Source organism: Enterobacter cloacae complex sp. EB5, from assembly GCF_031432835.1.
In the GTDB taxonomy this organism is placed as follows: domain Bacteria; phylum Pseudomonadota; class Gammaproteobacteria; order Enterobacterales; family Enterobacteriaceae; genus Enterobacter; species Enterobacter hormaechei_C.
In genome coordinates, this window is the sequence record NZ_CP133860.1 from 4,349,795 (window position 1) to 4,580,480 (window position 230,686).

General features: G+C 56.8%; 196 protein-coding genes and 10 pseudogenes (2 of these 206 cut by a window edge). 89 read left to right on the top strand and 117 right to left on the bottom strand.

Annotated elements, in window-relative coordinates:
* Window positions 1-124, bottom strand: partial view of a GNAT family N-acetyltransferase gene (locus RHN82_RS20930; protein WP_047051054.1) — the 5' portion only. 395 nt of this gene lie to the left of the window's left edge; 124 of the gene's 519 nt are visible here — the first part of the coding sequence; its start codon is at window positions 122-124; the stop codon falls past the left edge of the window.
* A gap of 148 nt (window positions 125-272) precedes the next feature.
* On the opposite strand from RHN82_RS20930, the gene RHN82_RS20935 reads away from it, so the two are divergent.
* From RHN82_RS20935 to RHN82_RS20945, 3 genes are all read left to right on the top strand, one after another.
* Window positions 273-848, top strand: a complete 576-nt coding sequence (locus tag RHN82_RS20935) for a helix-turn-helix domain-containing protein (RefSeq protein ID WP_047051055.1) — start codon at window positions 273-275, stop codon at window positions 846-848.
* Window positions 849-914: 66 nt separating this feature from the next.
* Entirely contained in the window at window positions 915-1,949 is a 1,035-nt protein-coding gene (locus RHN82_RS20940; RefSeq protein ID WP_047051056.1) for an NADP-dependent oxidoreductase, read from the top strand.
* 259 nt (window positions 1,950-2,208) lie between these two features.
* Window positions 2,209-2,877 (top strand): GntR family transcriptional regulator, encoded by a 669-nt coding sequence (locus RHN82_RS20945; RefSeq protein ID WP_047051057.1) that lies wholly within the window; start codon window positions 2,209-2,211, stop codon window positions 2,875-2,877.
* A gap of 122 nt (window positions 2,878-2,999) precedes the next feature.
* On the opposite strand, the gene pqqU is transcribed toward RHN82_RS20945, so the two are convergent.
* The gene (pqqU, locus tag RHN82_RS20950) at window positions 3,000-5,117 is read right to left on the bottom strand and encodes a TonB-dependent receptor PqqU (RefSeq protein WP_047051058.1); all 2,118 of its coding nucleotides are present in this window, start codon (window positions 5,115-5,117) and stop codon (window positions 3,000-3,002) included.
* Between the two features lie 246 nt (window positions 5,118-5,363).
* Here pqqU and RHN82_RS20955 point away from each other — a divergent pair, with 246 nt between their 5' ends.
* Window positions 5,364-6,425, top strand: a complete 1,062-nt coding sequence (locus RHN82_RS20955; RefSeq protein ID WP_047051059.1) for a YncE family protein — start codon at window positions 5,364-5,366, stop codon at window positions 6,423-6,425.
* 92 nt (window positions 6,426-6,517) lie between these two features.
* Here RHN82_RS20955 and ansP read toward each other — a convergent pair whose 3' ends face one another.
* Window positions 6,518-8,014, bottom strand: coding sequence for an L-asparagine permease (ansP, locus tag RHN82_RS20960; protein ID WP_047051060.1), 1,497 nt, complete (start codon window positions 8,012-8,014; stop codon window positions 6,518-6,520).
* A 310-nt stretch (window positions 8,015-8,324) separates the two neighbouring features.
* Window positions 8,325-9,230: a LysR family transcriptional regulator gene (locus RHN82_RS20965; RefSeq protein ID WP_047051061.1), complete on the bottom strand. Its 906-nt coding sequence runs from the start codon at window positions 9,228-9,230 to the stop codon at window positions 8,325-8,327.
* A 112-nt stretch (window positions 9,231-9,342) separates the two neighbouring features.
* Here RHN82_RS20965 and RHN82_RS20970 point away from each other — a divergent pair, with 112 nt between their 5' ends.
* From RHN82_RS20970 to RHN82_RS21030, 13 genes and pseudogenes are all read left to right on the top strand, one after another.
* Window positions 9,343-9,741 carry a cupin domain-containing protein gene (locus RHN82_RS20970; protein ID WP_015570456.1) on the top strand — a complete coding sequence of 133 codons (399 nt, stop codon included), beginning with the start codon at window positions 9,343-9,345 and terminating at the stop codon, window positions 9,739-9,741.
* Between the two features lie 71 nt (window positions 9,742-9,812).
* Window positions 9,813-10,352 (top strand): shikimate kinase, encoded by a 540-nt coding sequence (locus RHN82_RS20975; protein WP_032669826.1) that lies wholly within the window; start codon window positions 9,813-9,815, stop codon window positions 10,350-10,352.
* Window positions 10,353-10,461: 109 nt separating this feature from the next.
* Window positions 10,462-11,463: an MsnO8 family LLM class oxidoreductase gene (locus RHN82_RS20980; protein WP_047051062.1), complete on the top strand. Its 1,002-nt coding sequence runs from the start codon at window positions 10,462-10,464 to the stop codon at window positions 11,461-11,463.
* Window positions 11,460-12,581 (top strand): amidohydrolase, encoded by a 1,122-nt coding sequence (locus RHN82_RS20985; RefSeq protein ID WP_047051063.1) that lies wholly within the window; start codon window positions 11,460-11,462, stop codon window positions 12,579-12,581. The genes RHN82_RS20980 and RHN82_RS20985 overlap by 4 nt, the downstream gene beginning before the upstream one ends.
* A gap of 16 nt (window positions 12,582-12,597) precedes the next feature.
* A pseudogene (locus tag RHN82_RS20990) lies at window positions 12,598-14,861 on the top strand (NtaA/DmoA family FMN-dependent monooxygenase).
* 9 nt (window positions 14,862-14,870) lie between these two features.
* Window positions 14,871-15,380: a GNAT family N-acetyltransferase gene (locus tag RHN82_RS20995; RefSeq protein WP_003857004.1), complete on the top strand. Its 510-nt coding sequence runs from the start codon at window positions 14,871-14,873 to the stop codon at window positions 15,378-15,380.
* A gap of 9 nt (window positions 15,381-15,389) precedes the next feature.
* Entirely contained in the window at window positions 15,390-16,316 is a 927-nt protein-coding gene (locus RHN82_RS21000) for an amino acid ABC transporter permease (RefSeq protein WP_047051065.1), read from the top strand.
* Window positions 16,300-17,073, top strand: coding sequence for an amino acid ABC transporter ATP-binding protein (locus RHN82_RS21005; protein ID WP_045334928.1), 774 nt, complete (start codon window positions 16,300-16,302; stop codon window positions 17,071-17,073). Before RHN82_RS21000 ends, RHN82_RS21005 begins: the two co-directional genes overlap by 17 nt.
* Window positions 17,074-17,082: 9 nt before the next feature.
* Window positions 17,083-17,970: a transporter substrate-binding domain-containing protein gene (locus RHN82_RS21010; protein WP_047051066.1), complete on the top strand. Its 888-nt coding sequence runs from the start codon at window positions 17,083-17,085 to the stop codon at window positions 17,968-17,970.
* 41 nt (window positions 17,971-18,011) lie between these two features.
* On the top strand, window positions 18,012-18,629 hold the full coding sequence (locus RHN82_RS21015; RefSeq protein WP_047051067.1) for a glutathione S-transferase family protein: 618 nt from the start codon (window positions 18,012-18,014) through the stop codon (window positions 18,627-18,629).
* A gap of 37 nt (window positions 18,630-18,666) precedes the next feature.
* Window positions 18,667-18,897, top strand: coding sequence for a tautomerase PptA (gene pptA, locus RHN82_RS21020; RefSeq protein WP_003857012.1), 231 nt, complete (start codon window positions 18,667-18,669; stop codon window positions 18,895-18,897).
* 186 nt (window positions 18,898-19,083) lie between these two features.
* On the top strand, window positions 19,084-20,085 hold the full coding sequence (locus RHN82_RS21025) for a Kdo(2)-lipid IV(A) acyltransferase (RefSeq protein ID WP_047051068.1): 1,002 nt from the start codon (window positions 19,084-19,086) through the stop codon (window positions 20,083-20,085).
* 90 nt (window positions 20,086-20,175) lie between these two features.
* Complete coding sequence (locus tag RHN82_RS21030) at window positions 20,176-20,817, top strand: DNA-binding protein (protein WP_047051069.1); 642 nt, start codon at window positions 20,176-20,178, stop codon at window positions 20,815-20,817.
* On the opposite strand, the gene RHN82_RS21035 is transcribed toward RHN82_RS21030, so the two are convergent.
* Window positions 20,810-21,109: a helix-turn-helix transcriptional regulator gene (locus RHN82_RS21035; protein WP_047051070.1), complete on the bottom strand. Its 300-nt coding sequence runs from the start codon at window positions 21,107-21,109 to the stop codon at window positions 20,810-20,812. The genes RHN82_RS21030 and RHN82_RS21035 overlap by 8 nt on opposite strands.
* A gap of 161 nt (window positions 21,110-21,270) precedes the next feature.
* Between RHN82_RS21035 and fusA the strand changes: the two genes are divergently transcribed.
* A complete protein-coding gene (fusA, locus tag RHN82_RS21040) occupies window positions 21,271-23,370 on the top strand; it encodes an elongation factor G (protein ID WP_032671178.1) in 2,100 nt (699 codons plus the stop codon).
* Between the two features lie 48 nt (window positions 23,371-23,418).
* Here fusA and RHN82_RS21045 read toward each other — a convergent pair whose 3' ends face one another.
* Window positions 23,419-23,991, bottom strand: coding sequence for a flavin reductase family protein (locus RHN82_RS21045; RefSeq protein WP_047051071.1), 573 nt, complete (start codon window positions 23,989-23,991; stop codon window positions 23,419-23,421).
* Window positions 23,992-24,096: 105 nt separating this feature from the next.
* Between RHN82_RS21045 and nhoA the strand changes: the two genes are divergently transcribed.
* Window positions 24,097-24,942 (top strand): N-hydroxyarylamine O-acetyltransferase, encoded by an 846-nt coding sequence (nhoA, locus tag RHN82_RS21050; protein ID WP_047051072.1) that lies wholly within the window; start codon window positions 24,097-24,099, stop codon window positions 24,940-24,942.
* 94 nt (window positions 24,943-25,036) lie between these two features.
* A complete protein-coding gene (locus RHN82_RS21055) occupies window positions 25,037-25,486 on the top strand; it encodes a hypothetical protein (protein ID WP_047051073.1) in 450 nt (149 codons plus the stop codon).
* Window positions 25,487-25,574: 88 nt separating this feature from the next.
* Here the strand turns inward: RHN82_RS21055 and narI are convergent, their stop codons facing one another.
* From narI to RHN82_RS21085, 6 genes are all read right to left on the bottom strand, one after another.
* Window positions 25,575-26,255: a respiratory nitrate reductase subunit gamma gene (gene narI / locus RHN82_RS21060; RefSeq protein ID WP_047051074.1), complete on the bottom strand. Its 681-nt coding sequence runs from the start codon at window positions 26,253-26,255 to the stop codon at window positions 25,575-25,577.
* On the bottom strand, window positions 26,252-26,947 hold the full coding sequence (gene narW / locus RHN82_RS21065; protein WP_047051075.1) for a nitrate reductase molybdenum cofactor assembly chaperone: 696 nt from the start codon (window positions 26,945-26,947) through the stop codon (window positions 26,252-26,254). Before narW ends, narI begins: the two co-directional genes overlap by 4 nt.
* Window positions 26,947-28,491 (bottom strand): nitrate reductase subunit beta, encoded by a 1,545-nt coding sequence (gene narH, locus RHN82_RS21070; protein WP_045349625.1) that lies wholly within the window; start codon window positions 28,489-28,491, stop codon window positions 26,947-26,949. Before narH ends, narW begins: the two co-directional genes overlap by 1 nt.
* The gene (locus RHN82_RS21075; RefSeq protein WP_047051076.1) at window positions 28,488-32,228 is read right to left on the bottom strand and encodes a nitrate reductase subunit alpha; all 3,741 of its coding nucleotides are present in this window, start codon (window positions 32,226-32,228) and stop codon (window positions 28,488-28,490) included. Before RHN82_RS21075 ends, narH begins: the two co-directional genes overlap by 4 nt.
* Window positions 32,229-32,295: 67 nt before the next feature.
* On the bottom strand, window positions 32,296-33,681 hold the full coding sequence (locus RHN82_RS21080) for a NarK family nitrate/nitrite MFS transporter (RefSeq protein WP_026094300.1): 1,386 nt from the start codon (window positions 33,679-33,681) through the stop codon (window positions 32,296-32,298).
* 210 nt (window positions 33,682-33,891) lie between these two features.
* On the bottom strand, window positions 33,892-34,467 hold the full coding sequence (locus tag RHN82_RS21085) for a TetR family transcriptional regulator (RefSeq protein WP_047051077.1): 576 nt from the start codon (window positions 34,465-34,467) through the stop codon (window positions 33,892-33,894).
* Between the two features lie 116 nt (window positions 34,468-34,583).
* On the opposite strand from RHN82_RS21085, the gene RHN82_RS21090 reads away from it, so the two are divergent.
* Entirely contained in the window at window positions 34,584-36,074 is a 1,491-nt protein-coding gene (locus RHN82_RS21090; RefSeq protein ID WP_047051078.1) for an MFS transporter, read from the top strand.
* Between the two features lie 45 nt (window positions 36,075-36,119).
* Here RHN82_RS21090 and ompC read toward each other — a convergent pair whose 3' ends face one another.
* The gene (gene ompC, locus RHN82_RS21095) at window positions 36,120-37,193 is read right to left on the bottom strand and encodes a porin OmpC (protein WP_017382300.1); all 1,074 of its coding nucleotides are present in this window, start codon (window positions 37,191-37,193) and stop codon (window positions 36,120-36,122) included.
* A gap of 626 nt (window positions 37,194-37,819) precedes the next feature.
* On the bottom strand, window positions 37,820-38,698 hold the full coding sequence (gene yddG / locus RHN82_RS21100) for an aromatic amino acid DMT transporter YddG (RefSeq protein WP_047051079.1): 879 nt from the start codon (window positions 38,696-38,698) through the stop codon (window positions 37,820-37,822).
* Window positions 38,699-38,918: 220 nt separating this feature from the next.
* On the opposite strand from yddG, the gene fdnG reads away from it, so the two are divergent.
* From fdnG to fdnI, 3 genes are read left to right on the top strand one after another with little or no spacing between them, the layout of a single operon-like run.
* A complete protein-coding gene (gene fdnG / locus RHN82_RS21105) occupies window positions 38,919-41,966 on the top strand; it encodes a formate dehydrogenase-N subunit alpha (protein ID WP_104999909.1) in 3,048 nt (1,015 codons plus the stop codon).
* A gap of 11 nt (window positions 41,967-41,977) precedes the next feature.
* The gene (fdxH, locus tag RHN82_RS21110) at window positions 41,978-42,862 is read left to right on the top strand and encodes a formate dehydrogenase subunit beta (protein WP_003857048.1); all 885 of its coding nucleotides are present in this window, start codon (window positions 41,978-41,980) and stop codon (window positions 42,860-42,862) included.
* Window positions 42,855-43,511: a formate dehydrogenase-N subunit gamma gene (fdnI, locus tag RHN82_RS21115; RefSeq protein ID WP_047051081.1), complete on the top strand. Its 657-nt coding sequence runs from the start codon at window positions 42,855-42,857 to the stop codon at window positions 43,509-43,511. Before fdxH ends, fdnI begins: the two co-directional genes overlap by 8 nt.
* A gap of 59 nt (window positions 43,512-43,570) precedes the next feature.
* Here the strand turns inward: fdnI and ppk2 are convergent, their stop codons facing one another.
* Complete coding sequence (gene ppk2 / locus RHN82_RS21120; protein WP_032671172.1) at window positions 43,571-44,389, bottom strand: polyphosphate kinase 2; 819 nt, start codon at window positions 44,387-44,389, stop codon at window positions 43,571-43,573.
* Between the two features lie 161 nt (window positions 44,390-44,550).
* On the opposite strand from ppk2, the gene araJ reads away from it, so the two are divergent.
* Window positions 44,551-45,726, top strand: a complete 1,176-nt coding sequence (gene araJ / locus RHN82_RS21125) for an MFS transporter AraJ (RefSeq protein WP_047051082.1) — start codon at window positions 44,551-44,553, stop codon at window positions 45,724-45,726.
* A gap of 39 nt (window positions 45,727-45,765) precedes the next feature.
* Here the strand turns inward: araJ and RHN82_RS21130 are convergent, their stop codons facing one another.
* Window positions 45,766-46,968 (bottom strand): NAD(P)/FAD-dependent oxidoreductase, encoded by a 1,203-nt coding sequence (locus tag RHN82_RS21130; RefSeq protein ID WP_047051083.1) that lies wholly within the window; start codon window positions 46,966-46,968, stop codon window positions 45,766-45,768.
* 130 nt (window positions 46,969-47,098) lie between these two features.
* On the opposite strand from RHN82_RS21130, the gene RHN82_RS21135 reads away from it, so the two are divergent.
* Window positions 47,099-47,608 carry an Rrf2 family transcriptional regulator gene (locus RHN82_RS21135; RefSeq protein ID WP_047051084.1) on the top strand — a complete coding sequence of 170 codons (510 nt, stop codon included), beginning with the start codon at window positions 47,099-47,101 and terminating at the stop codon, window positions 47,606-47,608.
* 39 nt (window positions 47,609-47,647) lie between these two features.
* On the opposite strand, the gene adhP is transcribed toward RHN82_RS21135, so the two are convergent.
* The 7 genes from adhP to RHN82_RS21170 form a co-directional block, all read right to left on the bottom strand.
* A complete protein-coding gene (gene adhP / locus RHN82_RS21140) occupies window positions 47,648-48,658 on the bottom strand; it encodes an alcohol dehydrogenase AdhP (RefSeq protein ID WP_006810706.1) in 1,011 nt (336 codons plus the stop codon).
* A 196-nt stretch (window positions 48,659-48,854) separates the two neighbouring features.
* Entirely contained in the window at window positions 48,855-50,564 is a 1,710-nt protein-coding gene (locus RHN82_RS21145) for an ABC-F family ATP-binding cassette domain-containing protein (protein ID WP_047051085.1), read from the bottom strand.
* A 376-nt stretch (window positions 50,565-50,940) separates the two neighbouring features.
* Complete coding sequence (locus RHN82_RS21150) at window positions 50,941-52,638, bottom strand: NAD-dependent malic enzyme (RefSeq protein ID WP_022648194.1); 1,698 nt, start codon at window positions 52,636-52,638, stop codon at window positions 50,941-50,943.
* Between the two features lie 176 nt (window positions 52,639-52,814).
* The gene (sra, locus tag RHN82_RS21155) at window positions 52,815-52,952 is read right to left on the bottom strand and encodes a stationary-phase-induced ribosome-associated protein (protein ID WP_000841561.1); all 138 of its coding nucleotides are present in this window, start codon (window positions 52,950-52,952) and stop codon (window positions 52,815-52,817) included.
* A gap of 95 nt (window positions 52,953-53,047) precedes the next feature.
* Window positions 53,048-53,263: a biofilm-dependent modulation protein gene (gene bdm / locus RHN82_RS21160; protein ID WP_047051086.1), complete on the bottom strand. Its 216-nt coding sequence runs from the start codon at window positions 53,261-53,263 to the stop codon at window positions 53,048-53,050.
* A 141-nt stretch (window positions 53,264-53,404) separates the two neighbouring features.
* Window positions 53,405-53,926 (bottom strand): VOC family protein, encoded by a 522-nt coding sequence (locus RHN82_RS21165; RefSeq protein WP_047051087.1) that lies wholly within the window; start codon window positions 53,924-53,926, stop codon window positions 53,405-53,407.
* Between the two features lie 51 nt (window positions 53,927-53,977).
* A complete protein-coding gene (locus RHN82_RS21170) occupies window positions 53,978-54,829 on the bottom strand; it encodes a Vmh family MBL fold metallo-hydrolase (protein WP_047051099.1) in 852 nt (283 codons plus the stop codon).
* Window positions 54,830-54,940: 111 nt separating this feature from the next.
* Between RHN82_RS21170 and RHN82_RS21175 the strand changes: the two genes are divergently transcribed.
* Together RHN82_RS21175 and RHN82_RS21180 are read left to right on the top strand one after the other, a co-directional pair.
* A complete protein-coding gene (locus tag RHN82_RS21175; protein ID WP_072189980.1) occupies window positions 54,941-55,828 on the top strand; it encodes a LysR family transcriptional regulator in 888 nt (295 codons plus the stop codon).
* A 69-nt stretch (window positions 55,829-55,897) separates the two neighbouring features.
* On the top strand, window positions 55,898-56,326 hold the full coding sequence (locus tag RHN82_RS21180; RefSeq protein ID WP_003857069.1) for an OsmC family protein: 429 nt from the start codon (window positions 55,898-55,900) through the stop codon (window positions 56,324-56,326).
* 45 nt (window positions 56,327-56,371) lie between these two features.
* On the opposite strand, the gene RHN82_RS21185 is transcribed toward RHN82_RS21180, so the two are convergent.
* Genes RHN82_RS21185 through RHN82_RS21215 form a run of 7 tightly spaced genes read right to left on the bottom strand, consistent with a single transcriptional unit; the run spans window position 56,372 to window position 63,200 of the window.
* Window positions 56,372-57,298: an ABC transporter ATP-binding protein gene (locus RHN82_RS21185; RefSeq protein WP_047051089.1), complete on the bottom strand. Its 927-nt coding sequence runs from the start codon at window positions 57,296-57,298 to the stop codon at window positions 56,372-56,374.
* Window positions 57,291-58,277, bottom strand: a complete 987-nt coding sequence (locus tag RHN82_RS21190; RefSeq protein ID WP_017693394.1) for an ABC transporter ATP-binding protein — start codon at window positions 58,275-58,277, stop codon at window positions 57,291-57,293. Before RHN82_RS21190 ends, RHN82_RS21185 begins: the two co-directional genes overlap by 8 nt.
* Window positions 58,274-59,170, bottom strand: coding sequence for a D,D-dipeptide ABC transporter permease (gene ddpC, locus RHN82_RS21195; RefSeq protein ID WP_045906673.1), 897 nt, complete (start codon window positions 59,168-59,170; stop codon window positions 58,274-58,276). Before ddpC ends, RHN82_RS21190 begins: the two co-directional genes overlap by 4 nt.
* Window positions 59,167-60,189, bottom strand: a complete 1,023-nt coding sequence (locus RHN82_RS21200) for an ABC transporter permease (protein WP_003857077.1) — start codon at window positions 60,187-60,189, stop codon at window positions 59,167-59,169. Before RHN82_RS21200 ends, ddpC begins: the two co-directional genes overlap by 4 nt.
* Window positions 60,190-60,212: 23 nt before the next feature.
* Window positions 60,213-61,745, bottom strand: coding sequence for an ABC transporter substrate-binding protein (locus RHN82_RS21205; protein ID WP_003857078.1), 1,533 nt, complete (start codon window positions 61,743-61,745; stop codon window positions 60,213-60,215).
* 15 nt (window positions 61,746-61,760) lie between these two features.
* The gene (ddpX, locus tag RHN82_RS21210) at window positions 61,761-62,333 is read right to left on the bottom strand and encodes a D-alanyl-D-alanine dipeptidase (protein ID WP_045345154.1); all 573 of its coding nucleotides are present in this window, start codon (window positions 62,331-62,333) and stop codon (window positions 61,761-61,763) included.
* A 12-nt stretch (window positions 62,334-62,345) separates the two neighbouring features.
* Complete coding sequence (locus RHN82_RS21215; protein WP_003857080.1) at window positions 62,346-63,200, bottom strand: MurR/RpiR family transcriptional regulator; 855 nt, start codon at window positions 63,198-63,200, stop codon at window positions 62,346-62,348.
* A 267-nt stretch (window positions 63,201-63,467) separates the two neighbouring features.
* Here RHN82_RS21215 and RHN82_RS21220 point away from each other — a divergent pair.
* The 8 genes and pseudogenes from RHN82_RS21220 to RHN82_RS21255 all read left to right on the top strand — a co-directional run.
* Window positions 63,468-64,955 (top strand): annotated as a pseudogene (locus RHN82_RS21220) (alpha/beta hydrolase).
* A gap of 71 nt (window positions 64,956-65,026) precedes the next feature.
* Window positions 65,027-66,238: a diguanylate phosphodiesterase gene (locus RHN82_RS21225; RefSeq protein WP_047051090.1), complete on the top strand. Its 1,212-nt coding sequence runs from the start codon at window positions 65,027-65,029 to the stop codon at window positions 66,236-66,238.
* An 88-nt stretch (window positions 66,239-66,326) separates the two neighbouring features.
* A complete protein-coding gene (locus RHN82_RS21230) occupies window positions 66,327-67,223 on the top strand; it encodes an aminoimidazole riboside kinase (protein ID WP_047051091.1) in 897 nt (298 codons plus the stop codon).
* 171 nt (window positions 67,224-67,394) lie between these two features.
* Window positions 67,395-68,912 carry a carbohydrate porin gene (locus RHN82_RS21235; RefSeq protein ID WP_047051092.1) on the top strand — a complete coding sequence of 506 codons (1,518 nt, stop codon included), beginning with the start codon at window positions 67,395-67,397 and terminating at the stop codon, window positions 68,910-68,912.
* Window positions 68,913-68,978: 66 nt separating this feature from the next.
* Window positions 68,979-70,349 (top strand): sucrose-specific PTS transporter subunit IIBC, encoded by a 1,371-nt coding sequence (locus RHN82_RS21240; RefSeq protein ID WP_003857085.1) that lies wholly within the window; start codon window positions 68,979-68,981, stop codon window positions 70,347-70,349.
* Entirely contained in the window at window positions 70,349-71,755 is a 1,407-nt protein-coding gene (locus tag RHN82_RS21245) for a sucrose-6-phosphate hydrolase (protein WP_047051093.1), read from the top strand. The genes RHN82_RS21240 and RHN82_RS21245 overlap by 1 nt, the downstream gene beginning before the upstream one ends.
* A 28-nt stretch (window positions 71,756-71,783) precedes the next feature.
* Window positions 71,784-72,800: a LacI family DNA-binding transcriptional regulator gene (locus RHN82_RS21250; protein ID WP_017693400.1), complete on the top strand. Its 1,017-nt coding sequence runs from the start codon at window positions 71,784-71,786 to the stop codon at window positions 72,798-72,800.
* 95 nt (window positions 72,801-72,895) lie between these two features.
* A pseudogene (locus RHN82_RS21255) lies at window positions 72,896-73,120 on the top strand (methyl-accepting chemotaxis protein); the annotation flags it as partial.
* A 125-nt stretch (window positions 73,121-73,245) separates the two neighbouring features.
* On the opposite strand, the pseudogene RHN82_RS21260 reads toward RHN82_RS21255, so the two are convergent.
* Window positions 73,246-73,745: pseudogene (locus RHN82_RS21260) on the bottom strand (replication protein B).
* Window positions 73,746-73,947: 202 nt separating this feature from the next.
* Between RHN82_RS21260 and RHN82_RS21265 the strand changes: the two are divergent.
* Window positions 73,948-74,550 (top strand): annotated as a pseudogene (locus RHN82_RS21265) (replication endonuclease); the annotation flags it as partial.
* Between the two features lie 9 nt (window positions 74,551-74,559).
* On the opposite strand, the gene RHN82_RS21270 reads toward RHN82_RS21265, so the two are convergent.
* A protein-coding gene (locus tag RHN82_RS21270) for an IS3-like element ISSen4 family transposase (protein WP_085950818.1) occupies window positions 74,560-75,680 on the bottom strand; the annotation gives its coding sequence in 2 pieces (ribosomal slippage) (window positions 74,560-75,422 and window positions 75,422-75,680; 1,122 coding nt in all).
* Window positions 75,681-75,803: 123 nt separating this feature from the next.
* Between RHN82_RS21270 and RHN82_RS24590 the strand changes: the two are divergent.
* Window positions 75,804-75,893, top strand: a pseudogene (locus tag RHN82_RS24590) (transcriptional regulator); the annotation flags it as partial.
* Between the two features lie 117 nt (window positions 75,894-76,010).
* Here the strand turns inward: RHN82_RS24590 and RHN82_RS21275 are convergent.
* The gene (locus RHN82_RS21275) at window positions 76,011-77,360 is read right to left on the bottom strand and encodes an AAA family ATPase (RefSeq protein WP_047050974.1); all 1,350 of its coding nucleotides are present in this window, start codon (window positions 77,358-77,360) and stop codon (window positions 76,011-76,013) included.
* Window positions 77,361-77,899: 539 nt separating this feature from the next.
* Here RHN82_RS21275 and RHN82_RS21280 point away from each other — a divergent pair.
* The 3 genes from RHN82_RS21280 to dsbG are packed head-to-tail and all read left to right on the top strand — an operon-like array spanning window position 77,900 to window position 79,694.
* Window positions 77,900-78,313, top strand: coding sequence for a hypothetical protein (locus tag RHN82_RS21280; RefSeq protein ID WP_015570500.1), 414 nt, complete (start codon window positions 77,900-77,902; stop codon window positions 78,311-78,313).
* 5 nt (window positions 78,314-78,318) lie between these two features.
* Window positions 78,319-78,876, top strand: coding sequence for a sigma-70 family RNA polymerase sigma factor (locus tag RHN82_RS21285; protein ID WP_310399376.1), 558 nt, complete (start codon window positions 78,319-78,321; stop codon window positions 78,874-78,876).
* Between the two features lie 41 nt (window positions 78,877-78,917).
* Window positions 78,918-79,694 carry a thiol:disulfide interchange protein DsbG gene (gene dsbG / locus RHN82_RS21290; RefSeq protein WP_022651212.1) on the top strand — a complete coding sequence of 259 codons (777 nt, stop codon included), beginning with the start codon at window positions 78,918-78,920 and terminating at the stop codon, window positions 79,692-79,694.
* Window positions 79,695-79,733: 39 nt separating this feature from the next.
* Here the strand turns inward: dsbG and RHN82_RS21295 are convergent, their stop codons facing one another.
* The 3 genes from RHN82_RS21295 to RHN82_RS21305 form a co-directional block, all read right to left on the bottom strand.
* A complete protein-coding gene (locus RHN82_RS21295) occupies window positions 79,734-81,023 on the bottom strand; it encodes a glycoside hydrolase family 10 protein (protein ID WP_047050969.1) in 1,290 nt (429 codons plus the stop codon).
* Between the two features lie 7 nt (window positions 81,024-81,030).
* A complete protein-coding gene (locus RHN82_RS21300; protein WP_000123965.1) occupies window positions 81,031-81,318 on the bottom strand; it encodes a VF530 family DNA-binding protein in 288 nt (95 codons plus the stop codon).
* 130 nt (window positions 81,319-81,448) lie between these two features.
* A complete protein-coding gene (locus tag RHN82_RS21305) occupies window positions 81,449-82,930 on the bottom strand; it encodes a UbiD family decarboxylase (protein ID WP_047050966.1) in 1,482 nt (493 codons plus the stop codon).
* Between the two features lie 111 nt (window positions 82,931-83,041).
* On the opposite strand from RHN82_RS21305, the gene RHN82_RS21310 reads away from it, so the two are divergent.
* Window positions 83,042-83,926, top strand: coding sequence for a LysR substrate-binding domain-containing protein (locus tag RHN82_RS21310; RefSeq protein ID WP_047050964.1), 885 nt, complete (start codon window positions 83,042-83,044; stop codon window positions 83,924-83,926).
* On the opposite strand, the gene RHN82_RS21315 is transcribed toward RHN82_RS21310, so the two are convergent.
* From RHN82_RS21315 to RHN82_RS21330, 4 genes are all read right to left on the bottom strand, one after another.
* The gene (locus RHN82_RS21315) at window positions 83,917-84,825 is read right to left on the bottom strand and encodes a LysR family transcriptional regulator (protein WP_047050963.1); all 909 of its coding nucleotides are present in this window, start codon (window positions 84,823-84,825) and stop codon (window positions 83,917-83,919) included. The two genes, RHN82_RS21310 and RHN82_RS21315, sit on opposite strands and share 10 nt — an antisense overlap.
* A 1-nt stretch (window position 84,826) precedes the next feature.
* Window positions 84,827-85,804 (bottom strand): MBL fold metallo-hydrolase, encoded by a 978-nt coding sequence (locus tag RHN82_RS21320; RefSeq protein ID WP_047050961.1) that lies wholly within the window; start codon window positions 85,802-85,804, stop codon window positions 84,827-84,829.
* A 107-nt stretch (window positions 85,805-85,911) separates the two neighbouring features.
* Window positions 85,912-86,796, bottom strand: a complete 885-nt coding sequence (locus RHN82_RS21325) for an SDR family oxidoreductase (protein ID WP_022651207.1) — start codon at window positions 86,794-86,796, stop codon at window positions 85,912-85,914.
* Between the two features lie 111 nt (window positions 86,797-86,907).
* Window positions 86,908-87,435: a GNAT family N-acetyltransferase gene (locus RHN82_RS21330; protein ID WP_032648345.1), complete on the bottom strand. Its 528-nt coding sequence runs from the start codon at window positions 87,433-87,435 to the stop codon at window positions 86,908-86,910.
* A 131-nt stretch (window positions 87,436-87,566) separates the two neighbouring features.
* Here RHN82_RS21330 and treZ point away from each other — a divergent pair, with 131 nt between their 5' ends.
* The 3 genes from treZ to glgX are packed head-to-tail and all read left to right on the top strand — an operon-like array spanning window position 87,567 to window position 93,910.
* Entirely contained in the window at window positions 87,567-89,354 is a 1,788-nt protein-coding gene (gene treZ / locus RHN82_RS21335) for a malto-oligosyltrehalose trehalohydrolase (RefSeq protein WP_047050959.1), read from the top strand.
* The gene (gene treY, locus RHN82_RS21340) at window positions 89,351-91,819 is read left to right on the top strand and encodes a malto-oligosyltrehalose synthase (protein ID WP_047050958.1); all 2,469 of its coding nucleotides are present in this window, start codon (window positions 89,351-89,353) and stop codon (window positions 91,817-91,819) included. The genes treZ and treY overlap by 4 nt, the downstream gene beginning before the upstream one ends.
* Window positions 91,820-91,834: 15 nt before the next feature.
* Window positions 91,835-93,910 (top strand): glycogen debranching protein GlgX, encoded by a 2,076-nt coding sequence (gene glgX, locus RHN82_RS21345; RefSeq protein WP_047050957.1) that lies wholly within the window; start codon window positions 91,835-91,837, stop codon window positions 93,908-93,910.
* Here the strand turns inward: glgX and RHN82_RS21350 are convergent.
* Window positions 93,907-94,455, bottom strand: coding sequence for a winged helix DNA-binding protein (locus tag RHN82_RS21350; RefSeq protein WP_047050956.1), 549 nt, complete (start codon window positions 94,453-94,455; stop codon window positions 93,907-93,909). The two genes, glgX and RHN82_RS21350, sit on opposite strands and share 4 nt — an antisense overlap.
* Before the next feature lie 224 nt (window positions 94,456-94,679).
* Here RHN82_RS21350 and RHN82_RS21355 point away from each other — a divergent pair, with 224 nt between their 5' ends.
* Genes RHN82_RS21355 through RHN82_RS21365 form a run of 3 tightly spaced genes read left to right on the top strand, consistent with a single transcriptional unit; the run spans window position 94,680 to window position 97,390 of the window.
* Window positions 94,680-95,402 carry a DUF969 domain-containing protein gene (locus tag RHN82_RS21355; protein ID WP_003857121.1) on the top strand — a complete coding sequence of 241 codons (723 nt, stop codon included), beginning with the start codon at window positions 94,680-94,682 and terminating at the stop codon, window positions 95,400-95,402.
* Window positions 95,399-96,385, top strand: coding sequence for a DUF979 domain-containing protein (locus RHN82_RS21360; RefSeq protein WP_047050955.1), 987 nt, complete (start codon window positions 95,399-95,401; stop codon window positions 96,383-96,385). The genes RHN82_RS21355 and RHN82_RS21360 overlap by 4 nt, the downstream gene beginning before the upstream one ends.
* A gap of 9 nt (window positions 96,386-96,394) precedes the next feature.
* The gene (locus RHN82_RS21365) at window positions 96,395-97,390 is read left to right on the top strand and encodes a DUF2891 domain-containing protein (protein WP_047050954.1); all 996 of its coding nucleotides are present in this window, start codon (window positions 96,395-96,397) and stop codon (window positions 97,388-97,390) included.
* 21 nt (window positions 97,391-97,411) lie between these two features.
* On the opposite strand, the gene RHN82_RS21370 is transcribed toward RHN82_RS21365, so the two are convergent.
* Window positions 97,412-98,800, bottom strand: a complete 1,389-nt coding sequence (locus RHN82_RS21370) for an MFS transporter (RefSeq protein WP_047050952.1) — start codon at window positions 98,798-98,800, stop codon at window positions 97,412-97,414.
* Between the two features lie 129 nt (window positions 98,801-98,929).
* On the opposite strand from RHN82_RS21370, the gene RHN82_RS21375 reads away from it, so the two are divergent.
* From RHN82_RS21375 to RHN82_RS21385, 3 genes are all read left to right on the top strand, one after another.
* A complete protein-coding gene (locus tag RHN82_RS21375) occupies window positions 98,930-99,859 on the top strand; it encodes a LysR family transcriptional regulator (protein ID WP_047050986.1) in 930 nt (309 codons plus the stop codon).
* Between the two features lie 63 nt (window positions 99,860-99,922).
* On the top strand, window positions 99,923-100,189 hold the full coding sequence (locus RHN82_RS21380) for a DUF1778 domain-containing protein (RefSeq protein WP_047050951.1): 267 nt from the start codon (window positions 99,923-99,925) through the stop codon (window positions 100,187-100,189).
* Window positions 100,177-100,662, top strand: a complete 486-nt coding sequence (locus RHN82_RS21385) for a GNAT family N-acetyltransferase (RefSeq protein WP_045329830.1) — start codon at window positions 100,177-100,179, stop codon at window positions 100,660-100,662. Before RHN82_RS21380 ends, RHN82_RS21385 begins: the two co-directional genes overlap by 13 nt.
* 177 nt (window positions 100,663-100,839) lie before the next feature.
* Here the strand turns inward: RHN82_RS21385 and RHN82_RS21390 are convergent, their stop codons facing one another.
* Entirely contained in the window at window positions 100,840-102,132 is a 1,293-nt protein-coding gene (locus tag RHN82_RS21390) for a glycoside hydrolase family 28 protein (protein WP_047050950.1), read from the bottom strand.
* 104 nt (window positions 102,133-102,236) lie between these two features.
* Window positions 102,237-102,995 carry a DeoR/GlpR family DNA-binding transcription regulator gene (locus RHN82_RS21395; protein ID WP_015570520.1) on the bottom strand — a complete coding sequence of 253 codons (759 nt, stop codon included), beginning with the start codon at window positions 102,993-102,995 and terminating at the stop codon, window positions 102,237-102,239.
* Between the two features lie 86 nt (window positions 102,996-103,081).
* Between RHN82_RS21395 and RHN82_RS21400 the strand changes: the two genes are divergently transcribed.
* Complete coding sequence (locus RHN82_RS21400) at window positions 103,082-103,666, top strand: NUDIX domain-containing protein (protein WP_047050949.1); 585 nt, start codon at window positions 103,082-103,084, stop codon at window positions 103,664-103,666.
* An 84-nt stretch (window positions 103,667-103,750) separates the two neighbouring features.
* Complete coding sequence (gene tam / locus RHN82_RS21405; RefSeq protein ID WP_047050948.1) at window positions 103,751-104,509, top strand: trans-aconitate 2-methyltransferase; 759 nt, start codon at window positions 103,751-103,753, stop codon at window positions 104,507-104,509.
* Window positions 104,510-104,515: 6 nt separating this feature from the next.
* On the opposite strand, the gene RHN82_RS21410 is transcribed toward tam, so the two are convergent.
* From RHN82_RS21410 to RHN82_RS21435, 6 genes are all read right to left on the bottom strand, one after another.
* Window positions 104,516-105,706, bottom strand: coding sequence for a cytochrome c biogenesis protein/redoxin (locus RHN82_RS21410; RefSeq protein WP_047050947.1), 1,191 nt, complete (start codon window positions 105,704-105,706; stop codon window positions 104,516-104,518).
* A gap of 135 nt (window positions 105,707-105,841) precedes the next feature.
* The gene (locus RHN82_RS21415; RefSeq protein ID WP_047050945.1) at window positions 105,842-107,137 is read right to left on the bottom strand and encodes an ATP-binding protein; all 1,296 of its coding nucleotides are present in this window, start codon (window positions 107,135-107,137) and stop codon (window positions 105,842-105,844) included.
* Window positions 107,134-107,874, bottom strand: coding sequence for a response regulator (locus tag RHN82_RS21420; RefSeq protein ID WP_047050944.1), 741 nt, complete (start codon window positions 107,872-107,874; stop codon window positions 107,134-107,136). The genes RHN82_RS21415 and RHN82_RS21420 overlap by 4 nt, the downstream gene beginning before the upstream one ends.
* Window positions 107,875-107,918: 44 nt before the next feature.
* On the bottom strand, window positions 107,919-108,914 hold the full coding sequence (locus RHN82_RS21425) for an alpha/beta fold hydrolase (protein WP_047050942.1): 996 nt from the start codon (window positions 108,912-108,914) through the stop codon (window positions 107,919-107,921).
* A 145-nt stretch (window positions 108,915-109,059) separates the two neighbouring features.
* Complete coding sequence (locus RHN82_RS21430) at window positions 109,060-109,500, bottom strand: GNAT family N-acetyltransferase (RefSeq protein ID WP_047050941.1); 441 nt, start codon at window positions 109,498-109,500, stop codon at window positions 109,060-109,062.
* A gap of 12 nt (window positions 109,501-109,512) precedes the next feature.
* Entirely contained in the window at window positions 109,513-109,983 is a 471-nt protein-coding gene (locus RHN82_RS21435) for a GNAT family N-acetyltransferase (RefSeq protein WP_047050939.1), read from the bottom strand.
* Between the two features lie 116 nt (window positions 109,984-110,099).
* Here RHN82_RS21435 and RHN82_RS21440 point away from each other — a divergent pair, with 116 nt between their 5' ends.
* Window positions 110,100-110,648, top strand: a complete 549-nt coding sequence (locus tag RHN82_RS21440) for a GNAT family N-acetyltransferase (RefSeq protein WP_047050937.1) — start codon at window positions 110,100-110,102, stop codon at window positions 110,646-110,648.
* On the opposite strand, the gene RHN82_RS21445 is transcribed toward RHN82_RS21440, so the two are convergent.
* From RHN82_RS21445 to sad, 8 genes are all read right to left on the bottom strand, one after another.
* Window positions 110,636-111,550, bottom strand: coding sequence for a bestrophin family protein (locus tag RHN82_RS21445; RefSeq protein WP_047050936.1), 915 nt, complete (start codon window positions 111,548-111,550; stop codon window positions 110,636-110,638). The genes RHN82_RS21440 and RHN82_RS21445 overlap by 13 nt on opposite strands.
* Before the next feature lie 201 nt (window positions 111,551-111,751).
* Entirely contained in the window at window positions 111,752-113,203 is a 1,452-nt protein-coding gene (locus tag RHN82_RS21450; protein ID WP_047050934.1) for a tagaturonate reductase, read from the bottom strand.
* Between the two features lie 117 nt (window positions 113,204-113,320).
* Entirely contained in the window at window positions 113,321-113,848 is a 528-nt protein-coding gene (locus RHN82_RS21455) for a GNAT family N-acetyltransferase (RefSeq protein WP_047050933.1), read from the bottom strand.
* 82 nt (window positions 113,849-113,930) lie between these two features.
* Window positions 113,931-114,896 carry a sensor domain-containing diguanylate cyclase gene (locus RHN82_RS21460; RefSeq protein WP_047050932.1) on the bottom strand — a complete coding sequence of 322 codons (966 nt, stop codon included), beginning with the start codon at window positions 114,894-114,896 and terminating at the stop codon, window positions 113,931-113,933.
* A gap of 58 nt (window positions 114,897-114,954) precedes the next feature.
* Window positions 114,955-115,317, bottom strand: a complete 363-nt coding sequence (locus RHN82_RS21465) for a DUF4186 domain-containing protein (RefSeq protein WP_047050931.1) — start codon at window positions 115,315-115,317, stop codon at window positions 114,955-114,957.
* Window positions 115,317-116,243, bottom strand: coding sequence for a glutaminase B (gene glsB / locus RHN82_RS21470; RefSeq protein ID WP_047050929.1), 927 nt, complete (start codon window positions 116,241-116,243; stop codon window positions 115,317-115,319). Before glsB ends, RHN82_RS21465 begins: the two co-directional genes overlap by 1 nt.
* A gap of 62 nt (window positions 116,244-116,305) precedes the next feature.
* Window positions 116,306-117,895 (bottom strand): methyl-accepting chemotaxis protein, encoded by a 1,590-nt coding sequence (locus RHN82_RS21475; protein WP_063160430.1) that lies wholly within the window; start codon window positions 117,893-117,895, stop codon window positions 116,306-116,308.
* Between the two features lie 127 nt (window positions 117,896-118,022).
* Window positions 118,023-119,405: a succinate-semialdehyde dehydrogenase gene (gene sad / locus RHN82_RS21480; protein WP_047050925.1), complete on the bottom strand. Its 1,383-nt coding sequence runs from the start codon at window positions 119,403-119,405 to the stop codon at window positions 118,023-118,025.
* Between the two features lie 99 nt (window positions 119,406-119,504).
* Here sad and ptrR point away from each other — a divergent pair, with 99 nt between their 5' ends.
* Window positions 119,505-120,383 carry a putrescine utilization regulator PtrR gene (ptrR, locus tag RHN82_RS21485; RefSeq protein WP_047050924.1) on the top strand — a complete coding sequence of 293 codons (879 nt, stop codon included), beginning with the start codon at window positions 119,505-119,507 and terminating at the stop codon, window positions 120,381-120,383.
* Here the strand turns inward: ptrR and RHN82_RS21490 are convergent.
* A pseudogene (locus RHN82_RS21490) lies at window positions 120,380-121,192 on the bottom strand (PhzF family phenazine biosynthesis protein). The gene ptrR and the pseudogene RHN82_RS21490 sit on opposite strands and share 4 nt — an antisense overlap.
* A gap of 22 nt (window positions 121,193-121,214) precedes the next feature.
* Window positions 121,215-122,003, bottom strand: coding sequence for a PhzF family phenazine biosynthesis protein (locus RHN82_RS21495; protein ID WP_047050923.1), 789 nt, complete (start codon window positions 122,001-122,003; stop codon window positions 121,215-121,217).
* A 176-nt stretch (window positions 122,004-122,179) separates the two neighbouring features.
* Here RHN82_RS21495 and RHN82_RS21500 point away from each other — a divergent pair, with 176 nt between their 5' ends.
* The gene (locus tag RHN82_RS21500) at window positions 122,180-123,376 is read left to right on the top strand and encodes a sugar transporter (RefSeq protein WP_003857178.1); all 1,197 of its coding nucleotides are present in this window, start codon (window positions 122,180-122,182) and stop codon (window positions 123,374-123,376) included.
* 93 nt (window positions 123,377-123,469) lie between these two features.
* Here RHN82_RS21500 and RHN82_RS21505 read toward each other — a convergent pair whose 3' ends face one another.
* Complete coding sequence (locus RHN82_RS21505) at window positions 123,470-124,135, bottom strand: MarC family NAAT transporter (protein ID WP_003857180.1); 666 nt, start codon at window positions 124,133-124,135, stop codon at window positions 123,470-123,472.
* Between the two features lie 256 nt (window positions 124,136-124,391).
* Here RHN82_RS21505 and marR point away from each other — a divergent pair, with 256 nt between their 5' ends.
* From marR to marB, 3 genes are read left to right on the top strand one after another with little or no spacing between them, the layout of a single operon-like run.
* Window positions 124,392-124,826, top strand: a complete 435-nt coding sequence (gene marR / locus RHN82_RS21510; protein ID WP_003857182.1) for a multiple antibiotic resistance transcriptional regulator MarR — start codon at window positions 124,392-124,394, stop codon at window positions 124,824-124,826.
* Between the two features lie 20 nt (window positions 124,827-124,846).
* On the top strand, window positions 124,847-125,227 hold the full coding sequence (marA, locus tag RHN82_RS21515; RefSeq protein ID WP_072252199.1) for an MDR efflux pump AcrAB transcriptional activator MarA: 381 nt from the start codon (window positions 124,847-124,849) through the stop codon (window positions 125,225-125,227).
* Between the two features lie 32 nt (window positions 125,228-125,259).
* On the top strand, window positions 125,260-125,475 hold the full coding sequence (gene marB, locus RHN82_RS21520; protein WP_003857184.1) for a multiple antibiotic resistance protein MarB: 216 nt from the start codon (window positions 125,260-125,262) through the stop codon (window positions 125,473-125,475).
* Between the two features lie 38 nt (window positions 125,476-125,513).
* Here marB and eamA read toward each other — a convergent pair whose 3' ends face one another.
* Window positions 125,514-126,413: an O-acetylserine/cysteine exporter gene (gene eamA / locus RHN82_RS21525; RefSeq protein WP_047050918.1), complete on the bottom strand. Its 900-nt coding sequence runs from the start codon at window positions 126,411-126,413 to the stop codon at window positions 125,514-125,516.
* 193 nt (window positions 126,414-126,606) lie between these two features.
* Between eamA and ydeE the strand changes: the two genes are divergently transcribed.
* Window positions 126,607-127,824, top strand: coding sequence for an efflux MFS transporter YdeE (gene ydeE, locus RHN82_RS21530; RefSeq protein ID WP_047050916.1), 1,218 nt, complete (start codon window positions 126,607-126,609; stop codon window positions 127,822-127,824).
* Window positions 127,825-127,870: 46 nt separating this feature from the next.
* Here the strand turns inward: ydeE and zinT are convergent, their stop codons facing one another.
* From zinT to RHN82_RS21570, 8 genes are all read right to left on the bottom strand, one after another.
* Window positions 127,871-128,509, bottom strand: a complete 639-nt coding sequence (zinT, locus tag RHN82_RS21535; RefSeq protein WP_047050915.1) for a metal-binding protein ZinT — start codon at window positions 128,507-128,509, stop codon at window positions 127,871-127,873.
* Between the two features lie 52 nt (window positions 128,510-128,561).
* Window positions 128,562-129,260, bottom strand: a complete 699-nt coding sequence (urtE, locus tag RHN82_RS21540; RefSeq protein ID WP_015570540.1) for an urea ABC transporter ATP-binding subunit UrtE — start codon at window positions 129,258-129,260, stop codon at window positions 128,562-128,564.
* A 9-nt stretch (window positions 129,261-129,269) separates the two neighbouring features.
* Complete coding sequence (gene urtD, locus RHN82_RS21545; RefSeq protein ID WP_015570541.1) at window positions 129,270-130,067, bottom strand: urea ABC transporter ATP-binding protein UrtD; 798 nt, start codon at window positions 130,065-130,067, stop codon at window positions 129,270-129,272.
* Entirely contained in the window at window positions 130,067-131,140 is a 1,074-nt protein-coding gene (urtC, locus tag RHN82_RS21550; RefSeq protein WP_047050913.1) for an urea ABC transporter permease subunit UrtC, read from the bottom strand. Before urtC ends, urtD begins: the two co-directional genes overlap by 1 nt.
* Window positions 131,140-132,714 (bottom strand): urea ABC transporter permease subunit UrtB, encoded by a 1,575-nt coding sequence (gene urtB, locus RHN82_RS21555; protein ID WP_049019451.1) that lies wholly within the window; start codon window positions 132,712-132,714, stop codon window positions 131,140-131,142. The genes urtC and urtB overlap by 1 nt, the downstream gene beginning before the upstream one ends.
* 22 nt (window positions 132,715-132,736) lie before the next feature.
* Complete coding sequence (gene urtA / locus RHN82_RS21560) at window positions 132,737-134,008, bottom strand: urea ABC transporter substrate-binding protein (protein ID WP_047050910.1); 1,272 nt, start codon at window positions 134,006-134,008, stop codon at window positions 132,737-132,739.
* A 201-nt stretch (window positions 134,009-134,209) separates the two neighbouring features.
* Window positions 134,210-135,313 carry a cobalamin-independent methionine synthase II family protein gene (locus tag RHN82_RS21565; RefSeq protein WP_047050909.1) on the bottom strand — a complete coding sequence of 368 codons (1,104 nt, stop codon included), beginning with the start codon at window positions 135,311-135,313 and terminating at the stop codon, window positions 134,210-134,212.
* A gap of 156 nt (window positions 135,314-135,469) precedes the next feature.
* Complete coding sequence (locus RHN82_RS21570) at window positions 135,470-135,880, bottom strand: rhodanese-like domain-containing protein (RefSeq protein WP_047050908.1); 411 nt, start codon at window positions 135,878-135,880, stop codon at window positions 135,470-135,472.
* Window positions 135,881-135,953: 73 nt separating this feature from the next.
* On the opposite strand from RHN82_RS21570, the gene ftrA reads away from it, so the two are divergent.
* Complete coding sequence (gene ftrA / locus RHN82_RS21575) at window positions 135,954-136,952, top strand: transcriptional regulator FtrA (RefSeq protein ID WP_047050907.1); 999 nt, start codon at window positions 135,954-135,956, stop codon at window positions 136,950-136,952.
* A gap of 148 nt (window positions 136,953-137,100) precedes the next feature.
* On the opposite strand, the gene RHN82_RS21580 is transcribed toward ftrA, so the two are convergent.
* Window positions 137,101-137,463 (bottom strand): hypothetical protein, encoded by a 363-nt coding sequence (locus tag RHN82_RS21580; RefSeq protein WP_015570547.1) that lies wholly within the window; start codon window positions 137,461-137,463, stop codon window positions 137,101-137,103.
* 243 nt (window positions 137,464-137,706) lie between these two features.
* Here RHN82_RS21580 and RHN82_RS21585 point away from each other — a divergent pair, with 243 nt between their 5' ends.
* Entirely contained in the window at window positions 137,707-137,940 is a 234-nt protein-coding gene (locus tag RHN82_RS21585) for a DUF2554 family protein (RefSeq protein ID WP_015570548.1), read from the top strand.
* Here RHN82_RS21585 and RHN82_RS21590 read toward each other — a convergent pair.
* Together RHN82_RS21590 and RHN82_RS21595 are read right to left on the bottom strand one after the other, a co-directional pair.
* Window positions 137,937-139,901, bottom strand: coding sequence for a U32 family peptidase (locus RHN82_RS21590; RefSeq protein ID WP_047050905.1), 1,965 nt, complete (start codon window positions 139,899-139,901; stop codon window positions 137,937-137,939). The genes RHN82_RS21585 and RHN82_RS21590 overlap by 4 nt on opposite strands.
* 80 nt (window positions 139,902-139,981) lie before the next feature.
* A complete protein-coding gene (locus RHN82_RS21595; protein WP_015570550.1) occupies window positions 139,982-140,509 on the bottom strand; it encodes a helix-turn-helix domain-containing protein in 528 nt (175 codons plus the stop codon).
* A 92-nt stretch (window positions 140,510-140,601) separates the two neighbouring features.
* Here RHN82_RS21595 and RHN82_RS21600 point away from each other — a divergent pair, with 92 nt between their 5' ends.
* The gene (locus tag RHN82_RS21600) at window positions 140,602-141,768 is read left to right on the top strand and encodes a benzoate/H(+) symporter BenE family transporter (RefSeq protein WP_047050903.1); all 1,167 of its coding nucleotides are present in this window, start codon (window positions 140,602-140,604) and stop codon (window positions 141,766-141,768) included.
* On the opposite strand, the gene RHN82_RS21605 is transcribed toward RHN82_RS21600, so the two are convergent.
* Window positions 141,748-142,620: a helix-turn-helix domain-containing protein gene (locus RHN82_RS21605; protein ID WP_006810606.1), complete on the bottom strand. Its 873-nt coding sequence runs from the start codon at window positions 142,618-142,620 to the stop codon at window positions 141,748-141,750. The genes RHN82_RS21600 and RHN82_RS21605 overlap by 21 nt on opposite strands.
* Before the next feature lie 174 nt (window positions 142,621-142,794).
* Between RHN82_RS21605 and RHN82_RS21610 the strand changes: the two genes are divergently transcribed.
* Window positions 142,795-143,691: a DMT family transporter gene (locus tag RHN82_RS21610; RefSeq protein ID WP_047050901.1), complete on the top strand. Its 897-nt coding sequence runs from the start codon at window positions 142,795-142,797 to the stop codon at window positions 143,689-143,691.
* Between the two features lie 34 nt (window positions 143,692-143,725).
* Here the strand turns inward: RHN82_RS21610 and RHN82_RS21615 are convergent, their stop codons facing one another.
* Together RHN82_RS21615 and RHN82_RS21620 are read right to left on the bottom strand one after the other, a co-directional pair.
* Window positions 143,726-144,400: a DUF3313 domain-containing protein gene (locus RHN82_RS21615; RefSeq protein ID WP_015570552.1), complete on the bottom strand. Its 675-nt coding sequence runs from the start codon at window positions 144,398-144,400 to the stop codon at window positions 143,726-143,728.
* A 134-nt stretch (window positions 144,401-144,534) separates the two neighbouring features.
* Window positions 144,535-146,130, bottom strand: coding sequence for an ABC transporter substrate-binding protein (locus RHN82_RS21620; RefSeq protein WP_047050900.1), 1,596 nt, complete (start codon window positions 146,128-146,130; stop codon window positions 144,535-144,537).
* Between the two features lie 111 nt (window positions 146,131-146,241).
* Between RHN82_RS21620 and pepT the strand changes: the two genes are divergently transcribed.
* Window positions 146,242-147,471: a peptidase T gene (gene pepT / locus RHN82_RS21625; RefSeq protein ID WP_047050898.1), complete on the top strand. Its 1,230-nt coding sequence runs from the start codon at window positions 146,242-146,244 to the stop codon at window positions 147,469-147,471.
* Here the strand turns inward: pepT and tehB are convergent.
* Together tehB and tehA are read right to left on the bottom strand one after the other, a co-directional pair.
* Window positions 147,468-148,061 carry a tellurite resistance methyltransferase TehB gene (tehB, locus tag RHN82_RS21630; protein WP_047050897.1) on the bottom strand — a complete coding sequence of 198 codons (594 nt, stop codon included), beginning with the start codon at window positions 148,059-148,061 and terminating at the stop codon, window positions 147,468-147,470. The genes pepT and tehB overlap by 4 nt on opposite strands.
* Window positions 148,061-149,056, bottom strand: a complete 996-nt coding sequence (gene tehA, locus RHN82_RS21635; protein WP_047050895.1) for a dicarboxylate transporter/tellurite-resistance protein TehA — start codon at window positions 149,054-149,056, stop codon at window positions 148,061-148,063. The genes tehB and tehA overlap by 1 nt, the downstream gene beginning before the upstream one ends.
* Before the next feature lie 121 nt (window positions 149,057-149,177).
* Between tehA and ydcK the strand changes: the two genes are divergently transcribed.
* Window positions 149,178-150,158, top strand: coding sequence for a YdcK family protein (ydcK, locus tag RHN82_RS21640; protein ID WP_047050894.1), 981 nt, complete (start codon window positions 149,178-149,180; stop codon window positions 150,156-150,158).
* Here the strand turns inward: ydcK and rimL are convergent.
* From rimL to RHN82_RS21660, 4 genes are all read right to left on the bottom strand, one after another.
* Complete coding sequence (gene rimL / locus RHN82_RS21645) at window positions 150,153-150,692, bottom strand: 50S ribosomal protein L7/L12-serine acetyltransferase (RefSeq protein ID WP_047050892.1); 540 nt, start codon at window positions 150,690-150,692, stop codon at window positions 150,153-150,155. The two genes, ydcK and rimL, sit on opposite strands and share 6 nt — an antisense overlap.
* Before the next feature lie 64 nt (window positions 150,693-150,756).
* Window positions 150,757-152,412: a glucan biosynthesis protein D gene (locus tag RHN82_RS21650; protein ID WP_047050891.1), complete on the bottom strand. Its 1,656-nt coding sequence runs from the start codon at window positions 152,410-152,412 to the stop codon at window positions 150,757-150,759.
* A gap of 230 nt (window positions 152,413-152,642) precedes the next feature.
* Window positions 152,643-153,416 (bottom strand): ABC transporter substrate-binding protein, encoded by a 774-nt coding sequence (locus RHN82_RS21655; RefSeq protein WP_003857237.1) that lies wholly within the window; start codon window positions 153,414-153,416, stop codon window positions 152,643-152,645.
* Window positions 153,417-153,426: 10 nt separating this feature from the next.
* Window positions 153,427-154,596 carry a pyridoxal phosphate-dependent aminotransferase gene (locus RHN82_RS21660; RefSeq protein ID WP_047050888.1) on the bottom strand — a complete coding sequence of 390 codons (1,170 nt, stop codon included), beginning with the start codon at window positions 154,594-154,596 and terminating at the stop codon, window positions 153,427-153,429.
* Between the two features lie 113 nt (window positions 154,597-154,709).
* Between RHN82_RS21660 and RHN82_RS21665 the strand changes: the two genes are divergently transcribed.
* The gene (locus RHN82_RS21665; RefSeq protein ID WP_047050886.1) at window positions 154,710-155,552 is read left to right on the top strand and encodes a LysR family transcriptional regulator; all 843 of its coding nucleotides are present in this window, start codon (window positions 154,710-154,712) and stop codon (window positions 155,550-155,552) included.
* Here the strand turns inward: RHN82_RS21665 and RHN82_RS21670 are convergent.
* Window positions 155,539-157,043 (bottom strand): annotated as a pseudogene (locus RHN82_RS21670) (carboxylesterase/lipase family protein). The gene RHN82_RS21665 and the pseudogene RHN82_RS21670 overlap by 14 nt on opposite strands.
* A 42-nt stretch (window positions 157,044-157,085) precedes the next feature.
* The gene (locus RHN82_RS21675; protein WP_003857245.1) at window positions 157,086-158,429 is read right to left on the bottom strand and encodes a VOC family protein; all 1,344 of its coding nucleotides are present in this window, start codon (window positions 158,427-158,429) and stop codon (window positions 157,086-157,088) included.
* A 227-nt stretch (window positions 158,430-158,656) separates the two neighbouring features.
* On the opposite strand from RHN82_RS21675, the gene RHN82_RS21680 reads away from it, so the two are divergent.
* Window positions 158,657-159,580 (top strand): LysR substrate-binding domain-containing protein, encoded by a 924-nt coding sequence (locus RHN82_RS21680; RefSeq protein WP_003857247.1) that lies wholly within the window; start codon window positions 158,657-158,659, stop codon window positions 159,578-159,580.
* Window positions 159,581-159,621: 41 nt separating this feature from the next.
* Here RHN82_RS21680 and RHN82_RS21685 read toward each other — a convergent pair whose 3' ends face one another.
* The 4 genes from RHN82_RS21685 to RHN82_RS21700 form a co-directional block, all read right to left on the bottom strand.
* On the bottom strand, window positions 159,622-161,313 hold the full coding sequence (locus RHN82_RS21685) for a methyl-accepting chemotaxis protein (RefSeq protein ID WP_047050885.1): 1,692 nt from the start codon (window positions 161,311-161,313) through the stop codon (window positions 159,622-159,624).
* Window positions 161,314-161,472: 159 nt separating this feature from the next.
* Window positions 161,473-162,591 (bottom strand): S-(hydroxymethyl)glutathione dehydrogenase/class III alcohol dehydrogenase, encoded by a 1,119-nt coding sequence (locus tag RHN82_RS21690; RefSeq protein WP_003857251.1) that lies wholly within the window; start codon window positions 162,589-162,591, stop codon window positions 161,473-161,475.
* Window positions 162,592-162,623: 32 nt separating this feature from the next.
* The gene (locus tag RHN82_RS21695; protein ID WP_003857256.1) at window positions 162,624-162,899 is read right to left on the bottom strand and encodes a metal/formaldehyde-sensitive transcriptional repressor; all 276 of its coding nucleotides are present in this window, start codon (window positions 162,897-162,899) and stop codon (window positions 162,624-162,626) included.
* Window positions 162,900-163,115: 216 nt separating this feature from the next.
* Complete coding sequence (locus RHN82_RS21700; RefSeq protein WP_047050882.1) at window positions 163,116-163,904, bottom strand: phosphotransferase family protein; 789 nt, start codon at window positions 163,902-163,904, stop codon at window positions 163,116-163,118.
* A 398-nt stretch (window positions 163,905-164,302) separates the two neighbouring features.
* Here RHN82_RS21700 and RHN82_RS21705 point away from each other — a divergent pair, with 398 nt between their 5' ends.
* The 6 genes from RHN82_RS21705 to RHN82_RS21730 all read left to right on the top strand — a co-directional run bounded on the left by RHN82_RS21705 (window position 164,303) and on the right by RHN82_RS21730 (window position 167,164).
* On the top strand, window positions 164,303-164,614 hold the full coding sequence (locus RHN82_RS21705; protein WP_047050881.1) for a hypothetical protein: 312 nt from the start codon (window positions 164,303-164,305) through the stop codon (window positions 164,612-164,614).
* A gap of 339 nt (window positions 164,615-164,953) precedes the next feature.
* Complete coding sequence (locus tag RHN82_RS21710) at window positions 164,954-165,559, top strand: hypothetical protein (RefSeq protein WP_032648260.1); 606 nt, start codon at window positions 164,954-164,956, stop codon at window positions 165,557-165,559.
* A gap of 186 nt (window positions 165,560-165,745) precedes the next feature.
* On the top strand, window positions 165,746-166,018 hold the full coding sequence (locus RHN82_RS21715; RefSeq protein ID WP_003857263.1) for a YqjD family protein: 273 nt from the start codon (window positions 165,746-165,748) through the stop codon (window positions 166,016-166,018).
* 186 nt (window positions 166,019-166,204) lie between these two features.
* Complete coding sequence (gene ycgZ, locus RHN82_RS21720; protein WP_003857265.1) at window positions 166,205-166,444, top strand: regulatory protein YcgZ; 240 nt, start codon at window positions 166,205-166,207, stop codon at window positions 166,442-166,444.
* A 118-nt stretch (window positions 166,445-166,562) separates the two neighbouring features.
* Window positions 166,563-166,862, top strand: a complete 300-nt coding sequence (locus tag RHN82_RS21725) for a hypothetical protein (protein ID WP_023296588.1) — start codon at window positions 166,563-166,565, stop codon at window positions 166,860-166,862.
* Between the two features lie 23 nt (window positions 166,863-166,885).
* Window positions 166,886-167,164 carry a biofilm development regulator YmgB/AriR family protein gene (locus RHN82_RS21730; protein WP_044596271.1) on the top strand — a complete coding sequence of 93 codons (279 nt, stop codon included), beginning with the start codon at window positions 166,886-166,888 and terminating at the stop codon, window positions 167,162-167,164.
* An 84-nt stretch (window positions 167,165-167,248) separates the two neighbouring features.
* On the opposite strand, the gene RHN82_RS21735 is transcribed toward RHN82_RS21730, so the two are convergent.
* Window positions 167,249-168,706, bottom strand: a complete 1,458-nt coding sequence (locus RHN82_RS21735) for an EAL domain-containing protein (RefSeq protein ID WP_047050878.1) — start codon at window positions 168,704-168,706, stop codon at window positions 167,249-167,251.
* 285 nt (window positions 168,707-168,991) lie between these two features.
* On the opposite strand from RHN82_RS21735, the gene RHN82_RS21740 reads away from it, so the two are divergent.
* Entirely contained in the window at window positions 168,992-169,876 is an 885-nt protein-coding gene (locus RHN82_RS21740; protein ID WP_047050984.1) for a hypothetical protein, read from the top strand.
* Between the two features lie 33 nt (window positions 169,877-169,909).
* On the opposite strand, the pseudogene RHN82_RS21745 reads toward RHN82_RS21740, so the two are convergent.
* The 5 genes and pseudogenes from RHN82_RS21745 to RHN82_RS21760 all read right to left on the bottom strand — a co-directional run bounded on the left by RHN82_RS21745 (window position 169,910) and on the right by RHN82_RS21760 (window position 192,788).
* Window positions 169,910-171,084 (bottom strand): annotated as a pseudogene (locus RHN82_RS21745) (HlyD family type I secretion periplasmic adaptor subunit).
* Window positions 171,081-173,246 carry a type I secretion system permease/ATPase gene (locus tag RHN82_RS21750; RefSeq protein ID WP_032648253.1) on the bottom strand — a complete coding sequence of 722 codons (2,166 nt, stop codon included), beginning with the start codon at window positions 173,244-173,246 and terminating at the stop codon, window positions 171,081-171,083. The pseudogene RHN82_RS21745 and the gene RHN82_RS21750 overlap by 4 nt, the downstream one beginning before the upstream one ends.
* A 71-nt stretch (window positions 173,247-173,317) precedes the next feature.
* Window positions 173,318-175,384 carry an FG-GAP-like repeat-containing protein gene (locus tag RHN82_RS24595; RefSeq protein WP_407098622.1) on the bottom strand — a complete coding sequence of 689 codons (2,067 nt, stop codon included), beginning with the start codon at window positions 175,382-175,384 and terminating at the stop codon, window positions 173,318-173,320.
* A gap of 183 nt (window positions 175,385-175,567) precedes the next feature.
* Window positions 175,568-191,329 (bottom strand): annotated as a pseudogene (locus RHN82_RS21755) (Ig-like domain-containing protein); the annotation flags it as partial.
* Between the two features lie 121 nt (window positions 191,330-191,450).
* Window positions 191,451-192,788 (bottom strand): TolC family outer membrane protein, encoded by a 1,338-nt coding sequence (locus RHN82_RS21760; RefSeq protein WP_047050875.1) that lies wholly within the window; start codon window positions 192,786-192,788, stop codon window positions 191,451-191,453.
* Window positions 192,789-193,521: 733 nt separating this feature from the next.
* Here RHN82_RS21760 and RHN82_RS21765 point away from each other — a divergent pair.
* On the top strand, window positions 193,522-194,265 hold the full coding sequence (locus tag RHN82_RS21765) for a DeoR/GlpR family DNA-binding transcription regulator (protein WP_047050874.1): 744 nt from the start codon (window positions 193,522-193,524) through the stop codon (window positions 194,263-194,265).
* A gap of 13 nt (window positions 194,266-194,278) precedes the next feature.
* Window positions 194,279-195,346: an oxidoreductase gene (locus RHN82_RS21770; RefSeq protein WP_047050873.1), complete on the top strand. Its 1,068-nt coding sequence runs from the start codon at window positions 194,279-194,281 to the stop codon at window positions 195,344-195,346.
* Window positions 195,347-195,388: 42 nt separating this feature from the next.
* Here the strand turns inward: RHN82_RS21770 and cybB are convergent, their stop codons facing one another.
* The 3 genes from cybB to RHN82_RS21785 form a co-directional block, all read right to left on the bottom strand.
* Entirely contained in the window at window positions 195,389-195,919 is a 531-nt protein-coding gene (cybB, locus tag RHN82_RS21775; protein WP_015570570.1) for a cytochrome b561, read from the bottom strand.
* Window positions 195,920-196,006: 87 nt separating this feature from the next.
* Window positions 196,007-197,446, bottom strand: a complete 1,440-nt coding sequence (gene aldA, locus RHN82_RS21780; RefSeq protein WP_047050872.1) for an aldehyde dehydrogenase — start codon at window positions 197,444-197,446, stop codon at window positions 196,007-196,009.
* A gap of 198 nt (window positions 197,447-197,644) precedes the next feature.
* Complete coding sequence (locus RHN82_RS21785; protein WP_072159608.1) at window positions 197,645-198,439, bottom strand: YdcF family protein; 795 nt, start codon at window positions 198,437-198,439, stop codon at window positions 197,645-197,647.
* 215 nt (window positions 198,440-198,654) lie between these two features.
* Between RHN82_RS21785 and RHN82_RS21790 the strand changes: the two genes are divergently transcribed.
* From RHN82_RS21790 to RHN82_RS21800, 3 genes are read left to right on the top strand one after another with little or no spacing between them, the layout of a single operon-like run.
* Entirely contained in the window at window positions 198,655-200,307 is a 1,653-nt protein-coding gene (locus RHN82_RS21790) for an MFS transporter (RefSeq protein WP_015570573.1), read from the top strand.
* Window positions 200,308-200,329: 22 nt separating this feature from the next.
* Window positions 200,330-201,412 carry an HlyD family secretion protein gene (locus RHN82_RS21795; protein WP_047050871.1) on the top strand — a complete coding sequence of 361 codons (1,083 nt, stop codon included), beginning with the start codon at window positions 200,330-200,332 and terminating at the stop codon, window positions 201,410-201,412.
* The gene (locus RHN82_RS21800) at window positions 201,409-202,788 is read left to right on the top strand and encodes an efflux transporter outer membrane subunit (protein ID WP_047050870.1); all 1,380 of its coding nucleotides are present in this window, start codon (window positions 201,409-201,411) and stop codon (window positions 202,786-202,788) included. Before RHN82_RS21795 ends, RHN82_RS21800 begins: the two co-directional genes overlap by 4 nt.
* A gap of 534 nt (window positions 202,789-203,322) precedes the next feature.
* Here RHN82_RS21800 and hrpA read toward each other — a convergent pair.
* Window positions 203,323-207,225, bottom strand: coding sequence for an ATP-dependent RNA helicase HrpA (hrpA, locus tag RHN82_RS21805; RefSeq protein ID WP_047050868.1), 3,903 nt, complete (start codon window positions 207,223-207,225; stop codon window positions 203,323-203,325).
* 203 nt (window positions 207,226-207,428) lie between these two features.
* Here hrpA and azoR point away from each other — a divergent pair, with 203 nt between their 5' ends.
* Both azoR and RHN82_RS21815 read left to right on the top strand, forming a co-directional pair.
* Window positions 207,429-208,034, top strand: coding sequence for an FMN-dependent NADH-azoreductase (gene azoR, locus RHN82_RS21810; protein ID WP_045622270.1), 606 nt, complete (start codon window positions 207,429-207,431; stop codon window positions 208,032-208,034).
* A 90-nt stretch (window positions 208,035-208,124) separates the two neighbouring features.
* The gene (locus tag RHN82_RS21815) at window positions 208,125-208,811 is read left to right on the top strand and encodes an RluA family pseudouridine synthase (protein ID WP_047050866.1); all 687 of its coding nucleotides are present in this window, start codon (window positions 208,125-208,127) and stop codon (window positions 208,809-208,811) included.
* Between the two features lie 7 nt (window positions 208,812-208,818).
* Here RHN82_RS21815 and RHN82_RS21820 read toward each other — a convergent pair whose 3' ends face one another.
* Window positions 208,819-209,358: a DUF2058 domain-containing protein gene (locus RHN82_RS21820; protein WP_003857300.1), complete on the bottom strand. Its 540-nt coding sequence runs from the start codon at window positions 209,356-209,358 to the stop codon at window positions 208,819-208,821.
* A 168-nt stretch (window positions 209,359-209,526) separates the two neighbouring features.
* Here RHN82_RS21820 and RHN82_RS21825 point away from each other — a divergent pair, with 168 nt between their 5' ends.
* Window positions 209,527-210,501, top strand: a complete 975-nt coding sequence (locus RHN82_RS21825; RefSeq protein ID WP_047050981.1) for a DUF1852 domain-containing protein — start codon at window positions 209,527-209,529, stop codon at window positions 210,499-210,501.
* A 25-nt stretch (window positions 210,502-210,526) separates the two neighbouring features.
* A complete protein-coding gene (locus RHN82_RS21830; protein WP_045906719.1) occupies window positions 210,527-211,555 on the top strand; it encodes a methionine synthase in 1,029 nt (342 codons plus the stop codon).
* A 3-nt stretch (window positions 211,556-211,558) separates the two neighbouring features.
* Here the strand turns inward: RHN82_RS21830 and RHN82_RS21835 are convergent, their stop codons facing one another.
* Window positions 211,559-212,491 (bottom strand): LysR family transcriptional regulator, encoded by a 933-nt coding sequence (locus RHN82_RS21835; protein WP_047050865.1) that lies wholly within the window; start codon window positions 212,489-212,491, stop codon window positions 211,559-211,561.
* Between the two features lie 98 nt (window positions 212,492-212,589).
* Here RHN82_RS21835 and RHN82_RS21840 point away from each other — a divergent pair, with 98 nt between their 5' ends.
* Both RHN82_RS21840 and RHN82_RS21845 read left to right on the top strand, forming a co-directional pair.
* Window positions 212,590-213,024, top strand: coding sequence for a DMT family transporter (locus tag RHN82_RS21840; RefSeq protein ID WP_003857304.1), 435 nt, complete (start codon window positions 212,590-212,592; stop codon window positions 213,022-213,024).
* A 4-nt stretch (window positions 213,025-213,028) separates the two neighbouring features.
* Window positions 213,029-213,487 carry a DMT family transporter gene (locus RHN82_RS21845; RefSeq protein WP_047050864.1) on the top strand — a complete coding sequence of 153 codons (459 nt, stop codon included), beginning with the start codon at window positions 213,029-213,031 and terminating at the stop codon, window positions 213,485-213,487.
* Here RHN82_RS21845 and RHN82_RS21850 read toward each other — a convergent pair.
* The 8 genes from RHN82_RS21850 to RHN82_RS21885 are packed head-to-tail and all read right to left on the bottom strand — an operon-like array spanning window position 213,484 to window position 219,364.
* The gene (locus RHN82_RS21850; RefSeq protein WP_047050863.1) at window positions 213,484-214,017 is read right to left on the bottom strand and encodes a DUF3833 domain-containing protein; all 534 of its coding nucleotides are present in this window, start codon (window positions 214,015-214,017) and stop codon (window positions 213,484-213,486) included. The two genes, RHN82_RS21845 and RHN82_RS21850, sit on opposite strands and share 4 nt — an antisense overlap.
* Window positions 214,014-214,538, bottom strand: coding sequence for a hypothetical protein (locus RHN82_RS21855; RefSeq protein WP_047050861.1), 525 nt, complete (start codon window positions 214,536-214,538; stop codon window positions 214,014-214,016). The genes RHN82_RS21850 and RHN82_RS21855 overlap by 4 nt, the downstream gene beginning before the upstream one ends.
* Complete coding sequence (locus RHN82_RS21860) at window positions 214,535-215,020, bottom strand: DUF2878 domain-containing protein (protein ID WP_047050860.1); 486 nt, start codon at window positions 215,018-215,020, stop codon at window positions 214,535-214,537. The genes RHN82_RS21855 and RHN82_RS21860 overlap by 4 nt, the downstream gene beginning before the upstream one ends.
* Window positions 215,017-216,237, bottom strand: a complete 1,221-nt coding sequence (locus tag RHN82_RS21865; RefSeq protein WP_047050858.1) for a cyclopropane-fatty-acyl-phospholipid synthase family protein — start codon at window positions 216,235-216,237, stop codon at window positions 215,017-215,019. Before RHN82_RS21865 ends, RHN82_RS21860 begins: the two co-directional genes overlap by 4 nt.
* Window positions 216,234-216,956: a DUF1365 domain-containing protein gene (locus tag RHN82_RS21870; protein ID WP_047050857.1), complete on the bottom strand. Its 723-nt coding sequence runs from the start codon at window positions 216,954-216,956 to the stop codon at window positions 216,234-216,236. The genes RHN82_RS21865 and RHN82_RS21870 overlap by 4 nt, the downstream gene beginning before the upstream one ends.
* Before the next feature lies 1 nt (window position 216,957).
* A complete protein-coding gene (locus RHN82_RS21875; RefSeq protein ID WP_047050855.1) occupies window positions 216,958-218,217 on the bottom strand; it encodes an NAD(P)/FAD-dependent oxidoreductase in 1,260 nt (419 codons plus the stop codon).
* The gene (locus tag RHN82_RS21880) at window positions 218,214-218,933 is read right to left on the bottom strand and encodes an SDR family NAD(P)-dependent oxidoreductase (RefSeq protein WP_047050854.1); all 720 of its coding nucleotides are present in this window, start codon (window positions 218,931-218,933) and stop codon (window positions 218,214-218,216) included. The genes RHN82_RS21875 and RHN82_RS21880 overlap by 4 nt, the downstream gene beginning before the upstream one ends.
* Window positions 218,930-219,364: a nuclear transport factor 2 family protein gene (locus RHN82_RS21885; RefSeq protein ID WP_047050853.1), complete on the bottom strand. Its 435-nt coding sequence runs from the start codon at window positions 219,362-219,364 to the stop codon at window positions 218,930-218,932. The genes RHN82_RS21880 and RHN82_RS21885 overlap by 4 nt, the downstream gene beginning before the upstream one ends.
* Window positions 219,365-219,623: 259 nt before the next feature.
* Here RHN82_RS21885 and RHN82_RS21890 point away from each other — a divergent pair, with 259 nt between their 5' ends.
* A complete protein-coding gene (locus tag RHN82_RS21890; protein WP_003857318.1) occupies window positions 219,624-219,821 on the top strand; it encodes a hypothetical protein in 198 nt (65 codons plus the stop codon).
* A gap of 1 nt (window position 219,822) precedes the next feature.
* Window positions 219,823-220,575, top strand: coding sequence for a hypothetical protein (locus RHN82_RS21895; protein ID WP_047050851.1), 753 nt, complete (start codon window positions 219,823-219,825; stop codon window positions 220,573-220,575).
* Window positions 220,576-220,631: 56 nt separating this feature from the next.
* On the opposite strand, the gene RHN82_RS21900 is transcribed toward RHN82_RS21895, so the two are convergent.
* Window positions 220,632-222,608, bottom strand: coding sequence for an alkyl/aryl-sulfatase (locus RHN82_RS21900; protein WP_047050850.1), 1,977 nt, complete (start codon window positions 222,606-222,608; stop codon window positions 220,632-220,634).
* A 202-nt stretch (window positions 222,609-222,810) separates the two neighbouring features.
* On the opposite strand from RHN82_RS21900, the gene RHN82_RS21905 reads away from it, so the two are divergent.
* The gene (locus tag RHN82_RS21905) at window positions 222,811-223,446 is read left to right on the top strand and encodes a helix-turn-helix domain-containing protein (protein WP_047050849.1); all 636 of its coding nucleotides are present in this window, start codon (window positions 222,811-222,813) and stop codon (window positions 223,444-223,446) included.
* Between the two features lie 42 nt (window positions 223,447-223,488).
* On the opposite strand, the gene paaY is transcribed toward RHN82_RS21905, so the two are convergent.
* The 8 genes from paaY to paaF form a co-directional block, all read right to left on the bottom strand.
* Entirely contained in the window at window positions 223,489-224,094 is a 606-nt protein-coding gene (paaY, locus tag RHN82_RS21910; RefSeq protein ID WP_006810541.1) for a phenylacetic acid degradation protein PaaY, read from the bottom strand.
* 9 nt (window positions 224,095-224,103) lie between these two features.
* A complete protein-coding gene (gene paaX, locus RHN82_RS21915; RefSeq protein ID WP_032103751.1) occupies window positions 224,104-225,039 on the bottom strand; it encodes a phenylacetic acid degradation operon negative regulatory protein PaaX in 936 nt (311 codons plus the stop codon).
* A gap of 133 nt (window positions 225,040-225,172) precedes the next feature.
* Entirely contained in the window at window positions 225,173-226,489 is a 1,317-nt protein-coding gene (gene paaK / locus RHN82_RS21920) for a phenylacetate--CoA ligase PaaK (protein WP_047050845.1), read from the bottom strand.
* Window positions 226,490-226,515: 26 nt separating this feature from the next.
* Complete coding sequence (gene pcaF / locus RHN82_RS21925; protein ID WP_047050844.1) at window positions 226,516-227,721, bottom strand: 3-oxoadipyl-CoA thiolase; 1,206 nt, start codon at window positions 227,719-227,721, stop codon at window positions 226,516-226,518.
* Window positions 227,721-228,080: a hydroxyphenylacetyl-CoA thioesterase PaaI gene (gene paaI / locus RHN82_RS21930; RefSeq protein WP_227788415.1), complete on the bottom strand. Its 360-nt coding sequence runs from the start codon at window positions 228,078-228,080 to the stop codon at window positions 227,721-227,723. The genes pcaF and paaI overlap by 1 nt, the downstream gene beginning before the upstream one ends.
* A gap of 52 nt (window positions 228,081-228,132) precedes the next feature.
* The gene (paaH, locus tag RHN82_RS21935) at window positions 228,133-229,557 is read right to left on the bottom strand and encodes a 3-hydroxyacyl-CoA dehydrogenase PaaH (protein WP_047050843.1); all 1,425 of its coding nucleotides are present in this window, start codon (window positions 229,555-229,557) and stop codon (window positions 228,133-228,135) included.
* 1 nt (window position 229,558) lies between these two features.
* Window positions 229,559-230,347 carry a 2-(1,2-epoxy-1,2-dihydrophenyl)acetyl-CoA isomerase PaaG gene (gene paaG / locus RHN82_RS21940; protein ID WP_026080707.1) on the bottom strand — a complete coding sequence of 263 codons (789 nt, stop codon included), beginning with the start codon at window positions 230,345-230,347 and terminating at the stop codon, window positions 229,559-229,561.
* A protein-coding gene (gene paaF / locus RHN82_RS21945) for a 2,3-dehydroadipyl-CoA hydratase PaaF (protein ID WP_047050842.1) crosses the window boundary here: on the bottom strand, window positions 230,347-230,686 show its 3' portion. 428 nt of this gene lie beyond the right edge of the window; 340 of the gene's 768 nt are visible here — the last part of the coding sequence; its start codon lies off the right edge, out of view; it ends in the stop codon at window positions 230,347-230,349. Before paaF ends, paaG begins: the two co-directional genes overlap by 1 nt.

Here is a 230,686-nt window from a genome sequence, read left to right on the forward strand (position 1 = left end):
ATGCAATACGGTTATCGGTGTCGACAGTTGTATCGTTCCAGATGGCGGCGGTGTGCAGCACCGCATGGTTATAAATTTCACCGATAGCGGCACAATCTTCTTTACAGGCATGACGAACAATCATGATTAACCTCTGGCTGTGTTGTTCACTATAGTAGTACGATTTACTCACAATATTACACAGTTCTTGTATTGCATCGCTACGACAAAATCCCTATTTTTTTGTCACAAAACTGCCCCGAAAAACCATCCGTACACTATAGTATGACGTCATGAACACAATGACAGACAATATGAATCAACGCATTAGCGCCCGTATACGCCTTGAACGCGAGTCGCGGGGCTGGTCATTAAGCGAACTGGCCGAACGGGCAGGTATCTCACGCGCCATGATCCATAAGATTGAGCGGGGTGACAGTAGCCCAACGGCGACGCTGCTTGCCCGGTTATCCGGTGCCTTCGGTATTAGCATGTCTACGCTCATTGCGCGCGCGGAAATGCAGGAGGGCAAACTGTTACGTCTGGCGAACCAGCCCGTCTGGCGCGATCCGCAAACCCACTATTTGCGTCGCCATGTCTCGCCGCGCAGCGATATGCCTATCGACCTCGTCCAGGTGGAGCTGCCCGCGGGCAGCGATGTGCCGATGCCCGCCTCCTCTTATGCGCTGGCGCGACAGCTGATTTGGTTGCAGGCAGGTGAACTGGTCTTTCTGGAGGGGGATACTCGCCATGAAATGAAGGCCGGAGATTGTCTGGAACTCGGTCCGCCGAACGACTGCCGGTTTATCAACGAAACGGATGAATCGTGCCTCTATCTGGTCGTGCGGCTTAATCAGTCCGCCTCATAATGCGAAGGCGATCCGCAGGATAACGTGCCAGACTTGAATGACATTTTCAGCACTAAGGAGCGATGAATGAGTCAATCAACTACGCAAAACCGACGCTGGGTACTGGCTTCCCGTCCACACGGCGCACCGGTTGCCGAAAATTTCCGCCTGGAAGAGCAGCCGATCCCCACGCCCGCAGAGGGGCAGGTGTTATTACGCACCGTATGGCTCTCGCTTGATCCGTACATGCGGGGCCGTATGAGCGATGCGCCATCCTATTCACCTCCTGTCGAGATTGGCGCGGTTATGGTGGGCGGCACGGTAAGCCGCGTCGAGACCTCCCGCCATCCGGATTATAAAGAGGGCGAGTGGGTTCTGGGCTACAGCGGCTGGCAGGAGTATGAACTTTCCGACGGGAAAGGGCTGGTCAGGCTGGGCGAAAACCCGTCGCACCCTTCATGGGCACTCGGCGTGCTGGGGATGCCGGGCTTTACCGCGTATATGGGGCTGCTTGATATCGGCCAGCCTCAGGCGGGGGAAACGCTTGTCGTGGCCGCAGCCACGGGGCCGGTCGGCGCAACGGTGGGGCAGATCGGTAAAATCAAAGGGTGCCGGGTCATCGGCGTGGCTGGCGGGGAGGAGAAATGCCGTCATGCGGTCGACGTGCTCGGTTTCGACGCCTGTCTGGATCACCATGCGGATGATTTTGCCGAACAGCTGGCGAAAGCCTGCCCGCAGGGCATTGACGTGTATTATGAAAACGTCGGCGGTAAAGTCTTTGACGCCGTGCTGCCGCTCCTGAATACCTCCGCGCGCGTACCGGTTTGCGGACTGGTCAGCGGCTACAACGCGACCAACCTGCCGGAGGGGCCGGATCGCTTGCCGCTACTGATGGGGACCATCCTGAAAAAACGCATCCGCATGCAGGGCTTTATCATCGCTCAGGACTATGGTCATCGTATCGACGAGTTCCAGCAGGAAATGGGACGCTGGGTGCAGGAAGGCAAAATTCACTATCGCGAGCAGGTCACCGAAGGGCTGGACGCGGCGCCAGAGGCGCTGATTGGGCTGCTGGAAGGGAAAAACTTCGGCAAGGTCGTGATCCGCGTGGCGGCGGACTAAACAGAGCATCGGTTATGGCGGGCAAAGTCCGCCATAATTATTTTTGAAGATACGATATATTGTCTTTAATTAATCCATAAGCATTGCGCGCCATCGGCCCAGCTGAGCCAGTAGTGGTAAACGTAATATTAACTGAACAATTTTTATTTTAACGCGCGCCCTTCATACCAGGCATGACGATACAGGATATATCAAACCGGCGATGTTTTTTTAAACAGTCGCTGAAAATGGCATTTTGTTTTGGCTACGGGAATTAAACATGCTTGATTTGGAAAATCTGGAAAAAGCACAAAGAATCAGTCTGACGATGCAAGTTGAGAACAGTTTAAAGGGAGCGTTAATTACGGGCTCATTAAAACCTGGGGCTCGACTCATCACGAAAGAGATTGCCGATAAATTAGGCACCAGCATCACACCGGTGCGCGAAGCCCTGCTGCGCCTGGTGTCGGCAGGCGCATTACAGGCCACGCCTGCTCAGGCGTTTTTGGTGCCAGAGGTTACGCTGGAGCGTTATAACGAAATTAACGCCATCCGAAAACAGCTTGAGCCAATGGCCGTTGCGGCGGCGTGTCAGAATATGACCGAAACCAAACTGGATACATTACGCGCGCTGTCAGATAACTTCAGCACCGCCATGCATCAGGGCGACGTGCAGAAGGCGATCCATGCCAACCGCGTGTTCCGGTTTACGCTCTATCAGTATGCCGAAATGCCGACCCTGAACTCGCTGATTGAGCAGCTCTGGGTACGGATTGGTCCGTGTATCAACTACCTGCACGAAGAGATGAAAGATATCCCTGCAACGACTTACCATTATGCCGATCTGCTTTCTGCGCTTGAGCAAAGGGACGTGACGGCCAGTCGGGAAGCGATCGACCGCGCCATTGATGAAGCCAATATCCTCCTGCAACGGCAATACTACAGTTAAGGATCGTACTGGCGCACTTATTTTTTTATTCGTTTTAAACTTCCCTGAGTATATTCCCGGCGCTTAAGGCTACCGGGAATGATGTTATTTTTTACCGGCAACGTGCGCTGCCGGAAAATGTTTTACTCAAAGCGATAAGAGACCGACAGGCCCACGCCATAGTTACGGCCAGGGGCGGGTTCGTAATAGCGATTGTAGCCAGCGTTAACAATCTCTGAACCGACGTACTCTTTATCGAACAGGTTATCGACGCGACCAAAGATGTCCATTCCCCATTTGCCGTAATTGAGTTTATACCCGGTATTCAGACCGACCACGGTATAAGAGGGCGCTTTGGCGGTATTGGTGTCGTTTGCCATCACGTCGCTCATGTAGCGGGCATCTGCCCCCGCGTACCAGCCTTCCTCTGGCTCCCAGCCAAACGACGCATATCCCATGTTACGGGCAATCCCCGGCATCCGGTTGCCGCTACAGTCTGCATTGCTACAGACGTTGGTACGGTAGGTCGCATCGAGATAGGTCCACGCCATTTTCAGCTTCCAGTTCTCGGCAAACTGCTGGTCGAGCGCAATTTCCACACCCTGACGGCGCGTTTTCCCCGCATTTTTATAGGTCGTGCGACCATCTTTGTTTTCGTCCACCACAATCTCGTTGTCGGTATCCGTGCGGAACAGCGCCGCCGTCAGGATGCCATTGCCGATACGGGTTTTGCTGCCAATCTCATAGGTGTTGTTGGTTGACGGTTGCAGGTTAATATTGAGGCCGCCTTTGCCATCAGGACGGTAGGAGAGTTCGTTGATGGTCGGGGTCTCGAATCCCCGTCCCGCTGCGGCATACAGGTTCCAGGCGTCGGTCACGGCGTATTTCACCGCACCTGCCGGGAGCCATTTATGGTAGCTGGCGTCACCGCTGTCATCGCCGTTTTGCGGGGTAATGTAATGATCGTTGGAGTCAAACCAGACGGAGCTGTAACGTACGCCTGCCTCAACGGACAGCTTTTGCGTGAGCTGCCACTGGGTTTGCAGGTAGGGATCAAGGTTCCACATCAGGTTTCGTTCGTCACGGCGTTTGTTACCCTTCACGCCATAATCCGGCACGCCGTTGTTCATCACGAAGTTTTCATACCCGCGACGATTTTCACTCATATTTTCGTAGTTCAGGCCGGTGGTAAACGTTACCGGCACCAGCAGCTCGCCGCGGTGGGTCCAGCGGGTATCAATACCCTGATAGTGGCGCTGCATATCAATTACGCCGCCCGAATGGGCAGGATTGTCACGCTGAGTGGACGCCGGAATGGACTGGTACTGGGTCATTTCACGCTCACCGGCATACATCATTACGCTGAGGTCGTCCTGTTCGCTCAGCTGACGGTCATAGCGGAGCCCGGCCTGGGTCTGCTTAATGGTTTTCCGCGTGTTGTACTGATCGCCACGGGGTGACTGACGCGGGTTGTTCTGCCATTCCTGATAGCTCAGTCCGCCCGGATCGTTGGCTTTCATGTCCACGCTGTTAAAAATCAGCGTTAGCTTGCTGACATCATCAATGCGCACGCCCAGCTTCGCGTTGGCGAGGTTTTTCCGTGCGCCGCTGTGATCGCGATAGCCATGGGTGGTGAAGCGGGTGGTGGATACCGCATAGTCCACATCCCCCGCCTGAGTCCCGTCGCCCACCGCACCGGTGGCCTTCATGCCGTAACGCCAGGTGCCGTAGCTGCCGTAATAGCTGCTGGCTTCAATTGTGGCTGGCTGTTGTCCGGTCTGGGTGTTGATGTTGATCACGCCGCCGGAGGCATTGCCGTACAGGGCAGAGAAGGGGCCGCGCAGCACGTCGACGCTCTCAATGCTGTTGAGGTCAATGTTTGACGTCTGCCCTTGGCCGTCGGGCATGGTTGCCGGAATGCCGTCCACGTACATGCGGATCCCGCGTACGCCGAAGGTTGAACGCGCGCCGAATCCGCGAACGGAAAGTTGCAGATCCTGCGCATAGTTCTGGCGGTTCTGGATTTGCAGGCCAGGTACGCTCCCAAGGGATTCAGAAAGGTTGATGCGCGGTGTGGCATGTCGCATATCCTCGCCGCTCACCACGCTGACTGCGGCGGGGGTGTCCAGTTCGGAGACGGTTTGCGGCGTGGCGCTGACGATCAGAGTCTGTTCATCCGCGGCCATCGCACTCAGCGGGCCAAAAATGACGGGAACGAACAGCAGTGGTAGTGATGCCTTGCGGGCAGTAATAATTTTCATGGAGTAAACCGGTTAAGAAAAATTCGAACCAAATCAACTGGAACCTGTGTATATATGTTAAATCCTTTGTAAATGTTATGAAAACTATAACCGCACATTTCGTGAATGTAAGGCTTTGAAGGAAAGAAATACTCCACATTCAACTCATTAATGATTACTATTCTCATTAAAATAACGGCAAAGCGATGACTTTGCCCACCGGAAGTGATGTCAGCGGTAAATCTCCTCATTTAAAAAGGAATTGTTATGTCTTTACGTCATCTGTGCTCGCCGCGCCTGCGTGGGTCTCTGCTGTTGGGCTCTTTACTGTTTGCCGGTACGTTCCAGGTTCATGCCGCTGAAGAGATGCTGCGCAAAGCGGTCGGCAAGGGCGCGTATGAAATGGCCGTCAGCCAGCAGGAAAACGCGCTGTGGGTTGCGACGTCACAAAGCCGCAAAACCGATAAGGGCGGCGTGGTCTATCGTCTGGATCCGGTCACGCTGGAAGTGACGCAGGCGATTCATAACGATCTCAAGCCGTTTGGCGCTACGATCGATAACGCCACCCAGACGCTGTGGTTCGGAAACACCGTCAACAGCGCCGTGACGGCGATTGACGCCAAAACGAGCGAGGTGAAAGGGCGCCTGGTGCTGGACGATCGCAAGCGTAGCGACACGGTGAAACCGCTTCAGCCGCGCCAGCTGGTGGCCGATGACACGACCAATACGGTATACATTACCGGCATCGGCAAGCAGAGCGTGATCTGGGTTGTTGATGGCGCAACGCTGAAGCTGAAGGACACCATCACAAACACCGGCACGTTCAGCACCGGTCTGGCGCTGGATGCGAAGGCAAAACGCCTGTATACCACCAATGCGGACGGTGAGCTGGTGACCATTGATACGGCAACCAACAAAATCCTCAGCCGTAAAAAAGTGCAGGATGACGGAAAAGAGCATTTCTACCTGAACCTGAGCCTGGACACTGCCGGCCAGCGTGCGTTTGTGACGGATTCAAAACAGCCAGAAGTGCTGGTGGTGAATCTGAAAGATGGCAGCGTGATGCAGAAAATCGCTGCGCCAGAATCGCTGGCCGTACTGTTTAACCCGGCGCGTAACGAAGCCTATGTGACGCACCGCGAGGCGGGTAAGGTGAGTGTGATTGACGCCAAAACCTACAAAGTGACCAAAACCTACGATACCCCGGTTTACCCGAACAGCCTGGCGCTGTCTGCGGACGGTAAAACGCTGTACGTGACGGTGAAACAGAAATCAACCCGTCAGCAGGAAGCGACCCAGCCTGACGATGTGATTCGTATCGCGCTGTGATGGTGGAATTGCCCGGTGGCGCTGCGCTTACCGGGCCTACAAAACCATGAGATGTAGGCCGGGTAAGACGAAGCCGCCACCCGGCTTTTTTATTAACGCGACGTCTCTTCCACCAGCGGACCGTCCTGTTTGTCATCTCCAGGATGAACCGGTGCGGTACTGTGGATTTCATTCACGCGTTTACGAACGCCAAACCAGCCAGCAATTAACAGCACCGCCAGCAGCGGGATTGTGGCGATGGTGTAAGTACCGTTCGGGTAGTCGAAGGCCATCAGCACCAGCACGCTCAGCAGGAACAGCAGGGTAAGCCAGGAGGTCACCGGTGCGCCCGGCAGCCTGAAGCTGACGTCAGCCGCTTTTCCTTCTTTGATCGCTTTGCGCAGACGCATCTGACACACCACGATAAAGGCCCAGGAAGCAATAATGCCCAGTGCCGCGACGTTCAGCACGATCTCAAACACCTGAGACGGCACCAGATAGTTCAGGAACACGCCAAAGACGTAAACCACCAGCGTGGCCAGAATACCCGCGTAAGGCACCTGCTGCTTGCTCATCTTCGACATAAACTTCGGCGCAGAGCCCCCCATCGACATAGAGCGCAGGATACGGCCCGTCGAATAGAGCCCGGAGTTCAGGCTGGAGAGCGCGGCGGTCAGTACCACGATGTTCATGATGCTGCCCACGTACGGCACGCCCAGCTTAGAGAAGAAGGTCACAAACGGGCTTTGCCCCGCCTGGTATGCATTCCACGGCAGCAGCAGCACCAGCAGCACCACGGACCCCACATAGAACAGACCGATACGCCAGATCACGCTGTTGATGGCTTTTGGCACCATCGTCTGCGGATCTTTACATTCGCCTGCCGCCGTACCGACCAGTTCGATGGAGGCAAAGGCGAACACTACCCCCTGCACCAGCACCAGCGCGGGCAGCAGGCCGTGCGGGAAGAAACCACCGTTATCGGTAATCAGGTGGAAGCCGGTTGCGTTACCGTCCAGCGGTTTACCGGTGCCGAGGAATACGGTTCCGACCACCAGGAAGATCACAATGGCCAGCACCTTCACCAGCGCGAACCAGAACTCCATCTCGGCGAACCATTTCACGCCGATCATGTTCATGGTCCCGACAATTGCCAGCGCCCCGAGGGCGAACACCCACTGCGGCACATCGCCAAACGCGCCCCAGTAGTGCATGTACAGCGCAACGGCGGTGATATCGACGATACCGGTCATTGCCCAGTTAACGAAGTACATCCAGCCCGCGACATACGCGGCTTTTTCACCAAGAAACTCGCGGGCGTAAGAGACAAAGCTGCCGCTGGAAGGGCGGTGGAGTACCAGTTCGCCGAGGGCGCGAAGGATGAAGAAAGAGAAGATCCCGCACACCAGATAGACCAGGGCGAGAGCGGGGCCAGCCATTTGCAGACGTGCGCCTGCACCTAAAAACAGACCTGTACCGATAGCGCCGCCGATGGCGATCATCTGCACCTGACGGTTGCCCATCGCCTTGTGATAGCCCTCTTCATGAGAGTTCAACCAGCGACGTTTCGCAGCATGATGATCGGCTGCGCTTTTATTGCTTGTTTTCATTGAGTTACCTGTTTGCCTGTCTGAACCATTAACGTGATAGTCCTGCCTGGCAGATGCCGAAACAAACGATTGCTTCTGCGCAGACACATGCTGCCTTTCCAGTCATTCTGTGTATGGATAAGGCAAAACATGGCGAGGCATCCTACCCGCAATTGATAAGCGACGCAAAATATAACCGTGCCGAAAGTGATGCACGTCGAAGGAAATCGTGTGGTCAGAGCAGACGGGGATCACAACGCGCTGAATCGTGGCGTTTTTTTAGGCAAAAAGGTCTGTGAATGCTGATTTAATCATCAGGTTTACTTAATAGTTACTTATAGGTAGAGCTTATGAATGCCGCAGGGCTGCTAAGTAATGCAAACGCGGTAGTGTGCTGGCGGCGGCTCGGATAGTACAGATGGTATCCCGTAAAAGCCGGGCACCAGGCTTCAAGCACACGCACTAACCGGCTCTCAGCAAGGGCGTCCTGAACCGCATCTTCCGGGACGTACGCCAGCCCCAGACCGTTTTCGGCGGCATCGATGCGTTGCGGCAGGCTGTTGAGGATCAGCTGGCCGTCAACCCGCACGCGCAGCTCACGTCCGTCCCGTTCAAATTCCCAGGCATATAATCCGCCGCGTGTGGGCAGGCGCATATTAATGCAGCGGTGCTGATCAAGCTGCTCCGGCGTTTCCGGTACGCCGAAACGTTGCAAATACTCTGCCGACCCGACGACCGCCATGCGCATGTCCGGCGCAATACGAACGGCAATCATATCTTTCGCCACCTGCTCACCCAGACGCACCCCCGCGTCAAAGCGGCCATCGACAATATCAGTCAGCCCATTGTCCACCGTGACTTCAACGTTGATATCAGGATACTGCGCCATAAAGGGTTTAAGCACAGGCCACAGCACCGCAGACATGGCGTGCTCCCCGGCGGTAAGGCGAATATTCCCTGCAGGTCTGTCACGGGTATCACGCAGCGCGGTGAGTTCCTGCTCGATCTCCAGCAGATGGGGGCTTAAGCGCATGAGGAGTTGCTCGCCGGCCTCGGTAGGGGCCACGCTACGGGTGGTGCGGGTTAACAGACGGACTTCCAGCCTCGTTTCCAGATTGCGCATTGCGTGGCTGAGCGCCGACTGAGATACCCCAAGCTGCGCCGCGGCGCGGGTAAAGCTGCGCTCCCGGGCGACGACCATAAAGGAAAGCAGATCGTTGAAGTTGTCTTTTAACATGGCGGTTTACTCGATTTATGAAATGAATTCATGGTTCCTTTCTGATTATGCACTCTAATGCTCCCCATTGCTTTACGCTACTGTTAACGCAACAGCAAACGAGGAGTTAATCATGAAAATTATCCGTAGCGGTTCGTTACCTTCCGTTCAGGGGCCAGAGGCCTGGTTTACCGGCTGCGTGCGCATTGACGCGCCTTTCCAGGCGACTGAACCGGCAAAAGTCGGCGGCGCGACCGTCACCTTTGAACCCGGCGCACGTACCGCCTGGCATACGCATCCTCTTGGACAAACGCTGATCGTGACGCAGGGGCGCGGCTGGTTACAGGAGTGGGGGAAAGAGGCGGAACCGCTGAATCAGGGTGATATCGCCTGGATCCCACCCGGCGTGAAGCACTGGCACGGCGCAAGCGCGCAGACGGCCATGACCCATATCGCCATCGCAGAAGCTGTCGACGGGAGCCCGGTGGCATGGCTGGAGAAGGTCACCGACGAGCAGTATCCGAACGAGTAGTCTGGCGTTTCGTAAACAAATTATTAACGTTATGATTCGATCCGTTTTCTTCAGCATGTGCAGGCGGAACGGTGAAAATCAATATCATAGGCACCAGCGGAAGTGGGAAAAGCACGTTTGGCAGGCGAATCGCGGAGGCGCTGGCTATCCCTTACATTGAGATGGACAGGCTTTACTGGCGATCGAACTGGCAGGGAACACCGGATGATGAGTTTCTTGCAACCCTGGAAAAAGCGCTCGCCGCCTCGCCTGACTGGGTCCTGGACGGGAATTACAACCGCACACGCGACGTTAAGTGGCGCGACGTCGATCTGGTGGTGTGGATAGATCGTGGGTTTATCCGCACGCTCTGGCAGGCGGTGACGCGGGCCTCCAGACGCGCCTGGCACAAACAGGAGCTCTGGCCCGGCACGGGGAACCGCGAAAGCTTTCGTCGGTCGTTCCTTAGTAAGGACTCTATTATCATCTGGACGATCAAAACCTGGCGCAGCAACCGCAAACGATATGAGGCGGATATGCAAAACCCGCAGTACGCACACATTCGCTTTCTCCGCATTACCCGACGGCAGGATGCGGAAAGACTCATTGCCTCGCTTAAATCACGCCGATGACAGACTCTCTATTGCCGTTTTCCGGCAATCCAAATGTAAATTAATTGTTTCTCAGAGGTGAAATCCGCCTTTAATAATGACGACATGTTAAGTCAAACGAGAACGCAACATGTCATGGCGAATCAGCATTCTGGATAAAAGCCCCGTCGCAGAACACGAAACAGCCGCCGATGCGCTGGCGCGAACCTTAGCACTGGCGCAACAGGCAGAAACGCTGGGTTATCACCGCTTCTGGATTGCCGAACACCACAATACCCCGCAGCTTGCCAGCCCCTCGCCGGAGCTGTTGATTGCCTGGATCCTCGGGCAAACAAAACGCATTCGCGTGGGCTCAGGCGGCGTCATGCTGCAACATTACAGCCCCTATAAAGTTGCCGAAAATTTTAACGTACTGGCCGCCATTGCGCCGGGCCGGGTTGATCTGGGCGTTGGCAAAGCGCCCGGCGGCCTGCCGCTCTCTACCCGCGCCTTGCAGCACGGCCTTAATCCGCAGGAAAAAGGCAGCTTTGCTGAACAACTGACGCAGCTCGATCGCTGGATCCGCCCTGAAAATCAGTCAGCGGAGGAGGACGTTCGCGCTACGCCGCTGCCGCCGGTGCCTGCCCGGGGATTTCTGCTGGGCGCCAGCACCGAAAGCGCGCTGCTGGCGGCCTCCCTCGACTGGCATTTTGTCTTTGCCGCCCATCTGAACGGCGATCCTGAGCTGCTGCGCGAGGTCGTCACAGCCTGGCGTCAACACAGCGTCCGGGAGGTGATTGTGGCCGTGCAGGTCATTGTTGCCCCAACCCAGGCTGAAGCCGATGCGCTGGCGCAGAAGGTTGAAGTGTGGGGCGTGGAGCTGGCAAACGGACAGCGGGTCACCGTGGCCAGCGAAGAACAGGCCTACGCCTTTGCGCGGCAGGCGGGGAGTGAACCGGTGCGCATCGCGCGTCGGGCGCAGTCTCTGCTGGCCGGAACGGCGGTGTCGGTGCTTGAACAGCTCAACGCGCTGCATCAGCAGTGGGGGATTGACGAATTTATCATCGACACGCCGGTCGCTGATGGCGCAACGCGCGTGCAGTCTCTGCGACTGCTGGCCGAGGCGCGTCTTAACAGGGAGGTGACCGTATGAGCTTTAGCGAACAACTGATTGCCTGGCGCCGTGAGCTGCACCAGAACCCTGAACTCTCCGGTCAGGAGGTCGAAACAACGGCGCGCCTGCGCGAGTGGCTGACGGCCGCCGGGATTGCCCCGCTGGATTACGATCTCCAGACCGGGCTGGTTGCCGAGATCGGCACGGGCAACGCACTGGTTGCGCTGCGCGCCGATATCGACGCGTTACCCATCGACGAGCGTAGCGGGGTGCCGTTTAGCTCCCGGCGTGCCGGGGTGATGCATGCCTGTGGGCACGACATCCACACCAGCGTGATCCTCGGCGCCGCGTTAAAGCTGAAAGAGCGGGAAGCCTCGCTCAACGGTCGCGTGCGGATCCTGTTCCAGCCAGCGGAAGAGAATTTCGGCGGAGCGAAAAGCATGGTGCGGGCCGGGGCGTTACGCGACGTACGCGCGATTTTCGGAATGCATAACGAGCCTTCACTGCCGGTCGGCGAGTTTGCCACGCGCGGCGGCCCGTTCTATGCCAATGTCGATCGCTTCGTTATTCACGTGACCGGCAAAGGCGCGCATGCCGCACGTCCCCATGAAGGCAACGACGCCATCGTGCTGGCAAGTCAGCTGGTAACCGCGCTGCAAAGCGTAGCCAGCCGTAACGTCAACACGCTGGATTCGGTTGTTCTGAGCGTGACGCGCATCGCCGGGGGAAATACCTGGAACGTGCTGCCGGAAAGCGTTGAGCTGGAGGGTACGCTGCGCACGCACCGCACAGAAGTGCAGCAGAACGTGAAAGCGCGCGTCGGTGAAATCGCCGCCGGATTTGCCAGCGCCTTTAGCGCGCAGATCAACATCACCTGGTACGCCGGGCCCACCGCGCTGGTGAATGATGAGCACTGGGCCGGGTTTGCCACCTCGGTCGCGCGCGAAGCGGGATATGAAACCCGGCATGCGGAACTGCACATGGGCGGGGAGGATTTCGCGGTCTATCTGCAAAACATACCCGGCGCGTTTGTCAGCATTGGCAGCAACAGTCCGTTTGGGTTACATCACCCGGCATTTAACCCGGACGAAGCATTAATCGAACCCGCTGCCCGCTATTTTGCACAGCTCGCGGAAAAAGCCCTGCAACACGTTTAATTAATTTGAGGTGAATATGTCTGCACATCGTCAATTGCGGCTGGGGACCATTTTGCATGGTGCATCCGGAAATATGTCTGCCTGGCGCCATCCCGCGGCGGTCGCGGATGCCAGCATTAATTTTGATTTCGTCAAAGAAACGGCTTTAAAAGCAGAAGCGGGCAAGCTCGACTTTATATTTGTGGCCGACGGTCTTTATATTAACGAGAAATCCATTCCGCATTTTCTAAACCGCTTTGAGCCGCTGACGGTGTTGTCCGCGCTGGCGAGTATCACCTCGCGCCTGGGGCTGGTCGGCACGTTATCCACCTCGTACAGCGAGCCTTTCACCGTTGCACGCCAGTTCGCCAGCCTCGATCACCTGAGCAACGGACGCGCGGGCTGGAACGTGGTGACATCGCCGCTGGAAGGGTCAGCGAAGAACTTCTCCCGCGAAAAACACCCGGAGCATGCGCTGCGCTACCGCATTGCCGATGAGTATCTCGACGTGGTCAAAGGGTTGTGGGATTCCTGGGAAGGGGATGCCTTTATCCGCAATAAAGAGAGCGGACAGTTCTTTGATGCGTCGAAACTGCATACGCTGGATCACCACGGTGATTTCTTCCAGGTTTCCGGCCCGCTGAATATTGGCCGCACCCCGCAGGGACGTCCGATTGTCTTTCAGGCTGGCGCGTCCGATGATGGTAAAAAGCTGGCGGCAAAACACGCTGACGCCATCTTTACCCACCATGACACGCTGGAAGAAGCCCAGGCTTTTTACCGCGATGTTAAACAGCAGCTGGAAAGTCACGGCCGTCGCGCAGGGGATTTACATATATTCCAGGGCGTCAGCGTGATTGTTGGAAACGGCGCCGATGACGTAGAAAACCAGTATCACACCACGGCGGCACTGGTCTCCATTCATGATGCGCTGAATTACCTCGGACGTTATTTCGAGCATCACGACTTCAGCCAGTATCCCCTCGACGCGCCGTTCCCGGATATTGGCGATTTGGGCAAAAACAGCTTCCGCAGCACCACCGATGAAATCAAGCGTAACGCCCGTGAGCGCAACTTAACTCTGCGTCAGGTCGCGCTGGAAGCTGCATCGCCGCGCCCGCGTTTTTCCGGCACACCGGAGCAGGTAGCTGATGGTTTACAGGCCTGGTTTGAAGAGAAGGCGGCGGACGGCTTCATCATTCAGGGCGGCACGCCGGACACCTTCCCGCGCTTTGTCGACCAGGTGGTGCCCGTTTTACAGGCGCGCGGCCTGTTCCGCACCGACTATCCCGGCACCACGCTGCGCGAAAGTCTGGGCTTAGACGAGCCCAAAAATCAGTTCACACAACAATAAAAGAGAAAAACGCTATGCAGAAATCATCGCTTATTCTGGCGCTTGCGCTGGCCTTTACCCCTGCCGTCTGGGCAGAGAACGTCAATATTAACGGCACCGGCGTGAGCATTGAGGCCAATAAAACGCCGATCAATACCGCCAAAAACAGCGATGCGATCGCGCAACTGCCGAAAGACTATCGCTTTGCCGTGCCGGGGAAATTTACCGTGGCGGTGGCGGGACTGAATCAACCGCCGCTGACGGTCTTTTCCGACGACAACAAAACCCTGCTGGGAAGTGAGGTCGATATTGCGCGTCTGGTGGCGGACAGCCTTGGGCTGGAGCTGAACGTGGTGCCTACCTCCTGGGAGGACTGGCCGCTGGGGGTTGCCTCCGGAAAATACGACGCGGCTATCAGCAACATCACCGTCACTAAAGCGCGCAAAGAGAAGTTCGACTTCGCCACCTACCGCAAGGATTCACTTGGCTTCTACGTGAAATCCACCAGTCCGATCAACTCGCTTGTGAAGGCAGAGGATATCGCCGGACTGCGCATCATCGTGGGTTCCGGCACCAACCAGGAGGCCATTCTGCTGGCATGGAACGAAGAGAATCTCAAAAAAGGGCTTAAACCCTTTACGCCGATCTACACCAAAGACGACGCGGCCCAAACGCTGGCGCTTCAGTCCGGACGTGCGGACGCCTACTTTGGCCCGAACGTGATCGGCGCCTGGAAAGCGGCGCTTAACGGTAAAACCAAACTGGTCGGCAGCGTCGACGGCGGCTGGCCGAAGGCGGCGCATATCGCGGTGACGCTGAAAAAAGGCAGCGGCCTGGTCGAACCGGTTCAGACCGCGCTGAACGGCGCGATCAAGAACGGAGATTACGACAAGGTGCTGAACCGCTGGGGGGAAGGCGTGGAGCGTATCCCCAGTTCCGAAGTTAACCCGGCGGGTCTGGGCGATTAAGGAGGCGCTATGCGGGAACAATTTCGTGACGTTTCGCCGGAAGATGCCGATCTTCAGCCCATTATCGAGGGGCTTTTCGGTGAATACGCCGCTCGTTACGGCGACTACTTTTCAAAGGATGCGGAAGTCGAGCTGACAGAGTGGTACCTGGCGCCGCAGGGGCTGTTTATCGTCCTGGAGCGCGACGGCGAGATCATCGCCACCGGTGCGTACAAGCCTTTCGACGAACATACCGCAGAGATCAAACGTATCTGGACGAATAAAACGCTGCGCCAGCAGGGGCTGGCCGCGCGCGTGGTACAGGAGCTGGAGCGCCGTGCGGTGCTGGCGGGCTACAGCCACATCTACCTGACCACGGGGTTTCGCCAGCCGGAGGCGGTGCGGCTCTATCTCAGTCAGGGGTATCAGCCGCAGTTCGATCTCAACCGCGACCCGGAAGAGTACAGCCAGCCGCCGTTCGACGGTCGGCTGCGTTTCACCAAGACGCTGATCCGCGAAGCGCTCAGCAAAACCGCATAAGGAGCGACGATGAGCAACGTTGAAACCATAAAAGTGGTCCCGGCACGTTATCCGCTGCGCGCTGCTGGCGCCGTGGTGGCGCTGTTTGTGCTGGCGGTCGTGATCCAGTCCGTGGCCTTTAATCCGCGCTGGGAATGGGCGGTATTTGCCCGCTGGTTCTTCGACCCGGTGATCCTCGAAGGCGTCGGCCAGACGCTGCTGCTGACGTTGATAAGCACCGTACTGAGCGTGGTGATTGGCGGCATACTGGCGTTGGCGCGGCTCTCGTCATCATGGCTGTTGAGCAGCCTGGCGTGGGGTTACATCTGGCTGTTCCGATCGCTGCCGCTGATCGTGGTGCTGATTATCCTCTATAACTTCTCCTATCTCTACGACACGCTCTCTCTCGGCGTGCCTTTTACCGGCATTACCTGGGGCAGCTTTGAAACCATCAACGTTCTCGGGCAGTTTTCTACCGCCATCGTGGGGCTGACGCTGGTGCAGAGCGCCTATACTGCGGAGATCATTCGCGGGGGCTTCCTTGGAGTCGACCACGGTCAGTATGAGGCGGCCGCTGCGCTGGGGCTGCCGGCGTGGCGTCGCACGGTGCGCATCATTCTCCCCCAGGCGCTGCGCACCATCCTGCCGTCTGGGTTTAACGAAATCATCAGCCTCGCCAAAGGGACGGCGATGGTTTACGTGCTGGCGATGCCGGAACTGTTCTACACGATCCAGATGATCTACAACCGCACCCAGGAGGTGATCCCGCTGTTGATGGTGGGCGCCGTCTGGTATCTGGTGATCACCACCGTACTGTCTGCCATCCAGCATGTTATTGAGCGTGGACTCGCCCGCAGCGAGCGCCGCTCCGCCGTAAACCACAACCGGGCGGCCAGCCGCGCGCGTTCCGTCACCACTTCGCCAGCACAGGAGCCCGTTCATGCAAGCCTCTCCTGAAGGACACATTTCCATTACCGGCGTCAGTAAGTTTTTTGGCCGACATAAAGCGCTCGATAACGTCACGCTTGAGATCCCGCCGGGCTCCGTGACGGTGATCCTCGGTCCCTCTGGATCGGGAAAATCGACGCTGCTGCGCACCATTAACCATCTGGAGCGCGTAGACGAAGGTTTTATTCAGATTGACGGGGATTACATCGGCTATCGCCGTCAGGGTGACAAACTCTACGAGCTAAAAGAGAAAGAGATCCTGAAACAGCGCGTCAACGTTGGGTACGTGTTTCAGAACTTCAATCTTTTTCCGCATCTCACGGTGCTGGAAAACCTGATTGAAGCACCCATCGCGCATAAAAAATTCACTAAAAAAGAGGCTGTTGAAAACGCCTACAGCCTGCTGGATGTGGTAGGACTGCGCGATAAAGCCGATGCCTGGTCGCGTCACCTCTCCGGTGGCCAGCAGCAGCGCATCGCCATTGCCCGCGCGCTGGCGCTGCGCCCCCGCGTGATGCTGTTTGATGAACCCACCTCGGCGCTGGATCCGGAATTGGTTGGCGAAGTGCTGGACGTGATTAAAAAGCTCGCCCGTTCCGGCACGACGCTGGTGGTGGTCACCCATGAGATCGGCTTTGCCCGGGAAGTGGCGGACCAGGTGGTATTTATGGTCGACGGTAAAATTGTGGAGCAGGGCAGCAGCGACGACGTGTTAAACCGACCGTCGCATCCGCGAACGCGCCAGTTCCTCTCAAAAGTGCTGTAAGGAGCGCAGATGAAATATGGACTCCTGGCGGGGCTGGTCTTCACGACGGCGAGCCACGCCAGCATTGATTTAAAGGCCAACGAACAGCCGCTGCCGGTGACGGTTGATCAACAGGCAGTGGCGAAAATCCCGGCGAACTATAAATTTGTTGAGCCGGGGACCCTCACGGTGGCGATTTCAGCCCTGAATTCTCCGCCGCTGGCGCTGCTGGCCAGTGATAACCGCACCCGTATTGGCAGCGACCCGGATATCGCCCGGTTGCTGGCGGGCAGCCTGGGGCTGAAGCTGAAGCTGGTGCCAACGGCGTGGGAAGACTGGCCGCTGGGGATCACTTCCGGGCGCTATGACGTGGCGTTGGTGAATATCGCTGTCACCGAGCAACGTAAGGAGAAGTTCGATTTTGCGACCTATCGCGTCGATTCCCTGGCCTTCTCGGTGAAATCCACCAGCAACGTACAGTCGATCACCCGTGCGAAAGATCTGGCCGGTAAAAAGGTGATTGTCGGGTCAGGTACCAATCAGGAGCGTATTCTGCTGGGCTGGAACGAAGAGAATAAAAAGGCCGGGCGCGAGCCTGCGTTGCCGGTTTATCTGACCGACGACGCCTCAGGCAATCTTTATATTCAGTCCGGCAGGGCGGATGTGTTCTTTGGACCGCAGTCCGTTTCTGCCTATAAAGCCGCGTTAACCGGAAAAACCCGCGTCGTGGGATTAGGCCCGAAGAAAGCCTATGTCGCCACCACAACCAAAAAAGGTAATGGGCTGGTGTATGCGTTGCAGGCTGCGCTGGACGGTGCGATTAAGCGCGGGGAGTATCAAAAGGTGCTGGCGCGCTGGGGGGAAGCGGGCGAAGCGGTGACGTCTTCAGACATTAATCCGCCCGGGATAACCTACTAATGGTGCTCTACACTTAGGGTTTTCATCCCTGAGGGGGCAACATGATCAAACTCTATGGCGTACCCGGCTGGGGATCGGCAATCAGTGAAGTGATGCTGACTCTGGCAGACATCCCGTATCAGTTCGTCAACGTGGACGGGTTTGACCAGCCCGGCCCGCAGTGCGAATTGCTGTTAAAACTGAACCCGCTGTGCCAGGTGCCGACGCTGGAACTGGAAAACGGGGCGATCGTGACGGAAACCGCGGCGATCGCCCTGATGGTGCTCGACAGACGTCCCGACCTCGCGCCGCCCGTTGGGCAGGCCGAGCGCCAGCAGTTTCAGCGCCTGCTCATCTGGTTTGTGGCGAATGTCTATCCCACCTTTACGTATGCAGATTATCCGGAACGCTGGGTGCCTGATGCCCCGGAACAGCTGAAGAAAAACTGCATTGAGTACCGAAAATCGCTTTATCTGTGGTTCGACAGCCAGCTCAGCGCCTCGCCGTTTGCGTTTGGTAAACAGCTGACGCTGCTTGACGTCTATATTGCCGTTGCGCGTACCTGGGGGCCACGCCATGAGTGGTTTGCCACCAACACGCCTAATATTACCGCCGTCGCGGATGCCGTCTGCGCGCTGCCGGAACTGCACAAGGTGCTAAAAGCTAACGATATAATCTGATAACGTGGAACGCTCATCTATAAAAGGAGCCCTGCCCATGCCACACGTTGACATCAAATGTTTTCCACGCGATCTGACTGACGAACAAAAAACGGCTCTGGCGGCGGATATCGCCGAAGCGATCGCCCGTCACCTGAACAGTAAAGATCGCTCAATCTCCGTGGCGCTTCAGGAGGTTCAGGAAGCTGACTGGAAGGCGCAGGTCTGGGATACCGAGATCGGCCCGAAGCTGGATGAACTGATTAAAAAGCCCGGCTATTCGATGTAACTTGCCTGCCGGGTGGTGCAATATCACCCGGCGATCCCCACTTTTATTCCCTTTCGCAAAAATCGATAATAAAAACCATAACGAATCCGCTACAATTCATCCATCCGAACAATATCCGTTAAATCAGCAGGTAAACACTGCAACTGCACCAGATAAAGTACAAATTAGTAAAAGGATAATTTTTCCATGACAAAATTACCTCAGTTTTCACTCGCGTTTATTCATCCTCGTTACTGGCTTAGCTGGGCAGGCATTGCCGCACTCTGGTGCACGGTTCAGCTTCCGTATCCGCTGCTGTTAAAAACAGGTCACGGGCTTGGACGTCTGGCCATGCGCCTGCTTCCACGCCGCGTGGAGATCGCCAGACGAAATCTTGAGCTTTGTTTTCCTGATATGAAAGAGGACGAGCGCGAGCGTTTACTTGAGCGTAATTTTGAATCGGTTGGAATGGGCGTCATCGAAACCGGCATAGCGTGGTTCTGGCCTGACTGGCGCGTGCGGAAACACTTCAGCGTGACCGGCTACGAACATATGGAACAGGCGCGGGCGCAAGGAAGGGGCGTGGTGCTCATTGGCATGCATTTTCTCACGCTGGAATTAGGCGCACGCATCTTTGGCATGCTCAACGCGGGTATTGGTGTGTATCGTCCCAACAATAATGCGTTGCTCGACTGGCTGCAAACGCGCGGTCGTCTGCGTTCCAATAAAACCATGCTTGACCGCTATGACCTGAAGGGCATGATCCGCGCGCTGAAGCAAAACGAGATCCTGTGGTATGCCCCGGATCACGACTATGGCAAAACGAATAGCGTGTTTGTGCCGTTTTTTGCCGTCCCGGACGCCGCGACAACTGCCGGGAGCTACATGCTGGTGAAAAGTGCCAGACCTGCCGTGATCCCGTTTGTACCGCGCCGAAAAGCAGACGGCACAGGGTATGAGCTGATTATTCTGGAGGACATCAGCGATACCTTGCAGGGAGGCGACAAAGCGTCGGTAGCCACGCAAATGAACAGAGCAATTGAGCGCGCCGTGATGATGGCGCCTGAGCAATATATGTGGCTGCATCGCCGGTTCAAAACCCGCCCCGAAGGCCAGCCGGACCGGTATAAACGCAAAAAACAGGTCACATCTTCTGCAAGAACCTTATCTGCCAGCGATATTTCGGACCGGTCGAGTATCCAGCAGTAGCCCGGCAGGGCGGATGCCGGTGCGCTCCGCCCTTTATAAATCCGGCCGCGCTGGATAGAATTACCGCATCCACATTGACGGGATGCCCCCATGACCGGAAGAGTCGATTATCATCTTGAAAAATACCTCCTCACCGAAGCCGGCGAGCCGGAACGTCTGACGCGTCAGTGGGCGGAGGTGATGCGCGAGTGTCATGACCAGAAATCCGGGGCAGAAGAGCGGCTGCGTCTCGCGCTGCTGAACGTGGATTATGTGACCAGCTTTGAGCTTCCCTTCCGGTTACTTCTTACCCGCGCACCGCAGCTGATTGATGGCATCAGAAATGAGTTTCAGCTCAGTCAAAAAAATGTCCTGTTCAACGGCAAGCGGTTTGGCTGCGTCTACAGCCTTAAACAGGATTTGAACGGCATTCCCGATGAATTTACCTACCACCTGAAGACCCGTATTCAGCGAATCGATGCGTCCGGCGGATCGGAAGTGCCTTACCGGCAAATCGCTCAGCAGGTGAAAGCCCCCCGCGAGCGCCTCCAGCTGGCGCTGGAGCAGGGGCTTGCGGTCACCGCGCTTGACGGGCTTTTCTGGTTTGGCCTCCAGCGCATAGCCGCCGACGTGCAGCGGTTAAGGAAGACCGGGATGAGGATAGTGACGTCCGATACGGAGGTGTTCGACACCCTTACCGGAACAACACGGCGCATTCCGGTTTATCGTCTAGAGGTCGCTGCCGCTACTTAGCCTGGAGCAGGATCGCCAGCAGTCCAGGAAAGCGGGCGTCCAGATCTTCTCTTCTCAGTGAGATCATATTCTCGCGCCCCTGCGGGCGCTGCCAGATCACGCCGCTGTTGCGCAGCACGCGCCAGTGGTGAGTCATAGTGGATTTCACCACCTCTTCCGGGCGCAGCGCGTTACAGCTCAGTTCGCTGCCGTCGGCCAGCCTGCGAATAATCGCTAATCGCAGCGGATTGCCGAGGGCGAACAACACATTTTCCAACACTATTTGTTCAGGTTCCGGGTGGTTTGGGATCATCGTTTTCCTGCGTCTCGCGTGAGATTGAGCTATATCAACAATAGGTCAACCGTTAAAAAATAGTTCGATAATACTCGTACAATAGGACTATTATAACAAACGAACGAACTCGCGACCATCCCGGTCGCCACAAACCAGTCATGAAGACTTAAGGAAATAACATGCCCCGACCCATTCCACTCGAACGTTATCGCAACATCGGTATCTCCGCGCATATCGATGCCGGCAAAACAACCACCACTGAGCGCATCCTGTTTTACACCGGGATGAGCCACAAGCTGGGTGAAGTACACGATGGCGCGGCAACCACCGACTGGATGGCGCAGGAGCAGGAGCGCGGGATCACCATTACGTCGGCGGCGGTAAGCTGTTTCTGGCCCGGTATGGACAGAGGCTTTGAACCGCACCGCATCAATATTATCGACACCCCCGGGCACGTGGATTTCACCATTGAGGTGGAACGTTCCATGCGTGTGCTCGACGGCGCGGTAATGGTCTATGACTCCGTCGGCGGCGTGCAGCCGCAGTCGGAAACCGTCTGGCGTCAGGCGAATAAATATCATGTTCCGCGTCTGGCGTTCGTCAATAAAATGGACCGTCCGGGCGCAGATTTCTTCCGCGTGGTGCGGATGATGCAGGAGCGGTTAAAAGCCAATCCGGTCCCGATTGTGATCCCCGTGGGGGCAGAAGAACACTTCACCGGCGTGGTGGATCTCATCAGGATGCGCACCATACTGTGGGATGATGCGACGCAGGGCATGGCGTTCAGCTATGCGCCAGTGCCTGACGATCTGCTGAGTACCGCCCAGGCGTGGCGAGAAAAAATGGTGTCGGCTGCGGCAGAAGCCAGCGATGAGCTTATGGATAAGTACCTTGAGACGGGCGAACTGGATGAAGCGGAAATCATCAAAGGGCTGCGGATCCGGACTATCTCCGGCGAAATACAGCCCATGCTGTGCGGCAGCGCCTTCAAGAACAAAGGCGTGCAGCGCATGCTCGACGCGGTAATTGAATTGATGCCGTCCCCACTGGACGTGCCCGCTATTGATGGGGTTGACGAAGACGGACAGCACGCCGAGCGCCACCCAAGCGATGATGAACCGTTCTCGGCGCTGGCCTTCAAGCTGATGAGCGATCCGTACGTCGGCCAGCTGACCTTTATCCGCGTCTATTCTGGCATACTGCGCAAAGGCGACGCGGTGTACAACCCGGTGAAGGGCAAGAAAGAGCGTATCGGGCGCATCGTGCTGATGCATGCCAACGATCGCCATGAGGTGGACGAACTGCGCGCAGGGGATATCGCAGCCTGTGTCGGGCTGAAAGACGTTACCACCGGTGACACGCTGACCGACCCGAATGCGGTGATCACCCTTGAACGGATGGAGTTCCCGGATCCGGTTATTTCGCTGGCGATTGAGCCGAAAACCAAGGCCGATCAGGAGAAAATGGGGATCGCCCTACAGCGCCTGGCGGCGGAAGATCCGTCGTTCCGCCTGCACACGGACGAAGAGTCCGGTCAGACCATCATCTCCGGGATGGGCGAGTTGCATCTGGAGATCATCGTCGACCGTATGAAGCGCGAGTTTGGCGTTGAGGCGAACATTGGTCGTCCGCAGGTCACCTACCGTGAAACCCTGCGTAAAGCGGTGAAGGATATTGAAGGTAAATTTGTCCGACAGTCCGGCGGGAAAGGGCAGTACGGTCATGTGGTCCTGAGCCTTGAGCCGTTAGCCGCCGGGAGTGGTTTTGTGTTTGAAGATGCCACCAAAGGCGGGGTGGTGCCGCGGGAGTACATCCCGTCGGTGGAAAAAGGTTTGCGAGAAGCCATGAATACGGGAGTGCTGGCGGGCTATCCGGTGGTGGATGTGAAAGCGACCCTGACGTTTGGTTCCTACCATGACGTTGACTCCTCGGAAATGGCCTTCCGCATGGCGGCGATCCTCGGCTTCAAAGAGGGCGCACGGCGGGCGGATCCGGTTATTCTTGAGCCGGTGATGCACGTTGAGGTGGAAACGCCGGAAGAGTACGCCGGGAACATTATGGGCGATCTCTCCTCCCGTCGCGGCCTGGTGCAGGGAATGGCAGAACAGTACGGCAGCCAGATTATTCGCGCTGACGTCCCGCTGGCTGAGATGTTTGGCTACGCCACCACGCTGCGCTCGATGTCCCAGGGGCGCGCGACGTATACGATGGAATTCCATCATTTTGCGGAAGCTCCGCGGAATGTGGCGGATGAGATCATTGCGAAGCGTGTGAAGTAATAAAAAGCCCTCTTCCTCAGGAAGAGGGCTTTTCTTTTTTGAGGTGCGTTAATCAAGCGCCTTCACCATTTTCCCGCTCGCGACAAACGTGCCCGCTCCCAGATGATGCAGCGTATTCAATTTATCCCCGTCAAACTGCCAGCGTCCGGCGACAAATGCGCGTTCATCCGCCGCGGCGGAAACCACTTCGCCAAACAGAGTGTCATATTTCTCGGCCGCAGAGGTTACAGGTAATAACCGGCACTCCATCCACGCCAGACATTTCTCTTCTATAACCGGCAGGCCAAGCTCAGGGCCATAAATAACCGGGATCCCGTAGCAGTTAAATTTATCCTCGTCGCGCCCGCTGACGCTGCCGACCGCCCAGGTCCAGTTGGCTGCCGCCACGCCGGGGATCACAATGCCGAATTTCCCGCTGCGTTCGATCAACTCCCGTGACCACGCGCTTTTGTCTACCACAATCGCGATACGCGGGGGTTCAAATTCCACCGGCATAGACCATGCGGCGGCCATGACGTTGCGACGATAGATGGTCTCATCCCGGCTGGTGATGAGCACGGTTGGACCGTGATTCAGAAGGCGGCTGGCGTGACGTAATTCAACAGGGCGAAAGTGGCTCATAGGATCTCCTCATGTACACGATGAGTATGACGAAAAAGCACTTTTACGCATATGCATAAGGGAAAATAGTTTATAAACAGGGGATATCACATCCTGGAGCAAATCATGTCCCCATTTCTGAGTGCTTATTTTGCCCGCACGGGCTGGCAGCAGCCCGTACAGGTTAATATCGATACCCTGCGGGGGCTGCATTTACACCATAACTGCGCCATCCCTTTCGAAAATATCGATGTCGTTTTGCCGCGTGAAATCCATCTGGATGACGGGTGTCTGGTGGATAAACTGGTCACCGCGCGTCGGGGGGGATATTGCTTCGAGCAAAACGGCCTGTTTGAGCGGGTGTTGCGCGAAGTCGGGTTTACGGTGCGCAGCGTGCTGGGGCGGGTTGTGCTGGCCAATCCGTCGCAGATGCCGCCGCGTACGCACCGGTTGCTGCTGGTTGAGCTGAACGGCGAGCGCTGGATCGCCGATGTGGGATTTGGCGGACAAACGCTGACGGCGCCGATTCGTTTGATCGCCAACGAGGAGCAGGACACCCCGCACGGGAGTTATCGTTTGCTAAGCGAGGGTAACGACTGGGTATTGCAATTCCGCCATCACGAGCACTGGCAGTCGATGTACCATTTCGACCTGGCGACCCAGTATTTCAACGATTACGTGATGGGAAACTTCTGGTCGGCGCACTGGCCGCAGTCCCATTTCCGTCATCATCTGCTGATGTGTCGCCACCTGCCGGACGGGGGCAAGCTGACGCTGACCAACTTTAATTTTACCCACTGGCAGAACGGTCATGTGGAGGAGCAGATCCATTTGCCGGATGCGGAGGCGCTGTATAAGCTGATGCAGGCGCGGTTTGGCCTGGGCGTTGATGACCCGAAGCACGGCTTTACCCTGGCCGAGCTGACGGCGGTGATGGCGGGGTTTGATACGCATCCACAGGCAGGCAAATAGCCCGGTGGCGGCGACGCCTTACCGGGCCTACGGGTGCCCGAACGTAGGCCGCCACCCGGCGGGTTAGTTTAAACATCATCAAAGGCATGCTGATATGGAAATCTTGTTGCGGAATAAATTCAGTTCAGTGGGAATGTTACTCGGGGTTATTGCACTGCTTGTCTCATTAGTGCAGTTCACCTTTGGTCCTTTTTCAACAAAGTCGACAGCGCTTGAAATTGTTGTGGCTGAAAAGGTTTCGGCGGTGAAAAAAGGGATTATTGCTGGCATCAAAGGGGAACAACCGACCGTTGAGGCGAAAAAGAAAACAGTCGATATCGACATTATTCTTATCAATAGCGGAGTAATTTTGTCTGTGGTGGCATTAGGGCTTGCCTTCACGGGTGGGATGCGCAAAGAGAACCGATGGGGGGTGAGTGGCGCACTGTTTTTTTCTGGGGCTACGCTCGCTTTTCATGCGGCGTTACTGGCTTTTGGTCTGATCGTCGCAGTGTTGCTGCTGCTGTTGGTTATTTCAGTCGTCAGCGGAAGTACACTGTTCTGACAGTGCGGCCCGGTGGCGGCTACGCCTTACCGGGCCAACAGCGGCTTGAAACGTAGGTCGGGTAAGGCGTAGCCGCCACCCGACAAAATCAACGGCGCGATCTCACCACCTGATAGCGACGGGTGAAATACTCAAACGGCGCGCTCCATACGTGCACCAGGCGGGTGAACGGGAAGATAAGGAAGATCGTCATCCCCAGCACCAGATGCACGCGGAAGATTGGCGCGACGCCGCTCAGCATTTCCGACGAGCCGCCCTTAAACGTCACGATCCCCTGCGCCCAGCCGACCAGCTTCATCATCTCGCTTCCGTCAGGGTACTGAGCGGAGAAAGGAATGGTCGACAGCCCCAGAATGCACTGGATCAGCAGGATACTCATGATGATGATATCCGGCGTGGTGGACGTGGCGCGCACCCGCTGGTTGAACAGGCGGCGGATCAGCAGCATCGACCCGCCAATCAGCGTCAGCACCCCGCAAATACCCCCCGCAATCATGGCTAACTGCTGTTTAACCGCGATGGGTAAAAACCAGGCGTACATCCAGTGCGGGGTTAACATGCCGAACAGGTGCCCGAAGAAGATCCCCAGAATACCGATATGAAACAGGTTAGAGCCCCAGTTCATACCGCGCTTGCTGAGCATCTGGCTCGACGAGGCGCGCCAGGTGTACTGCCCGTAGTCGTAGCGCAACCAGCTGCCAAGGAAAAACACGGTGGCGCAGATGTAGGGGTAAATGTCATAGAAAAATACGTTCAGGTAATGTGTCATTTTGGGCCTCCGGCGCTGACGTCCACGTACTGCGGCGCGACGTCCTGGCTAAAGCGTCGTTGATATTGCTGCATCGGCGAGCTGTCGCACGATGTGGCGTTGTCTTCAATAAACTTCACCTGTTCCTCTTCCCACACGGCGTCCAGCGCCTGACGGGTATCATCCCGTTTTTCACCGGACACCTGTTTCGCCACGCTGTCGCTGGAAAGGCGCGTTCCGGCCAGCGTCAGCAGGGCGTCAAACAGCTGGTAATGTGCTACCTCACGCTGTTTCAGGCGTCCACCAATCAGCGCCAGGATCGGCGCGACGTTTTGCAACCCTTCACGCGCCTCGTCATCGCTGACGATACTGAGATATTCCAGATAGAGCGGCAGATAGTCCGGCAGCTCGCGGCAGTCAAGCTGAAGGCCGGCTTTCTCATACTGGCTCATGAGATCGACCATCGCCTGACCGCGATCGCGAGACTCGGCGTGAACGTGCTCGAACAGCAGGAGCGACGTTGCGCGCCCCCGCTCGAAGACTTCACACCATTCGGCCTGCTTATCCAGCAGCGGGGCGCTCAGATACTGCTGCGCAAACGACAGCAGCATGGGCGCGTCCTGTTCCACCAGGGAAAGCGCTTCGTCACGGTTTTCCCACAGCAGCTCATCGGGATACTCAATGAGCAGCGCGATGATTTTGAGGATTTGCATTACTCTCCCTCCCCGTGATCGCGCACTTCGGTGATGTTGATCGCGTCGATGCGGCTGCTGTTGAAGAGGTTGAATTTGGTGTCGGAGCCGTGGCAGCCGTCGCCAAAGGTGAAGCCGCAGCCGTTTTTCTCCGGGAAGGCGTCGCGCGCCATTTCACGGTGGCTGGTCGGGATCACGAAGCGGTCTTCGTAGTTGGCGATAGCCAGATAGCGGTACATCTCCTCAACCTGCGCTTCGGTCAGGCCCACTTCTTCGATGGCGCGGGTGTCGGTCACGCCTTCCACGGTCTGGGAACGCTTGTAGTGGCGCATCGCCATCATGCGCTTCAGGGCGCGCAGCACCGGACCGGTATCGCCCGCGCTGAGCATGTTTGCCAGGTACTGCACCGGAATGCGCAGGCTTTCGACCGCAGGCAGCACGCCGTCGCTCTGCGGCAGACCACCCGCGTCCGCGTAGGACTGAATCGGTGACAGCGGCGGCACATACCAGACCATCGGCAGGGTGCGGTATTCCGGATGCAGCGGCAGGGCAAGCTTCCAGTCCATCGCCATTTTGTAAACCGGGGAACGCTGTGCCGCGTCAATGACGTTCTGCGGAATACCCTGTTTCAACGCTTCCTCAATCACCGCCGGATCGTTCGGATTAAGGAACACGTCGCACTGACGCTCGTACAGGTCGGTCTCATGCTCGGTGCTCGCTGCCTCCTCGATACGGTCCGCATCGTACAGCAGCACGCCGAGATAGCGGATGCGCCCGACGCAGGTTTCCGAGCAGACGGTCGGCTGGCCGGATTCAATGCGCGGATAGCAGAAGATGCATTTTTCTGATTTGCCGCTCTTCCAGTTGAAGTAGATTTTCTTGTACGGGCAGCCGCTGATGCACAGACGCCAGCCGCGGCATTTGTCCTGGTCGATCAGCACAATGCCGTCCTCTTCGCGTTTGTAAATCGCACCGCTCGGGCAGGTGGCGACGCAGCTCGGGTTCAGGCAGTGCTCGCACAGGCGCGGCAAATACATCATGAAGGTGTTTTCAAACTGACCGTACATCTCTTTCTGGATCTTCTGGAAGTTGCGGTCGCGGGCGCGTTTTTCGAATTCGCCGCCCAGCAGCTCCTCCCAGTTGGGCCCCCATTCGATTTTATCCATTCGCTTGCCGTCAATCAGCGAGCGCGGGCGGGCGGTAGGGAGGTGATCGCCCTCTGGCGCGCGGTGCAGATCCTGGTAATCGAAGGTGAAGGGTTCATAGTAATCGTCAATCTGCGGCAGGACGGGGTTGGCGAATATCTTCGACAGCACGCCCATTTTGCCGCCTAGGCGCGGGGTCAGCTTGCCGTGAATGCCACGGATCCAGCCACCTTGCCACTCATCCTGATCTTCCCAGTTTTTCGGATAGCCGATACCCGGTTTGGTTTCGACGTTATTAAACCACGCGTACTCCATCCCTTCGCGCCCGGTCCAGACGTTCTTACAGGTGACCGAGCAGGTGTGGCAGCCAATGCATTTATCGAGATTCAGTACCATGCCAACCTGTGAGCGTATTTTCATTTTTTCGCCTCCTGTACCTGATCCCGACCTTCGCCGTCCAGCCAGTTAATGTTTTTCATTTTGCGGATCATGATGAACTCGTCGCGGTTCGAGCCGACGGTGCCGTAATAGTTGAAGCTGTACGCCAGCTGCGCGTAGCCGCCGATCATGTGGGTCGGTTTCGGGCAGACGCGGGTGACCGAGTTGTGGATCCCGCCGCGCCGTCCGGTCACTTCTGACCCCGGAATGTTAAGGATGCGCTCCTGAGCGTGGTACATCATGGTCATGCCCGGCGGCACGCGCTGGCTGACCACCGCGCGGGCGGTGAGGGCGCCGTTGGCGTTAAAGGCTTCGATCCAGTCGTTGTCCTCAATGCCCAGCTCGCGCGCGTCGGTTTCGCTGATCCAGACGATTGGCCCCCCGCGCGACAGGGTCTGCATCAGCAGGTTTTCGCTGTAGGTGGAATGAATGCCCCATTTCTGGTGCGGCGTCAGGAAGTTAAGCGCTTTTTCCGGGAAGCCGTTCGGCGGGATCTCGCGCATATGGGTGACGCTCCGGGTATCAATCGGTGGACGATAGGCCACCAGACTCTCCCCGAAGGCGCGCATCCAGGCATGATCCTGATACAGCTGCTGGCGGCCCGAAATCGTGCGCCACGGGATCAGCTCGTGAACGTTGGTATAGCCTGCGTTATAGGAGACGTGCTCGCTCTCAAGACCGGACCACGTTGGGCTGGAGATTATTTTGCGCGGCTGCGCCTGAATATCGCGGAAGCGGATTTTCTCGTCTTCTTTGTTCAGCGCCAGATGAGTGTGATCGCGCCCGGTCAGTTCGCCGAGGGCTTCCCAGGCTTTGACCGCGACCTGACCGTTAGTTTCCGGCGCAAGGGCGAGGATCACCTCTGAAGCGTCAATGGCGGTCTCGATGCGAGGGCGACCTTTCGCCGGGCCGTCAGGCTTGACGTAGTTGAGCTTGCCGAGGAAATCGACCTCGTTCTGGGTGTTCCACGATATGCCTTTTCCGCCGTTACCGAGCTTGTCCAGCAGCGGCCCAAGGGCCGTAAAGCGCTCGTAGGTTTCCGGGTAGTTACGCTCGACCACGGCGATGTTCGGTGCCGTTTTGCCGGGGATCAGATCGCACTCGCCTTTGCGCCAGTCCAGAATATCAAACGGCTGCGACAGCTCCCCCGGGGAGTCATGCTGAAGCGGCTGTAGCACCACGTCAGTTTCAGTGCCGAGATGCCCGACGCATACTTCAGAGAAGACTTTGGCGATGCCCTTGTAGATCTCCCAGTCGCTGCGGGACTCCCACGCCGGGTCCACGGCGGCGGAAAGCGGGTGAATAAACGGATGCATGTCCGAGGTATTCATATCGTCTTTTTCATACCAGGTGGCGGTGGGCAGGACGATATCCGAGAACAGGCAGGTGCTGGACATACGGAAATCGAGCGTCACCAGCAGATCCAGCTTGCCCTCAATGGCGGCGGTTTGCCATTCCACTTCCTCGGGCTTCACGTCGTCCGTTGAGCCTAAATCCTCACCCTGAATACCGCTCTCGGTGCCAAGCAGGTATTTCAGCATGTATTCATGGCCTTTCCCGGACGAACCGAGCAGGTTAGAACGCCAGACGAACAGGTTGCGCGGGTGGTTCTTGCCGTTATCCGGCTGTTCGCAGGCGAAGCGAATATCACCCGATTTTAACGCCTGCACGGTGTAATCCTGCGGTGACATCCCGGCGGCTTCAGCGCGAGCTTTCACGTGCAGCGGGTTGAGGTTGAGCTGCGGCGCGGAAGGGAGCCAGCCCATGCGCTCGGCGCGGACGTTGAAATCAATCAGGTGACCGGTAAATTTCGATGCGTCTGCAAGGGGAGAAAGCAGTTCCTGTGCGGTGAGCTTCTCATAGCGCCACTGGCTGGCGTGGTTGTAGAAGTACGATGTGCTGTTCATCTGGCGCGGCGGACGGTTCCAGTCCAGCGCGAAGGCCAGCGGCAGCCAGCCGGTTTGCGGACGCAGCTTCTCCTGGCCCACGTAGTGCGACCAGCCGCCGCCGCTCTGCCCGACGCAGCCGCAGAAGACCAGCATGTTGATCATCCCGCGGTAGTTCATGTCCATGTGGTACCAGTGGTTCACACCGGCCCCGAGGATGATCATCGACCGACCGTGAGTTTTGTGCGCTGTGTCGGCAAATTCACGGGCGATTTTTTCTATCAGGTAAGCGGGGACGCCGGTAATTTGTTCGCCCCAGGCCGGGGTGTAGGCTTTTATCTCGGCGTAGTTTGTCGCCGCGTTATTGTCTTCCAGACCGCGATCGAGGCCGTAGTTTGCGAGCACCAGATCATACACGCTCACCACGCGTCTCTGGCTGCCGTCGGCCAGGGTCAGGGTTTTACTCGGTACGCGGCGCGTCAGCACTGGCTCCTGCTTCACGCTGCGGAAATGCGGGTTCTCGTTGCCGCCGAAGTACGGGAAGGCCACGTCTGCCACGCTGTCGTGGGTGATGAGCAGGGAAAGCGTCAGCTCGGTTTCCTGTCCCGCGGCCAGCGACTCCAGGTTCCATTTGCCTTTTTCACCCCAGCGGAAGCCGATGGAACCATTCGGCGCCACCAGATTTCCGGTCACGTCAAAGGCGATGGTTTTCCACTCCGGGTTGTTGGTTTCGCCCAGCCCGTCGGCCAGATCCGACGCGCGCAGCATGCGGCCCGGCACCACGCGACCGTCAGCCTGTTCATCCAGCAGAACCAGCATCGGCATGTCGGTGTAGCGGCGGCAATAGTTGAGGAAGTACTCGCTCGGGTTATCGAGGTGGAACTCTTTGAGGATCACATGCCCCATCGCCATGGCAAGGGCGCTGTCGGTACCCTGTTTGGGGGCCAGCCACTGGTCGCTGAGCTTCGCTACCTCCGAGAAATCCGGCGTAATGGCGACGGTCTTGGTGCCCTTGTAACGCACTTCGGTAAAGAAGTGGGCGTCCGGGGTGCGCGTCTGCGGCACGTTCGACCCCCAGGCAATGATATAGCTGGAGTTGTACCAGTCCGCCGATTCCGGCACGTCGGTCTGTTCGCCCCAGGTCATCGGCGACGCCGGAGGCAGATCGCAGTACCAGTCATAGAAGCTCAGGCAGGTGCCGCCGAGCAGGGAGAGATAGCGCGTACCGGCGGCATAAGAGACCATCGACATGGCCGGGATGGGGGAAAAACCGGCTACCCGATCCGGGCCATAGTTCTTGATGGTCCAGACGTTAGCGGCAGCAATCAGCTGGTTAAGCTCTTTCCAGTTTGAGCGGATAAAACCGCCTTTTCCGCGCGCTTTCCTGTAGCTCTGCGCTTTCTGCGGATCGTTCTGGATGGCATCCCAGGCCAGCACCGGATCGGTATGCTGCGCCAGCGCCTCGCGCCAGAGTTCGATCAGCCTGCGGCGTACCAGCGGGTACTTGAGACGGTTGGCGCTGTAGAGATACCATGAGTAACTTGCGCCACGCGGGCAGCCGCGCGGTTCGTGGTTAGGCAGGTCAGGGCGGGTGCGCGGGTAGTCGGTCTGCTGGGTTTCCCAGGTCACCAGGCCATTTTTGACATAAATCTTCCAGCTACAGGAGCCGGTGCAGTTAACGCCGTGGGTGGATCGCACAATTTTATCGAACTGCCAGCGCTGACGGTAGCTGTCCTCCCAGTCGCGGTTGGTGTGGTACACCTGCCCGTGCCCATCGGCGAAACTGTCGCCTTTTGTTTTGAAGTAACGGAAGCGGTCCAACAGTTTGCTCATGACATTTCTCCTGCTTCGATAGCATGGCCGGAGGGTAAGGCATCACGCTCCGGCGAAGATGTAGTTATTATTTTTGTGAGGATTTGCGGCCGTACACCAGCCAGGTGACGAGCACGCAGACGATGTAAAACACGAGGAAGACTTTCATGGCGCCCACCGGGGAACCGGTCATCGCCAGGGATGTGCCAAAGGCTTTGGGAATAAAGAACCCGCCTACCGCACCGATGGCAGAGATAAAGCCCAGCGCGGCAGCCGTTTCGGTCACCGCTTCATGCTGCGCCTGTTCGTCGCTCCCGCCCTGTTTTTTCACGCGGTCGAGGGTGATTTGGCGAAAGATAATCGCGATCATCTGGAAGGTCGAGCCGCTGCCCAGGCCTGCGGTCAAAAACAGGCCCATAAAGACCAGATAGAAGGCCATAAAACTGCCTGAACCAGACCCGGGGAGCGTCAGGAAAATCAGGGCGCTAAAGATGGCCATAAAGACGAAGTTGATCAGCGTCACCCGTACGCCGCCCAGCCTGTCCGAGATCATCCCGCCAGCGGAACGCGCCAGGGCGCCGATCAGCGGGCCAAAGAAGGCGAGGTGGAGGATATTTACGTCCGGAAACTGGGTTTTCGACAGCATAGCAAAGCCTGCCGAGAAACCGATAAACGAGCCGAAGGTGGCCAGATAAAGCAGGCTCAGCAGCCAGAGATGAAAGCGCTTAAGCACCGGAAGCTGGCTGGCAATGGACGCTTTCGAGCTGGCGATGTCGTTCATGCCAAAAAACGCCGCAAGGGTGGCAAGAATCAGCAGCGGCGCCCAGATCCACGCCGCGTTCGCCAGCCACATCGTCGAGCCATCCTCCTGCGGTACGCCGTGCACGCCGAGGAAGGTAAACATCGGCAGGAAAATCACCAGCGGCGCAACCAGCTGCATCACGCTCACGCCCAGGTTACCCAGCCCGCCGTTAATGCCCAGCGCGCTGCCCTGTCTGGCTTTCGGGAAGAAGAAGCTGATGTTTCCCATGCTGGAAGCGAAGTTGGCGCCGGCAAAACCGCACAGCAGTGCGATGATGATAAAGACCCAGTAAGGCGTAGCGGTATTCTGGATGGCGATCCCAAGCCAGACACAGGGCACGACCAGGATCACGGTGCTCAACACGGTCCAGTAACGTCCGCCAAATATCGGCACCATAAAAGAGTAGGGGACACGCAATATCGCGCCGGAGAGAGAAGGTAATGCCGTTAGCATAAAAAGCTGATCGGTGCTGAAATTAAATCCGACCTTATTAAGGTTTACCGCAATAGCGCTAAACAACATCCAGACACAAAACGCGAGAAGCAAACACGCCACGGAAATCCACAGGTTTCTTCGTGCGATATGTTTCCCTTTATTCTCCCAAAATTGCGCGTTTTCCGGTTTCCAGTTACTCAACAGATGCTGATTACTCTTCTCGCTTTGATGTGACATATCACCCTCTTGCTTACCAAAATGGAGAGAAAAAAGAAGTAAAAACAGAAAGATACCTGTCGGCAGTTTGTAGAAATTATTGGATGTTATGGGATACATCTGAAAGGATAGATAAAAAAGCGAATCCCTGAGTTTGGAATGGGAATCAGGGTTCGCTTTATGTGTTACTAATTGTAACTATTTGCGGAAATTAATACCCCGATGGGAGTATTAAAACAATTCGAGGGAGATAAGTTTATCCAGATGCTTATTAAATGCCGCGTCGTCCATTTCAGGCATATTTAATACGTATATGCCATCCAGGCCACATACCAGACCAATTAAACGCCAGGCGATATTTTCCGGCTGGTCAGCAAGCGTAAAGGCGTTGGCCTCCGCCCCGGCGCGGATAATCGCGACCGTTTCCTGGTGCCACATCTCCATAGTCAAAACGTAGGCGCCTTTGATATCGCTATCCCGGCTGGCGAGAATTTGCGCCTCCCGCCACAGTCGAATGTAGGGCTCAAACCCGCCGTCATCGCTGCCGAGCATGGCATGCAGGCGCTCGCGCCAGCCAGCGTTTTCGCCAACGATTTCAGCATCCAGCAAATCGCGGATCAGCCGGACAAACGCCAGCGATTTAAGCTCGCCCGCCGACGCAAAGTGGTGATGTACCTGCCCGGTGGCGACGCCCGCTTCGGTGGCGATGCGGCGCACGGTCATTGCCGCGAATCCTTCGGTCAGCGCCACGCGAATCGCGGCCTGGAGGATCTCTTCCCGCCGCTCGTCCTTGCTCAGATAACGCATAATTTCTCACTCTCAATGGCAACGAAACGAGTGTAACAAAGAGCTGGACAAGTGTTCAACTTTACGTAGGATCGCATTCTGGACATGTGTCCAGTTTTTAACTGAAAAGGAAATTTATGTTTCGTCAGTGGTTAGCGTTAGTAATTATCGTGCTGGTGTATATCCCGGTGGCGATTGACGCGACGGTGCTGCACGTGGCGGCGCCAACATTGAGCATGACGCTGGGGGCCAGCGGCAACGAATTGCTGTGGATTATTGATATTTACTCGCTGGTGATGGCGGGGATGGTGCTGCCGATGGGCGCGCTGGGCGATCGCATAGGTTTTAAGCGCCTGCTGATGATCGGCAGCGTGCTGTTTGGCCTGTCATCGTTAGCGGCGGCATTTGCGCCGTCCGCGGGCTGGCTGATTACCGCCCGCGCGTCGCTGGCGATTGGCGCGGCGATGATTATTCCGGCTACGCTTGCAGGGATCCGCACCCTGTTTATTGATGCGCGGCATCGTAATATCGCCCTCGGCGTCTGGGCTGCCGTTGGGTCGGGCGGCGCGGCGTTTGGCCCGCTGATTGGCGGCATGTTGCTGGAGCACTTTTACTGGGGGTCGGTGTTCCTGATTAACGTGCCGATCGTGCTGATCGTGGTTTCGCTTGCTGCGCGCTTTGTGCCTGCTCAGCAGGGGCGGCCCGAGCAGCCGCTCAATATCAGCCATGCCATTATGCTGATTGTAGCGATTTTACTGCTGGTCTATAGCGCCAAAACCGCCCTGAAAGGGGTGCTGTCGCCGTGGATGGTGGCCTGTACGCTGCTTACCGGGGCGGTGATGCTGTTTATCTTCGTCCGTATCCAGCTGCGCGCGCGCGTGCCGATGATCGACATGCGCCTGTTTTGCCATCGCATTATTTTAAGCGGCGTGGTCATGGCGATGACCGCCATGATTGCGCTGGTGGGCTTTGAACTGCTGATGGCGCAGGAGTTGCAGTTCGTGCATGGTTTTACGCCGTTTGAAGCAGGGATATTCATGCTGCCGGTGATGGTGGCGAGCGGATTTAGCGGGCCGATCGCGGGCGTGCTGGTCGGGCGTCTGGGGCTACGCATTGTCGCGGCCGGAGGCATGGGGCTTAGCGCGGTCAGTTTTATCGGCCTGTCGACGCTCGATTTCAGCACCCAACAGTGGCAGGCGTGGAGCCTGATGGTGCTGTTGGGCTTCAGTGCCGCCAGCGCACTGCTGGCCTCGACGTCAGCGATCATGGCTGCCGCGCCGAAAGAGAAAGCGGCCGCCGCAGGCGCGATCGAAACCATGTCCTACGAGCTGGGTGCTGGTCTGGGGATCGCCATTTTCGGTCTGCTGTTAACCCGCAGCTTTTCGGCGTCAATTGTACTGCCGCAGGGGCTGAGCGCGTCGCTGACCGATAAAGCCTCGTCGTCCATCGGTGAAGCGATGAAGGTGGCGCAGGAGCTGACGCCGTCACTGGCTGAGCCGGTGATGACGGCGGCGAAAACCGCGTTCATCACCTCGCACAGCGTGGCCCTGGGCAGTGCGGGAGGCATGCTGCTGATTCTGGCGGTGGGGATCTGGTTTAGTCTGGCGAAGGTTGGAGGGCAGCAGTAATAAAAAAGGCCAGCCGCGAGGGCTGGCCTTTTGAACTAACAGATCTTAGAACTGGTAGGTCAGACCCACAGCCACGATGTTGTCGGTAGCCACTTTGGCATCTTTGGTGAACTGGCTGTCATCCACGAGGTTGATTTTGTAATCAACATAGGTGGACATGTTTTTGTTGAAGTAGTAGCTCGCGCCAACGTCAACGTATTCAACCAGGTCCTGGTCGCCATAAGAACCGATGTCTTTACCTTTGGATTTCAGGTAAGCGATGGACGGACGCAGACCGAAGTCGAACTGGTACTGAGCCACAACTTCGAAGTTCTGCGCTTTGTTGGCAACGTGACCGTTACCGAAAGCCGTCATGTTGCGGGTTTCAGAGTAGGTGGTTGCCAGGTAGATGTTGTTCGCATCGTACTTCAGGCCAGCAGCCCAGACTTCTGCGTTTTCGCCACCGGCGTTCAGGTTGCTTGCAGCACGAACCTGACGGTCGGTACGGTCAGATTTCGCGTAGGTCGCACCCACACCGAAGCCGTCGAATTCATAGGTAGAAGAGAGACCCCAGCCGTCACCGTTGGATTCGGTGATATCGTCACGGTCGTTTTTACCCTGGTACTGGGCAGCAACGTTCAGGCCGTCAACCAGACCAAAGAAGTCGGTGTTACGGTAGGTTGCAACGCCAGTGGTACGGCCGGTCATGAAGCCGTCAGTCTGCGTCCAGGTATCGCCACCGAACTCTGGCAGAACGTCAGTCCACGCGCCGATGTCATAAGCCACACCGTAGTTACGACCGTAGTCGAAGGAACCGAATTCATCGAATTTCAGACCAGCGTACGCCAGACGGGTTTTGTTGCCGTCGGAACCTTGAGCTTCAGAGCGATTGCCCTTGAACTCATATTCCCACTGACCGTATCCGGTCAGCTGATCGTTGATCTGAGTTTCACCTTTGAAGCCCAGACGAACATACGTTTTGTCGCCGTCGCTACCAGCATCATCAGAAAAATAGTGCAGACCAGTAACTTTGCCGTACAGATCCAGTTTGTTACCGTCTTTGTTAAAAACTTCAGCCGCGTTAACAACGCCAGCTGCCAACATGGAAGTCACTGCCACTGCAACTAATTTAAGTTTCATCTTAAATAATCCTTATAATTTTATTTAGGTATTTCCTAAGCCACCTGAGCGATTTTTAAACGAGGCTTATCGTCAATGGCAGACTATTTTTAAAATTCCGTAGACTGCTTTCAATAATAAGTTTCAAAATATTAAAGATAATTTCAATTAGTGTGATCCTGATCGGATTAATTGCCCTTAAATTGGCCATTCAGGTTAATATATAGACATAAATTGATTATTAACAAACCACGATAATATGGCTGTAAATAATTGTCGGACGTTTTAGTTTTTTAGGGGAATTAAAGGGGTTTGACAGAGAGTATCAACGCGTGTGGCGCTATAACATCTTTGAAAACAGCGAATTATAGATTTTTTCGAGGAATCGGCGCCTGTTTTTAGAGGAAACATTCAGAAATATACTATTGCACTTTGTGCTATATAGCGCGGTATTATTGGCGCTGAATTAATTACCTGCGTTGTCAGTTTATGTCAATTTTCACGACAGTTCTGGCTTTCTGTGAGCACTCTATACAGAAATTTAATTACTCTCTAATGTTACGAATTATATTCGGGGGTGTGATCACATATTAAAATATTGTTAATATTTTGCCGGGCATATTCGGTACCCGGCAAAAATAAAAATGCTATTTGCGGGTGGCATACCAGCACAGTAACGATCCGGCGCACACCATCAATGCCCCTTGCCAGAATGAGAGTGAAAGCGGAGAACTCAGCAGAATAGCCGCCAGTGCGGCGGAAAGAACTGGCGTAAAATAAGAGACAGCCGCAAGCACCGTGACGTTACCGTGAAGAATACCGATATTCCAGGCGGCGTAGCCAAAGCCAAGCGCAACCCCACACATCAATAGCTTCACCACAACCGGGACGCTGAACACCATTTCGGGCTGATCGCTGACGGCATATTTGACCCATAGGCTCAGGGCGGTCAGCAGGACGAAAAGGGTAATGCCATTTTGCCCTTTGGCATACTTGCTGGTGACGGTGCAGTAGGCGGCCCAGATAAAAGCGCCAGCAAACGCCAGCCCATAACTTAGCGGACTGGTAACGACGTTCTGCATGATGTCATTCAGTTGCAGACCGTTTTCGCCACCTAAAACCCAGCACACCCCCAACAGCGAGATGAGAAGCCCAGGGATCACCCACAGGGTGGTTTTTTGCCCGTTGAACAAAATCGCGAACGCAATCGTCAGGCTTGGCCACAGATAATTGACCATACCGACTTCAATCGCCTGTGAGCGCGTCGCGGCATATCCCAGCGACAGGGCCAGACACATCTCATAGCTGACAAACAGGATGCTGCCCGCAAGAAGATAGCGCGTGGAAAAACGCCGGAGATCGGGAAAACCCACCGTCACCAGACACAACAGCCCGCTGACGGTATAAATCATCGCCGCGCCGCCCACCGGCCCCAGTCCTTCACTGACGCTGCGGATGAGACCCACCATGGTGCTCCACAGCAATATGGCCGCCAGGCCTGTCAGCGTTGCTCTTTTTCTGTCCATTACCCTGCCAGTCTTCTAAAAATCAAAGGGAAAACTTATAGCATCTATCCGCTTCACCTGGCGAATTTTCTCAGGGGCAGATACCCCGAAAAGAGTAGCAAATCGTACCAGCAGTGACTATTTGGGGGGCTAAGTATAGCGACCTTGATTTGACGCAATAAAAAAAGGGGCTTTGCTGTTAGTTTGCCGCGCGAAGTCTTATCAGATAACGAGGACAACAATGGACGTCAGCCGCAGACAATTTTTTAAAATCTGCGCGGGCGGTATGGCCGGAACAACAGCCGCAATGCTGGGATTCGCTCCCAAAATGGCGCTGGCTCAGGCACGCAACTATAAACTGCTGCGCGCGAAAGAGATCCGTAACACCTGCACATACTGCTCCGTGGGTTGTGGGCTATTAATGTATAGCCTGGGTGATGGCGCGAAGAACGCCAAAGAAGCGATTTATCATATTGAAGGGGATCCGGACCATCCGGTGAGCCGCGGGGCGCTTTGCCCGAAAGGGGCGGGGCTGCTGGACTACGTCCACAGTGAAAACCGTCTGCGCTACCCGGAATATCGTGCGCCGGGTTCCGACAAATGGCAGCGTATCTCCTGGGACGACGCTTTCTCCCGAATTGCAAAACTGATGAAAGCGGATCGCGACGCCAATTTTATTGAGAAGAACGAGCAGGGCATCACGGTAAACCGCTGGACCTCCACCGGGATGCTGTGTGCCTCTGCGGCAAGTAATGAGACCGGCATGCTGACGCAAAAATTTGTGCGCTCCCTCGGCATGCTGGCAGTTGATAACCAGGCGCGCGTCTGACACGGACCAACGGTAGCAAGTCTTGCTCCAACATTTGGTCGCGGTGCGATGACCAACCACTGGGTTGATATCAAAAACGCTAACGTTGTGGTGGTGATGGGCGGTAACGCCGCTGAAGCCCATCCGGTGGGATTCCGCTGGGCGATGGAAGCGAAAAACAACAACGATGCGACGCTGATTGTCGTCGATCCACGCTTTACGCGTACGGCATCGGTGGCTGATATCTATGCGCCGATCCGCTCCGGTACGGATATTACGTTCCTTTCCGGCGTACTGTTGTACCTGATCGAAAACAATAAAATTAACGCGGAATACGTTAAGCATTACACCAATGCCAGCCTGCTGGTGCGGGAAGATTTCGCCTTCGAAGATGGTCTGTTCAGCGGCTATGACGCAGAGAAACGTCAGTACGATAAATCATCCTGGAACTATCAGTTCGACGAAAACGGCTACGCGAAACGCGATGAGACCCTGAGCGATCCGCGCTGCGTGTGGAACCTGCTGAAACAGCACGTTTCCCGCTATACGCCGGACGTGGTGGAAAACATCTGCGGTACGCCGAAAGCGGACTTCCTGAAAGTGTGTGAAGTGCTGGCCTCCACCAGTGCCGCCGACAGAACCACCACGTTCCTGTACGCGCTGGGCTGGACGCAGCATACCGTGGGCGCGCAGAACATCCGTACCATGGCGATGATCCAGCTGCTGCTCGGCAACATGGGGATGGCCGGTGGCGGCGTGAACGCCCTGCGCGGACACTCTAACATTCAGGGCTTAACCGACCTCGGCCTGCTGTCGACCAGCCTGCCGGGTTACCTGACCCTGCCGTCCGAGAAGCAGACCGACTGGCAAAGCTGGATTAACGCCAACACGCCAAAAGCGACGCGTCCGGACCAGGTGAACTACTGGAGTAACTATCCGAAGTTTGCCGTCAGTCTGATGAAATCGTTCTACGGCGACGCGGCGCAGAAAGAGAATGACTGGGGCTTTGAGTGGTTGCCGAAATGGGACCAGGCTTATGATGTCATCAAGTATTTCAACATGATGGATAAGGGTGACGTCACGGGTTACATCTGCCAGGGCTTTAACCCGGTGGCGTCATTCCCGGATAAAAACAAAGTCGTTCGCAGCCTGAGCAAGCTGAAGTACATGGTTGTTATCGATCCGCTGGTCACCGAAACGTCTACGTTCTGGCAGAACCACGGTGAATCAAACGATGTCGATCCGGCAGCGATTCAGACCGAGGTGTTCCGCCTGCCATCGACCTGCTTTGCGGAAGAGGACGGTTCTATTGCCAACTCTGGCCGCTGGCTACAGTGGCACTGGAAAGGTCAGGATGCGCCGGGCGAAGCGCGTAATGACGGCGAAATTCTGGCCGGGATTTACCATCGTCTGCGCGAGATGTACCGCGCAGAAGGCGGCAAAGGCGCTGAGCCGCTGCTGAAGATGAGCTGGAACTACAAGCAGCCGGATCACCCTGAGTCCGAAGAGGTGGCAAAAGAGAACAACGGCGTGGCGCTGGCCGACCTGTACGATGCCAACGGCAATCTGGTGGCGAAGAAAGGACAGCTGCTCAATAGCTTCGCGCTGTTGCGTGACGACGGTACCACGGCCTCGTCCTGCTGGATCTACACCGGCAGCTGGACGGAGCAGGGTAACCAGATGGCCAACCGCGATAACGCCGATCCGTCAGGCCTGGGTAACACCCTGGGCTGGGCATGGGCGTGGCCGTTAAACCGCCGCGTACTGTACAACCGTGCCTCCGCAGACGTGAACGGTAAGCCGTGGGATCCGAAACGCATGCTGATCGAGTGGAACGGCACGAAGTGGACGGGGAACGACATCCCGGACTTCAACACCGCTGCGCCGGGCAGCAACACCGGGCCGTTTATCATGCAGCCGGAAGGGCTGGGACGTCTGTTTGCCATCGACAAACTGGCGGAAGGGCCGTTCCCGGAACACTACGAGCCGATGGAAACGCCGCTCGGCACTAACCCGCTGCACCCGAACGTGGTGTCAAGCCCGGTGGTACGCATCTACGAAGACGACGTGTTGCGTTTAGGTAAAAAGGACAAGTTCCCGTATGTCGGCACCACCTACCGCCTGACCGAGCATTTCCATACCTGGACCAAGCACGCGCGGCTTAACGCCATCGCGCAGCCGGAACAGTTTGTGGAGATAAGCGAAACCCTGGCGAAGGCGAAAGGCATTGCCAATGGCGATCGCGTGAAGGTCAGCAGCAAGCGCGGCTTTATTCGCGCGGTGGCGGTGGTCACCCGTCGTCTGCAAACGCTGAACGTGCATGGCCAGCAGGTGGAAACCGTCGGCATACCGCTGCACTGGGGCTTTGAAGGGGTGGCGCAGAAAGGCTATATCGCCAATACCCTGACGCCAAACGTCGGCGATTCCAACTCGCAAACGCCGGAGTATAAAGCGTTTCTGGTCAACATCGAGAAAGCGTAAGGAGCGATTAAATGGCGATGGAAACACAAGACATTATTAAACGCTCCGCGACCAACCCGATAACGCCCGCGCCTCGTGCGCGGGACTACAAGGCAGAAGTCGCCAAGCTGATCGATGTCTCCTCCTGCGTGGGCTGTAAGGCCTGCCAGGTGGCCTGCTCGGAGTGGAACGATATTCGCGACGAGGTGGGGCACTGCGTTGGGGTCTATGACAATCCTGCTGATCTGAGCGCCAAGTCCTGGACGGTGATGCGCTTTAGCGAAACCGACCAGAACGGCAAGCTGGAGTGGCTGATCCGTAAAGACGGCTGTATGCACTGTGAAGATCCGGGCTGCCTGAAGGCATGCCCGTCTGCCGGGGCAATCATTCAGTACGCCAACGGGATCGTCGACTTCCAGCAGGATAACTGCATCGGCTGCGGCTACTGCATCGCAGGCTGTCCGTTTAATATCCCGCGCCTCAATAAAGAGGATAACCGGGTCTATAAATGCACCCTGTGCGTCGATCGCGTCAGCGTCGGCCAGGAGCCTGCCTGCGTGAAGACCTGTCCTACCGGGGCGATCCACTTCGGCACCAAAAAAGAGATGCTGGAAGTGGCGCAGCAGCGGGTGGATAAGCTCAAAGCACGCGGCTATGACAAGGCCGGGATTTATAACCCGCAGGGTGTCGGTGGTACGCACGTCATGTATGTTCTGCACCACAATGATCAGCCGGAGCTGTATCACAATCTGCCGAAAGATCCGGCGATCGATACCTCAATCAACCTGTGGAAAGGGGCGCTTAAGCCGCTCTCAGCGGCGGGCTTTATCGCCACCTTTGCCGGGCTGATTTATCACTACATCGGTATCGGGCCGAATAAAGAGGTGGATGACGACGAGGAGGAGCATCATGAGTAAGTCGAAAATGATAGTGCGCACAAAATTTGTCGATCGCGCCTGTCACTGGACGGTGGTCATCTGCTTCTTCCTGGTGGCGGTATCCGGCATATCGTTCTTCTTCCCGACGCTACAGTGGCTGACGGAAACCTTCGGGACACCGCAGATGGGGCGCATTCTGCATCCGTTCTTTGGCGTGCTGATTTTCGTGGTGCTGATGTTTATGTTCGTGCGTTTTGTTCATCACAACATCCCTGACAAGCAGGATATTCCCTGGATTAAAGGGATTGTTGAGGTTCTGAAAGGCAACGAGCATAAAGTCGCGAAGGTGGGCAAATACAACGCCGGGCAGAAGATGATGTTCTGGACCATCATGAGCATGATTTTCGTGCTGCTGGTGACCGGAGTGATTATCTGGCGTCCGTATTTTGCGCACTATTTCCCGATTCAGGTGGTGCGTTATGCGCTGCTGATCCACGCGACCTCGGCCATTATTCTGATCCACGCCATCCTGATCCATATGTATATGGCCTTCTGGGTGAAAGGATCGATTAAAGGCATGATTGAAGGGAAGGTGAGCCGCCGCTGGGCGCAAAAACACCATCCGCGCTGGTATCGGGACGTTGAGCGACTTGAAGCGCAAAAAGAGAGTTCGGAAGGGTTGAAGTAAACCTCGCGCCGTCGGCATTGTCCGGCGGCGCTGCGCTTGCGCGGGCCTACTTCTCAATATCAAAATCGCTCTGCAATATAGCGGAAGGGATATTTTGTAGGCTTCACTTTGCCGATCTTGCGTTTCGGTAAATCCACTTTGTCTACGTGAATTTCTTTATAGGGGATCTGCGAAAGCAGATGCGAAATAATATTCAGCCGCACCCTTTTTTTATCTTCTGAGCGCGCCACAAACCACGGCGCCCAGGCGGTGTCGGTCGCTTTAAACATCGCGTCGCGGGCGAGGGTATATTCATCCCACAGATTGAAAGATTTAATATCCATTGGAGACAGCTTCCAGATCTTGCGACCATCATTAATGCGATCGCGCAGGCGTCGCTCCTGCTCTTTTGGCGTTACTTCAAGCCAGTATTTCAACAAAATGATCCCGGCATCGACCATCGCTTTTTCCATCACCGGCGTTCCATCAAGAAATTTTTCAGCCTGCTCTTCGGTACAGAAACCCATGACTCTTTCCACGCCCGCACGGTTGTACCAGCTGCGGTCAAAAATGACGATTTCACCGGCAGAGGGCAGATGGGGAACGTAACGCTGAAAATAGAGCTGACTTTTCTCTTTATCGGTGGGGGCCGGTAACGCAACAACGCGAAACACCCGGGGGCTGACGCGTTCGGTGATGGCTTTGATGGCGCCGCCTTTACCGGCGCCGTCTCGCCCTTCAAAAACAATACAGACCTTTAACCCTTTGGCGACCACCCATTGCTGGAGCTTAACAAGTTCAACATGGAGGCGACGAAGCTCTTGCTCGTACGCTTTGGTTTTGAGCGGCGCGTTTTTAACGACATCATCAACAACACGGGTTTTCTTCTTACTGACCATGGTGGGTCTCCCTTTGTATCCGGTCGCGGGATCGAGGCCGTACTAAGAGTGTAATCGGCCTGAATGAATGGATTAATGTGTCAGAAAGCTGATTTGAACTGGTCCACCATACAAGTTTAATCAATAATGCACGCTGCATATTTTTTAACAGTGGTCGCGGTATGAAAAAGACAATTTTTTCGTTAGCACTGGGTACCTTTGGCCTGGGGATGGCTGAGTTTGGCATTATGGGCGTGCTGACCGAGCTGGCTCATGATACGGGCATTTCGATTCCCTCCGCCGGAAATATGATTTCGTTCTACGCGTTTGGCGTGGTGATCGGCGCGCCGATTGTAGCGCTGTTCTCCAGCAAATTTTCGCTGAAAACAACGCTGCTGTTTCTGGTGGCGATGTGCGTCGTCGGTAACGCGCTCTTTACCTTCTCTGACTCCTACGTGGGGCTGGCGGCGGGGCGCTTAATCTCTGGTTTTCCGCATGGCGCGATTTTCGGAGTGGGGGCGATAATCCTGTCAAAAATCGCACCGCCGGGTAAAGTGACGGTCGCTGTGGCCGGGATGATTGCCGGGATGACCGTTGCCAACCTGCTTGGCGTGCCGCTCGGGACGTGGCTGGGACATGAATTTAGCTGGCGTTACACCTTCTTTTTAATTGCGGTCTTTGACGCGCTGGTGATCCTGTCTGTTCTGCTGTGGGTGCCAGACATTCACGACACGACCACCACCCGGCTGACAGAACAATTCCACTTCCTGAAGAAACCGGAACCGTGGCTGATTTTTGCCGCTACGATGTTTGGCAATGCCGGGGTGTTTGCCTGGTTTAGCTTCGTGAAGCCGTTTATGGTCAACGTGTCAGGCTTTTCCGAGGGCGTAATGACCGCGATCATGATGCTGATGGGGCTGGGCATGGTGCTGGGTAATCTCTTTAGCGGCAAGCTGTCGTCGCGCTTTAGCCCGCTGCGCATTGCTGCCACCACCGACCTGGTGATTGTGGCTTCGCTGCTGGCGTTGTTCGCCTTTGGCGAGCTTAAAACAGCTTCACTGGTCATGGGATTCGTCTGCTGCGCCGGGCTGTTTGCGCTCTCTGCGCCGCTGCAAATTCTGCTGCTGCAAAATGCGAAAGGCGGCGAGATGCTGGGGGCCGCAGGCGGGCAAATGGCGTTTAACCTCGGCAGCGCAATTGGCGCCTATTTCGGTGGAATGATGATTACGCTCGGCTTTAGCTGGAGTTATGTCACGCTGCCGGCAGCGATCTTATCCTTCTCAGCGATGACCTCTCTGTTGATGTATGGTTATTTATGTGCCAAAAAACGTCAGGCCAACGCAGGTGCGCTGGCCTGATCCCACATGTTGCCCGCTGGTCGCGGGCGCAGGAGTGGACTAAACAAATTTCGCCAGCGGATCAGCGGCGGCAAAGGCAACCGCTTTGTCTGCTGCTGGCGGGTAAATCAGTTCGTTGGTGATGGCGACTTTGATCTTTTTGCCTTCCTCACGCACGGATTTAACGCGCTGTTCCCAGCCCTCGGTGTATACCGCGCCCCAGCCACCCAAATCCAGACAGGTGACGTAGTTCACCTGACGGTAAGGGTACGGCTCCAGATTCAACAGGCTGGCCGCTGCGTTGTGTCCGGCGAATTTCCCCAGCTGGATCGCGTGCTGGCAGGTCATCAGCGCCGTGTTGCCCGCATCGTCCGTTTTGGCATGCGCCATATCACCCGTCGCGTAAACCTCAGGATGCGCAGGGACCTGCAACGTGTCGGTGACGATCAGCCGTCCCTGAGTATCGCGTTCCCCGTCAATTTGCAGGCTGAGAGGGTTAGCTTCTACCCCTGCCGTCCACACTACAGTGGCGCTGGCAATGCGCTCTCCGTTTTTCAGCGTTACGCCGCTGGCATCGATGGCTTCAATTTCACTGTTTAAACGCCATTCAACGCCCAGCGCGTTGCTTGCTTCTTCAATTGTGTTACGCAGCGCCTCGCTGTAACGCCCGCCAATGGTTGCACCTCTTTCAACTACGATTACTTTAGTCTTTGTATCGGCGCCGAAGCGAGTGCGGAGTCGGGCAGGGAGTTCCGTTGCCAGTTCGATGCCGGTAAAGCCGCCGCCACACACGACCACGGTATTACGCTCCGGGGTGGAGGGGCGCGAAACCAGCGAATCAAGATGCTGCTCGAACAACCTGGCGGAGTCGTGTTGGTCGATATCAAAGGCGTATTCAGCCAGACCGGCAACAGGAGGGCGTTTAGTCTGGCTACCGGTTGCGAGGATCAGACGTTCCCAGGCGACTTCAGCAATCGCGCCGTTTGAATCGCGATATAAAACGGTTTTAGACGAGGTATCAATACGTTGTGCTTCGCCCGCAATAAAGGCGATGCCCAGCTCAGCAAACAGTTCGGTCAGCGGCGCGACCATCGACGACACGTTCTCTTCATAAAAGCGTGGGCGAACGCGCAGTTCCGCAACAGGGGCCAGCACCGCAATGCTGAGGCTATTGTTACCCTCCAGAGCAGAAAGGCGCGCGGCGCTGACCGCAGCCCACATACCGGAAAACCCACTACCCACAATTAAAATCTGCTTTTTCATACTCGATCCTTTTGTTCGTCAGGCTGTATGTCTGACATAACTGCCACTATACTTGTCGGAGTTAACTGCGACAACTTCTTTCTGAGTTAAAAATCGTTATAATGCAGCGAACAATGACCCGGAGTGAGCCATGGCGTTTTACAGTTCTGGTGTGGAATATGGCATTCATAGCCTGATGTGTATGGTGGATGCAAAAGGCAATGAGCGTGAGATGAGCGTCCGGGAGATGGCCGCCTTGCAGGGCGTGCCGTACGACTATCTTGGAAAGATCTTCACCCGTTTATCACGGGCGGGGCTGGTCATCAGCACCGAAGGCAAAGGGGGAGGATTCCGGCTGGCGCGTCCGGCGGAGCTGATCAGCGTGCTGGACGTGGCGCAGGCCATCGACGGCGAGAAGAATATGTTTGAGTGTCGGGAAGTGCGTCAGCGCCTGGCGGTGTTTGATGAAACGCCACCTGCGTGGGTCTGTGACGGCCCGTGTGGGGTGCGCTCGGTGATGGACAGCGCGCAGCAGCGGATGGAAGAGGAGTTAGGGCGCCATACCATCCTGGATCTGGCGCGGAAGATGTATCGAAAAGCGCCGGACACGTTCCAGATCGAGGTTCAGGAATGGATTTCCGATCGCCGTTCGTCCACGTGAAAAGCCGGGCAGGGCAAAGCCGCTACCCGGCCACCGCGGTTAAGAACGTAAATCAATCACCATACGGCCACGGATCTGGCCCTGTTCCATCTCTTTGAAGATGGCGTTGATATCTTCCAGTGGGCGCATTGTAACTTTCGGCTTCACCTTACCTTCAGCCGCAAACTGGAAGGCTTCGAGCAGATCCTGACGGGTACCCACCAGGGAACCCACTACCTGAATCCCATCCAGGACCAGACGTGGAATATCCAGGCTCATCGCTTCCGGCGGCAGGCCTACAGCCACCACGCGGCCTCCGGCGCGAACTGCGTCAACGGCAGAGTTGAAGGCCGCTTTCGCCACCGCCGTCACCACCGCCGCATGTGCACCGCCGGTTTTCTCCTGAATCACTTTTGCCGCATCTTCACTGCGGGAGTTCACGGTTAAGTCTGCGCCCATGCTGGCAGCGAGCTTCAGCTGCTCGTCATTCACGTCAATGGCGATAACTTTCGCATTGAAGACATTTTTAGCGTATTGCAGCGCGAGGTTGCCCAGACCGCCCAGGCCGTAGATCGCAATCCACTGGCCGGGTTTGATGTCAGAGACTTTTACCGCTTTGTAGGTAGTGACCCCAGCGCAGGTGATGCTGCTGGCCGCCGCAGAGTCCAGCCCGTCCGGGACTTTAACCGCGTAATCCGCGGTTACGATGCACTCTTCCGCCATGCCGCCGTCAACGGAGTAACCCGCGTTTTTCACGTCACGGCACAGCGTTTCGTTGCCGGTATTACAATATTCACAGTGGCCACAGCCTTCGAAGAACCACGCCACGCTTGCACGATCGCCTACTTTTAGCGACGTGACGCCCGGACCAATCTCTTTGACGATACCAATCCCTTCATGGCCGAGGATCACCCCGGTTTTGTCGCCAAAATCGCCATTCTTAACATGGAGATCGGTATGGCAAACGCCACAGCACTCCATCTTCAGCAGCGCTTCACCATGTTTGAGCGCGCGTAAGGTTTTTTCTGTGACATTAACCTGATGATCCTGAGTGACAACAGCAGCCTTCATGTGTTTCTCCTTTCATGATGAGTATCTGCATAGCAGGTCTGATTACCCATTAAGGATTAATACTTTGGCGCTGTAATGCAAGGGAACCGCAACATAATGTCATTATTTGATGCATTTTCGGATTAAGAAAAGGCTGTACCCCTCATAAATTGGGGTGAAAAACACTGGCCCGGCGACGCCACCGCCGGGCTCAGATTTACAGTTGCGCTTCTATCACCTCAATCTCTTTTCGCCATTGCGCCTGTAACTGCGGTTTTTGATGTTTTGGCTTGCGCGCCAAATCCTCTTCCAGCAGCGTTTCCAGGGCAACCAGGCGTTCGAGCAGATCGTCAGACGCTGAAGAGGGTGCCTTGAATGCGGTATTCGACGCCTCAGGTACAACCGGACCGGTGTCCTCACGCAGGCGCTCAAAGACCGCCTCCGCATCGTGCCATTCGCTCAGCCTGCCGTCCTCAATCAGCCAGAAGCGGTTACAGCTCTGGCTAATTAACTGACGATCGTGGCTCACCAGCAGCACTCCGCCTTCAAACTGTTGCAGTGTTTCCGCCAGCGCCTCTTTGCCTTCCATGTCCAGGTGATTGGTCGGTTCATCCAGCATCAGCAGGCTATAACGGGCAAGCGTCAGGCCGACGAACAGCAGGCGTGAACGTTCCCCGCCGCTCAGCGTACTGACTTTTTGCCCGTGACGCGCCCACGGGAACCCGGCACTGATGAGCGCCATTTTACGGGTCTGCGGATCTGGCGCGAAAGGCTCCAGCGCATCAAGCAGCGCCGCATCGTCCGGCAACTGGTGCAGCGTCTGGTCATAGTAGCCGGGTGAGACGCGCGGATGACGCTTAAGCCGATCGTCTGCGATCTCGTCGCGAAAATGTCGCCAGATAAGCTTCAGCAGCGACGATTTCCCGCAGCCGTTACGACCCACAATCGCCACGCGATCGCCGCTCTTCAGCCGTGCGCTGTCGAGGGTAAACAGGTCTGGCAGACCCGGCGCCGGGGGGACGCCGAGGTGGGTCATTTCCAGCAGACGGTCGGCCCGAAGCGCGTCCCCGCGCAGGGTTAAGGTCCACGGGCTTCCCGCCGTCAGTTCCGTCTGGTTCTCTTTCAGGCGTTCGACCTGTTTTTCCATCTGCTTAGCCTTACGGGAGAGATCTTCGTTGTCATAGACCTTGCCCCAGGTCGCGAGACGTCGGGCGCTGGCCGTGACGCGGTCGATCTCTTTTTGCTCTGCCTTATGGCGCAGCGCATCGCTTTCGTCTTTCGCGTCGAGCGCCTGACGTGCGGCAGTGCAGGGAAGGGCGAAGGCGTGCAGCGTTTTATCGCGCAGGATCCAGCTGCCGTTGGTTACCGCGTCCAGCAGTTGCCTGTCGTGTGAGACCAGCACAAAGCTGCCGGACCAGTTTTGTAGAAACTGCTCCAGCCACAGCAGAGTTGGCAGGTCGAGGTGGTTGCTCGGTTCGTCCAGAAGCAGCAGATCCGGATCGCTTATCAACGCTCGCGCCAGCAACAAGCGCGTATGCTGGCCGCCGCTCAGCGTGGCGGAGGTTAACGCCGTTTCCTGCGTCGTGAAGCCCATTCCGGCCAGCAGCGTCTCGGCTTTCCAGCGCAAACTGTCGCGCTCACCGATCGGCAGCTGCGCCAGCACCGCATCCAGCATGGTCAGGGGATCAAGGGTCTCCGGCAGATGTTGTTCCACGCGCGCCAGCAGGCAATGCCCCGCCAGTGAAACGGTTCCGGCAGCAGGGGACTGCGTCCCGTCGAGGATTTTCAGCAGCGTACTTTTTCCGCAGCCGTTATCACCCAGCAGGCCGATGCGATCGCCTTTTTTCAACGTAAAGGAGAGAGAGTCGAAGAGCGTGCCGAACGCTGTATCAACGCGTAAAGAATGTGCAGTGAGTAAAGTGCTCATTGTTGCTTACCCAGGAGTTACAGGCATGTTTATGCCTCGTCAAACATCGCTGACGATAACTCAGTAAGCCCGAGAGAAGGGATTTCAGGGGGTTGGTGTCTTCGCTCAAGCGGAAGTTATCGCAGCACGATACCGATAACGCTTGAGCTGGTGCGATCACCAAATGTATGTGAAACATTGAAAATTTCACAGTACAGCATAATTGGCCTCCTTATATATTCAGTAGGTTAATGGATGAAGGGAGTGTAGCGGGGGAAAATGGGTTTGGCTAGTGGGAACTGCCGTATATTCCCCTCTCCCCAAAGGGGCGAGGGGACTGTCCGGTGCGGTTTTCACCCTCTCCCCTTTGGGGAGAGGGCTGGGTGAGGGGCAATGCTTAAATCGAAGTACGACGATAGCTACGGTATTCCGGCATCCAGAAGTTATCGTCAATCGCCTGCTGCAACGCATCGGCAGAGGTTTTCACCGCGACGCCTTGCTGCTGCGCCATTTTGCCTACCGCGAAGGCAATTGCGCGGGACACTTTATGAATGTCTTTCAGCTCCGGCAGTACCAGGCCTTCACCGTTATTCACCAGCGGTGAGTGACCTGCCAGCGTTTCGCTCGCGGACATCAGCATTTCGTCGGTGATGCGTGACGCGCCGGAGGCGATAACCCCCAGACCAATACCCGGGAAGATATAGGAGTTATTGCACTGTGCGATGGGATAGAGCTTGTCCTTCCACACCACCGGATCAAACGGACTGCCGGTCGCGACCAGTGCCTTACCTTCGGTCCAGGCGATGATATCCTGCGGCGTTGCCTCCACGCGTGAAGTCGGGTTAGACAGCGGCATCACGATAGGGCGTTCGCAGTGCTTGTGCATCTCGCGAATAATCTCTTCCGTGAAGAGGCCGGTCTGCCCGGATACGCCGATCAGAATGTCCGGCTTCACGTTGCGCACCACGTCAAGAAGCGAGAGCACTTCGTTATCCGTATCCCAGTTTTTCAGGTTTTCACGCTTCTGCACCAGTTTGGTCTGGAACGGGAGCAGGTTTGGCATACCGTCGGTCAGCAGGCCAAAACGGTCCACCATAAAGACGCGGGAGCGCGCCAGCTCTTCGCTTAAGCCTTCGCGCTGGGTCTGGGCAATAATTTGCTCGGCGATGCCGCAGCCCGCGGAGCCTGCACCCAGGAAGACAATTTTCTGATAGCTGAGCTGGCTGCCTGCCGCACGGCTCGCGGCAATCAGCGTCCCCACGGTCACTGCCGCCGTGCCCTGAATGTCGTCGTTGAACGAGCAAATCTCATCGCGGTAGCGGTTCAGCAGCGGCATGGCGTTTTTCTGCGCGAAGTCTTCGAACTGCAACAGCACGTCCGGCCAGCGGTGCTTCACGGCCTGGATGAAATCATCAACAAACTGATAGTACTCGTCGTCGGTAATGCGCGGGTGACGCCAGCCCATGTACAGCGGATCGTTCAGCAGTTGCTGGTTATTGGTCCCCACGTCCAGCACCACCGGCAGGGTGTAGGCCGGGCTGATCCCGCCGCAGGCGGTATACAGCGAGAGCTTACCGATGGGAATACCCATCCCGCCAATGCCCTGGTCGCCAAGGCCCAGAATACGTTCGCCATCGGTTACCACGATCACCTTGATGTTGTGATTAGGCACGTTTTGCAGAATGTCGTCCATGTTGTGACGGTTCTGATAGGAGATGAACACGCCGCGGGAACGACGGTAGATCTCTGAGAAGCGTTCACACGCCGCGCCGACGGTTGGGGTGTAAATGACGGGCATCATCTCTTCGAGATGGTTCTGCACCAGGCGGTAGAAGAGGGTTTCGTTGGTGTCCTGGATATTACGCAGGTAGATGTGCTTATCGATTTCGGTTTTAAAGCCCTGATACTGGATCCAGGCGCGTTCCGCCTGTTCTTCAATGGTTTCAACCACTTCAGGCAGCAGGCCCAGCAGGTTAAAGCTGCTGCGCTCTTCCATGCTAAAGGCGCTGCCTTTGTTAAGAAGGGGAAACTCCAGTAAAACCGGACCGGCATAAGGAATATATAGGGAACGATGTTTTTTCAGTTTGTTGTCCATGTCACTCACTCTTTTTAAGAAGATCCGTCCCTGACACTGCTGTTTGTCATCTTTCTGGCCTGTGCTACGGGGTGCGGTCGGGCGGTATTATAAAGGAGCTAAATATTAATTACCGCAACACATAAACAAAAACACCACCGGGGTAACCGATGGTGTTGTGGATTTCGTACTGGAACTTACTTGCCTGCCTGACGTTTCCTGCCGGTGGCGTGGGTCACTTGCGTTTCGCTCCCCTCTTCAATAACCACTTTGCGCTGGTTAGAGAGCTTGTAGTTCAGTCCCAGAATGTGGCGTGCCTGACGGTTCGATTTCATATTAACTCCTCAATCCCGTTGATAGTTTTAAGGACAAGTTTGCTCACGCAAACGAAATGTAACCCCTTAGGTTGCAGATCCAGCTTAGCAGGTTTTTACAAAGGTGCACTTTGCCCGCTGACCACGTAGTTGATGGTTTGCTGGTAGATGTCACTGAGGATGTCATTGTCTGTGGCTTCCACCCACCTGGTCAGTTCCATCAAAATGTCATCTTCGGTAACAACACCGTGCTCCGCCTGAAGACCCTGCGCAATCGCGTTAACGAGTTCGGGTTGTGCTGCTGTGGTATGTGCCGGGTAATAAGTAAACATGCTGCCTCCGTGTCGTTGTCTGTTTAATGTTACGGCGTGCAAAATCGTAATTCGCATTCAGATTGGCAAATATTTTTGCCGTTGTGGTTCAGATTCGTCCTGGAAATAAAAATATCATCTCCCGTAGCACAGAAATAAAATTTAGGGTTTCCAGCGGCGTAAATTTGTCGTTTTTTCATAAGGCATGGGCGTCGGCCAGCAGATCAATTCCACAATGCTGCCCCAGGGGGTTTGCCCATAGCAGAAAGCATTCCCTTCACCTTGTTCATCCGGAAATGTAAGCGGCTTTGGCGCGGTAAACATCTCCCCGCCGGCAGCGGTGAAAGCGGCTATCGCCTTATCAAAATCATCAACATAAACAGCAAAATGCTGGAGGCCAAAGTCGCTGGCGCGGGCGGGCATTCCCTGTTCAGGGCCATGCATTTCGAAAAGTTCTATGCCGGGTCCGTGGGGCATAACAAGCATGCGGATGGCGTGAATTTTTGTGCCGGGAAATAATTTTAAGGTGTGCTGCTGGGCGGACTGATCAATATTATCGGTTTGCGCATCGACAGAATGATATAAAACCTGTGCGTCGAAAGCGCGTTCAAAAAATAGGGTGGCTTTTTCAATGTCGGGCACCGTAATACCGATATGGTCGATGCCCCTTACTGACGATGGCATAGTTAACTCCTGCTATAAAAAATTTAAATATAGCAGGAGATAATCAGGCTATTACCACTTCATTTCGCCGGTATTCACTTTGGCACTCAGTTCCAGCGAACTGGCTTCCGCCAGGGTCGGCCACTGTTTTTTCATCGTGTTGATGACGCCGGTTGACGCTTTATCTGCCGTGAGGGCCTGTTCAAACTGCTGTAGATAGCGACGGGTAAAGTCGATAGCGCCGGTCCCCGCTGGCGGTGTCCCAAGGTAGTGGCCCGGAATAACGTGTTCGGGCTTAAGGGCTGCCATGCTATCCAGCGTCTGCTGCCACTGTTTGCGGCTTTCCGGCGTTTGGGTATCCGCCGTCCAGACGTGAATGCCCCATGAGACGCCCGTGCCGCCGAGGATGGTTTTTGCGGATGGGATCCAGACATACGCCGCATAGCTCTCAGGCTCTTCAATATTCACTCTTTCACCGTCAATCATAAAGGTGGTTGAGGCAAGCACTTGCGGCACGTAGAGCTGCGTCGGCGCGCCGTCTTTCATCTGTGGCCCCCAGAAGGCGAGCTTCGCGTCTTTTGTGGCCTTGATATGGTCCACCACCTGTTGCGTGGCGACAACTTTGGCATTAGGGAAGGCTTTTACCAGCGGTTGCAGGCCGAAATAGAAATCCGGATCGCCGGAGGTGATCACGATTTTGTTCAGCGTTTTACCGCTGTGGCGAATTTTTTCTACCAGCGCTTCGCCATCTTTCACGCTGAACTGGGCGTCAAACAGTACCGCCTCTTTCGGGCCAGATACCAGGGTGGAAGAGACGGCAAAAATGCCTTTTTCCTGCGGGTTATACGTATCAACGGTCAACGGCGCGGCAAAGACGGCCGGAGTGAAAAGGGTTGTCAGCAAAGCAAGGCGGGCGATGGTCATGGTCATGTCTCTGTTCTTCAGGAAAGTCTCTATTGTACGGATCTCTTCATTTGCCAGAATTCCTGAAACAGGAGATGCTTAGTTTCATAAATCGAGCAAATGGAGGTCAGAATGGATCGCGTTATTGCCGCCCAGGTGTACAACCGCATCTGTGAGCTGGGGAGTTTAAGCGCGGCGGCGCGGGCGCTGGGGATCTCCCGTCCGATGGTGAGCCGTTATCTGGAGCAGATGGAGAAGTGGGCCGGGGCGCGGCTGGTGAACCGCTCCACCCGCAAGCTGACGCTGACGGCGGCGGGAGAGAAGGTCCTGCAAAAGACCCGCACGCTCTCGCAAATTTCTCAGGAAATTGAAGATCAGTCCGTGAAGGATTTACCCTCAGGCACGCTTCGCGTCGCCTGCGCGCACTTTACGGCGATGCAGATTATCGCTCCGGTGCTGCCCGATCTGTTGCAGCGTTACCCTCAGCTGCGCATCGAGCTGGATGTTAACAATCATCCGGTAAGCCTGGTGGGCGAGCGAATTGACGTGGCGATCCGCATCACCGATAACCCCGAACCGGGCATGATCGCCCGCCGGCTGGGGGAGTGTCGGTCCGTGCTTTGCGCCTCGCCGCACTACCTTGCCAGCCGGGGCGTTCCAGAGCAACTGGAGGATTTAGCCCGGCACAACTGCCTGCATTACAGCTTTTTTGCCGGTCAGTCGTGGCGTTTTTTGACGCCCGAAGGGGAGCCAGTCACGACGGCGGTCAGCGGCAATCTCAGCGCCAGCATCTCGTCACTGCTGATGGAGGCGGCGATAAACCACTGTGGTATTGCCATGCTGCCCGAGCGCGAGGCCGACGCGGCGCTACGGCAGGGCAGTCTGGTGCCGGTGCTCAGCGCCTTTACGCCAAAACCGATCGGTATTTTTGGTATTTATCAGTCGCGAGACTATCAGCCTGCGGCGCAGCGTGTGTTCCTCGACGCGCTGGCAAACCACCTTGCCACGCGCTCAGACTAGTCTGTCTTCCCTGCAAAATGGATTATGCGTCCTATACTTATCCCTTTGTAAGCCAAAAGGAGAGCAAGAATGACGATTCATAAGCACGGTTCAGCACACTGGTCTGGCGACATCAAACGCGGCAAAGGGACGGTCTCAACAGAGAGTGGCGTCCTTAACCAGCAACCTTACGGTTTTAATACCCGCTTCGAGGGCGAAAAAGGGACCAACCCGGAAGAGCTGATTGGCGCAGCGCACGCCGCCTGTTTCTCCATGGCCCTGTCGCTAATGCTGGGCGAAGCGGGTTATACCGCCGATTCCATCGATACCACGGCGGACGTTTCGCTGGATAAAACCGACAGCGGTTTTGCCATCAGCAAAGTGGCGCTGCAAAGCAAGGTGACGGTACCGGGTATCGATCCGCAGCAGTTCGACGGCATTATTCAGAAAGCGAAGGCGGGTTGTCCGGTGTCGCAGCTGTTGAAAGCCGAAATCACGCTGGATTACAAACTCAACTGATATCAGGCCGGGCAAATGCCCGGCTCCTTTTAACGGTTACGCCAGCTAACGGTTACGCCAGCAGCGCACGCTTCGGCTCCCGGAAGAGGACTGGAGCTGTTGCGGCTGTTCACATCCCTGCATCGCCAGCGGGCAGCGGTCGCGGAAGTAGCAGCCATCAGGCAGGCGGCGATTACCGGGGAGATCGGTTTTGCGTAATGCCAGATCTTCGTCCAGCGGTTCTCCGGTACGGGGAACGGAGTCAAGCAGCAGCTGCGTATACGGATGCCGCGGCTTGCCCAGCACTTGGTCCGCCGGACCCAGCTCCACAATTTGCCCCAGATACATCACCGCCACCCGGTCGCTCATGTGCCGGACCACCGAGACGTTGTGCGAGATCAGCACGTAGGTCAGATTTCGCTGCTGTTGCAGGGCAACCAGCAAATTGAGGATCTGCGCCTGGACGGAAATATCCAGCGCGCTGGTGGGTTCATCCAGCACGATGATGTCCGGATCCGAAGAGAGCGCCCGGGCAATAGCGATGCGCTGGCGCTGTCCGCCCGAAAACGCATGCGGCAGGCGGTCAAGATATTCCGCCCGAATGCCCACCTGCTGCGCCAGCGTCTCAGCCAGCTGACGACGCTCCCGTTCGCTGCGGCGTTGCTGTATCCACACCGGCTCGGTGATGATGCGCCAGACGGGTAAACGCGGATCGAGGGACGAGAGCGGGTCCTGAAATACCATCTGCATACTGCCTGCCGCATTCGCGCGCTGACAGGCACCGGTACTCGGTTTGAGCATGCCCATCAGCAGCTGCGCCAGCGTGCTCTTTCCACAGCCGGATTCCCCTACAACGCCCAGCGTTTCGCCGCGATGGATCCGGAGATCCATGCCGTTGAGGGCGTGTACCTGCTCCGTCACGCGCCCCAGCCAGTTTTTGCGCGCAGGAAAATTCACATGCACGCTATCCAGTTCCAGCAGTACCTCAGACATGGCGTGTCTCCTGTTGTGGGTACCAGCAGGCAGCCTGCTGGCCTTCTGCGCCCGTGGAAATTAAGCGCGGCGTTTCGCTGCATTTCGCTCCGGCAGCAAAACAACGCTCGCGAAAAGCACATCCGCGCGGGAGGTGGCTGAGGTTAGGCACCGTGCCGGGAATGGCCGGAAGGATCTCGCGCGGTTCGCCATTTTCCGGAGCACACCGCAGCAGGCCAATCGAATAGGGATGAACAGGATGGTGGATCAAGGTCTGCGTGCTGCCGCTTTCGATCACGCTGCCTGCGTACATAACGTACATCCGGTCACAAAGCTGCGACACCACCGCCATATCGTGACTGATAAACAGCACCGACGTCCCGCTGGCGCGCGCTTTGTGTTTCAGCAGACGCAGCACCTGACGCTGAACGGTCACGTCCAGCGCGGTGGTCGGCTCATCGGCAATGATCAGCTCCGGCTCGCAGGAGAAGGCAAGGGCGATCATCACCCGCTGGCGCATGCCGCCGGAAAGCTCAAACGGATAGCGATCCATCACCTGTGCCGCATCCGGAATTTGCATCTCGCCCAGCAGGGCGATCGCCTTCTGCTGCGCGTCGCGGCGGGAAAGCGACTGATGCTGGCGGATCACCTCCACCATCTGCCTGCCAATCCGGCGCGTGGGGTTGAGCGCCGTCATCGGCTCCTGAAAAATCATCGCCACCCTGGCGCCGCGCCACTGACGAAGCTGTTTTTCCGACGCATTCAGAACATCTTCCCCGAGCAGCGTGACCCGGCCATGGTGAACATGGTAACTGCCTTCCGGCAGCAGGCGCATCGCCAGCATCGCGGTGACCGATTTTCCCGAGCCGGATTCGCCCACCACGCCGACAATTTCACCCCGGCCAATCTCCAGCGAGACGTGGTTGAGCGCGTGGACGTCACCGCGAAAAATAGGGAAGCTCAGGTGCAAATCTTCAATCGATAATACGGAATCACTCATGACTGCTTCCCTCCTGATTTGGGATCCAGCAGGTCGCGAAGACCATCGCCAAACAGATTAAACCCAACCGCTGTGATCAGAATTGCCGCCCCCGGAAACGCACAGTACCACCACTGGTCAAGCACGTAGTTACGCCCCACGGCCACCATCGCGCCCCATTCGGCGGTGGGCTGCTGCGCGCCTAATCCAATAAAGCCGAGCGTGGCGGCCATCAGAATGGCGCTGCCGATATCCAGCGACGCCTGTACGATCAGCGGCGGCAGGGCGTTACGCAGGATATGCCAGCTGATCAGGTGCCAGCGCGATGCGCCAAAGGTGCGGGCGGCCTGCACGTAGGTGAACTGGCGCACCACCAGCGTTTGCCCGCGTGCCAGCCGCACGTAAAACGGAATGCGTACAATCGCAATCGCCAGCATCGCGTTAAACAGGCTTGGGCCGAGCGCGGCGGCCAGCGCCATCGTCAGCACCAGCGAGGGGATGGAGAGCATAATGTCCATAACGCGCATAATAATGGCGTCGCCGCGTCCGCCGAGTACGCCGGACAAACAGCCGAGCAGCGAACCGATGCCGCCCGCAATCACCACCACCGCCAGCCCCGCCGTGATGGACTGCTGGCTGCCCACCAGCACGCGGCTGAACAGATCCCGGCCCACCTCATCGGTGCCAAACCAGTGCTGGGCTGAAGGCGCCTGCAATCGCGCGGTCAGATCCAGCGCGTTCGGATCGTGCGGGACTATCCACGGCGAGACCACCATCATCAGCAGCATCACGATCATAATCACTCCGCCGATCAGCGTGAGCGGGCTTTTGCGTAGCATCCAGAACAGCTTTGCCCAGTTGATGCGCTGTTTGGCGGTGCTGACGGGGACGGGCGTTTCCTGAGTTAACATCATTCGGCACCTCCGCGCCCGATTCGCGGGTCGATCCACAGATACAGCAGATCCACCACCAGATTGACGAAGACATAGGCCAGCGATACCACGACCGCGAAGCCCATGACGGCAGGGAAGTCCAGCGCCTGAATGGAGGTCACCACCCAGGCTCCCATTCCCGGCCAGGCAAACACGGTTTCGGTAAGGACTGCCCCATACAGCAGATCGCCCAGCGCCAGCCCGAGCACGGTAATGGAGGGGATCATGGCGTTGGGTAAGGCGTAGCGCAGCACGATGTACCAGCCCGGCAACCCGCTCGCGCGGGCGGTACGAATATAATCCTCGCTCAGCTGCTCCAGCATCGCGGAACGCACCTGACGCGCCACAATACCCAGATGCACAAAGGCCAGGGTCAGGGAGGGGAGAATCAGGTGCTGTAGGGCGTTGAAAAACACTTCGCCGTTGCCTTCCAGCAGGGCGTCCAGCAGATAAAAGCCGGTAACGTGGGCAGGCGGATCGAGCCAGTCGTCCAGCCTGCCGCCGCCGGGCAGAATTTGCAGTTGCCCGTAGAACAGAACGATAACCCCCAGTCCCAGCCAGAAGGCAGGCGTCGAGATGCCCGTCATCGCCATCAGTCGCACCAGGTGATCCAGCCAGCGGTTACGGTACACCGCCGATAAAATGCCCAGCGGTACGCCAATCACCAGCGCCAGCAGCAAAGAGCAGAACGCCAGCTCCAGCGTGGCGGGGAAAAAGGCTTTCAAATCTTCCGCAACGGGGCGACCGGTGCGAATGGAGGTGCCCAGATCGCCGTGCGCCAGCGCCTCTACATAGCGGCCAAACTGAATATAGAGCGGTTGATCCAGCCCCAGCTGCTGGCGGATGCCCTGCACAATTTCATCGCTGGCGCGGTCACCGGCCAGCAGGCGGGCCGGATCGCCGGGGATCAGGTGTGAAATAATAAAAGTAATAATACAGACACCGGCCACCACCAGGATTAACCCCCAGCAGCGCTGGCGCACAATGCTCCAGAACGTCATACACTTCCTCCCGGCGTGGGCCGTTACTTACTCATGGTGGCGATGTTAAAGACCTGCTCAAGCATCGGATTAAAGGTGAAGCCTTTGACCTCTTTGTTCATCGCCAGCTGGTAGTTCTTCTGGAACAGATAAACGTAAGCCGCCTCGTCAATCACTACTTTCTGCGCCTGCTGGTAATCTTTGGTGCGTTCCGCCTGATCGGTGGTTTTCAGTGCCGCCTGCAACAATGCATCGACCTCTTTGTTCTCATAGAATGAGCGGTTCCCCGGCAGCCCTTTTTTGTCCGATTCGAACCAGTAGTTCATGAACATGTACGGGTCAGCGAAGTCCGGGCTCCAGTTACCAATCGCAATGTCATAATCACCTTTGCCGACGCGGTCGCGCATGGTGGCGTTCGCCAGTTTCTCAAGCTTGACGTTAATCCCCAGCTTGCCCAGGCTCGCCTGCGTGGAGAGGGCGATAGGCTCCCAGTTCGGGTCGTTATCGGAGTAGAGGAACGTCAGGCTGGCCGGTTTATCGTTGACTTTCTCCAGCGCCGCTTTGGCCTTAGCCTCGTCAAAGCTGTACTGCATGGCGTTCGCATCGAAGCCCCACATGCCCTCCGGGATCGGGCCGCGCATCTGCTTGCCGTTCCCGCTGAGAATGCCTTTCACCATCCCCTGATAATCGGTGGCCCAGGAGACCGCGCGGCGCAAATCCACCTGATTCATCGGAGGCTTACTGTTGTTCAGATAGAGATAGGTCACCCGCAGGGACGGGTATTCCGCCACGGCCACTTTGCCTTCCTGCTTCAGGGCAGCAAGCTGATCCACCGGCAGGGCGTCGGCGATATCCAGATCGCCACGGGAAAGTTGCAGGCGACGCGAGGCGCTTTCACCGATAATCTTCACCGAGACGCGCTTGAAGTGCGGCTTTTCACCCGGCCAGTGTGGGTTGGGCACCATCACAAGCTGCTGACCTTTCCGCCAGCTTTTCAGCATAAACGGTCCGGAACCCGCGGTGTTTTGCGCCAGGAAACCGCGCGCATCGTCGGCGGCATTGGCTTTCAGCACCGCCGGGTTGACGATCGACGCGCCGTCATTGGCCAGCGTGTAGAGGAACGGGGCGAACGGCTGGCTGAGGGTGAATTTCACCGTATGCTCATCCACCGCGTCCACTTTCAAATCTTTCGGGAACGCTTCGGAAGGTCCCTGGTTGATTTTCAGCAGACGTTCAAACGACAGCTTTACCGCTTCGGCGGTCACCGGCGTGCCGTCGGAGAATTTTGCATTATCTGCCAGGGTGAACGTCCACTCTTTCTGGTCGTCAGACGCCTTCCAGCCCGTCGACAGATCGCCTTCCACCTCCGTGGTGCCTGGCTTGTATTTCACCAGACGCTGGTACGAGGGGTAGGTCACCGTCCAGTCGTTGTTATCGATAGTGACCGCCGGATCCAGCGTTTGCGGATCGGCAGCTTTCCCAATCACCAACATATCTTTTGGCACCGCCGCCAGCGCGAGAGGGGCGCTCAGGGCGAGCGTAGCGGCAATCAGGGTTGTAAGCAGCGTTGTTTTCATGGCCGGACTCCAGAATTAGAGTGAGTGTGTGGTCGGATAACAGGCGAACTGGTCATCTAACAGCGGGTAGCTGGCGGCATTCGGCAGTTCGAAATGCCACCACTCGCTGCTGATGCCCACAAAACCGCCGCCGTACATCACGGCGTTCAGGAGCAGACGATTTCGCTGCGCCTCAGGCGGAACGGAAGGGTGCCAGGCATGAGAACGGTCGTCCATTTCGTCAAACCCGGCGCCCATATCCAGCACGTTGTCGTGTTCATCCATCAGCGTGACGTCAATGGCGGTGCCCCGGCTGTGGTTAGAGCCAATTGCGACATCCACCACGTATTCCGGATTGGGGCAGGCATCCCAGAGTTGCGCCTGCGCCTGCTGGGGGCGGTAGGCGTCGTAAACCACCAGCTTCAGACCGGCCAGCGCGGCGATGCTGATCGCTTTCGCCAGCGCGGTGGCGGCATCCGTATGCAACAGGCACGCGGCGTGCTGGTAGATCGGGCGGCCGGTGATGTTATCGGCGGTCGCGTATTTCAGATCGATATGCAGCGTGGGAAAGGTTTTCGCCACATCAATCAGTTGACTCTCTTCAGGCATAGCTCCGCTCCTTTAGCGTTCAAATTGTCCAAACTCTTGTTGTAGTTGTCGGTTGATTGCCAGACGTTCCGGCAGCGCATCCCCCAGCGCCTCCACAACGCCCGACAGCAGCAGGTTGAACAGACAGCTCACCGGCGCCAGCGAATCCCAGAAATGGCCGGTATCGGTTTTCACCTGGAGTAAATCAATCGGGTAATCCCGCGCCCACGGGCACCAGATATCGGTGATCAGCGCCATCGCCAGGCCTTTTTCGCTCGCCACGCGGCAGTACTGGCGGGCAATGGCGGAGTAGGCGCGGGTATCCGTCAGCACGATATACGGGTTCGCAAAGCCGGAATTAAGCGACTCCACCCAGCTACCGGAGAGCCCTTCGGAATAGCTCACCCGCGGGCGCAGGTACTCCAGATGGCTGAAGAACGCATTGGCGATCCCGCGCGTGGACTGGATCCCCAGCACGAAGACGGCGTCGGCATGGGTAAGTTGCTGGACCACCTGCCTGAACGTTTCGCTTTGCGCCAGCTGGTAGACATGGGCAATGGCGTCCACCTCCAGCGACAGGGAGTGCTGAAGGCGATCCGACAGCGGCTGTTGCTGTTTCCAGGAGTCGAGACGCTCGTTAATGCCCCAGGGCTGATGGGGATCGCGCAGGCTTTTTTTGGCGTCGTCCAGGTTGCGATAGCCCAGCTTGCGCAGAAAGCGTCCGACGGTGATCCCGCTGGTTGCCGTGGCCAGCGCCACGCTCTCTGCCGTTTCAAAGGGGATCTGCCCGACGTGCGCCAGCATCCAGCTTGCCACCCGTTTTTCGCTCGGGGTGAGCTGGCTAAAGGTCGCTTCGATACGGCTCAACACCTCAGGTTTGGTCGTCATACCGCCTCGCTGTTAACTGGCTGTCAAAGTCCGGGTTTCTGTTACCGGATTAACAATGCAGGACGCGTGCCATGTTCACATTGCGGCGAAAACGCGCTGTGCAGCAAAGTTAATGCAATATTTGTTTAACAGATGCTCAACATTTGTGCAGCGTAGTTCACTTTTGGTGCAGTGTCCGGCCAGAGCGGTATCTATTTGGTGAATACGTCAGCCTCTTCACATTTTTTGGTAAGATGAACGCTCTGTGGATAAGGGAGGGAGCCTCACATGGCGAATTTGCCCTGGCGGGTCAGCGTGCGCCTGATGGCTCTCGCAAAAAAAATAGCGATGGTCATCGGGATCATTGTGCTCGTGCTGCTGGCGGTGCGGGTTTATCTTTCGCAGCAGGGGCCGGCCCTGCATCACTGGCACACCTGGCGGGCTGACGAAATGTCCGTGCAGGAGATGGATAACGCGACCTTCGCAGCGTATGTCGCGCGGGAAAACGCCATCTTCACCGCTCTCGACGCTGAGGTGACGGCGAATGTCACACCCGCAGAGCGCACGCCGCTGAACCGTTATTACCGCCAGAGCCTGGTGTGGCCAGGACACTTTTCCCCGGATGCAAACCGGTCGTTCGTGCTGATGCCTGCCGGAAAGCCGCGCGGGGCGGTGGTATTGCTACACGGTCTGACGGATTCGCCCTACAGCGTCAGGCATCTGGCTGTGAATTATCAACAGCACGGCTTTGTGGCCGTAGTGCCTCGTTTGCCCGGACACGGCACGGCGCCGGGCGCGCTGACAGACGTTGACTGGGAGGCTTGGCTGGCCGCATCGCGCCTTGCGGTTCGTGAAGCGACACGCCTGACGGGGAACGATCTCCCCCTGCATCTGGTGGGCTACTCCAACGGCGGGGCGCTGGCGATGAAATACGCCCTCGACGCTCTTGATGCGCCTGAACTGCGTAAACCTCAGCAGATCGTTTTGCTCTCACCGATGATTGGCGTCACGGCGTTTGCGCGCTTTGCCGGATTCGCCGGGCTACCGGCCATGTTACCGGCGTTTGCCAAAGCCGCGTGGCTCAATATTTCGCCGGAATATAATCCTTATAAATACAATTCGTTCCCGGTGAATGCGGCACGTCAGTCCTGGCTACTCACCCAGGCGCTGCATGAGCAGATAAATCGCGATGTTCATGATCACAAACTGGCGCAGCTCCCGCCGATACTTGCTTTCCAGTCGGTCATGGATTCAACGGTCAGTACCCGCGCCGTGGTCAGCGGGCTGTTTGACTAGCTTCCGGCAAACGGCAGCGAACTGGTGGTTTTTGATATCAACCAGGCCGGGAGTTTCCGTCCATTGTTCAGGCCGTCATCCTGGACGGCGGTGGCTGACCTGCTGCCCGAGGCGAAAAGACGTTACAGTGTCACGATTGTGACCAATGCCAGCCCCGACAGGTTTGATATGGTGGCAAAGACAACCCCTGCGGGCAGCACCAGGGAAACGGTGGCGCCGCTGTCGGTGGCGTATCCGCAGGAGGTTTATTCCCTGTCTCATGTTGCCATTCCGTTCCCGCCGGATGACGATCTGTATGGCCGCCATCCTGCGGTGAAAAACCACTACGGTATCAGCCTCGGGACGATAGCCCTGTGGGGAGAAACATCGGTTCTGAGCGTCGGCAAAGATGCGCTGATGCGCGTGACGTCGAATCCGTTCTATGACTACATGCAGACGCGGATCGACAGCCGTATCGGGGAGAATCAAGCCCAACAATAGATTAGGTCACACCGGGGAACTGTGTTAAACAGTACCGTTCAGGCGTATACCCCATACCGGACCCCGTTTCTGTGCTGACAACTCTTATTTATCGAAGCCAGCTGAGCTTAACCTGCACCTCCGCATCGTTAAGCGCGCTGGTTGAACAGGCCAGGATCCGTAACACGGAGCAGGGCATCTCAGGCATTCTTCTCTCCCGTGGACGTGACGTTCTGCAAATTCTCGAAGGCACGGAACAGCGCGTCGTCGCGCTTTTTAACACCATCCGTGCGGATGACCGGCATACCGGCGTGGTGGAGCTGATGCGCGATTACGGCCCGCGCAGACGTTTCGAAGACGTGGGAATGCTGCTGTTTGACCTGGACGTTCTGACCCCGAAAGCGGTTCTGGCGTCGGTTCTGCATTACAGCAAGCTGGAAAGCTATCTCACTTCTGAGGATCGGGTCTTCAAATTCATTCAGACCTTTATCACCGGTAAAACCGCTATCCCACCCGCTTCGGACTATGAGCCTGATAAATGGACGCTTTCGCGAGAGCGCGCGCCGTTTGGTAAAGGGTTAGGTCTGCTGGCGGGACAGCCCTGCCAGTTTGCGCTGCAACCCATTGTCGAGCCGTCCGAAGGCAAAATCAGTTCTCTCGAAGCGCTTATACGCGGAAACGACGGCGGCAGCCCGGAGCATTTCTTCCGTAGTCTCGATCGTGAACAGATTTACGAAGTCGACCTGCAAACCAAAGCCTGGACCTTTGCGCTGGCGCAAAAGCTGGGCATCGGCAGCCACAAACTGGCGGTGAACCTGCTGCCAATGTCGCTGGTTAACGTGCCGGGGGCGGTAGAGTTCCTGGTAACGCAGATCAAAAAGCACGGTCTACAGCCAGAGCAGGTGGTCATCGAAGTCACTGAGAACGAGATGATTTCCGGCTTCAACCAGTTTAACAGCGCCATTAAACAGCTGCGGGCGGAAGGGGTTGGGCTGGCGATAGATGATTTTGGTTCCGGCTATGCTGGTCTTTCACTGCTCACCCGGTTTCAGCCGGATAAGCTCAAAATCGACAGAGAGATCGTCAGCGATATCCACCTGAGCGGGCCCAAGCAGGCGATTGTGAAGTCGATAATCAGCTGCTGCACCGATCTGGAGATTACGCTGGTCGCAGAAGGCATTGAGAAGATAGAAGAGTGGTGCTGGCTTGAATCCGCCGGTATTCGCCGCTTCCAGGGCTTTTTATTCGCCCGCCCGCAGCTTAACGGTGTGGGTGATATTCACTGGCCCCATCGGGTGGGTTAAGCAAATTTTCCCTCGCCATATTTCCCCGACACCCTGCCTGTGCTTAAATAGCTAAACCGGTTTAACATGATTTAGCTAAGAAGGTGATATGGAGACGATCTGGGTACTTGGCGATGCCGTGGTGGATCTGTTGCCCGACGGAGAGGGTAAACTGCTGCAATGTCCGGGCGGCGCACCGGCCAATGTCGCGGTAGGGATTGCGCGTCTGGGCGGCAGAAGCGCCTTTATAGGCCGGGTGGGCGACGACCCCTTCGGGCGTTTTATGCAAAAAACGCTTGCGGATGACCAGGTTAATACAGAATGGCTGCGCCTGGACCCGCAGCATCGCACCTCCACGGTGGTGGTGGATCTCGATAACGACGGTGAACGTTCCTTTACCTTTATGGTTCGCCCGAGCGCTGATTTATTCCTCGACTCTGCCGATCTCCCGCCATTCCGCGCCGGGGAGTGGCTGCACGTCTGCTCTATCGCGCTCAGCGCCGAACCCAGCCGTTCCGCGACGTTTCAGGCGATGGCCGCGATCAGACAGGCGGGGGGATTCGTCAGCTTTGACCCCAATATCCGCGCCGATCTTTGGCACGATGAAGTCGAGCTGCGCGAGTGTCTTGAGCGGGCATTAGCCTGTGCAGATGTGGTGAAAATCTCGGTGGAAGAGCTGGCGTTCTTAACCGGAAATGCGCAGGTCCATGAGGGGCTGGCTGCGCTGATGCGCACCTGTCCGGCCAGGCTGGTGCTGGTGACGCAGGGAAAAGAGGGCGTCACCGCCTGGCAGGAAGGCGCGTTGACACACTATTCTGCATCACCCGTGGAATGCATTGATACCACCGGTGCGGGGGATGCTTTCGTCGCCGGGCTGCTGTTCGGTCTGGCTCGTGATGGCCAGGCCCGTCTCTCAGAGGTCATCACGCTGGCGCAGCGCTGCGGGGCGCTGGCGACAACCGCAAAAGGGGCAATGACCGCGCTACCTTATCATCACGAACTGTAAATCACCTCTCCAGGCCTCCGGTCGGCGGCCTGAATTGTCGCCTCGATCACACTTACTAAAACGGTTTAGCAAAAAACGTTGCCGATCCAAAATTCAACGGTCTAGTATCACCAACCTAAACCGGTTTAGCAATTTAGCACTTTCACCGATAGTTATTAGGGATGCGACAAAATGTATAAAAAACGCAGACTTGCCGTGATGATAGGCATGCTGGCCGGCAGTACCTCTGTTTTTGCCCAGATGGATATGTCCCGTATCGAAGCGCGCCTGGCGGCGCTGGAGCAGCGTTTGCAGGAGGCGGAAACCCGCGCGCAGGTTGCTGAAAAGCGCGCCACGGCAGCGGAACAGAAAACGCAGCAGCTGGTGGCGGCGCAGCAGGAAGCACAAACCTCCACACAGGCGGTGGCGCAACGTACCACGGCGCTGGAAGAGAAAGCCGACCGGACAGGCGGTTTTGAATTTCACGGTTACGCCCGTTCCGGCCTGCTGATGAACGACGCGGCCTCCAGCAGCAAAAGCGGCCCTTATCTGACGCCCGCCGGGGAAACGGGTGGGGCCATCGGGCGTCTGGGGAACGAAGCTGATACCTACGTTGAGCTGAATGTTGAGCACAAACAGACGCTGGAGAATGGTGCGACGACGCGCTTTAAGGCGATGCTGGCCGACGGCCAGAAAACCTATAACGACTGGTCGGCAGACAGCAGTGACCTGAACATTCGTCAGGCCTTTGCCGAGCTGGGCAATTTGCCGGACTTTACCGGCGCGCTGAAGGGCAGTACCTTCTGGGCGGGTAAGCGTTTTGACCGCGACAACTTCGACATTCACTGGCTGGATTCCGACGTGGTGTTTCTCGCCGGGACCGGCGGCGGCGTCTACGACGTGAAGTGGAACGATACGCTGCGCAGTAACTTCTCCCTTTATGGCCGTAACTTCGGCAGCGAAGAGGAGATCGACAACAACGTTCAGAACTACATCCTCAGCATGAATCACTTCGCCGGGCCGGTGCAGATGATGGTCAGCGGCTTACGGGCAAAAGATAATGACGACCGTAAGGACAGCAACGGCGATCCGATTAAAACCGACGCGGCCAATAACGGGGTACATGCGCTGGTTGGTCTGCATAACGAGAGCTTCTACGGCCTGCGGGAAGGTTCCGCCAAAACGGCGCTGCTTTACGGCCACGGTCTGGGCGCCGAGGTGAAAAGCATTGGTTCAGACGGCGCGCTACTGTCAGAAGCCGATACCTGGCGTTTTGCAAGTTACGGTGTCACGCCGCTGGGCGGTGGCTGGCACATTGCGCCCGCCGTGCTGGCGCAAAGCAGTAAGGACCGCTACGTGAAGGGCGACAGCTATGAGTGGGTCACGCTCAATACGCGTCTGATCAAAGAGGTGACCCAGAATTTCGCCCTCGCGTTCGAGGGCAGCTATCAGTACATGGATTTAAACCCGGAAGGCTATAAGGATCGCAATGCGGTTAACGGTAGCTTCTACAAGCTGACCTTCGCCCCGACGTTAAAGGCGGGCAAGATTGGCGATTTCTTCAGCCGTCCGGAGCTGCGCCTGTTCGCCACCTGGATGGACTGGAGCAGCAAGCTGGATAACTACGCCAGCGATGACGCCTTTGGCAGCAGCGGCTTCAACGCGGGCGGGGAATGGAACTTTGGGGTGCAGATGGAAACCTGGTTTTAACCCTTCACGCTCCCGCATCGCGGGGGCGTTTCGAACACCATAAAAAGAGGTCAGGAAGAGGTATCTATGGATTTTAATCATATTGCGCGCGAGCTTATTCCGCTGCTCGGTGGCAAAGAGAACATCGCCAGCGCGGCACATTGCGCCACGCGCCTTCGTCTGGTGCTGGTCGATGATGCGCTTGCCGACCAGCAGGCTATCGGCAAGGTTGAAGGCGTGAAAGGCTGTTTTCGAAACGCCGGGCAGATGCAGGTGATCTTCGGCACCGGGGTGGTGAATAAGGTTTACGCCGCGTTTATTCAGGCGGCTGGGATTAGCGAGTCCAGTAAATCGGAAGCGGCGGATATTGCGGCCCGCAAGCTGAACCCGTTCCAGCGTATCGCGCGTCTGCTCTCCAACATCTTCGTGCCGATTATCCCGGCGATCGTGGCTTCGGGTCTGCTGATGGGCCTGTTGGGGATGGTTAAAACCTACGGCTGGGTTAATCCGGATAACGCGCTCTATATCATGCTGGATATGTGCAGCTCGGCGGCGTTTATTATTCTGCCGATCCTGATTGGCTTCACCGCCGCGCGGGAGTTTGGCGGCAACCCCTATCTGGGGGCTACGCTCGGCGGCATTCTGACGCACCCGGCGCTGACCAACGCCTGGGGCGTAGCGTCCGGCTTCCACACCATGAACTTCTTCGGTCTTGAAATCGCCATGATTGGCTATCAGGGAACCGTCTTCCCGGTGCTGCTGGCGGTGTGGTTTATGAGCATTGTGGAAAAACAGCTGCGCCGGGCAATACCGGATGCGTTAGATCTGATCCTGACGCCGTTCCTGACCGTCATTATCTCCGGCTTCATAGCGCTGTTGATTATTGGCCCGGCGGGACGCGCGCTGGGCGACGGGATCTCCTTCATTCTCAGCACCCTGATTGCCCACGCGGGCTGGCTGGCCGGGCTGCTGTTTGGTGGGCTCTATTCGGTGATTGTCATTACCGGCATTCACCACAGCTTCCACGCCATTGAAGCCGGGCTGCTGGGTAATCCGTCGATTGGCGTTAACTTCCTGCTGCCGATCTGGGCGATGGCGAACGTGGCGCAGGGCGGGGCGTGTCTGGCGGTGTGGTTCAAAACCCGCGATGCCAAAATCAAAGCCATTACCTTACCGTCGGCGTTTTCCGCGATGCTTGGCATCACCGAAGCGGCAATTTTTGGCATCAACCTGCGTTTTGTGAAGCCGTTTATCGCGGCGCTGATCGGTGGCGCAGCGGGCGGTGCCTGGGTGGTGTCGGTGCATGTCTACATGACCGCCGTTGGCCTGACCGCGCTTCCCGGCATGGCGATTGTCCAGGCCAGCTCACTGCTCAACTATATTATCGGCATGGTGATTGCGTTTGGCGTGGCGTTCACCGTCTCTCTGCTGCTGAAATATAAAACGGACTCTGAATAATGACCTTATCTTCCCGCTGGCCTGCCGTGTTGCAGGCCGTGATGCAAGGCCAGCCGCGTGCGCTGGCGGACAGCCACTATCCGCAGTGGCATCCCGCGCCGGTGACGGGGCTCATGAACGATCCGAACGGGTTTATCTGGTTTGCCGGGCGCTACCATCTGTTTTATCAGTGGAACCCGCTGGGCTGCGATCATCGCTACAAGTGCTGGGGGCACTGGAGCTCAGCAGATCTGGTGCACTGGCAGCACGAGCCAATGGCGCTGATGCCTGACGAAGAGTATGACCGCAATGGCTGTTACTCCGGCAGCGCCGTGGTTAACAACGGCGTGCTGACCCTGTGCTATACCGGCAACGTTAAGTTTGACGATGGCGGCCGCACCGCCTGGCAGTGTCTGGCGGTGCAAAATGACGATGGCACGTTTGCCAAACTGGGACCGGTGCTGCCCCTGCCGGACGGGTACACCGGGCACGTCCGCGATCCAAAAGTGTGGCGCCATGACGGGCTGTGGTACATGGTGCTCGGCGCGCAGGATCGACAGCAGCGCGGCAAGGTGCTGCTGTTTACGTCAGCCGATTTACACACCTGGGCGTCCTGCGGCGAAATCGCTGGTCACGGCGTCAACGGACTGACGGACGCGGGCTATATGTGGGAGTGCCCGGATCTGTTTGCGCTTGATGGCACACACGTCTTGATCTGCTGCCCGCAGGGGCTGGCGCGCGAACCGCATCGCTATCTCAACACCTATCCGGCCGTCTGGATGAGCGGCGCATTTGATTATCAGACGCCTGCATTTGCGCACGGCGAGCTGCATGAGCTTGACGCCGGTTTCGAATTTTACGCGCCGCAAACCACGGTGGCAGAAGATGGCCGCCGCATCCTCATCGGCTGGATGGGTGTGCCGGACGGCGAAGAGATGCTCCAGCCTACGCGGGCGCACGGCTGGATCCACCAGATGACCTGTCCTCGCGAGCTGCGCTACCGCGACGGTAAGCTCTGGCAAACCCCGGTCCGTGAGCTGGAAACGCTGCGCGAGGATGAACATCACTGGCAGGGACGCGCCAGCGATGCCCCGGTGCTGGCGGGAGCGCGTCTTGAGTTCGAACTGAGCGCATCGAGCGTGAACGTGGATTTTGCCGGCGCGTTGCGGCTGATTGTGAATGATGAGGGGATCCGCCTGGAACGCGCCAGCCTGGAAACCGGAGAGACGCTGACCCGCTACTGGCAGGGCAATGTTCATCATTTACGCGTGCTGTGCGACCGTTCCAGCGTCGAAATATTCATCAATCACGGTGAAGGCGTCATGAGCAGCCGCTATTTTCCTGACCATCCGGCCCAGGTACGCTTCGAAGGTGCGTCCGACATCACATTACGCTACTGGTCGCTGCGCAGCTGCATGATAGAATAAAGGTTTTGGCAGCCGGATCTAAGTCGTTGTGAGAAAAACAAAACGCGTCACCATTAAAGATATCGCGGAGCTGGCGGGGGTTTCAAAAGCCACCGCCAGTCTGGTTCTGAACGGCCGCAGCAAAGAGCTTCGGGTGGCGGAGGAGACGCGCGAGCGCGTGCTGGCGATTGCCAAAGAACATCATTATCAGCCCAGCATTCACGCCCGTTCGCTGCGGGACAACCGCAGCCACACCATTGGTCTGGTGGTGCCGGAAATCACCAACTACGGGTTTGCCGTTTTTTCTCATGAGCTGGAGACCCTTTGCCGAGAGGCGGGTGTTCAGCTGCTGATCTCCTGTAGCGATGAAAATCCGGGCCAGGAGACGGTGGTGGTCAATAACATGGTGGCCCGCCAGGTGGACGGGCTGATTGTCGCCTCCAGCATGCTCAACGACGCGGACTATCAAAAGCTGAGCGAACAGTTACCCGTTGTGCTCTTTGACCGTCATATGAACGACAGTTCTCTGCCGCTGGTTCTCACCGATTCAATTACCCCAACCGCCACACTGGTGGCCGACATCGCGCGCCAGCATCCGGATGAGTTTTATTTCCTCGGCGGTCAGCCGCGGCTTTCCCCGACGCGTGACCGTCTTGAAGGGTTTAAGCAGGGGCTGCGTGACGCTGGCGTCGAGTTACGTCCGGAGTGGATCATTCATGGTAATTACCATCCGAGCTCCGGCTACGAAATGTTTGCCGAGCTTTGCGCGCGCCTGGGCCGCCCGCCAAAAGCCCTCTTTACCGCCGCTTGCGGTCTGCTGGAAGGGGTGTTGCGCTATATGGGGCAACATAATCTGCTGCAAAGCGATATGCGTCTGGCCAGCTTTGACGATCACTATCTCTATGATTCTCTGACCATTCCTGTCGATACCGTTCGTCAGGATAACCGCCAGCTCGCCTGGCACTGCTTTGATCTGATTGGCAAACTGATTGAAGGGGAAACGCCGGAGCCGATCCAGCGTAAGCTGGATGCCACCCTGCAACGGCGATACAAGGCCGTGGAGTGACAGGGTAACGTCTGAGGGTGAGATCAATAACTTTAATTAATTAAAGATTGGATTCAGCCGGTAACCAAAGGGAAATTATATCCCTGAGGTGTGTTATGTCGTTGAAAAAATCATCCCTGATTATCCTGTTTTCCCTGCTTTTCTTCTTTGTGGCCAGCACTATCACCAGCGTTGGGCTCATCATTAAAAGTAATACTTCGCTGGATAATGTGAACAAAGAAATTCAGGTGGTTTTGTCCATTATTGATCCCATTAACCACAGTCGAACCCTGCGCGTCAGGGTTATGGAGTATGTGAAAATGGTGGAAGCGGGGGACGCTACTGCCTGCGTCAGATGTGCTGAATACATCCCCCGCTGCGCTGTATTTTGTTCTTGCATATGCCTATCTCCGGGCAAAAGGAGTCCCCACGCTGTAAGGCGCGTAATTAGTCGAATCCAGATTAATTAATGTAAATACTGCTCAGGTTTTACCGAGGTTAAAATAGTTGGGGCGTACTCAAAAAGGCTGAACAGCTCTTGCAGAGCGCGGAAAAGTTTGTCACGCCAGTAACAGTCCTCTTCATTCAAACGCCAGTGCGGCATCATAAATTCCTGCTCTGTCAGTCCCGCATGAAGATACAGTGAGCGCCTTTGACTAACGGTCAGGCGGCTGATGAAAGTTGCTTTTGACGCGCCAAGTTGGCGGTGCCGGGAAAATGCAGTTCTCAATTCATCAAGCGCACAAACAAGACGCTCACGATCGGCTTCGGTCATTTCCTCTAACGCATGACAGAGTGCCGCTGTTTTAATTGAGCGTGGAAACAAACCGTAAGACGCTCCCGCTCCATCATCTGACTGTAAAAATCGCAAGTGTCCTGTCAGCGAGGCTGAGCCAGATACTTGCAGACTAAACCGCGAAGTGCTGTTGGTTGCTTCTGGATCACATCAAGTGTCATTACCGTCATAACCACAGTCCTCTCTTTTTGACTAAGCGACGAAGCTTCTCGATAACACCCGTCTTACGGGTTCGGATGATGATGCCCTTGCGTCCGCGACCGTGAGTGATAGTGAAGTTGATCGGATGAGGGTTTTCTCTTCGAAGCAACTGTGCAATACAACGAGGTTCATTCTTCATACTGGCTCCCCTAATCCGAGCCACATCAGCCAAACATGCCGCGTGATGCTCAGGCCGTCAGGGTCACCCGTAAGGTGACTGATGAGGTCAACGTATACGAGGAAGATATCGAGAGGGTTATCGGGATTTATGCCCCTCATCTCGGGGCTCATCGTGTCCATGTAACCCGTACAGCCGAATGGCGCATCGTTCCAAAGGTTTTGGCCGTTGAGCCTTTGACCTTAAAAAGCGGCTCTGCCACGCCTCGGAGTCCTGTCAATAACTGTGGAAAGCTTACCGCCGGGGACGATTCAGTTATGACCCCCACACAGTCTGAGCAAGCCGCAGCGGTGTTAAATCTAATTGAGCGCGGGGTTATCGGCTGGAATGAGCCAGACGCCGTGAAAGTACTGAACGGCGCGTTAAAAGCTGGAAGGCCTCGCAAGAATCCTCAACAAAGAAGCAATGCATCGCTCAAAACGAGCGAGCAAGCGCCCTCAGCTAGGATGACTAAGCCCGAAAGGGAGCGTGTGGCGAAAATTCGTTTCGATTTGAGTCAGAAGGGCATTGCCTTAGACAATCGTGAATTAGAGCTCTTGGCTCGTGGTGCTACCTTAATTCTGGGCGAATTAGTGCTGACCTGCCCCCACGATTAGATACAACACTCAGTTAGTAACGTCGGAATCTTCATTCTCAGAATGACCCTTTCTCCAGCCCGCTGCAAATTCAGACGGTGTCTGATAATTCAGCGTGGAGTGCGGGCGGCATTCGTTATAATCCTGCCGCCAGTCATTAATAATTTTCCTGGCATGAACGATATCGCTGAACCAGTGCTCATTCAAACATTCATCGCGAAATCGTCCGTTAAAGCTCTCAATAAATCCGTTCTGCGTTGGCTTGCCCGGCTGGATTAAGCGCAACTCAACACCATGCTCAAAGGCCCATTGATCCAGTGCACGGCAAGTGAACTCCGGCCCCTGGTCAGTTCTTATCGTCGCCGGATAGCCTCGAAACAGTGCAATGCTGTCCAGAATACGCGTGACCTGAACGCCTGAAATCCCAAAGGCAACAGTGACCGTCAGGCATTCCTTTGTGAAATCATCGACGCAGGTAAGACACTTGATCCTGCGACCGGTGGAAAGTGCGTCCATGACGAAATCCATCGACCAGGTCAGATTGGGCGCCGCCGGACGGAGCAGCGGCAGACGTTCTGTTGCCAGCCCTTTACGACGTCTTCTGCGTTTTACGCCCAGGCCACTGAGGTGATAAAGCCGGTACACGCGCTTATGATTAACATGAAGCCCTTCACGGCGCAGCAACTGCCAAATACGACGGTAGCCAAAACGCCTGCGCTCCAGTGCCAGCTCAGTGATGCGCCCTGATAAATGCGCATCAGCAGCCGGACGGTGAGCCTCATAGCGGCAGGTCGACAGGGATAAACCTGTAAGCCTGCAGGCACGACGTTGCGACAGACCGGTCGCATCACACATCAACATCACGGCTTCCCGCTTCTGGTCTGTCGTCAGTACTTTCGCCCAAGAGCCACCTGAAGCGCCTCTTTATCCAGCATGGCTTCGGCAAGCAGCTTCTTGAGTCTGGTGTTCTCTTCCTCAAGCGACTTCAGGCGCTTAACTTCAGGCACCTCCATACCGCCATACTTCTTACGCCAGGTGTAAAACGTGGCATCGGAAATGGCATGCTTGCGGCAGAGTTCACGGGCGGGTACCCCAGCTTCGGCTTCGCGGAGAATACTGATGATCTGTTCGTCGGAAAAACGCTTCTTCATGGGGATGTCCTCATGTGGCTTATGAAGACATTACTAACATCGGGGTGTACTAATCAACGGGGAGCAGGTCAGCGCGTCTGTGCGCGTGGTGGGGTGCTGTTGGATGCGGTCAGCAATGAGGTGTTGGCGCGTTTCATTGTATCGCCGGGTGAAGTCGTGCCAGCGCCGCCGCACCCGACCCAATCAGGCCAGCAACAAATCCACTGGATGTGACCAAAAGAAAGCCCCGCAAATGCGGGGCCATAGGAGTTAGGGGGGTGACCTATTTGTATTATACAATATACAAATATCAGCCTAAGCTGACTATGGTGCTAGTTTAGTGCTATTCAATTATTTGCAAATATCAATTAAAAACTCAATTGATGTTCTTAATTCTGATTCTGTAAATTTGTTACCGGAGTCAGGATGGTGAATTGCATTTCGAATATAGGTGCAAAGTGTTTCATAGGTTGTGGTTAAATGATTAGAGAGTTTGGCATGCTTTAAAGGATCATAATTTGAATGATTCTTTATAAAATCATCGCAACGCTTAACTGAGTTTAGATTCTCTTTGTCCTGAAGCCAGCCATAGAGCTCAATATGATAATCGTTTGATACAACATCAAAAGCAAAATAGTTTGTTTCAGCTGACGTAATCGAAGGTAATACTGTTGGAGCATCAATATTGCGACATTCAATAGTACCATTTTTCTCAACAAGAGTCACTACAATATTATCTGTGGTATTAGCTAGGGCTTCTTTAAGGACGTGATCTGAATGAGTTGCAAATATAATTTGCGCAGTTTGTTGATTAGCTTTGAAAAATAAGCTTTGATAATAACTTAGTATCTTCTTTTCCCATTTAGGGTGCATGCTTAATTCAGGTTCATCTATCATGATAACAGCACCATCTAAGGCATTTGTATTTCTGAGTAAAAAAATACCTCTAAATACAACCTGCTTTTCGCCTGTGCTTAACTTATCAATTGGAATTGACTTACCATTCTTTGAGAATAAAATTGATTTCTCACCATCCTTATCAGCTACTTTTTCATACTTCATTTTATCAAAGAAGGCATCAAACGCGTTTTTGAATCTAAATAATTTAGATGTTGGATAAAAAACATCCCAAGGCTGGGGATTGTTGCCGAGAACTATATTTGTTTCGACATAATCGGAACTGTCTTGATTAACTACATCAACGATTAATTGTTTTAAAGAAGTAAAATCATCTAAAACATCGACATCATGTGTAATTTTATCAAGCTCGCTAATAGTCGTCGATATGATTGGTTGAGTCTTATAATCAGAGCGAGCTCGAGAGTAAACGCAACCGTATCGCCTAAGATCCTGTTCATCTGAATTTATAAGTTCAGAACTATACGATTTGTCATATCTGATTTGCTTGATATTGTTATTTTCATCAGAGATTTGGAAAAAGTTACCATAATTATTTCTATCAATTAATTTTGATGTTTTAAATATATTGTCACCTATTTGGTATTCAATGTAATCAAAGCCATCATGAGAGCCATAGTTTAATACTTGACTTATTTCATCAAGGATTGTCGATTTTCCAGTACCATTTTCGCCAGCCAATAAGATGGTGTTGTAAGGTTTATTTGTTTGAGAATTAACAAAATCGAGAAAGAGGTTACCAAGAACTGTATGGTTATTCCATTTGATTTTTCTAAGTTTCATGTTGATACTCACGTTGATCGTAAAAATAGAGGTTAATTGACTTCATGAAAAATATATTGCACCCATATGCGCGTTGAATACAAGGTTAATATTTTGTCGCAGGTCTATTTATAATACGTAATATCTAATTATTATTAATTAATGTCAAAAGACATAATGCTCGCTAATCTCTTTAAAAATTATGAACATCAGATTTATCATCGACATTATCTGAAAAATCGACAATTGTAAATCTATCGTGTGGTTCTCTCAACCGAAGAAGAAGCCCGCGTATGCGGTACTTCTCATATCAATGTGGTCAATATGTGGACACAATTTGAAATAAATTCCTTTATTTCAGAGTGTTGAGTGTTTTCAAAAAGCTCCTGAGGGAGCCTTTTTAATGTCTGCATGTAGCCGCTGCACAATCTTCTTCAGCCATTACTGTTATCCCTACAAAGCCGCTATCACATAAATTTTATCTTTCCCCGGCAATATTTCTGTTCCTCATCCGTCTACCTCATCAGAGACCATAATCATTCAACATAAACGAGGTACACATGAGAAATTTTGATATGCACGGAAAAGGTCACGGGCGTGGTTTGGGCCGCCATCGTATGGGTAAGGGCATCGTGATTGGCGCAGTCCTCTTCGTGGTGCTTGGCCTGCTGGTCATGTCCCTGTGGAACGCGTTGCTCCCGGCCATCCTGGGGGTAAAAGCCATTGGCTTCTGGCAGGCGCTGGGGATCCTGCTGCTGAGCCGCATTCTTTTCGGTGGGCTGGGTTTCCGTCCTGGCATGTTCGGTGCGCACCGCCGTATGCACGAACAATGGATGAATATGAGCCCCGAACAACGAGAGGCCTTCATTCAACAGCGTCGGGCAGGGTTTGGGCGCCACGGTCATTGCCGCTGGCACGATGGCCGGGATGAAAAGCGAGATGATAACGGTGCGAAAGCGCCGGAAGCCGAGTGAGCGATATGAAAGCCGGTGAGGCGGGGGAATCATTACTGATCTCGGCACTCAATGCCTGCCGCACGCGGCTAAAAGCCTTCATTCGCGGACGGACTGCGGTTCGTGATGATGTCGATGATATTCTTCAGGAAGTGACCTGGCAGTTGATGAAAGTGGAACAGCCGGTCGAGAACGTCGCCGCCTGGCTGTTTCGCGCCGCACGAAATGAGATGATCGACCGGGCGCGAAAAAAGCACGAGGTTTCACTGCCGGGGTACCTGACAGCAGATGACGAGGACTTTCCGGAGCAGGAGATTGCAGAAACGTTATTCGGCGTACCGCAAACGCCGGAGGAGGAGTATCTCAACATGCTGCTATGGGAGGAGTTGGGGCAAGCCCTGTCGGAACTGCCGTCACCTCAGCGCGAGGTGTTTGAAAAAACGGAATTTGAGGGCTACAGCATGAAGGTGCTGGCAGAGGAAACAGGCGACAGTGTGCAGGCGTTATTATCCCGCAAACACAAAGCCGTGCGATTTTTGCGTAGTCGCCTCAAGGATATTTATGAAGCGTTGACAGGGCAATAAACTTCGACCACTCTGAAAAACAATATTTTAAAGGGGTCGTTATGCTTCAACGGTTAGCAAAGAAAAAGGTGCTGTTACTCTCTGCTCTGATGGTTTCAGGGCTGGTCAGGGCAGAGGAGTCGCTTCCGGATGTGGTGAAGCACTTCAGTGAACAGCAGGACATCAAAATCATCAAGAAAATTGACGCCCCCGGCGGCGCGCCAGCGTGGCTGGGGCAATATCAGGATATGGGCGTGACGCTCTTTCTGACCCCTGACGGAAAGCACGTCGTGTCTGGCTATCTTTATGATGAGAAGGGAACCAACCTCAGCGAAGCCTTTTTCCAGAAAGAGATCTACGCCCCGATGGGCCGCGAGATGTGGAAAAAGCTCAATGCCGCGCATCCCCTGAAAGAGGGCGCGGAGAGTGCCCCGCGCAAAGTCTTCGTCTTTGCCGACCCGTTCTGCCCGTACTGCAAGCAGTTCTGGGCTGAAGCGCAGCCGTGGGTGAAGGCCGGGAAGGTTCAGCTCAACACGCTGCTGGTTGCGTTTCTTAACCCGAACAGCGGGCGTAACGCCTCCGCGATCCTGAATGCGAAAGATCCGGTGTCGGCCTGGAAAGCGTACGAGCTGTCCGGCGGTAAAAAGCTGCCGAAACCTGAAGGAGCGGCGTCCCGGGAAACCGTTGAGATCCTGCAAAATCACCAGACGCTCATGGACAGTCTCGGCGCGAATGCCACACCGGCTATTTATTACCTGAATGAGCAAAACGAACTACAACAGGTCGTGGGTATGCCAGACGCAAAACAGCTTGAGGCGATGTTCGGGCCGAAGCCGTAAAAAGAAAGGCAGAAACAGGACGTTTCTGCCTTATTTCAGTTAACTACCCCAGCGTCCCCGGAGGTAATTTACCGCCTCCTGCGTCTGCGGCTGGTTAAGATAGTCTTCACGGAACAGGATGGTGCCCTTAACGTCTGGCAGTGAATCGTTGAGGTCGAGCTGTTTTTTCAGCTCCGGTACGCCGCCGTTCACCGTCCAGTCCGGTTCGTTTCTGGAAGGCGCGCCCACTTTGTAGAACGCGATCCCGATATACAGGCGGGTATGGGTCGGTTTCACCACGTCAGCCCACCATTTTGTCAGCACATCGTAACGTGCCGCGTCGCGGGCGAAGGGCCAGTAGATCTGCGGCGCAATGTAATCCAGTAAACCCTGCTGTACCCATTTGCGCGTGTCAGCGTAGGACTCATCGTAGGCTGCGGCGCCGCGCGTGTCCGAGCCTGCCGGGTCGAAGGAGCGATTGCGCCAGACCCCCGCCGGGCTAACGCCAAATTCGACATCAGGTTTAGCCTGCTTGATCGCCCTTGAGACCTGCACAATCAACTGCTGCGTATTGTGTCGACGCCAGTCTGCTTTTGACGCAAATCCTTCGCCATAGCGCCTGAAGGTCCAGGCATCATTCAGGGGGGAGCCCGGCGTCTCGGTGTAAAAATAGTCATCAAACTGAACGCCATCGACAGGGTAGTGATTCACCACTTCCATCACCACCTGGGTTATCCAGTCCCGCACGTCGGGAATGCCCGGGTCGAGAACAAAACGATCCCCCGAGGTGCGGATCCACTCCGGATGCTGGACGTACACGCTGGAAGGATGAAGCGATGAGGTACGGTTAAGCGCGGCGATGGTCGACGGCTTCGTGTTGGTGGAAACGCGGTACGGGTTAAACCACGCGTGAACCTTCATCCCACGCTTGTGCGCTTCATCCAGCATAAACTGGAGCGGATCGTAACCGGGATCTTCCCCGATAGTTCCCGTCAGGGTATCTGACCACGGCAGTATTTTAGAGGCCCACAGCGCCGTACTGTCCGGTTTTACCTGAAAGAAGACGGTGTTGATCCCAAGATTTTTCAGCTTATCGAGTTTGTCCGTCAGCGCCTTCTGTTGCTGGGCAATACGCTGGTCCGCGCTACGGCCATTCACCGATGACACGGGAGGCCAGTCGAGACGGGAGACGGTCGCCAGCCAGATCCCGCGCATGGGTTCGTTGGTCTGCTGTACAGGTTTCGCCTGCGGCATCGGGGTAACGAGTGATTTGGGTGGTTTGGAAGTGCAACTTACCAGTAAAAGCGCGCAGCCAAGCAGCGCGCCAGTCCGTTTTACGTGTCGCATCATTTGCGTGTTAGCTCCTGGGTGTCCGGCTATCCGTCCAGGGATTAAACGCCGGTTCGTCCTGTTCCCCGTTACCGTCATCGTGAAGAGAGTCGAGGTAGAGGGCTTCAACTTCCGCCCGCGCCCATGGGGTGCGGCGCAGGAACTTCAGACTCGATTTAACGCTCGGGTCTTTGCGAAAACAGTTGATTTTGATTCGGTTGCCCAGTTCATTCCAGCCATATCGCGCAACCAGCGCGTTAACCTGCATTTCGAGGGTTACGCCATGCAAAGGATCGTTGGAAATATGTGCTGTCATAGGCGTCCGGTAGTCTCATTTTTTATGGGGATGTGATAAACGCTCAAAGGTTACAAGAAAGCAGGGGACGCGGCAATTTCAGCGTGAGGTTCTTCACCCGTGAAGGGTGAAGAAGATTTTCCGGTTAACGCTATTTTTTAAACAGTTCAGGCGCCCACGGCGTCGGGTCTACCTCCATAAAAGGCGCACGCTCAAAGCGGGACTTCAGTGCCCAGGGCACCGTACAGTCGAAAATCGTTTTGCAGGTGATCCCGTTGCCACGAATGGAGGGGCTGTAGTCCGGCGTCTGAGACGGATCGAGCTGGTGTCCGCGGATCCCCGGCAGATGGGTGATGCTGACATCGCCCTGCATACGGGTGGTCATCGCCCACAGGATGTCGTCGCTGTCGAAAATATCCACATCTTCGTCGACGAGAATAATGTTTTTAAGCTCGGAGTAGGTGGCTAACGCAATGAGTGCCGCCTGACCCTGACGCCCTTCGTCAGAAGGCTGGAGTTTTTTCACCTGCAATACGCCAAGGAATTTCCCACCGCCAGCGGTATGCGCATAGACGTTTTGCAGAAAACCGGGGATGGCTTCTTCCACCGCATTCCGGATGCTGGCCTCCGTTGGCAAACCGGCCAGCGTGGTGTGCTCTTCGCCAGGTCCCACCAGAGTTTGCAGAATCGCCTGATGACGCATCGTGACGGCCTTCACTTTGATTACCGGTAAGGAGGGGTTAGCCTCCCCGCAGTAGCCGGGAAATTCCGGCATCGCGTGCCCGGTGTGGGTATGCTGATCTTCTTCTACACGCACGCCCGGCAGCAGTTCGCCTTCGATGATAATTTCCGCACGCGCTATCGCTTTTTCATTTACGGCCACACCCTGCACCAGCTCGACGGGGGTCTGACGTAACGCGCCGGCGACACCCAGCTCGTTGTAGCCGAAGGGAGTGGTAGGGGCTTCGAAACAGGCGCCAATATAGATAGCGGGATCGAGACCCATATTGATCGTGACCGGCAACGGTTTGCCCGCCTCCTCGGCTTTCTTACGGAACACCTCTATATGGCGGCCCGCGGCAAGGAACATGGAGAGCTCATCGCGCTCCTGAACGCAAAGACGGTGAATAGTGACATCGGTCAGGGAGGCATCTTCCGGATCGCTTGCCAGCACCAGCCCCAGACAGAAGAACGGACCGGCATCTATCGGCGTGTTGGTCGGTGCCGGAAGCAATTTACGCAGATCGAAGTCCGGATCGTCGGCATAAAACACCTGTTCCTGACACGGCGCCTGGGCCGCCGGAACCACAACGGGAGCAATCGGGTTTTTCACGGCCTGGCCGACGTGTTTTGCCAGTTCAGAGGGCTCGCAGCCCAACAGGAGCGCCGCCCGCTCGCGGCTGGCGTGCATTCCGACCAGAATACGGGAGTCGGGATACCCCTTTATAGCGTTAAACATCATCGCCGGGCCGATGCGCGTCGGACGTTTTACCGTGCCGCCAGCACCAATGTGCCGGTACACACCTGCCAGCTCCGCGTCAGGATCGACCGGATGGCTGGTTTCAAGGTATTGACCTTCATGGCGTTTGAGCAGTTCGATAGCACTTCTGAGATCGTTGATGTGGTTTTCCATATTTTCCCCCTCGGATGAATGCTTCCATTCTTAACCGGACGAAGAGGGCTATCAATTGCATCATTTATGCTATTTTAATATGAATTTTATTATCAATAGTGAAGGCACAGTATGCAGTTTCGACTGATGCGCAATTTTATCGTGGTGGCGGAAGAGCTTCACATGCATCGTGCGGCGGAGCGCCTTAGCATGGCGCAGCCCGCGCTGAGCCAGCAGATAAAAACGCTGGAAGATCGTCTGGGGGTAATGCTCTTTAGCCGGGCGAATCGTCGCCTGACGCTGACGCCAGCCGGTGAGGCATTTCTCAGTAAAGCCAGAGTCGCGATTTTAATGACCGATCAGGCGATTCTGGATGCCAGACAGACGGCCAGAGGGGAACAGGGCGTGCTGAATCTCGGATGTGTTTCAAGCGCGATATTCGACAGTAAGCTGCCCGCCGCGCTGCGGCTTTTACATGAGAAATGGCCAGCTATCAGCCTTTCCATGATGACGGGAAACGTGCAAACCCTTTATACCGGCGTGCAAAGCAACCAGCTGGATGTGGCCATTATTCGTGCCCCGTTACCGCTATTGCCTGACGATCTGCAAAGCCGTCCTTTCACAACGGAAAAAGCCGTGCTGGCCTTACCTCGTCAACACAGTCTGGCGAGCTCCGCCGCGCTGACGCTTGCGTCGGTGAAAGAGGAGAAGTGGATCGCCCTGCGCGACCCGGAGGGGATGGGACTGGAACAATATTTCTATGATGCCTGCCACAGCGCGGGCATACAGCCTGACGTTGTGCAAAATGCCACCGATGTCCCCACGGTGATAAGCCTCGTCTCGGCAGGGTTTGGCATCGCCATGCTGCCCGCCTCAGCGAAGGCGATATGCGTACAAAACGTCGTCTTTGTGGATATTCTTGACCGACTCCGGGAGAGTGAGCTGACGCTGGTTTGCCACCGGATTATTCGCTCTGAGGTGCTGAAAAAATTGATGAGCATCCTCGATCATACCTGACGTCCGGCGGCCTGAAGAAGCTGTTCACGTAGCCAGCGGTTAGCCGGATCCTGGCTGTTTTTCGGGTGCCAGTACATACCGATAACGATCGGCGGGAGATCCAGCGGCGGCGGAAAAATATCAAGCGTTTGCGTAAAACGTAGCAACATGCGTCTGGGTAGGGTGCAGAGCAAATCGGTACCGGCAACAATCGCAGGCGCCATCGCATAGCTTTGCGTCGACATCACCACGTTACGCTGGTGGCCAAGCCCCGCCAGATGCTGATCGACAAAGCCTGCGAACGGGTCGCCCTCGGATGAAACCACCAGGTGGGAAAGGCTGCAATAGCTTTCCAGATCCATCGGCCCCGTACCGCGCGGATGGCCTTTACGCTGGGCTGTGGCATATTCATCGTCAAACAGCTTGCGTCTGATCCATGCATCGTGCGCCCCCGCATTAACGCCGACATAAATATCCACATCGCCATTTTCCATCTGTGCTGGCAGCAGCTGGGTTTCCGGGAGTGCAAAACGCAGGCGTATGCCTGGTGCCGCACTGCTAATCTGATTCTGTAGCTCAGCCCCCAGCATCAGCGCCGGGTTCTCGTGCAGGGCAATCACAAAGGTGCGGTTGCTGTCCTGCGCGTTGAACGTGGAGGGTTCAAGCATCGCTGATATACCCTGCAAAACCGTCGCGACCTGCGGCCTTAACGCCTCGGCGCGCGGCGTTGGTAACACCCCACGTCCGTGTGGGGAAGGGACAAACAGCGGCTCACCGAACAACACGCGCAGGCGCGCAAGGCGAGCAGACATCGCCGGCTGGCTGATGCCCAGCCGCGCGGCCGCATGGGTGATATTCTGGTCCCTGAGTAACGCATCCAGCGTCAGGATCAGGTCCATATCCATATCGGAGGGGGACATCTTATTTTGCGTCACGGTTGGTATAGGTCACCGGAACCCACGCGTAGCCTTCCCGCTCACCTTTCGTCACATAGCCGATCCCGGGGAAAGGCAGATGTGGCGCCGCAATCAGATCTTTGTTTTTCACAAACTCAGCGAAAGCTGCGTTGCGTACCCGGGCGGCACCGTCCTGATCCTCATCGTAAGCAATCGTCACGTTGGGCTGCGGGAACTGAACCGCGGCAACGTGAATGATGTCGCCGACAAACGTCATTTTTTCACCTTTGCTCTCCAGCGTGTAGAACGCGGACCCTGGGGTGTGGCCCGGGTGAACCGTCCCGCTGATGCCCGGCAGAAGCTTTTCCGTGCCGGAGAAGGTCGTCACTTTTCCGGCATCCAGATAGGGCTTTAAGGTCTTGTGCGCGACGTCGAAGTAGTTCTGGTCATAGCCAGACTTTTTCTGGTTCTCGTCGTTAAAGAAGAAATCGATATCCGGTTTGCCGACATAGACCTGCGCGCGGGTAAACACGCGCTGACCGTCTTTAACCAGGCCGCCAGCGTGATCGGAGTGCGCATGGGTGATAAGGATATCGGTAATATCCTGCGGTTTAATGCCCTGCGTCGCCAGGCTCTCAATCAGCCGCCCGCCTTTGCCGGGGCCAAACAGCTGACCGGAACCGGTATCCACCAGAATTTTGTGGCCGGGGATGGCGATATAGAACGCGTTAATCGACGCTTCCACCGGATTGGCCTGGAAGTTTTTAGCCAGTAACGCATCGGTATTTTCTGCCGTCGTCCGGCGCAGTAAGGCGTGCAGATCCTGCGGCACGCTGCCGTCCGTAAAGGCGGTGACAATCGTATCGCCAACCTGAACGCTGTAGCCGCCAGCCTGCTGTTTCACCACATGCTGCGGAACGCTGGCCACCGCGTGGGTCGCGGGAAAGAATAAAACCGAACCGGTCAACAGGGTTGATATCGCAAGTTTTTTCACAGTAAACATGATGGGCTCCTCAATAGTAAGTTCATCATAGTTCAACTGAGATTTTTGAGAACCGCCGGGAAGTGAATGTGACCTATCCATGGAATGGATAGGTCTGAGAGGATGCTTTACAGTACGCCGGTACCGCCGTCAGAGCACCATACTTGCCCGGAGGCGTATGAGCAGGTATCGGAGGCAAACAGCACATACAGCGGTGCGATTTCAACCGGCTGGCCCGGTCTGCCCAGGGGCGTATCTTCCCCGAACTTCTGAACTTTGGACTGCGGCTGACCGCCGCTGGACTGAAGAGGCGTCCAGTATGGGCCAGGCGCGACGGCATTCACCCGAATGCCACGCGGTCCCAGCTGCTGGGCCAGAGACTTGGTAAAGGCCACGTTACAGGCTTTGGTTTGCGCATAGTCCACCAGGATCGCGCTCGGTTTAAACGCCTGAACGGAAGTGGTGTTGATGATCACGGCGCCTTCCTGCAAATGGCGCAGCGCAGCTTTGGTGATCCAGAAGGGGGCATAGACGTTGGTCTTAAACGTCGCGTCAAAATCTGCCGTGGTGAGATCGTCGATCGATTCGCAGTACTGCTGGCGTCCGGCGTTGTTCACCAGGATATCCAGGCCACCCAGTTCCGCGACGGCTTTTTCCACCAGCGTATCGCAGAACGACTCCACGCGAATGTCGCCCGGAATGGCGACCGCTTTACGGCCTTCAGCCTGAATCAGCGCAATGACCGATGCCGCATCGGACTCCTCTTCCGGCAAATAGCCAATAGCGACATCCGCACCTTCACGGGCATAGGCGATCGCTACCGCGCGACCAATTCCGGAATCACCGCCGGTAATCAGCGCTTTTTTTCCTGCCAGTTTTCCAGACCCGATATAACTTGTTTCACCATGATCCGGTATTGGCTTCATTTCCGATGCCAGCCCGGGGGCCCTTTGCGGTTGTTCAGCAAACGGTGGACGAGGGTAATGCAGCGTGTGATTATTTCCTGTAGACATACCGGCCTCCTTAATAGTGAATTCCAAGATTAGTCGTTAATTAAACGTAAGCGGGCAAAATTGACAAATTCAGACAAATCTATCTTCCGGTAGCGGATATAAAATATTTTCTCAAGCCAGCATGTAATACCAGAAAAGGGCGACCTCATCTTTTTCCGGCAGGGCGTTGTAAAGATAGCGATCGTAACCGCCCAGAATAAAGCCATAGTGACGATAGAACAGACAGGCAGAAACATTAACGTTTTGCGTCTCCAGCCGTAAGCCGGGCGCATTGAGGCTTCGCGCCCAGACGTGGGTGGCGGACATCAGCTTGTGCGCCGCGCCCGTACGACGTTTTGAACGCTCCACGGCAATGTAATCCACCGAAATAAATTTATTCCAGTTGCAGGACGCGGTAATAAAACCAGCGATTTCACCGTCATCCGTTTCGGCGATAAGAAATATTGAATCCGGATTAACGCAATGATTTTCCAGCGTCTGGAGATCCAGTTCATAGGTTTTTAGATAAGGTTCGGTCAGCGCCTCGATATGCAAATCACCATTGAGAAATGGCTCTCTTGCAATCTCCTCAACCGTGAAAGAAAAATCACAACATTCAAGACGGGCGAGGTCGGTACTTAATCCTTTTCGAATATGCATAGTATTCCTTAAGTGGGAGTAATAAATAGATAATAGACGAAGCGGCATACCCTGCTGGCATAACACTCTGTAGATCCTGGTCTAAGCTTGTATTTCGTTCCGCGTAAAATGTGGTCATTCGAGGACAATGAATGGAATTCAGAACATGTCGCAGGCACTGGGGTGCTGAGTTTATTTCCGATGACGTTGTACGTTTTCGCGTCTGGGCAGAAGGGCAAAAAGATCTCACGTTGCGTTTAACCGATACCGACATTCCCATGGCGGCGGTGGGCGACGGCTGGTTTCAGATTGATGTGCCCGGCGTCAGGCACGGTACGACGTATCAGTTTGTTTTACAGGATGGAATGGCGGTGCCGGACCCTGCCTCGCGCGCGCAGCAGTCTGACGTCAACGGCCCGTCGGTGGTGATCGACCCGCGTCGCAGCCTGCCCACTCAGCGGGAATGGCAGGGACGACCGTGGGAAGAGACGGTGATCTACGAGCTGCATATCGGCACCTTCACCGGGGAAGGAACCTTCAGAGCGGCCATCGACAAACTGCCTTATCTGGCCGAACTGGGTGTTACGCAACTGGAAGTGATGCCCGTGTCCCAGTTCGGGGGGGCGCGCGGATGGGGGTATGACGGCGTGCTGCTGTATGCCCCGCACTCGGCTTATGGCACACCGGATGATTTTCATGCCTTCATCGATGCCGCCCACGCGCTCGGGCTTTCCGTGGTGCTGGATATTGTACTCAACCACTTTGGCCCGGAAGGGAACTACCTGCCGTTGCTCTCGCCGGCGTTTTTCCATCAGGATCGCATGACCCCGTGGGGCAACGGTATTGCCTATGAGGTTGAGGCCGTCCGGCAATACATCGCTGAGGCGCCGTTATTCTGGCTCTCGGAGTATCATCTTGACGGTCTGCGCTTCGACGCCATCGACCAGATCCATGACGACGCTGAGACCCATATTCTTCCCGAGATAGCGCAACGGATCCGCGACGCATTTCCGGATCGGCATATCCATCTGACCACCGAAGACAGTCGCAACGTGATTTTTCTGCATCCGCGCGATGAGCATGGTCAGACGCCGCTTTTCACCGCCGAATGGAATGATGATTTTCACAACGCCGCGCATGTCTTCGCGACCGGGGAAACACACGCCTACTATCAGGATTTTGCCTTTGAGCCGGAGAAAAAACTGGCGCGGGCGCTGGCAGAGGGCTTTGTCTACCAGGGGGAAATCTCGCTTCAGACCGGGAAATCGCGCGGGGTAGAGTGTCGTGAGCAACCCCCTCAGTTTTTTGTCGATTTTATCCAGAACCACGACCAGGTCGGCAACCGTGCCCAGGGGGAGAGGCTTATCTCTCTGGCAGGCGCGGATAAAACGCGTGTGCTGTTCGCGGCGCTGCTCCTGTCGCCCCATATTCCGCTGCTGTTTATGGGGGAGGAGTATGGCGAAACGCATCCGTTCCTCTTTTTCACCGACTTCCACGGCGACCTGGCGAAAGCCGTGCGGGAAGGGCGCGCGAAAGAGTTTACCGGCCATGCCGGGCACGATGAAACCGTACCGGACCCCAATGACGTCAATACCTTTATGCGGTCGAAGCTTGACTGGAACAAGGCAGACACGGAGGAAGGCAGGGCGTGGCTGCACGTGACGCGCGAACTGATTGCGCTGCGTCAGCGCTTTATCGTCCCGTTACTGAAACAGCGGGGCGCCGTGGAGGGTAACGTCCTGCAAACAGCGCTCGGCATGGTTGCCGTGAGCTGGCGTTTTCCGTCCGGCACGCTGTCGCTGGCGCTGAATATCGGCAAAAAGCCGCTCGCCTTACCGGACCTGCCCGGAAAAACGATCTTTAGCTGGCCGGAGGCAGTCGATAACCTGCCGCCGAACAGCATTATTGTTCGCTTTGCTGATGGAGAAGCAGCGCTATGATCCCTTCCTCTACTTACCGAATTCAGTTTCGCAACGGCATGACCTTCGATCGCGTGGTGGACCTGATTCCGTATATGAAAGACCTTGGAATCAGCCATCTTTACGCGTCGCCTGTTTTCACCGCAACCACGGATTCCACCCACGGCTATGACGTGACCGACCCCAACGAAATCGACCCGGCGATTGGCGGGCGGGAAGGGTTTGACCGCATGGCGGCAGCGCTGAAACAGGCGGGGATGGGGCTGATTCTGGATATCGTTCCTAACCATATGTCGACCTCGCTGGAAAACCGCTGGTGGCGCGATGTTATCGAACACGGCAGGCAGAGCCGCTATGCGGCGTATTTTGATATCGACTGGTCCCGACCGCTGACGTTGCCGTTTCTTGGCGACACCTTTGAAGCCGAGCTGGAGCGGGGGGCTATCACCTTAAAACGTGACAGTGTCACCAACAGCGCAGCGCTGGTTTACTATGATACCGCCTATCCGCTTAATCCCGGCACGTATGCCGAAGGCAAGAGCATCGTTGAGATCCACGAGGCGCAAAGCTGGCGGCTGATGTCCTGGCGGGAAGCGCCGAAACAGCTTTCATGGCGGCGCTTCTTTGAAATCACCGGGCTGGTCGGCGTGCGGGTAGAGGATGAGGCGGTCTTCGCAGACACGCACCGCCTGATCCTTGAGCTTGTCCACGCCGGGGTAGTCGACGGCCTGCGCATTGACCATGTGGATGGGCTTGCCGATCCGCTGGGCTATTTGCAGCGCCTGCGTGCGGCGACCGGGCCGGATTGCTACATCACGGTAGAGAAGATCCTCGCCAAAGGGGAACAGCTTCCTCCGGAGTGGCCGGTCTCGGGGACCACGGGCTATGAGTTCATCGCCTCGCTGGCGGAAGTGCTGGTGGATGATAGCAACCTCTCGCGGCTGGAAACGCTCTACGACGAGACGCTGGCTACGACCGTGGACAGGCAGACGGAACTTCGCAAAGCCAAAGGGCTGATGACCGATCGTAATTTTGAGGGTGAATTTACCACGCTGCTCAAAATAGCCAGCGAGCTGGCCGGGCATAACGGCGCCGAAGTGGAGCATGAGGATATCCGCCATGCCCTGCGCGAGCTGCTTATCGCGTTTCCGGTGTATCGCACCTACGGCACCGGAGAGGGGCTGACGCCACCGGATGTGGCGCTGCTCAGTCGCGTGGTCGCCAGCGTCGACACCTCTGAACCCGCGCTCAGCCTGATCGTGCGTATTCTTACCGGCGATCTGCCGGAGGAGGACCACGCGCTGGCCTCGCTTTTCCGCACCCGTTTTCAGCAACTGACCGGGCCGCTGATGGCGAAATCGGTAGAGGATACGCTGTTCTTCCGCCATAACCTGGAGCTGGCCCTGAACGAAGTCGGCGCCGACCCGACGCCGCGCGCGTTTTCACTTTCCCGTTTTCATCAGGAGATGCGCATTCGTCTTGCCCGCCAGCCCGATGCGCTGCTTGGAACCTCCACCCACGACACCAAACGCGGCGAGGATGCGCGAGCGCGACTATACACTCTGACGGAAGCGCCAGAACTGTGGGGAGAAAACCTGGCGCGCTGGCGGCAGATGAACCAGACGCAGGTCCGATTCCTCAACGACGGCACCGCGCCGAACGCCGCCGACACCTGGATGATCTTCCAGGCGCTGGCGGGCGTCTGGCCAGCCACGCTGTCGCCTGACGATCGTGAGGGTCTTAAGTCACTGGAAGAGCGTTTCCTCGGCTTTATTGAGAAAGCCCTGCGCGAGGCCAAGCAGCGTACCGACTGGATCGACAGCAACGAAGGGTACGAGAGCGTGGTGCTGGACTACGTGCGCCATCTGCTCTCCCCGGATAACACCCTGTTCCTGCGTGATTTCAGTGCCGCACTCCAGCCGTTTATTCGGGCGGGATTAATGAACAGCCTGAGCCAGACGGTGATCAAGCTGACTGCGCCAGGCGTACCGGACATCTACCAGGGCAGCGAAGGGCTTAACTTCAGCCTGGTCGACCCGGATAACCGCCGCGAACCGGATTTCACCGCGCTGGCGAAAAACCTCAGCGCGGCGGATGCAGCACTCTTTAACGATGCGCAACGCTGGCGAGATGGCAGCGTGAAGCAGTACGTCACCGCCACGCTGTTACGGCTGCGGCCGCATTACCCCACGCTTTTCCGCTATGGCGACTGGCTGCCGCTGAAGGTGACCGGCGAGCGGGAGGAGAATCTGATCGTTTATGCCCGCATAAAAGATGACGAGGCGCTGATTGTCGCCGTGCCGCGCCTGGTGTTTGACGTCACCGACAATGCGATGCTTTGGGCCAATACTACCGTGGCCATACCCCAGGAGCTGGCCGGGAAGCACTACCGGGATCTGTTTACCGGTGAGCGCCGCCTTCTGCCAGAGACGCTGGATTTAACGTCTGAAAAGGGATGTTTGTTGGTTCTGCTTACCTGCGACTAATCGAGGAGAACAAAAATGCCAAAGGATACAACGTTTGAAATTCGGGCCGGTCATGGCCAGCAGTTGGGCGCAAATTATGACGGGAAAGGGGTGAACTTCGCCCTGTTTTCCGCCCACGCGGAGCGGGTGGAGCTGTGTCTGTTTGATCCTTCGGGAAAAACAGAAATCGCTCGCCTGGAACTGCCGGAATATACCCATGAGGTCTGGCACGGCTATGTGCCGGATCTGAAACCGGGGGCGCTGTATGGTTACCGTGTGTATGGCCCTTACGATCCGGAGAACGGTCACCGCTTCAATCCCAATAAGCTGCTTATTGACCCCTATGCCCGTGAACTGGTGGGTGACATTGAGTGGAACGATGCCCACTTCGGCTATGAGCTGGGACACGACGAGCTGGATCTCAGCTTTGATACGCGAGACAGCGCGCCGTTTACGCCCAAATGTAAGGTCATTGACCCCAATGCCGTTGACTGGCAAGACTCCCGCCGACCCGATATCCCGTGGCCGCATACCGTGGTCTATGAGAGCCACGTAAAAGGCTTTACCCAGCTTAACCCGGCTATTCCGCCTGAACTGCGCGGTACGTTTGAGGGGATGGGGCATAAAGCGTCGGTGGAGTACATCAAAAACCTCGGCATTACCTCGGTCGAGCTGCTTCCGGTTCACTGGTTCCCTGACGATCAGCACCTGCTCGATCGCGGCCTGAAAAACTTCTGGGGCTATAACTCGCTCGCTTTCTTTGCGCCAGCGTCCCGCTATTACGGCCCGGCGGGGATCCAGGGTTTTCGCGACATGGTGCGTGCTTATCATGACGCGGGCATTGAGGTGATCCTCGACGTGGTCTATAACCACACGGCGGAGGGCAACGAGCTGGGGCCAACCCTGTCGTTTAAGGGGATTGATAACTTCTGCTATTACCGCACCATGCCGGATCAGCACCGGTATTACATCAACGACACCGGCACCGGGAACACCGTTAATACTTCGCACCCGCGCGTGTTGCAGATGGTCATGGACTCCCTCCGCTACTGGGCGGAATCGATGCAGATTGACGGTTTCCGCTTTGACCTCGGGACCATTCTCGGACGTGAGCCGGAGGGGTTCGATCCGCGCGGCGGCTTCTTCGATGCCGTGACCCAGGATCCGGTGCTGTCGAAGCTGAAGCTCATCGGTGAGCCGTGGGATATCGGCCCCGGCGGGTATCAGGTGGGGGGCTTCCCGCCAGGCTGGGGTGAGTGGAACGACAAATACCGCGATACGGTACGTGAATACTGGAAGGGGGATAACGTCTCTAACGATTTTGCCGCCCGTCTGTTAGGGTCCGGTGATTTGTACGATCTGCGCGGGCGTCGTCCGTGGGCCAGCGTCAATTTTATTACCGCGCATGACGGATTCACGCTGAACGACCTGGTGTCGTACAACGAGAAACATAACGCCGATAACGGGGAAGATAATAACGACGGACATAACGATAACCGGTCGTATAACTACGGCGAAGAGGGGCCGACGGAGAACCCGGATATCATCGCCACCCGCGAGCGGCAAAAGCGCAACTTCCTCACCACGCTCTTCTTCTCCCACGGTACGCCGATGCTGCTGGCAGGCGATGAGTTTGGCCGGACGCAAAAGGGCAATAATAACGGCTATTGTCAGGACAGCGAGATCTCCTGGGTAAACTGGGAAGGACTCACTGAAAACGACGAGAAGCTGCGCGACTTTACCCGTCGGTTGATTGCCCTGCGCGCGACGCAGCCGCTGCTGCGACGTGAAAACTGGCGCGACGGCCTGGAGATCCGCTGGTTTAACGCCGGTGGCGGACCGCAGCAGTCGGAACAATGGGACGAGGGTTCCACCCTTGGTCTTGCCATCAGCCGTCCCGATCTTGAGCAGGAAGAGGGCGTCTGGCACGACGTGCTGATGCTGTTTAACCCGTTTGAAGGCACGGTGCCATTCCAGATCCCGCAGTTTGGCGAAGGGGGTTGGGTGCTGGAGCTTTCGACGGCGGATGATGCCCCCATAGGGGAAATCATCACGGAATCCGTCGATTATGAACTGGCCGGGCGGAGCATGTCGCTTTTCCGCCGTCCTTAAAGCGAGGCCGCCGCGCGTGCGGCGGTATCATACAGGGAGGAGATCGCGCGGAGTAACTGCGCGGTCTCGCCAATCGACGCGCCCGGAATGCCGCTGTCCGCATGAATGTTGATCAGGCAGGCCTCCCGCACCTCCCGGTACTTCATGCACAGCGCTTTTCCCTCCTTCGTAGTGGAGAAAAAAAGCTCTTTTCCGGCTTTCTCACTGGTGACATATCCCGCCTTAACCAGCTTTTTCAGCGCATACGTCACCACGTGGGTATCTTCCACGTTCAGCACAAAGCAGATGTCGGCCAGCTTTTTCTTGCGGTTGCGGTGATTTACGTGGTGCAGAAGCGAAACGTCAAAGGCCCCCATATCCGGTTCACCCGCTGCGGTCATGCAGCGCACCATCCATTTGTTAAACGCATTGCTGGTCATGATCAGCGCATATTCCAGCTCTGATAATTCAGCACACCGCTCTGAGACGAGATGACGGGAGGAGACGATTCGCCCGTCCGCAATATCGTCGTGGTTTAACGCTGTCGTCTTTTTCTTTACTGTCATAACGATCCTTCCCCCGAAATGTAAACCCGTCGATAAAATAAGAACATTTTATTGATAAATTGTTTACATGTTTTTGACGTTCAGATATAGCTTTTTAGTGCAGGTTCTGTGGAGCCTGACGCAAAACACAACATCGCGCGCCGTAATGCACCGGCTTCGCTCTGCTGCGAAGTATAAAAAATAGCCGTCGGCGCGCCACGCTCACTTTGGATAGGGTAACGTTTATGGACAGTTCTACACTGTTGCCACTTATCGGGATTCCGGTGGTGGTTATTGGTTTTGCACTGCGTTTCAACCCGCTGCTGGTTGTCGTGGTGGCGGGGCTGGCGACGGGCCTGCTGGTTGGCATGGATTTCGGTATGCTGCTGGAAACCTTTGGCGAAAAGTTCGTGAATAGCCGATCGCTTGCCACCTTCATTCTGATCCTGCCGGTGATTGGACTGCTGGAGTATTACGGGCTGAAAGAGCGCGCCCAGGCCTGGGTCGCGAAGATCGCCAGCGCCACCTCGGCGCGTATCCTGATGCTCTACTTTGTTGCCCGCGAAGGGACGGCTGCGCTGGGCCTGATGTCCCTTGGCGGCCACGCGCAAACGGTGCGTCCTCTGCTGGCGCCGATGGCGGAAGGGGCGGCCCTGAATGAATACGGCGAACTGCCGCAGACTATCCGCGACAAAATCAAAGCCCATGCCGCCGCGTGCGACAATATCGCGGTTTTCTTTGGGGAAGATATCTTTATCGCCTTTGGCGCGGTACTGCTGATTGATGCGTTCCTGAAAGAGAACGGGATCGAGGGGATCGAACCGCTGCATATCGGCCTGTGGGCCATTCCGACCGCTATTGCGGCACTGATCATCCATATGACGCGTCTGCTGCGCCTCGATGCCAGCATTCGTCGCGACGTGATGGCCTGGAAAGCAGAGCAGGGTACGCAGGAGATCGCGCCATGATGACCCTCATCACCATTAACCGCGTGTACTACCTGATCGGCTTCGTCGTGATGCTGCTGGTTGTGATGACCCTTCGCGATCGCGCTAACCCGAAACGCTATACCACCGCGCTGTTCTGGTTTCTGTTCGGCGGTATCTTCCTGTTTAGCGATCTGATGGTGCAGGAGCTGGGTAAGTCGCTGGCGTATCGCATTATTGGCGGCGCCGTTATCGTGATTGCGCTGCTGGCCGGTTTCGGGCTGGTCGGGAAGGGGCACTATAAAATGTCCACCGAGGAGGAGCGTATTGCCTCGTCGAACCGGCTGAAAAACTGGCTGTTTTTACCGGCACTGATGATCCCCGTGGTAACGGTCATCGGGACGCTGTTTCTGAAAGGCGTGTCGATTGGCGGCGTTTATCTGCTCGACCAGAAACAGCTTACGCTGGCGGCGCTGTGCGTGGCCTGCGTGGCGGCTATCCTTACCGGCTGGTGGCTGACAAAAGGTACGCCGCTGCATGCGGTGCGTCAGTCGCGTCGGCTGGTCGATACCATTGGCTGGGCGGTGATCCTGCCGCAGATGCTCGCCATGCTCGGCGGGGTGTTTGTGGTGGCGAATACCGGCGAATCGGTACAAAAGGTGGTCAGCCTGTTTGTTAACCCGGACAGCCGCTTCATGCTGGTGGTCATTTACTGCGTGGGGATGGCGCTGTTTACCATGATCATGGGTAACGCCTTCGCAGCCTTCCCGGTGTTAAGCGCCGGTATCGCTCTGCCATTCCTGATTAACGTCCATCACGGTAACCCGGCGCCGCTGCTGGCTATCGGTATGTATGCTGGCTATTGCGGCACGCTGATGACGCCGATGGCCGCCAACTTCAACATTGTGCCCGCCGCGCTGCTGGAGCTAAAAGACAAATATCAGGTTATCAAGATCCAGATCCCGACCGCGTTAACCCTGCTGGTGGTGAACGTGTTCTTAATGTATTTCCTCGTGTTTCGCTAAGGAGCTGCAATGGAATTAACCCAACATCAGGCTGACGCCTTCGCCAGAATGCCGTTGACCTATTTACGTCAGGAATACCCGAACCACATTATGCATCTGCTCAACGATGACGGCGACGTTCTGCCGCCTCGCGAGCTGCACCCGATCTTTTACGGCTGTTTTGACTGGCACTCTGCGGTGCACGGCTACTGGCTGCTGCTGCGCTGCCTGCGTCTCTGGCCCGAACTGCCGTGCCGGGAAGAGATCATCACTCTGTTCGAAGAACACCTGACCGACGAGAAGGTGGCGAAGGAGCTGGCCTATTTTACCGCGCCGTTCCGCGCGTCGTTTGAGCGGCCTTATGGCTACGGCTGGCTGCTGGCGCTGGCGCAGGAGCTGAAACAGTCGTCACTGCCGCAGGCGGAGCGCTGGTACCAGACGCTGCAACCGTTAACGCGGGATATTCGCCAGCGGCTGGTGGATTACCTCAGCAAGCTTACCTATCCCATCCGCGTCGGAACACATTACAACACGGCGTTTGCGCTCGCGCTGGGTCTGGATTATGCCCGGGCGGTGACGGATGACGGGCTTGAACAAGCGATCCTGGACGCGGCGACGCGCTTTTATCATACGGACACGCAATATCCGGCGCATTATGAGCCGGGCGGCGACGAGTATATCTCCGGGGCGCTGACCGAGGCGTTACTGATGAGTAAGGTGGTAGAGAATTTCCCGGCTTGGTTCGATGCGTTTCTGCCTGAAGTGGGTGCCGTTTCAGCGCTGATGAACCCGGCTGAGGTAAGCGACCGCACCGACCCGAAAATCGCGCACCTGGACGGGCTTAACCTCAGCCGCGCGTGGTGTATGAAGCACATTGCCCGCGCCTTGCCGAAAAACCACCCGGCGCAGCAGGCGTTACAGGATGCCGTTGCGCGTCATCTCTCGGCAAGCGTGGAACATGTTGTCGGCAGCCACTACAGCGGCGGCCACTGGCTGGCGAGTTTTGCGCTGCTGGCGCTGGAGTAGCGCTTAGTTATATTTTCGCGCTCATCCTGTTTCCGCAGGATGAGTGATTTTACGCAACCGGCTTGCGCTGACGACGACCGATACCGCAGACGCTGCGGCGGCGACCCACAGCGCAACATGAATTGACCTTTCATCTGCGGCCAGCAGAACGGCCACAGCGGCGGCGCCCAGACACTGTCCGAACGTGCGCATTATGGATAAAACACCGGATGCATAGCTCGCATGCTCACGAATAACGTTGGAGAGCATTTCCCGGTTATTTGGACTCTGAAAGCAGCCAAACCCCACTCCGCACACCAGACTCCGCAGGCAGATATCCCACACTGAAGGGCGGTCGGGTAATGTCGCCAGCAGGATCAAACCCACGACAAAAATCACCAGCCCCAGGGTGGATATCGCCGGGGCTGAAATCGTGTCCGCCCACCGGCCTGCATGCGGCGCAATCACCACGATCCCTAACGGCCACGGCGTAAACAGCAGGGCAGACACCACCGGACTGTAGCCGTATTCGCTCTGAAACAGGAAAGGCAGTGCAATAAAGGTGATCCCCTGGCTGACAAAAGCAATCATCGACGTGAAGGCCGCGAGGGTAAAACGTTCATTTTTAAACATCGTCGGTGGCAGTAAGGGGTTATCCGCGCGGCGGATCTGCCAGATAAACGCCATGCCGCTCAGCGCAGCGAGCACCGTCCAGCAAAGGCTACCGAGGTGATAAGTCGCGTTCTGGAGGCTGTTCGCCGCCATGATCGTCGAACCCAGCAGCAGCGCCGACAATACCGCGCCCGGAGTGTCGAAGGGCGCTTGCTTTCGAACAGCCTCCCGCGGCAGCGCTTTAAACGCCAGCACTAAGGCGAGGGTGCCGGGCACAACGTTTATCGCAAACAGCCATTGCCAGCTCAGGGTGTGAAGGATCGTCCCGCCCAATACCGGGCCGATAGCGGAGCTGGAGGCGATGAGTAGGGCGTGCAACCCCAGAATGCGGCCAAGCAATCGCCCGGGAAATACAGACCGCAGGATTGCGGGGGCAATACTCAGCGTCGCCGCGCCGCCGATCCCCTGAAGCACGCGCATACCGATAAGCACTTCGGATGTATTCGCCAGCGCGCAACCCAGCGATGTCAGGGTAAAGGTCGTCAGACCTGCCAGAAATACGGGGCGATAACCCAGGCGGGCCGCAAGCGCCGCGAATATCGCCAGCGTCATCGCAGCCGCCAGCAGATACCCGTTGGCGAACCAGACGGCAAGACTGGCAGGTACCTGCATCTCCTGAGCCATGGAGGGCAGGGCAATGTTGATCATGGTGCCATCAAACACGCCCATTAAGGTGGTGGTCATTATTGCGGCCATCACCCGTGCGCGCGCCGGGCCGGGCAGTCCTTCGTCGCCGGGTTGACTGGAAAAGAGCGTCATCAGGTTGTCCTCTGAGAAGCGTGTATGGATGACAAAACTATAAAGATGGCTTTTACAGGGCGGAAGGCGCACCATTTGCACTTTATCGTTGCACTAAACGCCTTATCTGAATGTGCAGGAATGAGCGCTATGACCGATCCTGATTTTAATTTACTGATTGCACTCGACATATTGCTGAGCGAAGCGAGTGTCGCAGGTGCGGCACGTCGTCTGAATCTCAGCACCTCGGCCATGAGCCGGACATTAAGCAGGTTACGCGACGTTACAGGCGACCCGATCCTGGTGCGCGCCGGACGTAACATGGTACTGACCCCGTGGGCCGAAGCGACCCGGGATCGCGCCCGGCGTGCAGTGCACGAGGCGAGGGCGGTATTGCAGCCCTCAACCGAAACGTTCAGCGCGCGAAGTCTGGCGCGTCTTTTTACTATCAGGGCAAACGATGGTTTTGTGGTGGCGTTTGGGCCTGCGCTTATAGCGGCTGTGGCCGACGCCGCGCCGGACGTTTGTATACGCTTTGCGCCTAAGCCGGAAAAAACGTCGCGCTATCTTCGGGAAGGGCTGGTTGATCTGGAGATTGGCGTCCAGAGCAATATGGGGCCTGAAATACGGCTGCAACGGTTGTTTGAGGATCGGTTTGTGGGCGTCGTGCGTAAGGGACACCCGCTGGCTAAGCAGGCAAAAATAAGCGTGAAGGATTATGTCGCCTGGGGCCATGTGGTAGCGTCACCCGAGGGCGCGTTGCACGGTTCCGTTGACGATGCGCTGGCCGAACTGGGGACAAAACGTAAAATCGCCAGCGTCGTACCGGGATTTCCGACGGCACTGTCCGTGGCGCTGGAATCAGATCTTATCGCCATGATACCCGCGCTCTATTTACTCAATCAGCAGGTAACGGACCAGATACACGTTTTCGAGCTGCCGTTCAAAAGCCGTCGTATTACGGTATCGCAGATGTGGCACCCAAGAATGGAACGCGACCCTGGTCACCGCTGGCTGAGAGAGCGAATTCTTGCGATATGCGGTGTGGCGAGGTCAGACATGATAAAGGGCGCTGTATAGCGATTGCTATACACACCACTTATGCTATGCTTGTAAAGCAATTGCTATACAAGAGGTATACCCATGAAATCAGATGTTCAACTCAATCTCAGAGCCAAAGAATCCCAGCGGGCGCTTATCGATGCCGCCGCAGAGATCCTCCATAAATCACGTACAGACTTCATTCTGGAGATGGCCTGTCAGGCAGCCGAGAATGTGATCCTCGATCGACGTGTATTCAATTTTAACGATGAACAGTATGCCGAGTTCATTGACATGCTCGATGCCCCGGTCGCGAACGATCCTGCCATAGAAAAACTGCTGGCAAGGAAACCGCAGTGGGACGTGTAACAGCACCAGAGCCGTTATCCAGCGCCCATCAACTGGCAGAGTTCGTCAGTGGAGAGGCCGTGCTTGACGAATGGCTAAAACAAAGAGGTCTAAAAAACCAGGCGCTCGGCGCAGCCCGAACGTTTGTCGTTTGTAAAACGGGCACGAAGCAGGTCGCGGGATTTTACTCTCTGGCTACCGGCAGCGTTAACCATACGCAAGCGACAGGGAATCTGCGGCGTAACATGCCGGATCCCATTCCCGTGATTATTCTTGCCCGTCTGGCTGTCGATGTCTCGTTACGCGGAAACGGGTTGGGAGCCGATTTACTCCACGATGCGGTTTTACGCTGTTATCGGGTAGCTGAGAATATCGGGGTGCGGGCGATTATGGTTCATGCACTCACTGAGGAAGCCAAAGCGTTTTATATCCACCATGGTTTTAAAGCATCGCAGACTCAGGAACGGACACTGTTTCTCAGGCTTCCTCAGTAGAGGCACAGGGAAGGGGTGGGATGCGATGGGCTTATCTGACGAGGGATAGGCTTCATAATATTTTATTTAACATAATATACATTATGCGCACTAAGATTAATTAAGAATAAATCCAGCCGTTTCGGGCCCAACCTTGTTCTACTCATTCAGCGCATTATGCCCATCGATTCTATGCCATCAACGTTCATAACTGTCGTTACAGTCTTGCGTGTTCTCTACGGCAGTCACCTGCACATTCTGAAAGCGCAACCCATCCACACCTGAAATTTTCCCGAACTCTGACGCGTCAATAAAAATACCCTCCAGCGTTAACCCAATCACAGGACGCTCCGGATACCCCTCAATGAAAAATGCCCGCGAGAAATATTTGTTGTCTGAGCGATGCGCCGTCATATTTTTAATCGTCAGTCCGCTGACCGCAGTAAGACCGGCTTCGCCCTCGACGCCATCAGCCAGCTTGCGCCAGTGTTCTGGTTTATCAGATAAATTGCTCTGGTCGCCATAGCTGTACTGCGGAAACCAGTTCAGCTGGATCAGCACCGGAAAACGCACGTCCATAAGCCGTAAATTTTGGACGGTGATATCACGGATAAACCCGCCCCGGTTGCGGGCCGACTTAATGCGAAACCCGACGCCCGTACCGTTAAACGCATTATCTTCTATCAGGACGCGTTCAATGCCGCCTGAGGTTTCGCTCCCCAGCGTGATCCCGGACCCCTTATTCAGCGTACAACCGCGAATCACGATATCCCGTGCGGTACGTGCTTTTTGCGCCGCTTCGCGTCCTCGTCCTGATTTGATGCAGATATTGTCGTCATTACAGGAAACAATGCAGCGTTCAACCCGCACCTGTTCACAGGAATCGATATCAATCCCGTCGGTGCTCGGCCCCGCAGAATTGCTGATTTGCACGCCCTCAACCGCAATATGGCGCGAATAACAGAGGTGCATGTTCCAGAATCCGGACTCCCGACTGGTAAAATCACGCAGCAGAATGCTCTGGCTTTCAAAGACCAGGATATTGCGCGGGCGCTGACAGTCGTAATCAACCACCCAGCGCAATCCTCTGGCGCTGTAATCGCCGACCATGCCGCTGCGCTCGTCATCGCCCCAGAAGCGTTGCCACCAGATGACACCCTGCCCGTCTATCGTGCCTGTACCGGTAATGCTGACGTTTTCACAATCGATGATATTAATAATGCCTGCCGGCCAGCGCATATCAATGCCGGCCACCCGGGTGTTTATCAGGGGATAATCAGCCAGATCCTGGCTTCCAACGAGCTGTGCGCCAGCGTTCAGGTGAAGCGAAACACCGCTTTTCAGAAACAGTGCGCCGGTCAGAAAACGGCCTTGCGGAATAACAATGACATCGTTCTGTTGAGCACTATTTATGGCCAGCTGAATGGCAGACGTTGACAGGCGTTGCGCGGTTGGGTCCGCGCCGCACGTCAGAATGGAGACCGCTTTCATGGCTTGTCCTTAAACAGATGAAAGCCTTAGTCTAGAAATCCGCGTGAAGGATAACCTTTGTCTGTTTGACAGCCACGCGGTCAGGCTGGCAAAAAAGCAGATATTTACTGGCTTGCGATCACCGCAACGCCCTTTTCTTTCAGAGCGCTCACCCAGCGTTCATCCGTTGTGTTTTCAACAACCAGCGTATTCACCAGCGACAGGTCGCCAATCACAAACGCCGAGGCCGTGTTGATCTTTTCCGGTGAGGCCAATACCACCGTTTCCGCCGCTCTGCCGGAAAATGCACGTTTGATGCACGCTTCTTCGTAATCTCCGGTGGTCAGCCCGGCCTCAGGATGAACGCCGGTGACCCCCATGAAGAACAGATCCGCATGAATATTATTGATGCCTTCAATAGCGGCCGCGCCGACCGTGACGATGGAGTGTTTATACAAACGACCACCAATCAGGATCACCTCTATGCATGGATGGTCGACCAGCCCCAAAGCGATACCCGGGCTGTGCGTCACCACGGTTATCCGTAAATCGGGTGGTAAGAACGTAATAAGTTCGGAGGTGGTCGTCCCGCCATCGATGATCACCACCTGCCCCGGTGAAATGAGCTGCGCGCCTCTCCGTGCCACGCGTTTTTTTGCATCCATTTTAACGGACTGACGCTCGGCAAAAGGCGCAATCGCTGACGATGCTGGCAGTGCGCCGCCGTGAACACGCTGTAAACGCCCTTCTGCCGCCAGTTCACGTAAATCCCGGCGGATAGTGTCCTCAGACACCGAGAAAAAGAGGCTGAGCGCAGTAGACTGGACCTGACCTTCCGCCTCCAGTTTTTCCAGAATCAACTGTTTACGCTGGCTTGTGAGCATGAATTATTCCTGTTGTTGCACGATATGCCTTGTATTTGCACGATAGTGCTGTTTATGATGCTTACTCTACGAGAGGAGAGCCAAACGTGCAATCAAAACGTGCAGATATACGCATCATCAACAGCGAAACGTTGTCCGACAACTGGTATAACCTGAAAAAATACACTTTTGACCTCCAGCGCAGCGATGGCGACTGGCAGCGACAAGAGCGTGAAGTGTATGACCGGGGGAATGGCGCGACGATACTGCTCTATAATCGCGACAGCAAAACCGTCATTCTGACGCGTCAGTTCCGTTTCCCGGTGTTTATAAATGGTCACGAAGAGGATCTCATTGAGGCGGCCGCCGGGTTGCTCGATAACCTTGACCCGGAAAGCCGGATTAAGGCCGAAGCGGAAGAAGAAACCGGGTATAAGGTGACGCGCATAGAGAAAATTTTTGAGGCCTATATGAGCCCGGGCTCGGTTACCGAGAAACTCTACTTCTATCTGGCGGAATATCACCCGCAGGATCGGACCAGCGCGGGCGGCGGCGTTAAAGCAGAGGGAGAAGATATCGACGTACTGGAAATGACGCTGGACGACGCGCTTCGGGGCATTGAAAATGGGCAGATTGTCGACGGAAAAACCATCATGCTGCTCTATCACCTGGCCCTCAAAGGCATTTTATAATCTCACCATTAGCCAGATACCTGCCCCGGCGCAGGTATTTGCCTGTGCTATTCTTGCTGAACACCTCAACATGGAGATGCGAAAATGGCCGACTGGGATCCCTCTCTTTATCTACAGTACAGCGCAGAACGCACACGTCCCGCCGCAGAGCTACTCGCCCGGGTGCCGCTTGCTGACATAACCTCTGCCGTGGATTTGGGCTGCGGGCCAGGCAACAGCACCGCGCTGCTGAAACAGCGCTGGCCTTCAGCGCAGATCGCCGGCGTGGATAACTCCCCGGCCATGCTGGAGCAAGCCCGGCAGGCCCTGCCAGACTGCCACTTTGTTGAGGCGGATATCCGTCACTACAAGCCTGACCAGCCTCTCAGCCTGATCTACGCTAACGCTTCATTGCAATGGATCCCGGACCATTACCACCTTCTGCCACACCTGGTTTCACTGCTCCAGTTAAACGGCGTGCTGGCGGTGCAAATGCCTGACAACTGGCTTGAGCCGACGCACGCCCTGATGCGTGAAGTTGCCTGGGAACAGGGCTACCCCGATCGTGGCCGCGAGCCATTGCCAGGTATCCATGCCTACTACGATATTCTGACGGAAGCGGGATGCGACGTGGATATCTGGCGCACCACCTACTTCCATCAGATGAGCTCTCATCAGGCGATTATCGATTGGGTCAGCGCGACGGGGTTACGGCCGTGGTTACAGGATCTCAGCGAGAGCGAGCAGAAAAACTATCTGAAACGCTATCTTGAGCTGCTGGAAGAGCAGTATCCACTCCAGGAGAACGGGCAGATACTGCTGGCATTTCCGCGCCTGTTTATGGTGGCTCAGCGGGTTCCGTAAGCCGGATCAGGAACGCGCTTCCTTGAGCAACTGCTGAATCACGGCCTCCTGCTTGTCGTAGTTCCCCTCGCCAAACGCGGTGTAACGCAGTTGCCCTTTCGCATCGAAATAGTAATGTGCTGGCCAGTACTGATTTCCGAACACGCTCCAGATTTTGTAATTATTATCCGTCACTACGCGGTACGGCAACTGCCATTTGTTGACCGCGTTTTTCACCGATGATAACGGCTTTTCCCAGGGGTATTCCGGGGTGTGGACGCCAATCACTACCAGACCTTCAGACTGATATTTCTTCGCCCAGTCACGCACGTGCGGAAGCGTGTGCTGGCAGTTAATACAGTCCCAGGTACAGAAATCGATAAGCACAACTTTCCCCCGCAAGGACTCAGACGTGACAGGGTCACCGTTTACCCAACCCGTACCGCCTCTTAATGACGGTAGCTGGCTGCTCGGCATCGCGTCAGCGACCGGTTGCAGTTTCATCTGCGTGGAGGTGGGTTGCGCAAGGCTCAACAGGGCGTTTTCCAGCTGGTCGGCAACACCGTTGGCGCCTTTCAGAGCTGAGGTCATCCCGCTGGCGTTGAACGCAACGGCGGCTAACATCATCACTCCCGCTCCCTGACGCAAACGCGCCATCAATGCGGATTTGGCTCTCAGAGGGGTTATCAGCTTACGGCCCCCCGCGACAAGCAGCCCCAGCATCAACGCGCACCCACTGCCGTAAGCGGCTAACAGCGCTCCGGTTGCGATAGCCGAGTGGCCCGCAATATTAATGCTGAAGATCGCCCCGAGAATCGGTCCGGCACAGGGGGACCACAGCAGCCCGACGGCCAACCCTGCCAGAAAAGCCGAAACCAGGCCGCGTCGCTGCATGCTGTGGGTGTTGAGAACGTTTCCCGCGCTGACCGCCGGACGAGCAATGCGCTGAGCGAACTGCGGGAAGATCAGAGCCAGGGCGGCAATGCTCAGTACCAGCAGCGCAATCCAGCGACCGATAACGGTGGCGTCAGCGATCCACTCGCTGGCTACCGTTACTACCATCGCCACCAACGTGAACATCACAGTCATTCCCGCCAGAAGCGCCAGAATGTGCTTGCGCTGCCCCTGAAAGCCAGCAAACAGCAGAGGAATGACGGGAAGCGTGCACGGACTGAGCAGGCTAATCATGCCGCCTAAAAAAGCGATTATCAGAAACATAACGACCTCACGATACGGTTGCTGCGAAGGTGCAGTGAGGTCATTTCACCGTACGAATGTGTTCAGGCCGTGTGCGAAAAGCTGAATTTTGTCTGCCTGCGTATCGGCGCGGCGTGCAGATACACGGGCGTACAATTAACCGCGCGGAAGGGTTACGCTTACGGCCAGCCCGCCCTCCGCCCGGTTTGTAAGCTGCAATTTCCCGTCAAGCTGGGCGGTGAGCTGCGCGGCAATGGCGAGGCCTAACCCGGTGCCGCCCGTTTCCCGGTTGCGCGACGTTTCAACCCGGTAGAACGGCTGTAACACCGCCTCCAGTTCTGCCTCCGGGATGCCAGGGCCGTTATCCATAATGCGGATCGCGACCTGCCTTTCATCTTCATCAATCTCTATTACCGCGCTATCGCCAAACTTCAGCGCATTATCCAGCAGGTTGGTCATTACCCTGCGCAATGCCTGGGGACGAGTGACGATCGGCAGACGCGCATTGCGTGCATGAAACTGCACGTTTTTACCAATGTCCTGATAATCACTGGCGATGCTGTTAACCCACGCGTTCAGCTCCAGCTTCAGCGTGGTCTCTTCCAGGGATTCTGATGACCGGGCATAGGCAATCCCCTCCCGTACCAGGCGTGACATATTATCCAGGTCGCTCAGCAGCTTATCGCGGAGTTCGGGCTGATCCGCCATTTCGATCCGCAGCTTCATGCGCGTGATGGGCGTCTGGAGATCGTGAGAAATGGACGCCAGAATCTGCGCGCGTTCACGCAGATAGGTCTGTATCCGCGACTGCATCTCATTAAAAGCGTGCGCTGCCTGGCGCACCTCTACCGGACCTTGTTCAGTCATCGGAGAATGGGCCGCAGGATCGAGGGAATCAACCGCGCGCGTGAATTGCAGGAAGGGCCGGACAACCTGGCGCACGGCAACCCAGGAGCAGAGCGCGACAAGTAACAGCTGAAGAACCAGCACCACGGGCAACCAGCTGGCGACAGGCGGCATGCGCGGGATCAAATCGATGGTGAGCGGTGCGCCGTCGCGGAGCGTCAGATGGGCCTGAATATGGGAAATCGGCCCTGGCACCGCCGTAAACTGAAGCGGATATTGGGCGGAAAGCGTCTCTTTCAGGGTGCGAATCGCATCCCGTGAGCGCTTGTCCGTTGGCGCGGCGCCTGCCTCGCCGGGGCCAAGGATATAGCGATAATTACCGCGACTGAGCCGTTCCAGCCACTCTGGCCGCTCTTTGGCCGGAAGCCGGTCGAGAATAGCCACGCTGGTCGCCACGTCGTTCTCAAGATTGCCCAGCATAACCGTACGCGCGCTGCGCATTCGCTCAACCATGACCAGCGTCAGGCTGAGCGCGTTAGCCAGCAAGAGTCCAAGCAGCACAATGATCAGCAGCCGGGCCAGTAAGGTGCGGGGCCACAGCGTCATTGATTGGCCTCGACGATGGTCACCGGCATGGTAAAAACGTAGCCTTCGCTGCGAACGGTTTTAATGTAGGCGGGCGTGCGGGCATCTTCATTCAGGCGCTGTCGCACGCGGCTCACCAGGAGATCAATCGAACGTTCAAACAGCTCGGCATCCCGTCCCTGCGTCAGGTTCAGCAGCTGGTCGCGGGTCAGCACCCGTTGAGGATGATCGAGGAATACGCGCAAAAGGCGATATTCCGCCCCGCTGAGCGCCACAACCATCCCCTCGTTATCAATCAGATGACGCGCCACGGTATCCAGCTGCCATTCCCCGAACACCACCAGGCGCCCTGCCTCGGTCACCTGAAGATTAGGCGGCATAGTACGAAAACGACGCAGGATAGCTTTGATACGCGCCAGCAGTTCGCGGGCCACAAACGGTTTCACCACGTAATCGTCGGCGCCCATCTCCAGCCCCAGGATCCGGTCCGTATCCTCGTTGCGCGCGGTGAGCATCAGGATCGGCAGATCTTTATGCCTGCTGCTGCGCAGCTGCCGACACAGCGTCAGGCCATCATCGCCGGGCATCATCACGTCCAGCACCACCAGGTCGATATGCTGTTTGTCGAGCACTGCGCGCATCTCTTTCCCGTTCGCCGCGCCAGAGGCGTGATAGCCGGATTTCACGAGGTAATCGACAATCAGTTCACGAATATCCCTGTCGTCATCGACGACAAGGATGTGATCAATATGCTCCACCGCAGGCTCCTGATTAAGAGGTAACGGATTGAAAATAGCACATATCAGAGCTTATCCGCGTCGACAACGGCGTTAACAAAGTCCTGCGGATCTTCCTGCGGCGGGTTGTGGCCAACCGTTGCGCCGAAAGTACGGTGCTCATATTTTCCGGTGAATTTCCCCGCATAGGCGGCGGGTGCAGGATGTGGTGCTCCGTTGTTACCGCCCTCGATGGTGATGGTCGGCACCGTAATGTTCGGCAGCGTAGCCAGCTTTTGTTCGTAGGCGTCATATTTCTGCTCACCCTTCTCCAGTCCCAGACGCCAGCGGTAATTACTGAGCGTGACGGCAACGTGGTCCGGATTATCGAGGGACCTGGCGCTGGCATTGAAGGTGGCATCGCTGAATTTCCAGTCAGGCGAAGCCTGGGACCAGATCAACCGGGCAAAATCGTGCGTATTTTTAGCATAGCCTTCCGCACCGCGCGGCGTGGCGAAATAGAACTGATACCACCACTGAACCTCTGCCTTCGGCGGTAAAGGCTGTTTGCCAATCGCCTGGCTGCTGATCAGGTAGCCACTCACCGAGACCAGCGATTTCACCCGTTCCGGCCAGAGCGCCGCAACGATATCCGCCGTACGCGCCCCCCAGTCATAACCGGCAAACACCGCCTGTTTGATATTCAGGGCGTCCATCAGGTTGACGATGTCTTTTGCCATTGCCGAAGGCTGGCCGTTTCGCGGCGTTTTATCAGAAATAAAGCGCGTGGTGCCGTACCCGCGCAAGGACGGCACAATGACACGATACCCCTTCGCAGCCAGCGCGGGGGCCACGTCTGCATAACTGTGAATGTCGTACGGCCAGCCATGCAGCAGGATCACCGGTTGCCCCTCTTTTGGCCCGATATCGACGTAACCGACGTTCAAATCGCCAGCGTTAATCTGTTTAACCTGGTTAAAGGCCGACGCGTAATCCTTACCTGTCGCTTCTGCCTGACAGGACATCACGGTGCCAAGTGAAACGGTCATGGCGACGGCTGAGTATGCGAGTTTATTAAACATGATGATATCTCCGGGTAAGTACAGTTGACGGAGATATAACACCATGCGTTTGTATAGGAGATGTGTGCGGATGCGGTTTTATTGCATACCTGTGTATGTATCACAGACGCAGATACAGTGTGATACAAACCCAGGTATGAAACGACTAAAGCGAGATTCGGTACCGGACGTAATCGTCGGCTTCACCATAGTAGTCATACAGCTTACGCGCCGGATTGTTCATGCGGGTTACCCAGTAGAGTTTTGACCACCCTTCTCGCTTGCCCTCATCGATCAGAGCGTCGATAAGCGCTTTACCCGCCCCTGCGCCACGTTCGGCTGCGTCGACAAATAGATCTTCCAGATAGCAAACGGGCGCGGTTGACCAGGTCCCTTCATGCAGGACACACATGGCGAAGCCGATGACGTTGCCGTCTTTCTCCACGACCCGGCAAAACAGGGGTGATGAATCTGCGAGCGCCCTGTCCCAGGTGGCCGCGGTAACGGACTCGTCAAGGTAGCACTCATAAAAATGGGTATAGCCATCCCACAGTGGTCGCCATTGTGGGTAATCTTCTGCGCGTAAAGGACGTACGGTTAGCGTCATCTGTTCCTGACCTTACAAATCAATTGCCATTTCAATACAGCGTAAATGCGCGTCGGCCATACGCGAGTAATGCGTATTTTCACCCAGCATGGCAAAACCCACTTTCTGATAAAAAGTACTGGCGTTGGGGGTGGCAGAGAGCACTAATCGCGGAATACCACGCGATCGGGCTTCGTTTTTAAGCGTTTCGATAATCCGGGTTGCCATGCCTTTACCGTTGGACGCTGGCATTGTAAACATGGCTTCTATGCTGTGTGTTTCAAGATCCAGATAACCTGTGGCTGCAATGTCACCCGCATCGTCTTCTACAACGTAAAACGGATTTTCGCGCACCATGAGTCGGTAATGTTCAGGCATCTTTTCTGGCGTCCAGCGCGCAATCACTTCTGCGTCGTAACAGATTTTGCAGCCATGGCGAATCGCTTCGTTACGGACGTGCCAGAGTATTTCGGCTTCTTCGGGCCTGGCTTTTCTCAGCATCATATAACCCCTTTTATGGATAAACCTGAATAACAAAAGCACGACCAAATGGAATGTGATATTGATGAAAATACCAGAACCTAAACAAAAGCATAACGCTTAATTATGGAGATCAGCGGATGACCATACCCACACTTACCACCGAGCGCCTGATATTACGCCCCCTGATTGCAGAAGATGCCGTCCAGATCCAGCAACGCTATCCGCGCTGGGAGATTGTCCGCTATATGGTGGCTTCAGTCCCCTGGCCCTACCCGGAAAACGGTGCAGAAAATTATGTTAACAACGTTGCACTGCCCGATATGGCCAAAGGGATTGCGTGGTTCTGGACGATTCGCCGTCGCGAAGCGCCTGACGAACTGATGGGGTTGATTTGCCTGTATGACGTGGAGGACAACAACCGGGGCTTCTGGCTCGCACCGGAATTTCGGGGCCAGGGATATATGCGCGAGGCGAGTATTGCGGCCACGGATTACTGGTTCAATACGCTTAACAAACCGGTGTTGCGCGCGCCGAAAGCGGCGGCCAACAGCCGCTCCCGACGTATTTCAGACAGCAGCGGCATGCGGCTCATCAGGACGGAGAAGAAAGCCTATGTCAGCGGCCTGCTGGATTCGGAGCTGTGGGAAATCACCCGCGATGAGTGGAATGCCCGTCAGGTCAACTGATAATGCTTATCCGGCATCAGTTTTTCAGGGATATTCTCTTCATCGTTCATCTGCAACAGATCGCGCTCCATCATGTTGCAGATGGCGTCCAGCGGCAGATCGTTATCTTCCGTCCCAAAAGGATCTTCCAGCTCTTCCGCCAACGTGTCCAGCGAGATAAAGGTGTAGGAAATCAGCGCAGAGACAAAGGGCGTCATGTAATGCAGATCAACTACCAGCGCAAACGGCAGCATGATGCAGAACAGATACACCGTCCGGTGCAGGATCAGCGTATAGGCAAACGGGACTGGCGTATTGGCGATACGCTCACAGCCAGCCAGCACGATGGACATATCATTCAGGCGGTTGTTGAGGCTGTGAAACAGAATGTCTGAAAGGTGCCCGCTACGCCGCCGTACGGCCAGCCATTCCCCCATAATCAGCAGGATACGGTTCGCCGGCGAGTTGGCGTCCATCACTTTGCGTAAATCGTCAGGAGCCAGATAGCGGGACAGCTGATCGGCATTGGTTTCTCTGCGCAGGGTCATACGCAGACAGTTAGCAAACGCGATTTGCAGGCGGACAAACTCTCCGAGATGTTTATCATCCGGCAAGGTGTTTTTTACCTCGCGAAACAGCGAGCGCGCCGCTATCATCAACTGCCCCCAAAGCAGACGCGCCTCAACGTAGCGCGAATAACAGGCGTTATTGCGAAATCCCAGGAAGATGGCGATAGCCACGCCCAGAATGCTGAACGGTGCGACGGTAAACCGGATACCCAGCGAGGTGTACCACGGCAGCATGACAATCACGGCGATGGAAAGCAGGAAGTTAAGCAGCAGTCGGGTATAAATTTTGGGGAGTACCGAACCATGCCAGACAAAAATCAGTTGCAGCCAGTGCTGTTGAGGACGAACAATCATAATCAGCTTCAGAAAAGTAAAGAGCGCGGCTATTAAACGTGATCCCCCTCACGGTTGCAAGCATGTTAATAGTTCATTGCATTTTCTGACCTGTTAAGCCTCAATCGCACGGTGCTGCATGTGCTTTTTAAAAAAAGAACGCATAGTATGTTGTAACTAAAGGGGGTCTGTAAAAAACCCGGCAAACGCCGGGCGTAATGATTAGCAGAGCGGTTTCACCGCATCGCGCATGCCTTTGATTAAAATCGCATCCAGATCCTGCGCAACCTGGTCTACCAGTCCGTTCACCAGAGTGAGATCCTGTTCCCAGTGCTCGCTCACGCTTAACACCGACGATACCAGTTCACGGGTAGTGACCTGTTTGTCGTGATGTTGCATCCACAGCTGCTGGTAACGTTCAAGCCAGTGCGCATCGTCCTGCACCGGATAGCGCTCACCGTTGCGCTCGGCACGGTAAAATGCAATCAGCGCCGCCAGAGCAAAGGTCAGACGTGCTGGCAATTTGCCGGTCGCCTTCTGCCCTGCCAGCAGTTGCGGCAGAATACGGGTACGGTACTTGGTCATCCCGTTCAGTGCAATCGACAGCAACTGATGCTTAATGTACGGATTACGGAAACGCCCCGTTACGGCACTGGCGAAGGAGTGCAACTCGTCGCGCGGCAGATCCAGGACCGGAATAATCTCCTCATAAATAGCCTTCTCTACGAACGCGCAAATTTCCGCGTCGTTCATGGCTTCCCCTACCGTATCCAGGCCGGCCTGAAAAGCGACCGGAACCAGCGCCGTGTGCGCGCCGTTGAGGATCGCCACCTTACGCTCTTTATACGGCTTGATATCGTCAACAATCAGGACGTTGAGCGGGTATTTATTCAGGCGCAGCTCAGCTGCAAGTGATTTCGGGCCCTGAATAACAAACAGATAGAAATGTTCCGCCGTGTCGAGGAAGCTGTCGTGATAGCCCAGACCTGCTTCCAGCTCTGCCACCTCATCACGCGGATAGCCGGTAACAATGCGGTCAACCAGCGTCGAACAGAAGGTGTTAGCATCATTTAGCCACGCAATGAATGCCGCCGGCAGCGCCCACTCCTGTGCATAGCGCAGCACCAGTTCACGCAGGGCATCGCCGTTGTAGTCGATGAGTTCGCAAGGAATGATAATCCAGCCTTTATCCGCTGCCCCGTTAAAGTGGGTAAAACGCTCGAACAGCAGACGCGTCAGTTTGGCCGGATAGCTGACCGCTGGCGCATCGTCAAACTTATCGCCCGCATGATAGCTGATCCCCGCCTCCGTGGTATTGGAGAAAACAAACCGCATGTCCGGGTTATGGGCGAGCTTCAGAAATTCATCGTACTGGCTGTAGACGCTGATTTCACGATTCACGGAACGAATAAGACGCGCATCGCTTACTGCTTCCCCCTGCTCATTCAGACCACGAATAATCGTGGTATACAGACCCTCCTGGGTGCTCAGCGACGGCGGAAAATCGCTCTGGATCGGCCGCACAATCACCACACCTGAATTGAGATCGGTATGCTCGTTTAAGAGGTCGATTTGCCAGTCAACGAACGCGCGCAGGAAGTTACCTTCGCCAAACTGGATGATACGTTCAGGATAGCGCGCACCGGGGAAATCACGACGGTTGAGTGTGTTCACAATGGAGGTCCTTTATGATTAGTCATACAGCCTGATAAGATTGGTGTGATAACTTATCAAAACTTCAGGACCATAACCCCTGTCTGGATCAACTCAGGACGCGATGGTGAAAAATAATCACAGAAATTTATAGAACACCGAGGTCGCCGTCATGTCCCCGTTCGGCATCAGGGCGTAGCGTGGGATCTCCCCCGCCTTTTGCCAGCCTGCTCTCTGGTAAAACGTCTCCGCGCCGCTGCCGGTTGAGGTATCAAGCACCAGTACCGTAAGCGCTTTTTCACGTGCAACCGCCTCCAGGGCTTCCATCAGCGCCATTGCCGCCCCTTTGCGGCGCGCTTTCTCATGAACCAGCAGTTTCGCAACATCTGCGCGGTGCGGCTGGTTTTCAGGCTGATCGGTGATCAGCTGGACCGTGCCAACCAGCCCCTGGTCCGCATCAAAACAGCCCAGGACGGTACGCTCCTCGCGCCCGACGCTCTCTGCGACGCCGAGCCAGAAGGTTTGGGCTTTCCCGGCAGAAAAAGGCTGCATAAAGCTGACGGAGGCGCCGCCGTTGACACAGTTGACGAGAATATCGTTCAGGGCATCGATGTGGGTGAGGATGTCCTGCCGGGAGAGAGGTTTAATCAGCATGGGAGAGTTCATTTCGCGTCCTTAGGTTGAATCTCTCCACTTTGCTATTAACATTTTTGTAACGCAATAAGCGATGACATAGGATTTCGTTATGTCATTTTTCGCCGTGGTGTTGCCGCTTCATGGCGTACATTTGCGTATCCGCGTGTTTTAGCCATGCCTGCATATCGTTGCGGTGATGATCAAACTCGCTCAGCCCCCAGGAGAACTGTAACGACCAGGGATGCAGCTGACGCGCGTTATACTTTTCCGTTTGTTCGACGAGATACTGCATGGCGATCCAGGCGCCAGGCTCATCGGTATCCGCAAACAGCACCGCGAACTCATCTCCCCCGAAACGTACCAGCAGATCGGCCTCGCGGAACGAGGAACGCATCAGGGCGGCCATCGCTTTCAGGGCCTTATCACCCTCCTGATGCCCGAAGCGATCGTTAATGGTTTTGAAATGGTCCAGATCCAGCCAGCCAAGGGTTAACGGTTCTGCCCGACGCTGCGAAACCGACAGTGCAAACTGCGCAAACTGGTTAAACCCGCGACGGTTAAACAGCCCCGTGAGTTCATCGGTCGTGGCCGCGCTAACGACCGCAAATTCATCCTCTGCCAGCGCGCTGAGATCGGCCAGTACGGCGGCATCCGCCGCGGTAAACTCACGCGGTGCGTAATCAATGAGACACAACGATCCCACGCACGCCCCGTCACGTAAACGCAGCGGGAAACCGGCGTAAAAGCGCACGCCTGGATCTCCCGCCACCTGCGGATTATCCGCAAAGCGTTCGTCCAGCAGCGTGTCACTCACCACCAACGGCGCGTCACCCAGGATCGTATGACCACAAAACGAGAGATCGCGAGGCTGGCTGGCGAGTGCCCGGCCGTCGGCAGACTTCACGATCGCGGCGTGGTCATCCACCAGCGTAATCATCGCCAGCGGCACCCTGAAAAAGCGTGTTGCCAGCCGCGTAAGACGATCAAACGCGGGGTAATTGTCGATCTCAAGCAGACCGGACTCGCGCAGCGCATTCATGCGCTCCGCTTCATTAACGGGAATTTGAGGTGCTTTCATAACGTCTCCTGACGCTGAGCATTAGTAAAAGCGTAGCTTAAACAGAGACATTGTCAGTTCAGGAGGCACGATTTACCTCTATGACCAGCCAATGATGAATTACGTTGACGATATACTGTTGTTGCTGCGCACTCAGCGGCACGCCCTGCGGGATAGCATGCCACTTAGCCAGACAGCCCCGACAGCAGGTAGCCGTGGCATGCTGGGCGATAAAAACCGGATGGCCGCGCATCGGCGTCTGCTTACCGTCATTCACCGGGTGTGCAGGCGCCAGCCGCGCGGCGATAAAATCGGCGGCATGCTTATCGATAGTCTCCGCGCCCTTATCCCAGCAGTATTGCCGCTCTTTCGTCCCTAAATGAAAACGCGAACGAAACGTGGAGCGAGCCAGGCGCGCGAACAGAGGATCTAACGTGGACATCAGTATACGGACCGTCCAAGGCGTTTGGTCAGCTGCTCCAGCGCCGCCACGCCCGCCAGTGAATTTCCGGTCTCGTCCAGTTCCGGGCTCCAGACGGCAATCGCCATCTCGTGAGGGACAATCGCCACGACCCCACCGCCAACGCCGGATTTAGCCGGCAACCCCACGCGCCAGGCAAACTCCCCGGCGTTCTGATACATGCCGCTGGTTGCCATTAAGGCGTTGATCTGCCGGGCCTGCATCGGGGAGACAACGTCCTCGCCCAGATGCGGGGCATGGCCCTGATGCGCCAGAAACAGAAAAGTCTGCGCCAGTTCGACGCAGTTCATCTTCAGCGCGCAGTAATGAAAATAGTTTTGCAGCACCGTGGCAACGTCATTATGAAAGTTGCCGAAGGACTTCATCAGCCAGGCGATGGCGGCGTTACGTGCCGAGTGTTCAAACTCAGAGCGCGCTACCACCGGATCGTAGGCGATGTCCTGCACGCCGGAAAGCTGCCGCACAATCTGGAGCATCCGCTGACGCGGCGCGCTCAGTCTGCTTTGCAGCATATCGCACACCACCAGCGCCCCGGCGTTAATAAATGGGTTACGCGGCTTACCCTGTTCGATTTCAAGCTGGAGAAGGGAGTTGAACGGCTGACCGGACGGATCTTTGCCCACCCGCTGCCAGATCTCCTGCTCGTCATACTGGCGCATGGCGGCAACGAGGCTAAGCACTTTTGAAATCGACTGAATCGAAAAGCGCTCCAGCGCGTCTCCCGCCTGAAAACGCTGCCCGTCAATAGTACAAATGGCGATGCCGAGCTTATTACCGCTGATCGAGGCCAGCGCGGGAATGTAATCGGCAACCTTACCCTGCCCCAGTAACGGACGAACCTGCGCCAGAATCTCGTCCAGCATCTCATTATGGATGACCGCAGCCACACTTTGCTCCTTGCCCTCAGGCTAAAACGGGCTGCGAGTATAACAGAGGCTGATACGTCACGTCAGGCAGGGAGACGAAAACGCGAGACGGCCTGCAACAAAAGATCGGACTGCTGATGCAGGCGCTCAGAGGCACTCGACGCTTCGCTGACCAGCACGTCCGTCTGACGTGATACCTGGTTAAGCGCCTGAAGCTGACGGGTCATCTGATGAATGCTGTCCCCCTGATTCAGGGTGGCCAGCGAAATATCATTCAGCAGGCTGCTCAGATTCGCCACCAGCCCGGTGACCTGTTGCAAATTCTCTTCCAGACGGGTTACCACTTGGGAACCTTCTTCAATGCCCTGTAGCGAGTGGTTAATCAGCGCCTGGATGGTTTGCGTAGAGTGACTGCTTTTTCTGGCCAGCAGCCCCACTTCCCGGGCAACCACCGCAAATCCGCGCCCCTGCTCTCCTGCATGGGCGGCTTCAATGGCAGCATTGAGGGCCAGAATGTTGGTCTGAAACGCCACACTGTCGATCATCGCGACGATCCCGCGCATCTCTGAGGATCGGTCGACGATCGTCTGCATCGAGCCATTCACCGCTGACATCATCTTCTCCCCGCCAGCGGCAGCCTGTCGGGCTTCATCCGCGCGCGAGCGGGCGAGTTTTGCATACCCCGTGTTCCCCTCAACGTGGGTTTCGAGATCGGCGATGTGCGCGGTCACCTCCTCCAGCTCTTTGGCCTGTCGCGTAGACTGCTGATAGAGCTTCTGATTCCCCTGCGCAAGCGATCCAATATTTTCAACCATGGAGGTAGTGGCCTCGCTGACCTGGGTCACCAACTGCTGTAGCCCGCGCTGCATGGCGGTAATACTGCCGCTGAGCTGGCTGATTTCACGGTTAAAGCGCACAACGTCAGGCGGCGTGCCTGACAAATCCCCTGCCGCAAGTTGGTTAATATGGATAATCAGACGGCGTAGCGGGGATATCACCCACTTCGCCATTCCGAACCAGACGGCTATGGCAATGGTCAGCAGGACCAGCGGCGCAAACAGGAACAGCCGTTGCAGGCCTGAGAGTTGTTCCATGAGCCACTGACGCCCCTGTATCGCCTGCTTTTCACTCCGTTGCTGATAGCGTGCGAAGTTGTCATTAAAATCGGTCTGAAACGCCTGGGCGGGTACGGCGAAAAAGAGGTCAATGCTGTTGGTTTTCACCAGCCCCTCCGCCTGCTCCCGGATGGCGTCGAAAAACAGCTGATAGCTGTTAACCAGCCCGTCGTCTTTCGGCGGGTTAAGCGTAAGCCAGGCCTGCCATGCCTGCTGTGACGCCGCCAGGGATTTTTGCGCCTCGTCCATCAGGCTATGCCAGCTCCCTTCCGAGCCGGTCTCTTTATCCTGCATAAAGTACACGCCGGCGCGGTTGAGCAGATCGCTGGCCGCCAGCAGGGAAATACGGGCCTGATCCAGCCTGCTCTGCTGCTGCCAGGCCAGCTGATTGCGCTGTTCGTTACGCTGGGCTTGATTCAGAGAGGCGGTGAGCAGGAAGGAGGAAGAGAGTTGCAGGGCGGAGAAAAGGCCAATAATACAAAAGATGCAGGTCAGCAGGCCAAACTGACGAGGAATAAAGCGCGGCGCAAGACGGCGAAAAATTTGCGTTAGGTTCATAATTTTCTTCTGTAACAATACGTTAGGCGCGAGCGAGTCTACGAAACGAAAATGACAGAACCATTACGCAAAAATGACAGTAAACGTGAATTGCCGGGTAGCGGCCTGGCCTTACCCGGCAACAAGACTAGACGCGATCCTTCCACACCGTCTGCACATTACAGAACTCATGCAGACCAAAATGAGAAAGCTCTCGCCCGAAGCCACTCTTCTTCACCCCGCCAAACGCAACGCGCGCATCGCTGGCGCTGTAGCCGTTGATAAACACCCCGCCACACTCCAGCTCGCGCGCAAAGGTTTCAGCCAGCGCATCGTTCGCGGTAAAGACCGTCGCCGATAAGCCAAAATCGCTGTCGTTAGCCAGCTGCAACGCATGCGCCGCATCCTTCGCGACGGTAATCGCGGCCACCGGGCCAAACAGTTCCTGACGGAAGGCCGTCATCTGTGGGGTGACGTCGCCGAGTACGGTTGGCGCATAATAGTTACCGCTCCCGGCAAGCTTCTCTCCGCCGAGCAGCAGGGTCGCTCCTTCCGCCAGCGTCGCCTGCACCTGCTGATGCAGTTCATCGCGAAGATCAAATCGCGCCATCGGGCCAATATAGTTATCTTCCTCATCCGGTGCGCCCATCTTCAGCGCCTTGACCGCGTCAACAAAGCGTTGGGTAAAGGCGTCCGCCACGCCCGCTTCCACAATAAAGCGTTTCGCCGCCGCGCAAACCTGCCCGGTATTCTGATAACGTCCGGCCACCGCCGCGTTGACGGCCAGATCCAGATCGGCATCGTTCAGAACGATAAACGGATCGGAGCCGCCCAGCTCCAGCACGCATTTCTTCAGCGCCGCGCCCGCCTGCGCGCCAATTGCCGCACCAGCCCGAACGCTGCCGGTTACGGTCACCGCCGCGATACGACGATCGTTAATCGCCTGACTGACGCCGTCATTCGTCGCATTCACCCAGCCAAAGACCCCCTCCGGGAAACCGGCATCCGCGAACACCTTCCCGATCAGCTCCGCCGAGCCGAGCACATTTGGCGCATGTTTAAGCAGATAGCTGTTCCCTGCCAGCAGGATCGGCACCGCACCGCGCAGCACCTGCCAGAGCGGAAAGTTCCACGGCATAACAGCCAGAATCGGCCCCAGCGGGCGGTACTCAATCACCGCATTATCGACCTGGGTAGATTCCCGGTGCAGCATCGCCGGGCCGTGTTCAGCGTACCAGTCGCAAAGGCTGGCGGACTTAGCCACCTCCGCACGCGCCTGCATAATGGGCTTGCCCATCTCCCGGGAGATAGTCTGCGCCATCTCTTCCGCACGACTACGCAGCGCCGCACCCAGATCGCGAAGTTTTTGCGCCCGGTGCGCCACGCTTTCGCGTCGCCACTGACGAAAACCGGTATCCGCCTGCGCAATGGCACGCTCAACGTCACCGGACGTTGCCCACGGGTAAGCAGCCAGCGTTTCGCCGGTAGCCGGGTTGACAGAGTGGGCATGGGTAGCAGATGAATAGGTCATGATGTTCTCCACGTAATAACAGTTGATTGATTGTGGCCTACTCTGCTATTTCTTAAAAATGAATAATACTCACCACCTTATTCACGAATCGAGAACGGTATGGACTTAACACAGCTTGAGATGTTTAACTCCGTCGCACTGACCGGCAGCATTACCCAGGCGGCGCAGAAGGTACACCGGGTGCCGTCAAACCTCACCACCCGCATCCGACAGCTAGAAGCGGATCTCGGCGTGGAACTGTTTATTCGCGAGAATCAGCGCCTGCGGCTTTCCCCCGCCGGGCACAATTTTTTGCGCTACAGCAAGCAGATCCTGGCGCTGGTTGACGAAGCGCGAATGGTCGTCGCCGGGGATGAACCGCAGGGATTATTCTCGCTCGGCGCGCTGGAAAGTACCGCCGCCGTGCGCATTCCGGAAAGTCTGGCGCGGTTTAACCAGCGCTATCCGCGCATTCAGTTTGCGTTGTCCACCGGGCCTTCCGGTACGATGATTGACGGCGTGCTTGAGGGGACGCTCAGCGCCGCCTTTGTCGACGGGCCGCTCTCGCACCCGGAACTGGAAGGGATGCCGGTTTACCGGGAAGAGATGATGCTGGTCACCCCTGCGGGTCACGCAGAAGTATCAAAAGCCACGCAGGTGAGCGGCAGCGACGTGTATGCCTTTCGCGCCAACTGTTCTTACCGGCGTCATCTGGAGGGCTGGTTTCATGCCGACCGGGTCACGCCGGGAAGGATCCATGAGATGGAGTCCTATCACGGGATGCTCGCCTGCGTGATTGCCGGGGCAGGCATTGCGCTAATGCCCCGCTCCATGCTGGAGAGCATGCCGGGGCATCATCAGGTGGCGGCGTGGCCGCTGGCGGAAAACTGGCGCTGGCTCACCACCTGGCTGGTGTGGCGACGCGGGGCGATGACTCGCCAGCTTGAGGCGTTTATCGCGCTGCTGAACGAGCGTCAGCCACCAGCGCCCAGTTGTTAATGTTGAACGTAGTCCTGGAGTCGAAGGAAAATTTTCCCCTTCATATACAACGTGGCCTGCCCGCCAATCAGCACGCGGTCGCCTTTCAGCTCGCAGCGCAGATCCCCGCCGCGCAAGGAGACCTGGCGGGCCGACATCTGCGTTTTACCGAGCTTTTCGCTCCAGTACGGGATCAGCATGCTGTGAGCTGATCCCGTCACCGGATCTTCCGGCACCCCTTCCCCCGGGCAGAAGAAGCGGCTGACGAAATCATACTCATCCCCCGGCGCCGTAACGCAGACCATTTTCCCCAGCGGGAGCATAGCCGCGATATCCGGCGTCAGCGCCTCCACCTGCCGCTGGCTGTCGAGCACCACCATGTAGTCACGCCCCACACGCACCTCGTTTGCCGCGTTAATGCCCAGCGCGCTGAACAGCACTGCGGGTGGAGTATCGACAACCTCAGTTGACCACGCCGGGAAATTAAGCGTCAGCCAGTCGCCGCTGCGTTATACCGTCAGATCGCCGACAAAGCGCGTGGTGAAGGTGATTTCCGTATGCGGATAATCCAGGTATTCGAAAATAACGTGAGAAGCCGCGAGGGTTGCGTGGCCGCAGAGGTTTATTTCATCCTGCGTGGTAAACCAGCGCAGTTCAAACCCGTTATCCGTTCGGACAAAGAACGCCGTCTCTGACTGATTATGCTGCTTCGCCATCTTCAGCAGCGTCTCATCCGGCAGCCACGCTTCCAGCGGACACACCGCCGCCGCATTGCCACCGAACGCCCTGTCGCTGAAGGCATCTACCAGATAAAAATCAATTTCCTGCATCGTTTGTTCCTCTTAGATTTATTCAGCGCAGAAATACTGTGCCCTTCAGATACAGCGCCGCCTGCCCGCCCATCCGCACGCGGTCGCCCTTGAGTTCGCAGCGTACGTCGCCACCACGGGCAGAAACCTGGCGGGCAAACATCTGTGTTTTGCCAAGCCGTTCACTCCAGTACGGGATCAGCATGGTGTGCGCGGAGCCGGTGACAGGATCTTCCGGCACGGCCACGCCTGGCGAGAAGAAACGGCTGACAAGGTCGTATTCCCCCTCGTCCCGGGCAGTGACGGCCACTTTATGCTCGCCCGGCGTCATGGCGGAAAAATCCGGATTAAGGGCTTCTACCTGCTCGCGGCTCTCCAGTACCAGCACCCAGGCGCGGCCTTTTCGCGCCTCGACGTAGTGGCTGATACCAAGTGCGGTGAGCATCTCCGGTGGCGGCGTCTGTGCCTGCGTCGGGCAGGCCGGGAAGTCCAGCGTCATCCAGTCACCTTCGCGGCTGACGGTCAGGCGACCAGAGGCGGTGTCGAAATGAAGGCGTGAGTCCGGATAATCCAGTTCGTTAAACAGAACATACGCCGCGGCAAGCGTCGCGTGACCACATAAATTCACCTCGGTGAGCGTGGTGAACCAGCGCAGCTCGATCCCCCCTTTGGTACACACAAAAAACGCGGTTTCCGACTGGTTATGTTGTTGTGCCATCCGCAGTAACGTCTCATCCGGTAGCCACGCGTCGAGCGGGCACACCGCCGCCGGGTTGCCGCCGAAGGAGGACGCGCTGAACGCATCTACCAGATAAAAATCAATCTCCTGCATCGTGTTACCGCCTGTTTTTGTTGTGTTGTTCTTTATCTTCGATGAAAACACCCCCGTTCGCTACCGCTGCATGAAGGTAAATTTTGTGATTCACATCACATAACGGTTGAGTTTTCGCCGTTTAAGGCTTTAAGATCGTCTCCTCATCTTTCAGGCAACGAATCCCAGATATCCCTATGACAACACACACGGTTTCCCGCAGGGTCGCGTGGCTACGCGTGGTCACGCTCGCCATCGCAGCGTTTATTTTCAACACCACGGAATTTGTTCCGGTTGGGCTGCTGTCCGACATCGCCGCCAGCTTCCATATGGAAACGGCACAGGTTGGCATTATGCTGACCATCTATGCATGGGTGGTGGCGCTGATGTCGCTGCCGTTTATGCTGCTGACCAGCCAGATGGAACGTCGTAAGCTGCTGATTGGGCTGTTTGTGGTGTTCATTGCCAGCCATGTGCTGTCATTTATGGCATGGAACTTTACCGTGCTGGTCATCAGCCGCGTTGGCATCGCGTTTGCCCATGCCGTTTTCTGGTCGATCACCGCGTCGCTCGCCATTCGTCTGGCTCCGGCGGGAAAACGCGCCCAGGCGCTGAGCCTGATTGCCACCGGAACGGCGCTGGCGATGGTGTTAGGCCTGCCGATCGGGCGCATTGTGGGACAATATTTCGGCTGGCGCACCACCTTCTTTGCCATCGGCATGGGGGCGCTGATCACCCTGGTGTGTCTGATCAAACTGCTGCCAAAACTGCCCAGCGAACACTCCGGCTCGCTGAAAAGTCTGCCGCTGCTGATGCGTCGACCGGCGCTGATGAGCATCTATCTGCTGACCGTGATTGTGGTGACCGCCCATTACACGGCCTACAGCTATATTGAGCCGTTTGTTCAGGTTGTGGCGGGCTTTAGCGCTAACTTTGCTACCGTTCTGCTGCTGATCCTGGGCGGCGCGGGGATTATCGGCAGCATCCTGTTCGGGAAGCTGGGCAATCAGCACGCGTCTGCGCTGGTAAGCAGTGCGATTGGTCTGCTGCTGGCATGCCTGCTGTTACTGATGCCTGCGGCAGGCAGCGAGAGTCATCTGGCGATCCTCAGTCTGTTCTGGGGCGTGGCAATCATGATTATTGGTCTGGGAATGCAGGTCAAAGTGCTGGCGCTGGCCCCGGACGCCACGGACGTCGCGATGTCGCTCTTCTCAGGGATTTTTAATCTGGGGATTGGCGCCGGTGCGCTGGTGGGAAATCAGATCAGCCTGCATGTATCGATGTCGGCCATTGGCTATCTCGGGGCGATTCCGGCGCTGATCGCGCTGATCTGGTCGGTGCTTATCTTCCGTAAATGGCCGGTCGCGATGGAAGAACAGACCAGCCACGGTTGACGTTTGTTGTGCCGGGTGGCGGCTTCGCCTTACCCGGCCTACGTTATTACGGACTTGTAGGCCGGGTAAGCGCAGCGCCACCCGGCAACGTTCTCAATGATACGTCTTAACAATCTCCAGCACGCCGTTAATAATAAACTGCACGCCCATACAGACCAGCAGGAAACCCATCAGACGGGAGATAGCTTCAATCCCCCCCTTGCCCACCCAGCGCATAATCGCCCCGGAACTGCGCAATGATCCCCAGACGATAATGGCGATAAGCGCAAAAATGATCGGCGGCGCAACGGTAATAACCCAGTGCGGGAATGTCGACCCATCACGCACCGTTGACGCGGAACTGATGATCATCGCAATCGTCCCCGGCCCTGCCGTGCTCGGCATGGCTAACGGCACAAACGCGATGTTGGCGCTCGGTTCGCTTTCAAGCTCCTCCGATTTGCTTTTGGCTTCCGGGGATTCGTGCGCTTTGTGCGCCGGGAACAGCATCCGGAAACCAATAAAGGCCACGATCAGCCCGCCAGCAATACGCAGACCGGGAATCGAAATACCGAAGGTATTCATCACCAGCTGCCCGGCGTAATAAGCCACCATCATTATGGCAAAGACATAGACAGAGGCCATCATCGACTGCTGATTGCGCTCTGCGCTGTTCATGTTCCCCGCCAGCCCCAGAAAAAGCGCCACCGTCGTTAACGGGTTCGCCAGCGGCAGCAACACCACCAGCCCAAGTCCCACTGCTTTAATCAAATCCAACATAATGCACCGCAGTCCTTATCCTTATTCAACATCGCAATTATAGGGGCAAATCTTCGTCCGGAGCCATCCGCGCAGCGTAACCATAATTGTCTCGCGTAACTGATAACCCCAGATTATCTATATGGTTTAAAAGCGTACAGAATGTGTTCCTGAAGCGTTTTAGCATTTCGTGGCATCGGCCGATCCATTCAGTTGACTTATACTTGCCTGAGCAATAATATCTGCCGTGACTAAACTACTTGCCAGGGCAACCATTGTGAAAAGCACCAGTGACCTCTTTAACGACATAATCCCACTGGGTCGTCTTATTCATATGGTTAACCAGAAAAAAGATCGCCTGCTCAATGACTATCTGTCACCGCTGGATATCACCGCAACACAGTTCAAAGTGCTGTGTTCCATTCGCTGCGAAGTGTGTATCACGCCGGTTGAGCTGAAAAAGGTGCTCTCTGTCGATCTGGGTGCGTTAACCCGCATGCTGGATCGTCTCGTCTGTAAAGGATGGGTAGAACGAAGCCCTAACCCGAATGACAAACGTGGCGTACTGGTGAAACTGACCAGCGATGGCGCGGCCATGTGTGAGCAATGTCATCAATTAGTAGGACAAACACTGCACCAGGAACTGACAAAAAACTTAACGGCAGATGAAGTGGCAACGCTTGAGCTTTTACTCAAGAAAATCCTGCCGTAAACAGAAAAAGAGGTATGACGATGTCCAGACGCAATACTGACGCTATCACCATTCATAGCATTTTGGACTGGCTCGAAGATAACCTGGAGTCTCCACTCTCCCTTGAGAAAGTGTCTGAGCGTTCAGGTTACTCAAAATGGCACCTGCAACGGATGTTTAAAAAAGAGACCGGCCATTCATTAGGACAATATATTCGCAGCCGCAAGCTGACGGAGATTGCCCAAAAACTGAAAGAAAGCAATGAGCCGATCCTCTATCTGGCGGAACGCTACGGATTTGAATCGCAACAGACCCTGACGCGTACGTTCAAGAACTACTTTGACGTGCCGCCTCATAAGTACCGTATTACCAGTATGCCGGGTGAATCCCGTTATCTGTATCCGCTAAAACATTGCAGTTAATCATCGCCTGTTAAGACGTAACCGAGGAAATCATGAAATTTATCGCCTCCGCCGCCCTCACCTTGCTGGTGCTGGTTTCCGGCCAGAGCTTTGCGGAGCAAACCCCCAGTGCGGGGCAGCAAAATAATCGTGACACCATGATTATGCCGTCCACGCAAAACCAGTCGCCATGGGACTTCAATCATATGGGCGCTGGCAGCGACAAATCCGACGAATTAGGCGTGCCGTATTACAACCACGACCTGTAATTCGTTTTTGCCCCGCTCATGCGGGGCTTTTTTCAGCCTTAACCCCGCACCCGCGTCGCCCGACGCACCCGCAAGCCAAAGACGTTGATATACAGCCCGGCCATAATCAGCCCTGCGCCACACAGTTGCAGCGCGCTGAGCGTTTCATCCAGCAACAGGGCGGCGCTGGCAAGCCCGACCACCGGTACCAGCAGCGATAACGGCGCCACGCGCCAGGTTTCATAGCGTCCGAGCAGCGATCCCCAGATACCATAGCCAATGATTGAGGCGACTAACGCCAGGTAGATCAGCGACAAAATGGTCGTCAGGTCGATCTCCACCAGGCTTTTCAGCATCGCCTGCGGCCCCTCCAGAATAAACGACGCGGCCATAAACGGCACGATGGGGATCAACGCGCTCCAGACCACCAGCGATAAGACCGCCGGACGCGCCTCGTGCTGCATTATCAGCTTGTTAAAGATATTGCCGCACGCCCAGCTCAGCCCCGCCGCCAGGGTGAGCATAAAGCCCAGCAGCGCGACATGCTGACCGTTAAGGCTGCCTTCAATCAGCACCAACACGCCAAAGACCGCCAGGCTAATGCCCGCCAGCTGCTTGCCCTGCAAGCGTTCGCCGAAGACAAACGCGCCGAGAATGATGGTAAAGAACGCCTGCACCTGAAGCACCAGCGAAGCCAGGCCCGCAGGCATACCGAATTTGATGGCGCAAAAAAGAAACGCAAACTGACCAAAGCTGATGGTAAGGCCGTAGCCCAGCAGCAGTTTCAGGGGAATTTTCGGGCGGGCAACGAACAGCAGCGCCGGGAAGGCCACCAGCAGGAAGCGCAGCCCCGCCAGCATCAGTGGAGGCATGTTGTGCAACCCCATTTTGATGACCACAAAATTGAGTCCCCACACCACGACAACCAGCAACGCTAACAGCCCGTCTTTCCGCGTCATTTTCCGCCCCTGAATTATTAAAATTTTGTAAACACTTCAAGGTAACAGAAAAAATAGCCCGGCGAGAAGATCATTAATTCTGGTACTGGAGAGAAGCACCTGCGGATAAATTGGGTGCTATACAAGCTGCCGATCCCATGATAATCCTGTAATAACACAACAAAAAAAGCATAAGCATTTGTCGGGCAGGAAAATGAAACCATCAATCAGGCGCTCAACCGCAGCGCTGCTGGCATCGTCATTGTTATTAACAATTGGCCGCGGGGCAACGCTGCCCTTTATGACCATATATCTCACACGCGTGTACGATATGAGCGTGGAGAATATTGGCTATGCCCTGACCGTGGCGTTGACCATTGGCGTGGTGTTTAGCCTGGGGTTTGGCATCCTGGCGGATAAGTTCGACAAAAAACGCTATATGCTGATCGCCATCGTGGCCTTTATTGCCGGGTTTGTGGCGATTCCGCTGGTGAATAACGTGACGCTGGTGGTGCTGTTCTTTGCCCTGATTAACTGCGCCTATTCCGTCTTCTCAACGGTGCTGAAAGCATGGTTTGCCGACGTGCTGACCTCCAGCGAAAAGGCGCGCGTTTTCTCACTCAACTACAGCTTCCTGAACATCGGCTGGACGATCGGACCGCCGATCGGCACCCTGCTGGTGATGTACAGCCTGCAACTGCCGTTCTGGCTGGCGGCCTTCTGCGCCGCACTGCCGCTCGGGTTTATCCATTTCTTAGTGCAGAAAAGCATAGCCTCAGACAGCCCTGAGGAGAAAATGCCGTGGCAGCCCTCGGTGCTGCTGAAAGACCGGGCGCTGTTCTGGTACACGCTCTCCGGCCTGCTGGCGTCGTATGTGGGTGGATCGTTCGCCACCTGCATTTCCCAGTATGTCCTCGCCGCACATGCGGACAGCGATTTCGCAGAAAAGGTGGTAGCCGTTGTGCTGCCCGTCAACGCGGCGGTGGTTGTCACCCTGCAATACGCGCTTGGACGTAAGATCACCGCCAGCAATATCCGTCCGCTAATGACCGCCGCGACGCTTTTTTTCATCCTCGGGCTGGGCGGGTTTATGCTTTCCGGCGAGAACCTGATTTACTGGGGGATCGCGGCGGCGATTTTCACCCTGGGTGAAATTATTTATGCACCGGGTGAATACATGCTGATCGACAATATCGCCCCGCCGGGCATGAAGGCGAGCTACTTCTCCGCCCAGGCGCTGGGCTGGCTCGGCGCGGCGGCGAACCCGATGATCACCGGGCTCATCCTGACTCATCTGCCGCACTGGTCATTATTCATCATTATGATGGCCGCCATCATTGCGGCGTGGCTGATGATATTGCGCGGGATGCGCGTGAAAAGTGAAGAGAGCGTGTCGGGTGGCGCTGCGCTTACCCGACCGACAAAACCCTAATCGTAAGCCGGGTAAGGCGAAGCCGTCACCCGGCAAAACCCACAGCTTAGTGGTGCAACATCTCCTCCACCACCTGCTCTTTGTACATCTCATTCGGGTAGTAGGTCGGCCAGTTATCCATCTCTTTCAGCAGCGCCTCGTGGGAGGTGTTGCCCATAAAGAGATGGAAGTGAGAAGAGGCTTTCGGCCCGATGATATGGTCGCTGAACTGCACAAACTTAGGCGCCTGGCTCGCGTTATCCTTGCACTCAAACAGGTAGCGCACGCCTTTTTTCCCCGACGCATAGGTCAGAATTTTGTAGCCGCTGTAATCGTAGCGGCAGCTGCTCACCGTTTTGCCCCGGTGGAATTCCATCACATTGTTTTCAATGCCGATGGCGTCCACGTCCGTCGCGTACCCCTTGCGGTAGTAGGCCTTCACCTCGGCAGCGGATTTTTCCCCCTTCTGCGCTTTCTTTTCGAAAACCGGGTCCAGCGAGCCATCAAGCAGGAACGGATAAACGGACTGCCAGGTCCCGTCCCAGTCAGACAGCTTCCTGTCCCTGACGTCTTTATCCTCAAAGACGCCGTTTGCCGCCTTCTGTTCCGCCTCCGTCATCTGATGACCGTGCGAATGGGCAAAAAGCGAGCCGCTTACCAGCAGCGTTCCCAGAGTCAGCGCAATTTTTGCAAGTTGTGCAGCCACAGCAAAATCCTCATTCCGTTTTATAAGAACAAGGATGTTATATTATAACATTTCAGATCGCAACCAGCCCGCGAACGCCCTCCTGCTCCATGTTCTCCCCGCGCCCCTGCTGGACGATGCTGCCGCGCGACATCACCAGATAGCTGTCGGCCAGCTCTGCCGCAAAATCATAAAACTGCTCCACCAGCAGGATGGCCATATCCCCCCGGTTCGCCAGGCTGCGGATCACCTGCCCAATCTCTTTAATCACCGACGGCTGAATACCTTCCGTGGGTTCATCCAGAATCAGTAACCGTGGACGGCTCGCCAGCGCGCGGCCAATCGCCAGCTGCTGCTGCTGACCACCGGAAAGATCGCCTCCGCGTCGGTGCTTCATCTCCTTCAGCACCGGGAAAAGCTGCCAAATCTCCTCCGGCACGCTCCTTGCGTTTCCCGCAGAGAAGCGCGACAGCCCCATCAGCAGGTTTTCTTCTACGGTCAGACGCGGAAAAATCTCCCGCCCCTGCGGAACATACGCCACGCCGGACTGCACCCGCTGGTGCGGTTTACTGTGAGTGATGCTCTTTCCCTGCCAGACCACCTCCCCGGCTTTCACCGGGATCAGCCCCATCAGGCACCTCAGCAGCGTGGTTTTGCCCACCCCATTGCGCCCCAGCAGGCAGGTCACTTCCCCGACGACCGCCTCAAAGCTCACCCCGCGCAGAATATGACTTCCGCCGTAGTACTGATTCAGTTCGCTAACCTGTAACATCACCACTCCTTAACGTCCCAGATAGACGTCAATCACCTGTTCATTGGCCTGTACCTCGCGAAGCGAACCTTCCGCCAGCACGCGCCCCTGATGCAGCACCGTGACGTGGTCGGCGATGGTCTCAACGAAACCCATATCGTGCTCAACCACCATCAGCGAATGCTTGCCTGCCAGGGTGCGGAACAGCTCGGCAGTGTATTCCGTCTCTGCGTCGGTCATACCGGCGGCGGGTTCGTCCAGCAGTAACAGGTGCGGGTCCTGCACCAGCAGCATGCCGATCTCCAGAAACTGCTTCTGTCCGTGGGAAAGCAGTCCGGCACGGCGATCGCGCTCGCTGCCAAGCCGCAGCAAAACCAGCATCTCATCAATGCGGTCGCGCTGCTCGCCGCTGAGCGTGGCCCGCAGGCTCGCCCAGACGGACCTGTCGGCTTTCATGGCGATTTCGAGGTTTTCCCCTACGGTCAGCGCTTCAAACACGGTCGGCTTCTGGAACTTACGGCCAATACCCTGACGGGCGATGGCCGCCGGTTCCAGGGCTGTCAGATCGATGGATTGGTCGTAAATAGCTTTCCCGCTTTTTGGCCGGGTTTTGCCGGTGATCACGTCCATCAGCGTGGTTTTACCGGCGCCGTTAGGGCCAATGATGCAGCGCAATTCTCCGACGCCGATGTTCAGCGAGAGATCGGTCAACGCCTGAAAACCGTCGAAACTGACGTTAATGGCCTCAAGCTGCAACACCGGATCGGTCTGCTCGCGGTAACGGTCGCCCGGTAGCTGGCGGGTAAAGAGTCCTTCAGAGGGCTGCATTAATTCTCTCCCTTACGAAACAGACCGAACACGCCGCGCGGTAAAAACAGCGTCACGGCGATGAAAATCAGCCCCAGAAACAGCTGCCAGTACTCCGGCATCGCCACGGTGAAAAAGCTCTTCGCACCGTTGACCAGCGCCGCGCCAATCACCGGGCCCACCAGAGTGCCGCGTCCACCCAGCGCTACCCAGATGGCCGCTTCAATCGAGTTGGTCGGCGACATTTCACCCGGGTTGATAATGCCCACCTGCGGAACGTACAGCGCTCCCGCCAGGCCACACAGCACGGCGGAAAGCGTCCAGACCAGCAGCTTGAAACCGCGCGGATCGTAGCCGCAGAACGTGAGACGGTTTTCCGCATCGCGCACCGCCGTTAAAATGCGGCCAAATTTACTCTTCGCCAGCGCATAGCCTGTGCCCAGGGCCAGAAGCAGCAGCATGACCGTCGCGAGAAACAGCGCGATCCGCGTGGTGGTCGCCGTGACGGAAAACCCGAGCAGCGTGGTAAAGCCGGTAAAGCCGTTATTGCCGCCAAAGCCCGTTTCGTTGCGAAAGAACAGCAGCATGCCCGCGTAGGTCAGCGCCTGAGTCATGATGGAGAAATAGACCCCTTTGATCTTCGAGCGGAAAGCAAACCAGCCGAAGACCAGCGCCAGCAGGCCGGGTATCGTCACAATTAACACCAGAGCCCAGGCGAAATGCTGCGTTCCCCACCAGAACCAGGGCAGTTCGCTCCACGAGAGAAACGACATAAACGCGGGCAGCCCATCTCCGGCCGCCTGGCGCATCAGGTACATGCCCATCGCATAGCCGCCCAGGGCGAAGAATATGCCGTGCCCCAGCGAGAGCATACCGGCATAGCCCCAGACCAGATCGAGGGCCACGGCGACCACCGCGTAGCAGAGGATCTTGCCGATGAGCGTCAACATCCACGTGGAAACGGCCAGCGGATGGGTGGCGGGCAACAGCGCGAGAAAAGGCAGCACCAGCAGCGCCGCAACCAGCAGACTGCCGAAGATTTGCGTGGTGCGCGGTGCCCTGCGCGCCAGTGTTAAGGTCAATGGCTGGCTCATCAGTCTGTCACCCTCCCTTTGAGTGCGAATAACCCCTGCGGACGTTTCTGGATAAACAGAATGATCGCCACCAGAATCAGGATTTTGCCCAGCACGGCGCCCATCTGCGGTTCAAGAATTTTATTGAAGATCCCCAGACCAAAGGCCGCCGCGACGCTACCGGCCAGCTGGCCGACGCCGCCGAGCACCACCACCAGGAACGAATCAATGATGTAGCCCTGGCCCAGCTCCGGTCCCACGTTCCCCAGTTGGGACAACGCCACACCCCCCAGCCCGGCAATGCCGGACCCGAGGCCAAACGCCAGCATATCTACCCGTCCGGTGGGGACGCCGCAGCAGGCCGCCATGCTGCGGTTTTGCGTCACCGCCCGCACGTTCAGCCCCAGACGCGTTTTATTCAGAATGAGCCAGGTGAAGAACAGCACCAGCAGCACAAACCCGAGCACCACAATGCGGTTCCACGGTAGCGTCAGGTTGGCGAAAACCTGCACCCCGCCGGACAGCCAGGCCGGGTTTGCAACCTCAAGGTTCTGAGCGCCAAAGGTCATGCGCACCAGCTGGATAAGCATCAGGCTGATCCCCCAGGTGGCGAGCAGGGTTTCCAGCGGGCGGCCATACAGATGGCGGATCACCGTGCGCTCCAGCACCATCCCGATACCTGCCGTCAGGCAAAACGCCACCGGCAGCGCCACCACCGGATAAAGCGCCAGCCACTGAGGCATCCACTGCGCCATCACCTGCTGCACCATCCAGGTGGCATACGCCCCGAGCATCAGCATTTCGCCGTGGGCCATGTTAATCACCCCCAGCAGACCATAGGTGATAGCCAGCCCGAGCGCGGCCAGCAAGAGTACCGACCCCAACGACAGACCCATGAAGGCCTGCCCCAGCAGTTCGCCCCACATCAGCCGGTGCTGAATACGGTCCAGGCTCTCAGCGGCGGCGGCACGTACTCGTGCGTCCGGCTCGGTTTGCGCCCGGGTGAATGGCGTCAGCGTGGCCTGCACGTCCGGATCGTCAGACTGTCCCAACAGTTCAACCGCGTTAAGGCGCGTTTCCGCCTGCGGACTCGCCAGCTGAAGATTTGCCAGCGCCAGCCTCAGCGACTGCCGGGTGACGTCGTCCGTTTCGCGATTAGCCCGCTGTTGCAGAAACCCGAGCATATCCGGCTGGGCGTCACGCTGAAGCTGCCGTGCAGCATGACGTCTTTCGGTGACACTGTCACTGACAAGCTGATGCGTCGCCAGCGCCGTGACGGTTAACACGCGCAGCCGGTTGGTCAGCCGCACGGCTTTGGTCGTTCCTTCGGCGCGTTTTGCCGCGCCCAGGGCAACCATTTCACCGTCGATGCGGGTAAAAGCCTTCTTCTGGCTGTCGGTGTAGAGGTTCTCCTGTTGCAGCGCCTTAAGCAGCGGCAAACGTGCAGGTTCCGGCGTGGCTGCCCAGCGGGTCAGCATGGCGGTCTGCTGGCTACGGCTAGCGGCAACGAAATCATCGGCATCCGATGCCTGCGCCATCCCTGGCAGCAGTCCGGTAAGCCACACAATCGCAATCATCATGCGTATGGCGTTCATGACGTCTCTCCCTGGTGGTGGCTTAGTTGCTGGCGGTTTTCATCGGCTGGTCAGGCTTTTTGTCATTCCCGGCGATAAACGGGCTCCACGGCTGAGCGCGTACCGGTTGTTCGGTCTGCCAGACGACGTTGAACTGGCCGTTGCCTTCGATTTCACCAATCATGACGGGCTTATGCAGGTGGTGGTTGGTGGCATCCATGGTCAGCGTAAAGCCGGACGGCGCGTTGAACGACTGACCCGCCATTGCCGCGCGCACTTTGTCCACGTCGGTTGTCCCCGCTTCTTCAACCGCCTGCGCCCACATATGCAGGCCGACGTAGGTCGCTTCCATCGGATCGTTGGTGACGACGGTATCGGCATTCGGCAGCTTATGGGCTTTCGCGTAAGCTTTGTAGGCCGCGACAAAGGTCTGGTTGGTCGGGTTATCGACGGATTCAAAGTAGTTCCACGCCGCCAGGTTACCCACCAGCGGTTTGGTATCAATGCCGCGCAGTTCTTCCTCGCCCACCGAGAACGCCACCACCGGCACGTCCGTGGCTTTCAGCCCCTGGTTCGCCAGCTCTTTATAGAAAGGCACGTTGGAATCACCGTTGATGGTGGAGACCACCGCCGTTTTACCGCCCGCAGAGAATTTCTTGATACTGGCGACGATGGTCTGGTAATCGCTATGACCAAACGGGGTGTAGACCTCTTCAATATCTTTATCTTCCACGCCTTTCGAGTGCAGGAAGGCGCGCAGGATCTTGTTCGTGGTGCGCGGGTAAACGTAGTCCGTTCCCAGCAGGAAGAAGCGTTTCGCGCTGCCGCCGTCCTCGCTCATCAGGTACTCCACCGCCGGGATCGCCTGCTGGTTAGGCGCCGCGCCGGTATAGAAGACGTTAGGTGACATCTCTTCACCTTCGTACTGCACCGGATAGAACAGCAAACCGTTCAGCTCTTCAAAAACCGGCAGAACTGATTTACGCGATACGGAGGTCCAGCAGCCAAACACCACGGCGACCTTATCCTGGCTCAGAAGCTGGCGCGCTTTTTCAGCAAACAGCGGCCAGTTGGATGCCGGGTCAACCACCACCGGCTCCAGCTTTTTCCCGAGCACGCCGCCTTTGGCGTTGATTTCGTCGATGGTCATCAGGGCGACATCTTTCAGGGGCGTTTCTGAAATGGCCATCGTGCCGGAGAGTGAGTGCATGATCCCGACTTTAATGGTCTCTGCGGCCTGGACGCCAAAACTGACTCCCATGGCGACCACGGAGGCGGACAAGGCGAACGCTTTTATAAAGGTACGACGGTGCATATTTTCACTCCTGAAAAAGAAAGCTGTGCGAAGACGTCCGTTACCGCCCGGACGCAGAAAAAAGTAACGTCAGTTTCAGGAGAGCAAAAAGGGTGCCAGGTTGCAGAGGCAGGATTTAAACGGGTTCGAAGAGAGGATCTACGGGAAACGACTCAGAATGGTACAGCGCTGCACTGTAATAATGCAGCGCTGTGAACGATGTTACCAGACGTCGCTGGCGATTTGCGTCACCAGGCGAACTTTATCCCACTGCTGGGCTTCGCTCAGGCTGTTACCCTCTTCCGTGGAGGCAAATCCGCACTGTGGGCTGAGGCAAATCTGCTCTTTCGCCACGTAGCGCGCGGCCTCTTCCAGACGCGCTTTCACCCCTTCCGGGTTCTCCAGCTCACCGTGCTTGGTGGTGATCAGCCCCAGAACCACCTGCTGTTTACCCGGTCGCACAAAACGCAGTGGCGCGAAGTCGCCGCTACGGTCGTTGTCGTACTCCAGGAAGAACGCATCGACGTTCACCGTACCGAACAGCACCTCCGCCACCGGCTCATAGCCGCCTTCAGAAATCCAGGTTGAGCGGAAATTACCGCGGCAGACGTGTAGCCCGATGGTCAGATCGTCCGGTTTGCCCTCAAGCGCCTTATTCAGCACCCGGGCATAGGTTCGGGCAAGTTCGTCTGCATCGTCACCGCGCTCGCGGATCTGGCGGCGCTGGTCTTCTGAACAAAGGTAGGCCCAGACGGTATCATCCAGTTGCAGATAGCGGCAGCCTGCATCGTAAAAGGCCCGAATGGCATCGCGCCAGGTGGTCGCCAGATCGTCAAAGTAATCTTTCTGATCCGGGTAGACCGTGGCATCAATATCCTTGCGGCCACCGCGGAAGTGCAGCACGCTCGGGCTCGGAATGGTCATCTTCGGCTGTGCGTTACCGCTGATGCTTTTGAGGTAGCGGAAATCTTCCAGCATAGGATGATCGCCGAAGCCCAGTTTGCCCGTTACGCGCACGCCATGCGCTTTGGTCTGCACCCCGTTGAACTGAATGCCCTGCTGCGAATCATAACGTTCCACGCCCTGTAGCCCGTCAAAAAAGTCAAAGTGCCACCAGGCGCGGCGGAATTCACCGTCCGTTACCACATGCAGACCGCAGGCGCACTGCTGCTCGACAACATGGCGAATGGCCTCGTCCTCAACCGCGCGAAGCTGACCGGCATCGATCTCACCGCTGGCGAATTGCAGACGGGCCTGTTTAATGGAATCCGGGCGTAAAAAACTGCCGACTACATCGGCGCGGTACGGGGCGTGGTGTCGCTGCATGGAAATCTCCTCTGTCTGTCGGCGTTAATTGCCCACAGTGATAATTCATCTCTTGAACCTTTAGACTTCTGGATGTCTAAACGTCCTGAAAAGATGTCATACCGACTCGCCGCCGACAAACGAGAAAATTTCATCTGTGTTGAAATAAATTCATGTTCACAGAGCGGGTGATGAAGATCCCGCAAACGCGAACCGCTCATCTTCCCAGCCGGTCATGCCCCCGAGCATAATCTTGACCGGCAAACCCAGTCGCGCCAGCTTCAGCGCCGCCCTGTCCGCCCCGTTGCAGTGCGGGCCTGCACAATAGACGACAAACAGCGTGCCCTCTGGCCACGCTTTCATCCGCTCGGCGGTGATCTGGCTCCAGGGTAAATGCAGCGCGCCGGGCAGATGCCGCCGGGCAAAATGTTCAGGCTTTCCGACAACGTGCAGCAGAACAAAGTCCTGCTCTCCGTTGGATACCGCGTGATGGACATCGGCGCAGTCCGTCTCGACGCTCAGACGACGCAGGAAATGCCCCACGGCTTCCTGCGGTTCAGCAGCCGGAAATTCAGTAACATAGCTCATGAATCTTCCTCATTTGTGGTGTTTGTGTTAACACTACTCTATCCCTTAATTCAGCCCATGAATGCGTCCGCCTATGCCAGATAACAGCAAAAAGATGACAAACTTAAGACATCCCTCGCCGCGCGCGGTCGTGCTGGCATATGACGGTTTATGTACCTTTGAGTTTGGCGTGGCGGTAGAAATCTTTGGCTTGCCGCGCCCGGAGATGGGCGATGACTGGTATCAGTTCGCCGTGGCGAGCGTGGATGACGGCGAACTCCGGGCAACGGGCGGGATCCGTATTCTGGCCGATGGCGATCTGGGTCTGCTGGAAACGGCGGATCTGGTTGTCGTACCCGGCTGGCGAGGGCTGGACGAACCCGTACCCGACGCGCTCTGTCAGGCGCTCCGTGCGGCGTATGCCCGGGGTTGTCAGCTACTCTCAATCTGCTCTGGCGTTTTCGTTCTGGCAGCCTCAGGCCTGCTTGACGGGCGGAAGGCAACCACCCACTGGCGCTACACGCAAGCTCTGAAAACGCGCTATCCCGCCATCACCGTGGTCGACGATGTGCTCTACCAGGACGAAGGCGATATTCTCACTTCCGCCGGAAGCGCCGCAGGGATTGATCTGTGTCTGCATGTGGTGCGCCGGAATTACGGGATGGAGGCAGCAAACCGCGTGGCGCGTCGGCTGGTGATCCCGCCCCATCGGGACGGCTCGCAAACCCAGCAGCTTAGCCGACCGGTGGCTCAGTTGCGGGAGAGCCAGCGCCTGGGCCAGCTGTTTGATTATCTTCACCAGCATCTGGCCGTTTCCCATACCGTCGAATCGCTGGCCCTGCGGGTGGGTATGAGTCAGCGCACCTTTCTGCGCCGTTTCCAGGACGCGACCGGAACAACGCCCGCGCGCTGGTTATTGACTGCGCGATTGCAGCGGGCAAAAGATTATCTCGAAAACAGTCGGCTCAGCATCGACAATATTGCGGAACAAACCGGATTTGGACAAAGCGCCACACTGCGCCACCATTTCCGGCAGCAATTTGCGCTTTCGCCCGCGCAATATCGCAAACAATTTTTACAGCCGGTACGATAAACGGGCAAAAAAAAACCGCCATAATCTGGCGGTAAATGCTTGCATGGATAGATTTGTATTTTGGTATCTACGCTCCGGTATTCCATACCGGGATGTGGATCACCTGCAATCTACCACTGTGAGCCTCAACGAAGCATAAACGAATCGATTAACCCGCTTTGGTATTAATTTGCAGATAACGCATCAGTCCCTGCTCTGCACTCTGGCGGGCATCATCATTAATCGCTTCGAGATAAAACGCACGAGAGACCCCATACGGCGCCTGCTCGGATGGGTAAACGGCGAACTGGAAGGTTTTGCCCCTCGCCTTATTGGTACAGCCCAGCTCCCAGCGATCTTCACTTACCTGGGTGCTATTACATTCGACACGTCCGTAATCGCTGGTTAAATACGATCCGACACGGCTTTTTGCTGACTGAATATATTCAGGTTCTTCATTTGAATAGATGCTGGCCGCAGCACCCACCGCAACCACTACGCCCAGAAGTGATAGCACGATTATTTTTTTCATTTATTCGATCCAATCCTTAGCCAGAAAAATCTTATTGTAAATGATTTCCCAATAAATCTAGCTTCTCTTTGCATACCAGAAATGGGAGTTTACAACGGCGATATTGCTTTTAAGAATAGTCTTAAGCGCATCTTAATGCGACCACAATTTTTGACAGTCTATTTTCTCAAATTTAAAGAGTCGAATAATTACTCTATGAAATTATCCCTACGATGACCGTAGCGTATTTTCAGGGGATAAAGGATGTTCAGAAAAGAATTTTCGCTACTGCTGGTGATTAGCGCCCTGTTCTCAGGGCAGATTATGGCGGAGCACAAAGGGCATGAATTTGTGTATGTGAAAAACGCCGACCATCAGCTTCGTCATGAAGCTGACAGCGACGAGTTACGCAGCGCGGCTGAGGAGTCTGCGGAGGGGTTGCGCGAGCACCATGCCTGGCAGAAATCGCGCAAACCGGATACCCACTCTGCGGGTTAGCTGCCTTTACGCTTCGGCAGGGTCTTCATCAAATCGTCAGGGCTGACGGAGGCCACAATGCTTCCCGGAGGCGGCATTTTGAAGATGTGATTCTTCATCTTGCCGATAACGTGCATTTCACACGGACGGCAGTCAAACTTCAGCGTCAGCACTTCATCGCCATTCACCAGCTGCATCGGCGTCGCTTTCCAGCTTTTAATATTGCCTTTCGCCTGTTTCGGACAAAGGTTAAAGGCAAACCGCAGGCAGTGTTTGGTGATCATCACCGGCACATCGCCCTTCTCTTCATGCGCTTCATACGCGGCGTCAATCAGCTGCACGCCGTGACGATGATAAAACGCACGCGCTTTGTGGTTGTAAACGTTCGCGAGGAACGAGAGATGCGTGTCCGGGTAGACCGGCGCAGGCACCGCTTCGGCCTTACGGCTGCCGCGCGGATAGTTTGCCAGGCGTGCTTCATCCAGCATCTCGGCTGTTTCACGGCGGAACTGGTTCAGCAGGCTGTTCGGCACGAACAGCGCGTCCGGCAGATTCACCTCAATATTGCGCGCGTAATAAATGGTCTGCCCCAGCTTCGCCACGCCATCTTTAAGGTTGCTAAGCGCTTTCTCCGCATTGTTCGCCACCTCGAACAGGCCGTCGAGCGTATGCGTCACGCTGATACCGTCTTCGCAGGTCATGGTCAGGATCAGCTGCTCTTCCCAGCCCCCCAGCGCGATATCCACCGCAATGCGGCGCTCGCTGGAGGTCTTGAGCAAGGCCTGCTGCCAGTTGTGATCCAGGTTACGGTTAAGCGCCGCATTAGGACGGGCTTTGTAGAGATCGGCAGGCATTTCGTTCGGCCAGACGCGATAGCGATTTTCGCCGGTTTTCTCCACCGTATTGGCACGGAAACCCACCACTTCACGTTTGATCATCACGTTGAGACCATCGCCATTCGCCAGCGGCTCTGTAACCTGAACGTCAATATGATCTTTCGCCACTTTCAGCACTTCACCCACCGGCAGGCCGATAAACTTCGGTGAATCGAACGCGCCAATATCCCCTTTACGGGCATTCACGAAATAGTCCGTGCTGCCACGGTGGAAGGTCTTGTCCGTCGACGGAATAAAGAAATGCTCTGTACGACCGGCGGAGGCGCGCGCCAGGTCACCGCGATCGTCGATGATGGCATCCAGCATCTGACGATAATGAGCGGTGATATTTTTCACGTAGCTCATGTCCTTGTAGCGCCCTTCAATTTTGAAGGAGCGTACACCGGCATCAATCAGCGCGCCGAGGTTGGCCGTCTGATCGTTATCTTTCATCGACAGCAGGTGCTTTTCGAATGCCACCACGCGGCCCTGATCGTCTTTCAGGGTATACGGCAGACGGCAGGCCTGAGAGCAGTCGCCCCGGTTAGCGCTGCGCCCCGTCTGGGCGTGAGAGATATTACACTGCCCGGAATAGGCTACACACAGCGCACCGTGGATAAAGAATTCAATGGTCGCGTCGGTCGCCTGGTGGATATCGCGGATTTGGTTCAGGTTCAGCTCGCGCGCCAGAACAATTTGCGTAAACCCGACGTCCGAAAGAAACTTCGCCTTCTCAACGGTGCGGATATCGCACTGGGTGCTGGCGTGCAGCTCAATCGGCGGGATATCCAGTTCCAGAACGCCCATATCCTGAACGATCAGGGCGTCAACGCCGGTCTGGTAGAGATCGGCAATCAGACGCTGCGCGGGCTCAAGCTCATCATCATGAAGAATGGTGTTCAGGGTCACGAACACCTTCGCCCCGAAACGGTGGGCGAACGGGACCAGCTCGGCAATGTCGCGCAGGCTGTTGCTGGCGTTATGACGGGCACCGAAGCCAGGGCCGCCAATGTAAACGGCATCTGCTCCGTGAAGAATGGCTTCACGGGCAATGGCGGCGTCGCGGGCCGGGCTTAGCAGTTCAAGATGATGGGAGTGCAGGCGCATACTTCGTCGTTATCCGTTATGGTCAAAATGGCGGCTATTGTAGTCAGAAGTCTGTGCCAGTGAAACCGTTTTGCGTCGCTTTAGCGGGGATAATGGATCAGAGAGTGAAAATGCACCGTCCGGGCGCTGCTGTTGCGGTACGCGTGCGGTTTATCGCCGGCAAAACGCACGCCGGAATCAGCGTATAGCGTGCGCCAGACACCGTCGATCTGCATGTCCAGCTCACCGCTTATCACCACCACGTGCTCGATCACCCCGGCTTCGTGCGGCGTGGACTCACTCAGCGCGCCGGGCGACAGGGTGATGGAGAAATGGTCGAACTTAAGCTGTTCATCCCAGGGGAAAAGCGGTTTCACCACCATCGCCTGCTGCTGCGGATCGAACACCGCCTGCGGTTCGCTTTCTGGAGTGATAAACGCCGAAAAAGGTACGTTCAGCCCGGTGGCGATTTTCCACAAGGTAGAGACCGTCGGGCTGGACTCATTGCGTTCGATTTGCCCAAGCATCGCTTTCGACACGCCCGTCTCTTCCGCCAGTTTCGACAGGCTCCAGCCCCGCGCCTGACGCAGCGCTTTCAGTGTGGTTGCCAGGTGTTGAGTGATATCCATAGTTCCTCCCGTTGCGGCAAAGCATACCACTTGTACGCTATAGCGCACAGTGATACCTTATCCCGGACGTTATAACGCACAACGGAGTTTCCATGCGATCGACTGCCTCTCTCTTTCCTGCCGTGCTGGCCGGTTTTGTTGCCGTGCTGGTGGGCTATGCCAGCTCTGCCGCCATTATCTGGCAGGCGGCTGCGGCGGCTGGCGCCAGTACACAGCAAATCGCCGGATGGATGACCGCGCTGGGGCTCGGGATGGGGATCAGCACGCTGGCATTGTCGTGGTGGTATAAAGCCCCGGTGCTGACCGCCTGGTCGACGCCCGGCGCGGCGCTGCTCGCCACCAGCCTGCAAGGCGTGACGCTGGCGGAAACCATCGGGGTATTTATATTCGCGAATGCGCTGATTCTGCTGTGCGGCGTCACCGGCCTGTTTGCCCGGTTGATGAAACTGATCCCGCACTCGCTTGCCGCCGCTATGCTGGCGGGCGTGCTGTTACAGTTTGGCCTGAAGGCATTTAGCAATCTTGAGGGACACATTTTTCTTTGCGGCAGTATGCTGGCCGCCTGGCTGGTGGCCAAAGCCGTCGCGCCCCGGTACGCCATTGTCGCCACGCTGCTGGTGGGCGTGTTCGTGGCCTGGGCCGGAGGTGACGTTGTCACGGACAGGATGACGTTATCGGTCATCATGCCGGAATTCATTGCCCCTGTGTTCACCATCACCAGCCTGCTCAGCATCGGCTTACCGTTTTTCCTGGTGACCATGGCGTCGCAGAATGCGCCCGGCTTCGCCACCATGCAGGCATCGGGCTATCCGCTGGCGGTCTCACCGCTGATCGTTGCCACCGGCGGGCTGGCGCTGCTGTTGTCCCCCTTCGGCGTCTATTCTATATGCATCGCCGCCATCACTGCCGCCATCTGCCAGAGCCCGGACGCCCATCCGGATGCCAGTAAACGCTGGCTGGCCGCGGCGGCGGCAGGCGGGTTTTATCTACTGGCGGGGGTGTTCGGCGGGTCGATTTCCGGGCTGATGGCCGCCCTGCCGCTGAGCGGCATCCAGACGCTGGCCGGGCTGGCCCTGCTCGGCACTATCAGCGGCAGCTTGTATCAGGCACTGAACCATGAAGCAGAGCGCGACGCGGCGATCGTTACCTTCCTGATGACCGCCAGCGGCGTCACGCTCCTGGGAATTGGCTCCGCCTTCTGGGGGCTGGTGCTGGGAGGGATCTGTTACGCCGTCTTCTCACGCCTTCGCCGCGCGTAGCTGTGACGGCGTGATGCCGGTCATGCTGCGAAAACGGTTACTGAAATGGCTGGCGGAGTTAAATCCGCAGGCCAGCGCGATGTCGGTGAGCGGCGTGGTCGTGTGCTGCACCAGCGCTTTGGCCTTCTCCATGCGTCGCTGCATGACATACTGATGCGGCGCCAGCCCCATCGACTGGCGGAACATCCGCGCAAAGTGATACTCACTGAGTGCGGCCTGGCCCGCCAGTTCCGCCAGCGTTAAGGGTTGCGCCAGGTTTTCCTCGATAAAGGCCAGCACGTTGCGCAGCACAAACGGCGATAACCCGCCGGTCACCACCGGCAGCTTCCACTGTACGCTGGAATAGTGCTGGACTAAATGCGTCAGCAATAAGGTCGACGCGGTGCTCAGGGTGAGCTGATTGGCGTTTTGCTGCCAGTCGCAGCCGAGCAAAAACTGGCGATAAAGGGCGGTGATTTTAGGATCGCTGCCGAAGATTTTTTCCTCCAGCGTCAGCGATAGCGGTCGTTTATCCCAGATTTTCTCCCCCACGTCCCGCAGGTGTTCATCGGTGCAGTAGAGGTGCACGAACGACAGGTCGTCGCGAATATCCCACGTAGATTCGCTCTCTTCCGGCATCAGACAAAAACGGTCCGGCCCGCCGCCATTTTTCCAGCCACCCGGCGTTTTTTGATAGCTTTCATAGCCATCCGCCACGTACAGGCTAAGGGTGTGATGGTTGCTTTTCACGGTGATCGTGTCGTGCTTGTTGTACCACGCCGCCAGTTGAATGCCAGTATTGAGCGCGACGGTTTCCCGCAGCACTGCATTTTGTTGGCGTAACGTTTCAAAGGTGTCGTAAACGAGAGACATGGCCGTAAACAGGTGATTAATCAGACTGTCAGTCTAAGAAGTGTTGCAGCCTGTTACCAGCCATCGCGCGAGAAAAAAGCGCAAGAATTTGCAAGTCCGGCGCAAGGCGATGAAAGCCGGGGGCTCCTTCTTTCGCCACACTGTTGTTTTTCGCGGTATGAGAAGAGAGAAACCATGAACGTATTACTCTATGGGCTGGTCGTTTTGATCTGGGGCACGACCTGGATCGCCATTTTTTTGCAACAGGGGCCGGTTGCAGCGCCGGTCTCCATTTTCTGGCGCTTCGCCGTGGCCAGCGCCACGATGATGATCGTCCTGGTCGCCCTTCGCCGCCTGCGCAGGCTGGCGCTGCGGGATCATCTCTACTGCATGCTTCAGGGGTGCTGCGTTTTCTGTTTCAACTTCTGGTGCTTTTACACCGCCGCCGCCCATATCAATACCGGCCTTGAGTCGGTGATTTTCTCGATGGCCGTGCTGTATAACGCCATCAACAGCTTTATCTTCTTCGGCCAGCGTCCACCCGCCCGCTTCTGGACGGCGGCAGCGCTGGGGCTTATCGGGATCATTACCCTGTTCTGGAACGACCTGCTCGCCAGCGGCTGGAGCGCGTCGTTGCTCACGGGCATCGGGCTTTCCGCCCTCGGCACCTACGGCTTCTCGCTGGGGAATATGATCAGCATGCGTCATCAGCGAAACGGGCTGGAAACCATGACCACCAACGCCTGGGCGATGCTGTACGGCACCGTCGTGATGGGCTTTATCGCGCTCTTCAGGGGCGACAACTTTATGCCGGAATGGACGGTGAGCTATATGGGGGCGCTGCTCTATCTTGCGCTGTTTGGCTCGGTGATTGCCTTCGGCGCCTACTTTACGCTGGTAGGCCGCATTGGTCCCGGTAAAGCCGCGTACAGCACCCTGCTGTTCCCGCTGGTGGCGCTGTCGATTTCAACGGTGTACGAAGGTTACGTGTGGCATCTCAATGGGATCGTCGGCCTGCTGTTGATTCTGGGGGGGAATATGGTGATGTTTACGAAGCCGGAAACCTGGTTCCGCCGCCTGCGGACGGCATAAAAAAAACGGCCTGCGAAAATGCAGGCCGTTTTTATTATTTTGTTGTCTGATGGACATCAAACATGGTGGCATCCGTCGCCATGTCATCCACAACCTGCTTCAGGGTGCCGAAGCCCATTGGCGTATTCTCGTTCGCCAGCTCTTTCCCTTCACCTTTACGAACAACCTTAATCACCGGTTTGTTCGTGGCCGCGTCGATCAACTCACCTTCGAAGAACAGGTGGGTATCCATGGTGCGATGGCCCGTTGCCATCTGCGTACCCGCCACCAGCAGCGCCACAGGCACCACTTCATAGAACTGCAAACCTTCTTTGTCTGAGCTCACACCCGTGATGGCGCCGCGGAAGATCAGGCTATGTTTGCCCGGCGTCGTCACAATCGGCTTACGCTGGCCAATCGCGGTTTTCAGTTTGGTATTGGTATAATTCAACAGCTCATCAAGCGTTTTTTGCCCAAGCTGAGTGGTCGGTTTTGGCGTCGGATAATAGGTTATCGGGGTCCAGATAATGCTGTCGTAATTCGCCTCATTATAAGAAGGGTCAACCCAACGCAGGGTTGGCTTCCCGGTTGCAGATTTCATCTCCTGCAAGCCGGAGTAATCTTTTAAAAAGCCTGAATATTGATCGGGGGCTGCGACTTTTGACGCACAGCCTGAAAGGGCCAACAGACCAGAAAGCACTGCAACTTTAAAAAAAGTGTGAGTACGCATGATGGTATTCCATGTTATCTGCAAGTATGCACTTGAAGTTATAACAAAAAACCGGGCGATGTGTTGTGGCAAAAAATGACGAAGACAGCACAAATAGCGAAAAAACTGCCCGACCGAAACCGGGCAGTGAAATATTACTCCTTCAGGTCCACTTGCCAGAACAGGTGTTTGCCGAAGGGATCGATTTCATAGCCCGTGACCTCTTTACGGACTGGCTCAAAAATCGTCGAGTGGGCAATCATTACCGCCGGCATTTGATCGTGCATCATCTGCTGCGCCTGCTTGTACAGCGCCACGCGTTTTTCGCGATCGGTTATCGATTTAGCTTCGGCAATCAGGTTATCAAACGGCTTATAGCACCATTTGGCCGAGTTCGACCCGCCGTTGGCGGACGTACAGGTAAACAGTGGGCCGAAGAAGTTATCCGGATCGCCCGTCGCCGTTGTCCAGCCCATCAGTGCTGCCTGATGCTCCCCGCCCTTCACGCGCTTCAGGTATTCGCCCCATTCGTAGGTCACGATTTTGGTCTGCACGCCCACTTTCGCCCAGTCCGCCTGGATCATCTCCGCCATACGCTTCGCGTTCGGGTTATACGGCCGCTGCACGGGCATGGCCCACAGATCGATGCTTACGCCGTTGGCAAATCCCGCCTCCTTTAGCAGCGCTTTCGCTTTTTCTGGATCGTAATCGTAGTCTTTCAGCTCGCTGTCGGCACTCCAGACGCCAGGCGGCAGCAGGTTTTTCGCCGCCGTGCCGGTGCCGTGGAAGACCGCCTCAATGATGGCGGGTTTGTTAATCGCCATCGCCAGCGCCTGGCGCACTTTTACGTTATCCAGCGGCGGCTTTTGCGTGTTAAACGCCAGGAAACCGGTATTCAGACCGGCCTTGCTCATCAGGTTGATGTCTTTGTTAGCCTTCATACGCGGCAGGTCCGCCGGGTTCGGGAACGGCATCACCTGGCACTCATTCTTCTCGACTTTGGCAAAACGCACCGAGGCGTCCGGCGTGATGGTGAAGACCAGACGATCCAGCTTCGATTTTCCCTGCCAGTAGTCCGGGAAAGCGGTAAAGAGGATGCGGGAATCCTTCTGGTATTGCGCCAGCTTAAACGGCCCGGTGCCAATCGGCTGCATATCGACCTTTTCTGGCGTGCCCGCTTTCAGCATGGCATCGGAATACTCCGCCGACAGGATGGAGGCAAAGTACCACGCCAGATCAGCGACAAACGGCGCTTCCGGGTGCGCCAGGGTGAAGCGCACGGTGTGGTCGTCAACTTTATTAATAGCGGTAATCAGGCTGCCGAACTCCAGACTTTCGAAGTTGGAATAACTGCCGTTGGAGACGTTATGGTAAGGATGATTCACATCCTTCTGGCGCATAAACGAGAAAATCACGTCATCCGCGTTGAAGTCGCGCGTCGGCGTGAACAGCTTATTACTGTGGAATTTCCCCCCTTTGCGCAGGTGGAAGGTGTAGACCTTGCCATCCTCGCTTACCTCCCAGCTTTCCGCCAGGCTCGGCACCAGTTCGGTAGTGCCCGGTTTGAAATCGACCAGACGGTTATAAACCGGTACGGCGCTGGCGTCCACGCTGGTCCCCGACGTATAGAGCTGAGGATTGAAATTTTCCGGCGATCCTTCGGAGCAATACACCAGCGTTTTTGCCGCGACGGTGGAACTGACCGTCAGCGCAGCAAGCGCCAGCGTTATCATTGTGAATGTGCTTTTCATCATTTATTCCTGTCTTTTTAATTCGACGGCTAATTACTTCTTTTGCCATTTCATAAATAACATTAAAGTGATGGCGCAAACACATGAAAAATAAATACAGAAGGAAACACTATGGGCTCAGAACTCTCCAGACAATTAACCCAACGCTTTTTCCGCTATCTCGCCATCCCCAGCCAGAGCGACCCGAAAGTCAAAACGCTACCCTCCACCCCGGGCCAGCACGACATGGCGCGGGAGCTGGCGAAGGAGCTGGAAATGCTGGGGTTAGACGATATTGTGATAGATGAGTTCGCCACCGTAACCGCCGTGAAAAAAGGCAATGTTCCCGGCGCGCCGCGGATTGGTTTTATTACCCATATCGACACCGTCGACGTCGGTTTATCCCCGGATATTCATCCACAAATATTAACGTTTACGGGGGATGATCTCTGCCTGAATAAAGAGAAAGATATTTGGCTGCGCGTAAATGAGCACCCGGAAATTCTGGCTTATCCTGATGAGGAGATTATTTTCAGCGACGGAACCAGCGTATTAGGCGCAGATAATAAAGCGGCCGTCACCGTGGTCATGACGGTGCTGGAAAACCTCACCGCTGAACATAAGCATGGCGATATTGTGGTGGCGTTTGTACCCGATGAAGAGATTGGCCTGTGCGGGGCGAAAGCGCTGGATTTGAAGCGCTTCGACGTCGATTTTGCCTGGACCATCGACTGCTGCGAGCTGGGGGAAATTGTTTACGAGAACTTTAACGCGGCGTCGGCTGAAATTCGCTTTACCGGCGTCACGGCTCACCCGATGTCCGCCAAAGGGGTGCTGGTCAATCCGCTGCTGATGGCAACGGATTTCATCAGCCATTTCGATCGCCAGCAAACCCCGGAATGCACCGAGGGGCGCGAAGGTTATATCTGGTTTAACGGCATCCAGGCCGGGCAGAACGAAGCGGTACTGAAAGCCAATATCCGTGATTTTGACAAAGACGGCTTTGCCGCCCGCAAGCAGCACATTGCCGATGTGGCGGCGCAAATAGCCGCGCAGCATCCCACGGCAAACGTGGAATACCGCATTGAGGATACCTACAGCAATATCAGCAATGCGATTGGCGAAGACCGCCGCGCGATCGACCTGATGTTCGAGGCGATGGAGTCGCTCGGCATCACCCCAAAACCGATCCCCATGCGCGGTGGCACGGATGGGGCGGCCCTGTCAGCTAAAGGCCTGCTCACCCCGAACTTCTTCACCGGCGCCCATAACTTCCACTCGAAGTTTGAGTTTTTACCGCTGTCGTCGTTCGAGGCCTCCTTTCGCACTGCCCTGCAACTCTGTCTGCTGGCGGCGCGTTAAGCGGGCTTGCGTGCGAGCATGGTGGCGAAGCGCAGCTTGATACGGTTCCCGTTGGCATCGGTACGGTGGAGTTCCCCCACCTCTTCGTTGTACTTGATCAGCTCCCAGCCTTCGTAGTAGTTGCTCAGTTCACCGGTTTTGAAGGCAAACGGGAAGCCGACGGTGCACGGATAATCCTCCGTATCCATGGCGGCAACGATCAGGTTAGAGCCGCCTGGTTTAGTGCAACGCTGCATATTGGCGATAAGACCAGGGATGGTTTTCGCTTCGAGGAACATCAACACGACGGTGGAAAGAATAAAGTCATATTCGCCGTCAAAGGTCAGGTTGTTCAGATCCTTAATCGCCGTTTGCAGATTCGCGATCCCTTCCGCCGCCTTAATGCGCTCAATGTTATCGATGCTCATCGGGTTTTTATCCCACGCCGTCACGTCATAGCCGTTGGCAGCGAGGTAGAGGCTGTTGCGGCCATTCCCGCAACCCAGATCGAGCGTTTTACCCGGCTTAACAATGTCCGCGCTGAGCAGCACCTCTGAGTGCGTGCGGGTCAGCCCATATTTCTCAGTAAAGTAGTTTTCATCGACAGTCATTATTTTTCCTCAGATTGCATAAGCAGTGCCTTATCAGCGCGCACCAGAAGTTTGCCCTGCATCAGCAAGATAAAAGTACGGACCAGCAGCATCGCGATGATGACGTTGGTGAAAATAAACAGGGGAACCGCGAGGGCATGAAAGAACCCTGACGGACTGCTCTGCCCAAGATGTAAACCGGTGGTCGCCAGCGCCGACACCCCGAACGAGAAGCTCCAGAACGACGCGTTGAACGGCTGTGACAGATACCACGGCATCAGACGCAGCATAAACAGGAGTTGCAACAGGCCATAGCCGAATAGCATTTTGGCGAAGGTGTCCGCTTCGCCGCCGTTGACGCTAAACCAGGCGCTACAGGCTACCAGGGCAGGCGCAAGCTGGATCCCAAGCGAGGTACGAAGCGCCGCGGGCAGTTCGCCCGCGCTGCGCAGGCGTTGCAAAATGACCGGCTCCAGGCTCAGCCAGGAAAAGACCCCGGCGCCAAGGAACACCAGCCCCGCATCGTGGAAACCCAGCGCACCGCAGGCCATCGCGCTGATAAAATTGTTCGCTACCGTCGGCAGATACAGTCCCGGCGTCGTGGCCTCTTCCGGATGCTTGCCGCGCCACAGCCCGGCGCTTTGCCAGGCGGCATACGCAAGCTGGATCACCACGCCCACGCTAAACAACCCCAGCGCCACCGGGCGATACCACGGCACAAAGCCGATGGCCACCAGCAGAGTGGTGGCAGGAAACAGGCTGACAAAACTGCTCATTACCGGATGCCGCATCTCGGCCAGCACGCTATATGGAAACCGTACCGCACGGGTAAGAAACGCCACGCTCAGAAGGAACCAGATCGCCACCGCCAGCGCCACCAGGATCTCGCCCGGCCAGCGCGTCACTGGCCAGATGGTGCTGGCATAACGCCAGGCGAACCCCATGCCTATGGTTCCCAGGACCATACCGAAATACCCGGCGGGCAAGTTAAGAACGCGTTGGTTTTGGTTATGCATTTTTTTTAAACTTTAAAATGTATTTTAAATGCCATTTTAAGGGGTTTCCTGAGCGGACGCCAGCACTTCGAAAAACCAAAAGTTTGCTACGTTTATTGAAAGGCTTTTCAGGGATAACACGATGACAAAATATCGACTTGGCAATGAAACGCGTCTCTGGCGCTGGCAGGACGGCTCAACGCCGTGCACAACGCCTCTCAGACAAATTATTGCCGTGAAGGATTTTAACGATGTGACCCGCGGGACTAAAGGCGGTTGGGTTGAGGATGAACACGCGCTCGCCCAGAACGGGGATTGCTGGGTTTACGATGAAAACAGCGTGGTGTTTGCCGGGGCCAGGATATCCGGTAACGCCCGCCTCACCCAACCCTGCATCGTAAGCCACCGCGCACACGTTGGCGGCAACAGCTGGCTTGACGCGGCAGAGGTGAGTCACGGGGCGGTAATAAGTGACAACGTCACCATTCAGCACTCCACCGTACGCGGGGAATGCCGAATCGCGGGTGACGCGCGGGTGCTGCATAACAGCCTGGTGATTGCAGCCAAAGGGCTGACACCCGACCGTGAGCAGATCCTGCAAATTTATGACCGAGCCACGGTCAGCCAGTCGCGTATTGTGCATCAGGCGCAAATCTACGGCGATGCCATGGTGACCTGGGCCTTTGTTGAGCACCGCGCCGAGGTGTTCGATCGCGCCATTCTTGAGGGCAACGCGCTGAATAACGTCTGGGTGTGCGACTGCGCCAAAGTGTACGGCAACGCCCGTCTGCTGGCCGGTTTAGAGGATGATGCCATCCCGACCGTGCGGTACAGTTCACAGGTCGCGGAAAACGCTGTCGTCGAAGGCAACTGCGTCATTAAACACCACGTATTAATAGGCGGCGAGGCGTGGTTACGCGGCGGGCCGATCCTGATTGACGACAAAGTGGTTATTCAGGGGCGGGCGCGTATCAGCGGCGATGTCCTGATTGAGCATCAGGTGGAAATAACGGACGATGCGGTTATCGAGGCGCTGGAGGGAGATAGCATTCACGTCCGGGGAGCCAAAGTGATCAACGGCGACACGCGGATCACCCGGACGCCGCTGCTGGGGGCGCTATAGCGGGAAGATTCTGGCGTACAGGTTCACGTCATCGTAGCGACCGTTGAGCATTTCCGCTTCCCGCAAACAACCTTCGAGCGTGAAACCGTTGCGCTGCGCCACCCGGTTACTGCTCTGGTTATCCACGCGACACTTGATCACAAAACGGCGGATCTCGCCGCGCTCAACGTAATAGCGCATAAACGCCTGGAGCGCCTGAGAAAGTATTCCCTGCCCCTGATGCGCTTCGTCGAGCCAGTAGCCGATATACCCGGCCTTATTCGCAGGCTCGATCGCGTTGAAGGACAGCACGCCCACCAGCTCGTCATTCATAAAAATCAGGAACATTTTGGCGTAACCGCGCTGGTGCAGCATCTGGTTGCTCTGCACGTTGCGGCGCGTGTCCTCTTCGCTGCCGACATGCTGCGCCCAGTCGAAGGCGCTTTGCAGCCAGGTTTTGTTTTTGATTACGAGGTTGTGCAGATCGGTGGTATAGCGCTCTTCGACGGCGCGAAGTTCGATTTCCTGGGTTACGGGGATGATTTCTGAAGACATGGTGCCTCTTAATTGCCGGGTGGCGCTAACGCTTACCCGGCCTACAAGTGCGTCCAGAGAAGGACTAGCGCATGATCCGGTCGTCAACGTAGTTACGTTTGTCCGGCGCGGGCGGGAAGTACTGATACAGCCAGGTCTCGCTGATGGCATCGCCCTGACAGCGCAGGAACAGGCGCATATCCACCGGCTCGGTGGAGTCAGAGGTTGGATACCAGTCAAACAGAATGCGATACCCGTCGAACGGCTCGACATAGAGGATCTCCACCTGCTTCGCTTCACCGCTGGAGAGGGTGATCACCGGCTCAATGCCCTTCGGTGCGGCGGACTTCAGATCGCCCCCGACGAAGTCAATGGCAAAGCGACGGGCCCACACTTTCGGGTAATTTTCACCCGGCGCCCAGCCCTCCGGGAAGCCGCCCATACCGGTACGGGTGGCGTGGACATTTGCCAGCGGGGAACGCACCGGCGGCTGCGCGCTCCAGTAGAGACGGTATTTGAAGTCCAGCTCATCACCCGCCTGCACCGGTTTCTCTGGCTGCCAGAAGCAGACCACGTTATCGAGCGTCTCGCCGGTTGTCGGGATCTCCATCAGGGCAATGGAACCTTTCCCCCAATTGTTGCGCGGCTCGACCCACAGGCTTGGTCGCTTGTTATACCAGCCCATGACGTCCTGGTAATGAGAGAAGTCACGGTCAAGCTGCAACAAACCAAAGCCTTTCGGGTTTTTATCCAGGTAGGCGTTAAATTGCAGCTTTTGCGGGTTGTTCAGCGGTCGGCAGATCCACTCCCCGTTACCGCGCCACATCGCCAGGCGGTCTGAATCGTGGATCTGCGGATGAATGGTGTCGCACATGCGGCGTTCGTTGTTGCCGCAGCTAAACATGCTGGTCATTGGCGCGATGCCGAGCTGCTTGATGTCTTTGCGCGCATAGAGATGGTTTTCGACGTCCATGATCACCTGGCTCTTCTCACAGTGGATCACAAACTTATAGGCACCGGTAATGCTCGGGCTGTCCAGCAGCGCATAGACGGTAAAGGTGGTATCACCCGGCTTCACGGTTTCAAACCAGAAGGAGGTGAAATCCGGGAACTCTTCCGGGGTGTCGGTAAAGGTATCCACCGCCAGCCCACGCGCGGAGAGGCCGTACTGGTAGGTATCATCCACCGCGCGGAAGTAGCTCGCGCCCAGGAACGAAACGATATCGCGTCGCGCAAGCTCCGGCGCTTTAAAGACGCGGAATCCGGCGAAGCCGAGGTCGCTCTGCCCTTCAAGCTGGCGGGTATCCACGCCCGTATCGCCGTAGCTGAACAGCTCAGGCCGGAAGTGGATCTCACGCGCCTGAGAGGTGGTTTGATCCAGCGAGAACATGCGCACGCGGCGGCGGAATCCCATCCCCATGTGGAAGAACTGGGCGTCCAGCTGACGGCCTTCAATGTTATTCCACAGCGACTGCTTCTCATCGTAACGGATGGCGTTGTACGCCTGCGGCGTCATGGTGGCCAGCGTTTCCGGCAGCGGACGCGGCGCACCGCCCCACGGGGTTTTCGCCAGATCATGCGCCATGGATTGCAGAACAGAGAAGTCAAAGCGACGGCTCTGACCGTCGGCAATGTCGGAGTCAGCAGCATACGCCGCCTGGGAAAACAGAGAAGCAAGGCCAGAAGTGCCGCTCAGGGCAGCCATTGCCAGGGAACCTTTGAGAAAACGTCTGCGATTCATGCCTGAGAAAACGTCCTTATGGTCGTGTGAATGAGTTTCGCGCGCAGCGAAATGACGGCAAGAAAGAACGCACAGCCTAAACAAAAACGGTTAAGAATCCAATTGTTGGCGGGTGATTATCTGAACAAACCGAGAAATATTTTCTGTCGACCAGAACGGCCTGAAAAAGGGGTAAAGTTATGTATAAAAATGTCCCGGCTGGACATCAACAGCCGGGACCAACGAGGCGGTTATTTTACGCTGACATCGATACCCGGGAAGTACTTATCAGCCAGTTTAGCGATCGTGCCGTCGGCACGTACTTTATCAATTGCGGCATCAAGCTGCTTTTTGGTGGCCTCATCCCCCTTACGCAGCCCAAAGCCGATCCCACTGCCGAGGATGGTGTCGTCCGACACCGGTTTGCCGATAAAGCCAAACCCTTTACCCTGCGGCTTACTGAGGAAACCTGCCTGCCCGGCCGCTGACATCACCAGCGAGGCATCGATGCGGCCATTCAGCAAATCCCCCCAGGCCATATTCTGATCTTTATAAGACACCACGGTGACACCGTGCTTTTCCCAGTGCTCTTTGGCGTAAGTTTCCTGAATGGAACCCTGAAGAACGCCGATGGTTTTGCCCTTCAGCCCTTCGGGGGTAGCCTCTACCGCAGAACCGGCTTTGCCCACCAGCTGGGAGGGAATACGATAGATGGGCTGGGTGAAATCAATGCTCTTGCGACGCTGTTCGGTGATGTTCATCGCCGAGTTGATGGCGTCGAACTTTTTCGCCACCAGACCGGGGATCAGCGCATCAAACGAGGTTTCAACCCAGCTGCACTTCAGCGCGGCGGCTTTACAGATGGCATTCCCCAGCTCTACGTCAAACCCTTCCAGCTCGCCTGACGCATTGCGGCTTTCAAACGGCGGATATTCCGCTTCCAGCCCGTATCGCAACTCGGTAGCGGCAAACGACGAGAATGAACACAGCAGTCCCATGCCGACAACTAACGCGCGTAATTTCATATCAAATTCCTTAACGTGGTGTAACCCGACAAAGGGCCTGGGCACCTGCCCGTAACGTCGCCTCATCCTTCGCAAAAGAGAGACGGATCAGTTTATTGTCCGTGCCATCGGCATAAAACGCCGACAGCGGAATAGTGGCAACCCCGAACTCGACAATCAGCCTTTTCACCAGCTCGCTGTCGCGCTCGTCGCTAAAGCCGCTGTAATCCGCCAGCAGGAAGAACGAACCGGCACTCGGTAGCAGCCTGAACGGTGAGTCGGCGAGCAAACTTTGCAGCAGATCGCGCTTGCGCTGATAAAACGCCGCCAGCGACAGCCAGGTTTGCGGATCGGTCATGTGTTCGGCAAACGCGTACTGCATCGGCGTATCGGCCGAGAACATCAAAAATTGATGGACCTTACATATCTCATCCATCAGCTCCGCGGGCGCCACACAATAACCCACGCGCCAGCCGGTGACGTGATAGGTTTTTCCGAAAGAAGAAATAATCACGCTGCGCTCCGCCAGCTGCGGGTGCGTCGCCATTCCGTGGTGCGGTTCGCCATCAAAAACGACGTGCTCATACACTTCGTCAGACAAAATGATGATGTCGGTGTGGCGCGTCAGCGCTTCCAGCTGGTGCAGATCGGCGGCTGAAAACACCTGTCCGCTCGGGTTGTGCGGCGTATTGACGATGATCATCCGCGTGTGCGGGGTAATAGCCGCCCGTACTTCATCCCAGTTCACGGCAAAATCCGGTACCGTCAGCTTAATGGCGATCGGCGTCGCCCCTTGCAGACGCACAATCGGCGCATAGCTGTCAAAGGAGGGCTCGAAATAGATCACCTCATCACCAGGATGAACCAGCCCGCTGATGGCTGAGTAAAGCCCTTCGCTGGCGCTGGCGGTCACCAGCACCTCACTCGCCGGGTCATAGCGCGTGCCATAGAGCGTGGCAATTTTGTCCGCAATGCGCTCTCTGAGCGGTTGCAGCCCGGTCATGGAGGCGTACTGGTTATGCCCTGCCTCCATGGCGCGGGTCACGCCGGAAATAAGTTTTGGGTCGCAGGAAAAATTCGGCGCCCCCTGAGAAAGGTTGATGGCGTTATGCCGGGCTGAAAGCTGGCCGATAACGGTAAAAATGGTGGTTCCCACATCGGGCAATTTGGATCGTGTCTGCACCGGCGTTTTCAAAGTCATCCTCTGTCCCTTCTCGTGGTGAATGCATAACTATTCAAACAACAACTTCATTGCCGGGACAATCGAATTGTTGTCATAATAGCCATGACAAAAACGCATAGCTAAGGTGAGATATGTCGCGTCGTTCATTTCCGCTTAATGCCGTAGAGACGTTCATCGTGACCGCGCGTCACCTGAATCTTACCCATGCCGCGAAGGAGCTTTGTCTGACGCAGGGGGCGGTAAGCCGCAAAATTGCCTCGCTGGAAAGCTGGTTCGGCTTCCCGCTGTTCGAGCGCCATGCGCGCGGCCTGCGTCTCTCCTCTCAGGGAAGCGCCCTGCTGCCGGAGCTGCAATCTGCGTTTGAGCACCTGCTGAACGTTGCTGAACAGGCACGAACGCACCAGACCGTAATTCGTCTGAAAGCGCCTACCTGCGCGATGCGCTGGCTGGTGCCGCGTCTGCTACAGGTGGAGCGCGAACAGCCGGAACTCCAGATTGCGCTGACCACCACCACCGATCACAACGTCAATTTCAAAACCGAATCCTGTGACGCGGCGATTGTGTTTGGGACGCACATGAGCGCCGGCGATCTGCTGTTCGAAGAGGCCTTAACCCCGGTGATGAGCCCGTTGCGGGCCGGTTCTGCGCTGGAAACACTCACCTTCCTTCACCCCACGCGGGACAAAACGGACTGGACGCTGTGGCTGGCGAAACAGCCGGGTCCGCCGCCAGCTATGCTCAAAAATCAACACTTCGAAACCATGGATCTGGCCATTACCGCCGCCATTCAGGGGCTGGGCATCGCCATCGCGGATGAAACGCTGGTGGAGGAGGATGTGCGCGCCGGACGGCTAATACGGCCTTATGATACGAGCATAAAGACGGGGGCGAGCTACCGGCTGGTATTACGCGACGCACCCGGCCCGGAGAACGGGCTGGATGCGTTTCGCGCCTGTCTGCTCAGTCGAGGCTGACGTGGTGTTTCATCACCCGTTTGAAGAGGCTCATACGGGCACGCATGAAGCGGTTTTCAAGCCGAAAACCTGCATGTTTATTCACACCGATACGTAACAGCACGTCCCGCCCTTTCCGGCAGGCGGGCCAGCGCGTGGGCCCTGCCAGACATCGCGTGCCCCCGCATTCCGGGCAAAGCTCACCCAGTAGTCCGCCACCTGAGCGGCGAAGGCCAGATCGCGTTCATTCACATACTGCCGCGAGGGTTCCACCTGTCCAAGGGTATCGAACACGTAGGGCACTTCGTTGCCGTGCCAGGCGCCGTTGATGTACGTCGCGTGCTCCGCTTCGGCCACATAATCAAACCAGTATCGCCAGCACAGGCCGCCCGCCCGCTGCTGGGCCTGCATCACTACGTATCCCATGGTGGTGAAGGCCATGTCGCGGCATACCTGCCTGCCAAGTTCCTCATCGCCCTTCACGCCAGGATAAAGCAGCTTAATCAGCCCCAGGCCAAAGCGCCGTTCACGGCGAAGCTTCTGGATCTGCCCGGCAAGATCGACCCCGAATACCGACATCACGCTGGCTTCGTCGCTGTTTGACCCAATCATCACCGGTACAGGATGCTGACGGGCCGCGAAAAAGACGTCGAGCATGGCCTCAGGCAAAACGCAGTCACCCACGATGGGCGCAGGAGCGATATTCAGCGGTGAGGTCAGCGGCCAGAACGCCTCAGGCGGGATCGCGCGAAGCTGTTCCGCGGTGGCATTGTGCAGGCCGAAATGGGCGGCAATCGCTTCGCCTTTATGCATGGCCTGCTCGCGCGGGGTGTCGGGCAGCGTGTACCCGCTTTGCACAATGGCTTTATGGAACAGTCCTCCCGCAAGCGGGGAGGCCATCAGCGACAGCACGCTGCGCGCGCCGGCCGACTCGCCAAATACGGTGATGTTCTCAGGATCGCCGCCGAACGCGGCGATGTTATCGCGCACCCATTCCAGGGCCTTGATCTGGTCGAGCAGCGCAAAGTTATGCACCACGCGCTCTTCTTCCCCCTCCAGCGCCGGATGGGCAAAAAAACCGAGGTGTCCGAGACGGTAATTGATCGTTACCACCACCGTGCCGCGCTTCGCCAGCGCCCTGCCGTTATACGGAGGCAACCCGCCAGCGCCGAGGGTAAATCCTCCGCCATGCAGCCAGACCATCACCGGAAGCGGATCGGCGCGTGCGACTGGCGACCAGACGTTAAGGTACAGGCAATCTTCAGAGAACTGGCCGGGATCGCCGCCGCCCAGCTCCTGACAGCTTTCGCTGCTCTGCCAGCTGGAGGCGGAGAACGCCGTCGCCGGACGTACGCCATCCCAGCGCGCGGGGGGACGCGGGGAGCGCCAGCGCCACGGGCCAACAGGGGGTGCCGCATAGGGAATGCCGCACCACACATGAGTATCGCCTTCAGTAAAACCAATCAGTGCGCCCTGGCGCGTTTCAACCACAGGGGCGGAGGGATTTTCCATACCAACCTTCTTTTTCCATCACACCCTTGCAGAGTAACGGTTTCAGAGCAAACCGCAACGCTGTTTGCTGCGCGCTTCCGCCTCCTCGTAAAGCGAAAACTCGTCGTACACCGCACAGCCGAGCGCGGCTTCGAAGGCATTGCGGCTGGCATTGCCGTGGCTGCGCGCCTGCGTTTCATTGCCGAGATTCGACTGGAAGATCCCCGCCGCGCTGACGGGCAGAAAATCCTCGTAGGTGATGGGCTGTGCCACAACCCAGCCGCGTTCGATCAGCGGCTGCGGATCGTCGCCAGGACGAAACGCGTGGCGATGCGCCTCACCTGTCGGGGTCAGACGGTAGCGGAAATAGGCCAGCCCCTGACGGCGCAGGAACATTTCGCTGTCCGGGAAGGCGCTGAAGATCTCGCGCAGGTGAAGCTGGTGGGTCAGGTTGTCTTTGCCGGTCCCGGCCTGATTTAACAGACTGTCGTACAGCTCGCGCCCTTTCGGCGTAAGCGCCACGCCGCGCTGCTCAATCTCACCGAAACGCGCGGTATGGGTGCCCTTGTGTTCTCCTGCGAAAAGCACCGGCTCCTCCAGCGCCTTAAAGCTGGTCTGGCGCAGGAGGATCGGCACCTCGCGGCGCGGCGGGCCTTCAATCAGAATTTTCGGCTCGATGCCGTACTTCGGCATCAGCTCCTGCACCCGGTCGATATCCAGCGTGCGCGGCGTGAGATGGTTGATATGGCACCCCGGGAAACAGACCACGTCGGCAATCAGGCGATGTTCGTTGCTCAGCGCCAGATAGGTTTCCTGATCGACCGTCGCATGGCGATGCCAGCGGAAGGTTTCCAGGGCTTCCTGCACAAATTCACGCGCCTGTGCCTCGGTAAAGTGTCCCTGCGCATCATGCAGGTCGATCAGTTCCAGGCAGCGCGGGGTAAAGATGTTGCGCCGGGAGAGGATCTCCGCCGCCCTTTCGCGCAGCGCAACGTTTTCAATCAGCTCCAGGCGCAGCAGCGAGGTAAAAATGCGAAACGGATTACGGCAGAGCGCCGCATCGTCTGTCGGACGAAACGCCGTCGAGTGGACGGGCACGCCCGCCTGGGAGAGATCGTAATAGCTGACCGGGTACATGCCCATAATGGCGAAGATCCGGCGCAGGGTGGAAAGCTCCTGCGCGGTGCCCACGCGGATCGCACCGTGACGTTCAACATTCAGGCGCGCCAGTTCGTCTGCGTTTGCCAGTTGTTCATGTAAAAGTGGGTTATTTTCCAGAACCGCCAGGTTAACGTCCGCCACCAGTTCCAGCAAGGTGCCGTACTGCGGAACTTCCTGCTGGTACATCGCCGACATAGCCTGCGAAAAGTGTTCCCGAATATCATCAGCCGTGATGGTGTTCGCCATGATGTCATGCCTCCAGTGAATACTACCTGGAGTGTAGAGAAGCCCGTTCCTTTCGTTGGGAAGAATTTACGAATTGTGATCCAGGCAGACGAGTGGTCAAAGCGTGGGCATTTTCGAAAAACGGTTGTAACTCAAACAGATCAAATGTTAAAAATATTTTGCTATCAGGTTATCAAATTCAAACATCTTAACTTGTCACCCGCGTCGCTCTGTTTTTAACATCGCCTATGGAAAAAAATGGTCTGTTCAGTCAGCGCATACGCTTGCGCCATTTGCATACTTTTGTGGCCGTCGCTCAACAGGGAACGCTGGGGCGAGCGGCTGAAACCCTTAACCTCAGTCAGCCTGCACTATCCAAAACGCTGAACGAACTGGAACAGCTTACCGGAACCCGCCTGTTCGATCGCGGCCGTCTGGGGGCTCAGCTTACGCTCGTGGGCGAACAGTTCCTGACGCATGCCGTTAAAGTTCTCGATGCCCTCAATACCGCCGGTCAGGCGTTAAACCGTAAAGAGGAGCCGGCCAGCGACATCGTGCGCGTGGGCGCGCTGCCAACGGCGGCGCTGGGCATACTGCCTGCGGCGATCGGCCAGTTCCACCGTCAGCAAAAGCACGCCACGCTTCAGGTCGCGACCATGAATAACACCATGCTGCTGGCGGGCCTGAAGTCAGGCGAGCTGGATCTGGGCATTGGGCGGATGTCCGATCCGGAACTGATGAGCGGCCTTAACTACGAACTGCTGTTCCTGGAATCGCTGAAGCTGGTGGTGCGTCCGAATCATCCCCTGTTGCAGGACACCGTGACCCTGAGCCGCGTGATGGAGTGGCCGGTGGTGGTCTCACCAAAAGGAACCGTTCCGCGTCAGAATGCGGAAGCGTTGCTGCAAATGCAGGGCTGCACGCTGCCTTCCGGGTGTATTGAAACGCTCTCGGCGTCGCTGTCGCGCCAGCTTACGGTGGACTATGACTACGTATGGTTTGTGCCGTCCGGCGCGGTGAAGGACGATCTACGACGCGGCGTGCTTACGGCGCTGCCGGTAACATCGCCCGGCGCGGGAGAACCGATTGGGATCCTGACGCGGGTAGATGCCCCGCTCTCTGAGGGCGCCCAAACGCTGTTAAGCGCCATTCGTAAATCAATGCCTCTCTGATCCTAAACGCAGAACCCGCCGCGAGGGCGGGTCTGTGTTACTCAGAACGTTTCCCAGTTATCACCTGAGACGGCCGCCGCCGGGGTTAAAGGCGCGGGTTTCGCTGCGGTTGCAGCGGCTGAAGTCCGTCCTGCGCGCGCCCCGTTGAGACGAAACGCGCCAACGGCTTCCGTCAGACGTGCGCCCTGCTCTTCCAGCGAGGCCGCCGCCGCAGAAGCTTCTTCCACCAGCGAGGCATTCTGCTGCGTCACCTTATCCATCTCGGAAATCGCCTGGCTTACCTGAACAATGCCGCGGCTCTGCTCATCGGACGCCGCGGCAATCTCCAGCATAATATCGGTGACGCGTTTAACCGCCTCGACGATCTCATTCATGGTATTGCCCGCCGCAACCACTTCCCCGGAACCCTGATCGATAAGCGACACCGATTCATTAATCAGGCTTTCAATCTCTTTCGCCGCATTCGCGCTGCGGCTTGCCAAGGTGCGAACTTCACTCGCCACGACCGCAAAGCCGCGTCCCTGTTCACCCGCACGCGCCGCCTCGACCGCCGCGTTGAGCGCCAGAATATTGGTCTGGAATGCGATACTGTTAATCACGGCGGTAATTTCAGAGATCTTCTTCGAGCTGGTGGAAATATTACCCATGGTTTTCACCACGCCGGAGACCATCTGCCCTCCACGGCTGGCCTTACCGGAGGCATCTTCTGCCAGTTTACTCGCATGATGCGCGTTATCGGCGTTCTGTTTCACCGTCGCGGTGAGCTGCTCCATGCTGGCCGCCGTCTGTTCAATCGCCGCCGCCTGCTGCTCGGTACGGGAAGAGAGATCGGTGTTACCCGCAGAAATCTCGCTGGTTCCCCGGTAGATCTCCTCCGCCCCTTGCCGCACGGTGCCTACGGTGGTCACCAGCGCGTGCTGCATCGTTTGCAGATCGCGCGTCAGGCGGCCAATTTCGCTGCGCCCGGTCGGTTCGTCCGGCATGGTCAAATCGCCTTTTGCGATATTTTCGATACGCGTAGCGGCTCGCTGGAGCGGGTTTATCACCGTGCGGCGCAGCACCACGAAGGTGATCACCGCCAGCGCCAGCGCCAGGCCAAACGCGCCGAACATAAACATCAGCCCCAGCCGGGTGCGGGTGTGAGCCTGCGCCGTCAGCGCGTTGGCGCGTTCGGTGCGGATTTTTATCGCCTTCAGCAGCACCGCGTTATAGGCATCGTCCAGCGGACGCGCGGTCTCATTTTCGTGGTTAATAATGGCTTCAAACATGCCGTTTTTGGCATATTTCAGCATCGGCTGCATACCGGCGATGTAGGCGTCATAGCGGGCTTTCAGATCACCGTCCAGCGCTTCATCAGCCGGGGTGCGAACGGTGCGCTTCATATAGGCGGCAAATCCATCCTGCGACTGCCTGATGCGGGTCTCAGCCTCAGCGATGTTTTGTTTCATCGCCTCCATCTCCGCGATACGGCTCGCCGCCCCCGCGTGGATCATGTTGATACGGGCGGTGCGTAAATGGTTGGAACTGTTTGACAGCCCGGTGCGTACCTGGATTTCTGCCGTGACATCCTGCTGATCGTTATCGGCCTGGAGCAGGAAATAGCCTGCCAGACCCGAGCTCAACGCAAACAGGAGAATAATGCCACCGAGAATGGAGGAAAACAGCGGAACCAGCCGGATGTGATGCAAGAAACTCAGCTTATGCTGCGCCTGCATCGATGTTGTGTTGTCCATGACCGTCGACTCTCTTATAGGTAAGATGCGTAAAAACACGCCTGTAAAAGAGTCATCGGCACGGCGGGGAATTAGATTACGTCTAAAAGCGCCAGACAGGTCACACTTTAGAGAAGATCAGGGAAGAAATGCCAGCGGAAAAAACCGCTGGCAGAATAATCAGTTGTCGCCGAAATGGATAACGGTACGAATAGATTTTCCTTCGTGCATCAGATCGAAGGCTTCGTTGATCTGCTCCAGCGGCAGGCGGTGCGTAATGAACGGGTCAAGCTGAATTTTACCGACCATCGCATCTTCAACCATGCCCGGCAGTTGAGTACGGCCTTTCACGCCGCCAAATGCCGACCCACGCCATACGCGCCCTGTCACCAGCTGGAAGGGACGGGTTTTGATCTCCTGACCCGCGCCGGCCACACCGATAATAATGCTCTCCCCCCAGCCTTTGTGGCAGCACTCAAGCGCTGAGCGCATCACATCGACGTTGCCAATACATTCGAAGCTGAAGTCCACGCCGCCGTCGGTCAGCTCAACGATCACCTCCTGAACCGGTTTGTCGTAGTCTTTCGGGTTGATGAAATCGGTCGCGCCCATCTCACCTGCGAGCTTAAATTTTTCCGGGTTGGTATCCACAGCAATGATACGGCCAGCTTTCGCCTGTACCGCGCCCTGGATGACCGCCAGACCGATCCCGCCCAGACCGAACACCGCCACGGTGTCACCCTCTTTCACTTTCGCCGTGTTATGCACCGCGCCGATGCCGGTGGTGACACCGCAGCCGAGCAGACAGACTTTGTCCAGCGGGGCCTGCGGATTCACTTTCGCCAGGGAGATCTCGGCGCACACCGTGTATTCGCTGAAGGTGCTGGTCCCCATGTAGTGATAAATGGGCTCGCCGTTATAGGAGAAACGGGTGGTGCCGTCCGGCATAAGACCTTTGCCCTGCGTGGCGCGCACGGCCTGACAGAGGTTAGTTTTGCCGGATTTGCAGAACTTACACTCGCCGCACTCTGCGGTGTAGAGCGGGATCACATGGTCGCCGGGCTTCAGGCTGGTGACGCCTTCACCCACTTCCACCACCACACCGCCCCCTTCGTGGCCGAGCACCGCCGGGAATACGCCTTCCGGATCGTCACCGGACAGGGTAAACGCATCGGTATGGCAGACGCCGGTGTGGGTAATTTTGATCAGCACTTCGCCTTTCTTCGGCGGAGCAACATCAATTTCAACGATTTTCAGCGGCTGGCCTGGGCCGAACGCGACAGCTGCGCGAGATTTCATGATGTCTTTCCCTTGTTGTGAGGTATGTGGGTTTATTTTAGATAAGAGCGCAGTAAATGGCCGACTTCCGCCATCCGCACTGCCCGCTGATCCGGGGTGGTCTCCCCCGTCACCAGCTCATCTTTGAGGTGAATTTCGACCATTTCCCCCATCAGGCCATTGGCAGCGCCGCGCACGGCGGCAATTTGCTGCAATATGGCGAGACAGGGATCGCCCGATTCCAGGGCGCGTTCAAGGGCATCAACCTGGCCCCGAATGCGGCGGACACGGGTCAGAATACGTTTTTTATCTTCGGGTGAATGCGGCATACGCCCTCCTGATACTATAGGGGGGTATTGTATCTGTTCATGCGATTTTATGTAAACATGAAGTTTAGTGTGGGTTTTAAGTAGAGCCGTAGGTAATGTGAAAAATCAGCGAGTTAATATTAGTGACTCGCTGATATATCAGAAGTGGGTAATCAGGTGCGTCAGGAGCGAAAAGTAGGTATTGCTATAAAAAGCAGAATTTTTAGAAATCATGCTTCATAACATTTTTTCCACGTTGTCTAACCAGTCGGGAAGATGTTCTCTGTACCAGTTGAGATACAAGGGAAATGCATTCTTTTGCCGCATATGAAGCAGGACAATCACTTCCGTGACAATCCAGGCTTTGACAATAGCAATTTCTCTGGCCAGCTCCCTGATATTTTGATGGGAGGATAGCTGGCAATAGCGTCCTGCAAGGTCTATAAATTCTTGTTTTGTCCCCATTCCCCTTATGAGGGGAGCCAGGTCAATAGCAGGACTCCCTTTGCCAAACCTTTCCCAGTCAAAAAGAACTAAATTACCGCTTTCTCTTCTTCCCCAGTTGCCTGCATTGCTGTCGCCTGAAACCAGGCTTTGGCAGGCGAATAACGCATTACTATTCTGCTGAAATCGTCGAAGCTGCCGGGCATTTTTTTCAGGTAATGCCAAAAGCATGAGAGCGTTTTCAAGCGCTGTTTCTGTCCACGTATGCGTATGATAGAGCCATTCAGAATTTGCCGGATAGCGATGCAGGCGCCCCAGCATAGCTATGGCATAATCGTTTGCCACCGCGGTCTGATCAACCTTATAAGGAATATACTCCAGTCTTAACTGGCGTAAGGTGGCATCAGCAGACAAAAGCGTTGGCGTAGCAATCCCTGCCTGATTAAGCTCTGTTGCCGCGTAGAGATAAAAGGCCCACTCAACATCGCTGACAGGCCACTTTTCTATAACTATATGATTGCAATCACTGGTATTCAGCACCACTTTGGCAGAGCCCATTTTGGATAAATCCATTGCAGCCATGCACTGCCCCTTAAAAATTAACGTGTTGGTTGTTCTTGTTATTGAGTGTAATGCAAGTGTGATACAGATGAAGCCATACAACGTCATTCTTTCTTAAATATCCTACTTTAAAAGACTTGTGCAATCACACTAACCCCCACTAAAGAACGTAGGTATCATAAGAATACGAAAAAGAATAGACTAATACTGTTGGATATATTTATCTTTGATAACATTTAGCCTGTATTAAACAAAATAAGTCGGGTGCAGCATGTTCGGACAGAAAACATTGTTGAAACTGGTCCTGTTCCGGTTTATCCAAAAGAATTTCTATACACTCTGATAAATATTACTATTACAATTGGGTTTTACATATTGAATTCGGTTCACAACGCTTCATCATTAAGGAATGACTAAGTATGAAAAGAATTGTTCTCGCCTCTTTGGTTTTATCTTTTTCGTTAACAGCTATCGCTAATCAATTAAGCATTGATGACCAAATTAATAATGCTTGTGCTAAGGCCTTAAGCGGTGACAAAGAACCTTTGGGTAACTTCCCACCAGATAGTTTTGCTGCAACAGTCAGTCCGAAAGTTAAAGAAGCTTACAACGAAGTTTTAAAATCTCGATCTTCTATTGTAAACGACATGAGTTTACAGAATGCAACCAGTTGCGCCAACCTGGTTAGAGATAAACTGAAATCAAAAGGTGAGTACACAGAAGAAAAATAATTCCCAGGGTGGAGAAACAGCATTTTTTGTGGAACTGAACGCTTTCTCAATCAGAGTACGTTCTTAAGAAAACATCGACAAGATAGTTCCGCAGCTGTGTTTTCCACCTCTCGCTGGTCCCTCAATACCCTGACATCCCGTTGCCTGATGGCACCCTCCGCAATGACAGCGCCCGCTTAAACAGCACAGACGTTGTTGACGATATTTACGCTTTCGTCTCGTCGTGACCAACCCTATTTAGCTCGAAATGTTAAAAATCCACACTTATATGGCACAATGTGAACAGAAATAACATTCTCGTCACCTAACATACTCGCTACAAACAAAATGGTGGTGTTAATGATTGTACTAAAGAGCTTTTTATTCTTCGTTGGCGCGGCGGCCGCTTGCGCACTTATTGTACTTTGTCTTTGGGTTGATATGCGGTTTGTCGGCCATGATATTCCGGAATTATCACTGACCGAAATTATGCAGGAAACGGTATTAGCGACTATTGTCTTTCTCCATTTTCGTCTGGCGAAAATGTACGAATCCATGCGTTACTGTAATATTCTGGTGGGCGGATTTTTCCTGACAATGCTAATTCGTGAACTGGACGCGCTTTTTGATCTCATTTCTCATGGGAGTTGGGTGTGGTTCGCGCTGATTACCGCTCTGCTGGCGTTAATTCGCCCCGTTATGCATTTTCGCGCTACCCTGGAACAGCTGGCAAAATATACCCAATCCCCCTGGTACGGTATTCTGTTGAGCGGCCTGCTGGCTGTACTGGTCTTCTCCCGCCTCTTTGGGATGCAGGTGCTGTGGCACGCCATCCTGGAGCATGGCTATATGCGTGTCGTGAAAAACGCCGTGGAGGAAGGTTCGGAATCGTTCGGCTATATGCTGTGCCTGGCTGCATCCCTTGGCTATTACGTTACCTTTCCCGCTCACGCACGACAAAAATAATCTCTTCGTGCTGCGTAGAGAGAGGCGGCGAAGGAAATATTGATCAACGACATCCTTAGGACGTTAGGGTAGTCATGTAAGAAAGACATATCCTAAAAAGGGGCAATCAGGCGTCGATTTCAGCGAAATCTCTCTCACGCCTGAAATCAGCGTCTATCCTTAGACTATCAACAAAAGGAGGCTGGAATGTCTGATTTCGACACTGATAAAAATGCACAATACGCTGGCGATAAAGCCAAAAACAAACTTGATGAATTATCCGGCTCTGCGCAGCAGCAGTTTGGTGAATTCGTTGACTCCCCTAAACACCAGGTGAAAGGTGCAGCGAAAAAATATGCTGCCCAGGCCAGTGATGCCGTCTCGGATGTTACTGAAGCCGTCAGAAATAACCCGTTAACGGGCTTAATCGCTGCGGGTGCGGTAGGTATCGTTCTGGGACTTCTGCTGGGACGTAAATAATTTCAGGCCCTCCGGGGCCTTTTCTTTTCCCCCTCTTTCCTTCTCTCCCCCCTAATTTTGATAGTTCTCCTGTTAAAAGCCCGATCCATACGAAAAAGTTGTACAATTTTGATGTACAGATTTGACCATATAGTATAAATTCGATGCCAGTGATGTTACAAAATTGTTTGTTAACGGTGGAAAATTATGCGTCGCAACCATGCTCCCTCTACAGCAGAAAGCGCTATCACATTGTATTTTAACAAGGATAACGTCCCAACACAGCAGGAAACCCTTGGTGCCATCGTCAGTGAGATCATCAAAGAAAATGTACAACTGAGCAGAATGACAATTTGTACAAAGCTGTTGCGCAGAATTGAAGAATCAACGTCTGACGTTGAGAAAGCGCACTACAACGGTTTGATAGCCCTTTTCTTCGAGCGTTAACCTGAACACTGTTTTTTAACTTACTAAGTTAGTCATGCTGAGTGAGAATAGAGTTCCTGAATGCGATGACTAACCCCATGCTACAGCCTGCCGCGTGTAGCAGAGTGAGATTGAAGCTATGCATAGAACTAAATTTGAACGACTTAAGGATGACCTTATCGGTGAGGCCGTATTATCCATACTGAAAGAGAACGGACCTATTACCTTTGTGTCTCTTGCTAATCGTCTGCGGGCGATGGCTAACGTTGAATCAAATGATGAACGTAAAAATGCATTGATTGCCGCTGAAGATGAAGTGCGCCAGCGTGTAACCGGCGTCTCGCACGACCGGGGAAGAGTGATGGGCGATTATGACATTGGTCGCATGCGATCTCTCTTTACTCACAACACGCTTCTTACCCCAGACAAGAAACACTAATTTTAACCGAAACGGTGACCACCATGAGTAAAGCGATTATGCAGCAGACGTATAATTTTGAAGCCCTGCACGATAAAGGACTGGCGGAACATTTTCTTAATGCAGGAAAACATCTCAGTGGTGAGGTTGAAGTGTTGGGCTCGGCAATACGCTGTATTATGCTGACCGGTGACAATCTCTCTAATAAAGAGATTATCCTGCAACTGATTCACGCCCTCGAAATTACCGAGGAGCCCGAAGCCTGCGATGTCATTCGAAATACGCTTGAAATTGTTGTCGGTTTTACGCGCGATGATATCTGATAACAAATTATTGCGCTGGTGAGTGACTGTTTTTGCTGGTGGTCGACGAGTTAAGTCTGTCGTACCACCAGCACAGTGAACCCATTAACTAAATAGCCGTACCATTCGATCCAGCTCTTCTTCTTTAACCGCCCGGGAAAGATAATAACCCTGGAAGCGTTTAACCCCTAACGCGGCAAGTTTTTCAAATTTTTCTTCGCTATCGACGCCTTCCGCAACGCATTCCCTTCCCGTCATATCGCTGTATATCTGTATCGCTTTAATAATGCTATAGTCATTGTCGTTAGCAACAAAGTGCTCAACTATATCGCGGTCAAGCTTCAGTCCATCAACGTTAATCTGTCGGATAGGTAACATAGCGTGATCTCTGGAAAAGCAATCATCCAGAAACAGCCGACACCCCTCGGCGCGTAAACGCTGGAGAGTGACAGGAATATTTGGGTCCTTTGTTACATCAATCGTTTCCGCTAATTCAAAGACAAGTTTCCCGGCCCACTGCGGCTTCAGTAACATCTCAACGGCTTTTTTCGCCATTCCCGGCAGCGCGTTCCCGGTAGCCAGCGGAGGCGGGATATTCACCGAGAAATAATATTTCCCATTGTACCTGTTGATACCTGATACGGCCGCGTGGATGACTAACGCCGTCAACTTGAGCCAGATTTCGCTATTTTTTACCCAATCCAGAAATTGGGCTGCCTTCAGAACCTGACCGTTTTTATGCCAGCGCAGCAGAATTTCGAAGCCTACTCCTTTTTTATCACCATCGGTAATAATTTGGTAAGCCGCAAAGATCTCCCGCTTATGTAACGCCTGCAAAATATCTATTTCCGCATCCGAAAATCCCTGCGCTTTATTTTTTACTGTACAGACTTCATCCCTGAAGACACGTGCATCGCTAAACCACACCCTAATAAGATATAATTTACCCAACCCCACTTTTCGATGGGTATAAATGGTTTTATCTGACAACCCTAACCTCGCAGACTGCTCTTTTATCGAAATACCCCGATAAAAATTCAGCAATACGGTTAATTCGCGTTTTGTTAAACCATGCAGGCTTTCCTTACCTTCTTTCTCAGGTCCTTCACGCAATAAACGTGACGAATCGGCATGCACGTCATAAATGTTGTCTGCACAGTCCATTACGTCTGAAATATTCGCTATCCTGATCATCGATAACGATTTGGTATTATTAACGAGACTTCTCAACGTGGCATAAAGCCATCTCTCTGGTATTGCGCCATACAGCGTCACGCTACAAATAACCGGCAGTGCATTCAGCACCGATACCAACCGCTTCAGGCTTTCAAGAAAGGCAGCGACGTCGCGACCAGGAAAAACAGAAATCTCAGGGTGTTGATTTTGCATCATTTTTTGAACATCACCTGAGCAAACTTCATCCTCTTCAAAATGGAGCCGCGTGGCGTTTACGCCACGAGACTTGAGAAGCAGGCTATAACCCTCGAAGGTGAAACCGCAGGCTGAAATAACAAACCGTTGCTTGTAGCACGTACCTTGTATAAAAGGTAAATTTTGAGACATAACCTGCTCCTGAGAATGCCAATAGTATTCTCACCTGTAATTAAAACCAATATTCCCTGTCGCGTTGAATAATTTTATCGCACCCTGCCTGGTTAAGAAACCGTTATCAATGTTATACACATGAACATCTTTGCGTTAATCAACCGACTCATCCATATGCAGCATAAATATTACTTTCTTTTCATATAACGACAGTAAATATGCACTTCTCAAGGTATAATGAAAATTCCGAAAAAGAAGACCGGACACTTCATCTTATCGGCTCAGACAAAAAGAGAAAATGCTATGGATAATCACATCTCATCCAGGGCTTTGCTACATCGAAGGGATGTCATTAAAAACAACCCGCGATTTGGTGAAGCTATAACAGAACACTACAGAATTAATGATGCCATTTATAAAAAACAACCCTTGTTCTACAAAACGATGCTTCAGGAATCACGCTTCAACATAATACTGTCCATGTGTTTTTTTGTTTTTGGCAATCAGGCTGAGTCAGTTTCAGAGATTAAGGCGCTATGCACCCGCTATAATATCGCCAGCCCTAACAGCGTTATCGCGATCATCACCATACTTAAAACCACCGGGCGAATTAAGACCTGGCGCTGTACTGAAGATCGCCGAAAAACAAAAATCGCGCCGACGGAAAAAGGACTCGATGAGCTTAAACGCTATATGTCCGGGGCGTTTACGCCTGTCAGCATTCTTTATCCGGCATTCAACATTAATGTTAATCTTCTGGACAATGACATTCTGAGGCACAACTTTTTCCGACGCGCCGCAGAGTACCTTTTCCGCGGATTAACATTCAGGAAAGTGCTTCCGGAGGTGGGTTTATTTATTGATAAGGATGGTGGCCGAATGATTATGCTCTATCTCTACTTGCAGGCCATTAAAAACAAAACAGCACACGGTGCCATAATAGCGTATTCAGCCAGCACACTGGCAAAAGAATTTTTCGTCTCGCGTATTCACGTCAACCGCATTATCAAATCGGCGCAGGAGGCAGGTTATCTTAAAGATCGCGGCGATGGCCGGATGTCAATTTACCCGGCCTTTATCGAGCTGGTCGAAAATTATGCCGGATTATATTTTGCCTATGTTACACATTACATCAACGTGGTGCCAAAAGAACGACGCCATGCTGTCAACATGACGTCTACACTCTGATCTTACGGGCGTTCGGTTTGCTGAACGCCTTTTTTATCGCTCGCGCAGCGCCTCTTTCGCCTTATTCAACGGTTTCAGCAGATAATCAATGACGGATTTACTGCCGGTTTTGATATCAACCGTGGCTATCATGCCCGGGAACACCGGAAATTCCTTGCCCTGCCTGTTGGTCAGATGGTTACTGTCAGTACGAATATAAACGCGATAATAATAAACATCCCGTTTCACCTCGTCCTGAAGGGTATCCGGGGAGATCATCGTCACCTCCCCTTCCAGCCCGCCGTAGATCGAGTAGTCATAGGCGGTGATTTTCACCAGCGCTTTTGCCCGGGATGGATAAACGCGACATCGCGCGGCGAGATTTTCGCTTCTATCACCATCTGGTCATCAAGCGGTACCAGGCTCATCAGTTTGCCGTTCGGCGGGATCACCCCGCCCACCGTCGTCACGTCAATGTCCTTCACGATGCCACGCACCGGCGCATTAAACGTTAAGCGGGTGAGTGAATCTTCGCGCCCTTTCATGACCGAACGCTGCGCTTCCATTTCCGCGTTCGCTTTCGCCAGTTCTTCGCGGGCGCGAACGTAGTACTGGTTTTTCATCTCGGTGATTTTGCTCTCCAGCTCATTTTTTTGACGTTCAAGGCGTAAGACTTCGACCTTACTGGCCGCCCCCTGCGTCACCAGCGGGCGCGTTAATGCCAGTTCACGCTGCACGAGATCCGCTCCCTGGCGTAAACCCGCCAGCCCTTTTTCAAGGCTTTCGCGACGTGACTGATAAAGCGCCGTTTCCTGTTTAACCAGCTCAACGTCGTCATCCAGCTCTGCCGGGAAGACCAGCGCGGTGTCGTTCACCTCGGCATTCAGACGCGCGGCCGTCGCCATCGCAGCGTTTAATCGAGACTCGCTCTCCAGCACGCTGGACTCGGTTTTCGTCCGGTCCAGCTGGGCAAGCTGTTGACCACGCTCGACGATATCGCCTTCGCGTACCATCAGACTGTGGATTATCCCCCCTTCCAGGGACTGGATCACCTGCTCGTGGGAGGACGGGATCACCTTGCCGCTGCCCGTCGTGACCTCATCCAGCTGGAACAGGCTGGCCCAGGTAATAAACACCATCAGCAGGGCAAACAGCGACCATGCCACCAGCGACGATCGCGGCAGGCGGGGCTCCTTCAGCCGGCTGTTAAAGCGGGAGAAATCATTCATGCCACGCCCTCCGTTTTCAGTTTAACCGTGCGCTGCGGCGCCTGCTGTGGGGCCATTCCGTGCTGGCGTAAAATGGCATCACGAGGGCCATCCATCACCACTTTGCCGTTTTCCAGGACGATGATGCGGTCAACCAGGTCCAGAATCGGCAGGCGATGCGTCGCCACCACCAGCGTCCGGCGCTTACCGAGCCACTGGTGCAGATGCTGGATAAACTGCTTCTCGCTGACCTCATCCAGCCAGGCGGTGGGTTCATCCAGCAGCAGAATATTCGGCGAGGTGATCAGCGCGCGCGCCAGCAGCAGCGCCTGACGTTGCCCGCCGGAAAGCCCCGTTCCGCCCTCGTTGATGATGGTGTTCAGCCCCATTTTCTGCTTGCGCACAAACTCCAGCGCGCCGCTGTTGACCAGCGCCTGATGGATTTCCTCGTCTGTCGCCAGCGGATTACCCATCAGGATGTTGTCGCGTACGGAGCCGAAGAACAGCCGCGCCTGCTGACTGAGCAGCTGCATGTCGCGGCGCACGTCGGCCGGGTCAAGATGATTAAGAGCAATATCGTCCAGCAAAATGCTGCCCTGCTGCGGCTCCTGCATTCCCGCCAGCAGATGCAGCAAGGTGCTTTTCCCCGAACCATTCCGCCCGAGCACCGCCACGCGCTCCCCGGCGCGAATGCGCAGTTTGCTGATATTCAGCACGGTGAGCTTCTCTTCTTCGTCGTAATAAAACCCGACGTCGTCCAGCCGGTAATCACCGCGCAGGTGGGCTTTATGCACTTTTTTGCCGTGCTGGGGATCGTCAATCGGGCGCTGCATCAGGTCATCCAGCCCCTTGCGGGCCACCTTTGCCGACTGCCAGCGGGAGAGCACGCCGGAAATCTGCGACAGCGGCGCAATGGTCCGGGACGCCAGAATCGAGGTGCCCACCAGCGCACCGGTGGTCATGTCGCCGCTGATGACCAGATAACACCCCACCAGCAGCACCACGGCGTAGACGATAGACTGCACCTCCTGGGTCCAGGTCAGCAGCAGCCCCGTCAGCCAGCGCTGCTTCATGCCGACGCTCGCGGCAACGTCATTGGTGTTATTCCACTGGTTCTGAAACCGCTGCTCGGCGCGCATCAGCTTGATGTCCTCAAGCCCCTGCACCGCTTCCACCAGCGTGGCGTTACGAATCGCCGATTCACGCATCCCTTCGCTGGAGAGTTTTCCCAGCGGGCGCTGCACCAGCAGGCCGGGAATGAGCAGCAGCGGTACGGCCAGCAGCACCACCAGCACCAGCGGGCCGCCAATCATCCACAGAATGAAGACGAACAGCAGGAAGAACGGCAGATCGGAGATAGCGGCAATGGTGGTGGAGGTGATCAGCTCCCGCACCGACTCCAGCTCGCGGATCTGGGCGATAAACGACCCGGTCGATTTCGATCGCGCGCCGTTTTTAATCCTCAGGGCGTGGGCAAACACGCGCTCGGAAATACGCAGGTCGGCGCGTTTCCCTACCACGTCCGAAATATGCACCCGCAGCATGCGCATGATGAATTCAAACACGATGGCGATCATAACACCGCCAAACAGCACCCACAGCGTGGCCTCCGACTGGGACGGCACCACCCTGTCATACACCTGCATGGAAAAGACCATGCCGGAGAGCGCCAGCACGTTGGCGACCAGCGCCACCAGCATAATGTCGCTGTAACGACGCCAGTCTTTCAGCGCCAGCTGCCAGAACCAGTTTTTCTCATAGGGTTTGATGTAATCATCCACGCGCGCATCCGGCGTGGACTCCAGGGGACGCAGCACCATCAGCCCCTTTAACCGCGTACCGAGCTCGTCGCGCGTCAGCGTTGTCTCCAGCCCCCCGTCGCCGCTAAACTGCACGCTGACGTTCCCGTCGTTGTCCATACGGTTGATGACCGCAATTTGCCCGCCGGTAAACTCCGCCAGCAGCGGTAAGCGCCAGGGATCGAGCGATACGGCTTCCGCCGCCACCCAACGCATCCCCAGCCCAAGCTGGCGCGCCATCTCCTCCAGCACCAGCTGGCGTGGCGACTGGCTTTCATGGTTAATCGTGACCCGAACATGCTCCGCCGAAAAATCCAGCCGATAGTATTTCGCGATGATGAGCATGCCCTGCAACCAGGGTTCGTACTGTGGATGTGTCTTCATAATCTCCGGGTTAACGCAATTCGTTAAAGAAACGCCAAAAGGCCGCGAGGATCCCTCCCCGCGGCGGTGTTTTACGCAATTAACAATTGATGATTCGCCAGCAGCGTCGCCAGATCCGTCTGCACCCCGTTCAGCGTCACCAGCGTGGTGGGCGAGAACTGACCGCCGGTGCCGTCCAGGTCAACCTGGATCTCGGTGTTGCTGCCGTTCTGCACCACGCGGATATAGTCGGCGATGTTGCCTGCGCTGCTGTCCAGCGTCGCCACGCCGTTGACGTAGCTCGCCGAGCCGGTGCCGGTATAGCCGCTGTCGGAAAGCAGGTCGCGCAGATCGATACGGTCCGTATCCGCCGTCCCTTCCCAGGTGCCGACGGTAAAGCCGTTCACCACATCGCTGCCGTTGCCGCCCGTCGCGTCAGACGCGTTGATCAGCTTATAGAGCAACGTATCGTGACCGCCGCTGCCGATGTTGAAGGTGTCGTTTCCGCCCCGGCCTTCAAACTGGTTATCACCGCTGTTGCCGGTGATCACGTCGTCGTAGTCGGAGCCGTTGATGCCTTCAATATTCAACAACCGTGTGGTACCGAAACCGGTGTCCTGCGCCGTTGAGAGGCGCAAATCAACGGTTATCCCAGAGGTGGCATTACGGTAATCCACCACGTCCATGCCGCCGGTATTGCTCCAGGTGTCGTAGTCGGAATGGGTATTCCAGCCGCCGGAGCCGTTATAGGTATAGGTCCCATCCTCTGCGATAAAGGTGTCGTTATACCCGGTACCGGTAAGGGTTCCGCTGTGGCCGCCAGTGGCCGCTTCAGCGGTGAGAACATAACCCTCTTTGCCGTTGCCCGCGTCCAGGCCGGTCCAGGTGACGTTATCCGACACGCCGTTGGTGATCTTCACGATCTCCGCCGAGTAGGTTTCGTTCGGATCCAGCCCGTAGAAACTCACCAGCGCAGAGGTATCGTTCGAGCCAATGCCGGACTGGGCGTTGATGATCTGCGAGGCCACCAGTACGCCCGCAGCGTTATACAGATTGACCGTGTTGCCGTAGTAGGCGTTGATGCCCTCGCTATCGACAATGTGCAGATGCATCGCGGTACCGTCAGCGATCTCCGCATTGTTCTGCACCAGCACCACCTTGCCGTTCTGCTGAGACACCAGAAGATCCTGCGCACCGTCCCAGTTGTAGTCCACCGCGGCCACACCGGTAACGTTCGCCAGGCCGGAAGCCAGCTGGCTTGAGGTCCAGGTTGAGCCGTAGCCGTTGTTGGTGAACAGGGTCGCCGTCTGTGAGCTGCCGTAGGTGCTGAGCTTGATGATGTCCATCTGCCCGTCACCGTTCCAGTCTACCGCCACCGACAGATAGCCCGCCGAGGCGTTAGAGGCTTCTACCGCGCTCTTGGTCGTAGAAAGCTGTCCTGCACCGTTGTTGTAGTAAATCACCCCGCCGGTGTTGTTGTAACTGCTGCCCAGGTACAGATCCATGTAGCCATCGCCGTTGAAGTCCGCCCACGTCATGGAGGCCGCCGTGGTGGTATTCGCCGCGTTGGCCACAAACACGTTGGTCAGGTTCTGGCCAATGGAAAGCGTACCGTTCCCGTTGTTGGTAATCACGGTGAGCGAGTACGCCCCGCTGCGGTTGGTGTGCTGCACGATGTCCACGGTACCGTCGTTGTTCAGGTCGACGCCGGAGATTTCACGCCCGGAATCGAACTGGCCGTAGAATCCACCTTCCCCGCCGGTGCCGTCCGGCGACAGAACGCCGTTGGTGTTCACCAGGTAGGTCAGGGAGTCCATACCGGCATCGCCGTACGCCAGATCAAGATAGCCATCGCCGGTTTTGTCGTAGGCAATTACGCCGCCGTACCAGATGGTGGTCCCCATCGCCAGCTGGCTGGCGGTGTAGCTGCTGCCATCGTAGGTCCACATCACCTGCGTAGAGCCCGCGTAGGTGTTCTCAGTTGCGAAAATATCCTGGGTGCCGTTACGGTCAAAGTCAGCTGCCGTCTGGCTCACCACGTAGTAGCTACGGGTGTTAGTTAACGTATTCCCGGCATAGGTTGAATCATCGCTGCTGGAATAAGACTGTCCGTTAGCAATGATATTCCACAGCCCGCTGCTGTTTATGCCGAGAGTCATGGTTGAGTTGTTGCTGTTCCCCGCCGTGGTCGCCCAGTCGGTATTCACCGAGGTGGTATCGATCACCAGGCTGCCGGTTGCCGTACCGGTGGTGTTACCGTTGCCCGCGCTACTCTTCACCTGCGCGGTTACGTCGTAACTCGCCACACTCAGGGCATCGCTGTCCGGGATCTGTAGATACCAGGTATTGTGATCCGGGTCGATTACCACCGCGCCGCCGGTCTGCGACGTATAGGTTTTCCCGTTCACCATCACCACCAGGTATTCCCCGTTCACCAGGTCCGCAGACACCGTGCCATTAATAATTGGCGTGGTATCCGAGGTGGTCTGGGCAGTAATCGCCGCCGTGGTGGTCGGGATGCTGGTATCGACATTCAGCACAAAGCCATCCGATTCCGTGTAGTTACCGGCTTTGTCGGTGACGCGCAGAATGTAGGTGTGATTCCCATCGAGCAGGCCGTTGTCCTGATAGGACCAGCTTGCGCTGCCGTTCATCGTCACCTGACCCAGCAAGATCCCGTCCCGGTAAAGCTGCACGATTTCGCCGTCTTCCGGAGCGCGGTTAAGCGTACCGTTGATCAGCGGCGAGGTATCGTCCGTCGCGACTGATGCGCCGTACGTGCCCGTACGTTCACCTTCCCCGTCGGTATAGCTGACCACCGTACCCACCGTGTCAGGCGGCGTGGTATCAACCGTTACCACCTGCGACGAGGTTGAGCCGACGTTGCCCGCCTGGTCGATGATCCGCACCTGGTAGGTGTAATCCCCGTCAGGCAGATCGCGGGTATCCGTATAGCTCCAGCGCTGATTAGTCACCGTGGCGTCAACCCAGGTGTTTCCGCCGTCGAGGCTGATCTGCACCCGCTCATCGCTCGCCAGCGCGCTGCCCAGCGAGCCGTTGATCGTCAGCGAGGTGTCCATGGTGATGAAATCACTCCCGGACTGCCCGGTATCTTCGCTGATGCTGTCAATGGTGATGCCGTACTGCGGCGCCTGGGTATCCACCGTCACGTCCTGCGTGGTGGTGGCCCCGACGTTGCCAGCCTGATCGACAACCCGCACCTGATAGCGGTAGTCGCCGTCGGCCAGGGTGCGCGCGTCGGTATAACGCCACTGAGTACCGCTGACCGTGGCGTAAACCCAGGTGGTGCCGCCATCCATGCTCACCTGCACATACTCACCCGCCCCGAGTTCGGCCCCGAGCGTCCCGTTGAGCGTGTACGAGGTCGAACTGGTCAGGAAGTCGTTATTGTCGAAGCCGGTATCGACGGTGATGTTATCCACGGTCACCGTAATCGCCGCATCCGGCGCGACCGTATCGACCGTCACCTGCTGATGAGCGCTGGCACCCACGTTGCCCGCCGCATCCACTACGCGAACGTAGTAGTCATAGGTCTGGTTACCCAGCGTGCGCCCGTCCACGTAGTACCAGCTGTTGCCGGTGACGATCACGTTCTGCCAGGTGACGCCGCCGTCGATGCTGATCTGGGCATATTCGCCGTCGGCCAGCGTTGCGCCGAGCGAGCCGTGCAGCGTCAGGGAGGTATCATTGGTGATAAAGTCGCTGCTGCTCAGGCCGGTATCGTCGCTGATGCTGTCGATAGCGATCGTTTTGCTGGCGTCCGGCGCGACGGTATCAATGGTCACCACCTGGCTGGTAGTGGCGCTGATATTCCCCGCGTCGTCAATCACCCGCAGCTGATAGTTGTAGTCTCCGTCGGCCAGCGTGCGGCCGTCAACGTAGGTCCAGCTCAGGCCGCTGACGCTGACGTCAGTCCAGGTTGCGCCACCGTCGAGGCTGATCTGAGCGTGGTCACCGCTGCCCAGGGCCGCGCCGAGCGTCCCTTTCAGGGTGATCTGGCTGTCGCTGGTAATGAAGTCGCTGTCGGACAGGCCGGTATCCTGCGAGACGGAATCCACGGTAATGGTCGCCGCCGCAGGCTTGGTCAGATCGATTACCACGTCCTGGCTGTCCGTTGCCCCAACGTTGCCCGCATTGTCGATCACGCGCACCTGGTACTGGTACGTACCGTCGGTCAGGGTGCGACCATCGGTGTAGCGCCAGGTGGTGCCGGTGACGGTCAGATCAATCCAGGTGGTACCGCCGTCAAGACTGATCTGCGCCTTCTCGTTATTGCCGAGCTGCGCGGTCAGGGAACCGTTGACCACCACCTGGCTGTCGTTGGTGATGAAGTCATTCGCGCTGAGGCCGGTATCGTTTTGCAGGGAATCAATGCTGATCCCCATCGACGGCGCGGTGAGATCCACGGTGACAGTATGGTTATCGCTGGCGCTGTTGCCGATGGCGTTGTTCACCTGCGCGTTAATCACGTACGAACCGCCGTCCGCCAGCGCGGTCACGTCTGCGCTGCCGACCGTATAGCTCCAGGTGCCGTCATTTTGAACGGTAGCCGTGTAGGTTTTACCGTTAAGCGCGATGGTCACCGTCTGGCCCGTTGGCGCGTCGGTGGTGCCGCTGATAACCAGCGGCGTGCCGTGCTCGGCGGCGTTGACGATATCGTCCTGCGCAAAGGTGTTAATGGCGATGGTCGGCACGTCGCCGTTCAGCGTCACGTCGTGCGTTGCGCTGCCCGGGTTACCCGCTTTATCGCTCACCGTTGCGGTAAGGGTGTAATCCCCGTCGCTCAGTCCGAGGAAGTCGCGTCCCGGCACGAAGACGGACTAGGAGCCATTCGCCGCCACGGTCGCCTGATAGCTGTGGCCGTTGAAGGAGACGGTCACCGTCTGGCCCTGCTCCGCGGTGGTGGTCCCGCTGATGGTCTGCCCCGCCAGCTGTTCGGCGTTGTTGATGATATTGTCATCGGCCACGGTGCTGATAGTCACGGCTGGCGCAACGGTATCGACCGTTAAGGTATGCGTCGTCTGGCCGTTATTACCCGCCTTGTCGTTCACCGACGCCGTGACCGTCAGCGCGCCTTCGCTCAGGTTGGCAAGATCGGCGGCCGGGACGTCGAGCGTCCAGGTGCCGTCGTTTGCCACAAGCGCAGTGTAGGTTTTCCCGCCCAGCGTGACGGTCACCGTCTGGCCTGCTTCCGCGCTGGAAGAGCCGTGTACGGTGAGCGGCTGCTGGGCTTCCGCCGCATTCAGCACGTCGTCGCCTGACAACGTGTTCACGCTAATCACCGGCGCGGTGGTGTCCACGCTGATGGTGTGCGTCGCCGAGGCGCTGTTCCCGGCGCTGTCCTGCGCCGAAACAGTAACCTGATAGCGCGCGCCGTCGGCCAGGGCGCCCACGTCGGCGGCCGGTACGGTGGTTGTCCAGGAGCCATCGCTCTGGATAGTGGCCGTATAGCTCTTACCATTCAGGGTGATAGTGACCTGCGTGCCGTTAGCAAACTGCGCGCTGGAGCCGTTGATGAGCAGCGACGCGCCCGCTTCTGCCGCATTGATCACGTCATCACCGCTGAGGGTATTGACGGTCAGCGCGACCGATGCGGTATTTACCACCACGTCATGGGTCTGGGTACTGCTGTTGCCCGCGCTGTCGGTGATTGTCGCGCTGAGGGTCACGGTGCCGTCGGTCAGGGCAGAAATGTCGCTGGCAGGAACGCCCACGCTCCATTTGCCGCTGGCGTCTACGGTGGTGGTGTACTGGTTCGAACCTATCGTGATAACCAGCTTATCGCCGACGCTGGCGCCGGTTGCGGTGCCGCTGACGATCTGCGCCTGCCCGTGCTCCACGCTGTTGATGACGTCATCACCCGCCACGACGTTAAAGCTGACGCTCGGCGGCGTGGTATCGAGCGTAATCGCTTTCCCCGCGCTGCCCGGGTTACCTGCGGCGTCACTCACGCTCACCTGCACGGTGTAGCCGTTATCCGCCAGCGTGGACAGATCGGCGGCTGGCACGCTCACGCTCCAGATACCGCCCTGCTGAACCTGCGCGGTATAGCTCTTACCGCCCAGCGTCACGGTGACCGTCTGACCGACTTCAGCCGTGGTGGTGCCGGAAATGGCCACGCCCGCAGCCGCTTCGCTGCCGTTGATCACGTTGTCACCAGCCACCGTGTCAATCGTCACGGTTGGCGCCGTGGCATCGACGCTGTACTCCCGGCCCGCAGACGCGCTGTTGCCGTTCACATTGGTGACGCTCACCTGCACGCTGGCGTCGCCGTCTTTCAGACCCGCAAGATCCGAGGAAGGTACGGTGGCCGTCCAGTTGCCGTCGGCATCGACTTTGGCGGTGTAAGACTTGCCGCCAAAGGTGATGGTCACGGTCTGGTTCTCTTCCACATTGGAGGTGCTGCCGGAAAGCACCAGATCCGCGCCTTTTTCTGCCGCGTTAATCACGTCGTCGGTGGCGATGGCATCAATGCTGATCGCCACGGCTGCCAGATCGACGGTGACGTCGTGGCTGATGGTGACCGGGTTGCCCGCCGTGCTCTGGCCCGCTACGGTGACGGTCACCGTGCCTGCGGCCAGAGCCCCCACGTCTGCCGCCGGGATCGCCGCGGTCCAGGAGCCGTCTGCCAGTACCGACGCGGCATAGGTTTTGCCATTCACGGTGACGGTGAGCGTAGTGCCCGCCGCCAGCCCGTCGCTTGAGCCGGAGACGATAAGATTCTGACCATGCTCAATGCTGTTGATCACGTCGTCGCCCGCCACGGTATCGACGCGCAGCCCCGGCAGGCTGGCGTCGATAGTGATATCGCGCTCGCCCGTTCCCGTATTGCCATGGTCATTAGTGACGGTCGCTGACACCGTTAAATCGCCGTTGCCCAGCGCCGTCAGGACGGAATCCGGCACGTTGACGGACCAGCTGAGATCGCTCTGCACCGTCGCGGTATAGGTGTTGCCGCCGATGTTCACCGTCACGGTGTTACCGATGTCCGCGTTCGCCACCTTACCGGTAATGGTCTGGCCTGCGGCCACTTCCGCCGCGTTGATGACGTTGTCCCCCGCCACGGTGTTGATGGTGACGGTTGGCAGCGCGGTATCGACAAGCAGGTTCGCCGTAGTGCTGATGCTGTTGCCCACGCCGTTGGTGGCCGTCGCGCTCAGGGTGTAGCTGGCTTCACCGAGGCCTGACAGATCCGCAGCCGGAACCGTCAGGCTCCAGGTGCCGTCTGAGCCAGTCGTCGCCGTGTAGTTTTTACCGTTCAGGGTCACGGTGACCATGGTGCCTTCCGCCAGGTTAGCGCTGGTGCCGCTGACGCTCAGATCCTGCCCTTTTTCTACCGCATTCAGGACGTTATCGCCGCTTATGGCGTTGAAGCTTACCGACGGCAGACCGGTATCGACGGTCACATTATGCGTGCCGCTGCCGGTGTTGCCCGCCGCGTCGGTGACTGACGCAGTGATGGTCGCGGTACCGTCGCTGAGGCCGGAAATGACGTTGGCCGGGACGCCCACGCTCCAGTTACCCGCCGCGTCCAGCACGGTGGTATACGACTGGCCGCCGATGGTGACGGTGACGGTGTCGCCCGCCGCCGCGCCGGTGGCGGAGCCGCTGACGATCTGCGCCTGATTGTGTTCAGCCACGTTAATCACGTCGTCGCCTGCCACGGTGTGGATGGTCACCGCAGGTACGGTGACGTCCACCGTCAGGGTGTGGTCAACCGACGCCGGGTTACCCGCCTTGTCGCTGACGGAGGCGGTGACCGTCACGCTGCCGTCGGTTAATCCTGCCAGATCCGCCGCCGGAACGTTCAGCGTCCAGCTGCCGTTCGCGCTGACGGTTGTGGTGTAATCTTTGCCGTTCAGCGACACGGTCACCGTCTGGCCCGCTTCGGCGGTACTGGTGCCGGAGATTGCCAGGTCAGACTGCGCTTCTGAGGCATTCAGGATATCGTCTGTGGCAATCGTGTTGATGGTCACGGACGGCGCGGTAGCATCCACGCTGTACTCGCGGCCCGCCGAGGCGCTGTTGCCGTTCACGTTGGTGACGCTCACCTGCACGCTGGCGTCGCCATCCTTCAGGCCAGCCAGATCCGCTGACGGCACGGTGTAAGTCCAGTTGCCGCTGTCGTCCACGGTGGTGGTGTAGATCCTGCCGTTCAGACTGAGGGTCACGGTCTGCCCGGCTTCCACGTTGGTGGTCGCACCGGATAGCACCAGATCCGCGCCCTTCTCCGCCGCGTTAATCACGTCGTCGGTGGCAAGCGCATTGATGCTGATGGCAACGGTAGCCAGATCCACGGTCACATCGTGGCTGATGGTGATCGGATTACCCGCCGCGCTGTCGCCGGTAACGCTGATTTTCACGGTGCCTTCCGGCCACGCGCTCACGTCGGTGGACGGGATCGCCGCGCGCCAGGTGCCGTCTGCCAGCACCGTTGCCGCGTAATCTTTACCGTTGACGGTAACCGTCAGCGCCGTCCCCGGCGCCAGCCCGTCGCTGGAGCCTGAAACAATCAGGTTCTGCGCGTGCTCGATGGTGTTGACCACGTCGTCACCCGCCACGGTATTCACGCGCAGGCCCGGCAGGTTAGCGTCGATAGCGATCTCGCGTTCGCCGGTGCCGGTGTTGCCGTGGCCGTTGGTGACGGTCGCCGTCACGCTCAGGCTGCCGTTGCCGAGTGCGGTCAGCACGTCAGACGGCACGTTGACGGACCAGGACAGATTATTCTGTACCGTTGCGGTGTAGCTGTGGCCGCCGATAGTCACGGTCACGGTGTTGCCCGCTTCGGCATTCGCCACGGTGCCGCTCAGGGTCTGGCCTGCCGCCACTTCCGCCGCGTTGATGACGTTGTCGCCCGCCACGGTGTTGATGGTGACGGTTGGCAGCGCGGTGTCGACAAGCAGGTTCGCAGAACTGCTCACGCTGTTGCCCACGCCGTTGGTGGCCGTCGCGTTCAGGGTGTAACTGGCCTGACCGAGACCGGCCAGATCCGCAGCAGGAACCGTCAGGCTCCAGGTGCCGTCTGCCGCAGTCGTCGCCGTGTAGTTTTTACCGTTCAGGGTCACGGTGACCAGGGTGCCTTCCGCCAGGTTGGCGCTGGTGCCGCTGACGCTCAGATCCTGGCCTTTTTCAACGGCGTTCAGGACGTTGTCATCGCTGATGGCGTTGAAGCTGACCGACGGCAGACCGGTATCGACGGTCACATTATGCGTGCCGCTGCCGGTATTGCCCGCCGCGTCGGTGACTGACGCAGTGACGGTCACCGTACCGTCGCTGAGGCCTGAAATCACATTCGCCGGAACGCCCACGCTCCAGTTACCCGCCGCGTCCAGCACGGTGGTATAAGTCTGGCCGCCAATCGTGACGGTGACGGTGTCGCCCGCCGCCGCGTCGGTGGCGGAGCCGCTGATAATCTGCGCCTGATTGTGTTCAGCCACGTTAATCACGTCGTCGCCTGCCACGGTGTGGATGGTCACTGCCGGAACGGTGACGTCCACCGTCAGGGTGTGGTCCACCGACGCCGGGTTACCGGCCTTGTCGCTGACGGAGGCGGTGACCGTCACGCTGCCGTCGGTTAATCCTGCCAGATCCGCCGCCGGAACGTTCAGCGTCCAGCTGCCGTTCGCGCTGACGGTTGTGGTGTAATCTTTGCCGTTCAGCGACACGGTCACCGTCTGGCCCGCTTCGGCGGTACTGGTGCCGGAGATTGCCAGGTCAGACTGCGCTTCTGAGGCGTTCAGGATATCGTCTGTGGCAATCGTGTTGATGGTCACGGACGGCGCGGTAGCATCCACGCTGTACTCGCGTCCCGCAGACGCACTGTTGCCGTTCACGTTGGTGACGCTGACCTGCACGCTGGCATCACCGTCTTTCAGACCGGTCAGATCCGCAGACGGTACCGTGGCGGTCCATTTACCCTCAGCGTCCACCGTGGCGGTGTAGCTCTTGCCGCCGAAGGTGATGGTGACGGTTTGATTTTCCTCCACGTTCGAGGTGGTGCCGGAGAGCACCAGATCCGCTCCCTTCCCGGCGGCGTTGATCACGTCGTCGGAAGCGATGGCGTCAATGCTGATGGCGACATTTGCCAGATCCACCGTCACATCATGGTTGATAGTCACCGGATTGCCCGCGCTGCTCTGGCCTTCAACGTTCACGGTGACCGTGCCTGCGGCAAGGGCACTCACGTCCGTAGAAGGGATCGCCGCGCTCCAGGTGCCGTCTGCCAGCACGGTGGCCGGATAGGTTTTGCCGTTTACGGTGACGGTCAGCGCTGTGCCCGCCGTCAGGCCGTCGCTTGAACCCGTGATAATCAGATTTTGTCCGTGTTCGATGCTGTTAATCACGTCATCGCCCGCTACGGTGTCCACGCGCAGGCCCGGCAGATTCGCGTCGATAGTAATATCGCGCTCGCCGCTGCCGCTGTTGCCCACGCCGTTCGTGACGCTGGCGGTCACGGTCAGATCGCCATTGCCCAGCGCGGTGAGCACAGATTCCGGTACGCTGACGGACCAGCTGAGATTGTCCTGTACGGTTGCGGCGTAGCTGTGGCCGCCCACAGACACAGTCACGGTGTTGCCCGCTTCGGCATTCACCACGGTGCCGCTAATGGTCTGGCCGGTTGCCAGCTCCGCGGCGTTGATCACGTCGTCGCCCGCCACGGTGTTGATGATGACGCCAGGCAGCACGGATTCCACGTTCACGGTGTGCGAGGTGCTGGTGCTGTTGCCGACGCTGTCCGTTGCGGAGGCCGACACGGTGTAAAGCGCTTCACCCAGTTGCCCCACCTCGCTCGCCGGAACGGTTGTGGTCCATTGGCCATTGGTATCCACCGTGGCGCTGTACGCTTTGCCGTTGAGCATCACGGTGACCACCGCGCCCGCTGCCAGCCCGGAAGCCGTACCTGTGATGGTCAGATCCTGCGTTTTCTCGCTGCTGTTGATCACATCGTCACCGGACACGGTGTCAATGGTCAGCACCGGCGCGGTGAGATTGACTTCAACCTCGTGCGTCGTGCTGTTGCTGTTTCCGGCCTTATCGGTCAGCGCCGCTGTGATGGTGTGATCCCCGGCGGTCAGGGCACTCACGTCCGCCGCAGGCACGCCCACGCTCCACCTGCCGGAAGCGTTCAGGGTCGCGGTGTAATCTTTGTTATTGATGGTGACAGTCACCACGTCGCCCGCCGCCGCACCGGTCACGGACCCGGTGACAATCAGCGCCTGCGCATGCTCGGCGCTGTTGATCACGTCGTCCTCGGAAACGGTGTTAATGGTCAGCTGTGGCACCGTGGTATCCACCAGCACATCGCGATCCGCCGAGGCCGGGTTACCCGCCTTATCCGCGACGGCTGCCGTGATGGTGTAATCGCCGTCGGTAATCGCGCCGACATCCGCAGACGGTACGGTGACGCTCCAGCTGCCGTTCGCCTGTACGGTGGTGGTGTAGTCCACGTTGTTCAGCGTGACGGTCACGGTCTGACCCGCTTCGGCGTTGGTTACGCCGTTAATCACCAGATCCTGCTGCGCTTCGGCCGCGTTGATGATGTTGTTGTCGCTGACGATCTCGATGGACACCGTCGGCGCGGTGGCGTCCACGCTGTACTCACGGCCCGCCGAGGCGCTGTTGCCGTTCACGTTGGTGACGCTAACCTGCACGCTGGCGTCGCCGTCTTTCAGGCTACCTAAATCGGCAGACGGTACGGTCGCCGTCCAGTTGCCACTGGCATCAACCGTCGCGGTGTACAACTTGCCGCCGAAGGTGATGGTAACGGTCTGGTTTTCTTCCACGTTGGTGGTCGAGCCAGACAGCACCAGGTCCGCGCCTTTCTCAGCCGCGTTGATTACGTCGTCCGAGGCAATCGGGTTAATGCTGATGGCGACTGCCGCCAGATCCACTTTCACGTCGTGGCTGATAGAAACCGGGTTACCCGCCGCGCTCTGGCCGTCAACGGTCACAGTGATTGTGCCTGCGCTCAGCGCGCCGACGTCCGCCGCCGGAATAGCCGCCGTCCAGGTACCGTCCGCCAGCACGGTTGCCGCGTAGGTTTTGCCGTTGACGGTGACCGTCAGCGCCGATCCGCTCGCCAGCCCGTCGCTGGAGCCGGTGATAATCAGGTTTTGACCATGCTCGATGCTGTTGATCACATCGTCGCCTGCTACGGTATCCACGCGCAGGCCCGGCAGGCTGGCATCAATCGTGATGTCGCGTTCGCCGGTGCCGGTGTTGCCGTGGCCATTGGTCACGCTGGCTGTTACGGTGAGATCGCCGTTACCGATAGCGGTTAAGACGTCAGACGCCACGTTAACCGACCAGCTCAGATCATCCTGAACCGTCGCGGTATAGGTGTTGCCCCCGATATCGATCGTGACAGTGTCACCGCTCGCCGCGCCGCTCACTTTCCCGCTCAGGGTTTGACCGGAAGCCACTTCCGCCGCGTTAATCACGTCGTCGGTGGCAACCGCATTAATGGTGACCTGCGGCAGCGCGCTGTCGACCAGCACGCTATGGCTGGTATTCGCGCTATTACCCGCGGTATCGGTCACGCTGGCCGTCACGCTGTAGCTCGCTTCGCCCAGTACCGAGACGTTTGCCGCCGGAACGGTGACGCTCCAGTTACCGCTGGCATCGGTGGTGGCGGCGTAACTGATACCGTTCAGGGTTACGGTGATGTGGGTCCCGTCCGGCTGGTTGCTGGTGCCGGAGATCAACAGGTCCTGGCCTTTTTCGGTCGCGTTGATCACGTCGTCAACCGCCAGGGTATTGATGGCAATCACCGGCGCGGTCAGGGAGACGTCAAACGCATGCGTCGCGCTGGTGCTGTTGCCCGCTTTATCGGTGAGCGTGGCGGAGATCGTCTGATCGCCGTTAGCCAGCGCGCCCACGTCCGCCGCCGGAACGCCCACGCTCCAGTTACCGGCACCGTCCAGCATCGCGGTGTAGTCTTTGCCGTTCAGGGTCAGGGTCAGGGTAATCACATCGCCCGCCTGCGCGCCCGTCACCTTGCCGGTGACAATCAGCGCCTGGCCGTGCTCGGCAATATTAACAATGTCGTCGCCCGTCACGCTGTTGAAGGTAATCTGCGGCACGGTAGTGTCGACCAGCACGGACGCCCCCGCGCTGGCCGGGTTGCCCGCTTTATCGGACACGGTCGCCGTGACCGCCGCGCTGCCGTCGGCGATCCCCGCCAGATCCGCCGCCGGTACGTCCAGCGTCCAGCTGCCGTTTGCCTGCACCTGGGCGGTGTACTGATTGCCGTTGAAGGTCACGGTGACCGTCTGGCCTGCTTCGACAGTCGACGTCCCGCTCAGGGTCAGATCCTGCGCCGCCTCTGCCGCATTCAGCATGTTGTCGCCGCTGATGGTGTTGATGGTGACCGCTGGCGCGGCGGTATCGACGCTGAATGCCTGCGAGGAAGAGGCTGTGTTGCCGTTCACGTTGGTGACGCTGACCTGTACGCTGGCATCGCCGTCCTTCAGGCCGCTCAGATCGGCAGCCGGTACGGTGCAGGTCCAGTCGCCGTTGGCATCGACCGTCGTGGTCCAGGTTTTACCCGCAAAGATAATGGTAACGGTCTGGCCCGCTTCAACGTTCGAGGAGGAGCCGGACAGCACCAGATCCTGGCCTTTTTCTGCCGCGTTCAGCACGTTGTCGTCCGTCACGCTGTTGATGCTTATCGCCACCGGGGCGAGATCGACATCCACAACGGTACCGATATTCACCGGGTTACCGGAGGTATCCTGCGCGCTGGCGCTGATGGTGAGCGACCCGTCCGGCCACCGGGAGACGTCGGCGGTCGGAACCGCAGCCTGCCAGGTGCCATCCGCCAGTACCGAGGCGGAATAACTCTTGCCGTTGATGGTCACGGTGACGGTGCTACCCGCCGCCAGGTCGGTGCTGGTGCCGGAGATAACCAGGTTCTGCGCGTGTTCAATAACGTTAATGACGTCGTCACCGGCGACGGTATCAATGCGCAGGCCGGGCAGCTGGGCGTCAATGGTGACATCCAGGGAAGACGATCCGGTATTGCCGTGCGCGTTCGTCACGCTGGCCGATACGGTCAGGTCGCCGTTGCCGAGCGCGGTTAACTGACTCTGGGTTAACGGCAGGCTCCAGGTGAGATCGTCCTGTACGGTAGCCGTGTATGTCTGCCCGCCGAGGATAATCGTGACGGTATCGCCCGATGCCGCGTTAGAAACCTTTCCGGTCAGGGTTTGCCCTGCGGCCACTTCCGCCGCGTTGACGATATTGTCGCCCGCGAAGTTGTTGAGGGTAACAACCGGCAGCGAGCTGTCTACCAGCACATCGTGCGTGGCCGCGGCGCTGTTGCCCACACTATCGGTGACGCTCGCCGTCACGGTGTAATTGGCTTCACCCAGCGCGCTCACCGCAGAGGCGGGGACGGTAACGCCCCAGTTGCCGCTGGCGTCGGTGGTGGCGGTGTAGTTGATACCGTTCAGATTAACGGTGATGGTGGTTCCTTCCGGCTGGTTGCTGGTGCCGGAAAGCAGCAGATCTTCGCCCTTCTCTGCCGCATTGATCACGTCATCCGCGGCCAGCGTGTTAATACCGATAACGGGCGTCACCGTATTGACCACCACATCCACTGAACTGCTGCCGGTGTTGCCGGATTGGTCGGTCACGGAGACGTTAATGGTCCAGGTGCCGTCCGTCAGCCCCTGAACGACGGACGCAGGCAGGCCGAGGCTCCAGTTGCCTGCCGCATCCACCACGGTGGTGTAGTCCACGTTATTAATGGTGATGGTGACCAAATCGCCCGCCGCCGCGCCGGTGACGGAGCCGCTCAGGATCTGCGCCTGAGCATGGGCCAGCTGGTTAACGGTGTTGGTGTCGGTGACGAAATCGTTGATGGTCACCTGCGGCACGGTGGCATCCACCAGCCCAACGCGGTCCGCGCTGCTGCTGTTGCCCGCCACGTCGCTGACGGTGGCCGTCACGGTGACATTGCCATCGGTCAGCGCGCCTACGTCGGCGGCAGGCACGTTCAGCTGCCAGCGACCATCCGCCTGGACCGTGGTCTGGTAAGATTTACCGTTCAGCGTCACGGTGACCGTCTGGCCCACTTCAGCGGTTGTGCTGCCGCTGAGCACCAGATCCTGCTGCGCTTCTGCCGCATTGATGATGTTGTCGTCGGTCAGGTTATCAAGCGTAATGGCTGGCGGCTGCGTATCGACGATCACCACGCGTGAAGCGTCCGCGCTGTTGCCGTTGACGTTAGTCACGCTGACGCTCACCTGCGCCCGCCCGTCGATCAGCGTTTCCATCGCGCTCGCCGGAACGGTCAGGCGCCAGGAGCCGTCCTGCTGCACCTGTGCGGTAAAGGTTTGATCCGCGAATTTCACCACCACGGTCTGCCCGGCCTCCACGCCCTGCGTCTGACCAGAAAGCGTGACATCCGCGCCTTTTTCCGCCGCGTTCAGCATATCGTCAGTGGTTACGGTATCGATGGTGACGGCCACCGCGTTCAGGTCAAGCTCGATCGGGTGTTCAGCCGCCACGGTGTTGCCCCAGGCATCTTCCGCGCTGACGCTGACGGTCATGCCTCCCGCCGTCCATGCCTGAAGGTCCGCCGCCGGCACGCCAATCTGCCAGTTGCCGCTGGCGTTAACCGTAGTGACGTATTCGACATTATTGATGGTAACGGTGATCTGTGTGCCTTCGGCCAGATGAGTGCTGGAGCCGGTGACGGCCAGATCCTGCTGCTGCTCGATGGCGTTAATCACGTCATCGCCAGAGATCGTGTTCACGCGCAGGCCCGGCAGTTCGGCGTTGATGTTGATATCACGTTCGCCGGTGCCGGTATTGCCGTGCGCATTGGTGACAGAGGCGCTGAAGGTTAAATCGCCGTCGCCAAACGCCTGGAGGTCGGCCGATGGGATCGTCACGCTCCATTTCAGGTCGCTGCCAACCGTCGCGGTGTAGCTCTTGCCGCCCACGGTGACAGAGACGGTATCGCCCGCCGCCGCGCCGGTGACGCGTCCGCTGAGGGTTTGGTCAACCGCCGCTTCGGCGTTATTGACCAGGTTATCCCCGGCAAAGGTGTTGACGATCACCTGCGGCAGCACGGTGTCTACCAGCAGATTCGCCTCGGCGGAGCCGCTGTTACCCACGCTGTCGGTGCCGCTGACGCTGACGGTGTACAGGGTATTCGCCAGATCCAGCACGTCGGAGACCGGTACCTGAACGGACCAGCGACCGTTCTCAACGGTGGCCTGATAGTTAACGTTGTTCAGCGTCACGGTGACAGCGCTGCCGTTCGGCAGATTACTGGTCCCGCTCAGGCTCAGGGGCTGCATGGCCTCCTGCGCATTCAGGACGTTATCCTGACTGATGGGGTCAAAGGTAAATTCCGGCGGGTTGCCGCTCAGCGTAATGCCGTGCGTCGCGCTGCCGGTGTTGCCCGCCGCATCGGTCACGGCGACCGTAATGCTGTGGCTACCTTCCCCCAGCGCGCCAATGACGGAGGCAGGCACGCCGACGCTCCAGCTGCCGTCCGCCTGGACGACACCGGTAAAGGTCTTGCCACCAACGGTCACGGTGACAACGTCGCCCGCTGCCGCGCCGTTCGCCTGGCCGGAAATAATCTGCGCCTGCCCCTGCTCGCTGGTGTTCAGAATGTCGTCGCCTGCGACGGTGTTGATGGTGACCACCGGCGCTGCGGTATCGACCGTGAAATCGGCGGTGACGGAGGACCCGTTACCCGCTTTGTCGCTGACGTTTACCGTCAGGGTGTGCTCGCCGTTAGCCAGCGCCTGTACTTCACTGGCCGGAAGCGTAACGGACCAGCTGCCGTCGCTGCCCACGGTCGCCGTGTGATTTTTGCCGTTCAGCGTGACCGTCACAATCTGGCCCGCTTCCGCATCGGTTTTCCCGGTCAGCGTCAGCGGCTGATTATGTTCAGCCGCGTTGATGATGTTGTCCTGGGCGATCGTGTCGACAGAGATCACTGGCGAGGCGGTATCGACGCCAATCGTCTGACTGCCGGACACGGTGTTGCCCGCCGCGTCTTTACCGCTGACGTTGACCGTCCAGGTGCCATCGCCCAGCGCCTGCGCGTCGGCAGCAGGCACCTTCACGCTCCATGCGCCGTTTGCTCCCACTTCTGCGGAATAGGTTTTACCGTTGAGCGTGACGGTAAGCGCCGTTCCCTGCGCCAGGTTTTTGCTGGTGCCGGACAGCGTAAAGCCAGCGGACTGCTCGCTGGCGTTGATCACGTTATCGCCCGCCGTGGTGGCGAGCGTCACGCTGGCATCCGCTGTAGAAACGGTTACGGTGATACTGCCCGCAGAGGTCGTTTTACTGCCGTCGATCTGCACGACGGACCAGGTATGTTCCCCGTCGGCCTGGGTCGGGAGTGTTACCGTCCAGGTGCCGTCCTTCGCAACCATGGTGCTGGCGATGGTGCTGCCGCTGCCGTCTTTAACCTGAATGGTCGCGCCCGGCTGCCCGGTACCGCTGAAGGTGGGGGTGTTGTCATCCGTGACCGCTTTTGCACTCAGCACGCCCTGCTTGTCACCCGCGTTGTCCGTCAGCAAAAATGTCGGCGTGGCGCTTTCGACTTCTTTTGTATTATCAATAACTTTGGTTTTGGTTTCACCATCGCCGCCGTGAGCCAGCAGTGCGCCGATCGCACCGCCCCCTAACGCCGCACCGGCAATCCAGCCCCACGGCGCATCGCTTAAGACGCTTCCCTGCTCCAGGAAAGGTTCAATGCTGCTAATGGGTGCAGCCTGGGCGGTTAATTCGGTGGCGGCAACGCCTGATGCTTCCCCGGCATCGGCAAATGAAATATGCGTCAGCTCCTGATTATCGTTAAATACCAGTTCTGAATGATTATGGGTTTCCGCGTCTTCGACAAAATAATTATTGCAGCGGATCACGCTGCCATCTTTCATATAAATGAGGAGGTCATTCCCCTGGCGGACATAACGCACCACGTCCTGAGCAGAACCCTGAATTTCAATCACGCTCGGTGAGGAAATAGAGACCGAGAGATTCCCTTCACCGGTTAATTTCGTCTTCTCTGCCGTTTTGCGAATGATGACATCAACAACTTTTGCGGTACTCATATTCTTCTCCTTGCAGGTGCGCGTATTCCTGTGGATATGTCCACCAGAGGGATGTAGCTATCCTTGGGAAAAATCACCCATTATTGTCTGATTTATTTCGCGCAGAAAGGCGCGCCTTTTTTTAACTTAAATCAGGTAATTTCGCGGCAGCGTTTTTCTCTATTCCGATAAGCGGCATGAGATTATCCACCGCGGAGGCGTAATTAATCGCCGCACTCCAGCCATCGTATTCAGCCATTATTTTCGCTGAGGTGGCAGACCAGACATCCTGCTCCACGCTGAGCAGATCGTTAATGCTGCGCTTGCTCAGGGTATATTCATTTTTGTAGACATCGCGGGCGCGCAACGCATTTTCCAGCTGACGTTTCCCGGCTTCCATTCGTCCTCGCGCCCCGGTCCAGTCGGCCTGTGCGACGGAGGCTTTTTGCAGGACATCAAAACGGGCCTGATCAACCTGGGACGATGCCATTGCCCTTGCGCCCTCGGCCTGACGGACGCGCGCCGAGACCGCGCCGCCCTGATAAAGCGGTGCGTCAATATTGAGCTGGATCTGATCATCCCAGTACGCGCGATTATCAGACTCATAGCGGGTGCGGCCCCCCTTCAGGCTTAAGGTCGGCCAGTGCTGAGACCTGGCGGTTTCTACGCCGTACTGGGCTGAACGCTCCATGTTCTGCGCGGCCATCACCGTTGGGATCAGTGAATAATCAATCCGATTGAGAGAGTCCGGCTCCACGGCCAGACCTCCCGGAACCGGTGAATAGCGTTCAGCCTGTATGCCAGTTAATACCGCCAGCCGCGCGCGGGCGCTGTTCAGGGACGCATTGTACTGCTCTACCGTCGCCTGCATCCCGGCAATACGGGTGCGGGTCTGAAGCTCATCAGAGGTGGAGCTTACGCCAGCATCGGCGCGGAGTTTTGCCAGCTGCTCAACGTTTTTAAGCGCCTGCACATTCTCTTTTGCCGCCTGCAACAGATCGCTGTAGCGTTTCACTTCCACATAGCTGAGGGCCGTTTTTTCCGCGACGGCAGACATCGTGCTCATCAGCTGGTAGCGATAGCTGTCACGCTGAGCTGAAGACTGGCTGATGCTGTTATTGGTCTTGCCAAAATCGTACACCAGCTGCGTCAGGCTCAGGCCCCAGGCTGCGGAATTTCGCAACGAGCCGCTCGAATCGGTGGTCTGGCTGTGGCCCGTACTCCCGTTCAGGGCTATTTGTGGCATCCAGCCACTGCGCGCTTCGTCTATTTGCGCCTGGCCGATCCCCAGCTGTGCCGCCTGCTGGCTCACGGAGGGATCACGATCGAGAGCAAAAAGAATACTTTCTTTCATCGTCATTGCCGCAACGGGAGATATCCCCGTCTGGCCGCTATTTGCATTAGCCGCAGTCACCACCAACGAAATTAAGGTCAGGGATGCAGATAGTCTGATTAACCTGTTATTGCATTTCATCTTCATAATATCCCCCGACTCCAGGTGATAGCCAAATAAATACCCAGGAAGAGGTACAAATAATTCGCCAGAAATCCCTTGCTCCTTCTCGATTAATTTGGGTAATAGTTCCCCATACCCATTTCAATTGAGATGAGAGCCGTTCATTCTCTTTTTTTCTTTTAAGAATTTACTTAAATATTTATTGATTCGCAGCATAACAAAATGTGATATGAGCAACCACACCCGTAATGTTAATGCGGTGTTACAAATAAGAAAAAAGATGGGGTTTCTGGACAAAGCGTTATAAAAGGCCTTTCAGATGAAACAAATAAACCCCCTGTAATATAAAGAAAATTCTAAAATGTCCTGGTGTACATTTTTGCGTTAATTTCACCACGAATCAGACACAAAGATTTTCAAAGAAATGTCAATTTAAGTAATCCAGCGAATAAAATTGGATTATTTTACTTTAAAAATAAAAACTAATAGATATATGCACTAATTTATAATTACAAATTAGCTAAACATTCTGGTTAGGGCTAATAATCTGGCAGCTTAAGCCAAATTTTTAAGTAAAACATAGCCATAACAACATCCCTAAAAGATACATACATGTTTTTGATGACTGATTAATGCGATATCAATAATCACACCATCAAACTGTTTTTGGATAACATCCCGCACCTGTCGCGATTCCCTTTCCTGCAAAATGCTGTAAACTGCGAGGTATTGCGACATTTTGCAGGATATTGCGCCCATGCATAAAACCGCCAGACAGAAATATGTACTTGATATCATTACTGAAAAAGGCCAGGCCAGCATTACCGAGCTGGCAGAGCGGTTGCAGGTTTCGGCGGACACCATCCGACGCGATCTGACCGACCTGGAAAAACAGGGGCTGGCGCAAAAAAACCATGGCGGCGCCATCGCGCTGAATCTCTCGACGATGACCCGAGTAAGCAGGAATACCTTGCTGCCTGAAATCAAGCAGCGGCTGGGTAAACAGGTTGCGCAATGCGTGCCTGCGGGCTCGACGCTTTTTCTGGACGCCGGAAGCACACTGCTGGCCGTTGCCGCTTTCCTTCAGGGGCCGCTGACCATCATCACCCCTTCTCTTGATATCGCCCAACAGCTGAGCGATCGGGAAGGTATCGACCTGATCCTGCTCGGTGGAAAGTGGGATCAGAAACAGCGCCTGTTTGCCGGAAGCGCCACCCTTTCCCTGCTCTCTCGCTACCGGGCGGATATTGCCATCCTTGGCGCATGCGCGATCCATGCCGAACTCGGATTGAGCGCCAGTCAGGAGGCGGATGCCGAGGTAAAGCGTGCCATGCTCACCGCAAGCCAGGCGCACTGGGTAGTCGCCGACCATCTGAAACTCAACCAGTGCGAACCGTATCTGGTGTCTGGGTTATCCGAGATTCATCAACTGTTTTTAGATCGTCCCTGGGCAGAGCTCGGGGACCATAGCGCCTTGCAGGTTACCGTTTGCGCGCATTAACGTGGAGAAGGTCATGAATAAAGTGAAGACAATGAATATTGCGCTGATCGGTTATGGTTTTGTAGGTAAGACGTTCCATGCCCCGCTGATCCAGTCCGTCGACGGCCTGAAGCTGGCGGTGGTCTCATCCCGGGATGAAGAGAAAGTGAAACGCGACCTGCCGGACGTCCTCGTTGTCGCCACGCCGGAAGAGGCCATTCAGCACCCGGATATCGACCTGGTGGTTATCGCCTCCCCTAACGCGACCCATGCGCCGCTGGCCACCCTGGCGCTTAATGCCGGCAAGCATGTGGTAGTGGATAAGCCGTTTACGCTGGATATGCACGAAGCGCGGGATCTGATTGCGCTGGCGCAAGAAAAACAGCGCCTGCTCTCGGTCTTCCATAACCGCCGCTGGGATAGCGATTTTCTCGGCATTAAGCAGGTGATTGAGCAAGGCCGTATCGGCAAGGTGAAACATTTTGAGTCGCATATCGATCGTTTCCGCCCGGAGGTTCGTGTGCGCTGGAGAGAGCAAAACGTGCCTGGCAGCGGCCTGTGGTTCGACTTAGGCCCGCACATGATTGACCAGACGCTACAGCTTTTTGGTCTGCCGCAGTCGGTACAGGGCAACATCGCCACCCTGCGTGACGGCGCGGAGATTAACGACTGGGCGCACGTGGTGCTGAACTATCCGGAACACAAAGTGGTCCTCCATTGCAGCATGCTGGTGGCGGGTGGCGTTGCCCGCTTTACCGTCCACGGCGATAAGGCCAGCGTGGTGAAAGCGCGCATCGATCAGCAGGAAGCCCAGCTGCTGGCAGGCGTCATTCCGGGTAGCGAAAGCTGGGGTGAAGACAGCGACGCTATGGTGCTGTTTAATGCCCAGGGTGAAGCCAGCGCTATCCCTGCGCCAAAAGGCGACCAGCGGCAGTACTATATAAACGTGCGCGATGCCCTGAATGACAAGATTGACAACCCGGTCCCTCCGGTAGAGGCCCTGGCGGTGATGGCGGTGCTGGAAGCGGCGGTAAAATCGTCGGAAACGGGTACAACTCAGGAACTGGACTTAACGGCGCTGGAGCGCGCGCAACTGCAATAAGCCGCAAAAAAAATGCCCTGCGGGTTCGCAGGGCATTATCGGTTACTGACGCTTTTTCGGCATCATGCGCAGCAGCGTGTTGTCCTTCCAGAAGTAGTGATGCATCAGCGCGGCAAAGGCGTGCAAACCAATCACGAAATACCCCAGATTCGCCAGCGTCACGTGCCACTCCTTTAGCGTATCCACCAGGTCAAAATTCCCCTCCGCCGCATGCGGCATCGTCAGGCCAAACGCAAACCAGTCATTTCCCCGGTTATACATCATCACCATGCCGATCAGCGGCAGCGCAATGAACAGCAGGTAGATAACCAGATGCCCGAGATGGGACAGCCCGGTGATCATCGCTTTTGGTTTCGGTTGAATAGGCGGAGCCGGGAATTTGAGGCGGATAAGCAGGCGCGCCACCATCAGCACCAGGATGCTGATCCCGCAGGAAACGTGGATCATATTAATAAGAGGACGATCGGTTCGCGGGAACCACCCTCTGAACTCCATGGCGCAATAGGCCATAATGACTAACAGAAAAACCAGCCAGTGGATGCTGATTTGCAGCCCCGTATATTTTGTGCGCATGTTGTTTCCCGATAAATAACCATTATCGCGCCAACATAACCACCTTTCCGGAAAATGTGAACCCCCTCGCATGGAGGGGGCTCCTGATTACGACTGCAAATAGACCACCTGCGTCTGCAAATACTCATTCAGACCGTGTTTACCATCCGCCCCGCCGATACCGGATTTCCGCCAGCCCGCATGGAAGCCCTGCATCGCTTCAAAGTTTTCACGGTTAATGTAGGTCTCACCGAACTTAAGCCCCTTAATGGCTTTCATGGCGACGTTCAGGTCCTGCGTATAAACAGATGAGGTTAAACCATAGTCGCTGTCGTTGGCCATTTTCAGCGCCTCTTCCAGGGTGTCGAAAGCCACCACCGGCAGCACCGGGCCAAAGGTCTCTTCGTGCATGATGGCCATATCCTGACGCACGTCCAGTAGCAGCGTTGGGGGATAAAAATACCCTTTACCTTCTGCCGCTTTACCGCCAAGGACCACTTTAGCCCCCTCCTGCACCGCGCGGGCCACCTTCTGCTCCACGCGCTCCAGCGCGGCGGCGTTGATCAGCGGCCCCATGGCAATGTCCGTTCGCTCAGCCGGATTGCCAAACTGGACGGCTTTCATTGCCTCGCCCAAACGATTCACAAAGCGGTCGTAGATGCCCTTCTGGACATAGACACGTTCCGCGCAGTTACACACCTGCCCGGTATTGATGACGCGTGAATCCACAATGGCCTTCACGGCCAGCTCGAGGTCGGCATCGTCCATCACGATGGCCGGGGCTTTACCGCCCAGCTCCAGCCCCACTTTGGTGATGTTTTTCGCCGCCGCAGCCATGATCTTTTCACCTGCCCCGACGCTGCCGGTCATGCTAACCATCGCCACTTTCGGGTTCCCGGCCAGCTCCTGCCCGACGGTTTCACCCCGTCCCAGCACCAGGTTAAAGACGCCTTTCGGCAGGCCAATCTCATCGACGATTTTGGCAAACGCAATGGCGTTGTTTGGGGTAAATTCGCTCGGTTTGATAACGATGGTGTTGCCGGTGATCAGCGCGGGGGCGAGCTTACGGGCAATCAGGAAGAAGGGAAAGTTCCACGGCAGAATGCCGGTGGTGACGCCAAGGGCACGCTTAAACACCAGAATATTCTCGCCCGGACGGTCGCTCTGAATGATTTCCCCTTCATAGCGGCGCGCCCACTCGGCCATATAGTCGATATAGTCAGCGGTAAAGTTCACTTCCACTTCCGCCAGCTGCTGGATCTTGCCGCCTTCGGCCACAATCAGCGCGCTGATTTCACTGACGCGCTCGCGGATCCCGGCGGAAATTTTGCGTAGCCAGCTGGCGCGTTCAATAGCAGGCAGCGCCTCCCAGCCAGCCTGCGCGCGCTCTGCCGCGTCAATGGCCTTGCGGGCGTCCTCGGCGCTGCCGTCGGGAATACGGGAAATGACCTCTTCCGTGGCCGGATTGATCACGTCAATCCATGCATCACCCTGCCAGGCAACAAACTGTCCATCAATATACATAGGATGTTGTACGGGTACTGTCATAACCTGCTCCTGTAATCACACTGTTTTTAACAAGTAAACGCATTGTTAAAAACTATAATTACCGGGGCAATTGCCTACTCTATGAGTCTGTTTTTGTGAGATATCTCATAAAAGAAACGGGTCAGCCCGTTTACAAAATCACAAATCGGCAACACAGGATGCCCGTTTGCGTAAAAGATGGCGCAAACGGGCAGAGCACTACAGCAGAGAACGGCTCACCAGCGCGTCGGTGAGAATGACGTCGTTTCGCAGGATCTGCCACGCGGCGTCCACGTCCGCAGGGATATCGACATGGGCAATGAAATCACGTCCCGCCGGACCGTAGCCGTTGATGTCGTCCCTGAGTCGCGGAAATTCACCCAGCACCAGCGACAAGTAGCGCTCTACCGGCCATAACCCCTCGACCGGGCCGCTGAACACCAGACCGTCGTCGCTGTTTTGCAGCACGGGCGTCAGGCCGGGATGACTCACCCATGCGGGCGATGCGGCCTCGTCGCGGCATACGCGGGCGAACGTAGCCATTGTGCGACGCTGCATCGTCGGGTCCTGCACCACCAGCACCCGGGCGGCGTTCAGTCCGGCTTGTTTCATCAACGCCCGGCTGAAGCGGGCGTTTTCGCCACAGTTGGTCGACTGATCCTCAACGTGAAGATGCTCGGCCGGAATGTTCCAGAATTCACGGGCGATGTCGGCCAGAATAGCCGCCTCAGCACGTCCGGTGGTGGGTATCCTGTTATAGCGGGGGTGTTTCGCAATCGCGGCGTAGAGGAAGGTCGTCGAGTGACCGATCCCGCCGCTGATGATCAGAGGAACACCCTGTTCAGCCGCGATTTTACAGGCAGCATCAATCGCGGGGATCACCGCGTTACCCGCCAGAATCACCAGATCAACGGGCTGGTTGTCCTGATAGTCGTCCTGAGCAAGCCACGCCCCAACGGTATTCACGGCGTCGAGGGTTGTGCCAGGCAGACAGGGGAAAAGTGCCATTGTCATCGTTACCTCCTTACAACATACAGAGCCTTCGATTATCCCCCTTTCTGCGCGTCATGCTATGGCATGAATGCTGAAAAAAACGGGCCGGAACGTTCTCAAAAAGCACTCACATTTGATTAACATGAGAAAATCGTATTCACTTGAATTATGATTTGCGTCAGCCTTAGAATCATTAGCCCGCTCACAATTCAACTTTTAGAAAGGTAAACCACGCTATGCGCCTGCCCCAACGCGACCCTTATGCTCCTCGCGAGTGGCAGCCACACGAGAAACCCGCCCTGCTGGGTTCCCCTTCCACCCCGGAACATCCGACGTCGAAACGGATCGCCTATGGCGTGGTCGGCCTGCTGGTGTGTCTGACCGGGGCGCTGGGTAACGCGGTCGTCACCGCCAATCTGCAAAATCTGCAAGGCACCTTTGGCGCCTGGTCGACTGAAATCGCCTGGTTGCCTGCCGTCTATGTCATGACCAACGTCTCCATCAACCTGCTGCTGGTAAAGTTTCGCCAGCAGTACGGTTTGCGCGCCTTTACGGAAGGCTTCCTGGTGCTGTATGTGCTGGTCACCTTTTTCCACCTGTTTGTGAACGATCTCAGCTCGGCGCTGATGGTACGGGCGGCACACGGGATGGTCGCCGCCGCGCTGAGTTCGCTCGGCATTTATTACCAGATACAGGCCTGGCCCGCGAAGCACCGGCTGAAGGCGCTGACCATCGGCATAACCGGGTCGTCGCTTGCGATCCCGCTGGCGCGGCTGTTCTCCACCGAGCTGTTACAGCTTGACGAGTGGCGCGGGCTGTACTTCTTCGAGCTGGGTCTGGCCCTGATCTCCCTGGCCTGCGTGATGGTGCTCAAGCTGCCGCCGGGCGATCGGCGTAAAGTCTTCGAGAAGAAAGATTTCATCACCTTCTTTTTGCTTGCGCCCGGCATGGCGCTGCTGTGCGCGGTTCTGTCGTTAGGGCGTCTGGACTGGTGGTTTGAAGCGCCGTGGATCGGCTGGGCGCTGGCTCTCTCGCTGGTGCTGATTGTCTCCGCGATCGTGTTTGAACATAACCGCAACAACCCGCTGCTTAATACCCGTTGGCTCTCCAGCGGCAGCATCGTCCGCCTGGGGCTGATTATGCTGCTGATCCGCATCGTACTGGCGGAGCAGAACACGGGCGTCATCGGCTGGCTGCAATATGTAGGCTTACAGAATGAACAGATGACCCATCTGGCGTGGGCTATTTTCGCCGGGATCGTCTGCGGTATCGTCACCAGCTGTCTGACGATTAAGCCCACTAAACTGGCCTGGCCGATTATCACCTCGCTGGCGCTGATGATCGTTGCCTCGCTGCTGGACAGCCAGTCCAACAACCTGACCCGGCCGGATCAGCTTATTTTCAGCCAGTTCCTGCTGGGCTTCGGCAGCGCGTTCTTCCTCGCGCCTGCGATGCTGGCCGCCATTGGCGGGGTGATCGCCGATCCGCGCAATCTGGTCAGCTTTTCCGTGATGTTTGGTATGAGTCAGAACCTTGGGGGGCTGCTGGGGTCCGCAATCCTCGGCACCTTCCAGACCTGGCGCGAGAAGTACCATTCCAGCCTGCTGGCTGACCAGCTCACCACCCTTAACCCGCTGGTGAACGAACGCATTCAGCTTTACACCCAGATGTACAAAAGCCTGATTGGCGACAGTTCCCTGCTGGGAACTCAGGCCATTACCCAGCTCCAGACGGTGACGGCGCTTGAGGCAAACATCCTGGCTTACAACGATACTTATCTCCTGACGGCGAGCATTGCCACTGCCACGCTGGTCTGGATTTTATGGCGCTTGCTACGCCTGCGCATCACCGCCCGTATGGCCCTTAAGAACGCCACTGGCAACAAGTAATGACTATTTTTCAGGAGAGGTTATGAGTCAGCAGGATGCCGCCAAAGAGCAGGCCAACACCCGCAAAAATGTGCGCGTCGTTTCCATTTTCACCGCCGCGGCTATCGGCATTGTCGGGGTACTGGTGATCCTTTATGCCTGGCAGCTGCCCCCGTTCACGCGTCATGCCCAGTTTACCGATAACGCCTACGTGCGCGGCCAGACCACGTTCATCAGTCCGCAGGTAAACGGTTACATTACCGAGGTCCATGTTCAGGATTTCGCACAGGTTAAAAAAGGCGAGCTGCTGTTGCAGATAGATGACCGCATCTATCGCCAGCGCGTCCATCAGGCCGAGGCGCAGCTGGCAATGAAAATTGCAGCCCTGAATAACAACCTGCAACAGCGCAAAAGCGCGGAAGCGGTGATTGCTAAAAACGAGGCGGCGCTGAAAAACGCCCGTGCCCAAAGTCTGAAAACCCAGGCGGATTTGAAACGCGTGAAAGAGCTGACCGCGGACGGCTCCCTCTCCATTCGCGAGCGCGATTCGGCACTGGCCAGTGCCGCCCAGGGGAGCGCCGATATCGACCAGGCGAAAGCAACGCTTGAGATGTCGCGTCAGGATTTACAAACGGTCATCGTCAATCGCGGTTCGCTGGAAGCGGACGTTGAGAATGCGAAAGCCGCGCTGGAGCTGGCGCAGATCGATCTGCAAAACACCCGCATTGTCGCGCCGCGTGACGGTCAGCTCGGGCAGATTGCGGTGCGTCTGGGGGCGTACGTCACCGCCGGGACGCACCTTACCACGCTGGTCCCGCCGCAGCACTGGGTGATCGCCAATATCAAAGAGACGCAGCTGGCGAATTTACGCGTCGGACAGCCGGTGAAATTTACCGTCGATGCCTTAAACGATAAAGCCTATCAGGGCCGCGTAGAGAGCATATCCCCGGCCACAGGGGTCGAGTTCAGCGCTATCACCCCGGACAACGCCACGGGCAACTTTGTTAAAATCGCCCAGCGCATCCCGGTACGCATTGAGGTACTCGCTGAGCCGGAGGCGTACCGGCTGCTGCGTCCTGGCATGTCGGTGCAGGTGACCATCGACACGCGGGAGGCGAAACAATGACGCTTCGCCCGATAGCTGGCCTGCTGATAATGGCTTTCCTGGCGGGATGCCAGTCGGTAGACGTTGAGCCCGCCAAATCGTCCCTGCACATACCGGCCCAGTGGCGCGCGACGTCGGGGCCAGCCAGCCCGACAGAGCAGCTCTGGTGGCGAAATTTTCACGACAGCAATCTGAATCGCTATGTGGATCAGGCGCTGAAGAATAACAGCGACGTGCTGATTGCCCGCGAGCGGATTAACGAGTACCAGGCCCGGGTGTACGCCGCCGATGGCAGCCTGTTCCCGTCGCTTGACGCGGGCGTGACCGGGACGCGCGCGCGCTCGCAGTCCGCCGCCACGGGGCTTCCGGTATACGGTACGTTGTACAAAGGCAGCCTGACCGCCAGCTACGACGTGGATATCTGGGGCGTCAACCGCAGCACCTCCCGTGCCGCTGAAGCGTCGCTGGAGGCACAAAAGGCGGCGGCCGCGGCGGCTGATCTTACCGTCGCATCCTCGGTGGCCTCCGGGTACGTCACCCTGCTGTCGCTGGACGAACAGCTGCGCGTTACCCGGTCCACGCTGAAGTCACGTGAAGAGGCGTTCAACCTCGCCAAACGACAGTTTGAGACGGGATACAGCTCTCGCCTTGAGCTGATGCAATCGGATTCTGAGCTGCGCGCCACCCGCGCCCAGGTTCCACTGCTTCAGCACCAGATTGCGCAGCAGGAGAATGCGCTTAGCCTGCTGCTGGGCAGCAACCCGGGTGATGTTGCGCGCGGTGAAAGCTTTGATGCCCTGACGCCGCTGAAACTGCCCTCCCAGCTGCCGTCGACGTTACTCAACCGACGCCCGGATATCGTCCAGGCTGAACGTCAGCTGATTGCGGCGGATGCGACGCTGGCGGCGTCGCGCGCCAGCCTGCTGCCGTCGATCAACCTCACGGCCACGGGATCGGTGCAGGATCGCACGCTATCGGGGTTGCTGGATAACCCCCTCCAGCTCTGGAGCGTGGGCGGCAGTATTCTTGCGCCGCTGCTGAACCGTCAGGCGCTGAATGCGCAGGTAGATATCTCCCAGTCCCAGCGGAATCAGGCACTGTATAGCTACGAAAAAACCGTGCGTAACGCGTTTGCTGAGGTGAATGACAGCCTTGATGCCATCAACCGCTATCAGGAACAGCTTACCGAGCTGCTGGCACAGCAGGCGGTCGCGCAGGAGACGCTGCGGATTGCGCAAAACCGCTACCGCAACGGGTACTCTTCTTATCTGGATGTGCTCGATGCGCAGCGCACGCTGTTCTCGGTGCAGACCAGCGTGGTACAGGTGAAAAACAACCTGCTGCTGGCGCAAATTGATTTGTATAAAGCGCTGGGCGGCGGTTGGAGCAGTGCGTGAAAACATGCCGGGTGGCGGCTACGCCTTACCCGGCCTACGTGCTCTACATGCTCTCCCGTAGGCCCGGTAAGCGCAGCGCCACCGGGCAACGGTTATACCCGGAGAAACGATAAAAAGCCGGGTGGCGGCTACGCCTTACCCGGCCTACGTGCTCTACATATTCTCCCGTAGGCCCGGTAAGCGCAGCGCCACCGGGCAACGGTTATACCCGGAGAAATGATAAAAAGCCGGGTGGCGGCTACGCCTTACCCGGCCTACGTGCTCTACATGTTCTCCCGTAGGCCCGGTAAGCGCAGCGCCACCGGGCAAGGGTTATACCCGGAGAAATGATAAAAAGCCGGGTGGCGGCTACGCCTTACCCGGCCTACATGCTCTACATGTTCTCCCGTAGGCCCGGTAAGCGCAGCGCCTCCGGGCAAGGGTTATACCCGGAGAAATGATAAAAAGCCGGGTGGCGGCTACGCCTTACCCGGCCTACGTGCTCTACATGTTCTCCCGTAGGCCCGGTAAGCGCAGCGCCACCGGGCAACGGTTTTAGCCGGAAATCTGCTCCATCGCCTGCAAGATACGCTTATCCGAAATGGGATACGGCGTTCCCAGCTGCTGAGCGAAGAAGCTGACGCGCAGCTCCTCGATCATCCAGCGGATCTCCCGCACGTCGTCGTCATCGCGACGCGCCGGCGGCAGTTTGTTGAGCCACTGCTGCCACGCCTGCTGCACGTTTTCGACTTTCAGCATCTGCGCACGATCGCGATGCGGATCGACCGCCATTTTCTCCAGACGCTTCTCAATCGCCTGCAAATAACGCAGCGTATCGCCCAGACGCTTAAAGCCGTTGCCGGTGACAAAGCCGCGATACACCAGCCCCGCCATCTGCGCCTTCACGTCCGACAGACCCAGCGCCATGGTCATATCCACCCGCCCCTTCAGGCGCTTGTTGATATTGAACACGGCGGTGAGGATCTGCTCGACCTGTCTGGCAATCTCCACCACGGTGTCGTTCAGCTCCGCGCGCACCTTTTCATGAAGCTGAGCAAAGCCCTCTTCCGTCCAGACCGGACCGCCCGCCTCGTGGATCAGCTTATCCACACCGCAGGAGATGCAGTCGTCGATCAGGTCCAGCACCTTACCGTACGGGTTAAAGTAGAGCCCCAGCTTGGCTTTGTTCGGCAGCTTCTCGTGCAGATACTTAATCGGCGACGGGATATTGAGCAGAAGCAGTCGACGCAGCCCGCGCCACATCATCTGCTGTTGCTCCTGCGGATTGTCAAAGAGCTTAATCGCCACGCTGTCGCGCTCATCCACCAGCGCGGGCCAGGCTTTGACCTTATAGTTACCGCGCTTCTGCTCATAGCTTTCCGGAAGCTGACCAAAGCTCCAGATGTGCAGCCCGCTCTGCTCAATGCCGTCATCGGCCACCGCAGAGAGCGTCTCCTGGACTTTACCTTTCAGCGCCTCTTTCAGCTCCGTCAGAGAACGGCCTTCGAGCAGCTTTTTGTTTTTATCGTCCACCACGCGGAATGTGATTTTCAGGTGATCGGGCACCTGATCCCAGTTCCAGTCGTCGCGGTCGATGGTGGTCCCGGTCATGCGGCGGAACTCACGCTCCAGCGCGTCCAGCAACGGCAGCTCGAGCGGCGTGACGCGGCCTAAAAACGCTTCGGCGTAGTTCGGCGCTGGCACAAAATTACGCCGCACCGGTTTAGGCAGGGATTTGATTAATGCAATGACCAGCTCGCGGCGCAGGCCGGGGATTTGCCACTCAAACCCGCTCTCTTCCACCTGGTTTAACAGCGGCAGCGGAATGTGTACCGTCACACCATCGGCATCCGCGCCCGGCTCAAACTGATAGGTCAGACGCAGCTTGAGGTTGCCCTGATGCCAGAAGTTCGGGTAATCGAGCTTGCTGACCGACTCCGCGCCCTCTTTGATCAGCATGCTCTTTTCGAAGTTGAGCAGGTCCGGGGCCTCTTTGCTGGCTTTCTTCCACCAGCTGTCGAAATGGCGCGCCGAGATCACATCGTGACTGATGCGCTGATCGTAAAACTCAAACAGCGTCTCGTCGTCCACCAGAATGTCGCGACGGCGGGACTTGTGCTCAAGCTCTTCCACCTCGGCGCGCAGCTTCAGGTTTTCGCGGAAGAAGGCATGACGCGTCTGCCAGTCGCCTTCCACCAGCGCGTGGCGGATAAACAGCTCGCGGCTCAGCGCCGGGTCAATCTGGCTGTAGTTAACCTTACGCGCGGCCACCACCGGCAGGCCATAGACGGTGACTTTTTCCGTCGCCATCACCGCGCCCTGCCCGCGCTCCCAGTGCGGCTCGCTGTAGGAGCGTTTCAGCAGGTGCTGCGCCACCGGCTCAACCCATTCCGGATCGATACGCGCGGCAATACGCCCCCACAGACGGCTGGTTTCCACCAGCTCGGCGACCATGGTCCACTTCGGCGGCTTCTTAAACAAACCGGAGCCCGGGAAGATGGAGAAACGCGCGTTGCGTGCGCCGGTATATTCCTGCCTATCCGCATCCTTCATCCCGATATGGGACAGCAGGCCGGTCAACAGGGCGATATGAATTTCGCGGTACTCCGCCGGTTCACTGTTTACCGGGATGCCCAGCTCTTTCACCACCTGGCGCAGCTGGGTGTAGATATCCTGCCACTCGCGTACGCGCAGGTAGTTGAGGAAATCCACCCGGCACTGACGGCGGAACTGGTTCGACGAGAGCGCTTTTTGCTGCTCGCCAAGGTAGTTCCACAGGTTCACAAAGGCGAGGAAATCGGACTCTTTATCGTGGAAGCGACGGTGTTTTTCATCCGACGCCTGCTGTTTGTCCATCGGACGCTCGCGCGGATCCTGAATGGAGAGCGCCGAGGTAATGATCATCGCCTCGCGCACGCAGCCGTGTTTTTGCGCCTCCAGCACCATGCGCGCCAGACGCGGGTCGACCGGCAACTGGCTAAGCTGGCGGCCCAAAGGCGTTAGCTTGTAGGCCGTCGCCTGCTCGTCGGTGGTGATGGCCCCCAGCTCTTCCAGCAGCCGCACCCCGTCCTGAATATTGCGCTTATCCGGGGCTTCCACAAACGGGAAGGCGGCGATATCGCCCAGCCCCAGCGCGGTCATTTGCAGGATAACGGATGCCAGGTTGGTCCGCAGAATTTCCGGGTCGGTAAACTCCGGGCGCGACAGGAAATCGTCTTCCGAATAGAGACGAATACAGATCCCTTCCGACACGCGGCCGCAGCGACCCTTACGCTGATTAGCCGACGCCTGCGAAACCGGCTCAATCGGCAGGCGCTGAACTTTGGTGCGGTAGCTGTAGCGGCTGATGCGCGCCGTACCCGGGTCGATCACGTATTTAATGCCCGGTACGGTGAGCGAGGTTTCGGCCACGTTGGTCGCCAGCACGATGCGGCGCCCGCTGTGCGGCTGGAACACGCGGTTCTGCTCGCTGTTCGACAGGCGCGCGTACAGCGGCAGGATCTCGGTATGGCGCAGATCGCGCTTGCTAAGCGCATCGGCGGTATCGCGGATCTCGCGCTCGCCGCTCATGAAGATCAGAATGTCGCCAGAACTCTCGTTGCCCAGCTCGTCGACGGCATCAAAGATGGCCTGAAGCTGGTCGCGCTCGGTATCGTCCGCCTCTTCCACAATCGGGCGATAGCGCACTTCCACCGGATACGTGCGTCCTGACACCTCGATAATCGGCGCATTGTTGAAATGTTTTGAGAAGCGCTCGGGGTCGATGGTCGCGGAGGTGATGATGATTTTCAGATCCGGACGCCGGGGCAGCAGCTCTTTCAGGTAACCGAGCAGGAAGTCGATGTTCAGGCTGCGCTCGTGCGCTTCATCGATGATGATGGTGTCGTACTGCATCAGCAGACGATCCTGCTGGATTTCCGCCAGCAGGATACCGTCGGTCATCAGCTTAACCATGGTGTTATCGCTGACGTGGTCGCTGAATCGCACCTTGTAGCCGATGCAGCCGCCCGGCTCCGTTTGCAGCTCTTCCGCAATACGGTTCGCCACGGTGCGCGCCGCCAGACGACGCGGCTGGGTGTGACCGATCAGCCCTTTCACCCCGCGCCCCAGCTCCATGCAGATTTTCGGCAGCTGGGTGGTTTTACCTGAACCGGTTTCCCCCGCGACGATCACCACCTGGTGGTCGCGTACGGCCTCCAGAATGTCCTGTTTCTTCTGGCTGACGGGCAGATTTTCCGGATACGTAATCTCCGGACGTGCGGCTTCACGCAGCACAACTTTCCCTGCCGCCTGTTCAATCTCATTGGCCATCTCCTGGTAAATGGCCTGTTGTGCATCAGGATTTTTAACCTTCTTCACGCCGTGCAGACGGCGCGCAAACCGCTGTTTATCGCGCAGCATCAGCGAATCAAGCTTTTGCATCAGCATCGGGAAGGTCAATTTTTGGTGTTCTGTCATAGCGTTAACGGGCAGTGCACTGCCGGATAAAATCTCTTTTTAATGATTGCTATAGAGTACCACATCAGCGCTTTTCGCGCCTTATTCAAAAAATTCGAACATAGGCTTCGATATATTGCGCTATCCCTGTGGCAGGATTGTGAATAAAGTGTCAACAAGCAACGGGGCAACCCCCTCAATCAAATACAAAACAGGAATTTCCCATGAGCAAAGTATTAGTGTTGAAATCCAGTATTCTGGCAGGGTATTCACAGTCTGGTCAGCTATCTGACTATTTCGTTGAACAGTGGCGTGAACAGCACAGCGCGGATGAAATCACCGTGCGTGACCTGGCGGCAAACCCAATTCCTGTGCTGGACGGCGAGCTGGTTGGCGCGCTGCGTCCGAGCGATGCGCCTCTTACCCCACGTCAGCAGGAAGCCCTGGCGCTCTCCGACGAGCTGATTGCTGAGTTGCAGGCGCACGACGTTATCGTGATCAACGCCCCAATGTACAACTTCAACATTCCTACCCAGCTGAAGAACTACTTCGACCTGGTGGCGCGCGCTGGCGTAACCTTCCGTTACACCGAGAACGGCCCGGAAGGTCTGGTGAAAGGTAAACGCGCTATCGTCCTGACCAGCCGCGGCGGTATTCACAAAGATACCCCTACCGACCTGGTCGCACCGTATATGACGCTGTTCCTGGGCTTCATCGGCATTACCGACGTGAACTTTGTGTTCGCTGAAGGTATCGCTTACGGCCCGGAAGTGGCCACCAAAGCGCAGACCGACGCGAAAGCCGCTATCGACAGCCTGGTCGCGGCCTAAGTTTTCCCCCTCTCACCGCCCGGTGGGAGGGTTTTTCTTTTCCCCCGTATTTCGTTATCATCCGCACCCACTCTCCAGCCCGGCGGCCTGATGTCTGTCATTATCGATACGTTTATTGCACCACCCTGTCACGACGACATTGAGATCCTCTGGCAGGACGAGCATCTGCTGCTGATCAACAAACCTTCCGGTCTGCTCAGCCTGTCGGGGAAAAATCCGCAAAACCGCGATTCCGTCCACCACCGTCTGGTTCAAACCTTTCCCGGCTGCACGCTGGTGCATCGTCTTGATTTTGGCACTTCGGGTCTGATGGTCATTGCGCGTAACAAAGCGATCAACGCCGCGCTTTGCCACCAGTTCAGCCAGCGCGCCGTGAACAAGGTTTACACCGCCCTGCTGTGCGGCCATGTGGAACAGGACGAAGGGACCGTGGATGCGCCAATTGCCAAAGATCCGGCAATGTTTCCGCTGATGACGATCTGTGCCCGCACCGGTAAGCCCGCTCGCTCCCGCTATCGGGTGGTGGAACGCATTTACCAGGATACGACAATGCCGTTGACGCGGGTTGAGCTTACCCCGGAGACCGGGCGCACCCACCAGCTGCGCATTCACTGCCAGCAGTTAGGCCACCCTATTCTGGGGTGCGATCTGTATGGTGGTCTGGAATGGCCGGGGGCGGAAGAAACGCCCCGGCTGATGCTGCATGCCAGCGTTCTGAATTTTATTCATCCGCTGAGCGGCGAGCCGATAAACGCTCGTCACGCCGCGCCGTTCTGAGCGGGGATTACCACATTAAATCGTCAGGGATTTTGAAGTCTGCGTACGGATCGTCTTCGTCCTGCTCTTCCTGACTCAGCGCGCTGTTTAGCACAATGCTGTCCGCATCGCGCTGGGCAATTTTATCCGCCACCACCGCCGGGATAATCGCGTAATCACAGTCGCCCTTCGCGTTAATCACCAGTCGGGCAATCGCCAGACGACCGTTGATCAGTTGGGTTTGCGTCTGCTTATCGACCTCGATTTTTTTGATCAGGTTGCCGTCGGTAAAGTTGAAGGTAATGTTGCCCTTCGCCACGGTGATGCGGTTCATCTCAATTAGCTGCTTCACCTGTGCCCTGAACTCTTTTGCCAGCACCGCCTGTTTTTGCTGTTCGCTCAGCTGCTTATCACGCTCCAGCTGGGCTTTCTTGTTCTCTTCAACAGCCTCTCTCGCCTCGCGAGCCTGGACGCGGGATTTTTTCGCCGTGCGCTGAACCTTCGCCATCTTTTTACTGCTGACTAAGCCCGCTTTCAGCATCTGCTCTTGTAGGGTGAGTTTTGTCATGTTCGTTTAAACCGGTTGGAAATGTCGGGGGATTATACCTGAATCGCGCAGTTCATGAAGAACCCTCATGACGCAGTGAAATTAAGTCACTTCCCCTGCGCCAGTGGCTCAGGCATAAATTATGCATTGATAACGTTCCGGCAACATGAACTTAGGATGCATAACCAAATGAGTCAGGCTTTCACATTTACCCTTAAGCGCAGTTGCTTTGATGAAAATTATAACCCGTCAGAAAATACGCGTACCACCACCAACTTCGCCAACCTGGCGCGTGGCGAGAAGCGTCAGGAGAACCTGCGCAATACGCTGGTGATGATCAACAACCGCTTTAATGCGCTGGCGAGCTGGGATAACCCGAAAGCTGACCGCTATGCCGTCGAGCTGGAGATTATTTCAGTCGATATGAATATCGGCGGCGATTTTACTTTCCCGGCCATCGAAATTCTGCAAACGACGATCGTGGATAAAATGACCCACGAGCGCATCGAAGGCATCGTCGGAAATAACTTCTCATCGTATGTTCGTGACTATGATTTCAGCGTCCTGCTGCTGGAGCATAATAAAGATCGGTCCCGTTTTTCCCTCCCCGAGAATTTTGGCGAGCTGCACGGCAATATCTTTAAAAGCTTCGTTCATTCTGCGGAATATCAGGCGAACTTCAAAAAAGCGCCGGTGATCTGCCTGAGCGTCTCCAGCAAAGACACCTATCGTCGTACCGGTAACCACCACCCGGTGCTGGGCTATGAGTACCAGCCGGACGGCGAGTCGCTAACGGAACAGTACTTCGCGAAGATGGGCCTGAAGGTTCGCTACTTCATGCCGGAAAACAGCGTCGCGCCATTCGCCTTCTTCTTTACCGGCGATTTACTGCGTGATTACACCAATCTGGAACTGATCGGCACCATCAGCACCATGGAGACGTTCCAGAAGATCTATCGCCCGGAAATTTATAATGCCAATTCCGCTGCGGGACAGTGCTATCAGCCCGACCTGAATCAGCAGGATCACTCATTAACCAAAATCGTCTATGACCGTGAAGAGCGCAGCCGGCTGGCCATTGAACAGGGTAAATATACCGAAGAGCGGTTTATCAAACCCTATAAAACCCTTCTTGAGCAGTGGTCTCAACACTTCACGCTTTAATTTAATACGGATAAAAGGTTCTTTTATGAAAACATTGCTCCCGACATCAACGGCTGGCAGCCTGCCGAAACCCACCTGGCTTGCGCAGCCGGAAACGCTCTGGTCGCCGTGGAAACTCCAGGACGAGGAATTACTGGCAGGGAAACAGGATGCGCTGCGGTTGTCTCTGGATGAACAGATCCGCGCCGGGATTGATATCGTCAGCGACGGGGAACAAACCCGCCAGCATTTCGTCACCACCTTTATTGAACATCTCAGCGGCGTGGATTTTGAGAACCGTCAGACGGTGCGCATCCGTAACCGCTACGATGCGAGCGTGCCGACCGTGGTAGACGCGGTGGCGCGCCAGAAACCGGTGTTTGTTGACGACGCGAAATACCTGCGCCAGCTGACGGACAAGCCGATCAAGTGGGCGCTGCCCGGCCCGATGACCATGATCGACACGCTATACGATGCCCACTATAAAAGCCGTGAAAAGCTGGCCTGGGAGTTCGCTAAAATTCTCAATCAGGAGGCTCGGGAGCTGGAAGCGGCTGGCGTGGACATTATTCAGTTCGACGAACCTGCCTTTAACGTCTTTTTCGATGAGGTGAATGACTGGGGTATCGCCGCGCTGGAGCGCGCCATTGAAGGGCTGAAATGCGAAACCGCGGTACATATCTGTTACGGGTACGGCATCAAAGCCAATACGGACTGGAAAAAGACGTTGGGCTCCGAGTGGCGCCAGTATGAAGAGGCATTTCCAAAGTTGCAGACCTCGACGATCGATATCATCTCGCTGGAGTGCCACAACTCGCGCGTGCCGATGGATCTGCTGGAGCTTATCCGCGGTAAAAAAGTGATGGTCGGGGCAATTGACGTCGCCACCCAGACCATCGAAACGCCGGAAGAGGTGGCCGATACGCTGCGCAAGGCGTTGCAGTTTGTTGATGCAGACAAGCTTTATCCGTCCACCAACTGCGGTATGGCTCCCCTTTCCCGCCAGGTCGCCAACGGTAAGCTGAAGGCGTTAAGCGCCGGGGCTGACATTATCCGTCGCGAGCTGGCCCGCTAACCTTCAGGTTTGCCAGTACAGCGGCGTACCGAATCGCTCAATATAGTAATCAATCACCGCCCTGACGTTCAGGGGCGGATGACGCGCGTTCGGGTAAATCGCCGCAATCGTCAGTGGCTCCGTATTAATTGAACACTCCATTTCCGGCAGCAGCGCCACCAGCTCACCGCTTTTGAGCCGTTCGCTCACCATCCAGTCCGGGAAAAGCACAACGCCCATGCCGCCCAGCGCCGCAATCAGGAGCGTTTCCGCGTTATTGGAGGTCATCAGCGGTACGATGGGATAGTGAACCCACGCCTTGCCCGGCTGCCGGATCAGCCAGCGGTTAGGCCCGGACGAGCCGCGGTAAACCAGACAGTGGTGACGGCTGAGATCGTCCGGCCCCTCGGGCGCGCCATGTTTTCGCAGATAGTCCGGCGAGGCCGCCAGATGATAGAACTGCTGCCCGAACACCCGGGCGTGAAACGAGGAGTCCGTCAGCGCGCCGATGCGAAAGATAACGTCCGCGGCGTCACGGTGCGGATCGATAAAATCGTCGGTAAGGGTCAGTTCAATGGAGAGACGAGGGTAACGCGCCAGAAGCCCCGGCAGGCCCGGCGCGATGTGCCTCTGTCCGAAAAAGACCGGGCCATTGATACGCAGCGTGCCCGACGGCTCGCGGGCGCGTTCATCCAGCTCGCGTCGCGCGTCCTCCATATTCCCGGCCATCGCCCGGGCATAGCGCACAAAAAGATGCCCGCTCTCTGTGGGCATAATCGCCCGCGTGTTGCGGTAGAAAAGCTGTTGCCCGAGGGCGTCCTCAAGCTGGTGGATCACGCGGGAAACCTGCGACGCAGAAATCCCTTCCCGCCTCGCCACCACGGAAAAATTCTGCGTTTCATAAACGTCGATGAAGATCAGCAGCGCGCGAATGCTGATATGTCCGGCATCCATCATTAATGCATTTCCTGCACAGGTGTTTCCTGCATTATGGCATTTTTCTCAATGATGTTCAGACGTAATCTTCTCCGCCTGGAAAAAGGAGAAAAAGCGTTATGCACATTATTTTAATTTTACTGGTGATTGCCGGTGGCATGGGGCTGTCCGTGGAGGCCGGGCTGCTGGGGCCGCTGGGCGCAGAGGTGGGCGACCTGTGGGCGGCGTTCAGCATATTCAGCGTGGGAACGGGGCTGACGTTTCTGCTGATGCTGTTTTTCAGCCCGCGCAATAGTCCCTCATTTTTTGCGCAGCCTTCATGGCATCTGTTGGGCGGCGTGCTCGGCCCGGTTTACGTCATCATTCTCACCATTGCCACGCCAGCGATCGGCATTGCCATGACGATGATCGGCATTCTGGCAGGCCAGGTTTTTAAAAGCCTGATTATTGACCACTATGGCCTGCTGGGTACGCCGCACCGCAGGATCGATACAAAACGCATTATTGCGCTGGGATTTATCATCGCCGCGCTCATTCTCGTGGCGCAGGGGTAACGTTATGACAGTGATTATGATTATTCTGGCGGTGATTGGCGGCGCAACGCTGAGCATTCAGGCTGCCATTAACGGGCAATTAGGCAGCAGCGTGGGGGTATTCAAAAGCGCGTTTCTGACGTTTTCCGTCGGCGCGCTGGTGACCGCCCTGCTTATCTTCTTTTTTGAGCCGAAACAGGCGGTCAGCCTGATGGATGTGCCCAAATGGCAGCTTCTGGGCGCCCTGTGCGGCGTGCCCTATATCGTGATTATGGTGCTCGCGGTGCAGCGCATCGGGACCGCCGTTGCCACGGTAGCGGTTATCCTGGGCCAGCTGGCCATGAGCATGCTGATTGATAACTTTGGCTGGCTGAACAATGAAGCCATTCCGTTTTCAGCGAGCCGTTTCGGGGCCGTCGTCTGCCTGAGTATTGCCCTCTTCTTCATCTACTCAAGCACTAAACCTCAGCCCGAAGAGGATTAACCACCCTCTTTGCGGGTAAAGAACAGCGTCACCGTGGCGACGGTGACGCCAAATTTCTTCATCTCGGTTTTATTAAACAGACGGGTGCTGTCCTGCAAATACATCCAGTCATCAAAGTGCAGCAGCCAGGTTTTGCCGTCCGCCTTCACGTTCATGCTGTAGCGCCAGTTAAGGGCATTGCCCGCCGCCTGGCCTGTCGCGACACCTTCTATGTCACCCGCCGTGCCTTCATAGCGATTCTGCCCAACGCGGCGGATATGCCAGACGCGCTGCTGCTTCTCGCCGTTATCGTAGACAAAATGTTCATTCAGGGTCAGCGTATCGCCGATAACATCCCCGGCGATCTCGACGTGAAAACGGCGGATCTGCTTACCGCTGCGATCCTGCACCATCCCCCACGCCTCGGTTTTCCCCTGGAAGTAAGTAAAAATATCAAGCCGTGGCTGCTGCTGACGATACTCTGTCACCTCGGTGCTACATCCGGCCACCAGCATCGTCAGGGCAAGCGCCATTAACAGGAAACGTTTCATTGTGCTCCTCCGATTAACTGCTGACGCAGTTCAGGATACTCGGTGCGGGGATCGAGCCAGATCGCCAGAAAGCGTGAGCTAAACGCTGCCGTCTGGCGTGGCCCGAGTGGCGTAAATTTTTTTTGCGACGCCGTGGGGCGATACCAGAATTGCCCCTGGCCGTTATTAACCACAAACGCGAGCTGCGTGCCGGGCGTGACGTCGGGCCAGAGCGCTTTTAACATCCGCAGCCAGGCTTCACTCTGCGGCTCCTGCTGCAAAATGCCCTGCGCCTGCCACTGGTCACGCGTCGCCTCAACCAGGTCGTCACCATCGATGTCCCGGGCATAGGTGATAATCAGGGCATTATCGCCGTCTAACCCTGTATAGCGGCCATCGGGCGTCAGAAGCTGAGAGCTATAAACGGTAAACGGCCCCCAGGTAAGAGTGGCGTCGCCCACCTTGCGCCAGCTCAGCCAGTCTGCCGCCTGCACGGTACAGGTGAAGACGAACAACGCGAGCATCAGTACCAGCTTTCTCATTGTCGTCTCCCTATTAACAGGTGGAAAAACAGCATCAGCACCAGCCAGCCGGGGAACATACAGCTGACGACGATAAAGGTCGGCTCCTGAAACGTAATGGCCCCCAGACGCTCGCCGATCAGGTAGGCCACCGGCCCGCCCAGGGTCGCCAGCACCGTCAGCAACCAGCCCGGCAAGGTGGTCGTGCGGGTCAGTTGCGTCCAGACGGTGGCAAACATCAGCCACAGCGCCACCATCCACAGCGGCATCAGGGACGCGCCCGTGAACGCAATCAGCCCCGTCAGCGCCCAGAGGGCGTCCAGCAGCGCGCCCGACACCGCCAGCACAAGGGCGTATCCCCGGTATGATGGCGGTAACAACAGCCAGGCAAGCACCGCCAGCGCGATCCAGATGACCAGCCCCTGCTCGCGAAACAGCACCACCAGCGTCCAGTAGAGATCAAACCCGATAGCCAGCAGAAATACCTGCCCGTAGCGCTTCATACGCGTTCCGCAGTCAACTGCACCACGCTGATGGTGCGGGCATTAAACCCGGCTTCACAGTAGCCGAGGTAGTAGAGCCACATCCGGCGGAAACGGTCATCAAACCCGAGCTTTTCAATCTCCTGCCAGGCGTGAACGAAGCGCTGACGCCAGTGCGCCAGCGTGCGGGCGTAGTCCGGCCCCATATCGAAGAGGTTACGCACCACAAAATCGGTATGGCGGGTCATGAGTTCATTCATGGCGGTGATGCTGGGCAAAAAGCCGCCGGGGAAGATGTAGCGCTGAATAAAATCGACGCTTTTGCTGTAGTCGCGATAGCGCTGATCCTGAATGGTGATGGCCTGAATCGCCATCCGCCCGCCCGGACGCAGACGCGCCTGGCAGGTGCGGAAAAATGTTGGCAGGTAGCGCTGACCGACGGCCTCAATCATCTCAACCGACACCAGCTTGTCGTAAACCCCGGTCAGATCGCGGTAGTCGCAGAGCAGCACCTCAACGCGATCCTGCAACCCTGCCCGGGCGATCCGCGCGGTGGCCCAGTGGTACTGCTCCTGCGACAGCGTGGTGGTGGTCACCCGGCAGCCGTAATGACGGGCGGCATATTCCGCCATCGCCCCCCAGCCGGTGCCAATCTCCAGCAGATGATCGTTTGCCGTGAGCGCCAGCTGGTCGCACAGCCTCGCCATTTTCGCCTGCTGAGCCGCGGTCAGATCCTGCTCGTCCCCGCTAAACAGCGCGCTGGAGTACAGGAGATGTTCATCAAGGAAATGGGCGTAAAAGGCGTTGCCCAGATCGTAATGGGCGGCAATATTTTCCCGCGCCTGCGCGCGGGAGTTGCGCCGCATCCAGTGCCGCAGCCGCTCCACCGGTTTCCCGAGCAGGCGAAACCCTTTTTCCAGCTTTCCGAGGATTTGGCTATTGCGCGCAATCAGCTCCAGCAGCGGCGTCAGGTGGGGCGTCTCCCAGTCGCCATCCATCCACGCTTGTGCCGCGGCGAGGCTGCCCCCGGTTAAAATGCGCCAGTAGACGCCCGGAGCAAGTACCTGCACCTCAGCGTGAAGCGCGGCGGAGGCGTCGCCGAACTGGAACGTCTGCGCGCCTTCACGCAGCGTCAGCGAGCCACCGCGCAGGCCATTCAGCAGGCGGAAGAGCAACCATCGCGCGACGCGGACGTTGCGCGGGATATCGGGTTCAAGCGCAAAGACGGGATTGGTCATGAGCGTTCACTCCTGCTGAGGGGATGGTTATGCAGCGGCACGCGCTTCAGCCACAGCCTGAGCGCCTGCCAGTAAATGGCGAAAACGGTTTTGAGGGTCATCAACGGGATCCGCACCAGCAGCGCACGCAGCGCCGCGCGCGTCAGCGGCGCCCGGCGCAGCGTCAGGGTGGCATCAAACACCTTCGTCTCCTGATGGTTTTCGATATGCATGCGCAGCGTGCTGTCCGGACTGTTGAAGCGCCAGTGATAGATCATGTCCATCGGATTAAAGGGCGAGACGTGAAACGCTTTCTCCGTCGGCGGGGCGTCCCGCCCCGCTACCGCGTAGTAATGTCGTTCATTCCACGGCGTGTTACGGACTTCGGCGAGAACCCAGCGCAGGGTGTCTTCCCCGTCATAGCAGTAGTAAAAATTGACCGGGTTGAAATGAAAACCGAAATAGCGCAGCTGAGTCAGAAGCATGACCCGCCCCGCCGGACGTTCGCCGGTCAGATTTTCCAGACGCTCAAGGACACGCGCTTTGAGCGGCGTACCCAGCGGGTAGTCCGCATCATAAAATGCCGCGGGCGCAACGCGGTTACGACGCACGCCGACGGAGGGCAGCGCGTCCAGCTCATCCAGATCGAGCCAGGCCATAAACACGCTGTAGGTAAAGTGGTGCGCTTTCGGCGCAAGCCGACGATGGCGCAATGTACCGTGGTATAGGCAGCTGTTCATCTTAGTTGCCCTCCCCGGCCGCGATAGCGTTGACCACGTCCAGCGCACTGCGTACGCCATCTTCGTGGAAGCCGTTGTACCAGTACGCGACGCAGAACCAGCTCCGCTGGCGACCATTTATTTCGCCGCGCCGGGCCTGAGCCTGCCAGCTTTTCGGGTTAAAAAGCGGATGCTCATAGACAAAGCGGCGCAGCACAAAGCGTTCCTCCACCGGCGTTTCCGGGTTGAGGGTGACGCAAAACAGCGGGCTGCCCGGCGGCAGTCCCTGCAAGATATTCATGTTGTAGGTGACGCAGGCGCTGGCCTGATCCTGCTCGCTGAGGCGGTAGTTCCAGCTCGCCCACGCGCGTTCGCGTACCGGCAGCCAGCGCGGATCGCGGTGAAGCACCACCTCGTTACGCTGCCAGCCAATATCCCCCAGCACCTCGCGTTCAGCCGGCGTTGGGCTGGCGAGCATCGCCAGCGCCTGAGCGGAGTGGCAGGCGAAGATCACCTGATCAAAGGTGTCTGTTACACCCTCACGCGCAATATCAACCCCACGATCGTGGCGAATAACCTGCTGGACCGGCGCGTTGAGGTGCAGCGTCAGGCGATCGCCGAGCGTATCCAGCATCGCGCGGATATACTCCCGGGAGCCGCCTGGCACCACGTACCACTGCGGACGATGGGTGATGTCCAGCAGACCATGGTTTTCAAAAAAGCGTAAAAAGAGCGGCAGCGGAAAGCGTTTCATTTCCTGTAGCGACGACGACCAGATAGCCGCCCCCATTGGCAGGATGTAGTGGCGCGCAAAAAAGGGCGTAAAACCGTGCTGGCGCAGGAACGTTTCCAGCGTGGCGGAACCATCGACTTCGCCCCTGAGCGTCTGTTTCGCCAGCCGGTTAAAGCGCACGATCTCCTTCAGCAGCGTCCAGAAGGCCGGGTTGAGTAGATTACGTCGCTGGGCGAAAAGCGACGTCAGCGTGTGCCCGTTGTACTCCAGCCCGCTCTGCGGGTTGTGCACCGAAAAGCTCATCTGCGTTTTTTGCCCGCAGATGCCCAGTTCGCTGAGCAGCCCCATGAAGCGCGGATAGGTGCGGTCGTTGTAGACGATAAAACCGGTGTCGATGGCAAAGGTGCCCTGCGGCGTGTCGACATCCACCGTTGCGGTATGGCCGCCCGGCGTGGCCTGCGCTTCAAACAGCGTAACCTGGTGATGTCCGGCGAGACGCCAGGCACAGGTTAACCCGGCGATGCCGCTACCGATAATTGCGATTTTCATGATCGCACCATCCTGCGCAGCAGTGCGCGCTGAAGTACATCGGGCAGGCCGGAAAGCAGGCGCAGCGCCAGGCTGAATCCGGCGGGAAACGCGATGTGATCCTTTCCTTTTGCCAGACCGCGACGAATGGCGTGGACGGCGTCCCCCACGCTGACCCGGCCCGGCATCGGGAAATCGTTTTTGCGGGTCAGCGGCGTGTCGACAAAACCGGGTGAAACGACCGTGACGGCAATCCCTTTCGGTGCCCAGTCGAGGCGCAGCGTGTCGGCAAACCAGGTTAACGCCGCTTTAGAGGCGCCATACGCTTCGGCTCGCGGGAAGTGAAGCCAGTGCGCCATCGAACTGACCAGCACCACGCGGTTGCCGGATACCAGCTGCGGCTGCAACGCCGCAAGGCAGTTTACCGGCCCGATGAAATTGGTGGTCATGACCCGCGCCACCCGCCCGGCATCCACCTCGCCGCGGTCGAGATACTCGCAGGTTCCGGCGCAGAGAATCACCGTGTCGGCAGCACAGTCCGCGAGCGCCTGGCGACAGGCGTCCCTGTCTGTCATATCGAACTGGCGCACCGTAATGTTGGGGCTGTGCTGATGGACGGCTGCCAGACGTTGCGCATCGCGCCCGCAGGCAATCACCCGGTAACCATCGTCGGCAAACGATTTCGCCAGCCCCGCCCCGATGCCCGAGCTTGCGCCGGTGATCAGTACCGTTTTCATGATTTCACTCTCCGCTTCACGCCGCGCACGGCCCAGCCGAGTATAGGGAGATGTTCATAAATCATCTCTCCGGCATCGTAGTAATCCCGCTGGCGAACAATGCGATCGTCGCGCATGTCTACCACGGAGCAGCCCGGCAGCTGGCGCATTGCCCCCCGGGCGATACGCGGGTGCGACCAGTGCATCATCCAGGTGACCACAAAGCGATCGCCCTGCTGCAACGGTGCATCGACGGTAAAGCGACAGTGCTGGACGTTAGCCAGCAAGTGGGTGAAATAGCGCTGAATCGCGAACACCCCGCTGTGTTCGCCAAAGGGATCGATAAGCGTGGCATCAGCGCGATAAATCCCCGCCAGCGCCGAAGGTGGCTGGGTATCCAGCGTGGCGTAGTAATCAACGAACCGACTGATGACGGACGGCAACGTGCTCATGGGTCACATCCTGGGTGTAAACAACGTAGCGAAATCGCATAATTTAAACTTACACAATTAACGTTATTTGTCCAAGTTTACGCAGATATATTTTTTATTCTTATTATTTTTCAATTACCTGTGATATCACCTTGCGCAGCCATTTTGTGCAAAAATTTGAATTTCGCCGCCAGAGTGCCGTTTTTTTAGGGATAACCTTAAGGCAAAGGTGCCATTTATCTTCCAGACTTATCCTTTTAATTCATAAGGATGTCACGCGATGAAACATTTACTGATGACGCTCTTTTCCAGCCCGGAATCCTTGTTGCAGGTCATGAGTCACCAGGAAATTATCGAAGCCGTAGAGGATGGCGACCGCATCATCATCGATCAGGATGGAAACGCCTCGGTTAACTACAAAAGCCACGAGGTGCGGCAGGACTTTCTGCGCCATGTCAACGCGCTGAAGAGGGCCTGAAATGGGAACGGCAATATTCATGGTATTAATGGTATGCGGGTACTGGTACACCAGCCGCGACCTCTCAACACGGTTTAAAATCAAGCGGTCCTTTGGCTGGGACGTCTATTTTCTTGTGGCGCTGTATGGCTGTATTTTTGTTCTTCAGGGGGTGATCGCCACCGGCCTGCTGTGGCTGCTGTTGTTCGCCCTCTCCGCCGCCGATAACACGTTCCATTTCACGTCAGCAAAATATGCTGACTGGCAAATTGATTTTATGAACTGGAGCTTCCTGGGGATTCAGGCCCCGGTGGTGGTGATGCTGGCCTTCGCGATCCTGTTTTGTCTCTACCGCTCGAACTGGGCCGGAAGCGCGCGGCTGGACGGTGAAGGCCGGAAAAAATTGTACAAGCGGCTGGCGCAGTCGAGCGGAATTGAACAGCTGCTCTATCAGTGCATGGAGGAAGGTGAACTGGCGCACGTCACGCTGAAATCGCGGCGGATCTATATTGGCATGATCCATACCGCCACGCTGGAGTATGAAAAAACGGCCAATATCGTGCTTATTCCGATGCTGAGCGGCTACCGTGACGGGAAGAACATGCAGCTCTGTATCGAACATAACTACAGCAAATGGTATGCCGAGCATGACATTACGCTCGATTCGGAGCCCAAAAGCGCCATGGATTTTCGCAAAGTGATCATGCTGGATCAGATCGAGAGTATTTCGCTGTTCGATCCCGCAAGCGCCAGCGCGCTGGCGATGCGTGAATAAAAAAATGGCGCCTTATCGCAATAAGGCGCCAGGATTCACCAGGATGAACGCTAAACTTATGGCATCACAATATTGAACCAGAAGTCAAACTTATCCATGTAACTCAGCATCTCTTCCAGCTTCGCGCCGTCTCCGCTCACCTTCACGTCACCCTTATCCATCGCCTGCTTCAGCGTCTCTTTCTTAAGGATGATGTCGTTCAGCGTGGTGCGGTCCAGCGTGATGGTTGCGTCGGCATCCTTCGCCTGCGCGTTGGCGGTATGGTTCAGCACGCCGTTTTCCAGCTCCAGCTTGTATTTGCCGCCATCCTTACCCAGATCGATGTTAAAGACCGCTTTCGCGTTACCGGCCCGTACCCCGTTGATGTGCACGCCCAGGTAGTCGAAGAACATTTCCGGGGTCATCGCCCGCACGGTATCCGGGCTGGCGGTGTTCGGCGTCGGCAGCTTCTTCACGCCATTACGCAGTTCCTGCGCGCCGGTCAGGTAGAAATTACGCCAGGTGCCCGCTTCCGCCTGGTAACCTAACTGCTCCAGCGCGTCGGCTTCCAGATTACGTGCCGCAGCGTTCTGCGGATCGGCGAAGACGATTTTGCTGGTCACCTGCGCCACCCAGCGGTAGTTGCCCTGCTGATAGTCAGCTTTGGCTTTCTGCATGATGGCATCGGCCCCTCCCATGTATTCCACAAACTTCTTCGCAGCCTGTTCAGGCGGCAGTTCGTCGAGGGTAGCCGGGTTGCCGTCGAACCAGCCGAGATAAAACACGTAGGTGGCTTTGACGTCGTGGCTGACAGAACCGTAGTAGCCGCGGCTCGCCCACTGTTTTTCCAGCGATTCCGGCAGTTTAAACTCGGCGGCGATCTCGTCGCGGGTCAGCCCCTTGTTGGCCATACGCAGGGTCTGGTCATTGATGTAGCGGTACATATCGCGCTGGCCTTTCATCAGCTTGACGATATTCTCGTTGCCCCAGGTCGGCCAGTGGTGCTGCGCAATAATCACTTCCGCGTCCGCGCCCCAGCGCTCAATGGCGGCGTTGATGTACTTAGACCAGGCCAGCGGATCGCGGATTTTCGCGCCGCGCAGGGAGTAGGTGTTGTGCAGGGTATGGGTCACGTCCTCTGCGGCTTCGATCATTTTCTTCTCTTTGACATACCACAGCATTTCGGACGGGGCTTCTGAGCCCGGCGCCATCATAAAGTCGTAGGTCAGCCCGTCAATCACCTCTTGCTGGCCGGTATGGGTAATGTAGTTGGTCGGCGGGATCAGGGTCACCGTACCCGCAGAGGTGGTGGTGCCAAGACCCGCCCCCACCTGGCCTTTTGCATCCGGCTTCAGCAGGTTGCCGTACATATAGCTCGCACGGCGGCTCATCGCATTCCCGGCCATAATGTTTTCGGAAACCGCTTCTTTCATAAAGCCTTCCGGGGCGTAGATCTTCACTTTGCCGGACTTCACGTCGGCTTCGTCAACCACACCGCGCAGGCCGCCGTAGTGGTCGACGTGACTGTGGGTGATCACCACAGCGACGACCGGTTTCTTGCCGCGGTTCGCATAGTAGAGATCCAGCGCTTCTTTCGCCGGTTCAGCGCTTAACAGCGGGTCGATAACGGTGATGCCCTTCTCGCCTTCAATGATGGTCATGTTGGAGAGATCGAGATTACGGATTTGATACACGCCGTCGGTGACCTTAAACAGCCCGCCAATGTTGATCAGCTGTGACTGACGCCACAGGCTCGGGTTTACCGTATCCGGGGCTTTTTCACCCTCTTTCACGAAATCATATTTCGCCGGGTTCCAGATAACGTTTCCCTGCTCGCCTTTAATCATGTTTTGCGGCAGCGGGGCGATAAAGCCTTTATGGGCGTTCTCAAAGTCGGTTTTATCGGCAAACGGTAATTTGTTATACAGGGCGTTATTTGCCTGTCGGGTTGTGGCAGTGGCATCCTGCGGCTGTACTTCCGCAAACGCGGAAAGCGACAGCGACGTCAACACACCAGCCAGCGCCAGATGTTTAGCGATTAGAGTTAATTTCATTGAATGGCCTCATAGATTAATTGCGCCGCCTGGATATTTACGGTTGGCGGATAATTTTAATGCGAACTCATTGACGACCATTCTAATCAGAATACTTTCTCATCATAGTCCCATATGGGACTGGTTATTTATGGGTTCGTAATCCGGGGGCTATTGCTGCTATACTCGCTACCACGGCAGACGTTGCGGGGAGAGGCTTAGCGTGAATTTCCAGGATATCCATACCTATTATCAGCAACTCAATATTGAGCAATTCTTTCCGCACATGCTTTGTAAAGGCGAGGCCTTAACCGTTGCCGCAAATAAAAAATTCACCGTCGAGCCTGGCTATATCTATTTTTGTACTGAAGGGTCGCTGACGATATTAATGCCTGATGATGGCCTAAATATTGGCAATACTATCGAGTATATGCCGATAGGGTTAATGGAAAGGTATTGTCCACTGGTGAAGTATGAATATCGCAGCAGTGCGAAGGTGACGCTGGTGAGAATAGCCTGGGCCGACTTCGACCAGATATTTTTTGAGGGCGGGCCTGAGCGTATGCAGGCGCTGGCCACCATACTGACCTACATGTCCATTTTCACCATCGACCTGCACAATGAACGCAGGCAGGTCACCAGCTACCAGACCATCAAACCGATGCTCTATCGCTATCTTTATCGGCAGGAGACCCACACGGGAGAGAATGAGGGCCTGGCGCTGTTTATCATTAAGCGCACTAACCTGTCACGCACCCATGTCTTTCGCGTGCTGGCAGATCTCAAAGCCGGGGGCTATATCACCATGAAGCGCGGAAAGCTGGTGTCGATTGACCGGCCCCTGCCGGAAGCGTATTAAGCTCATCTTCACGCCTTGAGCAACATGTGGGAACGAACGGCCTTATTTATCCCGGCCAGCCGACTTGGGCCGTAAATTCTCATCGAAGACCAGCCGTTTGCGTCCGGGCTCTTCTTCCCGCAGCGGCTCCACCTGATGCAGCGTCTGCTTACAGCGATCCACCAGTACCTGATACTCCCGCGTGCCCTGCTTTTTCCACTCTATTTCCTGTGCGCTTAACTCACGAATCGCTTTCGCCGGACTGCCAAGAATTAAGTGATTCGCAGGCATCTCCGCTTTGGCCTTCACAAACGCCGCCGCCCCGACGATGCTGTTTTCGCCGATCGTCGCCCCGTCCATCACGACCGCATTCATCCCCACCAGCGCATTACGGCGGATAATGCAGCCGTGCAGGATCGCGCTATGGCCGATATGCCCGTCCTCTTCCACCACCGTGTCCTGCTCCGGAAAACCGTGCATCACGCAGTTATCCTGGATGTTCGCGCCGTCTTTCACCACGATCCGGCCAAAATCACCGCGCAGGCTGGCGTTAGGGCCCACGTAAACACCTTTGCCGAGGATCACGTCGCCAATCAGCACCGCGGTCGGGTGAACATAGCTCTCTTCAGGCACGACCGGCGTCAGACCATCAATTTGATAAACAGGCATACCCTCTCCTTATGTGATATTCAGACCACCAAAACGCTGGTGATAAAGCGTGCCGGGAGCGGGCAGCTCGCCCACGGAGGTTTCCCCCTTCTCACTGACAAACGCCAGGGCTCCCGCCGCCACGCGCTGGTAGATGTTAATGCACAGCTGTCGCGCGCTCTGTCCCGCCCAGTGCGCAGGAAGTAACTCCTCCGGCAACAGCGGATCTTTCAGCACCACGCGACGATAAAAATGAATGAGTAACAGCTGGATCTGGAAGCAGCGTTCCGGGGTCAAATCCTCAGGCGGCGCCTCTTTCAGCAGCGGCAGCAGCGGACGGAACGAGTTGATAAACGTTTCGTACATCGCGTTTTGTTCGGTCAGCTGCCAGCACTCTTCCACCCGGGATCGTAGCGCCGCGCGTGACAAGGCCAGCGGCGAATGGGCTTCAAAGAAAATGACGTTTTCCGCCACGCCCGCGTCATGCAGCAGAGACTGCACGTCCGCCAGGTTCTGCGACGGCGAGGCCATCAGGCTCGGTGCCAGCGTGCCGAACCCTTGCCAGATGAGCTGTTTTTTCACGTCCGCGAGCGTGGTTTTATCCAGCCCCTCGGAAAGCAGCAGCAGCCATTTACCATCCCACGCCGGCAGTTCCGCACGGTAGATTTTATTTTCCGCGCGGCGGGTCAAACGCAGCCCCTTGTCGCTGAGACGGTAAAAGCTGCGGCGGCCAATGCGGGACACGTCCAGCCAGCCCTCTTTGTTGAGGCGAAACAGCGCGGTGCGCACAAAGCGCTCCCCGAAACCCATCCCTTCCAGCAGAGCCGCCAGGCTGCCGAGCCAGATCTCTCCGCCGCGATGGGAAAGCGCGTCGCCATACAGTGAGGAGATAAGCGACGTACCGCTGACGGGAACAGAGCTGACTGCGTGCTGGATAAAGGCATCAAGTTTATTCATGTGATTCATTCTGTTGTTATTTTTTTCCTGGATGAATCATAGCATACGAATCTGGGGTGTACCCTCACCCTAACCCTCTCCCAAAGGGAGAGGGAACTTAATACACCCTCTCCCTTTGGGAGAGGGCTGGGGTGAGGGAAATTCAACCGTTGGCTGCCACTTTACGCAAATCAAACACCCGGCAGGCTTTACCCTCGGAGCGCGGTATACTGCCGCAGTTCACGATCATTACGTCGGTTGAGATCCCCACCATCGATTTAATCCGATGGCGCAGCTGATGGCAGACCTGACAGCGCTGTTCATGGGTCAGCGTTAAGCTGCTCTGTTTCAGCTCGACCTTCACCGAAAGTGAATCAAGATGCCCGCGGCGATTCACCTCCAGCTGATAGTGCGGCGAAAGGTGTTCGAACTTGACGATCTCCTCTTCCAGCTGTGACGGGAAGACGTTAACCCCGCGAATGATGAGCATGTCGTCGCTGCGCCCGCTGATGCGATCCATCCGGCGCATGGTGCGTGCGGTGCCCGACAGCAGGCGCGTCAGGTCGCGGGTGCGGTAGCGGATCACCGGCAGCGCCTCTTTGGTCAGCGTGGTGAACAGCAGCTCACCCTGCTCGCCGTCGGCCAGCGGCGTGCCGTCATTCGGGTTGACGATCTCCGGGTAGAAGTGATCTTCCCAGATGGTCGGGCCGTCGGCGGTTTCAAGACACTCCATCGCCACGCCCGGCCCCATCACCTCGGAGAGACCATAGATATCCAGCGCGGTAATGCCCAGCCGTTTTTCAATTTCGCGGCGCATCGCCTGCGTCCACGGCTCGGCGCCGAACACGCCGACGCGCAGGGAACAGGCGCTGGCATCGCCGCCCATCTGACGCTCCAGCTCTTCAATCAGGTTCAGGCAGTAAGACGGCGTCACCATGATCATATCCGGCTGGAAATCGCGGATCAGCTGCGCCTGCTTCTCCGTCTGCCCGCCGGACATCGGGATCACCGTCGCACCCAGACGCTCGGCACCGTAGTGCGCCCCCAGCCCGCCGGTGAAGAGCCCGTAACCGTAGGCGACGTGAATTTTATCCTTCGCGCTGCCCCCGGCGGCGCGCAGGGAACGGGCGACGATATTGGCCCAGTTGTCGATATCATTCTGGGTATACCCCACCACGGTCGGCTTTCCGGTGGTGCCCGACGAAGCGTGGATGCGCACAACCTGCTCCATCGGCACCGCGAAGGTATCAAACGGGTAGTTGTCGCGCAGATCCTGCTTGGTGGTGCACGGGAATTTTTGCAGGTCCGCCAGCTCGTTGAAATCGTCAGGGTGAACGCCCGCGGCATCAAACTTGCGTTTGTACATCGGAACGTTGTTGTAGGCGTGGTTCAGCGTCCACTTCAGGCGCGCGGTCTGCAACGCCTGTAATTCATCAATGGACGCGGTTTCGATCGGATCAAGCTTTGTTGTATTTATCATCGCAGGGTACTCACATTATTGTTCGCTCAAACACGCTCAAGGATCATGGCAATGCCCTGACCCACACCGATGCACATCGTACACAGCGCGTAGCGCCCGCCGCGTCGGTGCAATTCATTGCTTGCGGCCAGCGCCAGTCTGGCACCGCTCATTCCCAGCGGATGACCTAACGCGATCGCCCCGCCGTTCGGGTTGACATGCTCCGCGTCATCCGGCAAGCCCAGCTGACGCAGCACGCCCAGCGCCTGTGCGGCGAAGGCTTCATTAAGCTCAATGACGTCCATATCGGTGATACTGAGTCCGGCACGCTCCAGCACCTTGCGGGTGGCGGGCACCGGGCCTAATCCCATCAGGCGCGGCTCGACGCCCGCTGTCGCCATGGCCACAATGCGGGTGCGCGGGGTTAACCCCTGGGCAAGCGCCATCGGCTCGCTGGCGATAATCAGCGCCGCCGCCCCGTCGTTGACGCCAGAGGCGTTCCCCGCCGTCACCACACCGTTCTTACGGAACGGGGCTTTCAGCGCGGCAAGCTGTTCCAGGGTGGTTTCGGCGCGCGGATGCTCGTCCACGCTCACTTCCGTTACCGCACCTTTTTTCCCCGCCACCTGTACCGGGATAATCTCCTGCGCCAGAACGCCATTCTGCTGCGCCCGCGCGGTGCGCTGCTGGCTGCGCAGGGCAAATGCGTCCTGATCAGCACGGCTTATATTTAACAATTCCGCTACATTCTCTGCCGTTTCCGGCATGCTGTCAGTTCCGTATTGCTGATGCATGAGCGGATTCACAAATCGCCAGCCGATGGTGGTGTCGAAGATCTCCGCCTGACGCTGAAACGCCGCCGTGGCTTTGCCCATCACGAATGGCGCACGGGACATGGATTCGACGCCACCGGCGATCAGCAGATCGCCATCCCCGGCTCTGATGGCGCGCGCCGCAAAGCCAATGGCATCCAGACCGGAGCCGCACAGGCGGTTAATGGTGGTGCCGGATACCGTCTGCGGCAGCCCGGCCAGCAGCGCCGACATGCGCGCCACGTTGCGGTTATCCTCCCCGGCCTGATTCGCGCAGCCGAAGATCACGTCATCTATGCGCTCCAGATCGAGCTGCGGGTAACGCGCCAACAGCGCACGCAGCGGCACGGCCCCTAAGTTATCGGCACGCACGCTGGATAATCCTCCGCCGTAGCGACCAACCGGGGTACGCACCCCCTCACAAATAAATGCGTCACGCATCAGGCCTCTCCTGTCACACTGCCGCCGGTGCGGTGAGATTTTCCGCGAAAAAGCGCGACGGTTTTCTGTTGTTGGTTCTGAATTTCGATGTCGTAGACGCCGGTCAGTTTGCCCTGATGCTTCACCCGCGCGGTGGCGGTGAGCTTATCTCCGGCAAAGCCCGGACGCAGAAAATCGATGGCGCAGCCTGAGGCCACCGCCGCCAGTCCCTGACTGTTGCAGGCGTAGGCAAAGGCGGTATCGGCCAGCGAGAACAGCTGTCCGCCGTGGCAGGTTTTATGCCCGTTGAGCATCTGCGGGGTGATGGTCATGGTCACCACCGCGTAGCCCTCGCCCATGTCGATAATGTCCATCCCCATCGCCTACGCGCAGGCGTCCCGTTCGTACATCGCGCGGGCGTTATGCCAGGCGTTATGACTCATAGCTACTCTCCAGAAGCGCACGCTGGCGCAGCAGTGAACAGGGGCGATAGCGTTCCTCGCCGTAGTGACGTTGCAGGTTTTCCAGCAGCGTTAACAGACGCTGCCAGCCAAGGCGTTCGCCCCAGGCGATGGGCCCGCAGGGATAGTTGACCCCTAAGCGCATGGCGGTATCGATGTCTTGCTCGCTGGCGACCCCTTTTTGCAGGGCGTCCAGCGCTTCGTTGGCAATCATCGCTACCGTGCGCCAGACCAGCAGGCCGGGGTAATCGGCAATCTGTACCACCCGTTTCTCCTGGTGCTGCAACCAGTAAATGGCTTTCTGCGTGGCGGCGTGCGGGTTGCCAGGCGCGGCGGCTATCACGGCCACATCCCGCTCAATGCGGTCGACCACCACCACCGGGCAGCCGTGGCGCAACGCCAGCGATTGCGCGGTTTCACCCTGCGTTTCGATCAGCAACAGATCGTCGATTTCCGTGACACCGTCACTTCTTCGCTGAACGCGCATCGGGCTGAAGCTGTCGCTGACCGGGGCGAGCCAGCTGACGGCGGGTTTCTCCTCCAGCCAGCGGTAAACGCCCTGCCCGCTTTTCTTACCCAGACGCCCGGCCAGCACCAGCTCCTGCTGCACCAGCGACGGCAGAAAACGACGCTCCTGCCAGAAGGCGTTAAACACGGAGCAGGTCACGGCAAAGTTGACGTCCTGACCAATCATGTCCGTCAGCTCAAGCGGCCCCATCGGGAAGCCCCCGCCGTCTCGCAGGGCGGCGTCGATCACCTCGGGCGTTGCCACCTGCTCCTCCAGCGCGCGCCAGGCTTCCGAGTAGAACGGGCGCGCCACGCGGTTGACGATAAACCCCGGCGTGGACTGGCAGCGTACCGGCTGCTTTCCCCAGCTCAGCGCCAGCTCGCACAGTGCATCGGCCACTTCGGGAGAGGTCGCCAGTCCGCTGACCACTTCCACCAGCTTCATCACCGGGGCAGGATTGAAGAAGTGCAGCCCGGCGACGCGTTCAGGGTGGTTTATCTCCGCCGCAATCGCGGTAACGGAAATGGACGAGGTATTGCTGGCAAGCAGCGTCTGCGGCGGGCAGACCTCTGCCAGCTGGGTAAACAGCGCTTTTTTTACCTCAAGCCGCTCGGAGGCCGCCTCGATCACCAGATCGGCTTTCGCCAGAGCACTGATAGTCGTCACCGGCGTCAGGCGGGCGAGGATCTGTTCCCCGGCGTCGGCAGAGAGTTTTCCACGCGCAACGCGTGAGGAGAGCCGCTGGCGAATGCCGTCGACGGCGCGGGAAATCGCCGCTGCGTCAATGTCGTACACCAGAACCGGATGACCGTGGCTGGCTGCCACTTCGGCAATTCCGGCGCCCATGGTGCCGCTGCCAATGACGGCGACCGTATGGATATTCACCATCTTATTTCCCCGTAAAGTTCGGCGCGCGTTTTGCCAGGAACGCGCTGACGCCTTCCCGGTAGTCGTCGCTGCGTCCGGCAAGACGTTGATAGTCGCGCTCCAGATCAAGCTGGGCGTCGAGGGTATTGGTTTCGGCGGCGTTGATCGCCTGCTTGATCAAGCCCAGGCCAAAGGTCGGCTGCGAGGCAAAATGCAGCGCCATCTGCTGTGCGGTGGCGGAAAGCTGCTCGTCGTCCACCACCTGCCAGATCATTCCCCAGGCCTGTGCCTGCTCGGCGCTGAGCTTATCGCCCAGCAATGCCAGCCCCATGGCGCGGGCGCGTCCGGCCACGCGCGGCAGCAGCCAGGTGCCGCCGCAGTCCGGGACGAGGCCGAGCTTGCTGAAGGCCATCACAAAACTGGCGGAGCGCGCCGCAATCACCATGTCACAGCCGAGGGCCAGCGTGGCACCCGCCCCCGCCGCCACGCCGTTAACCGCGCAAATCACCGGCTTCGGCAATTTTGCCAGGCGGCGCACCAGCGGGTTGTAAAAAGTCTCAACGGACATGCCCAGATCCGGCGCGGGGCCGTTCGGGTCCACGTTACGGTCGTTAAGATCCTGCCCGGCGCAGAAACCGCGTCCTGCCCCGGTGATCAGCAGGCAGCGGATAGCGTCATCGCGCTCGGCCTGCTTCAGGCATTCGGAAAGCTGCTGGTGCATGACGTCGTTAAAGCTGTTCAGGCGCTCCGGGCGGTTCAGCGTAATGGTCATTACGCCCTGCTCAACATGGCTCAGAATAGATTCCACAATTAGCGTCCTTTAAAGTCTGGGGTGCGTTTTTGTAAAAAGGCGTTGATACCTTCCCGGCGATCGTCGGTGGCCGCGAGCAGCGCAAACAGCTGACGCTCCTGCGCCAGCCCGGCCTGAAGCGGGACTTCCTGCGACTGGCGAAGCGCCTGCTTCGCCGCCTGTAGCGCCAGCGGCGAGTGGCGCGCCATCAGCGCCGCCTGCTTCAGGGCGTACTCCAGCGTCAGCGAGGCCGGGTAGACGTCGCTGACCAGCCCGGCGCTGAGCGCCTGAGCCGCCGTGATGCTTTCGCCCGTCAGCACCATTTTGCTGGCCAGCGATTTACCCACGCTGCGGATCAGC

What these genes read in the sequence shown, in the direction of transcription:
- eamA (WP_047050918.1), bottom strand. Translation starts at nt 126,413, where the DNA reads ATGACGCGGAAAGACGGGCTGTTAGCGTTGCTGGTTGTCGTGGTGTGG.
- RHN82_RS20940 (WP_047051056.1), top strand. Translation starts at nt 915, where the DNA reads ATGAGTCAATCAACTACGCAAAACCGACGCTGGGTACTGGCTTCCCGT.
- dsbG (WP_022651212.1), top strand. Translation starts at nt 78,918, where the DNA reads ATGCTTCAACGGTTAGCAAAGAAAAAGGTGCTGTTACTCTCTGCTCTG.
- RHN82_RS20995 (WP_003857004.1), top strand. Translation starts at nt 14,871, where the DNA reads ATGCGGGAACAATTTCGTGACGTTTCGCCGGAAGATGCCGATCTTCAG.
- sra (WP_000841561.1), bottom strand. Translation starts at nt 52,952, where the DNA reads ATGAAATCGAACCGTCAGGCACGCCACATTCTGGGACTGAACTACAAG.
- pcaF (WP_047050844.1), bottom strand. Translation starts at nt 227,721, where the DNA reads ATGCGTGACGCATTTATTTGTGAGGGGGTGCGTACCCCGGTTGGTCGC.
- RHN82_RS21800 (WP_047050870.1), top strand. Translation starts at nt 201,409, where the DNA reads ATGACGCTTCGCCCGATAGCTGGCCTGCTGATAATGGCTTTCCTGGCG.
- RHN82_RS21330 (WP_032648345.1), bottom strand. Translation starts at nt 87,435, where the DNA reads ATGCATATTCGAAAAGGATTAAGTACCGACCTCGCCCGTCTTGAATGT.
- fdxH (WP_003857048.1), top strand. Translation starts at nt 41,978, where the DNA reads ATGGCGATGGAAACACAAGACATTATTAAACGCTCCGCGACCAACCCG.
- RHN82_RS21130 (WP_047051083.1), bottom strand. Translation starts at nt 46,968, where the DNA reads ATGAAAAAGCAGATTTTAATTGTGGGTAGTGGGTTTTCCGGTATGTGG.
- RHN82_RS20945 (WP_047051057.1), top strand. Translation starts at nt 2,209, where the DNA reads ATGCTTGATTTGGAAAATCTGGAAAAAGCACAAAGAATCAGTCTGACG.
- RHN82_RS24595 (WP_407098622.1), bottom strand. Translation starts at nt 175,384, where the DNA reads ATGACTCTCGGCATAAACAGCAGCGGGCTGTGGAATATCATTGCTAAC.
- cybB (WP_015570570.1), bottom strand. Translation starts at nt 195,919, where the DNA reads ATGCGCACAAAATATACGGGGCTGCAAATCAGCATCCACTGGCTGGTT.
- RHN82_RS21165 (WP_047051087.1), bottom strand. Translation starts at nt 53,926, where the DNA reads ATGCCATCGTCAGTAAGGGGCATCGACCATATCGGTATTACGGTGCCC.
- marA (WP_072252199.1), top strand. Translation starts at nt 124,847, where the DNA reads ATGTCCAGACGCAATACTGACGCTATCACCATTCATAGCATTTTGGAC.
- nhoA (WP_047051072.1), top strand. Translation starts at nt 24,097, where the DNA reads ATGTCCCCATTTCTGAGTGCTTATTTTGCCCGCACGGGCTGGCAGCAG.
- RHN82_RS21390 (WP_047050950.1), bottom strand. Translation starts at nt 102,132, where the DNA reads ATGAAAGCGGTCTCCATTCTGACGTGCGGCGCGGACCCAACCGCGCAA.
- RHN82_RS21055 (WP_047051073.1), top strand. Translation starts at nt 25,037, where the DNA reads ATGGAAATCTTGTTGCGGAATAAATTCAGTTCAGTGGGAATGTTACTC.
- RHN82_RS21795 (WP_047050871.1), top strand. Translation starts at nt 200,330, where the DNA reads ATGAGTCAGCAGGATGCCGCCAAAGAGCAGGCCAACACCCGCAAAAAT.
- RHN82_RS21465 (WP_047050931.1), bottom strand. Translation starts at nt 115,317, where the DNA reads ATGTCCACGTTAGATCCTCTGTTCGCGCGCCTGGCTCGCTCCACGTTT.
- RHN82_RS21700 (WP_047050882.1), bottom strand. Translation starts at nt 163,904, where the DNA reads ATGGCTGCAATGGATTTATCCAAAATGGGCTCTGCCAAAGTGGTGCTG.
- RHN82_RS21010 (WP_047051066.1), top strand. Translation starts at nt 17,083, where the DNA reads ATGAAATATGGACTCCTGGCGGGGCTGGTCTTCACGACGGCGAGCCAC.
- RHN82_RS21585 (WP_015570548.1), top strand. Translation starts at nt 137,707, where the DNA reads ATGTTCAGAAAAGAATTTTCGCTACTGCTGGTGATTAGCGCCCTGTTC.
- RHN82_RS21600 (WP_047050903.1), top strand. Translation starts at nt 140,602, where the DNA reads ATGCGATCGACTGCCTCTCTCTTTCCTGCCGTGCTGGCCGGTTTTGTT.
- RHN82_RS21455 (WP_047050933.1), bottom strand. Translation starts at nt 113,848, where the DNA reads ATGAACTCTCCCATGCTGATTAAACCTCTCTCCCGGCAGGACATCCTC.
- RHN82_RS21565 (WP_047050909.1), bottom strand. Translation starts at nt 135,313, where the DNA reads ATGCAGCGACACCACGCCCCGTACCGCGCCGATGTAGTCGGCAGTTTT.
- RHN82_RS21580 (WP_015570547.1), bottom strand. Translation starts at nt 137,463, where the DNA reads ATGAAAAAAATAATCGTGCTATCACTTCTGGGCGTAGTGGTTGCGGTG.
- ydeE (WP_047050916.1), top strand. Translation starts at nt 126,607, where the DNA reads ATGAAACCATCAATCAGGCGCTCAACCGCAGCGCTGCTGGCATCGTCA.
- urtC (WP_047050913.1), bottom strand. Translation starts at nt 131,140, where the DNA reads ATGAGCCAGCCATTGACCTTAACACTGGCGCGCAGGGCACCGCGCACC.
- RHN82_RS21180 (WP_003857069.1), top strand. Translation starts at nt 55,898, where the DNA reads ATGACGATTCATAAGCACGGTTCAGCACACTGGTCTGGCGACATCAAA.
- RHN82_RS21015 (WP_047051067.1), top strand. Translation starts at nt 18,012, where the DNA reads ATGATCAAACTCTATGGCGTACCCGGCTGGGGATCGGCAATCAGTGAA.
- RHN82_RS21770 (WP_047050873.1), top strand. Translation starts at nt 194,279, where the DNA reads ATGAATAAAGTGAAGACAATGAATATTGCGCTGATCGGTTATGGTTTT.
- RHN82_RS21675 (WP_003857245.1), bottom strand. Translation starts at nt 158,429, where the DNA reads ATGGCGAACACCATCACGGCTGATGATATTCGGGAACACTTTTCGCAG.
- rimL (WP_047050892.1), bottom strand. Translation starts at nt 150,692, where the DNA reads ATGTCTTCAGAAATCATCCCCGTAACCCAGGAAATCGAACTTCGCGCC.
- RHN82_RS21325 (WP_022651207.1), bottom strand. Translation starts at nt 86,796, where the DNA reads ATGTCTACAGGAAATAATCACACGCTGCATTACCCTCGTCCACCGTTT.
- RHN82_RS21375 (WP_047050986.1), top strand. Translation starts at nt 98,930, where the DNA reads ATGACCGATCCTGATTTTAATTTACTGATTGCACTCGACATATTGCTG.
- RHN82_RS21710 (WP_032648260.1), top strand. Translation starts at nt 164,954, where the DNA reads ATGATTGTACTAAAGAGCTTTTTATTCTTCGTTGGCGCGGCGGCCGCT.
- RHN82_RS21875 (WP_047050855.1), bottom strand. Translation starts at nt 218,217, where the DNA reads ATGAAAATCGCAATTATCGGTAGCGGCATCGCCGGGTTAACCTGTGCC.
- RHN82_RS21280 (WP_015570500.1), top strand. Translation starts at nt 77,900, where the DNA reads ATGAGAAATTTTGATATGCACGGAAAAGGTCACGGGCGTGGTTTGGGC.
- narI (WP_047051074.1), bottom strand. Translation starts at nt 26,255, where the DNA reads ATGACACATTACCTGAACGTATTTTTCTATGACATTTACCCCTACATC.
- RHN82_RS21305 (WP_047050966.1), bottom strand. Translation starts at nt 82,930, where the DNA reads ATGGAAAACCACATCAACGATCTCAGAAGTGCTATCGAACTGCTCAAA.
- RHN82_RS21615 (WP_015570552.1), bottom strand. Translation starts at nt 144,400, where the DNA reads ATGCGTACTCACACTTTTTTTAAAGTTGCAGTGCTTTCTGGTCTGTTG.
- RHN82_RS21415 (WP_047050945.1), bottom strand. Translation starts at nt 107,137, where the DNA reads ATGACGCTGTGGCCCCGCACCTTACTGGCCCGGCTGCTGATCATTGTG.
- bdm (WP_047051086.1), bottom strand. Translation starts at nt 53,263, where the DNA reads ATGTTTACTTATTACCCGGCACATACCACAGCAGCACAACCCGAACTC.
- RHN82_RS21245 (WP_047051093.1), top strand. Translation starts at nt 70,349, where the DNA reads ATGACCTTATCTTCCCGCTGGCCTGCCGTGTTGCAGGCCGTGATGCAA.
- RHN82_RS21320 (WP_047050961.1), bottom strand. Translation starts at nt 85,804, where the DNA reads ATGTTTACTGTGAAAAAACTTGCGATATCAACCCTGTTGACCGGTTCG.
- RHN82_RS21430 (WP_047050941.1), bottom strand. Translation starts at nt 109,500, where the DNA reads ATGACGCTAACCGTACGTCCTTTACGCGCAGAAGATTACCCACAATGG.
- RHN82_RS21830 (WP_045906719.1), top strand. Translation starts at nt 210,527, where the DNA reads ATGAAAACATTGCTCCCGACATCAACGGCTGGCAGCCTGCCGAAACCC.
- RHN82_RS21845 (WP_047050864.1), top strand. Translation starts at nt 213,029, where the DNA reads ATGACAGTGATTATGATTATTCTGGCGGTGATTGGCGGCGCAACGCTG.
- paaK (WP_047050845.1), bottom strand. Translation starts at nt 226,489, where the DNA reads ATGATAAATACAACAAAGCTTGATCCGATCGAAACCGCGTCCATTGAT.
- RHN82_RS20980 (WP_047051062.1), top strand. Translation starts at nt 10,462, where the DNA reads ATGTCATGGCGAATCAGCATTCTGGATAAAAGCCCCGTCGCAGAACAC.
- RHN82_RS21660 (WP_047050888.1), bottom strand. Translation starts at nt 154,596, where the DNA reads ATGACTTTGAAAACGCCGGTGCAGACACGATCCAAATTGCCCGATGTG.
- RHN82_RS21215 (WP_003857080.1), bottom strand. Translation starts at nt 63,200, where the DNA reads ATGACGACCAAACCTGAGGTGTTGAGCCGTATCGAAGCGACCTTTAGC.
- RHN82_RS21090 (WP_047051078.1), top strand. Translation starts at nt 34,584, where the DNA reads ATGTTTCGTCAGTGGTTAGCGTTAGTAATTATCGTGCTGGTGTATATC.
- araJ (WP_047051082.1), top strand. Translation starts at nt 44,551, where the DNA reads ATGAAAAAGACAATTTTTTCGTTAGCACTGGGTACCTTTGGCCTGGGG.
- RHN82_RS21595 (WP_015570550.1), bottom strand. Translation starts at nt 140,509, where the DNA reads ATGGATATCACTCAACACCTGGCAACCACACTGAAAGCGCTGCGTCAG.
- RHN82_RS21785 (WP_072159608.1), bottom strand. Translation starts at nt 198,439, where the DNA reads ATGACAATGGCACTTTTCCCCTGTCTGCCTGGCACAACCCTCGACGCC.
- narW (WP_047051075.1), bottom strand. Translation starts at nt 26,947, where the DNA reads ATGCAAATCCTCAAAATCATCGCGCTGCTCATTGAGTATCCCGATGAG.
- RHN82_RS21855 (WP_047050861.1), bottom strand. Translation starts at nt 214,538, where the DNA reads ATGAGAAAGCTGGTACTGATGCTCGCGTTGTTCGTCTTCACCTGTACC.
- ddpC (WP_045906673.1), bottom strand. Translation starts at nt 59,170, where the DNA reads ATGATGTTAACTCAGGAAACGCCCGTCCCCGTCAGCACCGCCAAACAG.
- RHN82_RS20935 (WP_047051055.1), top strand. Translation starts at nt 273, where the DNA reads ATGAACACAATGACAGACAATATGAATCAACGCATTAGCGCCCGTATA.
- RHN82_RS21760 (WP_047050875.1), bottom strand. Translation starts at nt 192,788, where the DNA reads ATGAAGATGAAATGCAATAACAGGTTAATCAGACTATCTGCATCCCTG.
- RHN82_RS21715 (WP_003857263.1), top strand. Translation starts at nt 165,746, where the DNA reads ATGTCTGATTTCGACACTGATAAAAATGCACAATACGCTGGCGATAAA.
- RHN82_RS21865 (WP_047050858.1), bottom strand. Translation starts at nt 216,237, where the DNA reads ATGACCAATCCCGTCTTTGCGCTTGAACCCGATATCCCGCGCAACGTC.
- marB (WP_003857184.1), top strand. Translation starts at nt 125,260, where the DNA reads ATGAAATTTATCGCCTCCGCCGCCCTCACCTTGCTGGTGCTGGTTTCC.
- RHN82_RS21080 (WP_026094300.1), bottom strand. Translation starts at nt 33,681, where the DNA reads ATGTCACATCAAAGCGAGAAGAGTAATCAGCATCTGTTGAGTAACTGG.
- RHN82_RS21085 (WP_047051077.1), bottom strand. Translation starts at nt 34,467, where the DNA reads ATGCGTTATCTGAGCAAGGACGAGCGGCGGGAAGAGATCCTCCAGGCC.
- RHN82_RS21170 (WP_047051099.1), bottom strand. Translation starts at nt 54,829, where the DNA reads ATGACCATCGCCCGCCTTGCTTTGCTGACAACCCTTTTCACTCCGGCC.
- tehA (WP_047050895.1), bottom strand. Translation starts at nt 149,056, where the DNA reads ATGCATAACCAAAACCAACGCGTTCTTAACTTGCCCGCCGGGTATTTC.
- RHN82_RS21880 (WP_047050854.1), bottom strand. Translation starts at nt 218,933, where the DNA reads ATGAAAACGGTACTGATCACCGGCGCAAGCTCGGGCATCGGGGCGGGG.
- RHN82_RS21005 (WP_045334928.1), top strand. Translation starts at nt 16,300, where the DNA reads ATGCAAGCCTCTCCTGAAGGACACATTTCCATTACCGGCGTCAGTAAG.
- RHN82_RS21610 (WP_047050901.1), top strand. Translation starts at nt 142,795, where the DNA reads ATGAACGTATTACTCTATGGGCTGGTCGTTTTGATCTGGGGCACGACC.
- RHN82_RS21735 (WP_047050878.1), bottom strand. Translation starts at nt 168,706, where the DNA reads ATGTCTCAAAATTTACCTTTTATACAAGGTACGTGCTACAAGCAACGG.
- RHN82_RS21730 (WP_044596271.1), top strand. Translation starts at nt 166,886, where the DNA reads ATGAGTAAAGCGATTATGCAGCAGACGTATAATTTTGAAGCCCTGCAC.
- RHN82_RS21145 (WP_047051085.1), bottom strand. Translation starts at nt 50,564, where the DNA reads ATGAGCACTTTACTCACTGCACATTCTTTACGCGTTGATACAGCGTTC.
- RHN82_RS21045 (WP_047051071.1), bottom strand. Translation starts at nt 23,991, where the DNA reads ATGAGCCACTTTCGCCCTGTTGAATTACGTCACGCCAGCCGCCTTCTG.
- urtB (WP_049019451.1), bottom strand. Translation starts at nt 132,714, where the DNA reads ATGAACGCCATACGCATGATGATTGCGATTGTGTGGCTTACCGGACTG.
- RHN82_RS21680 (WP_003857247.1), top strand. Translation starts at nt 158,657, where the DNA reads ATGGAAAAAAATGGTCTGTTCAGTCAGCGCATACGCTTGCGCCATTTG.
- RHN82_RS21425 (WP_047050942.1), bottom strand. Translation starts at nt 108,914, where the DNA reads ATGTTTAATAAACTCGCATACTCAGCCGTCGCCATGACCGTTTCACTT.
- RHN82_RS21765 (WP_047050874.1), top strand. Translation starts at nt 193,522, where the DNA reads ATGCATAAAACCGCCAGACAGAAATATGTACTTGATATCATTACTGAA.
- RHN82_RS21820 (WP_003857300.1), bottom strand. Translation starts at nt 209,358, where the DNA reads ATGACAAAACTCACCCTACAAGAGCAGATGCTGAAAGCGGGCTTAGTC.
- ompC (WP_017382300.1), bottom strand. Translation starts at nt 37,193, where the DNA reads ATGAAACTTAAATTAGTTGCAGTGGCAGTGACTTCCATGTTGGCAGCT.
- tam (WP_047050948.1), top strand. Translation starts at nt 103,751, where the DNA reads ATGGCCGACTGGGATCCCTCTCTTTATCTACAGTACAGCGCAGAACGC.
- RHN82_RS21870 (WP_047050857.1), bottom strand. Translation starts at nt 216,956, where the DNA reads ATGAACAGCTGCCTATACCACGGTACATTGCGCCATCGTCGGCTTGCG.
- RHN82_RS21135 (WP_047051084.1), top strand. Translation starts at nt 47,099, where the DNA reads ATGGCGTTTTACAGTTCTGGTGTGGAATATGGCATTCATAGCCTGATG.
- adhP (WP_006810706.1), bottom strand. Translation starts at nt 48,658, where the DNA reads ATGAAGGCTGCTGTTGTCACTCAGGATCATCAGGTTAATGTCACAGAA.
- ydcK (WP_047050894.1), top strand. Translation starts at nt 149,178, where the DNA reads ATGACAAAATATCGACTTGGCAATGAAACGCGTCTCTGGCGCTGGCAG.
- paaY (WP_006810541.1), bottom strand. Translation starts at nt 224,094, where the DNA reads ATGCCTGTTTATCAAATTGATGGTCTGACGCCGGTCGTGCCTGAAGAG.
- RHN82_RS20970 (WP_015570456.1), top strand. Translation starts at nt 9,343, where the DNA reads ATGAAAATTATCCGTAGCGGTTCGTTACCTTCCGTTCAGGGGCCAGAG.
- RHN82_RS21825 (WP_047050981.1), top strand. Translation starts at nt 209,527, where the DNA reads ATGAGTCAGGCTTTCACATTTACCCTTAAGCGCAGTTGCTTTGATGAA.
- RHN82_RS21495 (WP_047050923.1), bottom strand. Translation starts at nt 122,003, where the DNA reads ATGCAGGAGATTGATTTTTATCTGGTAGATGCGTTCAGCGCGTCCTCC.
- RHN82_RS21850 (WP_047050863.1), bottom strand. Translation starts at nt 214,017, where the DNA reads ATGAAACGTTTCCTGTTAATGGCGCTTGCCCTGACGATGCTGGTGGCC.
- RHN82_RS21435 (WP_047050939.1), bottom strand. Translation starts at nt 109,983, where the DNA reads ATGATGCTGAGAAAAGCCAGGCCCGAAGAAGCCGAAATACTCTGGCAC.
- ddpX (WP_045345154.1), bottom strand. Translation starts at nt 62,333, where the DNA reads ATGCCTGAAGAGAGTCAACTGATTGATGTGGCGAAAACCTTTCCCACG.
- urtA (WP_047050910.1), bottom strand. Translation starts at nt 134,008, where the DNA reads ATGCACCGTCGTACCTTTATAAAAGCGTTCGCCTTGTCCGCCTCCGTG.
- RHN82_RS21370 (WP_047050952.1), bottom strand. Translation starts at nt 98,800, where the DNA reads ATGACGCTCTTTTCCAGTCAACCCGGCGACGAAGGACTGCCCGGCCCG.
- RHN82_RS21750 (WP_032648253.1), bottom strand. Translation starts at nt 173,246, where the DNA reads ATGAAGACACATCCACAGTACGAACCCTGGTTGCAGGGCATGCTCATC.
- RHN82_RS21685 (WP_047050885.1), bottom strand. Translation starts at nt 161,313, where the DNA reads ATGGACAACACAACATCGATGCAGGCGCAGCATAAGCTGAGTTTCTTG.
- RHN82_RS21295 (WP_047050969.1), bottom strand. Translation starts at nt 81,023, where the DNA reads ATGATGCGACACGTAAAACGGACTGGCGCGCTGCTTGGCTGCGCGCTT.
- RHN82_RS21360 (WP_047050955.1), top strand. Translation starts at nt 95,399, where the DNA reads ATGATGACCCTCATCACCATTAACCGCGTGTACTACCTGATCGGCTTC.
- RHN82_RS21570 (WP_047050908.1), bottom strand. Translation starts at nt 135,880, where the DNA reads ATGAGCTATGTTACTGAATTTCCGGCTGCTGAACCGCAGGAAGCCGTG.
- pptA (WP_003857012.1), top strand. Translation starts at nt 18,667, where the DNA reads ATGCCACACGTTGACATCAAATGTTTTCCACGCGATCTGACTGACGAA.
- ppk2 (WP_032671172.1), bottom strand. Translation starts at nt 44,389, where the DNA reads ATGGTCAGTAAGAAGAAAACCCGTGTTGTTGATGATGTCGTTAAAAAC.
- RHN82_RS21030 (WP_047051069.1), top strand. Translation starts at nt 20,176, where the DNA reads ATGACCGGAAGAGTCGATTATCATCTTGAAAAATACCTCCTCACCGAA.
- narH (WP_045349625.1), bottom strand. Translation starts at nt 28,491, where the DNA reads ATGAAAATACGCTCACAGGTTGGCATGGTACTGAATCTCGATAAATGC.
- RHN82_RS21285 (WP_310399376.1), top strand. Translation starts at nt 78,319, where the DNA reads ATGAAAGCCGGTGAGGCGGGGGAATCATTACTGATCTCGGCACTCAAT.
- RHN82_RS21620 (WP_047050900.1), bottom strand. Translation starts at nt 146,130, where the DNA reads ATGAAAAGCACATTCACAATGATAACGCTGGCGCTTGCTGCGCTGACG.
- RHN82_RS20965 (WP_047051061.1), bottom strand. Translation starts at nt 9,230, where the DNA reads ATGTTAAAAGACAACTTCAACGATCTGCTTTCCTTTATGGTCGTCGCC.
- RHN82_RS21740 (WP_047050984.1), top strand. Translation starts at nt 168,992, where the DNA reads ATGGATAATCACATCTCATCCAGGGCTTTGCTACATCGAAGGGATGTC.
- RHN82_RS21380 (WP_047050951.1), top strand. Translation starts at nt 99,923, where the DNA reads ATGAAATCAGATGTTCAACTCAATCTCAGAGCCAAAGAATCCCAGCGG.
- RHN82_RS21650 (WP_047050891.1), bottom strand. Translation starts at nt 152,412, where the DNA reads ATGAATCGCAGACGTTTTCTCAAAGGTTCCCTGGCAATGGCTGCCCTG.
- RHN82_RS21175 (WP_072189980.1), top strand. Translation starts at nt 54,941, where the DNA reads ATGGATCGCGTTATTGCCGCCCAGGTGTACAACCGCATCTGTGAGCTG.
- ptrR (WP_047050924.1), top strand. Translation starts at nt 119,505, where the DNA reads ATGGACTTAACACAGCTTGAGATGTTTAACTCCGTCGCACTGACCGGC.
- RHN82_RS21000 (WP_047051065.1), top strand. Translation starts at nt 15,390, where the DNA reads ATGAGCAACGTTGAAACCATAAAAGTGGTCCCGGCACGTTATCCGCTG.
- pqqU (WP_047051058.1), bottom strand. Translation starts at nt 5,117, where the DNA reads ATGAAAATTATTACTGCCCGCAAGGCATCACTACCACTGCTGTTCGTT.
- RHN82_RS21445 (WP_047050936.1), bottom strand. Translation starts at nt 111,550, where the DNA reads ATGATTGTTCGTCCTCAACAGCACTGGCTGCAACTGATTTTTGTCTGG.
- RHN82_RS21460 (WP_047050932.1), bottom strand. Translation starts at nt 114,896, where the DNA reads ATGAAAGCACCTCAAATTCCCGTTAATGAAGCGGAGCGCATGAATGCG.
- RHN82_RS21500 (WP_003857178.1), top strand. Translation starts at nt 122,180, where the DNA reads ATGACAACACACACGGTTTCCCGCAGGGTCGCGTGGCTACGCGTGGTC.
- RHN82_RS21355 (WP_003857121.1), top strand. Translation starts at nt 94,680, where the DNA reads ATGGACAGTTCTACACTGTTGCCACTTATCGGGATTCCGGTGGTGGTT.
- RHN82_RS21240 (WP_003857085.1), top strand. Translation starts at nt 68,979, where the DNA reads ATGGATTTTAATCATATTGCGCGCGAGCTTATTCCGCTGCTCGGTGGC.
- RHN82_RS21665 (WP_047050886.1), top strand. Translation starts at nt 154,710, where the DNA reads ATGTCGCGTCGTTCATTTCCGCTTAATGCCGTAGAGACGTTCATCGTG.
- RHN82_RS21815 (WP_047050866.1), top strand. Translation starts at nt 208,125, where the DNA reads ATGTCTGTCATTATCGATACGTTTATTGCACCACCCTGTCACGACGAC.
- ansP (WP_047051060.1), bottom strand. Translation starts at nt 8,014, where the DNA reads ATGAAAACAAGCAATAAAAGCGCAGCCGATCATCATGCTGCGAAACGT.
- urtE (WP_015570540.1), bottom strand. Translation starts at nt 129,260, where the DNA reads ATGTTACAGGTTAGCGAACTGAATCAGTACTACGGCGGAAGTCATATT.
- aldA (WP_047050872.1), bottom strand. Translation starts at nt 197,446, where the DNA reads ATGACAGTACCCGTACAACATCCTATGTATATTGATGGACAGTTTGTT.
- RHN82_RS21395 (WP_015570520.1), bottom strand. Translation starts at nt 102,995, where the DNA reads ATGCTCACAAGCCAGCGTAAACAGTTGATTCTGGAAAAACTGGAGGCG.
- RHN82_RS21440 (WP_047050937.1), top strand. Translation starts at nt 110,100, where the DNA reads ATGACCATACCCACACTTACCACCGAGCGCCTGATATTACGCCCCCTG.
- treY (WP_047050958.1), top strand. Translation starts at nt 89,351, where the DNA reads ATGATCCCTTCCTCTACTTACCGAATTCAGTTTCGCAACGGCATGACC.
- RHN82_RS21310 (WP_047050964.1), top strand. Translation starts at nt 83,042, where the DNA reads ATGCAGTTTCGACTGATGCGCAATTTTATCGTGGTGGCGGAAGAGCTT.
- glgX (WP_047050957.1), top strand. Translation starts at nt 91,835, where the DNA reads ATGCCAAAGGATACAACGTTTGAAATTCGGGCCGGTCATGGCCAGCAG.
- RHN82_RS21190 (WP_017693394.1), bottom strand. Translation starts at nt 58,277, where the DNA reads ATGAGTGATTCCGTATTATCGATTGAAGATTTGCACCTGAGCTTCCCT.
- RHN82_RS21890 (WP_003857318.1), top strand. Translation starts at nt 219,624, where the DNA reads ATGAAACATTTACTGATGACGCTCTTTTCCAGCCCGGAATCCTTGTTG.
- RHN82_RS21655 (WP_003857237.1), bottom strand. Translation starts at nt 153,416, where the DNA reads ATGAAATTACGCGCGTTAGTTGTCGGCATGGGACTGCTGTGTTCATTC.
- RHN82_RS21410 (WP_047050947.1), bottom strand. Translation starts at nt 105,706, where the DNA reads ATGTTTCTGATAATCGCTTTTTTAGGCGGCATGATTAGCCTGCTCAGT.
- hrpA (WP_047050868.1), bottom strand. Translation starts at nt 207,225, where the DNA reads ATGACAGAACACCAAAAATTGACCTTCCCGATGCTGATGCAAAAGCTT.
- RHN82_RS21150 (WP_022648194.1), bottom strand. Translation starts at nt 52,638, where the DNA reads ATGGACAACAAACTGAAAAAACATCGTTCCCTATATATTCCTTATGCC.
- RHN82_RS21230 (WP_047051091.1), top strand. Translation starts at nt 66,327, where the DNA reads ATGGAGACGATCTGGGTACTTGGCGATGCCGTGGTGGATCTGTTGCCC.
- RHN82_RS21475 (WP_063160430.1), bottom strand. Translation starts at nt 117,895, where the DNA reads ATGAACCTAACGCAAATTTTTCGCCGTCTTGCGCCGCGCTTTATTCCT.
- paaX (WP_032103751.1), bottom strand. Translation starts at nt 225,039, where the DNA reads ATGAATCACATGAATAAACTTGATGCCTTTATCCAGCACGCAGTCAGC.
- RHN82_RS21185 (WP_047051089.1), bottom strand. Translation starts at nt 57,298, where the DNA reads ATGTCTGAGGTACTGCTGGAACTGGATAGCGTGCATGTGAATTTTCCT.
- yddG (WP_047051079.1), bottom strand. Translation starts at nt 38,698, where the DNA reads ATGGACAGAAAAAGAGCAACGCTGACAGGCCTGGCGGCCATATTGCTG.
- RHN82_RS21300 (WP_000123965.1), bottom strand. Translation starts at nt 81,318, where the DNA reads ATGACAGCACATATTTCCAACGATCCTTTGCATGGCGTAACCCTCGAA.
- RHN82_RS21200 (WP_003857077.1), bottom strand. Translation starts at nt 60,189, where the DNA reads ATGACGTTCTGGAGCATTGTGCGCCAGCGCTGCTGGGGGTTAATCCTG.
- RHN82_RS21690 (WP_003857251.1), bottom strand. Translation starts at nt 162,591, where the DNA reads ATGAAATCTCGCGCAGCTGTCGCGTTCGGCCCAGGCCAGCCGCTGAAA.
- RHN82_RS21505 (WP_003857180.1), bottom strand. Translation starts at nt 124,135, where the DNA reads ATGTTGGATTTGATTAAAGCAGTGGGACTTGGGCTGGTGGTGTTGCTG.
- tehB (WP_047050897.1), bottom strand. Translation starts at nt 148,061, where the DNA reads ATGACTGTCGATGAAAACTACTTTACTGAGAAATATGGGCTGACCCGC.
- RHN82_RS20985 (WP_047051063.1), top strand. Translation starts at nt 11,460, where the DNA reads ATGAGCTTTAGCGAACAACTGATTGCCTGGCGCCGTGAGCTGCACCAG.
- paaI (WP_227788415.1), bottom strand. Translation starts at nt 228,080, where the DNA reads ATGGGGATGGACATTATCGACATGGGCGAGGGCTACGCGGTGGTGACC.
- RHN82_RS21840 (WP_003857304.1), top strand. Translation starts at nt 212,590, where the DNA reads ATGCACATTATTTTAATTTTACTGGTGATTGCCGGTGGCATGGGGCTG.
- RHN82_RS20955 (WP_047051059.1), top strand. Translation starts at nt 5,364, where the DNA reads ATGTCTTTACGTCATCTGTGCTCGCCGCGCCTGCGTGGGTCTCTGCTG.
- RHN82_RS21025 (WP_047051068.1), top strand. Translation starts at nt 19,084, where the DNA reads ATGACAAAATTACCTCAGTTTTCACTCGCGTTTATTCATCCTCGTTAC.
- sad (WP_047050925.1), bottom strand. Translation starts at nt 119,405, where the DNA reads ATGACCTATTCATCTGCTACCCATGCCCACTCTGTCAACCCGGCTACC.
- fdnI (WP_047051081.1), top strand. Translation starts at nt 42,855, where the DNA reads ATGAGTAAGTCGAAAATGATAGTGCGCACAAAATTTGTCGATCGCGCC.
- RHN82_RS21075 (WP_047051076.1), bottom strand. Translation starts at nt 32,228, where the DNA reads ATGAGCAAACTGTTGGACCGCTTCCGTTACTTCAAAACAAAAGGCGAC.
- urtD (WP_015570541.1), bottom strand. Translation starts at nt 130,067, where the DNA reads ATGCAGCCCTCTGAAGGACTCTTTACCCGCCAGCTACCGGGCGACCGT.
- RHN82_RS21365 (WP_047050954.1), top strand. Translation starts at nt 96,395, where the DNA reads ATGGAATTAACCCAACATCAGGCTGACGCCTTCGCCAGAATGCCGTTG.
- RHN82_RS21605 (WP_006810606.1), bottom strand. Translation starts at nt 142,620, where the DNA reads ATGTCTCTCGTTTACGACACCTTTGAAACGTTACGCCAACAAAATGCA.
- RHN82_RS21885 (WP_047050853.1), bottom strand. Translation starts at nt 219,364, where the DNA reads ATGAGCACGTTGCCGTCCGTCATCAGTCGGTTCGTTGATTACTACGCC.
- RHN82_RS21790 (WP_015570573.1), top strand. Translation starts at nt 198,655, where the DNA reads ATGCGCCTGCCCCAACGCGACCCTTATGCTCCTCGCGAGTGGCAGCCA.
- RHN82_RS21205 (WP_003857078.1), bottom strand. Translation starts at nt 61,745, where the DNA reads ATGAAAACAACGCTGCTTACAACCCTGATTGCCGCTACGCTCGCCCTG.
- pepT (WP_047050898.1), top strand. Translation starts at nt 146,242, where the DNA reads ATGGGCTCAGAACTCTCCAGACAATTAACCCAACGCTTTTTCCGCTAT.
- RHN82_RS21860 (WP_047050860.1), bottom strand. Translation starts at nt 215,020, where the DNA reads ATGAAGCGCTACGGGCAGGTATTTCTGCTGGCTATCGGGTTTGATCTC.
- treZ (WP_047050959.1), top strand. Translation starts at nt 87,567, where the DNA reads ATGGAATTCAGAACATGTCGCAGGCACTGGGGTGCTGAGTTTATTTCC.
- RHN82_RS21835 (WP_047050865.1), bottom strand. Translation starts at nt 212,491, where the DNA reads ATGATGGATGCCGGACATATCAGCATTCGCGCGCTGCTGATCTTCATC.
- RHN82_RS21590 (WP_047050905.1), bottom strand. Translation starts at nt 139,901, where the DNA reads ATGCGCCTGCACTCCCATCATCTTGAACTGCTAAGCCCGGCCCGCGAC.
- RHN82_RS21035 (WP_047051070.1), bottom strand. Translation starts at nt 21,109, where the DNA reads ATGATCCCAAACCACCCGGAACCTGAACAAATAGTGTTGGAAAATGTG.
- RHN82_RS21895 (WP_047050851.1), top strand. Translation starts at nt 219,823, where the DNA reads ATGGGAACGGCAATATTCATGGTATTAATGGTATGCGGGTACTGGTAC.
- azoR (WP_045622270.1), top strand. Translation starts at nt 207,429, where the DNA reads ATGAGCAAAGTATTAGTGTTGAAATCCAGTATTCTGGCAGGGTATTCA.
- RHN82_RS21235 (WP_047051092.1), top strand. Translation starts at nt 67,395, where the DNA reads ATGTATAAAAAACGCAGACTTGCCGTGATGATAGGCATGCTGGCCGGC.
- ftrA (WP_047050907.1), top strand. Translation starts at nt 135,954, where the DNA reads ATGCCAGATAACAGCAAAAAGATGACAAACTTAAGACATCCCTCGCCG.
- RHN82_RS21350 (WP_047050956.1), bottom strand. Translation starts at nt 94,455, where the DNA reads ATGACAGTAAAGAAAAAGACGACAGCGTTAAACCACGACGATATTGCG.
- fusA (WP_032671178.1), top strand. Translation starts at nt 21,271, where the DNA reads ATGCCCCGACCCATTCCACTCGAACGTTATCGCAACATCGGTATCTCC.
- RHN82_RS21275 (WP_047050974.1), bottom strand. Translation starts at nt 77,360, where the DNA reads ATGAAACTTAGAAAAATCAAATGGAATAACCATACAGTTCTTGGTAAC.
- RHN82_RS21705 (WP_047050881.1), top strand. Translation starts at nt 164,303, where the DNA reads ATGAAAAGAATTGTTCTCGCCTCTTTGGTTTTATCTTTTTCGTTAACA.
- paaH (WP_047050843.1), bottom strand. Translation starts at nt 229,557, where the DNA reads ATGGTGAATATCCATACGGTCGCCGTCATTGGCAGCGGCACCATGGGC.
- RHN82_RS21315 (WP_047050963.1), bottom strand. Translation starts at nt 84,825, where the DNA reads ATGTCCCCCTCCGATATGGATATGGACCTGATCCTGACGCTGGATGCG.
- RHN82_RS21695 (WP_003857256.1), bottom strand. Translation starts at nt 162,899, where the DNA reads ATGCCGCATTCACCCGAAGATAAAAAACGTATTCTGACCCGTGTCCGC.
- RHN82_RS21725 (WP_023296588.1), top strand. Translation starts at nt 166,563, where the DNA reads ATGCATAGAACTAAATTTGAACGACTTAAGGATGACCTTATCGGTGAG.
- ycgZ (WP_003857265.1), top strand. Translation starts at nt 166,205, where the DNA reads ATGCGTCGCAACCATGCTCCCTCTACAGCAGAAAGCGCTATCACATTG.
- RHN82_RS21900 (WP_047050850.1), bottom strand. Translation starts at nt 222,608, where the DNA reads ATGAAATTAACTCTAATCGCTAAACATCTGGCGCTGGCTGGTGTGTTG.